Annotated in this window: 205 protein-coding genes, 3 tRNA genes, 1 other RNA gene, 1 pseudogene and 1 riboswitch (2 of these 211 running past the window's edge); of the genes and pseudogenes, 111 read left to right on the top strand and 99 right to left on the bottom strand. The window is 65.7% G+C overall.

Annotated elements, in window-relative coordinates; genetic code table 11:
• A protein-coding gene (locus tag F791_RS0104945; RefSeq protein ID WP_012981550.1) for a serine/threonine-protein kinase crosses the window boundary here: on the bottom strand, positions 1-848 show its 5' portion. Its footprint begins 841 nt before the window's first position; the window shows 848 of its 1689 coding nt (coding positions 1-848); it begins with the start codon at positions 846-848; its stop codon lies beyond the left edge, outside the window.
• A gap of 14 nt (positions 849-862) precedes the next feature.
• On the bottom strand, positions 863-1396 hold the full coding sequence (locus F791_RS0104940; protein WP_012981551.1) for an FHA domain-containing protein: 534 nt from the start codon (positions 1394-1396) through the stop codon (positions 863-865).
• 131 nt (positions 1397-1527) lie between these two features.
• Between F791_RS0104940 and F791_RS0104935 the strand changes: the two genes are divergently transcribed.
• Positions 1528-1905, top strand: coding sequence for a DUF5362 family protein (locus F791_RS0104935; RefSeq protein WP_018139869.1), 378 nt, complete (start codon positions 1528-1530; stop codon positions 1903-1905).
• Positions 1906-1939: 34 nt separating this feature from the next.
• On the opposite strand, the gene F791_RS0104930 is transcribed toward F791_RS0104935, so the two are convergent.
• Positions 1940-5989, bottom strand: coding sequence for an autotransporter domain-containing protein (locus F791_RS0104930; RefSeq protein WP_019592265.1), 4050 nt, complete (start codon positions 5987-5989; stop codon positions 1940-1942).
• Positions 5990-6257: 268 nt separating this feature from the next.
• On the opposite strand from F791_RS0104930, the pseudogene F791_RS13810 reads away from it, so the two are divergent.
• Both F791_RS13810 and F791_RS0104915 read left to right on the top strand, forming a co-directional pair.
• A pseudogene (locus F791_RS13810) lies at positions 6258-6545 on the top strand (DUF5362 family protein); the annotation flags it as partial.
• Positions 6546-6656: 111 nt separating this feature from the next.
• On the top strand, positions 6657-7724 hold the full coding sequence (locus F791_RS0104915) for a diguanylate cyclase (RefSeq protein WP_012981553.1): 1068 nt from the start codon (positions 6657-6659) through the stop codon (positions 7722-7724).
• Positions 7725-7783: 59 nt separating this feature from the next.
• On the opposite strand, the gene F791_RS0104910 is transcribed toward F791_RS0104915, so the two are convergent.
• Both F791_RS0104910 and thiC read right to left on the bottom strand, forming a co-directional pair.
• Positions 7784-8443 (bottom strand): hypothetical protein, encoded by a 660-nt coding sequence (locus F791_RS0104910; protein WP_026332998.1) that lies wholly within the window; start codon positions 8441-8443, stop codon positions 7784-7786.
• Between the two features lie 153 nt (positions 8444-8596).
• Complete coding sequence (gene thiC / locus F791_RS0104900) at positions 8597-10486, bottom strand: phosphomethylpyrimidine synthase ThiC (RefSeq protein ID WP_019592263.1); 1890 nt, start codon at positions 10484-10486, stop codon at positions 8597-8599.
• A 77-nt stretch (positions 10487-10563) separates the two neighbouring features.
• Positions 10564-10662: riboswitch (TPP riboswitch) on the bottom strand.
• Between the two features lie 100 nt (positions 10663-10762).
• On the opposite strand from thiC, the gene F791_RS0104895 reads away from it, so the two are divergent.
• Together F791_RS0104895 and F791_RS0104890 are read left to right on the top strand one after the other, a co-directional pair.
• A complete protein-coding gene (locus tag F791_RS0104895) occupies positions 10763-11443 on the top strand; it encodes a TIGR00153 family protein (protein WP_012981556.1) in 681 nt (226 codons plus the stop codon).
• A gap of 27 nt (positions 11444-11470) precedes the next feature.
• A complete protein-coding gene (locus F791_RS0104890) occupies positions 11471-12727 on the top strand; it encodes an inorganic phosphate transporter (RefSeq protein ID WP_012981557.1) in 1257 nt (418 codons plus the stop codon).
• Between the two features lie 102 nt (positions 12728-12829).
• On the opposite strand, the gene moaA is transcribed toward F791_RS0104890, so the two are convergent.
• Positions 12830-13834: a GTP 3',8-cyclase MoaA gene (moaA, locus tag F791_RS0104885; RefSeq protein WP_012981558.1), complete on the bottom strand. Its 1005-nt coding sequence runs from the start codon at positions 13832-13834 to the stop codon at positions 12830-12832.
• Between the two features lie 229 nt (positions 13835-14063).
• Between moaA and F791_RS0104880 the strand changes: the two genes are divergently transcribed.
• The 3 genes from F791_RS0104880 (at position 14064) to F791_RS0104870 (ending at position 18808) form a co-directional block, all read left to right on the top strand.
• Entirely contained in the window at positions 14064-16970 is a 2907-nt protein-coding gene (locus F791_RS0104880; RefSeq protein WP_012981559.1) for a molybdopterin oxidoreductase family protein, read from the top strand.
• 67 nt (positions 16971-17037) lie between these two features.
• Entirely contained in the window at positions 17038-17733 is a 696-nt protein-coding gene (locus F791_RS0104875; protein ID WP_018175142.1) for a 4Fe-4S dicluster domain-containing protein, read from the top strand.
• 25 nt (positions 17734-17758) lie between these two features.
• Entirely contained in the window at positions 17759-18808 is a 1050-nt protein-coding gene (locus F791_RS0104870) for a DmsC/YnfH family molybdoenzyme membrane anchor subunit (RefSeq protein WP_012981561.1), read from the top strand.
• Between the two features lie 225 nt (positions 18809-19033).
• On the opposite strand, the gene F791_RS13845 is transcribed toward F791_RS0104870, so the two are convergent.
• Both F791_RS13845 and F791_RS0104860 read right to left on the bottom strand, forming a co-directional pair.
• Positions 19034-19168: a hypothetical protein gene (locus F791_RS13845; RefSeq protein ID WP_012981562.1), complete on the bottom strand. Its 135-nt coding sequence runs from the start codon at positions 19166-19168 to the stop codon at positions 19034-19036.
• 330 nt (positions 19169-19498) lie between these two features.
• Positions 19499-19575, bottom strand: a tRNA-Arg gene (locus tag F791_RS0104860).
• A gap of 190 nt (positions 19576-19765) precedes the next feature.
• On the opposite strand from F791_RS0104860, the gene F791_RS0104855 reads away from it, so the two are divergent.
• Entirely contained in the window at positions 19766-20629 is an 864-nt protein-coding gene (locus F791_RS0104855) for a c-type cytochrome (RefSeq protein ID WP_012981564.1), read from the top strand.
• Positions 20630-20693: 64 nt separating this feature from the next.
• On the opposite strand, the gene F791_RS0104850 is transcribed toward F791_RS0104855, so the two are convergent.
• From F791_RS0104850 to F791_RS0104840, 3 genes are read right to left on the bottom strand one after another with little or no spacing between them, the layout of a single operon-like run.
• Positions 20694-22199, bottom strand: a complete 1506-nt coding sequence (locus F791_RS0104850; RefSeq protein ID WP_012981565.1) for a YifB family Mg chelatase-like AAA ATPase — start codon at positions 22197-22199, stop codon at positions 20694-20696.
• Positions 22200-22258: 59 nt separating this feature from the next.
• Complete coding sequence (locus F791_RS0104845) at positions 22259-22513, bottom strand: accessory factor UbiK family protein (protein WP_012981566.1); 255 nt, start codon at positions 22511-22513, stop codon at positions 22259-22261.
• A gap of 58 nt (positions 22514-22571) precedes the next feature.
• On the bottom strand, positions 22572-23294 hold the full coding sequence (locus F791_RS0104840; RefSeq protein ID WP_018138211.1) for a pteridine reductase: 723 nt from the start codon (positions 23292-23294) through the stop codon (positions 22572-22574).
• Positions 23295-23427: 133 nt separating this feature from the next.
• Between F791_RS0104840 and F791_RS0104835 the strand changes: the two genes are divergently transcribed.
• Positions 23428-24561, top strand: a complete 1134-nt coding sequence (locus F791_RS0104835; protein ID WP_019592262.1) for a class I SAM-dependent methyltransferase — start codon at positions 23428-23430, stop codon at positions 24559-24561.
• A 70-nt stretch (positions 24562-24631) separates the two neighbouring features.
• The gene (gene tsaD, locus F791_RS0104830) at positions 24632-25642 is read left to right on the top strand and encodes a tRNA (adenosine(37)-N6)-threonylcarbamoyltransferase complex transferase subunit TsaD (RefSeq protein ID WP_019592261.1); all 1011 of its coding nucleotides are present in this window, start codon (positions 24632-24634) and stop codon (positions 25640-25642) included.
• A 9-nt stretch (positions 25643-25651) separates the two neighbouring features.
• On the opposite strand, the gene plsY is transcribed toward tsaD, so the two are convergent.
• On the bottom strand, positions 25652-26272 hold the full coding sequence (gene plsY, locus F791_RS0104825) for a glycerol-3-phosphate 1-O-acyltransferase PlsY (RefSeq protein ID WP_018993411.1): 621 nt from the start codon (positions 26270-26272) through the stop codon (positions 25652-25654).
• A gap of 105 nt (positions 26273-26377) precedes the next feature.
• Between plsY and F791_RS0104820 the strand changes: the two genes are divergently transcribed.
• The 10 genes from F791_RS0104820 (at position 26378) to ccoS (ending at position 37117) form a co-directional block, all read left to right on the top strand.
• Positions 26378-27124 (top strand): alpha/beta fold hydrolase, encoded by a 747-nt coding sequence (locus F791_RS0104820; protein ID WP_018993412.1) that lies wholly within the window; start codon positions 26378-26380, stop codon positions 27122-27124.
• A gap of 10 nt (positions 27125-27134) precedes the next feature.
• On the top strand, positions 27135-28007 hold the full coding sequence (gene bioC / locus F791_RS0104815) for a malonyl-ACP O-methyltransferase BioC (RefSeq protein ID WP_018993413.1): 873 nt from the start codon (positions 27135-27137) through the stop codon (positions 28005-28007).
• Positions 28008-28213: 206 nt separating this feature from the next.
• Positions 28214-29701, top strand: a complete 1488-nt coding sequence (ccoN, locus tag F791_RS0104810) for a cytochrome-c oxidase, cbb3-type subunit I (protein WP_018138217.1) — start codon at positions 28214-28216, stop codon at positions 29699-29701.
• An 18-nt stretch (positions 29702-29719) separates the two neighbouring features.
• Positions 29720-30454, top strand: coding sequence for a cytochrome-c oxidase, cbb3-type subunit II (gene ccoO, locus F791_RS0104805; protein WP_018138218.1), 735 nt, complete (start codon positions 29720-29722; stop codon positions 30452-30454).
• Between the two features lie 29 nt (positions 30455-30483).
• Entirely contained in the window at positions 30484-30702 is a 219-nt protein-coding gene (locus tag F791_RS0104800; protein ID WP_018138219.1) for a cbb3-type cytochrome c oxidase subunit 3, read from the top strand.
• The gene (gene ccoP, locus F791_RS0104795; protein WP_018138220.1) at positions 30699-31622 is read left to right on the top strand and encodes a cytochrome-c oxidase, cbb3-type subunit III; all 924 of its coding nucleotides are present in this window, start codon (positions 30699-30701) and stop codon (positions 31620-31622) included. Before F791_RS0104800 ends, ccoP begins: the two co-directional genes overlap by 4 nt.
• Positions 31623-31782: 160 nt before the next feature.
• On the top strand, positions 31783-33183 hold the full coding sequence (ccoG, locus tag F791_RS0104790) for a cytochrome c oxidase accessory protein CcoG (protein ID WP_019592260.1): 1401 nt from the start codon (positions 31783-31785) through the stop codon (positions 33181-33183).
• A 276-nt stretch (positions 33184-33459) separates the two neighbouring features.
• The gene (locus tag F791_RS0104785) at positions 33460-34287 is read left to right on the top strand and encodes a FixH family protein (protein WP_018138222.1); all 828 of its coding nucleotides are present in this window, start codon (positions 33460-33462) and stop codon (positions 34285-34287) included.
• Between the two features lie 15 nt (positions 34288-34302).
• Positions 34303-36864, top strand: a complete 2562-nt coding sequence (locus tag F791_RS0104780; RefSeq protein ID WP_018994504.1) for a heavy metal translocating P-type ATPase — start codon at positions 34303-34305, stop codon at positions 36862-36864.
• A gap of 31 nt (positions 36865-36895) precedes the next feature.
• Positions 36896-37117: a cbb3-type cytochrome oxidase assembly protein CcoS gene (ccoS, locus tag F791_RS0104775; protein WP_018138224.1), complete on the top strand. Its 222-nt coding sequence runs from the start codon at positions 36896-36898 to the stop codon at positions 37115-37117.
• Positions 37118-37408: 291 nt separating this feature from the next.
• On the opposite strand, the gene rpoH is transcribed toward ccoS, so the two are convergent.
• From rpoH to ftsY, 4 genes are all read right to left on the bottom strand, one after another.
• The gene (gene rpoH, locus F791_RS0104765; protein WP_018138225.1) at positions 37409-38278 is read right to left on the bottom strand and encodes an RNA polymerase sigma factor RpoH; all 870 of its coding nucleotides are present in this window, start codon (positions 38276-38278) and stop codon (positions 37409-37411) included.
• Between the two features lie 103 nt (positions 38279-38381).
• A complete protein-coding gene (locus F791_RS0104760; RefSeq protein ID WP_018138226.1) occupies positions 38382-39311 on the bottom strand; it encodes an ABC transporter permease in 930 nt (309 codons plus the stop codon).
• A complete protein-coding gene (ftsE, locus tag F791_RS0104755) occupies positions 39308-39979 on the bottom strand; it encodes a cell division ATP-binding protein FtsE (protein WP_018138227.1) in 672 nt (223 codons plus the stop codon). Before ftsE ends, F791_RS0104760 begins: the two co-directional genes overlap by 4 nt.
• Entirely contained in the window at positions 39976-41028 is a 1053-nt protein-coding gene (gene ftsY / locus F791_RS0104750) for a signal recognition particle-docking protein FtsY (protein WP_018994506.1), read from the bottom strand. Before ftsY ends, ftsE begins: the two co-directional genes overlap by 4 nt.
• A gap of 89 nt (positions 41029-41117) precedes the next feature.
• On the opposite strand from ftsY, the gene F791_RS0104745 reads away from it, so the two are divergent.
• The 5 genes from F791_RS0104745 to F791_RS0104725 all read left to right on the top strand — a co-directional run bounded on the left by F791_RS0104745 (position 41118) and on the right by F791_RS0104725 (position 47134).
• Complete coding sequence (locus tag F791_RS0104745; RefSeq protein ID WP_018994507.1) at positions 41118-42506, top strand: pitrilysin family protein; 1389 nt, start codon at positions 41118-41120, stop codon at positions 42504-42506.
• A complete protein-coding gene (locus F791_RS0104740) occupies positions 42506-43840 on the top strand; it encodes a pitrilysin family protein (protein WP_018138230.1) in 1335 nt (444 codons plus the stop codon). The genes F791_RS0104745 and F791_RS0104740 overlap by 1 nt, the downstream gene beginning before the upstream one ends.
• Before the next feature lie 28 nt (positions 43841-43868).
• Complete coding sequence (gene rsmD / locus F791_RS0104735) at positions 43869-44435, top strand: 16S rRNA (guanine(966)-N(2))-methyltransferase RsmD (protein ID WP_255349322.1); 567 nt, start codon at positions 43869-43871, stop codon at positions 44433-44435.
• 182 nt (positions 44436-44617) lie between these two features.
• The gene (locus tag F791_RS0104730) at positions 44618-46243 is read left to right on the top strand and encodes a BCCT family transporter (RefSeq protein WP_018994508.1); all 1626 of its coding nucleotides are present in this window, start codon (positions 44618-44620) and stop codon (positions 46241-46243) included.
• Positions 46244-46252: 9 nt separating this feature from the next.
• The gene (locus F791_RS0104725; RefSeq protein ID WP_018175150.1) at positions 46253-47134 is read left to right on the top strand and encodes an NAD(P)-dependent oxidoreductase; all 882 of its coding nucleotides are present in this window, start codon (positions 46253-46255) and stop codon (positions 47132-47134) included.
• 4 nt (positions 47135-47138) lie between these two features.
• Here the strand turns inward: F791_RS0104725 and F791_RS0104720 are convergent, their stop codons facing one another.
• Genes F791_RS0104720 through purH form a run of 3 tightly spaced genes read right to left on the bottom strand, consistent with a single transcriptional unit; the run spans position 47139 to position 52529 of the window.
• Entirely contained in the window at positions 47139-49625 is a 2487-nt protein-coding gene (locus F791_RS0104720) for a glycogen/starch/alpha-glucan phosphorylase (RefSeq protein WP_018649169.1), read from the bottom strand.
• Between the two features lie 40 nt (positions 49626-49665).
• Complete coding sequence (purD, locus tag F791_RS0104715) at positions 49666-50955, bottom strand: phosphoribosylamine--glycine ligase (protein WP_018138235.1); 1290 nt, start codon at positions 50953-50955, stop codon at positions 49666-49668.
• 8 nt (positions 50956-50963) lie between these two features.
• A complete protein-coding gene (purH, locus tag F791_RS0104710) occupies positions 50964-52529 on the bottom strand; it encodes a bifunctional phosphoribosylaminoimidazolecarboxamide formyltransferase/IMP cyclohydrolase (RefSeq protein ID WP_019592259.1) in 1566 nt (521 codons plus the stop codon).
• A 496-nt stretch (positions 52530-53025) separates the two neighbouring features.
• Here purH and F791_RS0104705 point away from each other — a divergent pair, with 496 nt between their 5' ends.
• Both F791_RS0104705 and F791_RS0104700 read left to right on the top strand, forming a co-directional pair.
• Positions 53026-53844 carry a class I SAM-dependent methyltransferase gene (locus F791_RS0104705; protein WP_018175153.1) on the top strand — a complete coding sequence of 273 codons (819 nt, stop codon included), beginning with the start codon at positions 53026-53028 and terminating at the stop codon, positions 53842-53844.
• A complete protein-coding gene (locus F791_RS0104700; RefSeq protein ID WP_018175154.1) occupies positions 53841-54689 on the top strand; it encodes a methyltransferase domain-containing protein in 849 nt (282 codons plus the stop codon). Before F791_RS0104705 ends, F791_RS0104700 begins: the two co-directional genes overlap by 4 nt.
• A 25-nt stretch (positions 54690-54714) precedes the next feature.
• Here F791_RS0104700 and F791_RS0104695 read toward each other — a convergent pair whose 3' ends face one another.
• Complete coding sequence (locus F791_RS0104695) at positions 54715-55455, bottom strand: arginyltransferase (RefSeq protein WP_018138239.1); 741 nt, start codon at positions 55453-55455, stop codon at positions 54715-54717.
• A gap of 151 nt (positions 55456-55606) precedes the next feature.
• Between F791_RS0104695 and metH the strand changes: the two genes are divergently transcribed.
• Positions 55607-59398, top strand: a complete 3792-nt coding sequence (gene metH / locus F791_RS0104690) for a methionine synthase (protein WP_019592258.1) — start codon at positions 55607-55609, stop codon at positions 59396-59398.
• Between the two features lie 75 nt (positions 59399-59473).
• Here the strand turns inward: metH and F791_RS0104685 are convergent, their stop codons facing one another.
• The gene (locus F791_RS0104685) at positions 59474-60235 is read right to left on the bottom strand and encodes a sulfite exporter TauE/SafE family protein (RefSeq protein WP_019592257.1); all 762 of its coding nucleotides are present in this window, start codon (positions 60233-60235) and stop codon (positions 59474-59476) included.
• Between F791_RS0104685 and F791_RS0104680 the strand changes: the two genes are divergently transcribed.
• The gene (locus tag F791_RS0104680) at positions 60228-60884 is read left to right on the top strand and encodes a DUF4124 domain-containing protein (protein WP_038056905.1); all 657 of its coding nucleotides are present in this window, start codon (positions 60228-60230) and stop codon (positions 60882-60884) included. The two genes, F791_RS0104685 and F791_RS0104680, sit on opposite strands and share 8 nt — an antisense overlap.
• Before the next feature lie 24 nt (positions 60885-60908).
• Here F791_RS0104680 and argB read toward each other — a convergent pair whose 3' ends face one another.
• Positions 60909-61787, bottom strand: coding sequence for an acetylglutamate kinase (argB, locus tag F791_RS0104675; protein WP_012981600.1), 879 nt, complete (start codon positions 61785-61787; stop codon positions 60909-60911).
• Between the two features lie 158 nt (positions 61788-61945).
• On the opposite strand from argB, the gene F791_RS0104670 reads away from it, so the two are divergent.
• Genes F791_RS0104670 through F791_RS0104655 form a run of 4 tightly spaced genes read left to right on the top strand, consistent with a single transcriptional unit; the run spans position 61946 to position 65170 of the window.
• A complete protein-coding gene (locus tag F791_RS0104670; protein WP_019592255.1) occupies positions 61946-62464 on the top strand; it encodes a hypothetical protein in 519 nt (172 codons plus the stop codon).
• 6 nt (positions 62465-62470) lie between these two features.
• Positions 62471-63922 carry a cbb3-type cytochrome c oxidase subunit I gene (locus tag F791_RS0104665; protein WP_019592254.1) on the top strand — a complete coding sequence of 484 codons (1452 nt, stop codon included), beginning with the start codon at positions 62471-62473 and terminating at the stop codon, positions 63920-63922.
• Positions 63912-64523: an SCO family protein gene (locus tag F791_RS0104660; protein WP_018175161.1), complete on the top strand. Its 612-nt coding sequence runs from the start codon at positions 63912-63914 to the stop codon at positions 64521-64523. Before F791_RS0104665 ends, F791_RS0104660 begins: the two co-directional genes overlap by 11 nt.
• Positions 64523-65170: a hypothetical protein gene (locus F791_RS0104655; RefSeq protein WP_019592253.1), complete on the top strand. Its 648-nt coding sequence runs from the start codon at positions 64523-64525 to the stop codon at positions 65168-65170. Before F791_RS0104660 ends, F791_RS0104655 begins: the two co-directional genes overlap by 1 nt.
• On the opposite strand, the gene F791_RS0104650 is transcribed toward F791_RS0104655, so the two are convergent.
• Together F791_RS0104650 and F791_RS0104645 are read right to left on the bottom strand one after the other, a co-directional pair.
• Entirely contained in the window at positions 65110-65919 is an 810-nt protein-coding gene (locus F791_RS0104650; protein ID WP_019592252.1) for a gamma-glutamyl-gamma-aminobutyrate hydrolase family protein, read from the bottom strand. The genes F791_RS0104655 and F791_RS0104650 overlap by 61 nt on opposite strands.
• 10 nt (positions 65920-65929) lie before the next feature.
• On the bottom strand, positions 65930-66922 hold the full coding sequence (locus tag F791_RS0104645) for an amidoligase family protein (protein WP_019592251.1): 993 nt from the start codon (positions 66920-66922) through the stop codon (positions 65930-65932).
• Positions 66923-67033: 111 nt separating this feature from the next.
• Here F791_RS0104645 and folB point away from each other — a divergent pair, with 111 nt between their 5' ends.
• The 6 genes from folB (at position 67034) to fetB (ending at position 71682) form a co-directional block, all read left to right on the top strand.
• Positions 67034-67399 carry a dihydroneopterin aldolase gene (folB, locus tag F791_RS0104640; protein WP_019592250.1) on the top strand — a complete coding sequence of 122 codons (366 nt, stop codon included), beginning with the start codon at positions 67034-67036 and terminating at the stop codon, positions 67397-67399.
• 254 nt (positions 67400-67653) lie between these two features.
• The gene (locus F791_RS0104635; protein ID WP_019592249.1) at positions 67654-68367 is read left to right on the top strand and encodes a TorF family putative porin; all 714 of its coding nucleotides are present in this window, start codon (positions 67654-67656) and stop codon (positions 68365-68367) included.
• A gap of 65 nt (positions 68368-68432) precedes the next feature.
• Positions 68433-68771: a P-II family nitrogen regulator gene (locus F791_RS0104630; RefSeq protein ID WP_012981610.1), complete on the top strand. Its 339-nt coding sequence runs from the start codon at positions 68433-68435 to the stop codon at positions 68769-68771.
• A gap of 37 nt (positions 68772-68808) precedes the next feature.
• On the top strand, positions 68809-70062 hold the full coding sequence (locus F791_RS0104625) for an ammonium transporter (protein WP_018138249.1): 1254 nt from the start codon (positions 68809-68811) through the stop codon (positions 70060-70062).
• Between the two features lie 202 nt (positions 70063-70264).
• Positions 70265-70885 carry an ATP-binding cassette domain-containing protein gene (locus F791_RS0104620; protein ID WP_018994518.1) on the top strand — a complete coding sequence of 207 codons (621 nt, stop codon included), beginning with the start codon at positions 70265-70267 and terminating at the stop codon, positions 70883-70885.
• Positions 70876-71682, top strand: coding sequence for an iron export ABC transporter permease subunit FetB (gene fetB / locus F791_RS0104615; RefSeq protein ID WP_012981613.1), 807 nt, complete (start codon positions 70876-70878; stop codon positions 71680-71682). Before F791_RS0104620 ends, fetB begins: the two co-directional genes overlap by 10 nt.
• A 288-nt stretch (positions 71683-71970) precedes the next feature.
• On the opposite strand, the gene F791_RS0104610 is transcribed toward fetB, so the two are convergent.
• The 3 genes from F791_RS0104610 to speE all read right to left on the bottom strand — a co-directional run bounded on the left by F791_RS0104610 (position 71971) and on the right by speE (position 73651).
• Positions 71971-72255 (bottom strand): type II toxin-antitoxin system RelE/ParE family toxin, encoded by a 285-nt coding sequence (locus tag F791_RS0104610; protein ID WP_012981614.1) that lies wholly within the window; start codon positions 72253-72255, stop codon positions 71971-71973.
• Entirely contained in the window at positions 72255-72482 is a 228-nt protein-coding gene (locus F791_RS0104605) for a ParD-like family protein (protein ID WP_012981615.1), read from the bottom strand. The genes F791_RS0104610 and F791_RS0104605 overlap by 1 nt, the downstream gene beginning before the upstream one ends.
• 317 nt (positions 72483-72799) lie before the next feature.
• Entirely contained in the window at positions 72800-73651 is an 852-nt protein-coding gene (gene speE / locus F791_RS0104600) for a polyamine aminopropyltransferase (protein WP_019592248.1), read from the bottom strand.
• Positions 73652-73965: 314 nt separating this feature from the next.
• Between speE and speA the strand changes: the two genes are divergently transcribed.
• The 3 genes from speA to typA all read left to right on the top strand — a co-directional run bounded on the left by speA (position 73966) and on the right by typA (position 78361).
• Entirely contained in the window at positions 73966-75870 is a 1905-nt protein-coding gene (gene speA / locus F791_RS0104595; RefSeq protein WP_019592247.1) for a biosynthetic arginine decarboxylase, read from the top strand.
• Between the two features lie 4 nt (positions 75871-75874).
• Complete coding sequence (locus F791_RS0104590; RefSeq protein WP_018138978.1) at positions 75875-76123, top strand: YcgL domain-containing protein; 249 nt, start codon at positions 75875-75877, stop codon at positions 76121-76123.
• Positions 76124-76540: 417 nt separating this feature from the next.
• Complete coding sequence (gene typA / locus F791_RS0104585; protein WP_018175170.1) at positions 76541-78361, top strand: translational GTPase TypA; 1821 nt, start codon at positions 76541-76543, stop codon at positions 78359-78361.
• 159 nt (positions 78362-78520) lie between these two features.
• On the opposite strand, the gene F791_RS0104580 is transcribed toward typA, so the two are convergent.
• From F791_RS0104580 to F791_RS0104565, 4 genes are read right to left on the bottom strand one after another with little or no spacing between them, the layout of a single operon-like run.
• Positions 78521-79978 (bottom strand): hypothetical protein, encoded by a 1458-nt coding sequence (locus F791_RS0104580; protein ID WP_019592246.1) that lies wholly within the window; start codon positions 79976-79978, stop codon positions 78521-78523.
• A 45-nt stretch (positions 79979-80023) separates the two neighbouring features.
• The gene (locus F791_RS0104575) at positions 80024-81268 is read right to left on the bottom strand and encodes a PilX N-terminal domain-containing pilus assembly protein (protein ID WP_019592245.1); all 1245 of its coding nucleotides are present in this window, start codon (positions 81266-81268) and stop codon (positions 80024-80026) included.
• A gap of 45 nt (positions 81269-81313) precedes the next feature.
• Positions 81314-82090, bottom strand: coding sequence for a prepilin-type N-terminal cleavage/methylation domain-containing protein (locus F791_RS0104570; protein WP_019592244.1), 777 nt, complete (start codon positions 82088-82090; stop codon positions 81314-81316).
• Complete coding sequence (locus tag F791_RS0104565; protein ID WP_019592243.1) at positions 82084-82635, bottom strand: GspH/FimT family pseudopilin; 552 nt, start codon at positions 82633-82635, stop codon at positions 82084-82086. The genes F791_RS0104570 and F791_RS0104565 overlap by 7 nt, the downstream gene beginning before the upstream one ends.
• Before the next feature lie 190 nt (positions 82636-82825).
• Between F791_RS0104565 and F791_RS0104560 the strand changes: the two genes are divergently transcribed.
• Positions 82826-83242 (top strand): type IV pilin protein, encoded by a 417-nt coding sequence (locus tag F791_RS0104560; protein WP_019592242.1) that lies wholly within the window; start codon positions 82826-82828, stop codon positions 83240-83242.
• A gap of 31 nt (positions 83243-83273) precedes the next feature.
• Here the strand turns inward: F791_RS0104560 and F791_RS0104555 are convergent, their stop codons facing one another.
• A complete protein-coding gene (locus F791_RS0104555) occupies positions 83274-83807 on the bottom strand; it encodes a Tfp pilus assembly protein FimT/FimU (RefSeq protein ID WP_019592241.1) in 534 nt (177 codons plus the stop codon).
• A 163-nt stretch (positions 83808-83970) separates the two neighbouring features.
• Here F791_RS0104555 and F791_RS0104550 point away from each other — a divergent pair, with 163 nt between their 5' ends.
• From F791_RS0104550 to F791_RS0104540, 3 genes are all read left to right on the top strand, one after another.
• The gene (locus F791_RS0104550) at positions 83971-84837 is read left to right on the top strand and encodes an SUMF1/EgtB/PvdO family nonheme iron enzyme (RefSeq protein WP_019592240.1); all 867 of its coding nucleotides are present in this window, start codon (positions 83971-83973) and stop codon (positions 84835-84837) included.
• A gap of 139 nt (positions 84838-84976) precedes the next feature.
• Positions 84977-85255: a type II toxin-antitoxin system RelE/ParE family toxin gene (locus F791_RS0104545; RefSeq protein ID WP_081622264.1), complete on the top strand. Its 279-nt coding sequence runs from the start codon at positions 84977-84979 to the stop codon at positions 85253-85255.
• A 24-nt stretch (positions 85256-85279) separates the two neighbouring features.
• Positions 85280-85579 (top strand): HigA family addiction module antitoxin, encoded by a 300-nt coding sequence (locus F791_RS0104540; protein WP_019592239.1) that lies wholly within the window; start codon positions 85280-85282, stop codon positions 85577-85579.
• A 97-nt stretch (positions 85580-85676) separates the two neighbouring features.
• Here the strand turns inward: F791_RS0104540 and F791_RS0104535 are convergent, their stop codons facing one another.
• Both F791_RS0104535 and F791_RS0104530 read right to left on the bottom strand, forming a co-directional pair.
• Complete coding sequence (locus F791_RS0104535) at positions 85677-86216, bottom strand: protein disulfide oxidoreductase (protein WP_019592238.1); 540 nt, start codon at positions 86214-86216, stop codon at positions 85677-85679.
• Positions 86213-86644, bottom strand: a complete 432-nt coding sequence (locus tag F791_RS0104530; RefSeq protein ID WP_018175180.1) for a hypothetical protein — start codon at positions 86642-86644, stop codon at positions 86213-86215. Before F791_RS0104530 ends, F791_RS0104535 begins: the two co-directional genes overlap by 4 nt.
• Before the next feature lie 135 nt (positions 86645-86779).
• Between F791_RS0104530 and nadA the strand changes: the two genes are divergently transcribed.
• Genes nadA through F791_RS0104515 form a run of 3 tightly spaced genes read left to right on the top strand, consistent with a single transcriptional unit; the run spans position 86780 to position 88564 of the window.
• On the top strand, positions 86780-87862 hold the full coding sequence (nadA, locus tag F791_RS0104525) for a quinolinate synthase NadA (RefSeq protein ID WP_018649186.1): 1083 nt from the start codon (positions 86780-86782) through the stop codon (positions 87860-87862).
• A 44-nt stretch (positions 87863-87906) separates the two neighbouring features.
• Positions 87907-88218, top strand: coding sequence for a nucleotidyltransferase family protein (locus F791_RS0104520; protein ID WP_026296405.1), 312 nt, complete (start codon positions 87907-87909; stop codon positions 88216-88218).
• Positions 88219-88222: 4 nt separating this feature from the next.
• A complete protein-coding gene (locus F791_RS0104515; RefSeq protein WP_019592237.1) occupies positions 88223-88564 on the top strand; it encodes a DUF86 domain-containing protein in 342 nt (113 codons plus the stop codon).
• An 88-nt stretch (positions 88565-88652) separates the two neighbouring features.
• On the opposite strand, the gene F791_RS0104510 is transcribed toward F791_RS0104515, so the two are convergent.
• A complete protein-coding gene (locus F791_RS0104510; protein ID WP_018649187.1) occupies positions 88653-88859 on the bottom strand; it encodes a hypothetical protein in 207 nt (68 codons plus the stop codon).
• A gap of 86 nt (positions 88860-88945) precedes the next feature.
• On the opposite strand from F791_RS0104510, the gene F791_RS0104505 reads away from it, so the two are divergent.
• Positions 88946-89302, top strand: a complete 357-nt coding sequence (locus F791_RS0104505; RefSeq protein WP_018175182.1) for a hypothetical protein — start codon at positions 88946-88948, stop codon at positions 89300-89302.
• Positions 89303-89508: 206 nt separating this feature from the next.
• On the opposite strand, the gene F791_RS0104500 is transcribed toward F791_RS0104505, so the two are convergent.
• Both F791_RS0104500 and F791_RS0104495 read right to left on the bottom strand, forming a co-directional pair.
• Positions 89509-90039 carry a hypothetical protein gene (locus tag F791_RS0104500; protein WP_018138997.1) on the bottom strand — a complete coding sequence of 177 codons (531 nt, stop codon included), beginning with the start codon at positions 90037-90039 and terminating at the stop codon, positions 89509-89511.
• A gap of 81 nt (positions 90040-90120) precedes the next feature.
• Positions 90121-90702: a thioredoxin family protein gene (locus tag F791_RS0104495; protein ID WP_018138998.1), complete on the bottom strand. Its 582-nt coding sequence runs from the start codon at positions 90700-90702 to the stop codon at positions 90121-90123.
• Between the two features lie 149 nt (positions 90703-90851).
• Here F791_RS0104495 and F791_RS0104490 point away from each other — a divergent pair, with 149 nt between their 5' ends.
• Positions 90852-91592 carry a ferredoxin--NADP reductase gene (locus F791_RS0104490; RefSeq protein ID WP_018994535.1) on the top strand — a complete coding sequence of 247 codons (741 nt, stop codon included), beginning with the start codon at positions 90852-90854 and terminating at the stop codon, positions 91590-91592.
• Between the two features lie 107 nt (positions 91593-91699).
• Here F791_RS0104490 and F791_RS0104485 read toward each other — a convergent pair whose 3' ends face one another.
• Positions 91700-92470: a carboxylesterase gene (locus tag F791_RS0104485; RefSeq protein ID WP_018139000.1), complete on the bottom strand. Its 771-nt coding sequence runs from the start codon at positions 92468-92470 to the stop codon at positions 91700-91702.
• 89 nt (positions 92471-92559) lie between these two features.
• Between F791_RS0104485 and F791_RS0104480 the strand changes: the two genes are divergently transcribed.
• A complete protein-coding gene (locus F791_RS0104480) occupies positions 92560-92760 on the top strand; it encodes a YdcH family protein (RefSeq protein WP_017926214.1) in 201 nt (66 codons plus the stop codon).
• Positions 92761-92838: 78 nt separating this feature from the next.
• On the opposite strand, the gene F791_RS0104475 is transcribed toward F791_RS0104480, so the two are convergent.
• Together F791_RS0104475 and F791_RS0104470 are read right to left on the bottom strand one after the other, a co-directional pair.
• Entirely contained in the window at positions 92839-94134 is a 1296-nt protein-coding gene (locus tag F791_RS0104475; protein ID WP_018139001.1) for an NAD(P)/FAD-dependent oxidoreductase, read from the bottom strand.
• Positions 94135-94152: 18 nt separating this feature from the next.
• A complete protein-coding gene (locus F791_RS0104470) occupies positions 94153-94467 on the bottom strand; it encodes a c-type cytochrome (RefSeq protein ID WP_018139002.1) in 315 nt (104 codons plus the stop codon).
• A 228-nt stretch (positions 94468-94695) separates the two neighbouring features.
• On the opposite strand from F791_RS0104470, the gene F791_RS0104465 reads away from it, so the two are divergent.
• Complete coding sequence (locus tag F791_RS0104465; RefSeq protein WP_018139003.1) at positions 94696-95007, top strand: PilZ domain-containing protein; 312 nt, start codon at positions 94696-94698, stop codon at positions 95005-95007.
• Positions 95008-95036: 29 nt separating this feature from the next.
• Here the strand turns inward: F791_RS0104465 and F791_RS0104460 are convergent, their stop codons facing one another.
• Together F791_RS0104460 and F791_RS0104455 are read right to left on the bottom strand one after the other, a co-directional pair.
• The gene (locus F791_RS0104460; RefSeq protein ID WP_018139004.1) at positions 95037-95432 is read right to left on the bottom strand and encodes a DUF3775 domain-containing protein; all 396 of its coding nucleotides are present in this window, start codon (positions 95430-95432) and stop codon (positions 95037-95039) included.
• Positions 95433-95439: 7 nt separating this feature from the next.
• Positions 95440-95754 carry a DUF2288 domain-containing protein gene (locus F791_RS0104455; protein WP_018139005.1) on the bottom strand — a complete coding sequence of 105 codons (315 nt, stop codon included), beginning with the start codon at positions 95752-95754 and terminating at the stop codon, positions 95440-95442.
• Between the two features lie 96 nt (positions 95755-95850).
• Between F791_RS0104455 and F791_RS0104450 the strand changes: the two genes are divergently transcribed.
• The 3 genes from F791_RS0104450 to F791_RS0104440 are packed head-to-tail and all read left to right on the top strand — an operon-like array spanning position 95851 to position 98253.
• Complete coding sequence (locus F791_RS0104450; RefSeq protein WP_018139006.1) at positions 95851-96177, top strand: PepSY domain-containing protein; 327 nt, start codon at positions 95851-95853, stop codon at positions 96175-96177.
• Entirely contained in the window at positions 96174-96890 is a 717-nt protein-coding gene (locus F791_RS0104445; RefSeq protein WP_018139007.1) for a response regulator transcription factor, read from the top strand. The genes F791_RS0104450 and F791_RS0104445 overlap by 4 nt, the downstream gene beginning before the upstream one ends.
• A gap of 40 nt (positions 96891-96930) precedes the next feature.
• The gene (locus F791_RS0104440) at positions 96931-98253 is read left to right on the top strand and encodes a HAMP domain-containing sensor histidine kinase (protein ID WP_019592236.1); all 1323 of its coding nucleotides are present in this window, start codon (positions 96931-96933) and stop codon (positions 98251-98253) included.
• A gap of 117 nt (positions 98254-98370) precedes the next feature.
• Here the strand turns inward: F791_RS0104440 and F791_RS0104435 are convergent, their stop codons facing one another.
• From F791_RS0104435 to F791_RS0104400, 8 genes are all read right to left on the bottom strand, one after another.
• Positions 98371-99627 carry an FAD-dependent oxidoreductase gene (locus tag F791_RS0104435; RefSeq protein ID WP_019592235.1) on the bottom strand — a complete coding sequence of 419 codons (1257 nt, stop codon included), beginning with the start codon at positions 99625-99627 and terminating at the stop codon, positions 98371-98373.
• 25 nt (positions 99628-99652) lie between these two features.
• Complete coding sequence (gene hrpA, locus F791_RS0104430; protein WP_019592234.1) at positions 99653-103576, bottom strand: ATP-dependent RNA helicase HrpA; 3924 nt, start codon at positions 103574-103576, stop codon at positions 99653-99655.
• A complete protein-coding gene (locus F791_RS0104425) occupies positions 103576-104160 on the bottom strand; it encodes an SPOR domain-containing protein (RefSeq protein WP_018139011.1) in 585 nt (194 codons plus the stop codon). Before F791_RS0104425 ends, hrpA begins: the two co-directional genes overlap by 1 nt.
• A gap of 3 nt (positions 104161-104163) precedes the next feature.
• Positions 104164-105927, bottom strand: a complete 1764-nt coding sequence (gene argS / locus F791_RS0104420; protein ID WP_018993443.1) for an arginine--tRNA ligase — start codon at positions 105925-105927, stop codon at positions 104164-104166.
• Between the two features lie 75 nt (positions 105928-106002).
• Positions 106003-108198, bottom strand: coding sequence for a primosomal protein N' (locus F791_RS0104415; RefSeq protein ID WP_019592233.1), 2196 nt, complete (start codon positions 108196-108198; stop codon positions 106003-106005).
• A 377-nt stretch (positions 108199-108575) separates the two neighbouring features.
• Positions 108576-109964 carry an NAD(P)(+) transhydrogenase (Re/Si-specific) subunit beta gene (locus F791_RS0104410; RefSeq protein ID WP_018139014.1) on the bottom strand — a complete coding sequence of 463 codons (1389 nt, stop codon included), beginning with the start codon at positions 109962-109964 and terminating at the stop codon, positions 108576-108578.
• The gene (locus tag F791_RS0104405; protein WP_012981664.1) at positions 109961-110272 is read right to left on the bottom strand and encodes an NAD(P) transhydrogenase subunit alpha; all 312 of its coding nucleotides are present in this window, start codon (positions 110270-110272) and stop codon (positions 109961-109963) included. The genes F791_RS0104410 and F791_RS0104405 overlap by 4 nt, the downstream gene beginning before the upstream one ends.
• Entirely contained in the window at positions 110269-111402 is a 1134-nt protein-coding gene (locus F791_RS0104400) for an NAD(P) transhydrogenase subunit alpha (RefSeq protein ID WP_018649190.1), read from the bottom strand. Before F791_RS0104400 ends, F791_RS0104405 begins: the two co-directional genes overlap by 4 nt.
• Before the next feature lie 390 nt (positions 111403-111792).
• Between F791_RS0104400 and F791_RS0104395 the strand changes: the two genes are divergently transcribed.
• From F791_RS0104395 to F791_RS0104345, 11 genes are all read left to right on the top strand, one after another.
• Positions 111793-112374, top strand: coding sequence for an HNH endonuclease (locus tag F791_RS0104395; RefSeq protein WP_018139016.1), 582 nt, complete (start codon positions 111793-111795; stop codon positions 112372-112374).
• 109 nt (positions 112375-112483) lie between these two features.
• On the top strand, positions 112484-113578 hold the full coding sequence (gene hemH / locus F791_RS0104390; protein WP_019592232.1) for a ferrochelatase: 1095 nt from the start codon (positions 112484-112486) through the stop codon (positions 113576-113578).
• 6 nt (positions 113579-113584) lie between these two features.
• Positions 113585-114364: a molybdopterin-binding protein gene (locus tag F791_RS0104385; protein WP_019592231.1), complete on the top strand. Its 780-nt coding sequence runs from the start codon at positions 113585-113587 to the stop codon at positions 114362-114364.
• A 118-nt stretch (positions 114365-114482) separates the two neighbouring features.
• Entirely contained in the window at positions 114483-115202 is a 720-nt protein-coding gene (locus tag F791_RS0104380) for a 2OG-Fe(II) oxygenase (RefSeq protein ID WP_026296487.1), read from the top strand.
• Positions 115203-115310: 108 nt separating this feature from the next.
• Positions 115311-117446: an adenosylcobalamin-dependent ribonucleoside-diphosphate reductase gene (locus F791_RS0104375; protein ID WP_019592230.1), complete on the top strand. Its 2136-nt coding sequence runs from the start codon at positions 115311-115313 to the stop codon at positions 117444-117446.
• A gap of 19 nt (positions 117447-117465) precedes the next feature.
• Positions 117466-118158: a hypothetical protein gene (locus F791_RS0104370; protein WP_019592229.1), complete on the top strand. Its 693-nt coding sequence runs from the start codon at positions 117466-117468 to the stop codon at positions 118156-118158.
• 229 nt (positions 118159-118387) lie between these two features.
• Positions 118388-118780, top strand: a complete 393-nt coding sequence (locus F791_RS0104365) for a hypothetical protein (RefSeq protein WP_018175232.1) — start codon at positions 118388-118390, stop codon at positions 118778-118780.
• 206 nt (positions 118781-118986) lie between these two features.
• Complete coding sequence (locus F791_RS0104360; RefSeq protein WP_019592228.1) at positions 118987-120504, top strand: TolC family protein; 1518 nt, start codon at positions 118987-118989, stop codon at positions 120502-120504.
• Positions 120501-122276 carry an HlyD family efflux transporter periplasmic adaptor subunit gene (locus tag F791_RS0104355; protein WP_019592227.1) on the top strand — a complete coding sequence of 592 codons (1776 nt, stop codon included), beginning with the start codon at positions 120501-120503 and terminating at the stop codon, positions 122274-122276. The genes F791_RS0104360 and F791_RS0104355 overlap by 4 nt, the downstream gene beginning before the upstream one ends.
• Positions 122273-122959 (top strand): ABC transporter ATP-binding protein, encoded by a 687-nt coding sequence (locus tag F791_RS0104350; RefSeq protein ID WP_018175234.1) that lies wholly within the window; start codon positions 122273-122275, stop codon positions 122957-122959. The genes F791_RS0104355 and F791_RS0104350 overlap by 4 nt, the downstream gene beginning before the upstream one ends.
• An 8-nt stretch (positions 122960-122967) precedes the next feature.
• A complete protein-coding gene (locus F791_RS0104345; RefSeq protein ID WP_018175235.1) occupies positions 122968-124149 on the top strand; it encodes an ABC transporter permease in 1182 nt (393 codons plus the stop codon).
• On the opposite strand, the gene lnt is transcribed toward F791_RS0104345, so the two are convergent.
• The 5 genes from lnt to ddaH all read right to left on the bottom strand — a co-directional run bounded on the left by lnt (position 124127) and on the right by ddaH (position 129641).
• The gene (lnt, locus tag F791_RS0104340) at positions 124127-125662 is read right to left on the bottom strand and encodes an apolipoprotein N-acyltransferase (protein ID WP_018993453.1); all 1536 of its coding nucleotides are present in this window, start codon (positions 125660-125662) and stop codon (positions 124127-124129) included. The genes F791_RS0104345 and lnt overlap by 23 nt on opposite strands.
• 86 nt (positions 125663-125748) lie before the next feature.
• Positions 125749-126153, bottom strand: coding sequence for a hypothetical protein (locus F791_RS0104335; RefSeq protein ID WP_018993454.1), 405 nt, complete (start codon positions 126151-126153; stop codon positions 125749-125751).
• Between the two features lie 47 nt (positions 126154-126200).
• Complete coding sequence (locus F791_RS0104330) at positions 126201-126608, bottom strand: hypothetical protein (protein ID WP_018993455.1); 408 nt, start codon at positions 126606-126608, stop codon at positions 126201-126203.
• Between the two features lie 153 nt (positions 126609-126761).
• Entirely contained in the window at positions 126762-128309 is a 1548-nt protein-coding gene (locus tag F791_RS0104325) for a TolC family protein (protein WP_018993456.1), read from the bottom strand.
• A 267-nt stretch (positions 128310-128576) separates the two neighbouring features.
• Positions 128577-129641, bottom strand: a complete 1065-nt coding sequence (gene ddaH, locus F791_RS0104320; protein WP_369771600.1) for a dimethylargininase — start codon at positions 129639-129641, stop codon at positions 128577-128579.
• A 1-nt stretch (position 129642) separates the two neighbouring features.
• Here ddaH and F791_RS0104315 point away from each other — a divergent pair, with 1 nt between their 5' ends.
• Positions 129643-130071, top strand: a complete 429-nt coding sequence (locus tag F791_RS0104315; protein ID WP_018175241.1) for a hypothetical protein — start codon at positions 129643-129645, stop codon at positions 130069-130071.
• A 304-nt stretch (positions 130072-130375) separates the two neighbouring features.
• Here F791_RS0104315 and F791_RS0104310 read toward each other — a convergent pair.
• The 7 genes from F791_RS0104310 to aroB all read right to left on the bottom strand — a co-directional run bounded on the left by F791_RS0104310 (position 130376) and on the right by aroB (position 143671).
• A tRNA-Ile gene (locus tag F791_RS0104310) sits at positions 130376-130452 on the bottom strand.
• A gap of 95 nt (positions 130453-130547) precedes the next feature.
• On the bottom strand, positions 130548-132575 hold the full coding sequence (gene rpoD, locus F791_RS0104305) for an RNA polymerase sigma factor RpoD (protein WP_255349441.1): 2028 nt from the start codon (positions 132573-132575) through the stop codon (positions 130548-130550).
• A gap of 98 nt (positions 132576-132673) precedes the next feature.
• On the bottom strand, positions 132674-134458 hold the full coding sequence (gene dnaG / locus F791_RS0104300) for a DNA primase (RefSeq protein WP_019592226.1): 1785 nt from the start codon (positions 134456-134458) through the stop codon (positions 132674-132676).
• A 433-nt stretch (positions 134459-134891) separates the two neighbouring features.
• Positions 134892-139355, bottom strand: coding sequence for a glutamate synthase large subunit (gene gltB / locus F791_RS0104295; RefSeq protein WP_019592225.1), 4464 nt, complete (start codon positions 139353-139355; stop codon positions 134892-134894).
• Between the two features lie 161 nt (positions 139356-139516).
• Entirely contained in the window at positions 139517-141355 is a 1839-nt protein-coding gene (locus F791_RS0104290) for an SPOR domain-containing protein (RefSeq protein WP_019592224.1), read from the bottom strand.
• Positions 141356-141366: 11 nt separating this feature from the next.
• On the bottom strand, positions 141367-142557 hold the full coding sequence (locus F791_RS0104285; protein ID WP_018175246.1) for a deoxyguanosinetriphosphate triphosphohydrolase: 1191 nt from the start codon (positions 142555-142557) through the stop codon (positions 141367-141369).
• Positions 142547-143671 (bottom strand): 3-dehydroquinate synthase, encoded by a 1125-nt coding sequence (gene aroB / locus F791_RS0104280; RefSeq protein WP_018993461.1) that lies wholly within the window; start codon positions 143669-143671, stop codon positions 142547-142549. The genes F791_RS0104285 and aroB overlap by 11 nt, the downstream gene beginning before the upstream one ends.
• Before the next feature lie 176 nt (positions 143672-143847).
• Here aroB and rpsU point away from each other — a divergent pair, with 176 nt between their 5' ends.
• The 4 genes from rpsU to hemE all read left to right on the top strand — a co-directional run bounded on the left by rpsU (position 143848) and on the right by hemE (position 147408).
• A complete protein-coding gene (rpsU, locus tag F791_RS0104275; protein WP_012981683.1) occupies positions 143848-144063 on the top strand; it encodes a 30S ribosomal protein S21 in 216 nt (71 codons plus the stop codon).
• A gap of 42 nt (positions 144064-144105) precedes the next feature.
• Positions 144106-144549 (top strand): GatB/YqeY domain-containing protein, encoded by a 444-nt coding sequence (locus F791_RS0104270; protein WP_018175248.1) that lies wholly within the window; start codon positions 144106-144108, stop codon positions 144547-144549.
• Between the two features lie 388 nt (positions 144550-144937).
• Complete coding sequence (locus F791_RS0104265) at positions 144938-146341, top strand: FAD-dependent oxidoreductase (protein ID WP_018139039.1); 1404 nt, start codon at positions 144938-144940, stop codon at positions 146339-146341.
• An 8-nt stretch (positions 146342-146349) separates the two neighbouring features.
• Complete coding sequence (gene hemE / locus F791_RS0104260) at positions 146350-147408, top strand: uroporphyrinogen decarboxylase (RefSeq protein WP_012981686.1); 1059 nt, start codon at positions 146350-146352, stop codon at positions 147406-147408.
• Between the two features lie 21 nt (positions 147409-147429).
• Here the strand turns inward: hemE and F791_RS0104255 are convergent, their stop codons facing one another.
• The gene (locus F791_RS0104255; RefSeq protein WP_019592223.1) at positions 147430-148059 is read right to left on the bottom strand and encodes a hypothetical protein; all 630 of its coding nucleotides are present in this window, start codon (positions 148057-148059) and stop codon (positions 147430-147432) included.
• Positions 148059-150431, bottom strand: a complete 2373-nt coding sequence (locus F791_RS0104250; RefSeq protein ID WP_018139041.1) for a penicillin-binding protein 1A — start codon at positions 150429-150431, stop codon at positions 148059-148061. Before F791_RS0104250 ends, F791_RS0104255 begins: the two co-directional genes overlap by 1 nt.
• Before the next feature lie 143 nt (positions 150432-150574).
• Here F791_RS0104250 and F791_RS0104245 point away from each other — a divergent pair, with 143 nt between their 5' ends.
• From F791_RS0104245 to F791_RS0104220, 6 genes are all read left to right on the top strand, one after another.
• The gene (locus F791_RS0104245; RefSeq protein WP_018139042.1) at positions 150575-151642 is read left to right on the top strand and encodes a pilus assembly protein PilM; all 1068 of its coding nucleotides are present in this window, start codon (positions 150575-150577) and stop codon (positions 151640-151642) included.
• Complete coding sequence (locus F791_RS0104240; RefSeq protein WP_018139043.1) at positions 151639-152202, top strand: PilN domain-containing protein; 564 nt, start codon at positions 151639-151641, stop codon at positions 152200-152202. Before F791_RS0104245 ends, F791_RS0104240 begins: the two co-directional genes overlap by 4 nt.
• On the top strand, positions 152202-152783 hold the full coding sequence (locus F791_RS0104235) for a type 4a pilus biogenesis protein PilO (protein WP_018139044.1): 582 nt from the start codon (positions 152202-152204) through the stop codon (positions 152781-152783). Before F791_RS0104240 ends, F791_RS0104235 begins: the two co-directional genes overlap by 1 nt.
• Positions 152783-153325, top strand: coding sequence for a pilus assembly protein PilP (locus F791_RS0104230; protein ID WP_018139045.1), 543 nt, complete (start codon positions 152783-152785; stop codon positions 153323-153325). The genes F791_RS0104235 and F791_RS0104230 overlap by 1 nt, the downstream gene beginning before the upstream one ends.
• Positions 153326-153356: 31 nt before the next feature.
• Positions 153357-155477 (top strand): type IV pilus secretin PilQ, encoded by a 2121-nt coding sequence (gene pilQ / locus F791_RS0104225; RefSeq protein WP_196799361.1) that lies wholly within the window; start codon positions 153357-153359, stop codon positions 155475-155477.
• A gap of 81 nt (positions 155478-155558) precedes the next feature.
• On the top strand, positions 155559-156101 hold the full coding sequence (locus F791_RS0104220; RefSeq protein ID WP_018175257.1) for a shikimate kinase: 543 nt from the start codon (positions 155559-155561) through the stop codon (positions 156099-156101).
• Between the two features lie 27 nt (positions 156102-156128).
• Here F791_RS0104220 and F791_RS0104215 read toward each other — a convergent pair whose 3' ends face one another.
• A complete protein-coding gene (locus F791_RS0104215) occupies positions 156129-156566 on the bottom strand; it encodes a nuclear transport factor 2 family protein (protein ID WP_018139048.1) in 438 nt (145 codons plus the stop codon).
• Complete coding sequence (locus F791_RS0104210) at positions 156566-156976, bottom strand: nuclear transport factor 2 family protein (protein ID WP_019592221.1); 411 nt, start codon at positions 156974-156976, stop codon at positions 156566-156568. The genes F791_RS0104215 and F791_RS0104210 overlap by 1 nt, the downstream gene beginning before the upstream one ends.
• 115 nt (positions 156977-157091) lie before the next feature.
• On the opposite strand from F791_RS0104210, the gene F791_RS0104205 reads away from it, so the two are divergent.
• The gene (locus F791_RS0104205; RefSeq protein WP_019592220.1) at positions 157092-157955 is read left to right on the top strand and encodes a PfkB family carbohydrate kinase; all 864 of its coding nucleotides are present in this window, start codon (positions 157092-157094) and stop codon (positions 157953-157955) included.
• A gap of 24 nt (positions 157956-157979) precedes the next feature.
• Here F791_RS0104205 and F791_RS0104200 read toward each other — a convergent pair whose 3' ends face one another.
• From F791_RS0104200 to F791_RS0104175, 6 genes are all read right to left on the bottom strand, one after another.
• Positions 157980-158546 carry a TlpA disulfide reductase family protein gene (locus F791_RS0104200; protein ID WP_019592219.1) on the bottom strand — a complete coding sequence of 189 codons (567 nt, stop codon included), beginning with the start codon at positions 158544-158546 and terminating at the stop codon, positions 157980-157982.
• Positions 158543-160897: a protein-disulfide reductase DsbD gene (gene dsbD / locus F791_RS0104195; protein ID WP_019592218.1), complete on the bottom strand. Its 2355-nt coding sequence runs from the start codon at positions 160895-160897 to the stop codon at positions 158543-158545. The genes F791_RS0104200 and dsbD overlap by 4 nt, the downstream gene beginning before the upstream one ends.
• The gene (cutA, locus tag F791_RS0104190; protein ID WP_018139053.1) at positions 160885-161232 is read right to left on the bottom strand and encodes a divalent-cation tolerance protein CutA; all 348 of its coding nucleotides are present in this window, start codon (positions 161230-161232) and stop codon (positions 160885-160887) included. Before cutA ends, dsbD begins: the two co-directional genes overlap by 13 nt.
• 13 nt (positions 161233-161245) lie before the next feature.
• Entirely contained in the window at positions 161246-162109 is an 864-nt protein-coding gene (locus F791_RS0104185) for an efflux RND transporter periplasmic adaptor subunit (RefSeq protein WP_019592217.1), read from the bottom strand.
• 3 nt (positions 162110-162112) lie between these two features.
• Positions 162113-163375 carry a TolC family protein gene (locus F791_RS0104180; RefSeq protein WP_019592216.1) on the bottom strand — a complete coding sequence of 421 codons (1263 nt, stop codon included), beginning with the start codon at positions 163373-163375 and terminating at the stop codon, positions 162113-162115.
• Positions 163376-163515: 140 nt separating this feature from the next.
• The gene (locus tag F791_RS0104175) at positions 163516-164070 is read right to left on the bottom strand and encodes a thioredoxin family protein (protein WP_018139056.1); all 555 of its coding nucleotides are present in this window, start codon (positions 164068-164070) and stop codon (positions 163516-163518) included.
• A gap of 189 nt (positions 164071-164259) precedes the next feature.
• Between F791_RS0104175 and F791_RS0104170 the strand changes: the two genes are divergently transcribed.
• The 5 genes from F791_RS0104170 (at position 164260) to F791_RS0104150 (ending at position 168625) form a co-directional block, all read left to right on the top strand.
• Entirely contained in the window at positions 164260-164745 is a 486-nt protein-coding gene (locus F791_RS0104170) for an FxsA family protein (protein ID WP_018139057.1), read from the top strand.
• A gap of 135 nt (positions 164746-164880) precedes the next feature.
• On the top strand, positions 164881-165171 hold the full coding sequence (gene groES, locus F791_RS0104165; RefSeq protein WP_018139058.1) for a co-chaperone GroES: 291 nt from the start codon (positions 164881-164883) through the stop codon (positions 165169-165171).
• Positions 165172-165221: 50 nt separating this feature from the next.
• On the top strand, positions 165222-166880 hold the full coding sequence (gene groL, locus F791_RS0104160; RefSeq protein WP_018649196.1) for a chaperonin GroEL: 1659 nt from the start codon (positions 165222-165224) through the stop codon (positions 166878-166880).
• 412 nt (positions 166881-167292) lie between these two features.
• Complete coding sequence (locus tag F791_RS0104155) at positions 167293-167934, top strand: OmpA family protein (RefSeq protein WP_018993115.1); 642 nt, start codon at positions 167293-167295, stop codon at positions 167932-167934.
• A gap of 190 nt (positions 167935-168124) precedes the next feature.
• Positions 168125-168625, top strand: coding sequence for a thioredoxin fold domain-containing protein (locus F791_RS0104150; protein WP_019592215.1), 501 nt, complete (start codon positions 168125-168127; stop codon positions 168623-168625).
• Between the two features lie 73 nt (positions 168626-168698).
• Here F791_RS0104150 and F791_RS0104145 read toward each other — a convergent pair whose 3' ends face one another.
• The 5 genes from F791_RS0104145 to F791_RS0104125 all read right to left on the bottom strand — a co-directional run bounded on the left by F791_RS0104145 (position 168699) and on the right by F791_RS0104125 (position 178798).
• Positions 168699-172847 carry a translocation/assembly module TamB domain-containing protein gene (locus F791_RS0104145; protein ID WP_019592214.1) on the bottom strand — a complete coding sequence of 1383 codons (4149 nt, stop codon included), beginning with the start codon at positions 172845-172847 and terminating at the stop codon, positions 168699-168701.
• Positions 172844-174574: an autotransporter assembly complex family protein gene (locus F791_RS0104140; protein WP_019592213.1), complete on the bottom strand. Its 1731-nt coding sequence runs from the start codon at positions 174572-174574 to the stop codon at positions 172844-172846. The genes F791_RS0104145 and F791_RS0104140 overlap by 4 nt, the downstream gene beginning before the upstream one ends.
• Positions 174575-174746: 172 nt before the next feature.
• Positions 174747-175862, bottom strand: a complete 1116-nt coding sequence (locus F791_RS0104135) for an ABC transporter ATP-binding protein (protein WP_018139064.1) — start codon at positions 175860-175862, stop codon at positions 174747-174749.
• A gap of 1 nt (position 175863) precedes the next feature.
• Entirely contained in the window at positions 175864-177543 is a 1680-nt protein-coding gene (locus F791_RS0104130; protein WP_018649234.1) for an iron ABC transporter permease, read from the bottom strand.
• A 217-nt stretch (positions 177544-177760) separates the two neighbouring features.
• Positions 177761-178798, bottom strand: coding sequence for a Fe(3+) ABC transporter substrate-binding protein (locus F791_RS0104125; RefSeq protein WP_018993472.1), 1038 nt, complete (start codon positions 178796-178798; stop codon positions 177761-177763).
• A gap of 148 nt (positions 178799-178946) precedes the next feature.
• On the opposite strand from F791_RS0104125, the gene glnE reads away from it, so the two are divergent.
• The 7 genes from glnE (at position 178947) to F791_RS0104090 (ending at position 187284) form a co-directional block, all read left to right on the top strand.
• Entirely contained in the window at positions 178947-181874 is a 2928-nt protein-coding gene (gene glnE / locus F791_RS0104120) for a bifunctional [glutamate--ammonia ligase]-adenylyl-L-tyrosine phosphorylase/[glutamate--ammonia-ligase] adenylyltransferase (protein WP_018139067.1), read from the top strand.
• A gap of 13 nt (positions 181875-181887) precedes the next feature.
• Entirely contained in the window at positions 181888-182808 is a 921-nt protein-coding gene (locus tag F791_RS0104115) for a branched-chain amino acid transaminase (RefSeq protein ID WP_019592212.1), read from the top strand.
• A gap of 17 nt (positions 182809-182825) precedes the next feature.
• Positions 182826-183050, top strand: a complete 225-nt coding sequence (locus tag F791_RS0104110) for a zinc-finger domain-containing protein (RefSeq protein ID WP_018137983.1) — start codon at positions 182826-182828, stop codon at positions 183048-183050.
• A gap of 76 nt (positions 183051-183126) precedes the next feature.
• Positions 183127-184560, top strand: coding sequence for a bifunctional D-glycero-beta-D-manno-heptose-7-phosphate kinase/D-glycero-beta-D-manno-heptose 1-phosphate adenylyltransferase HldE (gene hldE, locus F791_RS0104105; protein WP_018993475.1), 1434 nt, complete (start codon positions 183127-183129; stop codon positions 184558-184560).
• A gap of 88 nt (positions 184561-184648) precedes the next feature.
• Entirely contained in the window at positions 184649-185602 is a 954-nt protein-coding gene (rfaD, locus tag F791_RS0104100; protein ID WP_018993476.1) for an ADP-glyceromanno-heptose 6-epimerase, read from the top strand.
• A 15-nt stretch (positions 185603-185617) separates the two neighbouring features.
• Complete coding sequence (locus F791_RS0104095) at positions 185618-186538, top strand: Kdo hydroxylase family protein (protein ID WP_018993477.1); 921 nt, start codon at positions 185618-185620, stop codon at positions 186536-186538.
• A gap of 2 nt (positions 186539-186540) precedes the next feature.
• Positions 186541-187284, top strand: a complete 744-nt coding sequence (locus F791_RS0104090) for a 3-deoxy-D-manno-octulosonic acid kinase (protein ID WP_018993478.1) — start codon at positions 186541-186543, stop codon at positions 187282-187284.
• Here the strand turns inward: F791_RS0104090 and F791_RS0104085 are convergent.
• The 3 genes from F791_RS0104085 to msbA form a co-directional block, all read right to left on the bottom strand.
• A complete protein-coding gene (locus tag F791_RS0104085; protein WP_018993479.1) occupies positions 187254-188372 on the bottom strand; it encodes a glycosyltransferase family 9 protein in 1119 nt (372 codons plus the stop codon). The genes F791_RS0104090 and F791_RS0104085 overlap by 31 nt on opposite strands.
• 12 nt (positions 188373-188384) lie before the next feature.
• The gene (locus F791_RS0104080; protein ID WP_026296409.1) at positions 188385-189347 is read right to left on the bottom strand and encodes a lipid A biosynthesis acyltransferase; all 963 of its coding nucleotides are present in this window, start codon (positions 189345-189347) and stop codon (positions 188385-188387) included.
• A 102-nt stretch (positions 189348-189449) separates the two neighbouring features.
• Complete coding sequence (msbA, locus tag F791_RS0104075) at positions 189450-191243, bottom strand: lipid A export permease/ATP-binding protein MsbA (protein WP_019592211.1); 1794 nt, start codon at positions 191241-191243, stop codon at positions 189450-189452.
• Positions 191244-191476: 233 nt separating this feature from the next.
• Here msbA and F791_RS0104070 point away from each other — a divergent pair, with 233 nt between their 5' ends.
• Together F791_RS0104070 and F791_RS0104065 are read left to right on the top strand one after the other, a co-directional pair.
• Positions 191477-192316, top strand: coding sequence for a glycosyltransferase (locus F791_RS0104070; protein ID WP_018993482.1), 840 nt, complete (start codon positions 191477-191479; stop codon positions 192314-192316).
• Between the two features lie 35 nt (positions 192317-192351).
• The gene (locus tag F791_RS0104065; RefSeq protein WP_018993483.1) at positions 192352-193587 is read left to right on the top strand and encodes an O-antigen ligase; all 1236 of its coding nucleotides are present in this window, start codon (positions 192352-192354) and stop codon (positions 193585-193587) included.
• A 140-nt stretch (positions 193588-193727) separates the two neighbouring features.
• On the opposite strand, the gene F791_RS0104060 is transcribed toward F791_RS0104065, so the two are convergent.
• The 3 genes from F791_RS0104060 to F791_RS0104045 all read right to left on the bottom strand — a co-directional run bounded on the left by F791_RS0104060 (position 193728) and on the right by F791_RS0104045 (position 197017).
• On the bottom strand, positions 193728-194393 hold the full coding sequence (locus F791_RS0104060) for a sulfotransferase family protein (RefSeq protein WP_019592209.1): 666 nt from the start codon (positions 194391-194393) through the stop codon (positions 193728-193730).
• 165 nt (positions 194394-194558) lie between these two features.
• The gene (locus F791_RS13440; RefSeq protein WP_156000510.1) at positions 194559-195800 is read right to left on the bottom strand and encodes a glycosyltransferase; all 1242 of its coding nucleotides are present in this window, start codon (positions 195798-195800) and stop codon (positions 194559-194561) included.
• 38 nt (positions 195801-195838) lie between these two features.
• Complete coding sequence (locus tag F791_RS0104045; RefSeq protein WP_018993487.1) at positions 195839-197017, bottom strand: glycosyltransferase; 1179 nt, start codon at positions 197015-197017, stop codon at positions 195839-195841.
• An 87-nt stretch (positions 197018-197104) separates the two neighbouring features.
• Between F791_RS0104045 and F791_RS0104040 the strand changes: the two genes are divergently transcribed.
• A complete protein-coding gene (locus F791_RS0104040) occupies positions 197105-197941 on the top strand; it encodes a hypothetical protein (protein ID WP_231364681.1) in 837 nt (278 codons plus the stop codon).
• A gap of 11 nt (positions 197942-197952) precedes the next feature.
• On the opposite strand, the gene F791_RS13435 is transcribed toward F791_RS0104040, so the two are convergent.
• Genes F791_RS13435 through waaF form a run of 6 tightly spaced genes read right to left on the bottom strand, consistent with a single transcriptional unit; the run spans position 197953 to position 203630 of the window.
• Positions 197953-198990 (bottom strand): glycosyltransferase family 9 protein, encoded by a 1038-nt coding sequence (locus F791_RS13435; protein WP_231364680.1) that lies wholly within the window; start codon positions 198988-198990, stop codon positions 197953-197955.
• A gap of 3 nt (positions 198991-198993) precedes the next feature.
• The gene (locus F791_RS13430; protein ID WP_081622262.1) at positions 198994-199785 is read right to left on the bottom strand and encodes a lipopolysaccharide kinase InaA family protein; all 792 of its coding nucleotides are present in this window, start codon (positions 199783-199785) and stop codon (positions 198994-198996) included.
• 2 nt (positions 199786-199787) lie between these two features.
• Entirely contained in the window at positions 199788-200609 is an 822-nt protein-coding gene (locus F791_RS13425) for a lipopolysaccharide kinase InaA family protein (RefSeq protein WP_081616954.1), read from the bottom strand.
• On the bottom strand, positions 200597-201454 hold the full coding sequence (gene rfaP, locus F791_RS0104015; protein ID WP_018993493.1) for a lipopolysaccharide core heptose(I) kinase RfaP: 858 nt from the start codon (positions 201452-201454) through the stop codon (positions 200597-200599). The genes F791_RS13425 and rfaP overlap by 13 nt, the downstream gene beginning before the upstream one ends.
• Complete coding sequence (locus F791_RS0104010; protein ID WP_018993494.1) at positions 201451-202587, bottom strand: glycosyltransferase family 4 protein; 1137 nt, start codon at positions 202585-202587, stop codon at positions 201451-201453. The genes rfaP and F791_RS0104010 overlap by 4 nt, the downstream gene beginning before the upstream one ends.
• Positions 202587-203630 carry a lipopolysaccharide heptosyltransferase II gene (waaF, locus tag F791_RS0104005; RefSeq protein ID WP_018993495.1) on the bottom strand — a complete coding sequence of 348 codons (1044 nt, stop codon included), beginning with the start codon at positions 203628-203630 and terminating at the stop codon, positions 202587-202589. The genes F791_RS0104010 and waaF overlap by 1 nt, the downstream gene beginning before the upstream one ends.
• 280 nt (positions 203631-203910) lie before the next feature.
• On the opposite strand from waaF, the gene F791_RS0104000 reads away from it, so the two are divergent.
• The 3 genes from F791_RS0104000 to waaA are packed head-to-tail and all read left to right on the top strand — an operon-like array spanning position 203911 to position 206331.
• A complete protein-coding gene (locus F791_RS0104000; protein ID WP_018993496.1) occupies positions 203911-204510 on the top strand; it encodes a D-sedoheptulose 7-phosphate isomerase in 600 nt (199 codons plus the stop codon).
• Positions 204507-205052, top strand: a complete 546-nt coding sequence (locus tag F791_RS0103995; protein ID WP_018993497.1) for a D-glycero-beta-D-manno-heptose 1,7-bisphosphate 7-phosphatase — start codon at positions 204507-204509, stop codon at positions 205050-205052. Before F791_RS0104000 ends, F791_RS0103995 begins: the two co-directional genes overlap by 4 nt.
• A gap of 13 nt (positions 205053-205065) precedes the next feature.
• Positions 205066-206331, top strand: a complete 1266-nt coding sequence (gene waaA / locus F791_RS0103990) for a lipid IV(A) 3-deoxy-D-manno-octulosonic acid transferase (protein WP_019592206.1) — start codon at positions 205066-205068, stop codon at positions 206329-206331.
• Positions 206332-206358: 27 nt separating this feature from the next.
• On the opposite strand, the gene F791_RS13420 is transcribed toward waaA, so the two are convergent.
• Positions 206359-206949, bottom strand: coding sequence for a SprT-like domain-containing protein (locus tag F791_RS13420; RefSeq protein WP_081622259.1), 591 nt, complete (start codon positions 206947-206949; stop codon positions 206359-206361).
• A gap of 28 nt (positions 206950-206977) precedes the next feature.
• Here F791_RS13420 and F791_RS0103985 point away from each other — a divergent pair, with 28 nt between their 5' ends.
• The gene (locus F791_RS0103985) at positions 206978-207415 is read left to right on the top strand and encodes a hypothetical protein (protein WP_018137963.1); all 438 of its coding nucleotides are present in this window, start codon (positions 206978-206980) and stop codon (positions 207413-207415) included.
• Positions 207416-207451: 36 nt separating this feature from the next.
• Here the strand turns inward: F791_RS0103985 and rnd are convergent, their stop codons facing one another.
• The 5 genes from rnd to F791_RS0103960 all read right to left on the bottom strand — a co-directional run bounded on the left by rnd (position 207452) and on the right by F791_RS0103960 (position 211615).
• Positions 207452-208627: a ribonuclease D gene (gene rnd, locus F791_RS0103980; RefSeq protein WP_018137962.1), complete on the bottom strand. Its 1176-nt coding sequence runs from the start codon at positions 208625-208627 to the stop codon at positions 207452-207454.
• Positions 208620-208922, bottom strand: coding sequence for a DUF1244 domain-containing protein (locus F791_RS0103975; RefSeq protein ID WP_018137961.1), 303 nt, complete (start codon positions 208920-208922; stop codon positions 208620-208622). The genes rnd and F791_RS0103975 overlap by 8 nt, the downstream gene beginning before the upstream one ends.
• A 97-nt stretch (positions 208923-209019) precedes the next feature.
• On the bottom strand, positions 209020-209511 hold the full coding sequence (gene mreD / locus F791_RS0103970) for a rod shape-determining protein MreD (protein ID WP_018993499.1): 492 nt from the start codon (positions 209509-209511) through the stop codon (positions 209020-209022).
• Positions 209508-210440: a rod shape-determining protein MreC gene (gene mreC, locus F791_RS0103965; RefSeq protein WP_156000508.1), complete on the bottom strand. Its 933-nt coding sequence runs from the start codon at positions 210438-210440 to the stop codon at positions 209508-209510. The genes mreD and mreC overlap by 4 nt, the downstream gene beginning before the upstream one ends.
• A gap of 128 nt (positions 210441-210568) precedes the next feature.
• The gene (locus F791_RS0103960; protein WP_018137958.1) at positions 210569-211615 is read right to left on the bottom strand and encodes a rod shape-determining protein; all 1047 of its coding nucleotides are present in this window, start codon (positions 211613-211615) and stop codon (positions 210569-210571) included.
• 143 nt (positions 211616-211758) lie between these two features.
• On the opposite strand from F791_RS0103960, the gene gatC reads away from it, so the two are divergent.
• From gatC to F791_RS0103935, 5 genes are all read left to right on the top strand, one after another.
• Positions 211759-212046, top strand: a complete 288-nt coding sequence (gatC, locus tag F791_RS0103955) for an Asp-tRNA(Asn)/Glu-tRNA(Gln) amidotransferase subunit GatC (RefSeq protein WP_018137957.1) — start codon at positions 211759-211761, stop codon at positions 212044-212046.
• A 67-nt stretch (positions 212047-212113) separates the two neighbouring features.
• The gene (gene gatA / locus F791_RS0103950; RefSeq protein WP_018993502.1) at positions 212114-213565 is read left to right on the top strand and encodes an Asp-tRNA(Asn)/Glu-tRNA(Gln) amidotransferase subunit GatA; all 1452 of its coding nucleotides are present in this window, start codon (positions 212114-212116) and stop codon (positions 213563-213565) included.
• Between the two features lie 10 nt (positions 213566-213575).
• Positions 213576-215009 (top strand): Asp-tRNA(Asn)/Glu-tRNA(Gln) amidotransferase subunit GatB, encoded by a 1434-nt coding sequence (gatB, locus tag F791_RS0103945; RefSeq protein WP_018137955.1) that lies wholly within the window; start codon positions 213576-213578, stop codon positions 215007-215009.
• Positions 215010-215027: 18 nt separating this feature from the next.
• On the top strand, positions 215028-215924 hold the full coding sequence (gene hslO / locus F791_RS0103940) for an Hsp33 family molecular chaperone HslO (RefSeq protein WP_018137954.1): 897 nt from the start codon (positions 215028-215030) through the stop codon (positions 215922-215924).
• 101 nt (positions 215925-216025) lie between these two features.
• A complete protein-coding gene (locus tag F791_RS0103935; RefSeq protein WP_018993503.1) occupies positions 216026-216442 on the top strand; it encodes a hypothetical protein in 417 nt (138 codons plus the stop codon).
• A gap of 13 nt (positions 216443-216455) precedes the next feature.
• Here the strand turns inward: F791_RS0103935 and F791_RS0103930 are convergent, their stop codons facing one another.
• Positions 216456-217211, bottom strand: a complete 756-nt coding sequence (locus F791_RS0103930; protein WP_018175340.1) for a molybdopterin-synthase adenylyltransferase MoeB — start codon at positions 217209-217211, stop codon at positions 216456-216458.
• 163 nt (positions 217212-217374) lie between these two features.
• Here F791_RS0103930 and F791_RS0103925 point away from each other — a divergent pair, with 163 nt between their 5' ends.
• Entirely contained in the window at positions 217375-217734 is a 360-nt protein-coding gene (locus F791_RS0103925; protein WP_026278812.1) for a hypothetical protein, read from the top strand.
• Between the two features lie 49 nt (positions 217735-217783).
• Here F791_RS0103925 and prmC read toward each other — a convergent pair whose 3' ends face one another.
• Genes prmC through hemA form a run of 3 tightly spaced genes read right to left on the bottom strand, consistent with a single transcriptional unit; the run spans position 217784 to position 221021 of the window.
• Entirely contained in the window at positions 217784-218641 is an 858-nt protein-coding gene (gene prmC, locus F791_RS0103920) for a peptide chain release factor N(5)-glutamine methyltransferase (RefSeq protein WP_026332997.1), read from the bottom strand.
• The gene (prfA, locus tag F791_RS0103915; protein ID WP_019592204.1) at positions 218641-219726 is read right to left on the bottom strand and encodes a peptide chain release factor 1; all 1086 of its coding nucleotides are present in this window, start codon (positions 219724-219726) and stop codon (positions 218641-218643) included. The genes prmC and prfA overlap by 1 nt, the downstream gene beginning before the upstream one ends.
• Positions 219723-221021: a glutamyl-tRNA reductase gene (gene hemA, locus F791_RS0103910; RefSeq protein ID WP_018137949.1), complete on the bottom strand. Its 1299-nt coding sequence runs from the start codon at positions 221019-221021 to the stop codon at positions 219723-219725. The genes prfA and hemA overlap by 4 nt, the downstream gene beginning before the upstream one ends.
• Positions 221022-221277: 256 nt before the next feature.
• Between hemA and F791_RS0103905 the strand changes: the two genes are divergently transcribed.
• The 6 genes from F791_RS0103905 to F791_RS0103885 form a co-directional block, all read left to right on the top strand.
• Positions 221278-222996 (top strand): tetratricopeptide repeat protein, encoded by a 1719-nt coding sequence (locus F791_RS0103905; protein ID WP_019592203.1) that lies wholly within the window; start codon positions 221278-221280, stop codon positions 222994-222996.
• A gap of 44 nt (positions 222997-223040) precedes the next feature.
• On the top strand, positions 223041-223646 hold the full coding sequence (lolB, locus tag F791_RS0103900; RefSeq protein WP_038038431.1) for a lipoprotein insertase outer membrane protein LolB: 606 nt from the start codon (positions 223041-223043) through the stop codon (positions 223644-223646).
• Positions 223643-224533: a 4-(cytidine 5'-diphospho)-2-C-methyl-D-erythritol kinase gene (gene ispE, locus F791_RS0103895; RefSeq protein ID WP_018137946.1), complete on the top strand. Its 891-nt coding sequence runs from the start codon at positions 223643-223645 to the stop codon at positions 224531-224533. Before lolB ends, ispE begins: the two co-directional genes overlap by 4 nt.
• 205 nt (positions 224534-224738) lie before the next feature.
• Positions 224739-224813, top strand: a tRNA-Gln gene (locus F791_RS0103890).
• A gap of 33 nt (positions 224814-224846) precedes the next feature.
• Positions 224847-224971: non-coding RNA, RtT sRNA (locus tag F791_RS13415), on the top strand.
• A gap of 130 nt (positions 224972-225101) precedes the next feature.
• Positions 225102-225895: the 5' portion of a ribose-phosphate diphosphokinase gene (locus F791_RS0103885; RefSeq protein WP_026182170.1), read on the top strand. 163 nt of this gene lie beyond the right edge of the window; only the first 794 of its 957 coding nucleotides appear in the window; it begins with the start codon at positions 225102-225104; its stop codon lies off the right edge, out of view.

The following is a 225895-nucleotide window of genomic DNA, read 5'->3' as shown; positions in this document are numbered from 1 at the left end:
CGTCCGGCGCCGGCGCGTTCGCGTTCCATGCGCTCTTCGTCGATCCGTTGCAGCTCTACTAGCAGCTCTCCGGCTGACTGGTAGCGCTGGTCCGGTTGTTTCTCCAGCAGCCGTTCGACCAGCTCGATCAGCTCCGGGGGGCAATCCCGGACGATCGGGCGCAAGGGCGGTGGCGGGTCGCGCACCACTCGGGTCAGCAGCCCTTCGACCTCGTGCCCGCGAAAGGGTGTCGAGCCGGTGAGCAGTTCATACAGGACGACCCCCACCGAGTAGAGGTCCGCTCGGGCGTCGGTGGACAGGCCACGAATCTGTTCCGGAGCCATGTAGTGGGGCGAGCCGGCGACGTAGCCATCCGAATCGGCCCGCCAGGCAGGATCATTCAGGGTCTGGGCGATGCCGAAGTCCATCACCTTGATGTTCACCGTGGCGCTGGTGACGATGATGTTCTCCGGCTTGATATCGCGATGCACCACACCATTGCGGTGGGCGTAATCGAGCGCCTCGGTCAGCTGGATCGCGATCTTGAGTACGTTGCGCAATAGCAGCGGGCGGAACTGCTCGGCGAAGGCGGCGAGCGTAATCCCGTCCAGCAGTTCCATCGCGATAAACGGGCGGTCCCCGGATTCGCCGACGTCGAAGATCGTCACGATCCCCGGGTGGGTCAGTGTGCCGGCTGCGCGCGCCTCCACCAGAAACCGGCGGCGATACTCGGGCCGGCGTGCGTAGTCATCCTGCAGGCACTTGATCGCAAGTTCGCGGCGAATCTCCGGGTCGAAGCCGCGATAGATTACGGCCATCGCCCCGCGACCGATCTCCTCGCCTACGCCATAGCGACCGATGCGCTGCACGCCGGACGGCTCGTTCAGGTGTTTTCGAGCAGGATGCGCGCGACCGCGGCGAGCACCAGAATCGCCACTGCCACGCCGATCCAGCGCCAGGAGGACCGCCGGACGCCACCGACGGGCACGGCCTCGGAGCCGTCATCCCGGCGCCGGAAGATGAACTCCGCGCGCCCGAAACGGACATGGTCGCCGTCATTCAGCGTGGCCTCGTGCACCTTGCGCTCGTTCACCCAGGTGCCGTTCGTCGAGAGAAGGTTGACCACGCGGCAGGCCCCGCCGTCGTTGACCAGCCAGGCGTGTTGCGACGAGACACTGCCTTCCTGCAGCACGATGTCATTGTCGCCCTGTCGGCCGACGGACTGCTTGCCGGGTTTGAGGGTCAGGCGTTGCTGGCGGAAGGGTTCGGCGACGCCCACCAGGACGGGGTGTCCACCGGGGGGCGTTCGCGACTGCTCTGCGGTGGCTTCCGTCTCGGGCAAAGTCGCGCCCTGGAACAGCATGGTCCCTTGCGGCCCACTACGCTCGCGTTCACTGTCTCGTCCCTGATCGCTCATGCGGCCTCCATTGCGCAGCTGCGGTGTACCGCCCGAGTATGCCTTTCGCCCCAATGGCGAACAATGCACGGTGCCCCGGTCAGGCTGCTATGCTCGGAACCGTTCCCAACCCAACGGACAGGAGTATTCGCATGGAAGCAGAATCGACAGGCAACCCGCAGCTTCGCGAACTGATCGAACCACTGGTGCGCGGCAAGTTCTGGATGCAGCTGATCGGTATCATGCTGATCATCTCGGGCGTGCTCACTGCCCTGTCCATTGTCGGCATCCTGATTGCCTGGATCCCGATCTGGGCCGGGGTGGTGCTGATGCAGGCGGCGGGCGCCTCGCAGCGCGCCTTCGACAGCGCCGACCCGCTGGAGATCAAGTACGCACTAAGCCGACTGCGCATCTACTTCACCATCTTCGGCGTGCTGCTGCTGATCTACCTGGCCCTGATGATCGTCGGCATGCTGTTCGGCATTGGCGCTGGCATGATGGGCCTCGGCGCCATGGGCGAACACATGTAGGTGCGCAGCAGGCCCCCGGTCATTTGGTCGGCGGCTAGAACGGGATCTGCACCCGCATCCCGATGGCGTGATCCGTCATGTTGTTGGAGAAGCGGCCACGGTAGTCCACACGAACCGAACCGGAGTCCCCAGCGAGAATTTCCAGACCAGCGCCCATGTCCGCCACTGTGCGGTCACGGCTTCGGCTGATTCGAAACGAATCGCCGCCCCCCTGGAACGAGGCTGTAAGTTGGGTCTCGTCCGAGGTATACCGAGTGGCGCCCGCCGAGAGATAGGGGCGTACAAGTGTGTCATTTCCGGTCTCGAATTCGGTACCCCAGCGTGTACCCAGCGCGATACTGCCGGCGCGGTCGCGCTCGCTGTCCACGTCCAGTGCCTCGGGCCCACCGCTTTCGGAGAATCCACCCAGGCGGACCTGCCGGTAGCCAAGCCCGGCATAGGGCTTGAGGTAGGACCCACCTAGATCGATCTCGTACTGCGCATGGAGGTCGATCCCCAGGTGGCGTACGCGATAGTCGGCAGTGAGTTCGGATGGTTCGCCGGTGAAGTCGACGACGCGCGTGCTGTCATGCCAGCCGTAACCGCCCGACACTGACCCAGAAACCATCCACGGCCCTGGAGCATATTTGAGTACAGCGCCGGCATGCATGCGGTCCACTTCTGTCTGCGCGCCGGAATCCGACTGTACATCGCCGCGTTCGAATCCCACTCCGCCTCCGAGATGCCAGTCGTTGGCAAGTGCGCGTTGCACGCCGGTGGATACCGAGATACTGTTTTCCTCGAATCCAGCCTGGCGCGAGGTGGAATCCTGGTCCAGATTCCGCCGTCCGAGCCGTACCCAGGCGCACTCGCCCTGGCGCACATGGACATGTGCGCCGGAGTCCACGCTGCAGCTAAGCAGGTCACTGGCGAACACGCCGGCCGCGTGGGTCGCGCTGGCGGCGCTGTTCATATGGGGCTCGGGGCTGAGCTGTTCGTAGGCCTGTGCCAATTCGGCAACATCCGAGACAGAGAGCAGGGCGCCGAACACGGTGTCGAGGTCTCCTGTTGACCCCGTCGCCCACAGCCCTTCGATAACCCCGTGCACGGACTGCTGGTTGGAGTTCAGTCCGGTTACCGTTTCGGGGATGTCGATTTCCGCGCTCAGGCCCAGCTCGCTGGCCGAGGAGAAGTCCAGTTTGTAGTCCACGAAGAGCGTATCTTGAACATTCATCCCCTCGTCCGTGACCCCGCCCGTTGCCGCGGCGATGGTGAAGCTTCCGGAATCGTCCGGAACCAGGATTCGGGGGACGACCTCGCCATTCAGGGAGGCGGTTCCGGAGATATCCAGGAAATCGGAATCGCCGGAAACCATGTCCAGGGAAACCTGATAGCGCCCAGTAGCGGTGTTGGTCCAGTCACCGGCGACCTGGGTGGTCACGATCCGATTTGTGCCACCCGGGTTGAGCCAACCGCGGTTCTCCAGCGTGCCGCCGTTTAGGTCGACGATGGCCTCGCTCTCGAACCGGCCGGCCTCCTGATTGAACAGGGCGTTACTGCCAGTTCCGAGGTCCACGTCCCCTGCCAGCAACCCCGTGTTGTAAATCGTGTCGTCGCCATCACCACCGAGTACGGCGCGCCGCGACATCGAGGTCAGCACCCCGTCGTTCCAGACCGTGTTGCTGCCCGACCCCTCGAGTTGTAGCCCATAGTATCCCGGCCCCCCGATCACCGACCCATCCGTGATCCGTACCTCGATATCGCGCGCCGACCCGCCGTCGCTGATGGCATGGATCGCCTGTTGCCCGGCCCGGATGTGGCCGGAGCTCAGGACAGACACGGCAGTCGCGGAATCCGACACCCCGCTGATCGAGGAATGGGCGACGATACCTCGGCCGTCCGCGTCAATCTCGCCGTGGTGTTCCACCCGGACCCGCGCGACCTCCACTGCATCGATCACCATGATCCCGGCCCGGTGATTGGATTGATCGACCGATATGTCGTTTATGGCCTCCCCATCGGGCTCGCCGCCTGCGCCGTCTCCTGCTTCCTGCATCTCATCGGTATTGGCCTGATTGACATGCTCCTTCTGGACGACCTCGGCGTTCGCACGCGCCACGATGCCGTCACCCCCGGCACGGATGTCCCCGTGATTCGAAACTTTCGTGCTGGCCAGCGATCCCCCGGATATCAGGAGGATCTGCTCGCTTTCGTTTTCTTGACCCAACCGATGGTGGTATTCGGCGGAGCCTCCGGCTCCTCCGTCACCATCGTTGCCGTCCGACCCGATGCCTCCTTCGCCTCCGTCTCCGCCCACAAGTCTGGTTTCGACTTCTGCCGAGTTGGTCTGATCGAGAATCTGTACCTGTACCAGTGACACCCCACTTTCGGCGGTGATGCCGCGGCCGCCGGCAAACACGCGACCGGAGTTCTCCACTTCGACTTCGGCAAGACGGCTATGCGACAACAACACGATCTGGCCTGCCTCGTTGGATTGCGACCAGATGAGCTCTGCCAGAGTGTCCCCACCATCCCCACCATCCCCACCATCCGCACCGGCGCCACCGTCGACATCCCCGGCGCCTCCGGCACCAGCATCGCCCGCGGTCGCGTCAAACGCATCCATTGCCTGATTGGCCTGCTCCCCTTCCTGCACCTGTACGATGTCGGTAGAGACGCGTGCGACGATGCCGCCCCCTCCCGCCTGGACCGATCCCGCGTTGCGTACCTCGGCCTGGCCGATACGCGAATCAGTCAGTACAAGGGTTTGAGCCAGCTCGTTGGACTGATTCAGGCGCAGCTCTGCCAGCGCATTGCCCCCGGCGCCACCGTCTGCACCCGTGTCTGGATCGCCGGCACCACCGTCACCGCCCGACCCGGCCACCGAGCTGGCGTCGCCTGTCACGTCGTTGATCTGTTCGACCTGTTGCACCTGGACCCGGCTCGCATCGACCTCTAGGGCCAGCCCGTATCCTTCTGCGGATACGCTTCCGGTATTGTGGATCCTTCCATGGCCCACGCTGGTCGCGGTCGCGATGTCGGTCTGGCTGGCCTCGCTCGATTGCTCAACATACCGAGTGGAAAGGGCAAGACCGCCAGGCGTGCCCGTGCTGCCCGAATCATCCACCTCGCCCGAGGGCGCGCTCAGTTCGGCCGTGCCCTGCCAGGTATTTTCCTGGATGGCATCCATGATCTGAGTGTCGGGGGTGGTCAGGATTGCTGCGACTCCGTGATCGCCGCTGGTTATATCGCCGTGGTTCTCGATCGCAAGTTCGCCCAACCGAGAATCCGCGGCCACATGGGTCTGGCCCAGCTCGTTGGCCTGCTCGACTGAGACATCACCCAGGATCACTCCCGAGCCGTCCCCGGTGATTTCGGTGCCCGTTCCCACGAAGTCCTGCCCCGAAGTATTGACCTGGTCCGTGTCGAAGACCTGGACCCGAGACGCCGAATGGTCGGCGCGCAGTCCGGCACCTCCGGCCGTTATACGGCCCTTATTCACCAGGCGGGAGCGCCCGACCGTGCTTTCCGACACCACCCGGTGCTGCCTCAGGGTATTTCGCTGCAGGCTGGACTGAATGCCTGCAGAGAGGCTGTTCTCGCCCGCCTCGGCCTGCGCTTCGAGTTCCGCAACGTTGACCTGACCGGCGCCCTGCGTCTGCAGGGTCCGTGCGCGGGAGATCAGCCGCAGGCCGTCGTCACCCGCTACGGCATGCCCGGTGTTTTCCAGGGACGTCCAGCCGGCTTGGCTTTGCACGACCATCAGGTCGCGTTCAATGTGGTTTTCCTGATCCACGTCCTGAATGACCAGCGCCGTCGCATCCACCTCGGACACGGTGGATGCCATCCCCACCATGAAGGCCGCGTTCTCTTGCTGGGGCTCGTGGTCCTCCTGCGACTCGATCCAGTCGTGCACGAGCTCGATGCCTGTGGCTTCACGGGTGAGAGGCAGGCTGTTGCGGCGGGTCAGCCACCCCTCCGACTGTTCGACGATCCGGGCTTCCATCCGGTCATCGTTAATCTGGAGGACCATCTCGATCGTCTCGTCATCGGCATGCAGTGGGGCTGCGATACTGGCACCAAGCGCGGCAGCAACCGCAAGCACGAGCGTCCGGGGCTGCGGGTAAGCGCCAAGGACTCGCTGAAATGATGTCCGACAACATGCGAACCCTTGTTCGGAAATGACGCGCATGCTGGTCCCCCTATTTGTGACAGTCGGCCCGGCCCGCTTGAGGCGGGTTCTCGAGCCTACAAGTCCCATAAATAGGTATTCGAGTGAAAGGTGACGCGTGAGTCCGGCGTTAGGTTTCGCAGCGACCGCTCGTTGGGGTACCCCCCGTACGCGTGGGCGAGCCGTAGCACGGTGCGAAAGGCTGATCCGCTCGGACGTGCTCACCGCCCTGTCCATTGTCGGCATCATCATCGCCTGGACCCCGATCTGGGCCGGTGTGATGCTCATGCGGGCGGCGGGTGTCTGGCATTGCGCATTCGACAGCAAGGACCCGTTAGAGATTTAATACGCGCTGAGCCGACTGCGCATCTACTTCACCATCTTCGGCGTGCTGCTGCTGATCTACCTGGCCCTGATGATCGTCGGCATGCTGTTCGGCATTGGCGCTGGCATGATGGGCCTCGGCGCCATGGGCGAACACATGCAGTAACCGCAGGGCCATCTCCCGCCCGGAACGGCTTCCGCAAGCCGGGGTCATAACGGCCGACCCTGGCAAGCAAGGAACAGGATCTTGGATATAGCAAGGCGACTGCGGGGACGGATGGATCCGCTATACGCGGAGGGCGAGGACACACGGCGAGGGTTTGCGGCCTGGCTGCGTGCCACGCGCATTCCGCAGGTGCGCTACATCGCGTTTCTGACCGCTGCGCTATATCTGTTGTATGCCGCCATCGAGCAGACGGTAGCCGTCGATGCGTCGGGCCAGCGGCTGCTGGCCCATGGCTTGCTGGTGCCCGGCATGTTGCTGGCCGTGGCGGCGATGACTTTCCGCGCGTCGCTCCAGCGTCCGATGTGGGCCTTGCTGATTATCGCGCCAGTGGTCGCGAATGCCGCCAACCTCTACCTGAATGCCGGTTCGCCACAGTTTCTGGTGTTCGCCCCCGAGATCTATCTGAGCATCATGTGGACCTTTGCGATCTCGGGCCTGGCCCTGCGTCAGGCCGCACTGGCCGCTACCGGGATCGTGGTGCTGGTCGTGGCGGCCAGTCTCCTCCAGACCCTGGAGACCGGCTTGCTACAGCTGCACCTGCTGTGGGTGCTGGCGGCGTTTTCGTTTGGTTGCCTGAGTGCCTTCGTGCTGGAACGGGCCCTGAAACTTACCTTCCTGCAGCAACGGGAGCTGGCGCATTCGGCGCAGGTCGACGAGCTGACCTCATTGTCGAATCGTGCGCATATCGAGCAGTTGTTCGAGGAGGAGTGTGCGCGCACCGAGCGCTATGGCCAGCCATTTTCTGTGATCCTGATCGACATCGACTACTTCAAGGCCGTGAACGATACCTGGGGCCACAGGACCGGTGACACGGTCCTCAAACAGTTCGCCGAGCTTCTGCGCCAGAACCTGCGCAAGGTGGATGCCATTGGGCGTATTGGCGGCGAGGAATTCTTCGTGCTGCTGCCACAGACCGACGCCGAGCAGGCGCAGGCGGCGGCCCGCGACCTGCAGGCCCGGATCAACGCCTTTGACTTTGACGCCGTCGGGCGGCGCACCGCGAGCTTCGGTGTGACCGAATACCGCCCGGGCGAGCGCCGGGTCGATACCTTCGACCGGGCCGACCAGGCCCTGTACGCGGCCAAGAAGAACGGCCGCAACCGCATCGAGGTGCGTTGAGCCCGGACAAGGGCACAGTAGTGGTTTTCCGACGGCCGCTGGTGTGGCCGGTTAGCGTGTTATCGAGGGCCGAAGTGAAAGCGGACACCGGTGCCGATGAAATTGGAACCGCTGGCATCGCTGACCACACCAAAGACGCCGGAGCGGTGATGGATACGCAGGAAGGCCTCCCATGAACTTTCTCGTGACGCGGACGGCGCGAAGGTGACTTCGGCCATCATGAACGCCTGGGTGCGGCTGGGGCGGCGATCCTCGATGACCGGATCGCCGAAGGCACGCGAGGGGCCGATGCCCCAAGCGGCCGAGGTGTCCACCAGGTGGTCCCAGGGGAAGCGGGTCCAGCGCAGGTTGGCGGCCGCGTTTAGTTCGAAGTGATCCTGCTGACCCCAGTGCCGGGCGACATTGATCTCGCCTCCGAGATGCAGATGGTCACTGAAGCGGTGGAGGCGGCGAGAGATGCCCACGGCCGCCAGGTGCGAGTCCTGCATCGCGGTCTGGAACTGGAGGATCTCGACGAAGCGGGTGTCGGTCCAGCGAGCGCCATAGGCGAAGACCGAGATGTCTGGCCGCTGCTGCACGGCCGCTCCGTCGTCTCGGGCTGTGGCCGCCCCAATCTGACAGGCGGCCAGCAACGCGGCGAGGGCGCTGGCGCTGCGATAGCGGCTGGCGGTCGCGATGCCGTGGTCCTCCTGGCGGTACTTGTGCCGGGCGCAGTACAACAAGCGTAGACGTCCATTCTGCGCGGGGCGAGCGATCGGTTAGTGGCTCGTCACAGAACCCGCCTCCCCGTCAGCCGATAACGCCGCCATGATCGCCTCTTGCGATTGAATCAGCGTGTCCCGGGCTGCCACCCGGGTTTCGTTGTTGGGGCCTCAGGTCTTCCGGTAGATCTCCGCGCCCTTCTCGACGAATTCCACCGCCTTCTCCTGCATGCCCCTCTGCAGGGCCTCGTCAGCGCTGATGCCCTGGGCCGCGGCATAGTCGCGCACGTCCTGGGTGATCTTCATGGAGCAGAAGTTCGGGCCGCACATGGAGCAGAAGTGGGCGACCTTGTGCGCCTCCTTCGGCAGGGTCTCGTCGTGGAATTCGCGCGCGCGCTCCGGGTCCAGTGCCAGGTTGAACTGGTCCTCCCAGCGGAACTCGAAGCGTGCCTTGGACAGGGCGTTGTCCTGCAGCTGCGCGCCGGGGAAGCCCTTGGCCAGGTCGGCGGCGTGGGCGGCGATCTTGTAGGTGATGATGCCGTCGCGCACGTCCTGCTTGTTGGGCAGGCCCAGATGTTCTTTCGGCGTCACGTAGCAGAGCATCGCGGTGCCGTACCAGCCGATGTTGGCCGCGCCGATGCCGGAGGTGATGTGGTCGTAGGCCGGGGCGATGTCGGTCACCAGCGGGCCGAGGGTGTAGAACGGCGCCTCGAAGCAGTCCTCCAGCTCCTTGTCGACGTTCTCCTTCACCTTCTGCAGCGGTACGTGGCCGGGGCCCTCGATCATCACCTGCACGTCGTGTTCCCAGGCCTTCTGCGTCAGCTCGCCCAGGGTCTCCAGCTCGCCGAACTGGGCGGCGTCGTTGGCGTCGGCCAGGCAGCCGGGGCGCAGGCCGTCCCCCAGCGAGAAGGAGACGTCGAAGGCCTTCATGATCTCGCAGATCTCGTCGAAGTGGGTGTAGAGGAAGTTCTCCTGGTGATGCGCCAGGCACCACTTGGCCATGATCGAACCGCCGCGGGAGACGATGCCGGTCACGCGGTCGGCGGTCAGCGGCACATACTGCAGGCGCACGCCGGCGTGGATGGTGAAGTAGTCCACGCCCTGTTCGGCCTGCTCGATCAGGGTGTCGCGGAACAGCTCCCAGGTCAGGTCCTCGGGCTTGCCGTCGACCTTCTCCAGCGCCTGGTAGATCGGCACGGTGCCGATCGGCACCGGCGAGTTGCGCAGGATCCACTCGCGGGTCTCGTGGATGTTTTTGCCGGTGGACAGGTCCATCAGGGTGTCGCCGCCCCAGCGCGCGGACCACACGAGCTTCTCCACCTCCTCCTCGATCGAGGAGGTGACCGCGGAGTTGCCGATGTTGGTGTTCACCTTCACCCGGAAGTTGCGGCCGATGATCATCGGCTCGAGTTCCGGGTGGTTGATGTTGGCGGGGATGATCGCGCGGCCGCGGGCGATCTCCTCGCGCACGAACTCGGGCGTGATCTCGTCCGGGATCGCGGCGCCGAACGACTCGCCGGCGTGTTGCCGCAGCAGCTTCCGGTAGCGCGGGTCGGCGCGCAGCTCCTGCAGGCGGTTGTTCTCGCGGATCGCGACGTACTCCATCTCCGGGGTGATGATGCCCTGGCGAGCGTAGTGCATCTGCGAGACGTTCGCGCCGGCCTTCGCGCGGCGCGGCGGGCGGATGTGCTCGAAGCGCAGGCGGGCCAGTTCCGGATCGGCGGCGCGGGCGCGGCCGTACTCGGAGCTCGGGCCGTCCAGCCACTCGGTGTCCGCGCGTTCGTCGATCCAGGGGCCGCGCAGGTCCGCCAGCCCCCGGTGTAGGTCGATGCTTGCGTCGGGGTCGGTGTAGGGGCCGGAGGTGTCGTAGACCGGGATCGGCGGGTTCTCTTCGGGGGTGCCGGAGGTCATCGTCGGCGTCTGCGCGACCTCGCGATACGGCACGCGGATGTCCGCGCGCGAACCCTCGACGTAACGCTTCTCGGAGTTCGGGAACGGGCGGGTGACCTCCGCGGAGACCTCGGCGGTCTTGCGGGCAAACGACTCGGGGATGGCGCTCATGATCGGACCTCTGCTGACGCGTGGGGCGAAGGGAGCGCGGGCAGGGCGATCGCGGGGGCAGGAACCCCAAGTACAGCAGACCGTTGACCGAGCTTCCCTCCGCCGGTGTTAACCGGTTCAGGTTCAAGGGGACTCTCTCAGCCCGACATGTGGTACGGGCACCCCCAGCTCTGGGCCACGATTGTAGCGCACGCGGCACACATTCGCCTGCAGGCGACAGGGTATCGAGGGTTGTTTTGCGGTACATTGCGCCTTTGTGACATTCTTCGCGCCGCCATGAGCCCCAAGAACTTCGTCTTCGAACTGTTTGGCCGTTCGCCGGTGCGCCCCCTGCAGGCGCACATGGAGAAGGTGCGCGCCTGCATCGCCGAGCTCCCGCCGTTCATCGAGGCCATGGCCCGGGATGACTGGGACACTGCGCGCGTTCAGCAGAAGAAGATCGTCAAGCTCGAGCACGAGGCCGACCGCCTGAAGAAGGACCTGCGGCTGCACCTGCCCAAGGGGATGATGCTGGCGATGTCGCGCCGCGACGTGCTCGACACCCTGCTGATCCAGGACCGCATCGCAAACATGGCCAAGGACATCGCGGGGCTGATGCTCGGACGCCAGATGCAGTTTCCGGCCAATATGCAGGGTCCATTGCAGCGCTTTCTGGATCGCAGTGTGGATGCGGTCAATCAGGCCGGGCGCGCGGTCAACGAGCTGGACGAGCTGGTCGAGGCGGGCTTTCGCGGACACGAGGTCGAGGTGGTCAACGACATCCTGACCGAGCTGGACCAGATCGAGCACGAATCCGACGAGGCCCAGCGCGAGGTACGCGAGATCCTGTTTGCCCAGGAGGCGGAGCTGCCCCCGGTGAACGTGATCTTCATGTATCGCGTGATTGATTCCATAGGCGAGCTGGCCGATCTGGCCCAGCGCGTGGGCAGCCGCCTGCAGCTGATGCTGGCCAAGTAACCACTCGCACCACGTACCGAGGACCGCATGGAATACGGCACCCTGTTGCTCGGCCTTGCAGTCATCTTCGGGCTCTTCATGGCCTGGGGTATTGGCGCCAACGATGTCGCCAACGCAATGGGTACCTCGGTCGGCTCGCGGGCCCTCAACATTCGCCAGGCGGTCTTTGTGGCCGCGGTGTTCGTGTTTGCCGGGGCGTGGCTGGCGGGCGGCGAGGTGACGCAGACCATCCGCAGCGGGATGGTGGACTCGGCACTGCTCGCGGACAGTCCTTCGCTGCTGGTCTACGGCATGCTCGCGGCGCTGGCGGCGGCGGGCACCTGGCTATTGACCGCTTCCTATTTCGGCTGGCCGGTCTCCACCACGCACTCCATCATCGGCGCGATCATCGGCTTTGCGGTGGTGGGCCTCGGATTTGAAGTGGTGCGCTGGGAGCGCGTCGGGACCATCGCGATCTCCTGGGTGCTGTCCCCGATGATCGGCGGGATGATCGCCTTCGCGCTGTTCCGCAGCATCCAGTTGCTGATCCTCGACACCGTCGACCCGTTGAAAAACGCCAAGCGCTGGGCGCCGCTGTATATCTTTCTGACGGCCTTCGTGACTGCGCTGGTCACGATGTTCAAGGGGCTGACGCACGTCGGGCTGGACCTCACTACCGCCCAGGCCTACAGCTTCGCCGTACTGATCAGCGTGGCGGTGGTGGTGGTCGGACTCTTCGCGATCCGGCGCCTGCGTTTCGAGGAGGCCTCCTTGCAAGCCCACGGCTCGCACTTCAGCGATGTCGAGAAGGTCTTCGGCGTGATGATGGTCGTCACCGGTTGTGCGATGGCCTTCGCGCTGGGCTCCAACGATGTCGCGAACGCGGTCGGGCCGCTGGCCGCGGTGGTGGACGTGATCCAGACTGGCGAGGTGGACCCGGAGACCGTGGTGCCGATGTGGGTCCTGCTGCTGGGCGGCTTCGGGATCGTGTTCGGGCTGTTTACCTATGGCCACAAGGTGATCGCCACGGTCGGCACCGGCATCACCCAGCTCACGCCCAGCCGCGGTTACGCGGCCACCGCGGCGGCGGCTGCGACCGTCGTACTGGCCTCCGGTACCGGGCTGCCGATCTCCACCACCCATACGCTGGTGGGGGCGATCCTGGGTGTCGGCATGGCGCGCGGGATCGCCGCGATCGACCTGCGCCTGGTGCGCATGATCTTCATGTCCTGGATCGTGACCCTGCCGGCCGGGGCGATCCTGGCCATCGTGTTCTTCTTCATTCTGCGCGGGTTGCTCGGTTAGCTGCAGAGGCGGCAAGCCCTGGCCCTAATAAAGCGGCCCCCCTAACAAGAAAGGCCCGTCTCGCTGGACGGGCCTTTCTTGTTAGCAAGCCTTGCGGTGGTGTCATCCGCCGGTCATGGACATGAAGCGCATGACCTTCTCCGGGCGTTCCGAGAACTCGTGACGCTCGGGTTTCAGGTTGATCGCCTGGATTACCAGGTCTTCCAGCTCCGAGTCGCTGCAGCCTTCGCGCAGGTAGGGGCGCAGGTTCAGGCTGTGTTCGTTGCCCAGGCAGGTGTAGATGGTGCCATCCACCGACAGGCGCACACGGTTGCAGGTGTCGCAGAAGTGCTGCGAGATCGGGGTGATGAAGCCGATGCGCACGTCGGTATCCGGGATCTGCATGTAGCGCGCCGGGCCGCCGCCGGGCATCACGCCGGGGACGAGGTTGTAGCGCTGCTCCAGACGGGCGCGCACGTCCTGCAGGTTCACATAGTGCCCCTCTTTCGCCTCGCGGCCGGTATCGCCCATCGGCATGGTCTCGATGAAGCGCAGAGTGAAGCCGTGTTCGATGCAGAAGTCGACCATGTCCTCGACCTCCGGCTCGTTGATCCCGCCCATCACCACCATGTTGATCTTGATTGGGTCGAGCCCGGCGGCCTTGGAGGCCATCAGGCCGTCCAGCACCTTCTCCAGCTTGCCGCCGGTGATCTCCTTGAAGACCTCGGGTTTGAGCGAGTCGAGGCTGACGTTGATGCGGGCCACGCCGGCGTCCTTCAGCTCCTGGGCGTGGCGCGCCATGCGCGTGGCATTCGTGGACAGCGAGATGTCGTCGATGCCGGGCAGGGCGTTCAGGCGCGCGGCCAGATCCGGGAGGTTCTTGCGCACCAGCGGCTCGCCGCCGGTCAGGCGCACGCGGCGGGTGCCGAGTCGCCCGAAGGCCCCCATCACGCGCTCGATCTCCTCGAAGCTCAGCCAGTGCTCCGGCTCCTCGAAGTCACGAAAGCCCTTGGGCATGCAGTAGAAGCAGCGCAGATCGCAGCGGTCGGTAACTGAGAGACGGACATATTCGATGCGGCGGCCGAAGGCGTCGACCAGGGCGTTCTCGTCCTTGAGGGCGTGTTGCATACGGTGTCCCGTCCTGCCGCTGGGGGCGATATGTTTCATGGTACACATCGTAGACCACTTTTCCGTGATTGCCACAACAAGGCCCCAGATTCGATGCGGCAATAAATAAATTCTCTCGCAGATTATTTCTGCTTATTCCTAGATAAGAACTTTTCGTTAGCCAAAAGGCTTCTTTATGGCCAATATGCCCAGCGTGAATAAGCAAACCATAATCTATGGGGTCGCCTGAATGAGTGCCTTACCCGAGTTCGAGAACCACAGCGAGCAGGAGATCAAGTACACCACCTGCTACATGTGTGCCTGCCGCTGCGGCATCAAGGTTACGGTCCAGAACAACAAGGTCCGTTATATCCAGGGCAACCGGCACCACCCGATCAACAAGGGTGTGCTGTGTGCCAAGGGCAACGCCGGCATCATGAAGCAACAGTCCCCGGCGCGCCTGCACCAGCCGATGCGCCGCAAGCCGGGTACCGAGCGCGGCGCCGGCGAGTTCGAGCCGATCTCCTGGGACGAGGCCCTGGACATGCTGTCCACGCGTCTGCAGAAGATCCGCGAGACCGACCCGCGCAAGCTGGCGTTCTTTACCGGCCGCGACCAGATGCAGGCCCTGACCGGCCTGTGGGCGACCCAGTTCGGTACCTACAACTGGGCGGCCCACGGCGGCTTCTGCTCGGTCAACATGGCCACCGGCGGCCTGTACACTACCGGTTTCGCGTTCTGGGAATTCGGCGACCCCGACTGGGACCGCACCAAGTACCACATGCTCTGGGGCGTGGCGGAAGACCATGCCTCCAACCCGATCAAGATCGGGCTGGAGAAGCTCAAGCGCCGCGGCGGCAAGTTCGTTGCGATCAACCCGGTGCGCACCGGCTACCAGGCGATCGCCGACGAGTGGGTGGGCATCAAGCCCGGTACCGACGGCCTGTTCGCGCTGTCGATGCTGCACGTGCTGCTGAAGAACGACCAGTTCGACTGGGACTTCCTGGTGCGCTACACCAACGCCACCCAGCTGGTGGTGCAGACCCCGGGGCAGAAGGGTGATGGCCTGATCCTGCGTGACGAGGCCGGCAACCCGCTGGTCTGGGAACTGGAGCAGGAAGCGTTCGTCGACGGCACCCAGGTCGATATCAAGCCGGCGCTGTTCGGCGAGTACACCGCGCCCGATGGCCGCCCGGTCAAGACCGTGATGACGCTGCTGGCCGAGCGCTATCTGTCGGAGGAGTATTCCCCGGAAAATACCGCCAAGATCACTGGCGTGCCGGCCGACCAGACCGAGCGTCTGGCGCTGGAGATGGCGCACGTCGCGTTCAAGGAGACGATCGAGCTCGACATCGAGTGGACCGACTCCTGGGGCCGCAAGCACGACAAGGTGTTCGGCCGTCCGGTCTCCATGCACGCGATGCGCGGCATCTCCGCGCACTCCAACGGCTTCCAGACCTGCCGCGCGATCCATCTGCTGCAGATCATGCTGGGCTCGGTGGACTGCCCTGGTGGTCACCTGGCCAAGCCGCCGTACCCCAAGCACGTCCCGCCGGGCATCAAGCCGGCCAAGGAATGCGCGCCGAACACCCCGCTGAAGAGCCCGCCGCTCGGTTTCCCGACCGCGCCGGAGGACCTGGTCATCGATGACGACGGCAACCCGCTGCGCATCGACAAGGCCTTCTCCTGGGATGCCCCGATCTCCAACCATGGCCTGATGCACATGGTGGTGACCAACGCGGTCAACGGCGATCCCTACCCGATCGACACGCTGATCTTCTTCATGGCGAACATGTCCTGGAACTCCTCGATGAATACCGCCGAGGTGATGGACATGCTGCGGGCGAAGGACGACAGCGGCGAGTACAAGATCCCGTTCCTGGTGGTCGCGGACGCGTTCCACTCGGAGACGGTCAACTTTGCCGATCTGGTGCTCCCGGACACGACTTATCTGGAGCGTTACGACACGATCTCCATGCTGGACCGCCCGATCTCCGAGCCGGCCGCGGCGGCGGACTCCATCCGCCACCCGATCCTCGAGGTCGACCGCGACGTGCGTCCCTGGCAGGAGGTCATGGTCGAGCTGGCCGGTCGTCTGAAGTTCCCGGCGTTCACCAACGACGACGGCAGCCGCAAGTTCGACGATTACAAGGACTTCATCGTCAACTTCGAGAAGGAGCCGGGGATCGGCTTTTTGTCCGGCTACCGCGGCAAGGACGGCAAGAGCCATCTGCGTGGCGAGCCGAACCCGAAGCAGTGGGAGGCGTACATCGAGAACCAGGGGTTCTTCGTGCATCACCTGGCGCCGAACCAGCAGTTCTACCGCTACGCGAACAAGGAGTACCTGGAGCTGGCCAAGCACGCCGGCTGGGTGGGCAAGACGGATCCGATTACGATCGAGCTCTACTCCGAGACCCAGCAGCGCTTCAAGCTGGCCGGTCAGGGCCTGTATGACGGCCCGCAGCCGACCAAGCAGGAGCACAAGGATCGCCTGACCCAGTTCTTCGATCCGCTGCCGATCTGGCACAAGCCGCTGGAGCAGACCCGTATCGACGAGGACGAGTACCCGTTCTACGCGGTCAACCAGCGCCCGATGTTCATGTACCACTCCTGGGACTCGCAGAACGCCTGGCTGCGTCAGATCTGCGCCCAGAACTACCTGTACATGAACCGCGGCAAGGCCGAGTCCATGGGCATCGAGGACCTGTCCTGGGTGTGGATGGAATCGCACAACGGCAAGGTCCGTGTGCAGGTCAAGCTGATCGAGGGCTGCGAGCCGAGCACCGTCTGGACCTGGAACGCGATCGGCAAGCAGAAGGGCGCCTGGGGCCTGAAGCCGGACGCGAACGAGTCCAACAAGGGCTTCCTGATGAACCACCTGATCAGCGAGCTGCTGCCGAAGAAGGGCGATCCGGTGGACAACATCACCAACTCCGACCCAGTAACCGGCCAGGCCGCGTGGTACGACCTGAAGGTCAAGATCACCCCGGCCGATCCGGAAGAGGCCAGCACCTGGCCCGACTTCGACACGGTCAAGCCGGCCCCCGGCATGTCCGAGGCCCCGGATCAGCTGCGCTACGCCGCGCACAAGCCGGTGCACCTGAATCGTTCCATCCGTGACGTGCTGACCCGCGGCTCGCTGGACGAAGACCGCTAGGTATCACGGATCCGGGCCATGCCGCCGGCCCCGGCCGGCGGCCCGAGGAAATTTGAGGAGTAGTTGTATGCGACTTGGACTCGTAATCGACATGGACACCTGCGTGGGCTGTCACGCCTGTGCGGTGGCCTGCAAGCAGTGGAACACCAGCGGCACCACCGGTGCGCTGACCGACTATCGCCCGTACGGCGAGGACCCGAGCGGCGTCTGGTTCAACCGCGTGCGCCACTACGAGGTCGGGGACTACCCCAACAACAAGACCGTCAACATCCCGATGTCCTGCATGCACTGCCAGCATGCTGACTGCGTGAATGTCTGCCCGACCGGCGCTTCCTACAAGCGTCCGGAAGACGGCATCGTGCTGGTCGACCAGGACAAGTGCATGGGCTGTAACTACTGTGCCTGGGCCTGCCCCTACGGTGCGCGCGAGCTGGACCGCGAAGACGGCGTGATGAAGAAGTGCACGCTGTGCGTGGACCGCATCTACGACGAGGCCCTGCCGCCGGAAGAACGCCAGCCGGCCTGCGTGATCACCTGCCCGGCCCATGCCCGGTTCTTCGGTGACTTCGACGACGACAACTCCGAGGTCAGCCGCCTGGTGCGCGAGCGTGGCGGCGTGAAGCAGATGCCGGAGCTGGGCTACAAGCCAGTCAACACCTATCTGCCCCCGCGTATCACCCGTCCCATCCCCATCGACGACGTGCGGGCCAACCGTCTGGTCAGCTCGGTGAAGGACTGGGTCAACAAGATGGTCGCGCGTTAGGCGCGGCCCGATCGGGAGAATTCATATGCATCCGGCATTTTCCGTCATCCTGTTTACCGTCATCTCCGGTGCGGGCTACGGCCTGTTCATCCTGCTGGCGGCCTTCCACCTCGCGGGCATCGGTCCGGCCATGAGCCACGGCGAGCTGCTGGCACACGGCGCGGTCTCGCTGGGGATGATCACCCTGGGGCTGATGCTCTCCACCGGCCACCTGGCGAACAAGAAAAACGCCTGGCGCTCGTTCATGCGCTTCAAGACCTCCTGGCTGTCGCGCGAGGCCGTGTTCGCGGTGCTGTTCTATCCCTTCGCCGGGATCTACGGCCTGGGCGTCCTGCTGCAGGGCGCGGCCATCGGGCCGTTGCCGGCGCTGGCCGGCGTGATCGCCGCCGTGCTGGCCGTGATCACCCTGTTCTCCACGGGGATGATCTACGGTTGTCTGAAGACCATCCGCCAGTGGAACACCGCGCTGACCCCGGCCAACTACATCATGCTGGGCATCGCGACCGGCACCACGCTGTTTGCCGCCATTGCCACCGTGTTCGGCAATGCCACGGCGATGCATGCGGGTGTCGCGATGGTCGCGCTGGTTGCTGCCGCCGTGCTGAAGGCGATCTACTACTTCTGGATCTCGCGCGTGAATGGCCCGACGATCAATACCGCCACCACCTTCAACCGTGCGACCGTGCGCCTGCTGGATACCGGCCACACCGCCGGCACCTTCCTGACCGACGAGTTCGGCTACGACCCGCGCAAGGACACCATCGACAACGTGAAGATGGGCGTCTTCCTGCTCGGCTTTGTGGCCCCGGTCCTGGTGTTCGCGTCGATCCTGTCGGGCGCCCCGGCCGGCATCGCCTGGCTGGCCGCTGTCTCGAGCCTGATCGGTATCGGCATGGAGCGGTGGCTGTTCTTCGCCGAGGCCAAGCACGTCGTGCGCCTGTACCACGGTGCCCAGACCTGCACCAACTCCCTGGCCGAGCCCGCTCGCGGCCGTACCTCGGTCGCGCCGGTCACGGACCCGACTGACGCGCGCCGCTGGGAGCTGGGGGATACCCCCGGGGGCTCCGGCTCCTGATGTCGGCCGGCCTTCGGCGGTTGCCGGGCGCAGTTGCCGGGTGACCACCGAGGGTCTCGTCAGGGAATACCCCCGGGGGCTCCGGCTCCTGATGTCGGCCGGCCTTCGGCGGTTGCCGGGCGCAGTTGCCGGGTGACCACCGAGGGTCTCGTCAGGGAATACCCAACTAAAACGGGCCAGCATGCTGGCCCGTTTTCTTATGGTGCCTGGTTTCCCCAAGGCGGGTTATTTCGCCTTGTCGTCCTCGTGCATGCCATGAAGGATGAAGTAGCCGACGTACACGAAGAACGCCACGATGCCCACCAGGGTCAGGATCGTCAGGATCCCGATGGGCGATTGAAACATGATTTCAGTCAACATCACGCACTCCCGGTTGCAGTGGTCACCTTCAAGCTAGCGCTGCTGCCGGGGCTTCGATTTGATCTGGATCAAGGGAGTGGCGGCATTTGCCGGTCAGGATGCCGGATCGCCGCGCTGGCCGGGCCAGGGCATGTTGGAAGCGGAACTGATGTTGCGCCCGAGAGGATGGCTTCGCCGCCTTTGGCGGCTCGGTCCTTCGGACCGGTGCAGCCGTTGGCTGCACCGCGATGTCGGCCCGCTTCGCGGGCCCGATTCGAACGGGAGGTTCGAATCGGGCCCTCCAGCACCCCATTACGCAGAAAGGGACCACGAGGGTCCCTTTCTGCGTAATGGCGCGCCCGAGAGGATTCGAACCTCTGACCTCTGCCTCCGGAGGGCAGCGCTCTATCCAGCTGAGCTACGGGCGCAAGACGAGTAATGATACGGGGCGCTGAGCGGGTCCGTCCAGCGCATTTTTGACTGCCCTACTGGGTTTGTGGTCTCGAGAGGGACGATGCCCTATACTCGGCGCCCGATTTGCGCGCCTGGCGCGTGGGAATACTTGGGCTAGGAACCATTACGGCCGCGCGCGGCCCGCACCTTTCGGAGGGAGAGCAAGTGGCGAATCAACCGATCAAGATGGACACCGGTAACAAGGTGTTGATGTTCATCGCATCCGTGGCGCTGCTCGCCACTGTGATCTACCTGTTGATCCAGTTGGCGAACTTCATGGGAGGGCTCCAGCTAGGCGAGCCCAGTGAGGCCGAGCGCGATCGGATCGTCGAACGCATCCAGCCGATCGGTCGCGTGGCCTCCGGTCCGGTCGATATGGAGGAAGAGACCGCCGACCTGAGTCCGGGTGACATCTACAGCAATGTCTGTGCGGCCTGTCACGACACCGGGGCCTCCGATGCCCCGATCAAGGGCGACTCCGACGCCTGGGCCGCCCGCCTCGACGAGCGCAGCCTGGACGAGGTGTTCGACAACTCCATCAACGGCATAGGTGCGATGCCGGCTCGCGGCGGTGATTCCAGCCTGAGTGACGAGGAAGTGAAGCTGGTGGTGGTCTACATGCTGGACGAAGCCGGTATTGATCACGGCTGGGAGCCCGAAGACGCCAACGGCGATGAGAACGGCAATGGTGACGAAAACGGTAACGGCGAGGCCGTGACCGAAGATGACGATGCCGCTGTCGAGGACGACGAAGCACTGGAAGGGATTGCCCTGGATACCGGTGACGTGAGTCGTGGCGAGTCCCTGTACAGCACCTGCATCGCTTGCCATGGTGCCCAGGGTCAGGGTTCCCCAGCGTTCCCGAAGATTGCCGGCCAGACCGCCGAGTACACCGCCGACAAGCTCGTGCGCTACCGTGCCGGCGAGACCGTGGGTGACCGCACGGCCCTGATGGCGCCGAATGCGGCCCGCCTGTCGGACCAGGATATTGCCGACCTGGCGGTGTACGTCGCGACCTTCGAAGACTGATCGGTTTCGATCCGATCTCAAGGCCCGCGTCGGCAGCTGCCGTGCGGGCCTTTTCTTTGCCGGGTTACTGGGTGCGCCAGTGATCCAGCGCGCGATAGCTGAGCGCCTCGGTCAGGTGACCGGTCGTGATCGGGTCGCTGGGTTCGAGGTCGGCGATCGTCCGCGCGAGGCGCAGGATGCGGTGGTAGGCGCGTGCCGACAGGCGAAAGCGCTCCGCAGCGCGGTCCAGCAGGGCGCGATCGCCTGCCTCCAGGGTGGCGTGCTGGTCCAGCATCTGGCCCGCCAGTTCGCGATTGAGGGAGCCCTGGCGTTGCCGTTGGCGTTCCTGCGCCAGGGCGACGCGTTGCGCGACGGTCCTGGAGTCTTCGCCGGGTTCGCCATGCGAGGCCAGTTCGGGCGGCGGGATGCGCGGGACCTCGATCGCCAGGTCGATGCGGTCCAGTAGCGGCGCGGACAGGCGTCGCCGGTGGCGCGCCATCTGTTCCGGGGAGCACTGGCAGCGCGCCCCGAGGTCGCAGTCGAAGCCCTGTGGACAGGGGTTCATCGCCGCTACCAGCTGGAACCGGGCGGGAAACTCGGCCTGCCGGGCGGCTCGGGCGATATGAATCGTCCCGGTCTCAAGCGGCTCGCGCAGGACATCGAGCACACTGCGCTGGAATTCGGTCAGCTCGTCCAGAAACAGCACGCCGTGATGCGCCAGCGAGATCTCGCCCGGGCGTGGTGTGGAGCCACCACCGACCAGTGCGACCCCCGAGGCCGTGTGGTGGGGCGAGCGGAACGGTCGGGCGCGCCAGTCGCGCTGCAGGTGGCCGGTGTCGCGCAGACTGTGGATCGCGGCGGTCTCCAGTGCTTCCGCCTCGGACATCGGTGGCAGGATGCCCGGTATGCGTGCGGCCAGCATGGACTTGCCGCTGCCGGGCGGGCCGACCATTAACAGGTGGTGGCCACCCGCGGCCGCGATCTCCAGTGCGCGACGTGCCTGGTGCTGACCGCGCACATCGGCCAGGTCGGGGTAGCGATCCGGTTCCGCTTCGACGGGTCGGCCCTCGTCCAGCTCCCCTTGACCCTGCAGCCCGGCGCAGACCGCGATCAGGTGGTCGGCGGTGCGCACCCGCGCGGCGCTGGCCAGTGCCGCCTCGGCCCCGTCCTCGGGGTTCACGATCAGCTCGCGCGCCTCATTAGCGGCTGCCAGTGCGGCGGCCAGCGTCCCGCCGACCGGCCGCAGGGTCCCGTCCAGTCCCAGTTCGCCCAGAAACTCGCGCCCTTCGAGGGCGCTGCCCGGGATCTGCTGGCTGGCGGCGAGGATGCCCAATGCGATGCCGAGGTCGAAACGCCCGCCATCCTTCGGCAGGTCGGCCGGGGCCAGGTTGACGGTGATGCGGCGGCGGGGAAAGTCGAAGCCGCTGGTCTGGATGGCCGCGCGGACGCGGTCGCGGCTCTCGCGCACGGCCGCCTCCGGCAGGCCGACAATCTGGAATGACGGCAGGCCGTTGGCCAGGTGAGTCTCGATGGTGACCAGCGGTGCCTGGATCCCGGCGACCGCACGGGCATGGCTGATGGCAATGGGCATCCTTGCCCTCCCTGTTGCGGGTCCGGGCCTCCGTGCCCGGTGGTTCTATGGGGAGTGTGTTACTCCGCGGTCTTGCGTTCGGCCTCGAGGGCCTCCACGCGGGCTTCCAGCTCGGCCAGGCGTTCGCGGGTGCGTTCCAGCAGCGCAACCTGGACGTCGAAGTCCTCGCGGGTGACCAGGTCCATGCGCTCGAAGCCGTGCTGCAGCGACGAGCGGACCTGACGCTGGACATCCTCCTGCATATGGCGCACCGACTCCGGCAGGCTCTCGGTGATCCGGCGCGCGAGATCGTCAAAGCGTTTGGGGTCGATCATGGGCCGTTCTCTTCTTTTGATTCGAGGATGTATTCAGTGTAGCGCGTCGCGCGGATCGTTACTGCGAGGCGGAGCGCCCGCCATCCACCGGGATCACCTGTCCGGTGATGTAGGGCGCATCCAGCAGCAGAAAGCGTACCGTACGGGCGATGTCGTCGGGGTGGCCCTCGCGTTTGAGGGCGGTGCGCTCGACCATCGCTTCGTGCGTCCCGGCATTGTTCGGATCCTCGGGCGAGAGGATTGCGCCGGGTGCGACGCCGTTAACACGCACGTCCGGGCCCAGTTCGCGGGCATAGGCCTGGGTCAGGGCCCAGAGTCCCGCCTTCGCCGCGGAATACACGGGGTAACCCTTCAGCGGGCGCAGGGCATGAATGTCCACGATGTTGACCACTGCGCCCCGGGTGCGCGCGAGCGCCGGCGCACAGGCCTGGGTCAGAAATGTGGGGGCCTTCAGGTTGGACCCGACCAGGTCATCCCATGCCTGCGTATCGATCGCGCCGACCGGGGTCGCGTAGAAGGTCGAGGCATTGTTGACCAGGTAATCCAGCCGCCCCCAGGCCTCTTCCGCCTCGCGTGCCAGGCGCTGGATGTCGTTCAGGTTCAGCAGGTCGGCTTGCAGGATGCGCGCGCTGTCCTCGCGCCGGGCATTCAGCGAGTCGGCCAGGGCGGCAGCGTCGTCGCGCGACCCTCGATAGTGAATGAGCACGCGCAGGCCCTCGCCGTGCAGCCAGCGCACGATGGTCGCGCCGACCCGGCGCGCGGATCCGGTGACCAGCACCACGCCGGTTTCCGATCGCTCTCCCTGTGTGTGTTCCGTCACGTCATGCCTCGCCTTGGTACCATTTGTCGCCATGCTGCCGCCGAAACCTAGCACACCCGCGCCGGACGACCCGGCTGCCGCCATCGCGCGGCAGATGCACGACTCCCTGCAACAGAGTATCGCCGCGCACGGCGGGTTCCTCCCGTTTGTCGATTACATGCACCAGGCGCTGTATGCGCCGGGGCTCGGCTATTACGTGAACGGGGCGCGCAAGTTGGGCGCGGGCGGTGATTTCGTGACCGCGCCGGAGCTGTCCTCGCTCTTCGGCGAGACCCTGGCCAGCTGGCTGGCCCCGCTGCTGCGCGACGAACTGGCGGGCGGCGGGCAGCTGCTGGAGTTTGGCGCGGGCAGCGGCCGGCTGGCCGGCGATGTGCTTGTGACGCTGCGCGAGCTGGGCGTGGGCTGGCAGTGCTACAAGATCATCGAGGTCAGCCCGGACCTGCGGGCTATGCAGCAGGAGCACCTGGCGGAACGCCTGGAGCCGGAGGAGTACGCCCGGGTGGAATGGCTCGATGCCCTGCCCGAGGAGCCGATCCGGGGTGTGGTACTGGCGAACGAGGTGCTCGACGCACTGCCGGTGGAGCTCTTTCGCTGGCGCGAGGGCCAGCCCTGGCAGATGGGTGTCACAGTGGATGGCGACGGCAGGCTGGTGCTGGCGGAGCAGTCGGCCCCCGAGCCACTGGCGGACGTCGTGCGCGAGCTGCAGGCGGTGCATGGCCCCTGGCCCGACGGATACACCTCCGAGTGGCGTCCGGCTCAGGCGGCCTGGGTTGCGAGCGTGGCCGCCTGTCTGGAGCAGGGTGTAGCGTTGCTGGTCGACTACGGGTTTCCGCGGGCCGCGTATTACGCCGCGGAGCGCCACCAGGGCACGCTGGTTGGCTATTACCGTCAGCAGATGATGCTGGACCCCCTGGCGGAGCCCGGGCTGATGGACCTGACGGCCAGCGTCGATTTCACTGCGGTGGCCGAGGCCGCGGATGCGGCGGGGCTCGATGTGCTCGGTTATGCCGCGCAGGGCGAGTTCCTGCTGGGTGCGGGCCTGGCGCAGCGCTTCGAGGCGCGCGTCGGCAGTGGCGAGGATGCCCGCAAGACCATGCAGGCCGCCCAGGCCGTGCGCATGCTGACCCTGCCCGGAGAGATGGGCGAGCGCTTTCAGGTGATGACCCTGGGTCGCGCCTGTGCTGCGCTCGACTTCTCCGCGATCCCCGATCGGCGCGGCCGCCTGTGAGGGACTCGCAATCCCGTCCGGTTCGCCCGGAATCCTTCCCCGTACCCGCGCCCCGAGGCATGCTGCTCCTATGAAAGTCCTGGGTATCGAGACCTCCTGCGACGAGACGGGCGTGGCGCTGATCGATGATCAGCGCGGCCTGCTCGCGCACCGGCTGTACAGCCAGACCGACCTGCATGCGGTCTACGGCGGCGTGGTGCCGGAGCTCGCTTCGCGCGATCACATCCGGCGCCTGCTGCCGCTGCTGCGGGCGGTGCTGGACGAGGCGGGCGTGAAGGGGCCCGAGCTGGATGCAATCGCCTATACCGGCGGGCCGGGACTGCTGGGGGCCCTGCTGACGGGGGCCTCGGTCGCGCGCTCGCTCGCCTGGGGCTGGGGCGTGCCGGTGATGCCGGTGCACCACCTCGAAGGCCACCTGCTGGCCCCGTTCCTGGAGGACGCCGGACTCGATTTCCCGTTCCTGGTGCTGCTGGTCTCCGGCGGGCACACGCAGCTGATCCATGCCCGGTCTCTGGGCGATTACGAACTCTTGGGCGAGAGTATCGACGACGCCGCCGGCGAGGCCTTCGACAAGACCGCCAAGCTGCTGGGGCTGGGCTATCCTGGCGGTCCCGCCCTGTCGCGCCTGGCCGAGCAGGGGGTGAGCGATGCCCTGCGTCTGCCGCGCCCGATGCTCGACCGGCCGGGGCTGGACATGAGCTTTTCCGGCCTGAAGACGGCCGTGCTGACTGCCCTGAACAAGCAGGAATACCGCCCGCAGGATGTCGCGCGCGCATTCGAGGAGGCGGTCAGCGAGACCCTGGTGGAGAAGACCCGGAGGGCGCTGGAGCAGAGTCAGGCCCCGGCGCTGGTGGTCGCCGGCGGGGTGGCCGCGAACACCCGGCTGCGCGCGGGACTGCAGGCGATGGCCGCGCAACAGGGGGTGCCGGTGTATTTCCCGCGGATCGAGTTCTGCACGGACAACGGGGCGATGATCGCGCTCGCCGGGCTGCGCCGCCTGCAGGCGGGCTGGGCGCCCGACGACCAGGCCCCGGCGATCACGGCGCGTGCCCGCTGGCCGCTGGCGGAGCTCTCCGCCTGAGGCAGATCGCTAGTCTCGCGGCGGTTCTGCCGCCTCGTCCTTCTTGTAGCCGATCTTCCCTTCCTCCCCGCGCATCAGGCGGCGGATGTTGGTGTCGTGGCGGATGAACAGCACCACCGCCATGGCCGCCACGATCAGCGCGAGCCAGAAATCCGGTTCCAGGAACACGAAGTAAACGGGTGCCAGCGTCGCCGCGACCAGGGCCGACAGCGAGGAGTAGCGCCAGATCGCGGCGACCACGAGCCAGGTCAGCAGCGTGAGCCCGCCGACCAGCGGGTTGAGTGCCAGAAGCACGCCCAGCGCGGTGGCCACGCCCTTGCCGCCGCGAAAGCCGTAGTACACGGGAAACACATGTCCGAGGAAGGCGGCCAGGCCGATCAGGCCGAGGGCCCAGGTCGGAAAGATGCTGAGCTGGGCGGCGACGAACACCGGCAGCCAGCCCTTGCCGACATCCCCGATCAACGTGATGATGGCCGCCTTCTTGCCTCCGTAGCGCAGTACGTTGGTCGCACCGGGGTTGCCCGAGCCTGTGTGACGTGGGTCCGGCAGCCGCAGCAACTTGCTCACGACGATGGCCGTGGAAAGCGATCCCAGCAGATACGCGATGACAATGCCCAGTACGATGTCCATGCAAACTCGACCTGAAGATTCGGTTGGGTGGGGTGTGGCGCGAAACGGCGCCCATGATACGCAAGCCGGGGCGCTGCGTTCAGGGTGGCGGCGGGTTGGCCCGCGATGACGCGCCCGACCCTTGTGCTGCTGCACGGCTGGGGGTTCTCCCCGGCAGTCTGGGCGCCTTTGCGTGCCGCGCTGCCCGGGTTCGAGATCTACGCGCCGGCCCTGCCGGGGCACGGGGAACTCGCTGGTGGAGAGGCCCTGGGCGATCCTGTGGCTACCTGCGAGGCCATCCGGGCTCAGCTGCCGCGCCCGCTGTCGCGCCCCATCTGGCTGGGCTGGTCGCTCGGCGGGCTGGTTGCGCTGGAGCTGGCGCGCCAGATGCCGGATACCCGGGGGCTCATGCTGCTCAATTCCACGCCGCGTTTTGCAGCGGCCCCGGACTGGGGCCATGCGCTGCCGGCCGCGGAGCTTGCGGACTTTCAGTTGGCCCTCGAGGGGCCCCGGCGGCGGCTGCACCGGCGACTGGCCATGCTCTGCGCCAGGGGCTCGCCGGAAGCGGCCTCGCTGGCCGCCGACCTGACGAGCGAGCTGGAGGGTACCCCGGCGACCGATCAGGGCCTTGCGGCCGGGCTGGCCTGCCTGATGGGCCGTGACCAGCGCGCCTGCTGGCAATCCAGTCCGGTGCCGGTCGCGGCCTGCCTCGCCGAGGGGGACGCGCTGGTGCCGTCCACCGTGGCGGACGGCCTGCGCGGCCTGCGCCCGGACGCCCGACTGGCCGTGCGGCTCGGGGGGCATGCGCAGTGGTGGCGGGACCCGGCGCCCGTGGCGGCCTTCATAAACGAGTTTGTAGCGGCACTGGAGTGATCGGCGATCCATGACGGGGGCAGATGAATACGCACTGGACAAGGCGCGCGTACGCGAGGCCTTCGGGCGGGCGGCCGCGGGCTACGAGGCCCATGCGGTGCTGCAGCGCGAGGTCCAGGGGCGGCTGCTCGAGCGACTCGATCTGGTCAAGCTCCAACCGGTCCGCGTGCTGGATCTGGGCTGCGGCACCGGGGAGGCGCTGGATCTCCTGGCGCGGCGCTACCGCAAGGCCGAGCTGACCGGTGTTGATTTTGCCCCGGGTATGGTCGCGGCGGCGCAGCGCCGGGGCCGCTGGTGGCGACGGCCGCTGGCCGTGTGTGCGGACATCGAGGCGCTGCCCCTGCCGGAGGCGCACTACGATCTGGCGATCTCCAGTGCGGCGTTGCAGTGGTGTGCCAGCCTCGATCAGACCTTTGCCGAGGTGCGGCGTGTGCTGGCCCCGGGGGCGCTGTGGACCTTTTCCACCTTCGGCCCGGATACCCTGCGTGAGCTGCGCGCGGCCTTTGCCGAGGTCGACGGCGGGGACGCGCAACACGTGAATGCCTTTGTCGATATGCACGACATCGGTGATGCCCTGGTGCGTGCGGGGTTCGCGGACCCGGTGATGGATCAGGAGAGCCTGACGCTCACCTATGGCGATTTCGAGACTCTGTTGCGTGATCTGCGTGGGGTGGGGGTGCGCAATGCGCTGGCTGGGCGTGGGCGCGGGCTGCTGGGTCCGCGTCGGCTGCAGGCCGTGGCTGAGGCCTATGCGCGGGCGTTTGCGGTCGAGGGTCGACTGCCGGCGACCTGGGAGATTGTGTACGGCCATGCCTGGGTGCCGGAGGCTCCGCCGCCCTCGAAGCCGCAAGGCCGGGTGATTCCCGTTCGGCCGGTCTCTTGATCCAGATCAATCCGGGGCGATTGGCCCCTCGCGGAGCAAGGCCATAAAGATGTATTCTCTCTGGCGCTGAAAGTTCCGCCTGACTTGGGGCTAATTCCGAGTGTTACAGGCGGTATTGGTTTTTTGTGCGTCTGGAATGGGGTAAAGTTCACGCCCCCCGAAACCATCGGGACATCCGTGTTCCCCGCAGCAAGGTGGAAAAAGTCATGTCGCAAGCAGCCACTACGGCGGGTTCCGTACCCGCAACGTCAGTCGCTTCAACCGAGCAGTACAACTACGCGATCGTCAAGCGTTTCGCGATTGCCGCCGTCCTCTGGGGCGTGTTTGGCATGGCGGCCGGGGTCTGGATTGCCTCGCAGCTCGCGTTCCCGTTCCTGAATTTCGATATCGCCCAGATCACCTTTGGCCGATTCCGTCCGGTACATACCACGGCGGTTATCTTTGGTTTTGGTGGTAATGCCCTGTTTGCGACGTCGTACTATGTCGTCCAGCGCACCTGTCAGACACGGCTGTACGGTGATTCGCTGGCGAGCTTTACCTTCTACGGGTGGAACCTGGCGCTGATCCTCGGCGTGATCACCTACACCATGGGGATCACCCAGGGTCGCGAATACGCCGAGTTCAACTGGCAGATCGACCTGATCATCCTGGTCGTGTGGGTGGTCTACTTCTGGATCTACCTGCAGACCCTGCTGCGCCGGACCCAGCCGCACATCTATGTGGCGAACTGGTTCTTCATGTCGTTCATCCTGGCGACAGCCCTGCTGCACATCTTCAATAACCTGGAAGTGCCGGTCGGCATCTTCCACTCGCACTCCTACCCGCTGTTCTCCGGCGTGCAGGATGCGATGCGTCAGTGGTGGTACGGCCATAACGCGGTGGGCTTCTTCCTGACCGCGGCCTTCCTCGGGATGATGTACTACTTCGTGCCCAAGCAGGCCGGTCGACCGATCTACTCGTACAAGCTGTCGATCATCCACTTCTGGGCGCTGGTGTTCCTGTACATGTGGGTGGGCGCGCACCACCTGCACTGGACCGCCCTGCCGGACTGGGTCTCCACCCTGGCGGCGACCTTCTCCATCCTGCTGCTGCTGCCCTCCTGGGGTGGCATGATCAACGGCATCATGACCCTGTCGGGGGCCTGGGATAAGCTGCGCACCGACCCGATCATGCTGTTCCTGATCACCGCGCTGTCGTTCTACGGCATGTCGACCTTCGAAGGTCCGATGATGTCGCTGAAGAGCGTGAACGCGCTGTCGCACTACACCGACTGGACCGTCGGCCACGTGCACTCCGGTGCGCTGGGCTGGGTGGCGATGATCACCTTCGGTTCGCTGTACCACCTGATCCCGCGTCTGTGGGGCGTCAACCTGTACAGCCTCAAGCTTGTGTACGTGCACTTCTTCCTGGCGACCATCGGGATCGTGCTGTACATCACCGCGATGTGGGTGGCCGGTATCGGTCAGGGCCTGATGCTGCGTGCCTTCGACCAGTACGGGAACCTTGCCTACACCTTCACCGAGTCGGTGGTGTTCCTGCATCGTCCGTATGTGGTGCGTGCCATTGGTGGCGGGTTCTTCCTCGCCGGCATGCTGATCATGGCCTGGAACGTCGCCATGACTGTCCGCATGGGCATCAAGTCCGAAGCTCGCGAGCGTGAAGAAGCCCGCGCGGCCGAAGCCCGCACGGCCTGATAGGGAGAGACTAGATCCATGAAGCACGAAAGCGTTGAAACCAATGCCGGCCTGCTGATCATCCTGACGCTCGCGGTGATCAGTGTGGGCGGCCTGGTCGAGATTGTCCCGCTGTTCTACATCGACGACACGATCGAAGAAGTAGACGGCGTGCGCCCGTACACCCCGCTGGAGCAGCGCGGGCGTGACATCTTTGTCCGCGAGGGTTGCTACACCTGCCATTCGCAGATGGTGCGCCCGTTCCGTGACGAGATGCTGCGCTACGGCCACTACTCGCTGGCAGCGGAGTCCAAGTACGACCATCCGTTCCAGTGGGGCTCCAAGCGTACCGGGCCGGACCTGGCGCGCGTCGGTGGCAAGTACTCCAACGAATGGCAGGTCCAGCATCTGATTGACCCGCAGTCGCTGGTGCCCGAGTCGATCATGCCCGGTTATCCTTGGCTGGCGACCACGCCGCTGGACTACTCCGATGTCGCGGCGCGCATGCGTGCCCTGAAGCGCGTCGGCGTGCCGTACTCGATTACCGAGGAAGAGTACGAGGCCAATGTCGAGAAGTTCGGCGAACAACACGCCCGGATGTTCGACATCAACAACGCCGAAGAGATGCTGATCGAGCAGGCGCAGGCCGAGAACTTTGACGGCGACTCCTCGTTCATCTCCGAGATGGATGCCATGGTGGCCTACCTGCAGGTGCTCGGCACCATGGTTGATTTCAGCGAATACGACGACGGCCACTTCGCCGAATTCCGTTAGGGAATTCGGCCCGGCCAAGGTTGGGAGACATGGCAGCAGCCTGGGAATGGATTACGGATCTCGGCAACAGCAAGATGTTTGCGCTGGTGCTGTTCATGAGCACGTTCATCGGGATCGTGATTTACCTGTTCGCCAAGCCGAGCCGGGCCAAGAAGTTCGAGACGTATCGCTACATTCCTCTGGAAGAAGATGATTCGCACCTGGAGCCCACGGCCCGGCGCGACAAAACCGAGAGCGAAAAGCAATGAGCACACAGGACAACCGCGATAAGAACCAGGTCGAGACCACCGGGCACGTCTGGGACGGGGACCTTCAGGAATACAACAACCCGCTCCCGCGCTGGTGGCTGTGGGGCTTCTACGCCACGGTCGTGTTTGCGCTGGTCTACTGGCTGATCTATCCGGCCTGGCCTATCGGCGACAGCTTCACCAAGGGCTTTGCCACCATCACCTACGAGGTGAACGGCGAAGAGCGCACCACGCACTGGAACACCCGTGCCCTGCTGGCGCGCGACATGCAGACCGGCGAGTACGCGGTGCGCCAGCGCGAGATGCTGGAGCAGGTCGCCAGCCAGGACTACGAGACGATCCTGGCCGATGCCGACTCCATGAGCTTCGTCAACGCGTACGCCCAGGGTTCCTTCGGGACCTGGTGTGCGGCCTGTCACCAGGTCGGCGGCGCGGGTGTGATCGGGCAGTATCCGAACCTGCGCAACGACCACTGGAAGTGGGGCGGCACGGTCGAGCAGATCGAGCACACAATCCGTGAAGGTCGTCTGGGCTACATGCCGGGGTATCGCGACACGCTGACCCGCGATCAGATGAACGAAGTGGCGGCCTACGTCCTGTCGCTGAATGATTACGACGTTGACTCCGACATGTCCGATGCCGGCGAGCGGATTTTCGCCGGCATGGAAGGCGGCTGCTTCCAGTGCCACGGTGAGGATGGCCAGGGCCTGGCCTCACAGGGCGCGCCGAATCTGACCAACAACATCTGGGGCCTTATCGACGTGCAGGGTGCGGAGAGTGACTCCGAGCGCCTGCGCCTGGTGGCCAACTTCGTCCGTGATGGCATCCAGCGCGAGATGCCGGGATTTGCCGACCGCCTGTCGGACGACGAGATCAAGATGCTGACGGCGTACGTCCATTCGCTGGGCGGCGGTCAGTAAACGCATTGCTCCCGGGGTTCACCAGCGGGTGAGTCCCGGTTCGCACTACAGGGGTTCCGCACGGGTTTCTTGACGGCCGTCCGGGCCCCTGCTTCCGTTGGGGAGACACTCCCTCGCACATGGTGGTGTGCGCACGCCGGGTTCATTCCCGGGAGGATTCATGGCGCAAGGCCAGCCAATCTACGAGGCTCGCATTCCGATCCACCCGCGATCGGTCAAGGGCCGTTTTCGCAACCTCAAGACCGGGATCCTTCTCCTGGCCTACGGGGTGTTCTTTGGCCTCCCCTGGCTGCGCTGGGACCGAGAATACGGTCCGAGCCAGGCGGTGCTGTTCGATATCCCCAACCGACAGTTCTTCCTGTTTGATCTGGTCGTCTACGCCCAGGACATCTTCTGGCTGGCGGGCTTCCTGGTCGTCGCGGCGCTATTGCTGTTCTTCGTCACCGGCGTGCTGGGTCGGGTCTTCTGTGGCTATTTCTGCTTCCAGACGCTTTGGACCGACGTGTTCATGTACCTGGAGCGCAAGATCCAGGGCGAGCGGCCGGCCCGTCTCCGCCTGTCCAAGCAGCCCTGGAATGTCGAGAAGCTCTGGAAACTGGGCGCGACGCACCTCTCCTGGCTCCTCGTCGCCTTTGCCACGGGGCTCGGCTTCGTCCTGTACTGGGCTGATGCCCCGACTCTGGCACGCGACTTCTTCAGCGGTGATGCCCGGTTCGCCGCGTACGTGACTGCGGGCCTGCTGACCGCCACCACCTATACCTTTGCCGGGTTGGCGCGCGAACAGGTCTGTACCTTCATCTGTCCGTACGCCCGATTCCAGAGCGTGATGTTCGATCGCGATACCCTGATCGTTTCCTATGACCAGAACCGCGGCGAGGGCTCAGCGGGTCGCGCGAAGGTGAAAGCGGGCCTGAAGACCCGAGAGGAGCGACAGGCGGCCGGGGTCGGTGACTGCATCGATTGCGGGTACTGCGTCCAGGTGTGTCCTACAGGGATCGATATCCGCGATGGGCTGCAGGTCTCGTGTATCCACTGTGCCCTGTGCATTGATGCCTGCGACACCATCATGGACAAACAGGGCTGGCCCCGCGGCTTGATCGGCTATTCGTCGGAGCGTGAGCTCGAAGGCGGCAAGACCCGCTGGCTGAAGGGCAAGACGCTTGGATACGGGGCGGCGGTGCTAGTGGTCGTCGGTGCGCTGGTCTTCAGTATCCTCGAACGCCCGCCGGTCGATGTGAACGTCAACCAGGTGCGACAGCCGCTATTCGTGCAGATGTCCGACGGTCGGGTGCAGAACAGCTACGAATTGCGCCTGAACAACGTCTCCGACCAGGAGCTCGATTTCACGCTCGATATCGATGGGCTCGAGGGCGCGACGCTCGACCTGGGCCAGGTCGAGCAGATCCGGCTTGAACCCGGCCAGCGGCTGACCGTACTGGCCCGCATACGCCACGACGTGGAGGCCGGGGCGGATTCGCCGCTCCGCTTCTATTTCGTGATCCGCGATCGCGAGGGACGGATCGACCCGGTCGAGGCCGATGCCCGCTTCAGCCACCGCTGACCGCGCGGCCAGGGAAACGCTGAAATATCGGCGTTTCCCTGCGGCACATGGACGTGCCGCCGGAAATCGACCACCGCAGGTGGTTGATTCCGAAGCAAGCTGCAAATCCCTTTGCTCGTGCAAAGGCCGAAAGACGGTGAAGCGCCGCGTGCGGCTCTGAAAGCCAGGACGGCTTTATTGAGCGCTTTTATAAGATACGACAATCCGGCTGGCGAAACTGGCGCGCCGCCAACCGAGTGATACCCTGCTGCGCCGGAACGACACGATGAAGACATCATGAGCAATCTCGTCATCTCCCTTGGACTGGGCAGCGCCGCGCTCGCGCTGCTGTTTGCGCTGATCTACAAGTTCACCCGTCTGCGCGCCTACAACACGGCCGCCGTGGTGGTGGCGATCATGCTGTTCGTGTTCATCCCGACCTCCATCCTCACCTGGCAGGGCGCGGATGTGTTCGCGATCCATCTCGCGCTGTACATCATCGTGCCCTACGGGCTGGGCATCATCCTCACCCAGAAGGAGGCGGAAGCCGAGGACGGACAGAAGGGATCGTTCAGCCTGCACTGGGCCCCGCTGGTGATTGTCGGCTTTTTTACGATCATCGCGTCGGTCCAGGCGGTCCTGATCACGCTCGCCCACAACGGCATGCCGGAGCGCTTTATCGGCACCCTGCTGCCCGAGCCCGAGACGCCGGCCGAGCGCGTGACCTCGGCCTTCCCCGGGACGGTCGGCGGCATCCAGGAGCGCGACGAGGCCCTCGCCGTGCACCGCATGACGCGGCTCCAGGAACAGCGCGAACTGGGCTGGCAGGTGCGCCAGGGCTGGGTGGAAACCCCGGTCGAAGGGGAGAGCGCCACCTTCCAGGTGGAAGTCCTGGATGCCGAGGGGCGTCCGATCTCCGATGCCGATATCAGTGGCCTGTTCATGTGGGTCGCCGACGAACGCCGCGACCAGGCCTTCGAGATGCAGTCGATCGGTGAAGGGCTCTATCAGGTCGAGCTGTCACTGCCATCGCCGGGGCGCTGGGACCTGCGCTTCCATATCGAACACGACGGCCAGCTGGTCGAACAGCAGGCGCGCACCCGCGTTCGCGGCCAGTCCAGCTAATCTCGCCGACCGCCGGTGAGCGGATCACGCCCCGAGCCCGATTCCACGGCCACGCCCGCTGACACGGGTGGTGGCTGTTTTCACTGTGGTCTGCCGATTCCGGGCGGTGCGCATTACCCGGTCCTGTTCGAGGGACGCGAGCAGTCAACCTGCTGTCCCGGCTGCCAGGCCGTCGCCGGCGCGATCATCGAGCGCGGCCTGGGCGCTTACTATCACCATCGTCCGGCGCCGCCCGGGCAGGCCGGCGAACCCCTGGTCCCCGACGAGCTGCGGGAGCTCGAACTCTTCGATACCGAGGCCGTCCAGCGCTCGTTCGTGACACCGGCATCAGACGCCGCCACCAGCGGCGGCCCCCGGCTCGAGGCCGCACTGATCCTCGAGGGGATCACCTGCGCCGCCTGCGTCTGGTTGAACGAGCGCCATGTGCAGTCCCTGCCGGGCGTGATCGCCTTCAGCATCAACTACTCGACCCATCGCGCCCGCCTGGTCTGGGACCCGGAGCGCATCGCCCTGTCCGCGATCCTCAAGGCGATCCGCGATATCGGTTACCACGCCCACCCGTACGATCCGGGCACCCGCGAGAAGGCGATCGCCCGCGAACGCGGTGTGGCGCTGCGCCGGATCGGGGTGGCCGCGCTCGGCATGATGCAGGTGATGATGCTGGCCCTGGCCATCTGGCTGGGCGAGGACGACGCCCAGCACGCCGACCTGATGCAGTTCATGCGCTGGGTGGCAGCGGCCCTGACTACCCCTGTGGTCTTCTACTCGGCTATCCCGTTCTACCAGAGCGCATGGCGCGATCTGCGCCAGCGAAGGCTCGGCATGGATGTTCCGGTGAGCCTGGCGATCATCGTGACCTACTTGGCCAGTCTTTACGCGGTCCTGCTCGGGACCGGCGAGCATGTCTACTTCGAGTCGGTCGTCATGTTTGTCTTCTTCCTGCTGACCAGTCGCTACCTCGAGTTGATCGCGCGACAGCATGCGAGCCAGGCCATCGATCGCCTGGATCGACTGGTGCCGGCCCTGGCCCATCGACTGGATGCCGGCGGCCAGGAGGAGCCCGTGGCCCTTGGCGACCTGAGCCCCGGCGACCGTGTACGCGTCCGGCCCGGAGAGTCGGTCCCGGCCGATGGCGTGGTCGCCCAGGGGCGTTCCACCATTAACCGTGCCTTGCTGACTGGCGAACCGGATCCCGAGCCGGTTGCCGCGGGCGACGAAGTCGTGGGCGGCACCGTCAATGTCGATGGGCCGCTGGTCGTGGAGGTCCGCCGCGTCGGCGCCGAGACCACGCTGGCCGCGATCCAGCGCCTGCTCGATCGCGCGCAGAGCGAGAAACCCCGGATCGCCCGTCTCGCCGAGACCGGGACCGGCTGGTTTGTCGGGGCGGTCCTGCTCCTGACCGCCCTCGCAGGCCTCGTCTGGTATGCCTGGATCGACCCCAGCCGGGCGCTGTGGGTGATGGTGGCGATGCTGGTCGCCACCTGTCCCTGCGCATTGGCGCTGGCAACACCCGTCGCGCTCACCGCGACCACGGGCACGCTGTCACGCCTGGGGCTCCTGGTAACGCGCGGCCGCACCCTGGAGGCCCTGGCGCGTGTCGATACCGTCTGCCTCGACAAGACGGGCACCCTGACCGAGGGCCGCCCGCGCCTCGTGGCACAGCAGGATCATGTGGCGCCGCCACCAGGGCAGGACTGGCGCACGTGGGCCGCGGCGCTGGAGGCCCATTCGGAACACCCTCTATCGCGGGCCTTCCGTGAGGCCGTGCCCGCCCCCGGCGTGGCTGCCCGGGCCGTCCATAACGAGCCGGGCAGTGGACTGGTCGGCCAGATTGACGGGCGCGAGGTGGCGATCGGGGGGCGCGGAATGCTGTCGCAAGCGGACCCTCCGGCCGCCGAGGCCCCGGCGGATAGTCCGTTCGCCTCGCCGGTCTGGCTGGTGGTGGATGGTCAGCCGGTTGCGACCTTCTGGCTCGCCGACACGCCACGACCCGAGGCGGCCGAGACGGTCGCGACGCTGCGCGCGCGCGGGCTCGAGGTGATACTCCTGACCGGCGACCGTCCGGAGGCGGGGCAGCGCTTCGCTGAGCACCTGGGTATCGACCGGTTCCATGGCGGCCTGACGCCGGAGGACAAGCTGCGCCATGTACGCGACCTCCAGGCTGAGGGCCGCACCGTGCTGATGGCCGGGGAGGGAATCAACGACGCGCCGGTGCTCGCGGGGGCGGATGTCTCCCTGGCCATGGGTGGTGGTACCCGTCTGGCGCAGACCCAGGCCGATCTCGTGCTAACTTCCGACCGCCTGGATCGGTTGCCGGAAGCACTGGATCAGGCCCGCCGCACGACGCGAATCGTGCGCCAGAACATTGCCTGGGCCATCGGCTACAATGCAGTCGCCCTGCCGTTTGCCGCTGCCGGCCTGCTCACGCCCTGGCTGGCCGCGTTGGGGATGTCGATGAGTTCCCTGCTGGTGGTGGGCAATGCCCTGCGTCTGCGTCCGGGGCGCGACCGTGTGGCCGCTCCGCGCGAGCACGCCAGTCGTGCGCCTGCCGAGGCGTCTGCCTCGCCCCCGGGTTGAGGCTCGGCGCAGGACGAGTAGACTGGTCGCCATGTCGATTCTTTACCTGTTGATCCCGCTGGCGATGCTGTTTGCCCTGGTCGTGGGGATGGTCCTGCTGTGGGCGATACGGTCGGGTCAGTACGATGACCTCGAGGGTCCGGCGCACCGTATCCTGATGGATGACGATGATCCGCGGATCCCGACTACCGAAGACGACGAGAAGGACCAGACTTCCAGGGAGACGCAGCGCCCGGAAGACCGACCGCGCTGATCCGGAAACTTGCGCCGGGGCCTCCTGCCGCTTAACCTTTACCCATTCTTAAATCGATGTGTGTTGAGGGCTTTGGCTATGCGTGAGTGGTTTACCTTTGCGAACTTCCCGTTGACGTTCACTGCCGCCCTGATCATCTGGTCCTGGATCAGCTTCTTCTCGGTGATCCTGTTCGGCGGCTGAGCCAGGGATTCCCGTGCGCCGCGTGAGCGGCGCCGGAAGCCATCAAAAAGGCCCCGATCGCATAAGCGGTCGGGGCCTTTTTCGTTGGGGGGTTGCCTAGGTAGCGAATCAGTCGGCGAACGCGGTGCGGATGCGCTTGATCGCGTTGTTCTCGATCTGTCGGATGCGCTCGGCGGAGACGCCATACTCGGCCGCCAGTTCATGCAACGTCGCTTTGGGCTCGCTCATGTAGCGGCGCGCCAGGATGTCGCGGGAGCGTTCGTCCAGCTCGCCCAGAGTGCTTGCCAGCCGCTCCTGGTAATGGCGGTCCCAGTCCTCGTCCTCGGCCACCTGCGCCGGGTCGTCGCTCATGTCCTCGAGGCTCAGCCGCTGGGCCGGGGCCAGGTAGCTGTGCTCGTCGTCGCTATCGGGCGCGGGATCAAAGCTCGCGTCCTGACTGGACAGGCGCCGTTCCATCTCCCAGACGTCATTCTCGGATACCCCGAGGTCCCTGGCGACCGCCGAGACCTCGTCGTTCGACATCCAGCCGAGGCGCTGCTTGGCGCTGCGCAGGTTGAAGAACAGCTTGCGCTGCGCCTTGGTCGTCGCCACCTTCACAATGCGCCAGTTGCGCAGGATGAACTCGTGGATCTCGGCGCGGATCCAGTGCACCGCGAACGAGACCAGGCGCACCCCCTGGTTCGGGTCGAAGCGCCGCACGGCCTTCATCAGGCCGACATTACCTTCCTGGATCAGGTCGCCCAGGGGCAGGCCGTAGCCCTGGTAGCCGCGGGCCACATGCACGACGAAGCGCAGGTTGTGCAGGATCAGCTGGCGCGCCGCGTCCAGGTCGCTGCGTTCTTGCAGCGACCGGGCGAGTTCGCGCTCGTGTTCCGGGTCCAGAACCTCGATCCGGCTGACCGCCTGCATGTAATGGTCCAGGTTCCCGACGGGAACGGGCAGGTCTGCATGCACGGTTGCCAGGGCCTTGCTGTTCATCGTGATGGATGCCTCCTGAGAATAAAGCCAGAGATTAGCACTCGTTTCAGTAGAGTGCTAAACCCGCTGAAAGTTCCGGGAGTTATTGCTGTTTCGCATGCGCTCAAGGCGCGTCGCGCAGCGCGTGGCCGCTGCCCAGTCGGGCGCCCAGCCAGCCCAGTATCAGGCCCACCACGATCAGGCCCAGCAGATCCCCGGCATGCGGCAGGCGCAGGGTGAACTCCAGGTCGAATGCGGCAGCCGCCTCGGTCAGCGGTTCGCGACTCAGCGCGACCCCCACCAGCAGCAGGATAACGCTGAAGACACCCCCACCGAACCCGGTCAGCACACCCCCGTAGAGCGACGGGCGGCGCAGAAACCGGTGGGTGGCGCCACTGATGCGCGAGATCGCGATTTCTTCCTGGCGCTCGCGCAGTTCCGAGGCGGTGGCGAGCGCCAGGATCAGTACGGCGCCGAGCCCCAGCAGCGCGGCAACCACGGACAGGATGCGCAGGCCCAGCTCGTGCAGGCTGTTGAGTTGGCGCACCCACTCGTCGTCGGCGACTACCCCGGCCTCGGGCGCCAACGCCCGCAGGTCGTCACGCAACGCCGCCACCGTATCCGGCTGGGTGCTGGCGGGAACGACGTCAATCACGTCCGGTAACGGGTTGTCCTCCAGCCAGTCGAGCAGTTCCGGGTCCGGCAGGCTGTCGCGGTAGGCACCCAGTGCGGTGTCGGCGTCGATGCGCTCCCAGCGAGCGACACGTTCGTCATCGTCCAGCGCATCCTCGAGCCGCCCGGCCGTCTCTTCGTCGACATGATCGAGATAGAGCGCGATGCGCGGGTCGTGGTCGACATGCGCCGACAGGGCGCGCGCGTTGTCCAGCAGGACCCAGAGATAGGCAGGGAGCGCGAGGATGAAGCCCAGTACCGCGATGGTGATCAGGCTCAGGACCGGGGCCTGCAGTCGCCGGCCAAGACTGCGCCGGGCGGCATCGCGGTGGCTGTCCAGCCAGGCCGGTAGGGCATCAATCAGGCGGCGCCCGGGTCTCATGCGCTCGCCCCGCCGCGAGCCTCGATGCGGCCATTTTCCAGGTGCAGCACCGGTTTGCCCATGCGGCCGATCAGTTCCTGGTCATGGCTCGCGATCAGGGCGGTCATGCCGACGCGGTTGAAGTCGTCGAACAGCGCGAGGATCTCCTCCGAAAGGGCCGGGTCCAGGTTGCCGGTCGGCTCGTCCGCAAGCAGCAGTACCGGCCGGTGCACGATGGCCCGGGCGATGCCGACGCGTTGCTGCTCCCCTGCGGACAGGGTGCGCGGGTTGACCGTCTCCTTGTGCAGCAACCCGACCTTGTCCAGCGCCGCGCGCACCCGCTTGCGCATCTCCGGGCGACGGTAGGCCAGGATCTCCAGCGGCAGGGCGACGTTGTCGAACACGGGGCGGTCGAACAGCAGGCGGTGATCCTGGAAGACCAGGCCGATGCTGCGGCGAAAGCGCGGGATGGCCCGAGCCGACAGGCGGTCCAGTTCGTGCCCGTTCACGCGGATGCGGCCGCGGGTCGGGCGTTCCAGACCGGCGATCAGGCGCAGCAGCGTACTCTTGCCGGCCCCGGACGGGCCGGTGACAAAGGCCATCGCGCCGGCATCCACGCGCAGGCTGACATTGGACAGCGCATCGGCCGCGCTGCCAAAGCGCTTGGTTACGCGCTGCAACTGGATCATGCCGACTGGCTATCCTCGCGACCCAGGAGAGCGCGCACGAACGCGCGGGCATCGAAGCGCTGCAGGTCTTCGGCCTTCTCGCCCACGCCGATAAAGCGCACCGGTACCCCCAGTTGCTCGGCCAGCGCGAACAGAACGCCGCCCTTGGCGGTCCCGTCCAGCTTGGTGACCACGATCCCGTTCAGCCCCAGGGCCTCGTGGAACTGCCGTGCCTGGCTCAGCGCGTTCTGGCCGGTGCCGCCGTCGACCACCAGCAGCACCTCGTCCGGGGCGCTTTCGTCCAGCCGGCCCATCACGCGCTTCACCTTGCGCACTTCGTCCATCAGGTTGGTCTGGGTGTGCAGGCGTCCGGCGGTATCGGCGATCAGGATATCGGTCTTGCGCGCCTGGGCGGCCTGGAGGCCGTCGTAGACCACGGAGGCCGAGTCGGCCCCGGTCCCCTGGGCGATTACCGGGACGCCATTGCGTTCCCCCCAGGTCTGCAGCTGTTCCACCGCGGCCGCGCGGAAGGTGTCCCCGGCGGCCAGCAGCACCGAGCGGCCCTCGTCCTTGAAGCGATGCGCCAGTTTGCCGATCGTGGTGGTCTTGCCAGCACCGTTGATGCCGACCACCAGGATCGAAAACGGCCGCTCGGCCTGCGGGATATCCAGCGGCCGCGAGACCGGTTCCAGGATCTCCACCATCGCGGTCTCGAGCGCGTCCATCAGCGCGTCGGCGTTGTCCAGCTCGCGCCGTTTTACCTCGCGGGTGATACGATCCATGATCCGCTGGGTCGCATCCAGGCCGACATCGGCCAGGAGCAGGCGCTCTTCCAGTTCCTCGAACAGCTCGTCGTCGATCTTGCGCCGGAACAGGCTCTTGAGGTCGCCGCCGAGGGCCTGGCCGGTCTTGGCCAGGCCCTGGCGCAGGCGCTGGAACCAGCCGCCACGGGCCGGTTGCGCGTCGGGTTCCGGCTCGGGCGCCGCCGCGGTTTCCGGCGGGGCCTCCGGCGTGGTATCCGGGCTGGGCGTGGCGGATTCTTCGGATTTCTTCTTGCGGAAACCGAACATGTTTCAGGTGGTCCAGTAGAAAGTGTTCATGCTAGCACGGGGATCGTATTGCAATGCGTAGAGCAGTGCTCGGAAGTCTCGTTGGATGGATGGCCGTCTGGCTGATCAGTGCCAGTGTCGTGGCCGGGGAACTGGAGATCGAATCGGATGTGGTGGAGGCCACGCTCGACAACGGTCTGACCGTGCTGGTCCTGGAGGACCGGCGCGCACCGGTAGTGGCCAACATGGTCTGGTATCGCGTCGGCTCCGCCGATGAACACAGCGGCATCACCGGTATCTCGCACATGCTGGAACACATGATGTTCCGCGGTTCGGAGAAGTACGAGCCGGGCGAGTTCTCGCGGATCGTTGCGCGCCTGGGCGGGCGCGAGAACGCCTTTACCGGGCGCGACTATACCGGCTACCACCAGGTGATCGGCTCCGACCACTGGGAGACCGTGATGGCCATGGAGGCCGAGCGCATGCGGCACCTGAAGCTGCAGGAAGACGAGTTCCGTCCGGAGCTGCGGGTCGTGCAGGAGGAGCGGCGCCTGCGTGTGGAGGATCAGCCGAATTCTCTGCTGCGCGAGCAGTTGATGGCGACGGCCTTCTTCAACCACCCGTACGGCCAGCCCGTGATCGGCTGGATGACCGACATCGAGGCCTACACCCTGGAAGATCTGCAGGACTGGTATGACCGCTACTACCACCCCAGCAACGCGGTGGTCGTGGTCGTCGGCGATGTCGATGCCGACGAGGTCATCGCGGCCGCCGAGAAGCACTTCGGTGCCATCCCCAGCGGCAGCGTGCCCGAGGCCAAGCCGCGCCGGGAGACCCCGCAGGCCGGGGAGCGCCGGATAACCGTGCAGGCCCCGGCCCAGGTCCCGTTTCTGATGATGGGCTGGAAGACCCCGGTGCTGAATACACTGGACTCGCACGAGGACGCCTACGCCCTGCTGGTGGCCGCCGGGATCCTGGATTCGGGCGAGGCCTCGCGCTTTGCGCGCGAACTGGTCCGGGGGCAGGAGCTGGCGAGCGCCACCTCGGCGCGCTACAGCCCGTTCGCGAGGCTGGACGATCTGTTCATGGTCGCCGCCGTGCCGACCTCGGACACGGATGTCGAGACCCTGGAGCAGGCCCTGCTGGACGAGATCGATCGCCTGGCCGAGGAACCCGTGGATGACCGAGAGCTGGAACGCGTGCAGGCGCGGGTGATCGCCTCGGAGGTCTTTGAACGCGATTCCGTGCGTGCCCAGGCCTTCCAGCTGGGCATGCTCGAGACCGTTGGCGTTGGCTGGCGGGAGAACGATCGTTTCCTGGAGCGGGTACGCGAGGTGACGGCCGAAGATGTCCAGCGCGTGGTGCGCGAGTACCTGGTGCCCGAGCGGCGCACGGTCGGGATCCTCGACCCGCAGCCGATGGATGACGAAGAGGCCCCGGCACCCGGGCCTTACGGCGCCCCGGATCTCGATGGCGGCTATCCGGAGGGGGATCACTAATGCTGCACGCACTCAAGAAACTCTCGCGTCGTTCCCGGTTGGCGGCGCTGGCCCTGGTCCCGCTGACCCTGCTGGTGATGCCGGTGCAGGCGGTGGAGATTGATCGCTGGGAAACCGACGAGGGTCTGCGCGTCCTGTATGTCGAGGCGCCGGACCTGCCGATGGTGGATCTGCGCCTGACCTTCGATGGTGGCGCGGCACGCGATGGTGATCTGCCCGGGCTGGCGATGATGACCTCCCGTGGTCTGCGCCACGGCACCGAGGAGATGGATGCCTCCGAACTGGCCGAACGCTTCGAATCGGTGGGCGCCCGCTTCAGTACCAGCTCCCTGCGGGATATGGCGATCGTCAGCCTGCGCACCCTGACCGAGCCGGACTGGATGGAGACGTCGGTCGGCACCCTGGCCGACGTGCTGTCCGCCCCTGCCTTCCCCGAGGGCGATTTCGAGCGCAGTCGCCGACAGGCCCTGCAGTCCCTGCAGCGCGAGCGCCAGGAACCGGCCGTGGTGGCCAGCCGGCGATTCTACGAACTGATGTATGAAGACCACCCCTATGGCAGCTGGCCGGGTGGTGAGGTCGATACGCTGGAGGCGATCACGCGCGATGATGCCCGGGCCTTCTTCGAGCGTCACTACGCGGCGGGGAACGGCTCGCTGGCGATCACCGGCGGGGTAAGCCGCGAGCAGGCCGAGGAGCTGGCCGCCCGGATCTCGGCCGCGCTGCCCCGTGGCGATGCAGTTGACCCGTTGCCGCCGGTGCCAATGCGCGAGGAGCCGGTGGAGGAGCGCATCGCGTTCCCGTCGGAGCAGGCGCACATCTTTATGGGGGCCCCGGCCCTGCGCCGCGGCGACGAGGCGCACTTCGCCCTGACGCTGGCCAATCATGCCCTGGGCGGGGGCGGATTTACCTCGCGCCTGTTCCAGGAGGTGCGCAGCGCCCGCGGGCTGGCCTACTCGGTGCACAGCCGCTTCCAGCCGATGGCGGTCGAAGGCCCGTTCGTGATCAATATGCAGACGGGCGTGGACCAGACGGACGAGGCCGTGGAGGTCCTGCGCGAGCAGGTCCTGCGCTGGCACGCCGAGGGGGTGGACCCTGAAGAGATGGAGGCCTCGCGCGAGAACGTGATCAACTCGTTCCCCTTGTCGCTGGCCTCCAACAGCGACATCGTCAGCCTGCTCGGCATGATCGGTTTCTACGGACTCTCCGATGACTATCTGGAGCGCTATGTCGAGCGCATGCAAGCGGTGGAGCTGGAGACTATGAACACCCAGCTGGCCGACCGTCTCAACCCCGAGGCCCTGGTCACGGTCATTGTCGGTGGCCAGGAAGACTAGGCGCGGCCCGCCAGGGCGCAGCGCGCGTATCCGCATCATTGGGGGTGCCTGGCGCCGCCAGTGGTTGCCGGTGCCGTCCGTCGGGGGGCTGCGCCCGACCGCGGATGCCCAGCGCGAGACCCTGTTCAACTGGCTGCAGCCGCAGCTGCCGGGGGCGCGAGTGCTGGACCTGTACGCCGGCACGGGTGCCCTGGGGTTCGAGGCCGCCTCGCGGGGCGCGCGTCAAGTCTGGCTGGTCGAGCGCGACGCGCGGGCGGCGGCCCAGCTCGAGGCCAACCGTGAACGCCTGGGGGCCACCCAGGTGCATATCCGGTGTGATGATGTGGCCCGTTTGCTGGGCCAGCCCCCGGAGGGCGGCCCCTTCGATGTCGTGTTTCTCGACCCTCCCTTTGGTCAGGGCCGGGTGGCCCCGACGCTCGCCGCGCTGGCCGCCCAGGGCTGGTTGAGCCTCGGTGCACGCGTCTACGCGGAACTGGAGTCGGAGGTCGACCCGGGCTTCGTGGAGGAGGGGGGGTGGGCGATCGAGCGCGAACGCGTGTGCGGGCAGGCGCGCGGCCTCCTGCTCACACGCAGCGGCGGCGAGGACGACCCGTGAAGTGTTTTGCAGTTTGCCGGGGCATTGGCTACGGTAGGAACGTCGTCCGCCGGCCCTGTTTCGCCGGCTGAGCGCGTCCCCGAACGTTAGGCGCACGGGAAGGCTCGGGATGCAAGGTCCCGAGGTGTGCCCAACACGCCGGTGCGGCGTTTGAACGCAACACAAGAATAGGGGAGCCAAGCATGGAAGAACCGTCTTCAAGCCCGGGGCTGAACCAGACCCGGATCGCCGGCTTCGGCATCATTTGCAGCCCGGTGTTCTGGATCTCCAGTGCCGTGATCGCGGCATTCGTCCTGTTCGGGGCGATCTTCCCGGACACGGCGGAGCGCATCTTCGAGAAGCTGCAGACCGGTATCTCCGAGTATCTCGGCTGGTACTACGTGCTGGTCGTGACGGTCTTCCTGGTCTTTTCCGTGTACCTGATGTTCTCGCGCTACGGGGGCATACGGCTCGGAGACCAGTTCGAGGCGCCGCGTTTCAGCTACGCCGCGTGGTTCGCGATGCTCTTCTCCGCAGGCATGGGGATCGGGCTGCTGTTCTGGAGCATTGCCGAGCCGATGTACCACTACCTGGATCCGCCGCATGCCGATGGCGAGACCAGCGCGGCCGCGGCCGAAGCGATGCGCTACACCTTCTTCCACTGGGGGCTGCATGCCTGGGCGATCTACATCGTCGTTGGGCTGTCGCTGGCCTACTATGCCTACCGGCATAACCTGCCCCTGCTGATTCGCTCCTCGCTTTATCCGTTCATCGGGGACCGCATCTATGGCCCCTGGGGGCACCTGATCGACATCGTGGCCCTGTTCGGGACCATGTTCGGGGTGGCCACCTCGCTGGGCCTCGGGGTCATGCAGATCAACTCGGGTCTGAACTACGTGTTCGGGATCGAGGAATCCACGGCCATGCAGATCATCCTGGTCGCGATCATTACTCTGATCGCAGTGGGCTCGGTCGCCCTCGGGGTAGATCGCGGCATCAAACGGCTTTCCAATTTCAATATCGGGCTGGCGGTGATCCTGCTCGCGCTGTTGCTGATCATGGGGCCGACACTGTTCATCCTGCGCTTGCTGGTGGAGTCGACCGGTGTTTACGTGCAGCACCTGCCCGAGATGAGTCTGTGGGCCGATACCATCGACGAGACTGGCTGGGCCACCGCCTGGACCATCTTCTATTGGGGCTGGTGGATCTCCTGGGCCCCGTATGTCGGCATGTTCATCGCCCGTGTCTCGCGCGGGCGCACGATCCGTGAATTCGTGGCCGGCGTGCTGCTGGCGCCGACGGCCGCTGCCTTCGTCTGGCTTTCGGTGTTCGGCGGTACCGCGATGGGCTACGAGGTGGGTGGCGTGGCCAATATCTCCGGCGCGGTCGAGGAGAGCGTGTCCACCGCGTTGTTCGCGACGATCGAGGCGATGCCGCTCTGGGACTGGCTGGCGGTGCTGGCCATGGCCGCGGCCACGGTGCTGATCGTGACCTTCTTCGTCACCTCCTCGGACTCCGGCTCGCTGGTAATCGACACCCTGGCCTCGGGTGATGTGCGCAACCCGACCGTGACCCAGCGGGTCTACTGGGCAATCCTCGAGGGGGTCGTGGCTTCGATCCTGTTGCTGGCGGGGGGGCTTGCCGCCCTGCAGGCGGCGGCGATCAGCGTCGGCCTGCCGTTCTCGGTGGTGATGCTCGTGATGGTGGTCGGGCTGTGGAAGAGCCTGCATTCCACCGAGGCCGTGACGCCCACCAAGTACCAGAAAGAGGCGCCACCGCCGCATACCCTGCTGGGGTATACGGAGGACCTGGACGACAAGATCAAGTAGGAGGTCACTATGGCTGCGTCCCGCGTGGCGCTGCTGGGCTGCGGGCTCATGGGGCAACCCATGGGCCTGCGTCTTTTGCGCGCCGGTTTTTCCGTCGAGGCCTACAACCGCACCCCGGAGCGTGCCAGCGACCTGGCCAGCGAGGGGGTAACGGTACACACCGAGCCGGCGGCGGCCGTCGCCGGAGCCGATACCCTGGTGCTGATGCTCTCGGATGCCGCCGCGATCCAGGCGGTGCTGAGGGCGTTGCCGGAAGGCGCGCTGAACGGGCGTTGCGTGATCCAGATGGCGACGATCCTGCCGGCCGAGAGCCGCCAGCTGGCCGAGCACCTGCGCCGCTCTGGGGCCTGTTATGTCGAGGCGCCAGTACTGGGGTCGATCCCGGAAGCGCGCGAGGGCCGCTTGCTGGTCATGGCCGGCGCCGATACGGAGGCGGATTTCGATCGCGCGCGTCCGGTCCTCGCGGCGCTGGGCGAGAACCCGCGGCATGTCGGTCCGGTGGGGCAGGGCGCGGCCCTGAAGCTCGCATTCAACCAGCTGATCGCCAGTCTGACCGCCGCCTTTTCCCTGAGCCTGGGGCTGGTCCGCCGTGAAGGGGCGAACGTTGATACCTTCATGGATATCCTGCGCGAGTCGGCGCTGTATGCGCCGACCTTCGACAAGAAGCTCGACAAGATGCTCTCCGGTGACTTCGGTACGGCGAACTTCCCGGTCAAGCACCTGCTGAAGGACGTGCGCCTGGCCGAGCGCGCCGCAGAGGACGCGCAACTGATCGGCCCGTGGCTCCCACTGCTGGCGGAGCTACTGGAGCAGGCGCAGGATCGCGGGCTGGCGAACGCCGACTACTCCGCGATCTACAGCGCGATCGCCCCCGAGCCCTCGGCACACTGACCCGTCAAGCGGCCCCGTTGGTCTTGGAGGGGGCAACCGGCTCCGGGGTGACGTCCCAGATCTGGTTGGCGTAGTCGCGCACCGTGCGGTCGATGGAGAAAAAGCCCATGCGAGCGACATTGTGGATCGCCGCCTCGGCCCAGGCGGCCGGGTCCGCGTACAGGGCATCGGCCCGATCACAGGCCTCCGCGTAGGCCGAGTAGTCGGCCAGTACGAAGAACGGATCGTCTTCGCGCAGGTAGCGCCCCAGTTCGCGGTGGGTATCCGCGTCGTTGCAGGTAAAGAACCCCGACTCGATCATGTCCACCGCGGCTGCCAGGTCGGGTGTGCGCTTCAGGATGGCGGATGGTTGTTCGCCACGGGCGCGGTGCTCGACCACTTCTTCGGCGGTCATCCCGAAGATGAAGACGTTCTCGTCGCCAACCGCATCGCGGATCTCGATGTTGGCGCCATCCAGCGTGCCGATGGTCAGGGCCCCGTTCAGCGCCAGTTTCATGTTGCCGGTGCCGGAGGCCTCGAAGCCGGCGGTGGAGATCTGCTCGGAGATGTCCGCGGCCGGGATGATGATGCTGGCGGAGCTGACCTCGTAGTTCGGGAAGAACACGCACTTCAGGCGATCGCCAACGGCCGGGTCGTGGTTCACGATGTCGGCCACCTCGTTGATCACCTGGATGATCGCCTTGGCGCGGGCGTAGCCCGGTGCGGCCTTGCCGCCGAACAGCACTACGCGCGGCGGGATGTCTTCGCCGGCGCGGATGCGACGGTAGAGGTCCACTACGTGCAGCAGCTTCAGCAGCTGGCGCTTGTACTCGTGGATGCGCTTCACCTGAACGTCAAACAGCACGTCCGGGTTCAGCTCCACGCCGGTGCGTTCGCGCACCAGGTCCGCGAGCCGGGCCTTGTTGGCGCGCTTCACCGCCATGAATTCGCGCTGCAATTCCGGATCGGTGGCGTAGGGTTCCAGTGCGCGCAGGCGCTCCAGGTCGTATTGCCAGTCGTTGCCGATACGTCGGCCCAGGAGCTCGGTCAGGGCCGGGTTGGACTGGATCATCCACAGCCGTGGCGTCACGCCGTTGGTTACGTTGACGAAGCGTTCCGGCCAGAGCTCAAAGAACTCCTCGAACAGGGTCTCCTGCAGCAGGCGCGTATGCAGTGCGGCGACGCCATTGATGTGGTGCGAGCCGACCACCGCCAGGTGCGCCATGCGGACCCGGCGCTCGCCTTCCTCGTCGATGATCGACAGGCGCGCCAGGCGGTCGTTGTCCCCCGGGTAGCGATGCCGGACCTCTTCCAGGAACTCGTGGTTGATCTGGTAGATGATGCCCATGTGGCGCGGCAGCACGTGCTGCATCAGCGGGACCGACCAGGTTTCCAGCGCCTCGGGCATCAGGGTGTGGTTGGTATAGGCAAAGGTCCGCCGGGTCAGATCCCAGGCGCGATCCCAGGGCACTTCGTGGTGGTCGACCAGCAGCCGCATCAGTTCGGCCACGGCGATCGCGGGGTGGGTGTCGTTCAGCTGGATCGCGGCCTTGTCCGGCAGGGCGTCCAGCGGGTAGCCCAGCCCCAGGTGGCGTTCGAGGGCGTCCTGCAGCGAGGCAGAAACAAAGAAGTACTCCTGCTTCAGGCGCAGTTCCTTGCCGATCGCGGTGGCGTCGTTCGGGTACAGCACCATGGAGATGGTCTCGGACTCGTTCTTGTCCGCGACCGCCCGGATGTAATCCCCTTCGTTGAAGTAGCGCAGGTCGAAGTCGCGGGTCGCCTTGGCGGCCCACAGGCGCAGGTTGTTCACGTTGCGTCGCCCGTAGCCCGCGGTCGGATAGTCGTAGGCCATGGCCAGGACTTCCTCGCCGTCTTCCCAGGTGTAACGGGTCTCGCCGTTCGGATGATGGTGCTCGACCACGTAGCCGTAGAAGTGGATCGAGTACTTGCGATCCGAGCGCGGGAACTCCCAGGGGTTGCCGTAACGCAGCCAGTTGTCCGGGTGTTCGACCTGGCGGTGGGGCTCGAACTCCTGGCGGAACATGCCGTACTCGTAGCGGATGCCATAGCCATAGCCGGGATAGCCCTGGGTGGCCAGTGACTCCAGGATGCAGGCCGCGAGTCGACCGAGGCCGCCGTTGCCCAGAGCCGCGTCGTCCTCGAGATCCACGATCTGGTCGAGATCCACGCCGAGGTCACTCATTGCCTGGCGCGCCTCGTCGAGGATGCCCATGTTGCGCAGATTCGCCTCGAGCATGCGCCCGATCAGGTACTCCATCGACAGGTAGTAGACGCGCTTGACGTCTTCTTCGGCGAACTGGCGGCGGGTCAGCAGGCGGCGTTCCACCATGCGCTCGCGGATGGCGAAGGCCAGGGCCTCGAGCCAGTCGCGGTGGGTGGCTTTGCGCGGGTCTTCACCCACCACGCGGACGATGGCATCGCGAATCGATTGCCGCAGGCCCTCCACGTCATTGGGGAGGTGAGGCAGGTGCGTTACTTCGGGGGCGGCCATTCGGCGGTCTCCAGAATAGGGTGTGGGCCGCCGCCCGGGATCATCCCTCGCGAGCGACGGCGCGATAGCCGATATCTGTCCGGCAGTATATATCCTCGAAGTGGATCCGGTGCACGGCCTCGTAGGCCTTTTTTTGGGCGGATCTCACGTCCCTTCCAAGGCCCACGACGCAAAGCACGCGGCCCCCGGCGGTCACGACCGCGCCATCTTCGCGCGTTGCGGTCCCGGCATGAAATACGTAGGCCTCGGGGTCATTCTCCACCGCTTCGAGCCCGGTGATCGCGTCGCCCTTGCGGTAGGCGCCCGGGTATCCTCCGGCGGCCAGTACCACGCCGAGGGCGACGCGGGCATCCCAGTGTGCTTCGATCTGGTCCAGGCGCCCGTCCAGCGCGGCCTCGACCAGATCGGTCAGGTCCGACTCCAGGCGACTCAGGATCGGCTGGGTCTCCGGGTCGCCGAAGCGGCAGTTGAACTCCAGCACCTTCGGATTGCCCTCGGCGTCGATCATCACGCCGGCATAGAGAAAGCCGCTATAGCGTTCGCCATCGGCGGCCATACCGCGCACGGTCGGTTCGATGACCTCGCGCAGGATACGCGCGTGCAGCGCGTCTGTGACCACCGGGGCCGGCGAGTAGGCGCCCATGCCGCCGGTGTTCGGCCCCTGGTCTCCATCGTCGCGTGCCTTGTGGTCCTGTGAGGAGGCCAGCGGCAGCACATGCTCGCCGTCCACCATGCAGATGAAGCTGGCCTCCTCGCCGCGCAGGAATTCCTCGATCACCACACGATGACCCGCTTCGCCAAAGGCGTTGCCGGCCAGCATGTCGCGCACCGCTGCGCAGGCCTCGTCCTCGGTCTGCGCGAGGATCACGCCCTTGCCGGCGGCCAGCCCGTCGGCCTTGACCACGATCGGGGCCCCGTGGGTCTTGATGAAGTCCAGCGCGGCCGCCTCGTCCTCGAAGCTGCCGTAGGCGGCGGTGGGGATGCCGTGGCGCTGCATGAAGTCCTTGGCGAAGCTCTTGGAGCCCTCGAGCTGCGCGGCCTTCGCCGTCGGGCCGAAGCAGCGCCGGCCCGCGGCGCGGAAGGCATCCACCACGCCGGCAACCAGCGGCGCCTCCGGGCCGACTACCGTGAATGCAATGTCTTCGCGCTCGGCCAGGGCCAGCAGGCCATCGATGTCGGTGACGTCCACCGCGTGGTTCTCGCACTTGTCCGTGCGCGCGGTGCCGGCATTGCCGGGGGCGACCAGCACGCGCTGTACGCGCGAGGACTGGGCCAGTTTCCAGGCCAGGGCATGCTCGCGGCCGCCGTTCCCAATAACGAGTACGTTCATCACGGACCTCAGTGGCGGAAGTGGCGCATGCCGGTGAACAGCATCGCGATGTCGTGTTCGTTGGCGGCGGCGATTACCTCATCGTCGCGCATCGAGCCGCCTGGCTGGATCACGGCGGTGATGCCGGCCTCGGCGGCTGCGTCGATGCCGTCGCGGAATGGGAAGAAGGCGTCCGAGGCCATCACCGAACCGGCGACCTGCAGGCCCTCGTCCGCCGCCTTGATGCCTGCGATCCGCGCGGAATAGACCCGGCTCATCTGGCCGGCGCCAACCCCGATGGTCTGTTCGTCACGCGCATAGACGATGGCATTCGATTTCACGTACTTCGCGACCTGCCAGGCGAAGCACAGGTCCCGGGTCTCCTGCTCGGAAGGGGCCCGCGCGGTCACGGTCTTCAGTTCCACATCCGCGAGCGAGCCGCGGTCGGCATCCTGCACCAGCAGCCCGCCCCCAATGCGCTTGTAGTCGAGGCCCGGGGCCGTGGCGGCCGGCGGGATCTCCAGTACCCGGACGTTCTTCTTGGTGGCGAGGGCGCGCAGCGCGCCCGGGGTGATTTCCGGGGCGATCACGACCTCCACGAACTGGCGGCTGACGATCGCGTGTGCGGTATCGCCATCCAGCGGGCGGTTGAAGGCGATGATGCCGCCGAAGGCCGAGGTGGGGTCGGTCTGGAAGGCGCGTTCGTAGGCCATCAGCTGGGTCGGGGCGACGGCCACGCCGCAGGGGTTCGCGTGTTTCACGATCACGCAGGCCCCGGCCTCGAACTGGCGCACGCATTCCCAGGCGGCGTCGGCATCGGCCAGGTTGTTGTAGGACAGGGACTTGCCCTGGTGCTGGCGGTAGCTGGCCAGCGAGCCGGGTGCCGGCGCGGGATCGCGATAGAACGCGGCGCGCTGGTGCGGGTTCTCGCCGTAGCGCAGCGCCTCGACACGTTCGAAGGTCGCATTGAGTTGACCCGGGAAGGGTTCCGCCTCGCCATTCTCGTCCAGCGCCGAGAGGTAGTTGCTGATCGCCGCGTCATAGCGGGCGACATGGTCGAAGGCCGCCACCGACAGGCGAAAGCGCAGGTGCGCCGGGACCTCGCCGTGCTCGGTCAGGCTGTCCACGATGGCGCCGTACTGCTCCGGGCTGGTGGCGACGGCCACGTCGCGATAGTTCTTGGCCGCCGCGCGCAGCATCGCCGGCCCGCCGATGTCGATGTTTTCGATCGCCTCCTCCAGTGTGCAGCCGGGCCGCGCGACCGTCGCCTCGAACGGATAGAGGTTCACGACCAGCAGGTCGATCGGCGGGATCTCCTGCTCGGCCATCACGTCGGCGTCGATATCGCGCCGCCCGAGCAGCCCGCCGTGGATGCGCGGGTGCAGGGTCTTCACCCGGCCATCCATGATTTCGGGGAAGCCTGTGTGCTGCGAGACTTCGGTCACCGGCAGGCCTTCCTCGGCCAGCAGGCGGGCGGTGCCGCCGGTGGACAGGAGTTCGACGCCCCGTTCGTGCAGGGCGCGCGCGAGCTCCGCTACGCCGGTCTTTTCGGATACGGATAACAGGGCGCGGCGGACGGGGCGGCTGGCGGTCATTCGGGGGCCTCTGGGAAAGGATCAAAAGCCCCCATTATAGCGAAGCTCGTCAGGAGGGGTGGTCCGTGTTCGAGGCCCCCGTGGCGGCCGTTCGCTCGTACTTTTGCGCAAAACAACTTGTAATTTTTGTGCAAAACCTTCAGGGTATTAAAACGATTTCGGAACCAAATCGCCCGCGACCCGACGCGTTGCGAGGCGCCGTTACCGTTTCCCCGAACCAGGCGGGTGGGCCCGCCAGACCACGGTTCGGCATCTGGGCCCGATTGCCCTTCCGGATGCGAGGGAAAACCGGCCTAGGCCGGCCGCAGGCGCTGCCCGACAACGCGCTTGCGGGAGAGGACGCCTGATCGCCGGGCGCAGTCAGCCCGGTCCGGATCATCGTCGATGTGCCGCCCGAGCGAGGTGCGCGACGGCGTCCGGTGGGCTTGGTTCCGGCGGTCCGGCCGAAGGTCGGCTGGACCGCGTGAATAACGCAGTACAGCCAAGAGGAATCAGCATGTCCGCGAACATCAAGAATGATCAGGATTTCGGCGAGAAGCCGACCGAACGTCGCGATACCGAGAACTATCTCAACGAATACACCACCGGTTTTGTCGACAAGTGGGACGACCTGATCGATTGGGATAACCGTGCCAAGAGCGAAGGCACCTTCTTCATCGAAGAGCTGAAAAAGCGTGGCGCCAAACGCGTGCTGGATGTGGCGGCCGGGACCGGCTTCCATTCTGTGCAGCTGCGTGAGGCCGGTTTCGATGTGGTGACCGCCGATGGTGCCCCGGAGATGCTGGCCAAGGCCTTCGAAAACGGTCGCAAGCGGGGTCACATCCTGCGCACCGTGCAGGCCGACTGGCGCATGCTGAATCGCGACATCTACGGCCGCTACGACGCGGTGGTCTGCCTGGGTAACTCCTTTACCCACCTGTTCAACGAACACGACCGCCGCAAGGCCCTGGCCGAGTTCTACTCCGCCCTGAACCACGATGGCGTGCTGATCCTCGATCAGCGCAACTACGACACCATCATGGATCACGGCTACTCGTCCAAGCATACGTACTACTACTGCGGCGACGACGTTCAGGTGCAGCCGGCGCATGTGGATGAGGGGCTGGCCCGCTTCCAGTACCGCTTCCCGGATGGCTCCGAGTACTTCCTGAACATGTTCCCGCTGCGCAAGGCCTATGTGCGTCGCCTGATGCGCGAGGTCGGCTTCCAGCAGATCGAGACCTACGGCGATTTCCAGGAAACCTACCGCGAGACGGATCCGGACTTCTTCATTCACGTCGCCGACAAGCGTTACATCGAGGACGAGAACCGATGAGCAACCAGTATTCCGACGTCGTCGAGACGGCGCGCGACTACTACAACAGCGAAGACGCCGATACCTTCTACAAGCTGGTGTGGGGTGGCGAAGACCTGCACATCGGCATGTACGAGTACCAGGGTGAGCCGATCGGTGACGCCAGCCGGCGCACCGTCGCCCATATGTCCGACCTGCTCGGCGAGCCGCAGCCGGAATGGCGCGTGCTCGACATGGGTGCCGGGTATGGCGGCGTGGCCCGCTACCTGGTCGAGAACTACGGCTGTGACGTGACCGCGCTCAATCTCTCCGAGAAGGAGAACGAGCGTGATCGCGAGATCAACAAGGCGCGTCATCTCGACCACAAGATCACCGTGGTCGACGGCTCCTTCGAGAAGGTCGACGAGCCGGATGCCTCCTACGATGTCGTCTGGTCGGAGGACTCGTTCCTGCACAGCCAGAACGACAAGAAAAAGGAAGTGATCAAGGAGGCCGCGCGCGTGTTGAAGCCGGGTGGCTGGCTGATCTTCACCGATCCGATGCAGACCGACAACTGCCCGGATGGCGTGCTCGATCCGATCCTGGCCCGCATCCACCTCGACTCGCTGGCCAGCCCCTCGCTTTATCGCGAGGCGGCCAAGGAAGCGGGGCTCTACGAGGTCAGCTTCGAGGAGCACTCCAACCAGATCGCGACGCATTATGGTCGTGTGAAGCAGGAACTGGAGTCGCGCGAAGAGGAGCTGCGTGGCTATATCTCCCAGGACTACATCGACCGCATGAAGCAGGGTCTGCAGCACTGGGTGGATGGCGGCCAGTCGGGTTATCTGACCTGGGGCATCTTCCGCTTCCGCAAGCCGGCCGAGTAAGTCGACCGGGGAGGGCTGGCGGCCGCTACGGGTGGGTCGTCAGCCGCTTCCAGACCCCGTTCACCCGGCCCTCGATGGGCCGGAATCGGGTCTTGTAGGCCATCTTCGGGGCCTGGTCGATCCAGTACCCGAGATAGACATGCGGCAGGCGCTGCCGCCGGGCATGCGCGATCTGCGTAAGCACGGCGAGGGTGCCCAGGCCGCGATCCGGGGTCTCCGGATCGAAAAAGCTGTACATGGCCGACAGCCCCTGTGGGGTGCGGTCGGTGAGCGCAACGGCCACCAGCTCGTGGTCCCGGCGGAATTCGAGGATATCCACCGGACCGTTGCGGTGGCTAAGCATGCCCGCGTAATCGTCGCGCCCCATGCGTTCCATGCCGCCGCCGGTATGGCGGTGGGCGAGATAGCGTGAGAACAGCGGCATGTGCTCGTCGAGATCCGCGCAGGGCGTATGCCCGGGCTGGTCCGGAGGGCGCGTAATTGTGACCGCGAGATCATGATTGCGTTTCAGGCAGCGGCGCTGACTGCGGCTGGGTGCGAAATCCGCAACCGGGATCCGCACCGGAACGCAGGCCGAGCACGTCGGGCAGTGGTGGCGATAGACGAACTGGCCGCTGCGGCGAAAGCCCTCGGCGAGCAGTTGCCCATAGCGCGCCCCGCCCAGGCTGACCGCGGGGTCGACCAGCAGGCTCTGCATCTCGCGGTCGTCCAGATAGGGACAGGCCTGTGGGGCCGTGACAAACCAACGGATCGGGTGCTCCTGCATACGGCTATCGTGACACGACTCGCGACGGGCGCAAAAGAGGAGACCGGGCCCGTACATCAATATCCGGAACACCGCCCCAAAGGCGGGTTCCCGCCGGGCCTGGACGCCCGGCCATGACCATGAATCCATTCAACACAATGGTGTACCGCACATGACGGCAACGCGAAACGACATCGAGAAAGCGCTGAAAGAGCGCATCCTGATTCTGGACGGCGGGATGGGCACGACCATCCAGCTGTACAAGCTGGAGGAGGCCGACTACCGCGGCGAGCGCTTCAAGGACTGGGAGTCCGATCTGAAGGGCAACAACGACCTGCTGTCGCTGACCCGTCCGGACATCATCGAGCAGATCCACAACGACTATCTCGAGGCCGGCGCCGACATCATCGAGGCCAACACCTTCAACGGTACCCGCATCGCGATGGCGGACTACCACATGGAGGACCTGGTCCCCGAGCTGAACCGCGAATCCGCGAAGCTCGCGCGCAAGGCCGCTGATGCCTGGACGGAGAAGACCCCGGACAAGCCGCGCTTTGTCGCCGGCATCCTCGGGCCGACCAACCGCACCGCGTCGATCTCGCCGGACGTGAACGACCCGGGTGCGCGTAACGTCGACTTCGACACCCTGGTCGATTCCTACAAGGAGGCTGCCGAGGCCCTGGTCGAGGGCGGCGTGGACCTGCTGCTGATCGAGACGGTGTTCGACACCCTGAACGCCAAGGCCGCGATCTTTGCGGTGAAGACCCTGGAAGACGAGCTCGGGAAGGAACTCCCGATCATGATCTCCGGGACGATCACCGACGCCTCCGGCCGTACTCTGTCCGGGCAGACCACCGAGGCCTTCTGGAACTCGGTGCGTCACGCGAACCCGGTCTCCATCGGCCTGAACTGCGCGCTGGGCGCGAAGGAAATGCGCCAGTACGTGGAAGAGCTGTCGCGCATCGCCGACACCCACGTGTCCGCGCACCCCAACGCCGGTCTGCCGAACGAGTTCGGTGACTACGACGAATCCCCGGAGCAGATGGCCGCGGACGTCGGCCCCTGGGCCGAGCAGGGCCTGCTGAACATCATCGGCGGCTGCTGCGGCACGCTGCCGGAGCACATCCGCGCGATGCGCGAGGCGGTGGAGAAATTCCCGCCGCGCAAGGTACCGGAGATCGCCCCGGCCTGCCGCCTGTCCGGCCTCGAGCCGTGCAACATCACCGACGACTCGCTGTTCGTGAACGTCGGCGAGCGCACCAACGTGACCGGCTCGCGCAAGTTCCTGCGCCTGATCCAGAACGAGGAATACGACGTCGCGCTGGAAGTCGCGCTGAACCAGGTCGAGGGCGGCGCCCAGATCATCGACATCAACATGGACGAGGGGATGCTGGAGTCGCAGGACGCGATGGTCCGCTTCCTGAATCTCTTGGCTGGTGAGCCGGACATCGCCCGCGTGCCGGTGATGATCGACTCCTCCAAGTTCGAGATCATCGAGGCCGGCCTGAAGTGTGTGCAGGGCAAGGCGGTGGTCAACTCGATCTCCATGAAGGAGGGCGAGGAGAACTTCATCAAGCAGGCCCAGCTGTGCCGTCGCTACGGCGCCGCGATCGTGGTCATGGCCTTCGACGAGGACGGCCAGGCCGACAACGAGCAGCGCCGCGTCGAGATCTGCACCCGTGCCTACAAGCTGCTGACCGAGAAGGTCGGCTTCCCGGCCGAGGACATCATCTTCGACCCGAACATCTTCGCGGTCGCGACTGGCATCGAGGAACACAACAACTACGGCGTGGACTTCATCGAGGCCACCCGCCGCATCAAGCAGGACCTGCCGCATGCGCTGGTCTCCGGTGGCGTGTCCAACGTGTCGTTCTCCTTCCGCGGCAACGAGCCGGTGCGCGAGGCGATCCATGCGGTGTTCCTGTACCACGCCATCAAGGCGGGCATGGACATGGGGATCGTCAATGCCGGCCAGCTGGCGGTCTACGACGACATCGACGAGAAGCTGAAGGAAGCGGTCGAGGACGTGGTCCTGAACCGTCGCGACGATGCGACCGAGCGGCTGCTTGACCTGTCCGAGGAGTACAAGGGCCAGGGCGGCGGCAAGAAGGAAGAGAACCTCGAGTGGCGCGAGTGGGAAGTCACCAAGCGCCTCGAGCACTCCCTGGTCAAGGGTATCGACACCTACGTGGTGGACGACACCGAAGAGGCCCGCCAGGCCTATGACCGCCCGATCCAGGTGATCGAAGGTCCGCTGATGGACGGAATGAACGTGGTCGGCGACCTGTTCGGCGAGGGCAAGATGTTCCTGCCGCAGGTGGTCAAGTCCGCGCGCGTGATGAAGAAGGCCGTGGCCCACCTGATCCCGTACATCGAGGCCGAGAAGACCGGCACCGAGAACAACGGCAAGATCCTGATGGCCACGGTGAAGGGCGACGTTCACGACATCGGCAAGAACATCGTCGGCGTCGTGCTGCAGTGCAACAACTTCGAGGTCATCGACATCGGGGTGATGCAGCCGGGCGCCGAGATCCTGAAGGCCGCCAAGGAGCACAATGTCGACGTGATCGGCCTGTCCGGCCTGATCACCCCGTCGCTGGAGGAGATGGCCAACTTCGCCGCCGATCTCGAGCGCGAAGGCATGAGCACGCCGCTGATGATCGGCGGTGCCACCACCTCGCGCGCCCACACCGCGGTCAAGATCGAGCCGAACTACTCCGGCCCGGTGGTCTGGGTGAAGGACGCCTCGCGTGCGGTGGGTGTGGCCCAGAGCCTGATCAGCCCCGAGCTGCGCGAGAAGTACGCCGCCGACATCCGCGAGGAGTACGAAAAGCTGCGCGTGCAGAACGCCGGGCGCAAGAAGAAGACCCAGTGGGTCACCCTGGAGAAGGCGCGTTCCAACAAGCCGCAGATCGACTGGTCGAGCTACACCCCGACCAAGCCGAAGGCGCTGGAGACCGACAAGCTGCCGGGCGAGCCGAAGCTGCTGCACCCGCATGGCGACGGCTCCGTACTGCTGCGCTTCGATGACTTCGACCTGAACGAGGTGAAGAACTTCATCGACTGGACGCCGTTCTTCCACTCCTGGCAGCTGCACGCCGCCTACCCGCGCATCCTCGATGACGAGAAGGTGGGCGAAGAGGCGCGCAAGCTGTTCAAGGATGGCCAGGAGATGCTCGATCGCATGATCGAGGAGAAGTGGGTCACCCTGCGTGGTGTGGTCGGCTTCTTCCCGGCGAACACCGTCAATGACGACGACATCGAGGTCTACACCGACGAGAGCCGCTCGAAGGTGCTGAAGAAGCTGCACCACCTGCGTCAGCAGACCGAGAAGCGCCGTGGTCAGCCGAGCCACTCGCTGGCCGACTTCCTGATGCCGAAGGAGGCCGGTGGCCCGGACTACCTGGGTGCGTTTGCGGTCAGCGCCGGTGGCGCCGTCGACGCGAAGGCCGAAGAATACGAGAAGGCCAACGACGACTATCACGCGATCCTCGTGAAGAGCCTGGCGGACCGCCTGGCCGAGGCCTTTGCCGAGTGCATGCACCAGTACGTGCGCAAGCACTACTGGGGCTATGTCCCGGACGAGGCGCTGCCGAACGAGGACCTGATCGAGGAGAAGTACCAGGGCATTCGCCCGGCCCCGGGCTACCCGGCCTGCCCCGAGCATACCGAGAAGGGCACGCTTTGGGAGCTTCTGCAGCCCGAAGAGCACGCGGACATGACGCTCACCGAGAGCTACGCGATGCTGCCGGTCTCGGCCGTGTCCGGCTGGTACTTCGCCCATCCGGAGTCGCGCTACTTCGGTCTGGGCAAGGTCAACCGCGACCAGGTCGAGGACTACGCCAAGCGCAAGGGCATGTCGTTCGAAGATGCCGAGCGCTGGCTCGCGCCGAACATCGGCTACGACGACAGCGACGAGGCCAAGGCGGAAGCCAAGGCCGAGCGCGAGGCCCGGTCGGCCTGATCGGCTACAAGATGTGTCGCTAATCGAAGCCCCGCCTCGTGCGGGGCTTCTTTTTGTTCGCGTTTTCTCCCGTGATCAGGGTACCGGGGCCAGTAGCGCGATCCCGGTCAGCACGGTCACCACCTCGAACGTCCGCTTGACCAGTCGATTGCCGTAGCGGTGGGCCAGGGCCGCCCCCAGATAGCCGCCAATGAAACTGCCGACCAGCAGCGCCGGCAGCCAATCCCACTGGACGGTGCCGAAGGTGCCGAGCAACAGGGCCCCGGCGCCATTCCAGACCAGCCCCACCAGTACCATGGTGTACCCGACCGCCTGGGTGTAGCTCATCCCGTACCAGCTCACCAGCCAGAGCGTCACCATCAGTCCGGTGCCGGAGGCCAGCGAGCCGTTCAGGATGCCGATGATGAATAGCCCCAGTGCGCCGATCACCGCGTGCTTCAGGGTCTTGTCGGTCTCGCGCACGGCCTGGCCCAGCTGCGGCCGGCGCCAGGAGTACCAGCCAAGGGCGATCGTCAGCAGGCCCAGGGCGATCTCGCCGGCCCGCGGGGGGATCCCCAATACCAGCCAGGCACCGATCAGCACCCCGGGAAGACCGGCCGCAAGAATGACGGCTAGGCGCGCCGGTTCGAATGTGCTTTGCTTGAGGTGCCGCAGACTGGCCCCGGCGCCCAGCGCAACGGTGGCGATCTTGTGTGTGGCCAGGGCAACGGGATAGGGGAGTCCCAGAAAAATGAGGACCGGCAACTGCAACAGGCCGGCCCCGCCGCCTGCGAGGGCGGAGAAACCATTCGCCAGGATGGCGATGAAGAGCAGGCCGAGGTGTTCGAGTATGGTCATGTCAGGGGGCAGAAAGCGCGGTTCCGTGTGGTGGCGCGGCGTCTTGTGGGGGCTGCTGCCGTTGGTGCTGGCGCTGCCGGCGCACGCGGATATTTATCGTTGGGTCGATGATGACGGCACCGTGCACTATTCGAACAGCCCGCAGCCCGAGGCCAGCCAGCGCGAGCGCCGCGTGTTTGATTCCCACGGCCTGATGCGGGAGATCATACCCGCTCCCCCTACCGCAGAGGAGCGTGAACAGGCCCGGGCCGAACAGGAACAGGCGCAGCAGGAGCTGGAGGCCGCGCGCCAGGCGCGGGCCGACCAGGCGGCGCGGGAGCGTCAGCTGCGTCAGGCCTACGAGAATCTGGACGAGATCGAAGAGCTGCGCGCGCGCCGTGTGGCAGCCATTGGTGGGGATATCGCGCGTTCCGAGGCGCAGGAGATCACGCTCCTGCGCGAGCGCGAACGTATTCGTCGTCAGTATGAATCCAGCGAGTCGGCGTCGGCGCGCGCACGGTTCGAGGTCCAGCTCGAGGATCTGGAGGCGCGTATCGACCGCGAGCGTGCCTACCGTCGCGGGCAGGAAGATCGCCTCGCCGCCATCCAGCAGCGGCTGGACTTGGATCGCGACGACTATCAGCGCCTGGTCGTCAACGGCGAAGGCTAGAAACGCCCTAAAACGCCCGTGGGTCTAGCGGCTGATCAGGGTGCCCACGCCCTCGTCGGTCAGAAGCTCCAGCAGCACCGCGTGTTCCACCCGGCCATCGACGATATGCGTGGCGTTGACGCCGCTGCGCACCGCATCCAGCGCGCAGCGGATCTTCGGGATCATCCCGCCGTGGATCGTCCCGTCGCGGATCATCTCGTCGACCTGCGGGGCCGACAGCTTGGGCAGTAGTTCCCCGTTGCCGTCCAGCACACCCGGGGTGTTGGTCAGCAGGAACAGCTTCTCCGCATCCAGCACCACCGCGAGCTTTTCGGCCGCCGTGTCGGCATTGATGTTGTAGGCCTTGCCGTCGCGGTCGAAGCCGATCGGCGCGATCACCGGGATGAAGTCGCTCTCGTCCAGGGTATGCACGATCGCCGGATCTACCCCTTCGACCTCGCCAACATGGCCCAGGTCTACGGTCGGCTGCCCCTCGGAGGCGCCGTAGTCGCGCAGCGGGTTTGCACGGATCATCTGGCCATCCTTGCCGGTCAGGCCCACCGCGCGCCCGCCGAAGCGGTTGATCAGCGAGACGATCTCCTGATTCACGATCCCGCCGAGCACCATCTGCACCACGTCCATGGTCTCGCGGTCGGTTACGCGCAGACCGTTCACGAACTCTGTCTGCTTGCCCAGCCGTTCCAGCAGCTGGCCAATCTGCGGCCCCCCGCCATGCACTACCACCGGATTCACGCCCACTTGCTTGAGTAGCACGATGTCGCGTGCGAACGAGGCCTTCAGGTGGTCCTCGGTCATGGCGTTGCCGCCGTACTTGATCACGATCGTCTTGCCCGCGAAGCGCTGGATATAGGGCAGCGCCTCGATCAGGACATGGGCTACGGAATGGGCCGTCTGGGTATCCATGGCGTTTCGGTGGTCCGCAATAGGGGGCGCAGTTTACCACTGCCAATCGCCTTTCGTGCGGCCACCGCCATTAACATGTATAGCATATACATCGCTTGACGATTCAGTGGCGCCCCGGTATAAAGCTGCATTGTATCTATAACAAAAGGGAGCTTGCGATGCTGCAATCCGTCTCGTTGTTGCTGACGATCCTGCTGGTTGTCCCGGTTACGGCCGTCTTCCTCTGGGCCGCCTTTTCGCGGCCGACCCCGGTCGATGCCGGTGAGCTGGCGGCCCGTTCCTATCGCCTGCGTGACTGGAGCTTCTGGGTTCTGCTGGCCGTGGTCACGCCGGTGTTTCTCTACACCCTGACCTTGATGCCCTACGGCGCCGACGCGGAGGCCGAAGGGGTTCAGACGGTCAACGTGACCGGCCACATGTGGCGCTGGGAGCTGTCGCAGGACGAATTTCGCGTCGGTGAGCCGGTGCAGTTCCGCGTCACCAGCCAGGACGTAAACCACGGGTTCGCCATCTACGACGAGGACATGACCCTGCTGACCCAGACTCAGGCGATGCCGGGCTACACGAACATCCTCGAGTACACCTTCGAGCAGCCGGGTACCTACCAGGTCCTGTGCCTTGAATATTGCGGCGTCGCGCATCACGCGATGGTCGCTGAACTCACCGTCACGGAGTAAACGGTCATGAGTGATACGACGATGGAACCGGCCGTGCCGCGCGGCGCACGCAACGCGGTGATTACCTATCTGGCGACCACGGTGGTCGTGCTGTTGCTGATGATGGTCTTTGGGCTGCTGATGCGTCTGGAACAGGCGGGCATGGACCTGATGGGAGCCGCCGGCTTCTACCAGGTCCTGACGGCGCATGGCGCGGGCATGGTCGGGGCGGTGGCCCTCGGTTCGAGCGCGGTGATGTGGTATTTCCTGCGTCGTCATGTGGCGTTGTCCACCGGCGTGTTCCTGCTCAATCTGGCGCTGTTCCTGCTGGGTGCCGTCCTGATCCTGGGCGGCATCTTCATTGGCGGCTTTGCCGGCGCCTGGACCTTCCTCTACCCGCTGCCGCAGACCCCGATGGGCCTGTGGACGCAGGCCGCCGCGGCGTCGTTCTTCCTCGGGCTGCTGGCAATCGGCGTCGGCTTCTTGCTGCTGTACATCGATATCGCGCGGGCGCTGATCACGAACTATGGCGGGCTGGGCCGCTCGCTCGGTCTTCCGCAGCTGTTCGGTCGGGCGGGTGATCCGCCGCCGCCCGCGGTGGTGGCCAGCACCATGGTGCTGATCGTGAACACCCTCGGCATCGTGGCAGGCGCGGCGATTCTGAGCATGAGCCTGATCAACCTCTACCAGCCGGGGTTCGAGATTGATTCGTTGTGGGCGAAGAACCTGACCTACTTCTTCGGCCACGTGTTCATCAACGCCACGATCTACATGGCGGTCATCGGGGTCTACGAAATCCTGCCCCGTTACACCGGGCGTCCCTGGAAGGTGTCGCGGGTGTTCCTGGCGGCATGGGCGGCTTCTACCGTGATGGTGCTGCTGGTCTACCCGCACCACCTGCTGATGGACTTCTCGCAGCCGACCTCGCTGCACGTGCTGGGGCAGGTGATCTCCTACACGAGTGGTCTGCCGGTACTGCTGGTGACGGCCTGGGGTGCGCTGACCAACGTCTACCGCTCCGGTATCCGCTGGGATATCGCCTCCGGGTTCGTCTTCCTCGGTGTGTTCGGCTGGGCGGCCGGCGTGATCCCGGCCATCATCGACGCGACCATCGTGGTCAACACGGTGATGCACAACACCCTCTGGGTCCCGGGCCACTTCCACTTCTATCTGCTGCTGGGTGTGGTCGCGATGATGTTCGGCTTCATGGCGTGGCTGACCCGTTCGCAGGCGGAGGGGGATGGCTTCTTCGACCGGTTGGGGTTCTGGACCTTTACCGGTGGCGGCCTGGCCCTGGTGGCCGTGTTCCTCTACAGCGGCGCGTCCAGTGTGCCGCGACGTTTCGCCGAGCATCTGCCCGAATGGGCGGCCTATGCCCAGCTGGGTTCGGTTGCCGCGGCTCTGGTGATCCTTGGAACGCTGTTGCTGGCGTTGCGTTTCTTCCTCGGACTGAAGCGGGTGGCGAACAATGTGGCGTAATGCGATCTACGGGCTGACCATCATCGCCCTCGGGCTGGGTGGTTTTACCACCCTGTCCCTGGCCACCGACGGCTTTCGTGCGTTTACTGCGGAGGAGGCGCGCCGTCTCGCCGCCCGCGAGAATCCGGCGCCGGTGCCTGCGATGACGCTGGAGGATGCGCGGGGTGGGGAGTTGGACCTGGCCGAGCTGGGCGATCGGTATGTGGTACTGGATTTCATCTACACCGGCTGCCACCACGCCTGCACCACGCTGGGGGCAAGCTTCCACCGCATCCAGGAGGCGCTGCCGGAGGATGTGTTGGGCGAGCGCGTAGCCTTGCTCAGCATCACCTTCGATCTCGAGAACGACGATGCCGCGCGCCTGCTCGAGTATGGCGAGCGCTTCTCGGCTAACCCCGAGGCCTGGCATCTCGCACGCCCGAAAACCCGAGAGGACCTGGATCGCCTACTGCGCCACTTCCAGGTGGTGGTGATCCCGGACGGCGAGGACTTCGTGCACAACGGTGCCATTTACGTGGTGGAGCCAGACGCACGCGTGGCCGGGATTCACGACATCGATGCGGTGGACGACGTGCTGGCCTACCTGGAGCCGCGTTGGTGATGCGGCCGTCCACCGTCTGGGCGGGGCCGGCATTGATGGCACTACTCGTCCTGACGCCGCTGCGGCCCTGGCTGGAGGCCAGCCTGATCGGACACATGCTGGTGCAGATCCCGCTGCTGGTGCTGGCGGGTGCGCTGATCGCCCGGTCGCTGCCGGAGGCCTGGCGCATCCGGGCTGCGCGCCTGGATGCGTACGGGGTGCTGGGACTGCTTCTGGCGCTGTTCGTTGTTGTCTACTGGCTGTTGCCCCGCAATCTGGATGCGGCCGTACTCGAGGCCGGAGCCGGCTGGATGAAGATCGTGACACTCGTGCTGCTGGCCGGGATACCGCTGGGGTTGACGGCACACCGGCTCCCATTACTGGTGCGGGGCGTGCTGTGGGTCAAGGGTACGGCCATGTTCTTCGTGATGGGCTGGCTCTACCGCGAGGCCCCGGACAGGCTGTGCAATGCGTATCTCCTGGGCGAGCAGTTGATGCTGGGCAACATCATGCTGGGGCTGGGGGCGATCAGCCTCATCGCGATCCTGGCGCTGCTGTTGCTGGGGCCGCCAGAGCGGCACCGGCGGGTGGCCGCTGAGGGTGTCGGTCAGCGTCGCGAGGTGGCGATTTCCTTCGCTGCCGCCACCAGCGCCCGGAACAGGCGCTGATGGCGGCGTTTTTGCGGCAGGTATTCGGGGTGCCACTGTACGCCGATACACCAGCCGTGTTCGGCCTCGATCGCCTGGACGACACCTGTCTCCTCGCGTCCGACGATGCGCATCCCCTGGCCCAGTTGGTCCACCGCCTGATTGTGCAGCGCGTTCACATGGATCGTGCCCGTGCCCAGTATCTCGGCCAGATGGCTGCGGCTGTCGAGCATGACCGGCTTGACCGGCAGCAGGCTGCGCGCCTGCGGAGTCTCGACATAGAACTCCGCCAGATCCTGCTGTAGCGTCCCGCCGCGCACCACGTTGATCAGCTGCATCCCGCGGCAGATGCCCAGTACCGGGCGGTGCTCGTCCAGCGCGCGATGGATCAATGCCTTTTCCAGTCGGTCACGCTCCACGTCCAGTACGCCGCCGTGCGACTGGAACAGCCGCCGCAGCAGCCAGAGCGCGGGATAGAACAGGTACCCGATCAGTCGTTGCGACAGGCGGCGTTCCGCGCCGCGAATGGCCTCCGGGTTCGGGCCCTGAGGCAGCGATTCCCCATACAGCTCGGGATCGACATCCGCACCGCCCCCGACCACCAGCGCGTCGAACGATCGATGGGGGCGCGGCTTGCCGGGGCGTACGCGCAGGGGGCGCCCGCCGGCGCGCCAGACGGCCAGCGCGGTGAACAGCCAGGCGGGCCCTCCGCCCTGGTCGGGGCCGGTGATCGCGACCACCGGACGCCGCGCCGGCCCGGCGTTGCTCATGGTGTCGTATTCAGAACCAACCACGCAGCTTCCTGGCCCAGTCGTCGGCCCAGCGGCCCAGTGCCTGGGTGGGACGTTCCAGGTATTCACGGCTCATCCGCTGCAGGCGTTCCCGGTCCGCGGCGAGCCGTTCCACTTCGACCCACCCGTTAAAGGGGTGGGCCAGACTCCATTTGGGGTCGTCGATCTCGCAGTTGGGCAGGCGATAGTGGAACGCAGGCCGGGCCTTGACCAGTTCGTGTTCTACCGGGGCCGCGTCGATCCGTTCCTGGTCCAGTTCGGCAAACAGCGGCAGCATGTCCAGTGGACGATTGCGGGTGGTGTTGTGCGCGAGGTAATGGTCGATCAGTTCCCCCCGATCCGCCTGGAAATCCGGGTTCAGCGTCTCGCGGACGAAGGTGCCGGGGAACGCGCGGATATAGGGCGACAGGCGTCTGGCCAGGTCGATCTCGCCCGCGTTCGTCAGCATCTCGTACAGCAGCAGGAAGGCCCGCAGGACATCGAGGATCCAGGCGGCATCGGTGCTGTGGACCTCGATATTGAGCTGCAGCCCGAACGCGTAGAGCAGCGAGCGCTCCGTCCCCAGGGCACCGGCTTCCTGCAGAGTGGCACGTACGCGGTCCAGGCGGGGGAGCGCCGAGGCCGGTATCGGTGGTGCGACGATCTCGTGTGGTACCAGGCGGCCGGCGGCATCGGCCAGCCAGCGATCCAGCGCGGCCTCGTCGGTGTCGTCGAGCTCGATGCCCAGCCGCCGTAGGTGGCTGCGATAGGCCCGGTCCTTCAGTACCCGGGCATCCAGCTCCACCTGGAAATCACCCTGGTCCGTATCGCAGACCCGGGCGACGAACGGGCTGTCACAGTGGACCTGCCCCCCGAACTCGGCGCGGATGGCCTCGGCCATGCGTTCGAGCGAGACGCCGGCCATCTCGATCTCCACGCCCACCTTTCGGGGTGACCCTTCCGGGTTGTCTGGCCAGGGCAGATCGTGAAAGCGCTCGGGCATCAGGAATGTCCTTGGGAAGGTGCCGCGTCATGATAACGGTTCGGTGTACCTGCTGTGGGCAAGCCAGTACGATAGGCGCCGGCCGCCAAGGCCGGACCGCGAAGGTACGGGATGGATCGAATCTACCTCAAGGATCTGCGCATTGATGCCGTCGTCGGTGTCTATGACTGGGAACAGCGCATCCGGCGCCCCCTGCGCTTTGATATCCAGCTGGCCACCGACACGCGCATCGCCGCGCACTCGGGCGAGATCACGGACACGGTCGATTACGAGGCGGTGGCCAACGCCGTGCGCGCGATCGTCACGCGCGAACCCCACGCGCTGCTGGAATCGCTGGCCGAAGAGATCGCGGAGGCCCTGATGGCCGAGTTTCGCACCCCGTGGGTGCGTATCGAGCTGGGCAAGCCCGGCGCCGTCGCCGGTGTGGCCGAGGTGGGCATCGTGGTCGAACGCGGCACCCTTCCGGCCTCCACCTGATCCTTTTGCGTCTGCTCCTGTCCTAGTTCGCCTCGACCCCGGCCGTGCGGCCGGTCACAGATTCCTCATTCCTTGACCCAATATGGTGCGTGTGCACTTTTAGTGCGCACCGCTTTTGTGCGTGCCGGCGTCGTTCGCCTGCAACAGGTGTTGTGAAAAGCCGATCTGGCTCCGTTTTCCCGATATGGCACGGCCTGTGCAAGGACCGGGTGTCGACTACGCGACACTCGATTGCACAACTGGGAGAACACAACATGAAGAAGTTCACTCGTTCCGCACTGGCCGCCGCCATTGTCACTGTCGGCTCCACCGGCGGTGTGGCCTTTACCTCGACCGCCGCTGCGGAGCTTTCCGTGAACATTGGGGCGGTTTCCAATTACTACTTCCGTGGTTTTTCTGAAACCGATGATGGTGCCGCAATCCAGGGTGGCATCGATTACGAACATGAGTCCGGTTTCTACGTCGGTACCTGGCTTTCCAATGTCGACTTTGGCGACGACACCAGCTACGAGATGGATCTTTATCTCGGTTTCGCCGACGAGTTCGACAATGGCTTTGGCTACGATGTTGGGTACCTGTATTACGCCTACCCGGACGCCCGTGATGACAGTGGTTCCCTGAGCGCCGACTTCGGCGAAGTGTACGGTGAGATTTCGTTCGATACGGGGCCCGTGGGTTTGTACACCGGGATGGCCTATGTCGTGAACGACAGCAGTGATTCTGCGCTCGAGAAAAAGGATATGTACTACTACGCCGGGTTGGATATCCCGTTCATGGATGTCTACAGCGCTGGCTTCCTCGTGGGTCGCACCAACTTCGATGACTCCGATCTCGACAACTACACCCACTACACCGCCAGCCTGAGTCGCGACGCCGGCGACTGGGGCGAGTTCAGCTTCAACCTCGAATACGTCGATGAGTCCGACGAGGACGTTGGCGCCTGGGTGGGCTGGACCAAGACGTTCTAAACCTGGCTTTTCCACTCAAGTAACTGCGGGTCCGCCCAGCGGCGGCCCCGCTCAAGGAGTCCGAAATGAAGATGATTACCGCCGTGATCAAGCCGTTCAAGCTTGATGATGTCCGCGAGGCGATCTCGGAGATCGGCGTGCAAGGAATGACCATGACCGAAGTAAAAGGGTTTGGTCGTCAGCGCGGCCACACCGAGCTCTATCGCGGTGCCGAGTACGTGGTCGATTTTCTGCCCAAGGTGAAACTGGAAGTGGCTGTCGACGAAAACCTGGTCGATCAGGTAGTCGAGGCCATTTCCAAGTCTGCCAGTACGGGCAAGATCGGCGACGGCAAGATTTTTATCACTCCGGTGGAGCAGGTCGTGCGTATTCGCACGGGCGAGACCGGCCCGGAAGCCCTTTAAGGGTTTTCGCACTTCCATCGAATGAGGAATTTCAATCATGGAAATTGAACAACAAGTTGTCGAACTCGCCTATGCGATGGACACCTTTTACTTTCTGGTGGCCGGTGCACTGGTGATGTGGATGGCCGCGGGCTTTACCATGCTCGAGGCTGGGATGGTGCGCACCAAGAGTGTCGCCGAAATCGCTACCAAGAACATCGCCCTGTATTCGATCGCCAGCATCATGTACATGCTGATCGGCTACAACATCATGTACGGCGATGGCCTGAGCTCCGTGATCCCGAGCCTGGGCTTCCTGATCACGGGTGACAATGCCGTGGGTGACGTGCTGGGTAGCGATGGCGACATCTACTACTCCGATCGTGCCGACTTCTTCTTCCAGGTCGTATTCGTGGCCACCGCGATGTCCATCGTCTCGGGTGCCGTGGCCGAGCGGATGAAGCTGTGGGCCTTCCTTGCCTTTGCGGTCGTGCTGACCGGCTTCATCTACCCGATCCAGGGCTTCTGGAGCTGGGGCGAAGGCTTCCTCGACCAGATCGGCTACCTCGACTACGCCGGTTCCGGCATCGTCCACTTCACGGGTGCCGCTGCGGCGCTGGCCGGTGTGCTGCTCCTTGGGGCGCGCAAGGGCAAGTACGGCAAGGACGGCCAGATCAACGCGATCCCGGGCTCCAACATGCCGTTGGCCACTCTGGGCGTGCTGATCCTGTGGTTGGGCTGGTTCGGCTTCAATGGCGGCTCCGAGCTGAAGGTCTCGGACATCGAGTCCGCCAACGCCGTGGCCGCCGTGTTCGCCAACACCAACCTGGCCGCGGCCGGGGGTGTGATCGCTGCCCTGATCACCACTCGTCTGGTGTTCGGCAAGGCCGATCTGACCATGGCGCTGAACGGCGCGGTCGCGGGCCTGGTGTCCATCACCGCCGAGCCGCTGATGCCCAGCCCGTTCCTGGCGATGATCATCGGTGCCATTGGTGGCGTGATCGTGGTCTTCTCGATCGTCGCGCTGGACAAGCTGAAGATCGACGACCCGGTCGGGGCGATCTCCGCGCACGGTACCGCCGGTATCTGGGGTGTGATGGCGGTGCTGCTGTCCAACCCGGACGCGACGTTCTTCGGCCAGATCGCGGGCCTGCTCGCCATCTTCGCCTTCGTCTTCACGGCTTCCCTGATCGTCTGGGCCATCCTGAAGGCGGTGATGGGCATTCGCCTGAGCGAAGAGGACGAGGACATCGGTGCCGACATCACCGAGTGTGGCCTCGAGGCCTACCCGGAATTCACCGGGAAGCAGTAAACATTCGAAACGCGCGCAGGGGTTCGGCCTGGAGGGCCGGGTCGAACCCCCAAAGTGTCTCCTTCGACGCCGACAGCAACAGTCTCCCAGGACTCAAGGATGTTGGCTTTCAGGGCGCCTCCCCGGCGCCCTCTTTTTTTGCCCCCGCGAAGCCCCGCGGGTTCGGTTACGATTCCGCTTTCGCCTGACCGGAACCGCCAGCATGGATCGCCTGTTCGAAGCACATGAGCTGAAAACGGCCCACCTGGGCCCGCTGGAACTGCAACTCCAGCCCGGCGAGCTGGTGCAGCTTACCGGTGCTTCAGGCTCCGGCAAGTCTCTGCTGCTGCGCGCGCTGGCGGACCTGGATCCGAATACCGGCGAGGTCCGCCTGGCTGGTGTGCCCCGCGACTCGATGACTCCGGTGCAATGGCGCCGGCAGGTCGCCTATGTGCCGGCCGAGACCGCCTGGTGGGACGAGCGCGTGGATGATCATCTACCCGCCGATTTCTCGCGCGAGACGGCGCTGCACCTGCTGGAGCAGGTTGCCCTTCCGGAAGAGTCCCTGCACTGGGAGGTCGAACGCCTCTCCAGCGGCGAGAAGCAGCGCCTGGGCCTGTTGCGCGCATTGCTGAACCAGCCGCGTGTCCTCCTGCTGGACGAGCCCACCGCCAACCTTGATCTGGAAAACACTAGGCGCATCGAACGCGCGGTACGCACATATCTAGCGGAGGAAGAGGCGGCGGCCCTTTGGGTCAGCCATGACACGCTGCAACGCCAGCGCCTCGGTGGACGCATCCTGACCATCAGCAACGGCAAGCTGGAGGCCCCCGCATGGAGCTGATCTCGCTTTCCCCATTCGATCTGAGTCTGGCGGCGCTGCTGGTCGTCGCGCTGGCCGGGGTGACCGTCTGGGCGCGCATGGGCCTGGGGCGCAGCCTGCTGATCGCCGGGGCGCGTACCGTGATCCAGCTGCTGCTGGTCGGGCTGATCCTGCAGACGCTGTTCGACCACGCCCAGCTTGGCTGGGTGGCGCTGATGGCCGTGGTCATGCTCGCGGTGGCCGGCTACGAGGTGATGGCGCGCCAGCAGCGCCGCTTCGCCGGGCTCTGGGGCTACGGGATCGGCACCGTCACCATGTTCATCTCGGCGTTCGCAGTCACGGTGCTGGCACTGACCACCATGGTCGGTCCGACCCCCTGGTGGGAGCCGCAGTACGCGATCCCGCTTTTGGGCATGCTGCTCGGCAACACCATGACCGGCATCGCGCTGGGGCTGGACCGCCTGACCCAGACCGTCTGGCGCGAGCGGCGCACCATCGAGGGCCGGCTGGCGATGGGGGCCTCCTGGAGCGAGGCGGTCACGACCATGCGCCGCGAGGCCGCGCGCTCCGGCCTGATGCCGACCATCAACGCCATGGCCGCCGCCGGCATCGTCAGCCTGCCGGGCATGATGACCGGCCAGATCCTGGCCGGCGCCCCGCCAGTGGAGGCCGTGAAGTACCAGATCCTGATCATGTTCCTGATCACCGCCGGTACCGGCTTCGGCACCCTGGGCGCTGTCTGGTTCGCTTCCCGCCGCCTGTTCGATACCCGCGAGCGCCTGCGCCTCGACCGCCTCAAGGCCGGCCGCCACGCCTAGTCACGAGCTCAATGCACCCTGCGGCGTTTGTGGTGCCCGTCATCGCGAGGCGCGCAGCGCCGTGGCGATCTCCGTGGGCGGCCCTGACGCCGGCCGGGGAAGGCGTCGGGGGGTTCGTTGGGAGATTACTCGCTGCGCTCGCCCTTCGGGCCGGCCGGCGGCCGTTCAACGCGCTTCGCGCTTTTTTGCCACGGCCCCTGCGGGGCCTCGCAATGACGGGTTATTGAAGCCCCGTAGGATGCGCTGAGCGCAGCGAACCGCATCGGTCAGATACACGTCCGGGCGGCATTAAGAATCGCGTTTCAGGTCCCGGTAGAAGTTCTCGTGTGTCCCCAGCAGGAGCAGGTGGCGCGTGCGAGGATCGTACTCATAGGCGAGCAGCATCAGTTGCCCGCGTGATTTGAACTTGTAAACCATGACCCCCGCCAGATCCCCTTTCTTGCTGGTACCCAGCTCGGGGTCGCGGATGATGTCGGCGACCGCGTCGTCCACGTCCGCCTTCTGGGCAGGGTGCAGGCGCTTGTAAGCGCGTCGGAATCGGGTGCTTTGCAGCACCTCCACGCCTGTAGTCATCAGTCGCGCTGGCCCTCGGGCGTGAACGGCGTGGCCAGCTCCCGGCCCTCGGCACGCGCGATCAGGAGTTCACAGATGAAGTCGATGGGCAGGTCGGGATTGTCCATGGCGGTACGCCCGACCTCGGCCCAGAACTCGATCTGGCCGGCGATGGTTCGGTGCTCGGCCTTCGCGTGGGCGCGGGCCTGCTGGTAGAGCGTTTCATCAATGCGGACGGGCAAACTCATGGCCTGCTCCTATTGCTACAAATGTAGTAATGGTAGCGCGCGCCCGAATTGCCAGCAAGAAAACGCCCGGATTGGTGCACCCTGCGGCGTTTGTGGTGCCCGTCATCGCGAGGCGCGCAGCGCCGTGGCGATCTCCGTGGGCGCCCTGACGCCGGCCGGGGCAGACGTCGGGGGTTTCGTTGGGAGATTACTCGCTGCGCTCGCCCTTCGGGCCGGCCTGCGGCCGTTCAACGCGCTTCGCGCTTTTGTGCCGCGGCCCCTGCGGGGCCTCGCAATGACGGGTTATTGAAGGGCCCCGCCAGGGGCCTGGCGCGCGATCAGGCGAACAGCTTGCGACGGAAGAACTCCGGAGTAGCACCGGCGGCGCGGTGGATCGCGGCGTTGTAGTAGTGCGTGACAAACGGCAGTTCCTCGGCGGCCTCTTCGCGCAGGAACGACACCGGGGCGTCCTTCGCGGCGATGGTGCAGGTCCACCAGCCGGAGGGGTAGGTGGCCTGCGGGAAGTGCATCGTCAGGGCGTCGATGAAATTCGCCGCGCGCAGGCTGTCGTGCATCGGGCGGATGATGCTGTCGGTGTGCAGCAGCGGCGATTCGCTCTGCTGCACCAGCAGGCCATCCGCGCCCAGGGCCTTCACGCAGTCCTTGTAGAACGCGGTGGAGAACAGGCCTTCGGCCGGGCCGACCGGGTCGGTGGAGTCGACAATGATCACGTCGATGGAGCCGGGTGCGGCGTCCTTCAGGTACTGCACACCGTCATCGAACAGCAGCTCGGCGCGCGGGTCGTCGTTGGCGTCGCACAGCTCCGGGAAGTACTGTTCGGACAGGCGGGTGACGCGCTCGTCGATATCCACCTGCACGGCGCGCTCGACCTCGTCGTGCTTGAGCGCCTCGCGCAGGGTGCCGCAGTCGCCGCCGCCGATGATGACCACGTTCTTCGGGGCGCTGTGCGAGTACAGCACCGGGTGCGACATCATCTCGTGGTAGATAAAGTTGTCGCGGCCGGTGAGCATCACGCAGTCGTCGATCACCATCAGGTTGCCGAAGGCCTCGGTCTCGTAGATCTCGATCTTCTGGTACGGGGTCTGTTCCTCGTGCAGCTTCTGCTTGATGCGCAGGGACAGCGCCATGTCTTCGTGCGGTTCGCTGAACCAGTTGTTGTCGAGTGCCATTGGCGGCTCCCCTTGCCGGTGCGGTGGACGGTATGATGCGCCGCTATGATAGTGCCCTGTATCCTGCGGGCAACTCCGCTCTTCTCGTCATTGCGAGGAACCGTAGGCGACGACGTACAAAAGCAGCGAAGCTGCGTTGAACGGCCGCCGGCCGGCCCGAAGGGTGAGCGTAGCGAGTAATCTCCTGAATGAGGGCAGTGCGCTTGGGTGCCCTGCTTGCCCCTGGTGTTCGGGTGGATCATGAAGGCGATTGCCACGTCGCTTCGCTCCTCGCAATGACGGGGCTTTCCTAGCTTTTAAAATCCGGGAATACCATGACCGTCACGCCCTGGAATCTGGATGAGGCCCGCGCCACCTACGGTATCGATCACTGGAACGGTGGCTTCTTCGAGGTGAACGCCGCAGGCCACGTGGCGATGCGCCGTGCGGACTGGCCGGATCACCCCGGCGTGGATCTGTACGAGCTGGCGGGTCGTCTGCGCGAGGAGCATGTGGGTCCGCCGGTGCTGGTGCGATTCCAGGATGTGCTGGACGGCCGGGTGCGCCGCCTGGCGCGGGCCTTCGACACCGCCGCGCGCGAGCTGGAGTACGAAGGTGCGTTCACCGCCATCTACCCGATCAAGGTCAACCAGCAGCGCAGCGTGGTGGATCAGATCCTGGCGGCCGGCGATCAGCCGGATGCCGCGGGGCTGACCCCGCGTGTGGGGCTGGAGGCCGGCAGCAAGCCGGAGCTGATGGCCGTGCTGGCGCAGTCGCGCCCGGGTGCGGCGATCATCTGCAATGGCTACAAGGACCGCGAATACGTGCGCCTGGCGCTGATCGGGCGCCAGCTCGGGCATCGCGTGTATATCGTGATCGAAAAGCCCTCCGAGCTGGAGGAGGTGATCCGCCAGGCCGAGGCCATGCAGGTCGAGCCGCTGCTGGGTCTGCGCGTGCGCCTGGCCTCGATCGGCAAGGGCAAGTGGCAGAACACCGGTGGCGAGAAGGCCAAATTCGGCCTTTCGGCGGCGGACGTGCTGGGTATCCTTGAGCGCCTGCGCGGTCTCGGCTGGCTGGACCGGCTGCAACTGCTGCACTTCCACATGGGTTCGCAGATCGCGAACATCCGCGACATCCAGAATGGCATGGGCGAGGCGGCCAGCTACTTCGCCGCGCTGACCGAGGCCGGTGCGGCCCTGCGGGTGGTGGATGTCGGCGGCGGTCTCGGAATCGACTACGAGGGCTCGCGTTCGCGCAACGAGTGCTCCATCAACTATTCGGTGGAGGAGTACGCGCTGAACATCCTGCGCCCGCTCAAGCGCATCTGCGAGGAGCAGGGCCTGGCCATGCCCGAGGTCTTCAGCGAGTCCGGCCGTGCCCTGACCGCGCACCACGCGGTGCTGATCACCAACGTGATCGACTGCGAGCCGGCCCCGGGGGATGGCGATGTCCCGCCCACAGAGGATGGCGAGCTACCCGAGATCGCCGCCATGCGCGCCCTGCTGGAGGACGGCGAACGCCCGGCCTCCGAGATCTACCACGATGCCGCCTACGGCCTGTCCGAGGTGCAGGCACGCTTTGCCCGCGGGATGCTGTCGCTGGCGGACCGTGCCCGCGCTGAGGCGATCTACTTCGCCCTGTGCCAGCGCCTGCTGGCGCGGCCCGAGGCCCTGCCGGCGGAGATCCACGCGGAACTGACCGACAAGCTGGCGGACAAGGTCTTCTGCAACTTCTCCGTGTTCCAGTCGATCCCGGACACCTGGGCGATCAACCAGATCTTCCCGATCATGCCGCTGCACCGGCTGGACGAGCGGCCCACCCGGCGCGCGGTATTGCAGGACCTGACCTGCGACTCCGATGGCCACATCGAGCACTACGTGGAGCGCGAGGGCACGCATACCACGCTCGCCCTGCACCCGTGGAACGACCGCGAGCCGTACTACCTCGGCATCTTCCTGGTGGGCGCCTACCAGGAGATCCTTGGGGATCTGCACAACCTGTTCGGCGACACGGATACCGTGAACGTTGAGCTGCTGCCCGAGGGCGGGTACCGACTGGTCGACCCGGAGCGTGGCGATACCGTCGACGAGCTGCTCTCCTATGTGCACTTTGCCCCGGATGACCTGCGCCGCGCCTTCCGCGCCAAGATCGACGCGGCCGGCCTGCGCGGCGAGGCCGCGGGCCGGCTGCTGGCCGAGTTGGAACACGGCCTGACCGGCTACACCTATCTCGAGGACTGAACCCATGCAGTGCTATGTCTACCGCGCGACCCGGCGCGCCGATACCTACGTCTACCTGCCGCAGAAAGACGACTTCTCCGAACTCCCCGATGGCCTGACCCGTGCACTCGGGCGCCTCGAGTTCGCCCTGGAGTTCGAACTGACCCCGGAGCGCAGCCTGGCCCAGGAAGACCCGCAAAAGGTCCTGGCCAACCTCAAGGAGCAGGGCTTTCACCTCCAGCTCCCGCCCCCGGAAGACGAACCCAGCACCTGATCTCCCGCGCGGTCGCCCGCACATGGCGCCGCCAACCCCCTCGAACCGACCCTTGCTCGGGCTATCCCGGACCCTCGAAGCCTCCACACGGTCATCCCGGAAACCGCCAAGCGGTTATCCGGGATCTCATGCGTCGGGGTATTCCGAACCCTTGAGGCCGATCCGGCGCGGGAGATCCCGGCTCTTCGCTGCGCTGCGGCCGGGATGACCGGGGCAGGGTGACTGTGGGCGGGGTAACGAGGTGAATCGGTTGCGGCCGAGGCCGCCGGTTACCGATGCAGGGCAGGTGGTCGATGTGCTGCGCTGGCGGCGCGTGAAGGCGAAGGAGCCTGCGCACAAAACAGGGAAGTCGCAGCGCGGTCACGAATAAGTCTGTATAGTGTCGGCCCTTTTGCCAGTATCCAGAGTTCGTATTCCATGACCGAGAAGCTTCGCAACATCGCCATCATCGCCCACGTTGATCATGGCAAGACCACGCTGGTCGACCAGCTCCTGCGCCAGTCCGGCACGCTTGATGCGCGCGGCGACCACGGCGAGCGGATCATGGATTCGAACGCGATCGAGAAAGAACGCGGGATCACCATCCTGGCCAAGAACACGGCCATCGAATGGCAGGACTACCGCATCAACATCGTCGACACCCCCGGACACGCCGACTTCGGTGGCGAGGTCGAGCGGGTGCTGTCCATGGTCGACTCCGTGCTGCTGCTGGTGGACGCGGTCGACGGCCCGATGCCGCAGACCCGCTTCGTGACCCAGAAGGCCTTCGCGATGGGCTTCAAGCCGATCGTGGTGGTCAACAAGGTCGACCGCCCCGGCGCGCGCCCGGACTGGGCCGTGGACCAGGTGTTCGACCTGTTCGATCGCCTCGGCGCGACCGACGAACAGTTGGACTTCCCCATCGTGTTCGCCTCCGCCCTGAACGGCTTCGCCGGCATGGATTCCAGTGTCACCGAAGGCGACATGACCTGTCTGCTGGAGACGATCGTCGAGCATGTGTCCCCGCCGAACGTCGACGCCGACGGCCCGTTCCAGATGCAGGTCTCCTCGCTGGACTACAACTCCTACCAGGGCCTGATCGGCATCGGTCGCGTGAAGCGCGGGCGCATCAAGCCGAACACCCCGGTCAAGGTGGTGGACCGCGAGGGCAAGGTACGTAACGGCCGCATGTTGCAGATCATGGGCTTCCATGGCCTGGAGCGTGTCGAGGTCGCGGAGGCCCGCGCCGGTGACATCATCACCTTCACCGGCATGGACGAGCTGTACATCTCCGACACCCTGTGCGATCCGAATAACGTCGAGGCGATGGAACCGCTGACCGTGGACGAGCCGACGGTGACCATGACCTTCCAGGTCAACACCTCGCCGTTCGCCGGGCGCGAAGGCAAGTACGTGACCTCGCGCGTGCTGCGCGACCGCCTGCTGGAAGAGCTCAAGCACAACGTTGCCCTGCGCGTGGAAGAGACTGACGACGCCGACAAGTTCAAGGTCTCCGGGCGCGGCGAACTGCACCTGGGCATTCTGATCGAGAACATGCGCCGCGAGGGCTACGAGCTGGGCGTCTCGCGCCCGGAAGTGGTCATCAAGGAAGTGGACGGCGTGAAGCAGGAGCCCTACGAGGCCGTCACCGTTGACGTCGAGGAGCAGCACCAGGGCACGATCATGGAAAAGCTCGGCGAACGCCGCGGCGACATGACCAACATGGTGCCCGACGGCAAGGGCCGCGTGCGCCTGGACTTCATCATCCCGTCGCGCGGGCTGATCGGCTTCCAGACCGAGTTCATGACCGCGACCTCCGGCACTGGCATCCTGCACCACATCTTTGACCACTACGGCCCCTATCAGCCGGGTGCGGTCGCCTCGCGCCAGAACGGCGTGCTGATCGCCAACGCCGCCGGCAAGGCGCTCGGCTTTGCCCTGTTCAACCTGCAGGATCGCGGCAAGCTGTTCATCGGCCCCGGCGACGAGGTCTACGAGGGCATGGTGATCGGCCTGCACTCGCGCGAGAACGACCTGGTCGTGAATGCGCTCAAGGCCAAGCAGCTGACCAACATCCGCGCTGCCGGCACGGACGAGAACATCCAGCTGACCCCGCCGATCCGCATGACCCTTGAGCAGGCCATCGAGTTCATCGACGACGACGAACTGGTCGAGGTCACCCCGGAAAACATCCGCATCCGCAAGAAGTTCCTGCTCGAGCACGAACGCAAAAAAGCCGCCCGCGCCGCTTCGGCGTAACGGTCAACGCCAGCGCCTCCTACAAGGGGCAAGGCAATAACAGGCGCCCGGCCGGGTTACCCGCCGGGCGCTTCTCGTTTCGGTGCCGACCCTCGAACCAAAAGGCTAAGTCCTGACGCTCAAACTACCTTCGTGTTGCCCTTGAGGGTGTGTCTCCCTTCAAACTTCTCCGTTGGTGCCGTCGCCCCCATCATCGGTGTCTGTTGGAGACGTGTCTTCCCCCGGCGGAGGAGCGCACTCACGACCAAGCGGATCATCCGGGTTGATCTGATCCAATGGGTCAAACAAGCAATAGTTCATGCTGGAGTTGTAGCGGAATAGGGATTCTGGTGACCCCGGAAGGAGGTCTTTAAAGTAATTCGCCGCGATGGTCAGCCTTCCTTCTACCAAGTTGCCTTGGTTGTTGACTCGGTCGCGGCAGGTTGTCTGTCCTGACAAGCGACGGGTCAGCAGGAAGGTGTGTCCCAGTGGGCGGTCCTGGGCGAGCATGACCTCGGGATCGAGCACAAATCCCACGGGTGAGAACTCGAATCCTTCAGGTGGTGTCCCCAAGTCTAGGGGGGTATAGGAGCCATCGGATGGGCTTATTCCGATCCCAAACGATAGCCCCTGTTCTGCGTCGTAGCCACGATAACGACGGCGGAGGGAGCTGGTGGGCGTGGGGTCGTTCCATAACCCGGTAGCTTCCTCGTCAGGTTCCGGGTCGCCTACACATACGGTGCCGTTGACATCTCGGACGTCGGCGGTGGTCGAAACGAGGCCAATGTTGCCAAACCAGCCTCGACCAACGTAGCAACGGTAGAATTTTCCAATTAGATCCCCACTTTGGCCGGGAACAGTGTCTACTGTCTCACCCCCACGCAGATAGATATTGACATTCGCGCAGTAGCCCGCATCGGATACCTCCACGCGGAAATCTTCAAGGTCGTCTTCTTCGTCGTATGCGAGCAGGTAGCCGGCGATGGTACTGAAGCCCTGATTTTCCGGGACCTCCATAACGAGTAGAAGATCGCCGGAACTTTCGTCCCGCAGTTCGAAACGATCGCCGTCTTGCCACACTTCGACGCCATCCCCGCGGGCTTGCAGAAGAGTTGCATCCGCGGACGGTTGCTCACCGTCATATGGGAGGCGCGCATCGCCGGAAGGACTGCTGATCCGGTCCTGCGATGGAAGTCTTCCGCGGGCAAGGTTGATGGTGTTAGCGGGATCCGTCCACGCAACATGGCTGGAACTCCGGACCTCCTGGGTGCCGCCTCGTGCGTCATTCCAGCTGATCGTGAGGTGGACTTCGAGCCATTCGATATTGTCGTCCGTGTCACGCGTCTCTGTGATGTCAGCCGATACGTCGAATACAGCGTTGACACCAGTGATTCCGCTAGCCTCCAAGTTTGCGATCGCATCCTCAATAGATTGCCGGGTGAGTGCATTGCGGAGGCCGTCGAGTCTGGAGTCGGCAAGCTGAATGGCCTCTGCGCGAGCCTTGGAGTCGCCAGATGCGGCGACAAGCTCCCCGTGCAGTTTGGCAATGGCCAGCAGACCCACGGACACGACTACGAGCGCGATCAATGCCTCGATCAGACTGATGCCGCGAGCAGATTTGGTAGATTGGTGTCGCATGTGTCGCCTCGGTACAGGGTGTTCACCCATTTGAGCGGCCAAAGGTTAGAAACTGGTCCAGTCGCGCCACGAGCCTGAAGTGACTCCGCGCGCCCCGACATTGGCGCCGCCTCCGGCGGCGACAGGGTCAAAGATGAACCGGGGCGTGCCGGCTATGGATGTGGTGGGGTCATCGATGATCGCGTCGCCTTCGATGATGGCGGCGCCATAGAATTCAGGGTTGCCTGTGGCATCCAGGTCCCCGGTTACGTAGAGAATGCCGTGGAACTCATCAAAATTGCCACGCACCGTGAGATCGCCATTGACTACCAGAATTACGGGATTGTCTCGGCTACCCACGTTGTCCTCGAGACGTGTGTCTCCTTCAACCCATATGACCTGGCCCCATTGGTCGGGCGTGATCTCCGGGCCGCCGCCTTGGGTGCTGCCCACCAGCTCGTGGTTTGCCATCCGTTCCCGGTACTGGGTCTTGCTCATGCCCATGAAGCTGCGGAAGAACACGTCGGGATCGATACGCAGGCTTGGATCAAAATCGACCACATCTAGTCCTTGGTCGTCCTTGGTGCTCATCATCCTGTAGATGTCGTCACCGGGGCGGGGGACAGGATCTTCCAGTCTGGGTGGCTGTTGCGCCGGGTTGCGCATGAACGTGGCGCCAGTATTGCTGTTGATGCCCGCAGCGTCGCCCGTCCGAATGGTCATGTTGGTATAGGCGTTGTACACCTCGGCGTTCCCCCTGATATCGACCCCCCCTCGGGTCAGAAGTGGATTGTCGGGAGGGTTCGCGACAGCAGGGCCTGCCTGCATCCCCAGCATGACCGCCTTGCGGGAGGAGAAGTCGTCGCTCCAGCCGCAGGAGAGAATCGTTGCCTCCCGAAGGTTGTCATTATTCGGGTCACTTGGGTCGTTCGCATTCCAGGTCAATTCGCGGTTTGCAACCTCGCTGGTGGGGAAGTTTTCCGGCGTGGGTGGGCAAACTCTGTCGATGTGGTTGAAAACGGTGTCAGTGGAAGCCTCTGGGGCCAGGAAGACCGCGCGCCAGGTGCGGTCGTCCGCGTCCTCCGGTTGCAGGCGCATGGGTATGTTGCTGCCCTGCATGTGAGACATAGCTCTTTCCAGGCCGCCCTGCGCAGCGCTTGCGGTTTGTTTCATTCGGATTTCGTTAGCGGCCATCCTTTGCTCCAGAATCGACGTCTGTGCGGTGAAGATGACCGTGATGGTTACCGCAACCATAATGACCAGCGCGATCACTAGGGTCGCGACGCCGCGCTGTTGCCTCCTGGAAGCCATCGGTAGATGGGCTGTTCTCATGAATGGTCTCTCCAGGGTCGATCTTTAGTTGGGGGCAAATATCCGCTGATTGCGAACGCTGATTGTTTCTTCGAAATCGATCCGGCTGTCCGGAGAGGAGGTGTGGGAGGCCTCCATTGTGATTCTGATACGACGAGACTCGGCAAATATGTCGCCGGGTTGGGCGTTCAGCTGGTCACATGTGTCCGCAAAAGTTTCAGATCCGTCATCCGCGATTTTCATGCAGCGCGTTGGAGATGTGTCGAACTCAAGTCGTCCGACCCGGGTTGTGGCCGGATCAGTCAGGTCTTCCCAGGTGCCGGTGGAGCAGTCCTGCGTGCTGTTGATGCTGCTGGTCAGCATCTGGATGGTCTCGTTCTCGAGGCGGTAGCCGAATACATACTGTGACGGTGGGGGAGCGTCGAAGTCTGCGGTCTCTATGTCATAGGCGAACGTGGGGTCGTAGGCCAGCAGTATGCAGGTGTCCCCGTGGACCGTGATGTTCAAGTCTTCGCCCATGAAGGGGTTTTTGGCAGGCTCGTCATCGTTCGGTGGAGTGATGCGAGCAGGATGGGAGTAGCCAGCGCGTCGAATGTCATTGGCCATTAGATCCATCGCGATCCGGGTTTCCTGAGCGAGCCGTGCCTCCTGGGTCACGAAAGCGGCACCGCGGATAACCGTGATGTACAGAGCGATCGTTCCGGCCACAACAATCGTCCCAACCAGAATTCCAATCATCAGTTCCACTAGCGTGAAACCCTCGTGCCGCTTGCGTGCAGGCGTGAGTAGGGGGCACATGCGGATGTGCGTGCGGTTCAACATGCGCTGTAAGCCCCCATAGCCCGATTGGTTCCGCAGGCGCGAGGGCGACCGATGAGGTTGATCTGTACCTGCATTTCGAACTCGTTGGGCGACGAGGTGAATACGATGTCGGATCGGTCGCCCTCGACGGTGCCGCGTACGTGATTGAAGGTGATGGTGTTTTCGCCGGTCATCGAGACGTTGCGGAAATCGTCCGAGCTGGTGGTGCGCAGCACCGGGTCCTCTTCGCCCGCCATTACGATGGTGCATGCGTTCGGGGTGGCCGGGTCGTCGAGCCTGCAGTCGCAGGCGGGCGTGTTCGATATGCCGTGACACCAGTCGTTGCCGTCGGCCCAAGTCACGAAATGGATGTCCTGGCCCTGCTTGATTGCTTCGCTTCGCGCGGTCTGGATCTGGTCGAGGGCGCTCTCGGCTGCACCGATTACGCGCCGTTGTTCGGCCAGGTTGAAGGCGGGGACGGCCAGCGTGATCAGGATCACCAGGACGGCGATGGTGATCATCAGCTCGATCAGGGTGAATCCGGACTGTCGGGAGGTTGCAGCCATGCACGGGTCCTGTTCGGAGTGCCGGAAGGTGTCGACTCTCATTATACGGTTTGGGGTATGTTGGGCATGGCGCACGGCTACCGCTCACGGGGCGAAAGAGACCCTTCGTCGATCTGGAAGGGGGCGAGTGGCTCGGCTTGTGGTGGAATTGGGTGTAGCCGTATAGCTGTTCCTAGAGGGAGAGAGCGGGATGGACCAGACAAAACGCCGGATGGCCGGATTTACGCTGATCGAGGTGATGATCGTGGTGGTGGTGATCGGAATCCTTGCGGCGATTGCCTATCCCTCGTACCAGAACCACATCCTCAAGTCCCAGCGCGCGGATGCTCATGATTCGCTGCTCCGCATCCAGTTGGAGCAGGAGCGGTGGCGGGCGAACAACCCGGAGTACACCGGAGATCTTTCGGATCTGGGGCTTTCTTCCCTGTCAGACGATGAGCATTACGAGTTGACGATCTCCGATAGTTCCGGATCCAGCTTTACGGCGACGGCCTCTCCGCAAGGGCGTCAAGCCAATGACTCAAGGTGTCAGACCATTACTCTCACGGTTACGGGCGGTTCTGCCGATCGTGACGGGTCTCCAGGAGGTAGGGAGGAGTGTTGGTGAAGTGGCGCGCATTTGGCTGTCTGGAGCATGTTTATGGCTCGAACTGACAGTCTGAGTGCAGTTCACTACGCGGTCGGCCTAAGCTGCTGACGATCACGCGCCGCCCCTCCTCGGCGCGGCCGCATACGGTGAAGCTGCCCATCTGAAGGGCGCCACTGGTGCGCTGGGTCGTTCCGTGGGGCACGTACGAGACGTAGTTCCGAACCGGTGAATTGCCGCTGACCTGGATGTTTGCCAAGTTCGGGGCGGCATACCCGATCAGCGGGTCTTCGTCGGCGCGCTTCCCCGTGCTTCTTGTATCCGCAAACCAGATCCAGCCATCCACCCAGATGCCGTCATCACGGCAGGTCTCGCCGTCGCTGGAGGGGCACAGGGTGACGCGCACGTTGCGCTTGAGTGCCTCGCTTCGCGCCAGGTGCATGGCGTTGAGCAGGCTGTTGGTGGCACCGATGACGCGTTGCCGCTCGATCATCTGGCTGAAGGCCGGGGCGGCCAGCATTGCCAGGATGGCAAGCACGCCGATGGTGACCATCAGTTCGATGGCCGTGAGGCCTTGGTGGCGCATCGCTTCTCCTCCCTGAGATCGCGTGCAAGCCCGAGCCTAGACTACCTTGAGGTCTCTCGCCAGCCTTTAGCGGGGAACGGCCCCAGGCGGATGTTGCCTATAGAATGGGCGCGCCCGACTGGCGGGCACCCTATGCGGTTCAAGTGCGGGTTGGAAGGAGTCAATGGCGAAGAGCGTTCAGGACTTGGAGCAGGCGGATCTGCTGGATCTGCAGCAGCGGGCGGCGCGCAAGGCGCGGCTGGATATCACGTTTCGTGACGAGGCGCGTTCGGGTGCGCTGACGCCCGAGTTGCAGGTGATTCCAGCGGGTGAGGGCGAGATCGGTGCGGATGCCTCGGAGTACGGGCATCAGGAGCACGAGTCGCCGCGGCGCTATGTGGTGCTGGAGAAGCCCTTTGCCCTGGGCCGCTTTGCCGTTACGCGCGAGGAGTGGGATGCCTTCGCCGAGGCGGCAGGCTGGGAGCCCTGGGACTGGCTGGTGTGGCCGCGGACCCCGCGCACGCCGATCTTCAACATCAAGCCCGCGTCGATCCAGCAGTATCTCGAATGGCTGAGCGAGGAGACCGGAAAGCGCTACCGCCTGCCCACCGAGGCGGAGTGGGAATACGCCTGCCGGGCCGGTACGCGCACGCCTTTTGCCTTCGGCGAGGTGGTGGGCTGCCGCGACGTGCACTTCAACTCCCTGTTTCCCTATGAGGAGCGCCGCCAGCGCCGCAGGTGGTACATCCCGGCTTGTTTCCCGCTGTCCCGTCCGCTGGATGTCGGCAGCTTCCAGCCGAACCTGTGGGGCCTGTACGACATGCACGGCAACGTGCAGGAGTTCACCTCCTCACCCTGGCATGACAACCATGCCAGCCTGCCGCGCGATGGCGTCTATCGTCGCGACCCGGACAACGAGTGGGTCGTGGTCAAGGGCGGCTCGTGGTTCGACCCGGCCGTAAACACCCGCAGCGCTGCCCGGCGCCGCCGCAACATCGACGAGATGGACACCAATCTCGGCTTCCGCGTCCTGCGGGAGTTGGATGATTAGGCGCTCGGTTGCCTGAGCACGATGCGTTTCGCTTTGCTCAACGCATCCTACGGTCGGGTGGCGATGCGTAGGGTGCACTGAGCGCAGCGAACTGCACCATTAGTTTGCTGCTTACCGTTAAGCGTTATATTCTGTTTCCATGATCAGAAGCTTTCGGTGTAGGGAAACCCGGGCGCTGTTCGAAACGGGCAGGAGTCGGCGTTGGTCGAGCGTTCGACCAATCGTGGAGCGCAAGCTGATTCAGCTTCAAGCGGCGGAGACACTGCAGGATTTGCGGTCTCCGCCGGGGAACCGGCTGGAGGCCCTGTCTGGCGACCGCGAAGGGCAGCACAGCATTCGAATCAACGCCCAGTGGCGCATCTGTTTCCGGTGGACGGACGAAGGTCCCGAGGATGTGGAGATCGTCGATTACCACTGAAGGGTTCCGGAAGGAGGTTAGACCATGAGCACAAGCGGTATGCGACCCATCCATCCAGGCGAGGTCCTGCGCGAGGAGTTTCTTGCCCCGTTGGATCTCAGTGTGAACGCGCTTGCTGGGGCATTGCATGTTCCGACGACGCGCATGAACGACATTGTGCGCGAGCGTCGTGGCATTTCGGCTGACACGGCCATGAGGCTGGCGCGTTATTTCGGCACTTCCGAGCGTTTCTGGCTGAACCTCCAGCTCGAGTATGAACTGAGGCAGGCGCAACTCGAACTTTCGGAACGCGTGCGTCGTGAAATTGAGCCGCGGGCGGCTTGAGTGGCGGCAGCGAGGGCGCGGGTGGACATGAGGTCGGCGTGGGGTGCGCTGAGCGCAGCGAATTGCACCGTCTCGACGTGAGACTGCTCAGTTTTCCCTACAGCCAACGAGCGAGCCAGAGGCGCAGGCGCAACTCCAGGGGCGGGGCGTAGCCCTGCTTGCGGAAGACGATCTCGCCGTCGGGGTTGATGATGAAGGTCGCGGGTACGCCGCGGACGTTGTATTGCGAAGCGAGTGCGCCCTGCGGGTCGTTGACCACGGCGAGTTCGCGCTCGCGTTCGTTCAGGTGCTCCAGCACCTCCTCCGGCGTGCCGGACTGCATGGAGACCGTGAGCACCGGGTGGCTCTGCGACAGGCGCACGATCTCGCCTTCCTCCAGGCGACAGATCGGGCACCAGGTGGCCCAGAAGTGCAGCAGCATGGGCTCGTCCGCGTAGTCGGCGAGCGTTACTGGCGTGCCATCCAGCAGTTGTGCCTCGAATTCGGGTGCCGGGCCCTCGACCATGTCGCGCGCCATCCAGGCGCGTACGGCCAGGAAGATCAACAGCGCGATGCCGATCTGGACGCCCCAGCTCAGGGCGCGGCGGCGCCGGGAAGGCTTCGGGCGTTGCGGTTTTTCGGGGCGAGTCTCGGTCAACGGATCATCTCGGCTTGTCCGGGGCGGGCGCGGGTCCCGCGTTTTTTCGGGCCCTTGCGCACCGCAATGCGCACCAGTTCGTCTTCGTCATCCATCAGTTGTTCCCGCTGCGCTTCGGTCAGAAGCGGATTGCGCGCGACGAAGTAGCGCAGGTTCGGGTCGCGGTCGTTCACGCAGGCCTCGACCTGTTCCGGTGTCAGGTCGGGGCGCTTGGCGCAGTTCAGGCGCACGGTCTGGTTGGGGTCGGCCAGCAGCAGGGCGACCTCCTCGGGCGTGAGGTCCATGCGGCGGGAAAAGTAGGCCTTCACCTGTGCGTGCTGGTCGCGGACCAGCAGGGGGCGCCAGTGCGCCTCCAAGTCCGCGGACAGGGCCAGGTCCATGCGCTCTTCAAATGACAGCGCCTTGTATTGGCGGGTGAGGTCGTCCATCGCGTGGGCATTATAGGCGCCCGGGTTGGGATGCGCGGGCACGCCCCCACAATGTGTAGGAACGACAGCGCCCTGGGGCCTGTCGTACTATTAGCCAACGATAATTTGCCCCGCATGCCGGGGTGTTGAGGACCCATGACCGCACCGGTGGCCGAAATTCCGATCTTCCAGGTTCCGCGCACGGATCACGTGACGGCTTCGCTGCATTCGTTGAGCGATGCCCAGCGTGACGAGCTGGTGCGCCGCATCAAGCGCCTGCTGATCGAGCGTAACGCCGTGCTGGTGGCCCATTACTACGTGGACGAGTCGCTGCAGCGGCTGGCGGACGAGACCGGCGGCTGCGTAGCCGACTCCCTGGAGATGGCGCGCTTCGGCAAGGAACACCCGGCCGAGACGCTGGTGGTTGCCGGGGTGCGCTTCATGGGTGAGACGGCCAAGATCCTGAGCCCGGAGAAGCGCGTGTTGATGCCGACGCTGGAGGCCGAGTGTTCGCTGGATCTTGGCTGTCCGGCAGAGGAGTTCGCGAAATTTCGCGCCCAGTATCCGGACCACACGGTGGTCGTGTACTCCAACACCTCGGTGGACGTAAAGGCACAGGCCGACTACGTCGTTACCTCGAGCATCGCCGTGCCGCTGGTCGAGCATCTGCGCGATCAGGGCAAGAAGGTCCTGTGGGCGCCGGACAAACACCTGGGCGACTACATCCGCCGCACCACCGGTGCCGACATGGTGCTGTGGGACGGCTCCTGCGTGGTGCACGACGAGTTCCGCGCCTGGGCGCTGGAGGACCTGCGCGGCCGCCACCCCGGTGCCGCGGTGCTGGTGCATCCGGAGTCACCGCGCGAGGTCATCCATCAGGCCGACGTGGTGGGCTCCACCAGCCAGCTGATCGCGGCGGTGAAGAACCGCCCGGAGCAGGAATTCATCGTTGCCACCGACAAGGGTATCTTCTACAAGATGCAGCAGGCGGCCCCGGGCAAGACCCTGATCGAGGCCCCCACCGGTGGCCACAGTGCGACCTGCACCAGTTGCGCCCACTGCCCGTGGATGGCCATGAACGACCTGGTCTCGCTGGCCGAGACGCTGGAAGATACGGCGGAGCCGGCGAAGAACGAGATCTTCGTCGACGAAGCCGCGCGCCAGAAGGCCCTGGTGGCCACGCAGCGCATGCTCGACTTCGCCGCCGAACACCGCAAGGCCACCGAAGGCGACGCCTGAATATTTGAATGGGTAAGACCGCCGTGCAACAACAGGACGAGGCAATGGACCAACCATCTCGTAGCCTGAGTCGTGCTGCCGTATTGCAGGCGCTAAGGGAGCATCGGGCCCATCTCGAGCGTGAATTCGGTGTACGTGGGCTGGCGTTGTTCGGATCGCTGGCCCGTGACGAAGCCGGCGAGCAGAGTGATGTGGATATTCTTGTCGGCTACGACGGTCCGGCCTCAGCCCAGCAGTATTTTGGCGTTCAGTTCTATCTTGAAGACCTGTTAGGACACCCGGTGGACCTGATCTCCGAAAAGGCCCTGCGCGCCGAGCTGCGTCCGTACGTCGAGCGCGAGGCGATTCGTGTCTGACTCAATGGGAGCGCGCGAGTGGCACTTCTACCTTGACGACATGATTCGATTTGCACGCAAGGCCATGGCTTATACGGATGGCCTTGATCGTGATGCGTTCGTACAGAACGAGCTGGTCTACGATGCGGTGCTTCGAAACCTCGAACTGATCGGTGAGGCGGCCGGGCATATTCCTTCCGAAGCGCGGGAGGCGCACCCGGATATCGCCTGGCGCATGATTGTCGCGACCCGAAACCGGTTGATTCACGCGTATCTGGGTATCGACAGCGACACGATCTGGAATCTGGTAGATGAGCACCTTCCCGCTTTGGTCTGCCGCCTTGAGAAGATGCAGCAAGCGTTGTAGTGATCAGTGCTTTTCTGTGGCGGGCCTCGTTGTAGAGGGCCAGCCCTCCGGCCAGTCGGGCACTTGTGCGCAGTGATGCCCTTGGGGCTCAGCGGTCGTTCAGCCAGGCGGCCCACTGGGAGTGGGTGGAGACGTCCACGCCGTCGGCCTTCGCGGCCTGTTGCAGGTGGGTCTGCAGGTCGGCCATCAGTTCGGAATCCATCAACTCCGGCGCCAGCGTAAGCTGCGCGTGCAGCGTGCTGTAGACGAGCTTGAGTTCATTCACCGGATAATGCGACCAGTCGAGGTGGGCCATGCCGTCCGTTCTCCGTTTCGATCATTTGCGTTATAGCCTGACGGTGGTCAGCGGTACCATTCAAAAGCACCTGCCCGGTGGCGGAGATGTATAAGCGTCGTGCGCGGCTGCTGGTGGCCGCGGAACGCCCCGACGGGCGCGCCGCGCGAGTGGCGGAGCTGGCCGCGGCGGCCGAGTTGGAGAACTGGATCGAGGTGCGCCCGGCGCAGGCGATGGCCGAGGTGACGGACGCCGATCTGGCCTGGGCCGATCTGCTGGTGGCGCTGGATACGGCCGCGGCCCGCGCCATACCGTCACAGCGCCCCGCGACCTGCCGGCCAAAGTACTGGCAGTTGCCCGGCGAGACCGGGGCAGATTTCGATCTGCAGACCCTGGAGGCGCTGCGCTGCATGGTCGGCGGTATGCGCATGTTGGCGCGCGTGGATGCTGACGACGACGCCTGAGGCACTGTCTTTTTCCGGTCAGTGCGCTTCCCGTGTCATTCCGGCCGGAGCGCAGCGTAGAGCCGGAGTCTCCCGCGGTTCCCATCGCCTTGGCGCACGAGATCCTAGATAACCGCGGCGCGGTTTCCGGGATGACGGCGAGAGGGCATGGACTCATGCTGCTCCAAGAGATGGCCACGGCGCTGCGCGCCTCGCGGTGACAAGTGCTATTCGGGGTGGTACGGGACCGGTGCGCGGGCGTGCAGCTGGGCCAGGTGGTCTTCGTAGAGGGCCCAGATGCGCGGAGCGATGGCGCCGCGCGAACCGGGGTAGGTCAGGCGGTCGGGGTTGAAGCTGGCCAGGCGCTCGATCTCGGTGCAGCGCAGTTCCTGGTCGACCACGTTGAAGATCAGGATCTGTGTGCCCTGGTCGGCGATCGGCAGCAGGGCCCCGATGATCCCGGTGTCATTGAGCCCGGGCTCGCCACGGGCATCGCCCAACTCGGCTGGCGGGCGTACCAGCGTGCCCAGCAGCTCATGGTAGGCCTGGCCGCAGGCAAAGCAGATCTCCGGCGCACGCAACCCCTGCACGCGTTCACAGGCCTGACGCACGGTATTGTCCGGCAAGACCATGCGCGCGGGCGGGATCGGGATGCGGTTGCTCTCGCCATTGGGCAGCAGGCGCGGGACGGCCTCCTGGCAGGAGGGACAGCGCCAGGTGGCGACCCGCGGGCCGTCGATCACGTTGCTGGGCGGCATGCGGTGGCCATGGTTCAGGGTGTGCGTTCAGTATACGGCGGGCGCGGCCGCTGCGCGGGCCGGCCCGCTCCGGCAGGTGCGTCAGCCGTAGTAGTCTGGCTCGTTGCCCGGGCGCCACTTGATGTTGCAGCCGAGGCTTGGATGCTGCGGCTCGGGGGCCGGCTGGCCGGCCAGCAGGGCATCGCTGGCGGCGCGCAGGTCACGCCCGGTGACCGGTGTGTCGGAGCCGGGGCGGGTCTCGTCGAACTGGCCGCGGTAGTACAGCTTGCGGTCGGCATCGAACAGGTACAGGTCCGGGGTGCAGGCGGCGTGGTAGGCCTTGGCCACGGACTGGTCCTCGTCCAGGCAGTAGGGGAACTTGTAGCCGAAACGACGGGCGTCGTCGCGCATCTTGTCCGGGGCGTCGTCCGGTACCGCCTGGATGTCGTTGGAGTTGATTGCGATCACCGCAATGCCCTTGTCCGAGTATTCGCGGCCGTAGCGCGCGAACTCGTGGCGGATCAGTTGCACGAACGGGCAGTGATTGCAGATGAAGGCAATCATGTAGCCTTTCGCGTCGGGGAAGCTGTCGAGGCTGATGGTGTCGCCGGAGATGGCGTCCGGCAGGGAGAAGTTCGGGGCCTCGGTGCCCAGTTCGATCATCTGCGAGGGGGTGCGGGCCATGGTTGCTCCGTTAAGCTTTGATTGGGGATTCGGGCGCCGATTATACGGATTGGGGCGGGGCGGATTAATCCGCATCATCTGAAGGACAGCTTGAAACCATCCGGGCGCGGCACCAGTCTGGATAATACTTGAGTCATGGAGTCGGAAATATGGGCTGGGTCACGGGGACCGTGCAGGAGTGCAAACAGTGGACGGATCGCCTCTTCTCGCTGCGGGTAGAGGCGGATGTGGAGCCGTTCAAGGCCGGGCAGTTCAACCGGCTGCGCCTGGAGATCGACGGCGAGCCGGTCGCACGCCCCTATTCCTATGTGAACGCGCCGGACGAGACCCCTCTGGATTTCTACCTGATCACGGTGCCGGAGGGCCCCTTGTCGAACCGGCTGGTGCAGCTGGAGCCCGGGGACACGGTCGAGCTGATGCCGCGCGCCACGGGGTTCTTCACCCTGGACGAGCTGCCGGACAGTCGCGACCTTTGGTTGCTGTCCACCGGCACCGCGCTGGGGCCCTTCCTGTCGATGCTGAAGACCGACACCCCCTGGGAACGCTTCGAGAACATCCGGCTGATCCACGCCGTGCGCAAGGCGGACGAACTGACCTACCAGGATACGATCCGGCAGTTCCAGGAACGCGCCCCGAAACAGTTTCAGTACATCCCGTTCGTTAGCCGCGAACCCTGCCCGGGCGGGCTCGAGGGCCGCGTCCCCGCGGCGATTGCCGAGGGCCGCCTGGAGCATCACGCCGGGCTCGAGATCGCGCCGGAGCACTCGCAGGTGATGCTGTGCGGCAACCCGGCCATGGTAAAGGACACCGCCACCATCCTCCGCGAGCGCGGGTTGGAGAAGAACCGCCGCCGCAAGCCGGGGCAGATCACCACCGAGAATTACTGGTAGAGCCTGGCTCATGCTGTTGTAGGAGGCCAGCCCTCTGGCCGATGGGCTTTACCCGCGCCCGATCGGCCAGAGGGCTGGCCTCCTACAAATTGTGGCGTGCGCTGGGGCTAATCGAGCAGGTTGGCGGCCCAGGCGTGGATCAACCCGGCGACATACCGGGTGTGCTCCGGGCGCGAGAGCAGGTGGTCGGTCTGGTGCAGGGCGACGAAGCTCTTGGGGTGGTGGGCCTGCTGGAAGATCCGGCGGGCGTGATCGACGCTCACCACCGTATCGCCGGGGGCGTGCAGCAGCAGCAGCGGCTGCGTCATGCGTTCCAGGGCACTGTCCAGTGTCGGCTCTTCGATCGAATCCAGGAATGCCCGTCCGATCTCGACCGGGCGGCCGCCAATATTGACGCGGGCGAAGCCTTCGCGCTCGATGGTGTCAGCGATGTCACCAAACAGGTGCGCGACATGGCCGGGCCGGCTGGGTGCGGCGATGGTGACAATGCCGCCCAGTTCTTCGCGCTGGCTGCCGACGTGGATGGCCATGGCCCCGCCGAAACTGTGGCCAATCAGGAGGTCGGTGGGCTCGCCGGTCGCCTGTTTCAATGCGTCCAGGGCCGCGTTCAGGTCCTCGCAATAGGTATCCAGCGTGCTGTCGCGAAAGCGGCCCTCGGAGTCGCCCAGGCCGGCGAAGTCGAAACGCAGCGTGGCGATGCCCTCTTCCGCCAGGGCGCGCGCCAGGCGCACGGTCGCGGGGAAGTCCTTGGAACAGGCGAAGCAGTGTGCGATGCAGGCCTGGCCCAGCAGCGGACCGTCATCCGGTTCGACCAGGACGCCGTTCAGGCGTATGCCGCGGGGGGTGTCGATAGGCAGGCTGGTGTTGCGGATGGCCATGGGCGCGGGATGGTCCGGGCGGGGTGGGTCTGCGATGATACGCGAGCTGGAAGTATCTCGTGACCGCACAGACAAGCGAGGAGGGGCTGTTGGAGACGGAGAGTCAGATTCGTGCACGACTGGCGGAGCTTGAGTCCGAGCATCGGGCGCTGGATTCCGCGATCGCGGTGATGCACGAGCAACCGGCACCGGATGCCTTCGCGATCCAGCGGCTGAAGAAGCGCAAGCTGCAGCTGAAAGACGCCATCCAGCGGCTGCGCAGTCGCTTGATCCCTGACTTGAACGCCTGAGCCGCCCCACAAAAGAAGACGGCGCCCGCAGGCGCCGTCTTCATCCGTCGTTTACAGCCGTCATGGCTGTGAGTGAGGCTAGCCCCAGATGTCCTGGGTGATCCCGGCGTACCACGCCTGAGTGTACGCGGCCTCGCGAGCGCGGAAGCTGGAGGTCTCGCCCGAGGGGCTGACACCGCCAGAGCCTTCGACGCCTGCTTGAGCACCATCCTGGTACTTGTACACGGCCGCCACGCTGATCCCGTGTTCCGGGGTGATCAGGCTGTAGCAGGTGTTGGCCGACGAGGGATCGAGCGGCTCCTGGTCCATCAACTCGCGCACAATCGCCGCGGCGACGATCTTGCCCTGGTTGTTGGCCGAGTGGCCGGACTTCGGCATGGCGCCCGCCACGCTGGCGTCCCCCAGTACGTAGATGTTGTCGTCCATCTCCGACTTGAAGGTTCGCTGGTCGACCGGGACCCAGCCTTCGTCGTTGGTCAGGCCGACATCGTGGGCGATCTGGCCGGCCCGCTGCGCCGGGATGAAGTTCATCACGTCCGCGCGTACGCGTTCGAAGCCACTGTCGGCCCGGGCGGTCATCTCGCCGACATCGATTTCCTCGACCAGGCCACCATCCGACGCGGCACGCCATTCGATCATGTCGCCGTAGTGCATCTCCCAGCCTTCCTCGAACAGGCCCTGCTTGGAGAAGTTGTCCTTGGCGTCGAGCACGATGATCTTGGAGCGCGGCTTGTGCTCCTTCAGATAATGCGCGATCAGCGAGACGCGTTCGTACGGCCCCGGCGGGCAGCGGAACGGGTTCGGCGGCGCGACCATGACGAACACGCCACCGTTCGGCATCTCCAGTAGCTGCGAGCGCAGCAGCTCGGTCTGCGAGCCGGCCTTCCATGCGTGCGGGATCGTCTCCGCGTCGGCCTCTTCGATGCCGGGCATGTCGTCGTACTTGAAGTCGATTCCCGGCGACATGACCAGCTTGTCGTACTGCAGGCTGTCGCCGCTTTCGAGCCGGACGGTGCGGCTGTCGGCGTCCACGCCAACGACCTTGTCTTCGATCACGTCGATGCCGTCACGGTCGCGCAGGTTGTCGTAGCCGTGCGTGATTGCATCCATGCTCTCGAATCCGCCGATCACCCAGTTGCTGCCGTAGCAGGTGACGTAGGTGGCGTTGGGTTCGATCAGCGTGACCATCATGTCCGGAGAGAACTGTTTCAGGTAGCGCGCCGTGGTGGCACCGCCGGAGCCGCCCCCGACCACGACCACATGGGCCTTGGCGCCGTTACGGGCGGCACGCGGGGCGCAGCCAATACCGGTCAGGGCGGCCGCGCTGGTGATCCCGAAGGCCTTCAGGAAATGGCGTCGAGTAAAATTGTGCATTGTTGTCATCCCCCGTGATCAGAAGCGCGAGAAGTAGACCGACATCGCTTCGATCTCTTCGTCCGTGTAGCCCTTGGCGTGACGATCCATGATGGTCGCGTCACGGTCGCCATCGCGGAATGCGCGCATCTGGCTCTGGATTACCTCCGGCGGGATTCGGCCCAGATCGGGCACGCCCTTTTCGGCGCCGGCGGCGTTGTGGCAGGCCTTGCAGGAAGCGGCCATCAGCTGGCCACGGGTGATTTCGTCATTATCGGCGATAGCCTGGGATGCGGTACCCGCCATCGCCAGCGAGGCCACCAGCCCCGCCACGAACAAACGTGATTGCTTCATGTGAACGGACTCCTCCGTCGTGAAGTGACTTTGTTATATGGCGACAGCTATCTCGGTACTGCCTTGTTTCTACTGCCCGGTGCGGTTGCCGGGCCGGTATGCACTTCCGGGTGTGTTCGCCCGGAGTTGCGCCTGATCGTGTGATGGAACGATCATTGTTCTGGGATATAGCACAACGTATCCATCTTTTCGATGCCTTGAGAAGGCATCTGCAGCAGGAGAGAGGCCATGACAGGGGAACGTCGGCGCCATCCGCGCATCCCGATGACCGTCGAGGTGGTGGCGGAATGCAGTGATGGAAGCCAGGTACGGCTCACCACAAACGATATCTCCGGCGGTGGGGCCTTCCTGGCCTGGGAGGATCGTGATCAGGCCGGGATTGATGTCCTGAAGGGACTGAGTCCGGGCGATCAGTTTATGTTGCAGGTGTTCGGCCTGCTGGGGGATGGCGGTGAACCGCCGCGGGTGCAGGCGCAGGTGGTGCGAGTGATGGAAGACGGGGTCGCCGTACAGTTCGATTCTGCCGCGCTGGGGGTGTAATTCGACTCCGGCTGAGCCCGGAGCGCTTTTTACTGATCGGCGGCCTGCATCTGTTCCAGCCCGGCCTCCCATTCGTCCGCGATCATCGGATTGGCAACCAGGCGGTGGGCTGTGTCCGGGCTCCAGTCGTCGCGGGCATCCTCCAGAGCGCTTTCCCATTCCTCGACTGCGTAGTCGCCTCGGCCGACCGCACTGAGCGCTTGCAGCTCCGCCTGGTATTCCGGCCCGAGCCCACTCATTGTGTCCTCCAGCTCGCGCAGGGTCAGATCGCCCGCGTGGTCCGCCAGGACCTGCATGGCCCAGTCATCGTCCGAGGTGTCGGGGTTCGAGTCGGGGAACACGACCTCCTCCTTGGCGTGGAACTCCCGCGCCGCCTGGATCAGGCGGGCCAGCGTGTCGTCCTCGATGCCCAGGGGGGAGGCCATGGCCGGGTCAGTGCGCCGTGCTGCGCTCCTGGGCGAGTACCCAGGGGGCGGCGACGATGGCGGTAAAGACGGGGTTGTTCGCCGCCCAGCGCCGTGCGTCGTCATCCGTGGCACGGGCGACCTGATCACTGGCCAGCCATTCGCTGACCTGATGCGTGGCATCGTCGCGAATTGCGCGGGCCACCTCGATCAGGTCCAGTTCGGGGGCCACGCGAATCACCACACCACGGGCGAAATGCGGCATCAGTTCGTCCCAGCGCAGGGGGCCGGCTTCTTCCTCCAGGGGTACCTCGGGTTCGGAGGGGGCAGGGGCTTGGGTCATGACGGGAACATCCGGTTTCAGATAACGTTCAGGCTAGGCCTATAGCCTTGTAGCTGCAAGAGTTTGTTCGCCCACACCGTCACGGAGACTACCGCTATGCGCCCCGGACCGGAGACCGTTGCCAAAGGCGGTGGCCGGAGACGCCGAGTCATCGGCGGCGCGGGTGTGCTCGGGCTTCTGCTGGCGATCCTGGTGGCGCCCTTCGCGGCGCAGGCCCAGTTCATCACCGAAGACCCGCGCGCGGCCGTCTGGACCCTGGACGAGGCGGTGTCGCGGGTGGAGGCCAACTACCCGGGGCGAGTCCTGTCCGCACGCGAAGATTTGACCGAGTACGGGAATCGCGTGTTTATCGTGCGTATCCTGACCGACAACCAGCAGGTACGAACGATCAAGATCGAGGAAGGGACGGAGCTCGACCCATGAATCTGCGCGTGGTAGTAATCGAGGACGACCTGGCTCTGCGCAGCCAGATCGCCGAAGAGATGGAGAACAATGGCTGTCGCGTGGATACCGCCTCGGACGGCGACACCGGCCTGTACCTGCTGACCGAGTACCACTGCGATATCGCGGTGGTGGACCTGGGGCTGCCGGGCATGGACGGGCTCGACGTCATTCGCAAGGCCCGCGAGGTCAAGCCACAACTACCCATCCTGATCCTCACGGCCCGTGACCGCTGGCAGGACAAGGTTGAAGGGCTCGAGGCCGGGGCCGATGACTACCTGACCAAGCCATTTCACATCCAGGAGCTGGTCGCGCGCCTGCGTGCCCTGGCTCGCCGCAGCCTGCAGGCCGGCCGCGAACGGCTGTTGTTCGGGCCGCTGGTGATCGACACCGCCACCGACGATGTCCGCCTGAACGACGAGCCGGTCTCGCTGACCACCTTCGAGTACCGCCTGCTGCTGACGCTGGTGCGCCAGCCGGGGCGCGTGCTAAGCAAGGAGGTGCTGGCGGACTACCTCTACGAGCACGACGAGGATCGCGAGAGCAACGTGATCGAGGTGTTGATCGGCCGCCTGCGCCGCAAGCTGGACCCGGACGGCAGCCTGGGCCTGATCGAGACCCTGCGCGGTCGGGGCTACCGTTTCGTGCGCGAGGCGGATGCCACGACCCCGTCCGATTCCACCTCGGACTCATGACGCCGCATACAGGCTGCATCGCCCCTTCGTCCGCCATCTCATGAGACGCCCCCTGCGCCAGATCCGCAGCAGCCTGACCCTGCGCCTGGCACTGGTCGCGGGGGCTACCGTGCTGGTGTTTTCCCTGCTGACGGCCTGGGTGCTGGAGGCCGCCTTTCGCGACAACGCGGCAGATGCCGTCGAGACACGCCTGGAGGCCCAGGTCCTGCTGTTGATGGGGCTGGTCGAGGTCGTCGGGCGCAACGAGGTCCGCGTCCCCGATATGCTGCCCGAGAGCCGCCTGCAACTGCCCGCCAGTGGCCTCTATGCCCGAATCCTCGGTCCCGACGGTCGCACGCTCTGGCGCTCCCCGTCCGCGGTGGGGGTCTCCCTGCGCGGCTGGTCGGAGGACGACTTCTTCGCCTTCAGCCTCCCCGTGCAGTGGGAGCTGGACGGTGGCCAGGTCGGGCTGACCTTCCAGATGCTGGAGGACCGAGAGGCCTTCGAGGAACAGGTGGAGCAGTATCGCGCCAGCCTCTGGCAGGGGCTGATGACGATGACGTTCTCGCTGATCGTCGCCCTGGGGCTGGCGCTGTGGTTCTGGGGGTTGTGGCCGCTGCGCCGCGTACAGGGCGACCTGGAGGCGCTGCGGCACGGGGATCATGGGCGACTGGAGGGCCCGTACCCGACCGAGGTGCAGGCCCTGACCGGAAGCATCAACGATCTGATCGAGTTCGAGCGCGCGCGGCTGAACCGCCAGCAGAACGCCCTGGCTGACCTGGCCCACAGCCTGAAGACCCCGATTTCCGCGCTGCGTCTCAACCTGGAGAGCCAGAACCCCGACCCCGAGGACATGCGGCGCCAGGTCGACCGGCTGCAGGCCATGGTGCAGCACCAACTCAGTCAGGCGCAGCGCCTGGGTCCGGCGCCGTTCCAGGCGCCCGAGCCGCTGGCCCCCATCATCGAGCGTACCTGCCAGGCGCTCGGACGGCTCGCCAGCCAGCAGGGCGTGGACCTGGACAGCGAGCTCGACCCTGGCTGTGCCCTGCGCATGGAGCCGGGTGCGATTTTCGAACTGCTGGGCAACACCCTGGACAACGCGATCCGCCATGCGACCAGCCGGGTGCGGATCTCGACGCATTGCACGCCGCAGGCCGTCAGCCTGACCATTGATGACGATGGGCCCGGCATCGCGCCAGCGGATCGCGCCCGGGTACTGGAGCGGGGAGAGCGCGCCGACGTGCGCGGCGATGCCGAGGCCGGCCAGGGCCTGGGGCTCAGCATCATCCAGGCCCTGGTGCAGGACCACGGTGGCGAGCTGCATATCGAACAGGCACCGGAGCTGCATGGTGCCCGCATCCGGATGGTGTTCCCGGCGTCTTAAACCGGGTGGCCTGTATGGCCTCATGATGCGTTTCGCGTTGCTCAACGCATCCTACGATAGGCAGGGCGGGCTGTAGGATGTGTTGAGCGCAGCGAAACGCATCGCCCCGGGCCGAGATCAAAGCCTAAGGTCTTCCATCGGAAGGGACGGCGATTCGTTCAGCACCCCCGCACGAACCAGCGCTGCCGCGCCGCAGGCAAACGTCCAGCCCAGGTGCCCGGACCCGGTATTCAGGTGCAGGCCCTCGATGGCGGTCGGGCCGAGGATCGGCGTGCCACGGGCGCTCATCGGGCGCAGCCCGGTCCAGGGTGCCATCGTCTGCGGGTCGAAGGTCGCGGGCAGGCCGGTCAGGGTGCGCCGGCACTGATCGAGGACATTCGCCGCGCGCTTGGTATTCAGATGGCGATCGCGGCCGGCGAATTCGGCGGTGCCGGCCAGGCGCAGGCGTTCCCCCAGCGGGGTCATTACCACCTTGTTGGCGTCATCGATCAGCGGCAGGTTCAGCCGGCAGTCGGCGTTCATCGGGAGGGTCAGCGAATAGCCCTTCACCGGGGCGACGGGCAGATGCAGCCCCAGCGGGCGCAGCAGGTCCGGGGCGTGGTAGCCGTTGGCCACCACGCAGGCATCCGCCGCGATTGGCCCTTCGGAGGTCTCTACCGCGTCGATGCGGCCGCGGTGGGTTCGCAGGCGCCGCACGGTGACGTTCGGGTAGTAGCGGATGCCCCGGCGCTGGCCGATCGCGAGCAGCTGCTCGGTGAAGCGGGCGGCGTCGCCGATTGCATCCCCGGGGAAGAACAGCCCGCCGCACAGGCGGTCGCGCACCGGGGCCAATGCCGGCTCCTCGGCGATGATCCGTTCCACGTCCCAGTCCTCGAAGCGCACATCCTCATCACGCATCGCCTCGCTGGCGGCACGGTTGTTGGCCTGGCTGGCCGGGTCCTGGAACAGCTTCAGGATGCCGCAGCGGCGAAAGTCGAAGTCCAGCCCCGCGCTCGCCAGTTCCCGCTGCAGGCGGTCGATCTCCCGGAGCGAGAACGCGGCCAGGCGGGCATTCAGGCGGGTGTGCTGCTCGAACAGCGAACGGCGGCTGTGCCACAGAAAACGCAGGCCCCAGCCGGCCAGCCCCGGCAGGGCGCGCGGGCGCAACAGCAGCGGCGACTCCGTGCGGCCGAGAAAGCGCAGCAGGTCCAGCCCGACGCCGGGGGTGTTCCAGGGTTCGGCGTGGCTCGCATGCAGCATGCCGCCATTGGCCTGGCTGGAGCCGGTGGCGGGGGTGGGGGCGGCGTCCACCAGCACGACCTCGGCCCCGGCCTCCTGCAGGTACCAGGCGGTGGTCACACCGATGACGCCGGCCCCGATCACGACTACGCGCATCCGCTGCTTCCCTTATCAAGAACGCTCATGTACCACTTGCCAGTCGTTGGATCACGTCCGCGTATTCGCGTTCCAGCCGTTTCGGCGACACCTTCTCGCGCGTGCCCAGTTCCTGGGCGAACTGCGAGACGCGAAACTCCTCGATGCGGTAGCGAAACGCGAGCACGTCCGGGTGGTCCGGCGCCCGCGCGATCAGCTCCTGGGCCTGCTGCCACAGCGGCTCGACCGCCACACGACGGGCGCGGTCCTTGTCCGGCGCCTGGGTCAGGCGTTCCAGGCGCTTGTCGATTGCCTGCAGGTAGCGCGGCAGCTCGGGCAGCACGTCATGCGGGGTGCGCAGCAGGAAATCGGCCGGGACCAGGGCCTCGAGCTGCCCGCGGATGTCGCGTGCGGCCTCGATCCAGGAAAGCGGCAGATCCCCCTGCAGCCGGGTGCGCAGGTCGTGCCAGTGGCGCAGGATCTCGGCGGCAAGGTGCGAGAGCTCCATCACCGTGGGCGAGAACTCGGGCAGGCGACCCTCCAGGCGTTCTTGAAAGGCTTCGGCATCGCGTGGCCAGGGATCGGCCAGGAACACGCGGTCGGCCGCGGCCTCAAGGATCTGGTCGCGCAGGGCCTCGCAGCTGCCGAGTGTCGAGTAGTTCAGGCAGGCGCGTTCGATCTCCGGGAGCTGGCGGCGCAGGTCGCGGGCGGTCTTGCGCGCGCCCAGCAGGAACAGCCGGCGCAGGCCCGCGCGGTGGGCCCGCGCGGCCCGCGCCGGGTCCGGTTCCAGCTCCAGCGAGACGGCATCGCCGCGATCGATCAGGATTGGGAAGGCGCGCAGCTGCGCCCCCTGGTGGTCGAACTCCACACTCTCCGGCAGCGCGCCGAAGTCCCATTCGGTGATCCCCTCGCGGGTGATCTCGTCCGGGCGGCTGGCGTCGAAGTGGGCCTCGGCGCTGTCGCCCAGCCGGCGCTTCAGCGCGGCCAGGTCGCGGCCGCTGGCCTGCTCGTTGCCTTCCGGGTCGAGAATGCGGAAGCGCATCACCAGGTGTGGCTCCAGGTTCTCCGGGCGCCAGGCATCCAGCGGGATCTCGGTACCGGTCATCGCGCGCAGGGCCTCGGCCAAGGCCGGGATCAGCGGGCCCTGGCGGTGCTCGATGCGCGCGAGCGCGGCCTGCGCGAAGTCCGGCGCGGGCACGAACTGGCGGCGCAGGCCCTTGGGCAGGCTCTTCAAAAGGCCGGTCACGCGCTCCTCCAGCAGCCCCGGTACCAGCCAGTCGCCCAACCAGTCGGGTACCGCGTTCAGCGCCGCGATCGGGATGGTCACGGTCACGCCGTCGTCCGGCTGGCCCGGTTCGAAGCGGTAGGCCAGCGGCAGGCGCAGGCCCTCGACCTCCAGGTGGTCAGGGTAGACCCCTTGTGGGAGTGCGGTGTCCGGTTCGTTCAGAAGTTCCGCACGGTCGATCCGCAGGGCGTCCCGGTCCTTCTTCTCGGTCTTGCGTGCCCAGGTCTCGAAGCTCGTGCCGTCGGTGATCTCCGCCGGCAGGCGGGCATCATAGAAGTCGAACAGCCGATCCTCTTCCACCAGCAGGTCGCGCCGGCGCCCGCGCGCCTCCTGCTCGGCGATCTCGGCCACGGCCTTGCGGTTGGCCTGTACCCCCTTCGAGCGGGTGCGCAGCTCGCCGCCGACCAGGCCCTCGCGGATCAGGATGCGCCGCGCCTCGGCCGGGTCGTGCTTCGCGAAGTCCACCGGCTTTTTAGGGGCGACGACCAGGCCATACAGGGTGATGCGGTCGAAGGCCCCGACGCGCCCGCTGCGGCGCTGGAAGTGCGGCTCGAAGATGTGGTGCTTGAGCAGATGTGGGGCCGTGCCCAGGATCCAGTCGGGCTCGATACGGGCATTGTCGCGGGCGTAGACGCGCGTGGTCTCGGCGATCTCCGCGCTCATCACCCAGGCTGGTTTCTTCTTCGCCAGGACCGACCCGGGATGGATCTGGAAGCGGCGGTTGCGTGCGCCTAGATAGTCGCCGCGCTCGGTCTTCTGTCCGATCTGGCTGACCAGTCCGGTCAGCAGCGCGCAGTGCACGGGCTCGGCGTCGGCGGGCTGGTGGTTCGGCTTCAGGTCCATCTCGCGGGCCTGGCGCAGGAGCTGCACGCGCAGCTCCTGCCACTCGCGCATGCGCAGGAAGTTCAGGAAGTGCTCGCGACACCAGCGTTTCAGCGCATTCGAGCCAAGGTCCTCGCGTGCGGTGTGCCAGGCCTCCCACAGCCTCAGCATGCCCATGAAGTCGGAGCCCTCGACCTGAAACTCGCGATGGGCCTGGTCCGCGGCCTGCGTGGCCTCGGCCGGGCGCTCGCGCGGGTCCTGCAGCGACAGGAAGGCGGCGATGGTCGCGGTCTCGGTCACGCAGCCGTGATCGGCCCCGGCCAGCAGCATCGCGCCGTGGCGCGGGTCGATGGGCATGCGCGCCAGCTGGCGGCCGCGCGGGGTGATGCGCCCGCGCGCATCCACCGCGCCCAGCTCCTCCAGCAGGCGGTAGCCGTCCTTGACCAGGCGCGGGTCGGGCGGGTCCACGAACGGGAACTGGCGCGGCTGGCCGAGCTTCAGCGCGGCCATCTGCAGGATCACCGAGGCGAGGTTGGAGCGCTGGATCTCCGGGTCGGTGAACGGGGGGCGCAGGTTGTAGTCGTCCTCCGCGAACAGCCGGATGCAGATGCCGGGGCCGAGCCGTCCGCAGCGCCCGGCGCGCTGGTCGCAGGCGGCCTGCGAGATCGGCTCCAGGCTCAGGCGCTGCACCCGCGAGCGCCAGGAGTAGCGCGAGACGCGGGCCAGCCCCGAGTCGATCACGAAGCGGATGCCGGGGACCGTCAGTGCGGTCTCGGCGACGTTGGTGGCCAGCACGATGCGCCGCCCGGCGTGGGACTGAAAGACCCGCGACTGCTCGCGGGCGGACAGGCGCGCGTACAGCGCCAGGACCTCGGTGTCCGCGCGCACCTGGCCGCGCAGGGCCTTGTGGGCGTCGCGGATCTCGCGCTCGCCGGGCAGGAACACCAGGATGTCGCCGGGGCCGGCACGCTCGCATTCGGCGACCGCGTCGCGGATGCCGTCGAACAGGTCGCGTTCGCCGCGGCCGGTGTTCTCGTCCTCGCCAGTCTCTTCCGGCTCGATCGGGCGGTAGCGCAGCTCCACCGGGTAGGTGCGTCCCGCCACGGTCAGGATCGGGGCGTCGTCGAAGAACGCCGACAGCCGCTCCGGGTCCAGCGTGGCGGAGGTGATGATGATGCGCAGCTCCGGGCGCTTCTTCGACAGGCGCTTGAGCACGCCCATCAGGAAATCGATGTTCAGGCTGCGTTCGTGGGCCTCGTCGACGATCAGGGTGTCGTAGGCGCGCAGTTCCGGGTCATGCGCCAGCTCCGCCAGCAGCATGCCGTCGGTCATCAGCTTGACCCAGTTGTTCGGCCCGGTCTGGTCGGAGAAGCGGACCTTGAAGCCGACGGTGGAAGTCTTGTCGCCCCCGAGCGTGGTGCCCAGCTCCTCGGCGATGCGGCTGGCGACCGAGCGGGCCGCGATACGGCGCGGCTGGGTGTGGCCGATCAGCCCGGCCTCGCCGCGTCCGGCCTCCAGGCACAGCTTGGGCAGCTGGGTGGTCTTGCCGGAGCCGGTCTCGCCGCACAGCACCAGCACCGGGTGTTCGCGGATCGCGGCGACAATCCGTTCGCGCTCGGCATGGATCGGCAGGTCGCCGGCATAGACGGGCTGCGGGCGCAGGCGTTCGCGTTCGGCGGCGCCCTGTTCGGCGTGTGCAAGGCGTTCGGTCAGGGTGGAGACGAGCCGGTCGCAGGGCTGGCCGCGCTTGTGCCGCTGGCGGGCCCGGCGCAGCAGTTCGCCCAGTTCGCGGCGTTCGCTGCCCTGCGGCAGGGCCTCTACGGTCCTCGCCAGCGCGTCCAGGTCCGGGCCGGCCGCGGCCATCAACCGTCCCGATGACGCAGGCGCAGGGCCTCGATGTTCTCCGAGCGCAGGCGGTCCAGGGCGCGGTTGACGTCGTCCTCCTGGGTGAAGGGGCCGACAAAGACGCGGTGCCAGGTGTCGCCCTCGATCTCGACCTCGTGCACCTGCGGGCTCAGGCCCAGCAGAGAGATGCGGGCCTTCATCTCGTCGGCCTGTTCGAACCGCCGGAACGAGCCGATCTGCAGGATCACAGGATCGCCCTCGGCCGGGGAGGCCGGGGGCGGGACCACCTGATCCTGCGGGACTTCGCGTTCGCCCCGGGGGACGCGAACCTCGTCTTCGGGCAGCAGCTCGTAGTAGCGAAACCGCGGCTCGTCATCGGTGGGCAGGCGCTCCGGCTCCGCTGCCGGTGCGCGCTCGGCCGGGGGCTCCGGTTCGCCGAACAGGGCACCGATGTCGGGTGAACGATCGGCCCCCTGGAGATAGAGCACGGCGGCGATCCCGAGCCCGATCAGCAGGCCGGCGAACATCCAGACCCAGCCCGGGATCGGTCGCGAGGCGCGGGCGGGGGTCGTCTTGCGGCGCTTGCGGCGGGCCTGGGCCATGGGCTACATCCGTTCGGGGGCGGTGACGCCGAGCAGGCGCAGCCCATTGTGCAGCACCTGTTTGATGCCGGTCAGCAGCGCCAGGCGCGCGCCGATGACGTTGGCGTCCTCTGCATTCAGGAACGGCACGGCGTTGTAGTAGGTGTGGAAGCCGGCGGCCAGCTCGCGCAGGTACTGGGCGATCTGGTGCGGCTCGCAGGTCTCGGCGGCTGCCGCGATCACCTCGGGGAAGCGGTCGAGCCGATCCAGCAGGTCGTCTTCCTGCGGCTCGGTCAGGCGTGCGGACAGCCCGGCGTCGTCCAGCGCGCTGGCGGTATGGCCGCGCTCGGCGGCGGTACGCAGCACGCTGGCGATGCGCGCGTGGGCGTACTGGATGTAATACATCGGGTTGTCGTTGGACTGCGACTTGGCCAGGTCCAGGTCGAAGTCCAGGTGCTGGTCGCAGCGCCGCTGTACATAGAAGAAGCGCGCGGCATCCGACCCGACCTCGTCGCGCAGCTCGCGCAGGGTGACGAACTGCCCGGCGCGGGTGGACATCGGCAGGCGTTCGCCCCCGCGGTAGAGGATCGCGAACTGTACCAGCAGCACGTCCAGGCGATCGGCCTCCAGGCCCAGGGCCTGCAGGGCGGCACGCACGCGCGGGACGTAGCCATGGTGGTCGGCGCCCCAGATGTTGATCACGCGCTCGAAGCCGCGCTGGAACTTCTCGCGGTGGTAGGCGATGTCGGAGGCGAAGTAGGTGTAGTCGCCGTTCTCGCGGCGCACCACGCGGTCCTTGTCGTCGCCGTAGTCGGAGGAGCGGAACCACAGGGCCCCGTCCTTTTCATAGAGCGCGCCATGCGCCTCGAGGTCCTGCACCGCGGCATCGATTGCACCGGAGTCGGCCAGGCTGCGTTCGGAGAACCAGCACTGGTATTCGACCCCGAACTCGCGCAGGTCGTCGCGGATGTCTTCAAGGATCGCGTTCAGGCCGCAGTCGAACACCGTGCGGTACAGCGCCACGCCCAGCAGTTCGCGGGCGCGGGCGATCACCGCGTCGATATAGACCTCCTTGTCGCCACCGGCCGGCTCGTCCGGCGGCAGGTCGCGGGTCACGGCCTCGGCCGGATGCACGGCCTGGTCGCCGATCTGTGCGGTCAGGGCCTTGGCGACCGGATAGATGTAGTCGCCCTGGTAGCCGTTGGCCGGGAACGGGACCTGTACGCCGTGCTGTTCCAGGTAGCGCAGCCAGACGCTGGCGGCGAGGATGTTCATCTGCCGCCCGGCGTCGTTCACGTAGTACTCGCGGGTGACGTCGAAGCCGCAGAAGTCCAGCAGGTCGGCGACGGTGGCGCCGAAGGCCGCGCCGCGCCCGTGGCCGACATGCAGCGGGCCGGTGGGGTTGGCGGAGACGAACTCCACCTGCACCGGGCGCCCGTTGCCTACGCTCGAGCGGCCAAAGTCGGCACCCTGGGTGGCAATGCGGCCCAGCACCTGGGTGCGGGCATCCGCGGCCAGGCGGAAGTTGATGAAGCCGGGGCCGGCGATCTCGGTGCCGGCCAGGCCGGGCACGGCCGGCATCGCGGCGCACAGGGCCTCGGCCAGGTCACGGGGCTTGGTCTTCGCCGGGCGCGCGAGCTGCATCGCCAGGTTGCTGGCAAAGTCGCCGTGTTCGCGGTCGCGGGCACGCGTCACCTGCACCTCGACACCGTGATCGGCGGGTACGCGGCCATCGGCCACCAGGGTCTCCAGGGCGGCCGCGAGGGCCTGGGTAAGGGCGTCTTTCAAGGGAACCGAGTCCGTCGTCTCAAAAGCCCGGCATTCTAACCAGAATGCCGGCCCGATGCCTGTTCTGTGCGGGTTTCAGGCGAGCGAGACCGGGTCCACGTCGATCGCGATGCGAACCCCGCGCGGCAGATCCTCGGTCTGCCAGGAATGCCGCGCCTGCGCGAGCGTCCGGTGCAGGGCCTGGCGCTCGGCCGCGCGCAGCAGGATCTGCTCGCGGAAACGCCGGTTCACGCGGTGGCGCGGGGCGGGCGCCGGACCCAGCACGCGCAGGTCCCCGTGCCGCGTCGCGAGCAGGTGTCCCGCGATGGTCTCCGCGTGGCGATGCGCCGCCGCGGCCTCGGCGGCCTCGACGCGGACCAGGGCCAGGTGCCCGTACGGCGGCAGCCCGGCCGCCTCGCGTTCGGCCAGCAGCGGCTCCAGCATCGCCGGGTAGTTACCGGCATCCAGCCCCCGCATCAGGGGGTGATCGGGGTGGCCGGTCTGCAGCAGTACCCGCCCGCCCCTGTCGCCCCGGCCCGCGCGCCCGGCGGCTTGCACGATCAGTTGCAGGGTGTGCTCGGTGGCACGCAGGTCCACGCTGAACAGCCCCTGATCGACGTCGACCACGCCGACCAGTCCGACGCGCGGGAAATCGTGCCCCTTGGCGAGCATCTGGGTGCCGACGACGATTGCGGCATCCAGCTGCCGGATGCGATCCAGTGCGGCCTCCAGGGCCCCCTTGTGACGCACGCTGTCGCGGTCCAGGCGGATGATTGGTGTCTGCGGGAAGTGCCGAGCCAGCGCCTGTTCCAGGCGCTGGGTACCCAGCCCGCGGTGGGCCAGGGTCTCGCCGCATTCCGGGCAGTGTTCGGCGCGGGGCTCCTGGTGCCCGCACAGGTGGCAGATCGCGCGGCGATCATGGGCATGCACGGTCAGGTGGGCATCGCAGTCCGGGCAGTCGGCGACCCAGCCGCAACCCTCACAGGTCAGCACCCGGGCAAAGCCGCGCCGGTTGAGCAGGACAAAGCACTGCTGGCCCTCGGCCAGGGTCTGCTGCATCGCATCCAGCAGTGGAGCGGTCAGGCCCTCGTCCGGGCTGTGCACGCGGGTGTCGATCGTCTCCACGCCAGGTGGCTGCGTGCCATCTGGGCGGGTGCGCAGATGTACATGGGTGTAGCGGCCCTGGCGCGCGGCGTGCAGGGTCTCCAGGGTGGGCGTCGCCGAGCCCAGCACGACCGGGGTGCGTTCCAGTTGCCCCCGCTTGACTGCCAGATCCCGCGCGCTGTAGCGAAAACCGTCCTGCTGCTTGAAGGCGCTGTCGTGTTCCTCGTCGACGATGATCAGGCCCGGCTCGGGTAGCGGGACGAACAGGGCCGAACGGGTCCCGACGACGATGCGGCGCTCGCCCTGGCGGGCGGCCTCCCAGGCACGCAGGCGCTCGCCCTCGGCCAGGCCGGAGTGCAGCAGTGCCACCTGTCCCGGAAAGCGCTGCTGGATGCGCCCTGCAAGTTGCGGCGTCAGCGCGATTTCCGGGATCAGGAACAGGACCTGACGGCCACGCGCTACCGCATCGGCGGCCATGCGCAGATAGACCTCGGTCTTGCCGCTGCCGGTGACGCCCTCCAGCAGCATCGGGCGGGGATCGTCCGGCGACACCGCCGCGATGGCCGCCTCCTGCTCGGGGGTCAGGGTGTAGTCGATACTGGTGGGGGGCGCTGGTGCGCGCGGATCGGCGCGCGTCTGTTCCAGCCAGCCGTGTGTCTCCAGCTGTCGCAGGTCCTTGGCGGTGATCTGCAGGGCGGCCGTGGTGGACAGCGTCGTCCGGTCCAGCGCGGCCCCGAGCGCGGGCAGGGCACGAAGGATGGCGAGCTGGCGGCGGCCCCGTACCTGCCCTTCCGCCAGCGCTGTGTGGCCAGCCGGGGTGAGCCGCCAGAGGGGTTCAGGGGTCAGGGTGGGTACAAGGTGGCCCCGCCGCAGGCCGGGTGGCAGCGCGCCGAGGAGGGCCTCGCCCAGCGGGTGGTGATAGTAGCGGGCACCAAAGCGCAGGAGTTCCAGAACCGTCGGCGTTAGGATCGGCCCCGGATCGGGGGAGGGCAGTGCCTCGCGCAGCTTGTTCTCGGGCACGTCGCTTTGGTTCGCGAGTGCGACGACGATGCCGATCGCCTCGCCACGCCCGAAGGGTACACGGACCCGTTGCCCGGGCCTCAGATCGGTGTCGTCGGGGATCCGGTAGTCGAACAGGCGGTCCAGCGGTCGGTCGAGTACGACCTGGGCAATTCCGTTCTCGGGCATGCGACTAGTCTACGCCAGTCCGCAGGGGCGCAAGAGTGTGACCGTTATCCACAAAACCTGTGGATAACTCTGTGGAGGAAATGGGGTGAAATGCGCTAAACGCCTGTTGCTGCTTGGTTCGTATCAGAATGGCCAAAAAGCGACCAAAGTGTTTTTGTGTATTTAGATCAACAGCTTGTGAGGTATTGGTGATATCGGTTGGCTGTTGTGTCACCTAACTGCCATCGTTTTTATCCGCCTGTGGGTATCCTGTACAGGTCGTGTACAGGTGTTGGTCCGGTATTGATCTCCCGGAGGGCTGCGCACAAAAAAGCCCGGCCGCCGAAAACGGGGGCCGGGCTCGCAAGCGAGGACCGGGCGCCAGGCCCGGTCCGGGCCTAGCCGAGGGCCTTGACCGAGGCCACCAGTTCGGCGGCCACCTTCTGGCCGTCGCCGTACAGCATCTGGTTGTTATCGGCATAGAACAGGTGGTTCTCGATGCCCGAGAACCCCGCGCCCTTGCCGCGCTTCACGCAGATGACGTTCTGGGCTTGGTCGGCGTTCAGGATCGGCATGCCGTAGATCGGCGACTCCGGATTGGTCCGGGCCACCGGGTTCACGACGTCGTTCGCGCCGATCACCATTGCGACATCCGCGGTCTTGAACTCCTCGTTGATCTCGTCAAGATCGAAGATGATGTCGTAGGGCACGCCGGCCTCGGCCAGCAACACGTTCATGTGCCCGGGCATGCGGCCCGCGACCGGGTGGATCGCGAACTTCACGTCCACACCACGCTTCTGCAGCAGCTGGGTGAACTCCCAGATCTTGTGCTGCGCCTGCGCGACGGCCATGCCGTAGCCCGGCACGATAATGACCTTCTCGGCGTAGGCCATCATGATCCCGGCATCGTTGGCCTGGATCTCCTTCATCGTGCCTTCGATCTCTTCCTCGGCACCCCCGGAGGAGCCGCCGAACTGGCTGAACAGGATGTTCTTGATCGGACGGTTCATCGCCTTGGCCATCAGCTGCGTGAGCAGCGTACCGGCCGCACCGACCACGATACCGGCGATCATCAGGGCCGGGTTGTCGAGGACGATCCCCTTAAGGCCGACCGCGAGGCCGGTCAGCGCGTTGTACAGCGAGATGACCACCGGCATGTCGGCGCCGCCGATCGGGAGGGTCATCAGTATGCCGAAGGCCAGCGACAGCACGAAGAACAGCAGCAGAGTGAACGAGCCGATCTCGCCGCCACTGGTGGCCATCATGAAGCCCAGCAGCACGGTGATCGCGAAGATCGCGATGTTCACGACCTGCTGGCCGCCGAAGGTGAAGGTCTTCTTCATCAGGCCTTCAAGCTTGGCGTAGGCCACCAGCGAGCCGGAGAAGGCCACCGAGCCGATCAGCGAGCCGGTCACGGCGATCGCCAGACCGGTGTTGGTGACGGTTTCCGGGGTGGCCTGCAGCAGGTAGATCGCACCGATACCGGCCGCGGCGCCGCCGCCCATGCCGTTGTACAGCGCGATCATCTGCGGCATGTCGGTCATCGCGACCTTCTTGCCGCTCCACCAGGCCAGCGCACCACCAATGGCGATACCCAGGATGATCAGGGTGTAGTTCACGCCGCCGGAGATCTCCGGATGCACGAAGGTCACGAGCGTGGCGATCACCATGCCCACGCCGGCCCAGATGATCCCCGGACGCGCGGTGGTCGGGGAGGACATCTGCTTGAGGCCGACGATGAACAGCACCGCCGCCGCGAAGTAGGCGAGGTTGATGATCAGACTCATGCCTTATCTCCCTTCTTGTCGTCCTTTTTGCTGGTCGTGAACATCTCCAGCATGCGTTCGGTGACGACATAGCCACCCACGGCGTTGCCCGCGGCCAGGATTACGGCGACAAAGCCGATGGCCTGTTCCAGCGGCGTCTGGGCATGGCCCAGCGCGACCATGGTCCCGACCAGCACGATGCCGTGGACAAAGTTGGAACCGGACATCAGCGGGGTGTGCAGGATGACCGGCACCTTGGAGATGATCTCGTAGCCGGTGAAGGCCGCGAGCATGAAGATGTACAGCGCGATAAAGCCTTCGATGATCATGATTGCGCTCCCTTCAGGGCCTCACGGGTGGCCTCGTGCACGATTTCGCCGTCGCGGGTCAGCACGCTCTTGGCGATGACCTCGTCTTCCCAGTCCGGCTTGAATTCGCCGCCCTCGGCGATCATCGGCGTGAGGAAATTGAGCAGGTTCTTGGCATACATCTCGGAGGCGTGCAGCGGGACCTGAGAAGGCACGTTCAGCGGCGCGTGAATGACCACGCCCTTGTGCTTGCTGGTCTTGCCCGGCTTGGACAGCTCGCAGTTGCCGCCGCCCTCGGCTGCGAGATCCACGATCACCGCGCCTGGCTTCATGCCCTCGACCATGTCCTTCGGGATCAGCTTCGGGGACTCGCGGCCCGGGATCGCGGCGGTGGTGATCAGCACGTCCGCCTTGGCGATGTATTCGCCCAGGGCGTCCTGCTGCTGCTTCTTCTCTTCCGCGGTCAGTTCGCGGGCATAGCCGCCTTCGCCCTCGGCGGAGACGCCCAGATCCAGGAACTTCGCGCCCAGCGATTCGACCTGCTCCTTGGTCGCGGAGCGTACGTCGTAGGCCTCGACCATCGCGCCCAGGCGTTTGGCCGTGGCGATCGCCTGCAGCCCGGCCACGCCGGCGCCGATCACGATAACCTTGGCCGGGCGGATGGTGCCGGCCGCGGTGGTCAGCATCGGGAAGAAGCGGCAGGACAGATCCGAGCCCATGATCGCGCCTTTGTAGCCGACCACGGCCGCCTGCGAGGACAGCACGTCCATGCTCTGCGCGCGCGAGATGCGCGGGATCAGTTCCATCGCGAAGCTCAGGATCTTGCGTTCCTGCATCGCCTTGACCACGTCCGGGTTGCGGTGGGCGTGGAACAGGCTGACGACGGTCGAGCCCTCCGGCAGCTGATTGACCTCTTCCACCGTCGGCGGCGCCACGCGGACCATCAGGTCCGACTGGCCGTAGGCCGCTTCGGTGTCGACTACGGTAGCCGACTCGTAAGAGTCATCCGGGAAATGGGCGTTGGTGCCAGCCCCTTTCTCCAGTTGCACGGTGACGCCCAACTGGGCGAACTTGGCCGCCACCGTCGGATCCAGGGCCACGCGGCGCTCGCCGCTGGCACTCTCCTTGGGAACGGATAATTTGATTGCCATGCGCTCTCTCCCCGGGCCAAGCGTTCCCGCAATCCCTCCGGGACGTTCGGCCGCGCTCGCGGGTGGTAATAAGGACGCCGAATAAGGCTTTTGTGGCCCATTCGGCGGAAAAAACGGCCAGCAAGTGTAGCGGAATCGCCTTCGCGCTTAAACAGCCCACCCATTTGTCGCGAATTCCGGGCCACCGCCGGCGGCTCAAACCGGTATTTATGCCCTTGTAATTGCGTTGAACGCCCGGCCTGTTTATTGTCAAGCAAGTTTCGTGCGATCCCGCGCCGCGCAGCGGTCGACTCGGCGAAGGGGGCATGGATTTGCTCACGCCCGGTGGCGTCGAGCCTCCGCAAGGCCCGCGTGAGCAAATCCGTGTTTCCTTGGAGACGGGACGAGGTCATGTTGCCGACCGAGCATCAGGTCCTGCGTACGGACGCTGCGGGCATGCCACTGGAATGGATCGGCCTGGAACAGGCCGTGCGCCTCTATTACACCGAGCAGGTCGCCTACGCCTGCGGGAGTCTGCTGTATCGCGTGCGCGGCGGCATCAACGCCCGCACCGGGCTGCAGTCCCGAGTCGAGGTCAACTCGATCATCGCCACCTTCGGCACCCGCCAGTCCCGCTTCAATCACTACATCCCGCCGCTCAACAACACCACTCTGTTTCGCCGCGACGCACATCTGTGCCTGTACTGCGGCCAGCACTTCTGCGAGCGTGATCTCTCGCGCGACCACGTCACCCCGATCAGCCAGAACGGGGCGGATACCTGGAACAACGTGGTCACCGCCTGCAAACGCTGCAACAACCACAAGGCCGGGCGCACCCCCGAGCAGGCCGACATGCAGCTGCTGGCGATTCCGTTCACGCCCACCCACGCGGAGTACATCTATCTGAAAGGCAAGCGGGTGCTGGCCGACCAGATGGAGTTCCTGCTGGCGCATTTCCCCCGGACCAGCCCCCTGCGCGGCCGCCTCGGCTGATCGCACCCGCGCGCCTCGTGCGCGGCTCGCGCTATCCTTGGCAGGGAACCAACGCAACTGGCGTGACTCCGACAGGAGTCATCCACCCTCTATTGCCGCAGGGAGCACCATGAAGTACTTCGGAGAAGCGGATTACCGCCACGGCCAGCCGCGCAAGGCGGGCGTACTGCTGACCAACCTCGGTACGCCGGACGAGCCCACCGCCCCGGCGCTCAAGCGCTATCTGAAGGAATTCCTCTGGGACCCGCGCGTGGTCGAGTTCCCGCGCCCGCTGTGGTGGCTCATTCTCAACGGCATCATCCTCAATATCCGCCCGAAGCGTTCGGCCGCCAAGTACGCCACCGTCTGGACCGACGACGGCTCACCGCTGCTGGCCATCTCGCGGCGCCAGGCCGAGGGCGTGCGCAAGCGTCTGGCCGACCAGGTCGGCGAGGAGGTACCGGTCGCGCTGGGGATGCGCTACGGCAACCCCTCCATCGAGGCGGGCCTGGACGAGCTGCGCCGCCAGGGCGTTCGCCGCGTGATCGTGTTGCCCCTGTACCCGCAATATTCCGGGAGCACCACCGGCTCCACCTTCGACGCGGTGGCCGACGTACTGAAGGGCTGGCGCTGGGTCCCGGATCTTCAGTTCGTCGCCGCCTACGACGCCGAGCCCGGCTATATCGAAGCACTGGCCAGCAGCGTGCGCGAGCACTGGAATGCGCACGGCCGGGCGGACCGCCTGGTGATGTCGTTCCACGGCATCCCGAAGCGCTATCTGCTCAAGGGTGACCCGTACCACTGCCTGTGCCATGCCACCGGCCAGAAACTGGCTGCAAGGCTGGGTCTGAACGACGACCAGTGGCAGGTGACCTTCCAGTCGCGTTTCGGCCGCGAGGAGTGGCTGAAGCCCTATACCGACAAGACGATGAAGGCGCTGCCTAAGGAGGGCGTGCGCTCGGTGGACGTGATCTGCCCCGGTTTCTCGGCCGACTGCCTGGAAACCATCGAGGAGATCGGCGACGAGAACCGCGAGATCTTCCTCAAGGCCGGTGGCGAACGCTTCCACTACATCCCGGCGCTGAACGACCGGTCCGACCACCTCGACTTCCTGGCCGGACTGGCCCGCCAGCACATCGCCCCGTGGCTGGACGATCCGGACAATGCCCCCGAGGCCCGCGCCGCCGCCCGCGAACGGGCGCTGGCCCTGGGCGCGCAGCAGTAGGCCGCGATGGACGAGACCACCGCGCCCGGGCGAGTCGGCGAACCCGGCGAGACCGAGATCGGCGCCGTGATCATCGGCGACGAGCTGCTCAGCGGGAAGCGCCGTGACCGGCACCAGGAACACCTCACCGCGGCCCTGGCGGAGAAGGGGCTGGAGCTGGCCTGGATCCGTATTGTCGGGGACCACGCCGGCCGCCTGACGCAGACCTTTCGCGAGACGCTGGCAACCGGGGCGGAGGTCTTCAGCTTTGGCGGGATCGGGGCCACGCCGGATGATCGCACCCGCGCCTGCCTCGCCGAGGCGCTTGGGCTTCCCCTGCGGCCGCACCCGGATTTCATGACTATCCTCGAGGAACGCTTTGGCGCAGAGGCCTGGCCGCATCGCGTGCGCATGGCCGAATTGCCGGGAGGGGCCAGCCTGATCCCGAATCCGGTCAACGGCATCCCGGGGCTCAGCTGCCAGCGGCATCACTGCGTGCCGGGATTCCCGGTCATGGCCGAACCGATGGTGCGCTGGGTGCTGGACCAGCGTTTCCCCGGGCGCGATGCCGCCGCCGGCTCGGTCGAGGAGCTCCTGGTGCTCGAGAACGTGACCGAGAGCCGCCTGGTCCCGGTGCTCGAGGCCATGGAGGCGGCATTCCCCGATTTGCGCATCTCCTGTCTGCCACGGATGGACCGCCAGGCCCCGCAGGTCGAGCTGGGCCTGCGCGGCCCCCGCGCCCGCGTCACCGAGGGGCTGGCCGCGCTGCGCCAGCAGCTAATTTCCGGGGGCTTTCTGAGCCACTGACAGGGTAGTGTCGCGCGGTCCAGTGGGGGGCTTGCGCGCCCCTGCTTTCCCGGTATATTGCATTGGGCAGGCACTTGCCTGCGTGCCGCGTTCGCGGCCCGAATGGAAGACCCCGCCCGTGAACCTGCCTGTTCCTGACCCCATGTGGTCGGACCCTGTCGAGACGCTTCCGGCGCGTGCGCCGGGTGTAATCGAATCCCGAGTGCCCGAAGCCTGCGAGCCGGAGGGCTGGCTGGATGCGCTGGTGCACGATCAGCGGTGCGTCTGGCCTGACTTCCTGCCTGCGGAGACGGTCGATGCGCTGCACGACGAGGTCTATGCCCTGCGTGATGCCGCGCAGCTGGCGCAGGCGCGGATCGGTCGGGGTGGCGAGCGCCATCGCGACCGATCCACCCGCGGCGACTGGATCCACTGGCTGGATGGCGCCAGCCCGGCGCAGCAGGCGTTCATGGCACGCCTGGATGAGATCCGTCTGCAGGTGAGCCGGTCGTTGATCCCGGGGCTGTTCGAGACCGAATCGCACTTTGCCCTGTACCCGCCCGGGACCCACTACGAGCGCCATGTAGATGCCTTCCAGGCCGGCAACTGCCGCCGGCTGTCGCTGGTGTTCTATCTGAACCGCGACTGGCGCGAGCAGGACGGCGGCCAGCTCGCGATCTACGACGATGCGGACCGCGAATGCCAGCGCATTCAGCCGACGGCCGGTACCCTGGTGATGTTCCTCAGCCAGACCGTGCCGCACGCAGTGCTGCCCACCCGCCGCTGGCGCGCCAGCATCGCCTCCTGGATGCGTGTGCGCGAGCTTGCCAACCCGCTCGCCGGGCTCGACCGCTTCTGACGCTTCTGACACCGGCCGCGGCGCGTTCTTGCAGCCTGCGGCGACGGCGCCCATGATCGGGGAAGGGCGCTCCGCGCCCTTCGGTCGAGCGCAATGCGGCGGGCCAATATGGGCAAGATCCGGCAATGGCAGGACAACGATCGCACCTCACGAGACACGTCGCCCGACGTGCCCCTGCAGCCCTCGTCGGCTTCGATCTGGGCCGAGCGCTATCAGCTGCGTGACGCGCGGGGCGAGCCGGTGGATGCCTCGGTCGGGGCGATGTTCGACCGTGTCGCCGGGGCCCTCGCCGCGGTCGAGGCGCCGGACAAGCGCGCGTCGATCGAGCGCGAGTTCCGCTGGGCGCTGGACAACGGCGCCATCCCGGCCGGGCGGATACTGGCCAATGCCGGGGCCGAGGCGTACAAGCCGCAGACCACACTGATCAACTGCACCGTCTCGCGCACGATCCGGGATTCGCTGCAGGCCATCCTCGATGCCAATACGGCTGCCGGGCTGACGCTCAAGGCCGGGGCCGGCATCGGCTATGACTTCAGCACCCTGCGCCCGAAGGGTGCGCTGGTCGCGGGTGCGGGCGCGCCGACCAACGGTCCGGTCGCGTTCATGCAGATCTTCGACCAGACCTGCCGCACCATCGGCGCGGCCGGAGGTCGCCGCGGGGCACAGATGGCAACGCTGGATATCGGCCATCCCGATATCGAACGCTTCATCCTCGCCAAGCGCCGCAAGGGGCGGCTGACCCAGTTCAACCTGTCCGTGCTGGTGCGCGATGCCTTCCTGGAGGCGGTCGAGCGCGACGACGAATGGGCGCTGGCCTTCCCGCTGCTGCCCGTGGAACAGGACGCGGTGGCCGCCTCCGAGCTTGTCTACCGCGACTGGCCGGTGGTCGAGGACGGCTACCGCGTGGACGACCAGGGCCGGGTCGCCTGCCGTATCTACCGCCGCGTGCGCGCCCGCGAGCTGTGGGACACCCTGATGCGCAGCACCTATGACGTCGGCGAACCCGGCGTCATCCTGATCGATCAGGTCAACCGCCAGAACAACGCCTGGTTCGACGAGGTGATCCGGGCGACCAATCCTTGCGGGGAGCAACCGCTGCCACCGGACGGGGCCTGTCTGCTGGGGTCGGTGAACCTGACGCGGTTCGTCTCCGCGCCGTTCACCGCAGACGCCGCCTTCGACTGGGCGCGTTTCGAGCGGGTGGTGCGCGTGTTCACGCGCATGCTGGACAACGTCGCGGACATCTCCGGGCTGCCGCTGCCGGAACAGCGCGCCGAGATGCTGCGCAAGCGCCGCCACGGCATGGGCATCCTCGGGCTCGGGTCGGCTCTGGCGATGCTGGGGGAGACCTATGGCTCGGAGTCGGCCGCCGACTTCACCGTAGAGGTCTGTCGCCGCCTGGCGCTGGAGAGCTGGCGGGCCGGGCTGGATCTGGCACGCGAGAAGGGTCCGGCCCCGATCATGGACGAGGACTTCACGCTGACCGCGGACATGCTCCGGCGTCAGCCGGCGCTGGCCGAGGCCGGCTATCAGGTGGGCGACGTGCTGAAGGGTCGGGAGCTGCATGCCCGCTTCAGCCCCTACATGCAGCGCATCGCCGAGGAGGACCCGGCGCTGGTTGCGGCGCTGGCCGAGGAGGGCGCGCGCTTTACCCACGCCACCTCCATCGCGCCCACCGGGACCATCAGCTTCTCGGTCGCCAACAACGCGAGCAACGGCATCGAACCGACCTTTCTCCATCACACCACGCGCAACATCCGCCGCCCCGGGCGGCGCACCCGCGAGGCCGTGGACTGCTACTCGTTTGAGCTGCTGGCCTACCGCGCTTGGGTCGATGCCGAGGCGGGACCGTGGGATCTGCCCGCCCACGCGATCACTGCGGACCAGGTCAGTGTGGACGCCCACATCCGCATGCAGGCCGCCGCGCAACCTTGGGTGGACTCGGCCATCTCCAAGACGCTCAACGTCCCGACCGATATCCCGTTCGAGGACTTCCAGCAGGTCTACCTGCAGGCCTGGCGCGCTGGCCTCAAGGGCTGCACCACCTACCGGCCCAACCCGCAGGCGCAGATGGGCGTGCTGATGGACCCCGAACGCCTGCGCAGTACCTGGTATACCTTCGCCCTGGCGGACGGCCGGGAGCTGACCCTGCGCGGCGACGAAGAGGTCGAGTACGAGGGCCAGATCCACACCGCCGCCAATCTCTTCGCCGCGCTGGACGAGGGCTACTACGACGACGTCTGACGCCGTCGGGGAGGACACGATGCACCGGATCGACCAGCCCATCATCGCCTTTCGCCGCTCGGACACCCCGCAGGGCGAGGGCGCATCCGGTGGGGACGATCACCCGCTGGGCAAGCGTATTCCGTCGCGCCCCGAGGGCGAACTCGAGTCGGTCACCGAGAAGGTGCGCTACTGGACCCAGGACGGGCCGCAGACGGTCTATCTGGTGGTCAGCTTCGTCGCCGTCTCCGGCACGGTCAGCGGCGAGCGCGTGACCATCGAGCGCCCGATCGAATTCTTCCTGCCCACCGGGCAGCACTCCGAGTCCTACCAGTGGATCTCCGCGACCATGCGCAGCCTGTCGCTGGCGGCCCGTGGCGGCTACGCCGCCCGCGCCCTGCGCGACCTGCGCAAGGTCACCTGGGATCGCGGCCCGGTTCGCTGCGGCGAGAACGAATACGGCAAACCGCTGTACCACCCCTCCGAGGTCGCCGCGATCGCCCACGCCCTGCAGCGCATCCTCCAGCGCCGCGGCTTCCTGGATCCCGACGGCCACCCCCGCCCGCTACGCGAACTGGTCGCCAACTACCGCGACCGGACCCCGAAAGCCTCCGGCATCCTGGAAGCCCCGTACCTGGTGGCCACAGCCACCCCTTGCCCGCAGTGCGATGGCCATCTCGAGATCATCGACGGCTGCCCCACCTGTCGCGACTGCGGCTACTCGAAGTGCTGAGCATGGTTCCTGGGTAAGGATTACCCGGCGCGTTATCGGTCGTTGGGGGGCGGCCGCCTACGGCGGACGTTAGCCCGTCGTGATGCCGCGTTTTGCGCCCACCCACGGCCGGGTGATACACAGGGTCCGGGATCCCCGATTCGGGTGCAGACGCGGCGGCAGGGGTGCAACGGTCCTGGTCGCCCAGTCTCGGTTCGTGGGGGCACATTTCAGGCAACGAGGACAGCGCATGAATAATGTGGGGCGGAAGGCGAAGTGGGGTGCGGCGGTTGCCGTGGGTGCGGCGATGTTGGGCGTCGGCGCGATCGCCGCGGCCGATTCCTCGGTGGTTGAGGTCGACAATCGCTCCAGCGAGTCGATCCAGGGCTCGGTGCTGGAACTCTCCAGCTACACCGAGCGTTCCTTTAATCTCGCCCCGGGGGCGCGAACGGATCTGAAATGGGACGGCTGGTATCACGAATACGTGTACAACCTGGATGGCGAGTCACCCAATGTGGTGCGCTTTCAGTCCCGTTTTCCCAACCGCGATTACCTGTCGAACGACATCACGATCACCTATTTCGACGGTGACGACGGGGTGGAACACGAGATCGAGTGCGGCGAGCCCTGCTACTGGCCCTGATCCGCATCGATCTCTCCATCTGTGGCGCGCCGGCGCCCTCCTGTCCGATTCAGCTGCGTGGCGTTTGCCGGCAGGCCAGGGCCGGTGTTTGTGGCCACCGGCCGTCGGGAAGCGCGTCAATCAATGCCTCTATTAGCGCCATGATCTTTTGAGTGACTGAAAACGGGACAGGGATCGAATGGGTCGTTCGGTGGGCTGTGCGGGGCTTGTTCCTGCTCAGCCCTTTGCTGTTGTTGGGCCCGGCTGTCGAGGCCGTAGCGGGCACCGATGCCTTCGAACAACAGGCGATGGAATATGCCCCGGCCCCGCTCGCGGGCAGCACCATCGAGCTTGGGCTTGCGGAGGCCGTGGCGTTGTCTCTGCGCCGGAATACGCAGCTGCAAAGCGCCTATCTCGACCGGGTCGTGGATCAGCTCAACCTGGCCGTGGCGGAGGCGCAGTTCCGGCCGCAGGGCACGATTGACCTGTCGGCGCAGCAGAGCCGATCGCCCGGCGACGATGCCGAGACGCAGCGAAGCTCGACCCTGTCACCCACCCTGGAGGCGGAACTGCCGACCGGCGGCCGGATCGGCTTTAGCTGGAACCTGGCCCAGTCGCATGGCGAAACCGGGCTGGCCGCAGCCAGCTCGCGAGTCTCCAACCTGTCGCTGGATCTCTCGCAGCCGCTGCTGCGCGGAGGCGGGCTGGCGGTTGGGCGTGCGCCACTCGAGATTGCGCGTATCCAGGAAGCGATCAGTGCGTTGAGCCTTGAAGAACAGGTTGTCACGGTGATCGAGAGCGTGATCAACGCGTACCGTTCGCTGCTGCAGGAGCAGCGGCGCCTGGAGATCGCCCGTTTGTCACTGGAGCGCACCGAGGATCAGCTGGAACGCAATCGGGCCATGGTGGAGCGCGGGCGCATGGCGCGCAATGAACTGGTACAGACCGAGGCCAGTCTGGCCAATCAGCGTTTCAATGTGAGCCAGTCCGAGGAGACTCTGGAACAGGCCGAGCTGGAGCTGCTGCGTCTGCTGAACCTCGGGCGCGACACGCGGCTGCGGCTCCTGGACACCATCGACCTCGATGAGTTGGATACCCTGCGCGTGGACGCCCCGGCGGTCGATGAAGCGCTGGATATCGCACTGCAGAATCGCCCTGACTACCTGCGCCTGCGTCTCGGGCGCGCCATCGAGGACGTCAACCGCATGCTGGCGCAGAACAATCATCTCTGGCGGCTGGACCTGGTGGCCAGTCTTGGTGCCGGTGGCGAGGGGGATTCCGCGCGCAGCGCTCTTGAGGCCACCTTTGACGAGCGTCCCGGCTACAGCGCCGGGCTGCAGATGGAGGTCCCGCTGTTCGATCCGGAGCGGCCGGTGCGCTTGCTGGAATCGGAGATCCGCCTGCAGCAGGCGCATATCCAGTTTGCCGAACGCGAGACCGAACTGCGTCTGGAGGTTGAGCGCGCGCTCAACGACCTTGATAGCCGCTGGCGCCAGATCGGCTTTGCCCGGCAATCGCTGGAGCTAGCCCGCGAGAGCCTCGAGATCGAGCGCGAAAAGCTGTCGGTGGGGCGCAGCACCTCGTTTCAGGTCAATGCCACCGAACGCAGCCTGCGGGAGGCGGAGCAGTCGTTGCTCAATGCGGTTGTGGCGTATTTGAATGCCCAGAGTGTGCTGGATCGTGTGCTGGGCACCACGCTGGACACCTGGGGCCTGGCACTCCCCGAAGCCGGAGTCATGCCATGAGTCAACAGGAACCGGTCAGTCAGCACATCCTCGATGCGATGGCCGATGGCGTCCTGGTCGTGGACGCCGCCGGGATGATTCGAACGCTCAATCCGGCTGCGGCCCGCATCCTCTCGTTGTCGCCGGAGGCCACCCTGGGGCGCAGCCTGGCCGAGGTCTTCCTTGGCGAACCCGGCTATGGCGAGTTCGTCGATGTACTGCTGGAGGCCATCTACTCCGGCGAGATGGTGCCCGATCGTGTGGTGGCGGTTGAACTGGACGGCGAGACCCGTTCCCTCAAGCTGACCACCTCCTACCTCGACGAGGGGGCGGCCGGCGGGGAGCGGGCGGTCCTGGCCGTGTTCACGGATGTCACCGATCTCGAGGCCGCCCGGCGCAGCGAGCACGCACTGGCCGAGGAGCTGCGCGGCAAGCACCGGGAGTTGCAGGATGCCTATGTGCAGGTCGAGTCCAGCAACGAAGCCCTGCAGCATGTCTTTCGACGCACTCACCGTCTGCGTTTGGCCGCCACCGTCGCCGTGATCGGCGTGTTTGCCCTGGCCGCGTACTGGGCCATGCCCAGCCTCTCACTACCGGACTTTGGCGAGACCACGGCTTCGCGCGCTGCGCCGGATGTTGTGGATCCGGGTGTGTTCGAGGTGCAGGCGCGTTCGCTTGAATCGACGACGGGCTTTTCGGGGCGCTTCCGGCCGGGCGATGTGATTACCTTGGTCGCCCCGTTCGAATCCACCGTGCTGTCGCGCCACGTCGAGTATGGCGAACGCGTATCCGAAGGCGACGTACTGCTGGAGCTGGACCCCACCGAGGTCCGCATTCGTTACCGCCGCGCTCGCAGCGATCTGGCGGATGCCGAGGCCGAGGTGGAATCGCTGGAAGACTGGGAGCAGAGCCGGGACATGGCTTCGGCCCGGCGCAGCCTGCGCCAGGCGGAGCGCTCGCTCAACAATGACCGCCGCGAGCTGGATGACGTCGAGCATCTGTTCGAGCGTGGCATCGTGCCGGAGCGCGAGCTGCGCGCGGCCGAGGACCGAGTGCAGGAAGCCGAAGTGCGCGTCGAAGCGGCGCGCGAGGACATGGCCGAGACCCAGCGCCGCGGCGGTACGCGTCAGCTCGAGCGCGCGCGCGCCGAGGCCGAGAACGCGCGTGCTGAATACGAGCAGGTGCGTGCTCAGATGGAGGGCAAGCGGGTCATCGCGCCGGTGGACGGTATCGTGCTGGCCCCGATCGACGACGAACAGGACGGCGATCGTCGGGTCGAGTCCGGGTCGCGGGTGAACAGCGGCGAGGCCCTGCTGGCGGTGGGCGACCTGTCGTCGATGGAGATCGAGGGCAGTGTGGACGAGCTGGATATCCACGACGTGCGCGTTGGTCAGTCCGCTCGTGTGCGGATTGCACGCGGGGGCGGCGAGGAGTTTCCGGCCCGAGTGTCGTATGTCTCCTCGCAGGCACAGGAGTCGAGCGGGCGTGGCTTGCCGGTGTTTCGCCTGATCACCCGCATCGACGATCTGGACGCCGAGGCGCTGGAGCGGATTCGCGTCGGGATGTCGGCCTCGGTGGATGTGGTCACCCAGGAGGAACCCGATGCGGTTGTCATCCCGCACGCCTTTGTCGAGCGCGACGGCGACGAGTACTGGGTATGGCGCCAGCGCGACGATGGCGAGCCGGAACGGATCGCGGTCGAGCTGGGAAATTCGCGGTTTGACGGCGTACAGGTCAGTGCAGGGCTGGAGGCCGGGGATCGGTTGATCGCGCCGCCCGGTGGCGGGTCGTGAGCGCTCAGCCCCTGGTGCAGATGCGGGATGTACACCGTCGCTACCGCGTCGGGCCATCCGATGTTCACGTCCTGCGCGGGGTCGACCTGGACATCCAGCGTGGCGAGCTGGTGTCGCTGATGGGCGGGTCCGGTTCCGGCAAGTCCACGTTGATGCACATTGCCGGGCTGCTGGAACGCCCGTCGGCCGGTGACTACCACTTCGACGGCCACGATGTCTCCCGGATGACCGCCGACGACCTCGCCCGCTATCGCAATCACCAGATCGGCTTCGTGTTCCAGACCTTTCACCTGTTGCCACGCCTGACTGCGGTCGACAACGTCGGCTTGCCGCTGATGTATCAGGATGTCGGCAAGCGCGAGATGCGACGTCGTGCCCGCGCCATCCTGGAGCGAGTCGGCATGGGAGATCGCGGCGATCACCGGCCGAACGAGCTCTCCGGCGGTCAGCGTCAGCGCGTGGCGATTGCACGCGCCCTGGTGGGCAGCCCCTCGGTGGTGCTGGCCGACGAACCGACCGGGGCGCTGGATTCCCGCGTGGGGCAGGAGATCATGGATCTGTTCCTCGAGCTGAATTCCGAGGGTGTCACGCTGATCATCATCACCCACGATACTGATGTCGCGCGGCAGTGCCGGCGTCAGTTGGTCATCCGCGACGGGGTGGTCGACGAGGATGGCGCATGAGGCCCCGTGTGCTGCTGGGCGAGGCCCTGCGCAACATCGCCGCGACCAAGCAGCGATCGCTGCTGGCCCTGCTGGGGATCGTGATCGGCACGGCCTCGGTGATCGCGATGCTGAATGTCGGCACGATCATGCAGAACGCGATGCTGGAGCAGTTTCGTGCCATGGGCACGAATGTGGTCAATATCCGCGAGCGCTTTCAGCGCGAAGAGGATGGCCAAGCGGTATCGCTGACTCCGGAGCTGGCGTTTGATCTGGGGCGCGAGACCGATGGCCTGCAGCGCGTGGCGCCGTTCAGTACCGGTAGCGCCCAGCTGCAAATGGGCGCGGACAATCACAACCTGCGCCTGACGGGCGCGACCGAATCGCTGCGCGACCTGCTGCGGGTGCGTCTCGCCCAGGGTCGCTGGATATCGGATATCGATGGCGTCAGCCTGCAGGGGGTGTTCGGCGCCGAGGTGGCGCAGCGTTATGCGCGCGAGGCCGGGAGTCCGCTGGAGGTGGGCGAGCGGGTCCGTATCGGGGCGTACTATGTGACCGTCGCCGGGATCCTCGAACCCTACCCGCGGGGCGGGGGTGTCAGCCCGGTGTCACCGAACAGCACGGTGTTTCTGCCGCTGGAGGCCCTGCAGCGATTCGAGCCGGACGGGGACCTGGACGGCATCCTTGCACGGGTGCACAACGAGGTCGATCACAGCGCCCTGGGGCAGCAGATCATCGAGTGGTTTTCCGATCGTGTCCCGGGGCTGCGGGTCGAGGTCAACAGCGCCGAGCAACTGCTGGAGAACATGGAGGCGCAAAGCCGCATGTTTACCGTCATGCTCGGTGCGATCGGCAGCATCGCCCTGATCGTCGGAGGGGTGGGCATCATGAACATCATGCTGGTGTCGGTGACCGAGCGCCGTCGCGAGATCGGAATCCGTCTGGCCATCGGGGCACGCAATGCCGACATCCGCCGGCAGTTTCTGGTCGAGGCCGTGCTGCTGTGTCTGCTGGGCGGCGTGCTCGGCGCCGTACTGGGTACCGGCGTGGCATACGGCTTCGCACACTTCACCGGCAATGCCTTTGTGGCGGCACCCGTGGCGGTCGCGCTGGGCGTCTCCGTGTCGACCCTGACCGGGGTGGCCTTCGGCTACTACCCCGCGTTGCAGGCCTCGCGGCTGGATCCGATCATCGCGTTGCGCAGCGAGTAGGCCGCGCAAACCGCCGCCACCCCCGGTAGAGCCCGGCCAGCATCACCAGCACGGCCAGGCCCTGCAGGACACGATCGCCATGGCGCTGATAGAACGGCCGGTCCGCTACGGTGTGTACATCGATGCTTCGGGTCGTGCTTTCCCAATGCGGGGTCTCGCTTCCGGGTACGACCCGGCCGGCGGCATCGAACACGGCACCACCCCCGGTGTTGTGCAGCATGATCAACGGGCTGCGGTTTTCCAGGCTGCGTGCACGGGCGATGGACCGGTGGGCATCGGCTGTCCGTGGGGAGCCGAACCAGGCGTGATTGCTGATGTTCACGATCAGGCCGGCCTGCCCGGCCAGATTCTCCCGCACCAGGTCAGCGAACAGGCTCTCGAAACAGATCGCCGGAGCGAGGGGTATGCCATCGGGGCCAGTCAGCGGCGCCGCCATCGATCCCGGGCTGAAGCGCGAGGCCTGCGGGAGCTGCGTGCGCAGCCAGGGGAGCTGCTTTTCAAGAGGCAGGTATTCCCCGAATGGCACAAGCTTGCGCTTGCGGTAGGTCCCGGACAGGCCAGAGTCGGGCTCGAACAGCAGGGCGACATTGTGGACGACATGATCCCCGTCGCGGCGCTGCTCGGTCCCGTTGACCAGTATGGGCACCCCGATCCCGTCGGCGAGATCGGCGAGCGCGCGATGACCCCAGGATTCCGGCGCCGCCTGCATCGTGATCGCGGCCTCGGGCCAGATCACCAGATCCAGGTCGGGGTCGGACGCATGCAGCCGTCGAGTCATCTCGATCGCGGTCTCGATGTCGTTGTCGCGGTCGGCCGCTGGCATGTCGTCGCGCCGCGCATGGACCGGGATATTGGGCTGCACCAGCCCCAGGCGTGAGCTGTGCTCCGGCGCGGCCTGGTCCAGCGCGTCCAGGCGAAAGCTTCCGTATGCGAGCAGGGCGGCGAGCAGTAGTACCAGCAGCAGCGGTGCAGCCGGCGCGAGCGTACGACGGTGCAGCCCGGTCAGGATGCCGGCGGCGAGAAAGCCGAGCGCAGCCGCAAAAAACAGCAGGAGCGGGATGCCGCCGACATCGACCACTTGAGTGAGGCGTGGATGGGCGAGCAGGGCATAGCCGAAATGACCGGGAAGGATCTGCGGCGAGAACGACAGGATGACGGTCAGCAGACCTGCCGCAAGCAGGGCCTGCGCGGGTCGCTCCAGGCGCAGCGCCAGGAGCGAGGCCGTCGCGGCGAACGCGGCATACGGGAGCGCCTGGAACAGCGCAATCCCGAGCACGGTCAGACCGCCCACTGCCCACGGAAGGTCCAGCCATGCCTCCATGCCCGGTACCACCCATCCCACCGATGGCAACCAGTAGCCCAGGCCGGCGAGCAGCCCGGCCGCGGCGGCCGCCCCCGGCCTGAGCCCCTGCAGCGCGAGCCCCAGCAGGCTTATGGAGAACAGAGTGAAGACCCCGGGGAGCGGCCCTTCGGCAAAACTCAGGTGAAAGAGGATCGCGGAGCCCGCCAGCAACGCACCGCGGGCGAGCGCAAACAGGGCAGTCGGCGGGGATAGGGCCGCCGCGCGGGCGGCTTCCCCGGTCGGGGAGGTCGAGCGGGTCAGCGTATGCCGAGGCGGTTCGGGCAGCCGCCACCGCTATAGCGAATTTCGGTGATCTCGACCTCTCCGGAGACCACGTGAACCTCCGAACGGTGGGAAAAGTCGAGCCGCTTGGTCTCGCCGGAACGCCAGCTTTCCCGGTCACGGGCCTCCAGCGTCATCCGTTCCCGGTGGGGGTAGTCATCGTCCATTACGGATGCGTATCCCTGCAGCTCGCTGGACTCGAGCCCGCGAAAGCCGATGCACCCGGTCGCGAAGCTTTGCGTAGCCAGTTGCACGCGATCGCCGCTGCGCAGGACATCGCCTTCGTTGGCCGAGCTTCCGCCCCCCGAGGCGGCTGTGGGCGAGGTAGCGGCGATCGAGAGCAGGGCCGTGGCGACAAGAGCGTGGGTGATCTTTGGCATTCCGGATCCTGTTTCGGTGGGTTCGGTTTTATTTTGCGCGGCCGCGTTCAGCTGACGCGCAGTCCAAGCCGGTCGGGGCAGCCGCCACCGCTATTACTGATCTCGGTGATCTCTACGGCGCCGGACAGCACACGGATCTCGGAGGTGCGAAAGTCGAAGCGCTTGGTTTCTCCTTCCCTCCAGCTCTCGCGTCCCCGCTGCTTGGTGATCGGGTCCCCTCCCCTGTAGGAGACGATCAACTGGTATCCCTGGACCTCGCTGTCGGACAGCCCGCGCAGGCCCATGCAACCCGTGGAACCGATCGCGGCCTCGACCCTTACAGAGTCCCCGGCGCGGAGCGTGTCGCCCACGCTCGCACTGGATACGCCTGAGGCCATAGCCGAGCCCGAGATGCCCGTGAGGGCGGTTACAGCGCCTGCCATTAGCGCGGCGCGTCGAAGCGGCTGATCAATCATGCGGGGGTGGCCTCCGTGCGGACTGTCGAGTGGAGTGGCTCAACCTAGCACAGCAAGGTTGTAATCCCCGCGGGAATGGTTAGTTCGGCGTGAGCTGGAGCGCCCCGGGGATTGTTGTACACGGGGTGTTCGGGGGAGATGTGGGAGACCGAGTCAGCTCGTCGGCTGAGGGATCGCCAGTTCCCAGCGCTCGAGCACGACACCCATGACGCGATCGAGATCGGTTCGGGCATTCTGGTAGTTGATGGCGGCATCCAGCAGGGATTGTTCCGCTTCGCGAAGCGCGCGCTCTACGCTTTCCACCTCGAATCCCGAGGATCGCCCCACGCCGAGTTTTTCCTGTTCGACGGCCACGGCCTGGCGCGCAAGCTCCAGCGATTGCTCCGCCAGGCGCAACTGATCCCAGCGGCTCTCGAGGGCGTTCAGGTTGCGCTGGACCTCGATGCGGATAGAGGTTCGCAGCTCTTCAGTGCTCAGGCGCGCCTGGCGCTGCTCTACACGCGCCGTACCCAGGCGCTGCTGGCGAGCGGGGCGGTCGCCCCAGGGGATGCTGAGTTGCAGGCCTACCGTATGGCCGGGCGATTCCTCGAAGCCCTGCTCGATCGCGCGCGTGGTGGAAGGGGCATCGCCCCTGACCTCGACCGAGGCGGACAGGTCCAGTTGCCAGCGGTTGGCATCCTCGGCCAGCGTTCGATCAAGCGCGGCCAGTTGCTGGGTGACCAGCGACTGGCGCAGCTCCGGGCGCTGCTCCATGGCTATATCCAGCGCCTGGTCCAGGCTGGGTGCGTCAGAATGGAGCGCCTGTACGGAGCGGATATCGATGGTGTCTTCCGGCTCGACCCTCGTCCCCGGTTCCAGTCCGATCAGGCGCACCAGTTCCAGCTCGGCCTGGTCTCGGCGCTCAAGGGTCTGCTCGCGCTGCAGTTCCTGGCGCGCCAGGCTCTCGCGCGCGAGCGCCAGGTCCGCCGCGGAAAGCCGACCGCGGTCCACCAGTTCGCTGCGGGTTTCGAGGTTCTGGCGACTGCGCTCCAGGGCCAGTTCGGCTAGCTCCACTCGCTGGTTCTCCAGAATCAGCGTGCGATAGGACTGGATCACCTGGGCGAGGGTGCTGGTGACCTGCGACTCCAGGACCAGCACGTTCCGTTCTTCATTCAGGTGTGCCCGCTCGACGGGGGCCCGCCCAATCTCCAGCCCGCCGCCGCGCAGTAGCGGTTGCCTGATGTCCAGCGTGACCTCGGACGTGCTGTCCTCCGTCCCATCGGGTGCGCTGGATTGCAGCACCCGCTCCACTCGCCAGTTCAGGCTGGCCTGTGCACCTGTTGGGAGCGCCATGCTGGCTCCCGGAGCCACGCTGGCGGTCCGCGTGCGTGTGCCGTTCAAGCCGGCCGAGCGGTCTTCCCGCGCCTCGAGCGATACCGAGCTGCGGGGCTGGAACGTGCGTTCGGCCAGATCCAGGTTGGCCCGATCGAGCACGCGGCCTAGATACGCGCTGCGCAGCGACGCATTGCGAGCGATGGCCAGTTGCAGTGCATCGCGCAGCGTGAGCCTCAGTGGCCCGTCCGCCGACTGATCGCCGGAGCCGACTATGGGGGCGGGCCCCGCGACGCCGTTGCCGGATTCCGCAGGCAGGCTGCTCGCCCCGGCGGCCGTAGCCAGGAAAAGCAGGCAGCCGAAGAATACAGGGTGCTTGAGCAGGCGCATGGAGGCGGCGGAGGTCGCTCTCTCGGTCGGCAGGTGAGTTTCCGGCGACCGCCCGCAAACCGTGCGCGCCATCACATACCGGCAGTATCCCAACCTTGCCGCAACCCCGTAAAGGCAGGGCAGGTTGCGCCATGATGGGTATCCAAGGGAAAGCCGCCGCAAACCGTCCGAATCGGCGCGGGTCGGCCACTTCGGCGCCATCGACAGTCGCCCGCCTGTCGCGACGGTGTCTGCTCGAACAGCCAGGGCAAGGGGCGAGAGTCTTGATTATCGGCCTTGCAGCCTTCCTTTCAGGTCCAGCGTCAGGCACTTCATGCCGCCACCGGATTTCTGAAATTCGTCGATCGCCACCAGGTGCACCTCCATGCCGTGCTGCCGGTAGCGTTCGGCGAGTCCCGTGGCCCGGTCGCTGAGGACGATTCGCTCGCCATCGCTGACCGCATTGAGGCCGTAGGCCAGCGCATCGGCCTCGTTCGCCTCGATCACATTGGGCACCCGATGCCGTACCGCCTCCAGGCTCTCGTGGGTAAAGGCGGGCGGATAGAGCGCAACGGTTTGGTGATCGACCACCGTGAAAGCCGTGTCGAGGTGGTAGAAGCGGGCATCGGTTAGCTGGAGGCTGACCACTTCCAGATCCAGAAATGACGCGAGCTCGGCATGCGCCGCCTGGTCACTGCGCCAGGGATAGCCGGCGAAGAGCGTGTCGTTCCAGATCAGCGCATCCCCTTCGCCCTCGAAATCGTGGCGGGGCTGGTAGAGCACCGTGAACCCCTGCTCGCGCAGCCAGCTTTCGAACCACCAGGTCTCGCCCTGACGCTCTGGATGCCGAAAGGTGGGCAGCGCCACCTTGTCACCCACGACGAGCGCGCCGTTGGCCGTGAAGACCATATCCGGAAACCCCTCGACGGGCGGGATCAGATGGACCTCCCAGCCAAGGGTCTCCGTATACAGTTGATAAAGCGCCTCCCATTGCCGGGCCGCTGCGTCCGGGCACACGGGGCACTCAAGGTCCATCCAGGGGTTGATCTCATAGTGGATGGCGAAGTGTTCCGGTCGGCACATCAAAACGGATTTCGCCATCGTGGTGCTCCATTGGTGACCGGGATCGGTACGAACACGCTTTTGACTTGAAACGTGCCAGCAAGGGTGCGTCCCTTCAAGTCCCTTCGTCGAGGTGTGTGAGCAGGCGCGCCGGGTTCGGTGGAGGCCGGCCCAGCATGGCTGCGTATTCCCCCCGCAGTGGATAGCTACATGGCTGGCGGGGGCGTCATGGAAATCTCGCAGGCGGTCTCGTACTCTGGCCCGCCATCTGTCCAACCCCGCTGGAGACATCGTGGTCAACATCCTGAACCCGTACGCCGACGATCAGCCCGAGCCGAAGCACATCCTCCTGCGTGCTCGCAGTGGCGAGGCGGTTTCGGCTAACTTCACCCTGCAGGATCGGCGGGGCCGGGAGAGCGCGGCGGAATACCTGTTTCATCTCTATTCCACCATCAAGCAGAAGCTCGGCGAGCCGGTCCTGGATACCGCGGCCCCATCGCCGGACGACCAGGCCGCCATGCAGCGCCTGATCCTGTACTCGGCCGGCGCCCACGACACCATGTTCGGCACCTTCAATGCCTCCAACACCTCCTCGGAGATGCCGGAGGAAGAGCGCAACGAGTTCGTGGAGATCTTCCTGCTGGCCTGCGCCACGGTCATCGAGGGCCAACGGATCACCGTCGACCTGCAGCGCGGCCTCGTCACCGCAGAGGCGGCCTGAGCGCAACGGCCCCGGAATGCCCCCGTGCTGCAAGCAAGGGTTCGAGTGGCGGTCCCGGTTGGGTAGAAGCCGGCCGCGTAGCGGCGCGAAGCCTGTCCTCGCGAGGCCGGAACGGCGTGCGCCGGCAGGCGCGCGACTGGAATAGTCCGACCTGCCCAGCAGGAGCGCAAGCGAGTGGTGGGCCCGGTTGGGTGGAGGCCGGCCGCGCAGCGGCGCGAAGCCTGTCTTCGCGAGGCCGGAACGGCGTGCGCCGGCAGGCGCGCGACTGGAATAGTCCGACCCGCCCAGCAGGAGCGCAAGCGAGTGGTGGGCCCGGTCGGACTCGAACCGACGACCAAGGGATTATGAGTCCCCTGCTCTAACCAACTGAGCTACAGGCCCGTAATCGGGGAGGGTACAAACGACTGCGGCGCCATTCTACCCGGAAAGGAAGAGATGGCGCCGCAGAGGGTGGCCGGCGGGGAGCCGGCCGGGTGTTACTCGGCGTCGGTGTAGGTGCGCAGCAGTTCGGCGCGGGTCGGGTGGCGCAGCTTGCGCAGGGCCTTGGCCTCGATCTGGCGGATGCGCTCGCGGGTGACGTCGAACTGCTTGCCGACTTCCTCGAGGGTGTGGTCGGTGTTCATGTCGATGCCGAAGCGCATGCGCAGGACCTTGGCTTCGCGCGGGGTCAGCGTGGACAGGATCTCGCGGGTGGCCTCGGACAGGCTCTCGCGCGCGGCGGAGTCCGACGGCGAGGCGACCTTTTCGTCTTCGATGAAGTCGCCCAGGTGGGAGTCTTCGTCGTCGCCGATCGGGGTCTCCATGGAGATCGGTTCCTTGGAGATCTTGAGCACCTTGCGGATCTTGTCCTCGGGCATCTCCATGCGCTCGGCCAGCTCTTCCGGCGTGGCCTCGCGGCCCATTTCCTGCAGCATCTGGCGGGAGACGCGGTTGAGCTTGTTGATGGTCTCGATCATGTGCACCGGGATGCGGATGGTCCGGGCCTGGTCCGCGATGGAGCGGGTGATGGCCTGGCGAATCCACCAGGTGGCATAGGTCGAGAACTTGTAGCCGCGGCGGTATTCGAACTTGTCCACCGCCTTCATCAGGCCGATGTTGCCCTCCTGGATCAGGTCGAGGAACTGCAGGCCGCGATTGGTGTACTTCTTGGCGATGGAGATCACCAGGCGCAGGTTGGCCTCGACCATCTCCTTCTTCGCGCGGCGAGCCTTGGCCTCGCCGATGGACATGCGGCGATTGATCTCCTTGATCTCGGAGATGTTCAGGCTCGCCTCGTGTTCGGTCTCGGCGAGCTTTTTCTGCAGGCGCACGATCTCTTCCTCGTGCTCGGCGAGGGCGGTGGTGTACTTGCCCTTGGCCTTGCAGGCCTGCTTGATCCAGCCGAGGTTGGTCTCGTTCTTCGGGAAGCTGTCGATGAACGCCTTGCGCGGCATCTGCGCCTGGTTTACGGCCAGTTCCATGATGCGGCGTTCATGGCGGCGGATCTGGTCGATGCTGCCATGTAGCTGGCTGGTCAGCTGGTCGACCATGCGCGGGACCAGCTTGAACTCCATGAAGTACTTGGCGGTGGCCTCGCGCGCGACGGCGTAGGCCTCGCGGTTGCCCTTCTCGAAGGCCTTGTGGGCCTTGGCGTGCAGCTTGCGCAGCTTCTCGAAGCGTTCGCGGGCCTCTTCCGGGTCGGGGCCGGTGTCGACCGGTTCGGCGGCCTCGTCGTCTTCCTCGGCGTCCTCCACCTCGTCGACGATGGCGTCCAGCTCGGCGCTGGCCTGTTGTTCGGCGGCGGCCGCGGCCGCCGCCTTCTGCTCGTCCTGGGCCTTCTGCGACTGTTCCGGCGTCACCAGGCCACGGGCCACGGCCTCGCCGTTGGCGTGGTCGTTCGGGTCGATGAAGGAGACCACCAGATCGGTCAGGCGGCCGTTGTTCGCGACAATCTGATCGTACTCGTGGATCAGCCGCTCGATCGCGCCCGGGTGATGGGCGAGCGCGAACAGGACCTGCATCAGGCCCTCTTCGATGCGCTTGGCGATGCGGATCTCGCCTTCTCGGGTCAGCAGCTCGACCGTGCCCATCTCGCGCATGTACATGCGCACCGGGTCGGTGGTGCGACCGAAATCGGAATCGGCCGAGGCGAGCGCGGCCACGGCGTCCTCGGCGTCCTCGTCGGCGGAGACGGAGCCGTCGGACAACAGCAGGCTGTCGGCGTCCGGGGCCTGTTCGTGCACCGCGATGCCCATGTCGTTGATCATCGCGATGATGTCCTCGACCTGGTCGGAGTCGATGATCGAGTCGGGCAGGTGGTCGTTGACCTCGGTATACGTGAGGTATCCCTGCTCCTTGCCCTTGGCAATCAGTTCCTTGAGCTGGGATTGTTGCTCTTCACGATTCATTACGGTCGTACTCCGAGGTGCCTGGGTCGCTGAATGGGTCGGATCATTCCGGGTCGCAGAAAAATCAATCCTACATTGTAGCAGAAGATTCTTATATTGCCGGGATTCTCCCGCCAAACCCTCTGCCGGGTCGCGGAAATCCCGGTAAGTACTCTGGGGGCGGAGTTTTCAATTTCAATCGCTTACGGCCTTTGGGCCGCGTGCTACGGGGGAATCTAACCGGGGTTTCTCTTCTGCAGTAGTGCACTAAGACGCGCGAGCTCCTCGCGTTGTTCCGTAGTGAGCCCGCCGTCTGCGCGAGTGAGTTCACGAATCCGCGTGCGTGCCTGCTGGAGCAGGAGCTGGCGGGCACAGTCCATGGCCACCTGTTGGGTCACCTTCGGGTCGCCATCGCCAAGTTCCCGGGCGGCCAGGGCCTGCAGGCGGTTGAAGTGGCGATCGTCGCGGAATCTTTCCAGCAGATGGGCGCTGCTACAGCCGGGACGCTCTTGCAGGGCCGTGAGCAGCTTGCCCAGCGTTTGCGCGGCGGTGCCGGGGAAGGCCGTGAGGTCGGCCAGTTCGGACTGGGACCACTCGAGCTCGGGGTGCTGCAGGATGCGCGCAAGCAGCGCCCCCCAAAGGGCGGAGGGTGTCTCCTGCGCCGCGCCCGCCGGCTCGGCGGATGGGGCATCGGGGATGTCCGCCGGTGCGGAGACGGGGCCCGACGCGCGGGCGTTCCCGTCTTCGGCCTCGCGCAGTTGCTCGCCCAGCCGCTCCGGGCTCAGGTGGGTCTCCTGGGCGACACGCTCGACCAGCTGGTCGCGGAACAGTGGGTCACGGGTGGTGGAGACCAGTTTCATCGCGGCATGCGCGAAGCGGGTGCGGCCCTCGGCGGTTTCGGTCGGGTGTTCCTCGCGCAACAGCCGCACAAGCGTCTCGGACAGGGGCAGGGCGCCGGTGAGGCGTTCCTCCCAGCCGGCGAGGCCGTCGCGCAGCACCAGGCTGTCGGGGTCGTCGCCCTCGGGCAGGAACAGCACGCGCACCTCGCGCAGGCCCTGGATCGCGGGCAGGGCCTCGGCCAGCGAGCGCCAGGCCGCGCGGCGCCCGGCGGCGTCGCCGTCGAAGCACAGGGTGATGCGCGAGACCTGGCGGAACAGGCTGTCCAGGTGGGCGCGGGTCAGGGCGGTGCCCATGCAGGCCACCGCGCGGCGAAAGCCGGCGCGCGCCAGCCCGACCACGTCCATGTAGCCCTCGACCACCACGATGTCATCCAGCCGGGTGCCGGCCTTGCGCGCCTCGAACAGGCCGTAGATGGTCTGTCCCTTGTGGAAGACCTCGCTCTCCGGGCTGTTCAGGTACTTCGGCTCGCCCGCCTCGATCAGGCGCCCGCCGAAACCGGTGATGCGCCCGCGCCGGTCGCGGATCGGGAACATGATGCGTGCGCGAAAGCGCTCGCGGATGCCGCCGTCGTCGCGTCGCGCGGCCAGGCCGGCATCCACCAGCTGCTGCGGGGTGAAGCGTGGCTTGAGTGCCTCGATCAGGCCCAAGGGCGGGGCCCAGCCGATCTGGTAGTCGCGGGCGGTGTTGCCGTCGATGCCGCGGTTTTTCAGGTATTCGACCGCCTTCGGCGTCTGGCGCAGCTGCTGCACGTAGTAGTCGGCGGCCGCGTTCAGGGCCTCGTACAACGGCGCGTGGGCCTCGCGCTTGTCGTCCGCTCCAGCCTCGCGCGGGACCTCCAGTCCGGCCTGCTCGGCCAGCTGCTCCACCGCCTCGGGGAAGCTCAGGTTCTCGTACTCCATCAGGAAGCTGATGGCCGTGCCGTGCGCCCCGCAGCCGAAGCAGTGGTAGAACTGCTTTTGCGGGGAGACATAGAACGACGGCGTCTTCTCGCCGTGGAACGGGCAGCAGGCGGCGAACTCGCGCCCGGCCTTCTTCAGGCTCACGCGGCGCTGGATCACCTCGACGATATCGCTACGTTCGAGCAACTCGTCGATGAATGCCTGGGGGATGAGACCTGCCATGGTTTCGCCGGCTATTCCTCGGGGGTGTGCTCGTCGTCAGGTTCGCATGATAGCCCAGGGTCGGGGCGCAACACGTCATTGCGGGACGCCGCAGCCGATGCGGCGAGCCCCGGTGGTCTCCGGGGCGGACGCCGGGGTTGCCCGTGGAGATCGCCACGTCGCTTCGCTCCTCGCGATGACGCTACTTTCTACCTCCCCGTCCTTGCGAGGAGCCGGGGGCGGCGAAGCAATCGCTATCCGTCAGCCTCCGGTCGCGGGATGGTGTCAGGGTGCTGCCAGGTCATTGCGAGCGCAGCGAAGCAATCTCCAGGAACTGCCACCAGAACACCGCATCAAGCGATGGCTTCGCTGCGCTCGCAATGACGGGTTTTCGGCACTGAAAATGAAACGGGCCCCGTGAGGGGCCCGTATCTGCGTTCCGCCGGGTGGCGGGTCAGGCGGCCTGGCGCAGGTTGGCCAGCAGGCCCCGGAGTTCGGAGGCCTTGGGCTTCACCAGCCAGAACGAGCCCTGGTAGTGGTCGAACTGCTCGAGGATTTCGCGGCCCCAGGCGCTGTCGGTCTCGTGCACGAATTCCGTGATGAGCTCCTCCAGGTAGTTGCGGTGGGCCTCCATGTCCTCGGTGTCGAGGCGGTGCAGGTCGATCAGCTCGTTGTTGATGCGGTCCGGGAAGTCGTTCTCCCGGTCCAGCACGAACGCGAAGCCGCCGGTCATGCCCGCGCCGAAGTTGATGCCGGTGTTGCCCAGCACCACCATCACGCCGCCGGTCATGTACTCGCAGCCGTGGTCGCCGATGCCTTCCACCACGGCGATCGCGCCGGAGTTGCGCACTCCGAAGCGTTCGCCGCACTGGCCGGCCGCGAACAGCTTGCCGCCGGTTGCGCCATACAGGCAGGTATTGCCCATGATGGTGGTGTCCTGGCTGGCGAAGCCCGAGCCTTCCGGCGGACGGATCACCAGCTTGCCGCCGGTCATGCCCTTGCCGACGTAGTCGTTGGCATCGCCTTCCAGGTACAGGTGCAGGCCGCCGGCGTTCCAGACGCCGAAGCTCTGCCCGGCCGTGCCTTTCATGCGCACGGTGATCGGGGCATCGGACATGCCCTGGTTGCCGTGGCGCTTGGCGATCTCGCCGGACAGGCGCGCGCCGATCGAGCGGTCGGTGTTGGCAACGTCGAAGCGGTATTCGCCACCGGCCTTGTTCTCGATGGCCTCGAGCATCTCGGCGACCATCTTTTCGGCCAGCTCGCCCTTGTCGAACGGCTCGTTCTTCGGCTCCTTGCAGAAGCGCGGCTTGTCGTCGAGGTCGCCGCTGGCCAGCAGGCCGTTCAGGTCCAGGTGCTGCTGCTTCGGCGTCTCACCCGGCAGGATCTCCAGCAGATCGGTACGGCCGATCAGATCCGTCAGGCTGCGCACGCCCAGTTTCGCCATCCATTCGCGGGTCTCGCGGGCGACGAACTGGAAGTAGTGCATGACCATCTCGGGCAGGCCGATGAAGTGGTTCATGCGCAGCACCTTGTCCTGCGTGGCGACACCCGTTGCACAGTTGTTCAGGTGGCAGATGCGCAGGTACTTGCAGCCCAGCGCGACCATCGGGCCGGTGCCGAAACCGAAGCTCTCCGCACCCAGGATGGCCGCCTTGATCACGTCGAGGCCGGTCTTCAGGCCGCCGTCGGTCTGCAGGCGCACCTTGTCGCGCAGGTCGTTGCCGCGCAGGGTCGCGTGGGTCTCGGTCAGGCCCAGCTCCCACGGGGTGCCGGCGTACTTCACCGAGGTCAGCGGGCTGGCACCGGTGCCGCCGTCATAACCCGAGATGGTGATCAGGTCGGCGTAGGCCTTGGCCACGCCGGCGGCGATCGTGCCGACCCCGGCCTCGGAGACCAGCTTCACCGAGACCAGCGCATCCGGATTGACCTGCTTGAGGTCGAAGATCAGCTGCGCGAGGTCCTCGATGGAGTAGATGTCGTGGTGCGGTGGCGGCGAGATCAGGGCCACGCCCGGATTCGAGTAGCGCAGCTCCGCGATCATCTTGTTGACCTTGTGGCCCGGCAGCTGACCGCCCTCGCCGGGCTTCGCGCCCTGGGCGACCTTGATCTGCAGCACCTCGGCGTTGACCAGGTAGTGCGGGGTTACGCCGAAGCGGCCGGAGGCCACCTGCTTGATCTTGGACATGCGCTCGGTGCCGTAGCGGGAGACGGCCTCGCCGCCCTCGCCGGAGTTGGAGCGCCCGCCGAGGCGGTTCATCGCGGTCGCCAGGGCCTCGTGGGCCTCCGGCGACAGCGCGCCCAGGCTCATGCCGGCGGAGTCGAAGCGCGGCAGGATCTCGGCCTCGGACTCGACCTCGTCTACATCAATCGGCTCGATGTCATCGCGGACCTTCAGCAGGTCGCGCAGCACGGTCACCGGGCGCTCGTTTACCAGTGCGGCGTACTCCTGGTACACGCCGTAGTCGCCGGACTGCACCGCACGGTGCAGGGTCTGGATCACGTCCGGGTTGTAGGCGTGGTACTCGCCGCCGTGGACGTACTTCAGCAGGCCGCCCTGGCCGGCGCTCTTGCGCGGGTTCCAGGCCCGCTTGGACAGCGTCTCCAGGTCCGCCTCGATATCGGCGAAACGGGTGCCCTTGATACGGCTGGTAGCGCCGGTGAAACAGGTGTCCACGACCTCGTCGGCCAGGCCGACGATCTCGAACAGCTGCGCGCCGCGGTAACTGGCGATGGTGGAGATGCCCATCTTCGACAGGATCTTGAACAGGCCCTTGTTGATGCCACGGCGGTAGTTCTGCGCCAGGGTCAGCGGGTCCGCGTTCGGGATCTCGCCGGATTCGCACATGCCGTGCAGCGCGGAGTAGGCCAGGTAGGGGTAGATCGCGGTGGCGCCATAGCCCAGCAGGACCGCGAAGTGGTGCGGGTCGCGCACGGTGGCGGTCTCGGCGACGATGTTGGCGTCGGTGCGCAGCTTGGCGCGGATCAGGGCGTGATGCACCGCGCCCACGGCCAGCGCGGCCGGGATCGGGCGGCGTTCCGGGTCGATGCCGCGGTCCGACAGCACCAGCACCACGGCACCGCCGCGCACGGCCTCCACCGCGTTGTCGGTCAGGGCCTTCACGGCGTCTTCCAGGGAGCCGGCATGGACGTCGTAGTTCAGGTCCATGCGCTCGACGCGGAAGGCGTCTTCGGTCTGGTTGCACAGTTCGCGGAACTTGGCCTCGGACAGCACCGGGGAGTCGGATACCAGGCGGTGGGCGTGGTCCGGGGTCTCCTCGAACAGGTTCTGCTCGCGGCCGAAGCAGGTCTCCAGCGACATCACGATGCTCTCGCGCAGCGGGTCGATCGCCGGGTTGGTGACCTGGGCGAACTGCTGGCGGAAGTAGTCGAACAGCGAGCGGGTGTGGCTGGAGAGCACGGCGAACGGGGTGTCGTCACCCATCGAACCCACGGCCTCCTGGCCGGCCTCGGCCAGCACGCGCAGGATCTGGTCGCGCTCCTCGAAGGTCACGTCGAACAGCTTCTCGTAGGTCTCCAGGCGCTCGGCCGGCATCGGCTCGCCGGAGAACAGCTGGTTGTCGTCCAGCTGGCTCTTCAGGTGCTTCACGTGGGCGCGCAGCCACTGGCGGTAGGGCTGGCGCGTGCGGTTGATGCGGTCGACGTCCTCGGGCTGCAGCAGCTCGCCGGACTCGGTATCCACGGCCAGCATCTGCCCGGGCTTCAGGCGGCCCTTGGCGACCACGTCCTCCGGGGCGTAGTCGTACACGCCGATCTCGGAGGCCAGGGTAATGTGGCGGTCCTTGGTGATCACGTAGCGCGCCGGGCGCAGGCCGTTGCGGTCCAGGGTGCAGGCGGCGTAGCGGCCGTCGGTCAGCACGATCCCGGCCGGGCCGTCCCAGGGCTCCATGTGCATGGAGTTGTATTCGTAAAAGGCGCGCAGGTCGGAGTCCATGTGCGCGACGTTCTGCCACGCCGGCGGCACTAGCAGGCGCATCGCGCGGAACAGATCCATACCGCCTGCCAGCAGGACCTCGAGCATGTTGTCCAGGCTCTGCGAGTCGGAGCCTTCCAGGTTGACCAGCGGCTCCAGCTCGGCCAGTTCCGGCAGGTTCTCGGTGGCGAACTTGTGCTGGCGCGCAACCGCCCAGTTGCGGTTGCCCTGCACGGTGTTGATCTCGCCGTTGTGGGCGAGGAAGCGGAACGGCTGCGCCAGGCCCCACTGCGGGAAGGTGTTGGTGGAGAAGCGCTGGTGGAACACGCAGATCGCGGTCTCCAGCTCCGGGCGCTGCAGGTCGCGGTAGAACACCGGCAGGTTCTCCGGCATCACCAGACCCTTGTAGGAGACCACGCGCGCGGACAGGCTCGGCACGTAGAACACCGGGTCGTCGCCCATTGCGATCTCGGCGCGGCGGCGCACTACGAACAGCGCGCGCTCGAAGGCGTCGCCGTCCATGTCGGCCGGGGCGTTGATGAACACCTGCAGGATGTGCGGCTGGCTCTTCAGGGCCTCGGCGCCACAGGCGTCTTCCGGGTTGATCGGGACCTCGCGCCAGCCGGCAAGCTTCAGCGGGCCGTGCTCGATCGCACCCTCCACGGCGGCGCGTGTCTCGGCGATCTTGTCCGGGTTGATGAACACAATACCGGCGGCGAAGCGCTCGGCCAGTTCGATGTTCGACTCCGAGGCCAGGGTGCGCAGGAAGGCTTCGGGGGTCTTCATCAGCAGCCCGCAACCGTCGCCGGTCTTGCCGTCCGCGGCGATCGCGCCGCGGTGGGTCATCCGTTCCAGGGCCTTGATCGCGGTGTCCACCACCCAGTGGCTGGCTACGCCGTCCATGTGCGCAATCAGGCCGAAGCCGCAGTTGTCGCGCTCGAATTCGGGGCGGTAGAGGGTGCCGTTCAGTTGGTTCTGTCGCATCGGTGAACTCCGGTCACGGCGCGCGAAGGGCGGGCCGTCGGGCTGGAAAAGAACACGAAAAAAGGCGCAGGAATATAGCCGAACCGTCATTCTCCCGGCAAACCGGGGCCGGTCAAGTAGGCACGGGGAGGTGCGGGTTGGCGGGTGCGAAGGCGGCGAGTCTATTCGCGTGCCACGCCTTGTACGGAGCCGATGGAGCGGATCCAGGGGCCTTCGTTGCGGACCGCCTCGGGCAGGTCGGATGCCGCGCTTTCGGCGGCCTCGCGACTGGTAAACGATCCAGCCAGCACGACCACAAAGTCGCGATTGTTCACGCGCGTGGGGATGTAGCGGATGCCGCCAAGGTTGTGGCGATCCGCATAGCCGCGGGCAGTGGACATGTCCGGAGCCGCGATCAACTGGATGGTGAACGCATCGGAGGACTGGTTGCCGAGCCACTCCAGATCGCCGCGCAGGCGCTCGCCGTCACCATCCTCGTCGGCCAGGGCCTCGGTGGTCGTCTCTGGTTCCGGTTCCGGTTCCGGTTCTGGCTCCGGCTCCGGCTCCGGCTCCGGCTCCGGCTCCGGCTCCGGTGCTGGTTCGGGCTCGGGTTCAGGCTCAGGTTCAGGTTCCGGAGCGGGTTCTGGCTCGGGCTGTGGCTCAGGTTCAGCGGCGGGTTCGGCCTCGATGCCGGCAATCGGATCGCCGCTCGGGCGTTCCTGGCCGGGCAGGGGTTCGATTCCCGGGCTAGTCAGCGTGTCGTCCGCATGCTCCAACGGGTCGGCCGCGACCAGGTCGTCCTGCTCGGGGGATGCCGGGGGTCGGGTTTCCGGCAGCGGGAGTTCGATGACCTCTTGTTCCGCCTCGGTTTCGCCACCGTCCATCAACTGCAGAGCGACGGGTGCGGCGATACCGATCGCGACCGTGGCGGCAACCGCTGGCACGAACCAGCGCTGATTCCAGAAGGGCGCGGTGCGCTTTTCCTCCGGGGGTTCGTCGAGTTCGTGGTCGGGCTCCGGCGGCCAGTCCGGTTCGTCATCGGCATCCGAGTGCGCGAGGGCCTCGGCGGCCGGAGTGAATTCGTCCTCTTCGCGCTGGGCACGAAGCACGGGCTCGGCGTCGGTTTCGCGGTCGAGGCCGGCATCGGAGTCAATGGTGACGCCGGCGGCCTCGGGTGTCGTGGGTGACGGCGCCTCTTCGCGCTCGGCCTCGTCACCCAGCGCGATGCCGGGCGCTGTAGTGCCGGCTGCACTGGCGGCATGGCGTTCGCTGCGGCAGTGGCGCTCCAGGACCTGGTTGGCCTCTCGGTTCAGGTTGCCGGGCAGGCCCTGGCTGGTGGTCTGGAGATGGTGGATCGTTTCCTGGTCGAGCAGGCGTTCCGGGTCGTCGAGGCCCGCCGCTTGCAGTCGGTGGCGCAGATAGGCGGCCGTTTGCTCGAGGTTGAAGGCGCGCAGGTTGACGCGCGTGACCTGGTCCTCGTCGGAGGGGTCCGGGAGGTACAGGCGGCGGCGGAGCAGGCCGCCGGAGCCCACCAGCACGATGCGCGGGGCGCGGCCCTGGGGCTCGAGCACCTCGCTGCGCATGCGCATCAGGTTGTTCACGATGTCGGTGCCGACGAGGTGGGCATCGTCCATCGCGATCACCGGGTCGCGGCCGACGGCTACGCGCTCGGCCAGTAGCTCGGTCAGCGGGCGGTCGGGGTCATCGGCGTTGTGCGAGCGCAGGTAGTTGCGAATGGTGTTGTCCACCGATTCGAACTGGGTGTTGATGCGGGCGCGAAAGGCGATCAGCTCGAAGGGCTCGGGCAGCATCGCCAGCAGGCGCATCAACTGCAGGCTGCGCCCGGAGCCGTTCTCGCCGGTCATGATCACGATGGCGCCCGGGGCATCGAGGGCGGCGCGCGCCGACTCCAGCAGCCCGTCCAGCAACGGGTCGCTGTAGATGAAGTGTTCATCCGGGGTCTCGTCGAACGGCGCCGTGTGCAGGCCGAGCTGTTTCAGGCATTGGTCGGAGAGCGCCATGGGTCTCAGTCTCAGGTCAGCGTGCCCAGATCGAACAGGCGGTGGTGTTCACGAATGGCGTGGCGGTCGGTCATGCCCGCGATGTAGTCGGCAATCGCGCGCTGCGGTGCATGCGGATCGGCCGCGGCGATCTGCTCGGCATGCCGCTGGAAGTGCTCGGGCATCAGTCGCGGCTCGGAGTCGAACGCGGCGAACAGCTCCTGAATCAGCTGGCGGGCCTTGTGCATCACTGCGTGGACCTGATGGTGGTGGTACAGGTTCTCGCGCAGGAAGGCTTTCAGCTCGCGCGCTTGTTCGGCCATCTCCGGGCTGAAGCGGATCAGCGGCTGGCCGGCCTGGCGGACGTCGTCCGGGGTGTCGGGCCGCTGGTGATCGATCGCGGCCTGGCTGCTCTCGATCAGGTCGGAGACCAGGGCGTCGATCATGCGGCGGACGGTCTCGTGCTGAACCCGTCGTGGCTCGAGGTCCGGGTAACGTGCGCGAACCGCTTCCAGGCACTCGCGGAAAAGGCGGACCTCGGTCAACTGGTCCATGTCGAGCAGCCCGGAACGCAGGCCGTCGTCGACATCGTGGTTGTTGTAGGCGATCTCGTCGGCCACGTTGGCGAGCTGCGCCTCCAGCGAGGGCTGCTGCTTCTCGAGAAAGCGCACCCCGATCGCGCCCAGTTCCCGAGCGCGCTGTGGCGAGCAGTGCTTGAGGATGCCCTCGCGTGTCTCGAAAGTCAGGTTGAGGCCGTCGAATTCCGCGTAGTGACGCTCCAGCAGGTCGACAATGCGCAGCGACTGCAGGTTGTGCTCGAAGCCGCCGTACCCTTTCATGCAGTCGTTCAGGGCATGCTGGCCGGCATGGCCGAATGGCGTGTGGCCGAGGTCGTGCGCCAGGGCGATGGCCTCGACCAGGTCTTCGTTCAGACACAGGGCACGCGCGATCGAGCGCCCGATCTGCGCGACCTCCAGCGAGTGGGTCAGACGGTTGCGGAACAGGTCGCCCTCGTGGCTGATGAAGACCTGGGTCTTGTATTCCAGGCGGCGAAACGCGCTGGAGTGCACGATGCGATCGCGGTCGCGCTGGAAATCGCTGCGGTGGCGTGGCGCCGCTTCCGGGTGGGCGCGCCCGCGCGAGGCCGCGGGGTCGGCGGCGTACGACGCGAGCCCGGAGGCCCGGTCGACCCGGGGTGTGGTGGCCAGGGCCTCAGGCGACACGGGCGCCCTCGTGCAGCGTCGCGTCCAGCGCCGACACATCGAACTGGTCGGTGAGTTCGGCCTGGCCGATCCCCCTCAGCAGCACCAGGCGCAGACGGCCGCTGGCGACCTTCTTGTCGATCGCCATCAGCTCGCGGAAGCGCTCGGCGCTCATGCTGTCCGGTGGATCCAGAGCCAGGCCGGCGCGCTGGATCAGGGCCTCGGCGCGTTCGCGCTCGGCCGTGCTCAGCCAGCCCATGCGTTCCGACATGCGCGCGGCCATCGCCATGCCCGTACCCACGGCCTCGCCATGCAGCCATTCGCCGTAGCCCATGCCGGCCTCGATTGCGTGGCCGAAGGTGTGGCCCAGGTTCAGCAGGGCGCGGATGCCGCCTTCGCGTTCGTCGGCGGCGACGATCTCGGCCTTGCAGGCGCAGGAGCGGTGAATGGCCCAGGCCAGCGCCTCGGATTCCAGGGCGCGCAGCTCGTCGATATGCGCTTCCAGCCAGGCGAAGAACTCGGCGTCACGGATCAGCCCGTACTTGATGACCTCGGCGAGCCCGGCCTGCAGCTCGCGCTCGGGGAGTGTCTTCAGGGTGTCGGTGTCGATCAGCACCGCGCGTGGCTGGTGGAAGGCACCGATCATGTTCTTGCCCAGCGGGTGGTTGACCCCGGTCTTGCCGCCCACCGAGGAGTCGACCTGGGCCAGCAGGGTGGTCGGCACCTGCACGAAGTCGATCCCGCGCTGGTAGATCGCAGCGGCGAAGCCGGCGATATCGCCCACCACGCCCCCGCCCAGCGCGACGATGCGGCTGCCTCGGTCAAGCCGGGCCTCCAGCAGGCGGGTGATGATCGATTCCACTGTGGCCAGGGTCTTGTGGGCCTCGCCATCGGGCAGTTCGATCCAGAGGATCTCGCCGGCGATCTCGCACTGGCCGAGCGTTTCGCGCAGAGCCTCACCGTACAACGGGCCCACGGTGGTGTTGGTCACCACCGCCACGCGGCGGCCCTCGAGCGCCGGGCGCAGGGTTTCGGCGGCGGCGAGCTGGCCCGGTCCGATCCGGATGGGGTAGCTGCGCTCGCCCAGCTCGACGTTCAGGTTCTGTGTGCCGGGTGCGTTCATCAGGGGCATCATAGCGTGCGTGCCACTTTGGGCGTAAGCGTGTGCGCGGTCAGGATGGGCATCGCTTCACGGACTTTTGCAAATGACGCCGGTTGGATTACCATAGGGAGTTCTGCATGGCTGCCCGGAGTGTTTCGGGTGGCGTTTTTGTTTTGGTAGACGAATCAGCATTCGCATCCGGAGATTGTATGCCGCACGTACGAGTTCGCGAGAATGAGCCCTTCGAGGTTGCCCTGCGCCGTTTCAAGCGCACCTGTGAGAAGGCCGGCGTGGTCGCGGAAGTCCGCCGCCGCGAGTACTACGAAAAGCCGACCACCGAGCGCAAGCGCAAGGCCGCCGCAGCGGTGAAACGCCAGCTGAAGAAGAATTCCCGCGATATGACCCGTCGGGTGCGTCTGTACTAAGAATCGTCTCTCGGGCCTCAGGCCCGGATCGAGGACCCTTCAATGTCGCTCAAGGCCCGTTTGCAGGATGACGTGAAGCAGGCCATGCGGGCCCGGGAGAAGGAACGCCTTGGGGCGTTGCGCCTGATCCAGGCCGAGGTCTCGCAGTTCGAGGTCGACGAGCGGCGCGAGGCCGACGACGACGCGGTGCTGGCCATCCTGAACCGGATGCTCAAGCAGCGCCGCGACTCCATCGACCAGTACCGCAAGGGCGGTCGCGAGGACCTGGCCGAGCGCGAGGCCGCCGAGATCACGGTGATCGAGGCCTACATGCCCGAGCAATTGGGCGACGCCGAGCTGGAGCAGATGATCGGCGAGGCGATTGCCGAGACCGGCGCGGCCGGCCCCAGCGATATGGGCAAGGTGATGGGCGTGCTCAAGCCCCGGGTCTTCGGCCGCGCGGACATGGGCGTCGTCAGTCAGAAGGTCCGTGCAGCGCTAGGGTAACGCGGGTGAATGTACGCATTCGCGTTGGTGCTGCCTGTTTCCCGAGACAAGGCGCGTCGTGCAGCGGGTAGTGGATCTACCCGCAAGTGGCGCAACGCTGTATCGGGGAACAGGCAGCTCCAACCCCACCATTTTATTGGGCGAGGGGCTCGGCCAATTTTGCTTGCTGACGGCGTTGCGGCTCGCTTATGTGGCTCGGCTACACTGCGCTCACCGCGCCTTGTCAGCAGGCAAAATCGACTCGAGCGCGAATGCGTACATTCACCCGCGTTACCCTGGAGATTTCTTGACCGTTACGCTCGGTTGAGCGAAACGTTCCTTTCCTGAACGCATGAACGGTTGAACCCCGTGGCGTCATGCCGCCGGTTCCCGTCGGAGCGAGTGATCCATGGCTTCCAATCCGATGCAGTTCCTGGACCTGCCGCGCCAGGACCCTCAGAAGACCCCTGCCGAGATTCGTATCCACGAGTTCGGCGAGATCATTGGTCAGTTCGACCCGGCGACCGCGGGGCAGCAGGCGGGCCGCTGCCTGGCCTGTGGCAATCCGTATTGCGAATGGAAGTGCCCGGTTCACAACTTCATCCCGAACTGGCTGAAGCTGGTGGAAGAGGGCAACCTGTTCGCCGCCGCCGAGCTCTCGCACAAGACTAATTCCCTGCCCGAGGTCTGCGGCCGCGTCTGCCCGCAGGACCGCCTGTGCGAGGGCGCCTGCACGCTGAACGACGGTTTTGGCGCGGTCACCATCGGCTCGGTGGAGAAGTACATCACCGACGAGGCCCTGAAGGCCGGCTGGCGCCCGGACCTGTCCGATGTCACCCCGACCGACAAGCGCGTGGCCGTGATTGGCGCCGGGCCGGCCGGCCTTGGCTGCGCCGATATCCTGGCGCGCAACGGCGTGCAGGCAGTGGTCTATGACCGCTACCCGGAGATCGGTGGCCTGCTGACCTTCGGTATCCCGCCGTTCAAGCTCGAAAAGCAGGTGATCCGCACCCGCCGCGAGATCCTCGAGGGCATGGGCGTGGAGTTCCGCCTGAATACCGAGATCGGCCGCGACATCCAGATGGACACCCTGCTGGAGGAATACGACGCCGTGTTCCTCGGCATGGGCACGTACACCGCGATGCAGGGTGGCTTCCCCGGCGAGGACCTGCCGGGGGTGTACCCGGCGCTGCCGTTCCTGATCTCCAATATCCGCCAGGTGATGGGCTGGGAGCACGATGAAGACGGCTTCATCGACGTGGCCGGCCAGCGTGTGGTGGTCCTTGGCGGTGGCGACACCGCGATGGACTGCAACCGCACCTCGATCCGCCAGGGCGCGGCCTCGGTGACCTGCGCCTATCGCCGCGACGAAGAGAACATGCCCGGCTCGCGCAAGGAAGTGGTGCATGCCCGCGAAGAGGGCGTGCAGTTCGAGTTCAACGTGCAGCCGGTCGAGATCGTCGGCGACGGCAAGGTCGAGGGCGTGAAGGTGGTGCGCACCCAGATGGGTGCGCCGGACGAGCGCGGCCGCCGCCGTCCGGAGCCGGTGCCGGGCTCCGAGCATGTGATCCCGGCCGACCGCGTGCTGATCGCCTTTGGTTTCCGTCCGTCCCCGGCGGACTGGTTCGCCGAATACAAGATCGGCGTGGACGAGGGCGGGCGTGTACAGGCCGTCGGTGAGCACGCCTTCCAGACCGGCAACCCGAAGGTCTTTGCTGGCGGCGACATGGTGCGTGGCTCGGACCTGGTTGTGACCGCCGTCTTCGAGGGCCGCGAGGCCGCCGAAGGCATCCTTGAATACCTCGGCGTTTGAGTTTTTCGATGTCCCAGACCCTGAAGAATGACCGTCTGCTGCGTGCGTTGCTGCGCGAGCCCGTGGATCGCCCGCCGATCTGGATCATGCGCCAGGCCGGGCGCTACCTGCCGGAGTACCGCGAGACCCGCGCCCAGGCCGGCAGCTTCATGAATCTGTGTCAGAACCCGGAGCTGGCCTGCGAAGTCACCATGCAGCCGCTGCGCCGGTTCCCGCTGGACGCGGCGATCCTGTTCTCGGACATCCTGACTATCCCGGATGCGATGGGCCTGGGACTCTATTTCGAGACCGGCGAGGGCCCTCGTTTCCGCGACCCGATCCGTTCGCTCGAGGCGATCGAGAACCTGCCGGTGCCGGATCCCGAGCAGGAGCTGCGCTATGTGATGGATGCAGTGCGCCTGATCCGCCGCGAGCTGAACGGCGAAGTGCCGCTGATCGGCTTTGCCGGCAGCCCGTGGACGCTGGCCACCTATATGGTCGAGGGTCAGGGCTCGCGCGACTTCGCCGAGACCAAGCGGCTGATGTACGGCGAACCGCAGGCGATGCACGCCTTGCTGCAGAAGGTCGCCACCGCGGTTACCGAATACCTGAACGCGCAGATTCGCGCCGGTGCGCAGGCCGTGATGGTCTTCGATACCTGGGGCGGTTCGCTTACGCCGCGCGGCTATCGCGAATTCTCGCTGGCCTACATGCAACGCATCGTGGATGGCCTGATTCGGGACCACGACGGCCGTCGCGTGCCGGTTACCCTGTTCACCAAGGGTGGCGATGCCTGGCTCGAGGCGCAGGCCGAGACCGGTGCCGATGCGCTGGGGCTGGACTGGACGATCGAGATTGCCGAGGCCAGCCGTCGTGTGGGCGATCGCGTGGCGCTGCAGGGCAACCTGGATCCGTCGGTGCTGTACGCGCCGGATGCGGTGGTGCGCGAGGAGGCCCTGCGGGTGCTGGACGGCTTCGACCGGGACACCGGTCATGTCTTCAACCTGGGGCACGGGATTCATCCGGGGATCGACCCGGAACGGGTGGCAACCCTGGTTGAGACCGTCACCTCCTACCGCCGCGACTAAGGCAGCGGCGCCTTCCTGGCGTCAGGACGCGTCGGCCGCCGCTGGTGCGTCGGCGTTCGCGGCGGCCAGCAGCCTGTCCACGTCCGCGCGCCCTGCGCGGGCCATGGGCTTGCCGTCTACCGGCGACGGCGGCGCCTGGCGCAGCCCATCCAGCGGGAATACGGTCAGTTCAATGTCCGTGTCATTCGGCCCGCGAAAACTCAGAAACGGTACCCGCTGCTCACGCCCCTGCCGGCTGCGATAGCGGCGTTCGCCCGTCTGGCAGCGGATTCCGCGCTCGCCCAGGTCGAGGATGACCTCCTCCACCGTCTCGGCAAATGCATGCAGATTGACCAGCGGCTGGCGTTCGACGATGCCGTCCAGCAGCGGGCCGACCAGGCGGGGTTCCAGTGCCGAAAGCCGCTCCATGACGATCCGAGCGGACTCGAGGCGTTCGCGGTAGGCCTGGCGGCTGTCGTCCGTTGCGAACAGGCGGCTGCGTTCGATCGCAGCCTCCTGGATCTCGATATTGCGCGGCATCTCGTGGCGCGGTTCGACACCCAGATGCTCGGCAGCCTTGCGCTTGGCCAGCGCGAAGTCGCGGATGCCATCGTCGAGCAGGATCCGCGCGGCCTCCTGTGCCAGCTCCTGGCGAATACGCGAGGGGCTCATCAGAACACCGACTCGGCCGGGCCCTGACCATTCTCCCCGCGGGGGCCCGCCGGGGCCTGGCCGCGTTCCGGTACCTGCTGCGGGATCAGCCACTGGATATTCGCCCCCGGGGTCTCCTCGCTTGGTGCGCGGCGGCCGTCTGGCAGGATTGCCACGCGCTGCAGGTCATCGGGACGTTCCACGGGGCGCTCCGGTGTGTCGGTCAGCACTGAGTCCATGAATCGAATCCAGAGCGGGAGCGCCGTGCGCCCACCACTCTCGCGCCGGCCCAGTTCGCGGTTGTCGTCGAACCCGACCCAGGCGGTCGCGACGATGTCGGCGTTGAACCCCGAGAACCAGGCATCGCGATAGCTGTTGGTCGTGCCGGTCTTGCCGGCGAGATCCGAGCGTCCCAGCTGCTGCGCCTGACGCCCGGTTCCGGCGGTGATTACGTGCCCCAGCATGTTGCTCATCTGCCAGGCGGCACCCGGGTCCAGCACCTGTGCCGGGTCGGTATACTGCAGCGGACCCCCGCTGGCGTTCAGGTACAGGTCCTGGCCGGCCGGGTTCTCGCAGGGTTCGGGGCAGGCGCGTTCGGTCGGGGCTGTGTAGAGGACCTCGCCGTCGTCCGTCTCGATGCGCGTGATGATCCACGGGCTGTACAGTTTCCCGCCGGAGGCAAAAACGCTGTAGGCATTGTTCAGCTGCAAGGGCGTGACCCCGCCAGTGCCGAGCACCATCGACAGGTTGCTCGGGTGCTTGTCCGGATCCAGACCGAACCGCGGCAGCTGTTCGTGCACGCGTTGCGGACCCAGGCTGTTGAGCAGGCGGATCGACGCCAGATTGCGCGACTGAGCCAGGGCGTCGCGCATGCTCATCTCGCCCTGAAACTGCCGCGAGTAGTTCTGCGGGCGCCACTCCGCACCCAGCGCGGGGTCGTCAAAGACCATCGGGGCGTCGACCAGCATGCCGTCCGGGCGGTAGCCATCCTGCAGCGCCAGCGCGTACACCAGCGGCTTGAACGCAGAGCCGGGCTGTCGTTGCGCCTGGGTGCTGCGATCGTAGCGATTCTCGAAGAAATCGAAGCCTCCCGCGAGCGCAACGATGGCCCCGTCGGCCGGCGACTGGGCGATTACCGCGCCAGTGACTTCGGGCTTCTGTGCCAGGCGCCAGCGTCCGTCGGTGTGGGGCCTGACGCGGATCACGTCGCCCGGCTCGAACTCGGGGTTGCGTGCCCATTCCTGATCGCGGGGTTCGATGGTGAGTTCGCCGATCTGGCCGCCGTCGACGTGCAGCGTGCCGTCTCCGTCGCGTTCCACGACGACCACGGGAAACAGCAGGCGCCCGTGTACGCCCTGTGTCTTGAGGGCGCGCTGGCGTGCCTCGGCGTCGGCCATGGTCTCGTCGCTCAGCTGATCTTCGGGCCCGCGATAACCGTGGCGTTCGTCGTATTCCAGCAGGCCCTCGCGCAGGGCCTGGTTGGCGGCTTCCTGGTAACGGGAGTCAATCGATGTATGGACCTGCAGGCCGCGCCGGTAGGCGTCCTCGCCCCAGAGGTTAAAGACGATCTGGCGGGCCGCCTCCGCCACCCAGTGGGCATCGACCTCGGTCGCGGCCACGTGCCGCTCGGACGATACCGGGCGGGCCACCGCCTCCTCGTATTCCGATTCGCTGATCGCGCCGGTATCCAGCATGCGCCGCAGCACGTAATTGCGGCGGATCTCCGCGCGCTGGGCACTGGCAACGGGGTTGGTTGTGGACGGCGCCTTCGGAAGGGCCGCGAGGACGGCGATCTCGTCCAGTTCCAGCTCATCGATCGAGCGGCCGTAGTAGACCCGAGCGGCTGCCTCGATCCCGTAGGCGCGCTGGCCCAGGTAGATCTTGTTCAGGTACAGCTCAAGGATCTCGTCCTTGCTCATCTCCTGTTCCATGCGAATGGCCAGGAAGATCTCCCGCAGCTTGCGCTCGTAGGTGCGGTCGCGGGTCAGAAAGACATTGCGCGCCAGCTGCATGGTAATGGTGGACCCCCCCTGGCTGCGTTCGCCGCGAGTGGAGATCTCGTTGATCGCCGCTCGTGCCAGGCCAACGATGTCGACCCCGGGGTGGTCGTAGAAGCGCTCGTCCTCGGCCGCGATGAACGCCTGGCGGACGCGCTCGGGGATGTCCTCGATGGGCAGGGGAATGCGGCGTTCTTCCGCGAATTCGCCCATCAGCAGGCCGTCCGCGGTGCGGACTTGCAATGGGGTTTGCAGGCGCACGTCGCGCACCGCCTCCGCTTCGGGGAGGGTCGGGGCGTAGTGCACGTACAGGGCTGCAATGGCTGCGGATACGCCGATTCCGGCCGCAAGGATCAGGGCCAGCAACGCCGCAAAAATCTTGAGAATCGGCTTCATGACTGTAGAAAAAGTGGGGCCAAGTTAAGAATCAGCTTTCAAAGCAACTTGCAACCCGGATTTTGGAGTGTATATTGTGAACGAGCTAGCATACTTGATTGTAACGCTACCAGTTACTTTCATTGGGGTATACAGGGGGATGTGTGCTGAGTCTCGGAAAGAGCAAGCAGGGACTGCTGGGCGTGGATGTCAGCTCCGCCGCCGTGAAGGTGCTGGAGCTGGCCCGGCAAGGTAAGGGCTACCGTGTCGAGGCCTTTGCGGTGGAGCCGCTGCCGGATGGTGTGATGGTGGACAAGGTCTGCCAGGACACCGAGGCGGTGGGGAACGCACTCGCCCGCGCGGTGAAGCGCTCCGGCACAAAGCTCAAGCACTGCGCCATGGCCGTGCCGTCCTCGGCGGTCATCACCAAGACCATCCAGATGTCGGCCACGCTCAGCGACACTGAGCTCGAGGGCCAGGTGTTCGTCGAGGCCGATCAGTACATCCCCTACACCCTGGAAGAGGTCAATCTCGACTTCCAGGTCCTCGGCAAGAACGAAAAGAATCCCCAGCTGGTCGACGTCCTGGTCGTCGCCTCGCGGCGCGAGAACGTCGAATCGCGTGTGGCGATCGCCGAATCCGCCAAGCTCACCCCCGAGCTGGTGGATGTCGAGGCCTACGCGATCGAGCACGCCTCTGAACGACTGGTCGAGCAGATCCCCGATCGCGAGAACAAGCCCATCGTCGCGATTGTCGACGTCGGCTCATCGGTAACGGCGGTGTATGTCGTCAGCCAGACCGAGGGCGTGATCTATACCCGCGAGCAGAATTTCGGCGGCCGCATGCTGACCGAGGAGATCATGCGCCGCTACAGCATGAACTATCAGGAGGCCGGTTCCGCCAAGATGAGCGGTGATCTTCCGGCCGACTACGTCAGCAATATCCTCGAGCCGTTCAAGCAGACGATGATGGATCAGATCCAGCGTCTGCTGCAGTACTTCTACGTGACCCGCCCGCAGGACTCGATCGACCACATCCTGCTGGGTGGCGGCTGTGCCGCGATCGCGGGTGTCGACGAGATGCTCGAGGAAAGTTCCGGGACCCCGGTATCCGTCGCCAACCCGTTCCGTGGCATGGCGCTTTCCCGTCGTGTGAATCAGCAGCGCTTCGCCAATGATGCCCCCGCGCTGCTTACGGCCTGTGGCCTGGCCATCAGGGGGTACGCCGGATGATCTACATCAATCTCCTCCCCTGGCGCGAGAAGGCCCGCGAGCAGCGGCGCAAGCAATTCTTCGGTGCCGTGGGCGGCGCGCTCGTGGTCGGCGTGTTGCTGGCGTTCGGCGCGCACACCTTTATGAGTGCGCTGATCGACCACCAGCAGTCGCGTAACCAGATGCTCGAGAGCGAGATCCGCGAGCTGGATCGAAAGATTGCTCGCATCCGCGATCTGGACGAGCAGCGCCAGGCCCTGATCGCGCGCATGGAAGTGATTCAGACCTTGCAGGCGCGCCGCCCAGAGGCCGTACATCTGTTCGATCAGCTGGTGGAGACGTTGCCGGACGGCACCTATCTCAACGAGGTGCGCCAGGAGGGCGAACGCATTCGTCTGACGGGGCGGGCCGAATCCAACACCCGGATCTCGACGCTGATGCGCCGCATCGACGCCTCGCCCTGGCTGGCCGATTCCAACCTGCAGATCATCGAGACACGTGAAGACGGCAGCCTGCAGGTACGTGACTTCCGCCTCGACGCCAATCAGGCGCGGCCTTCGGATGTCGAGGAGGATTCCTGATGAATATCAAGGAACTCAACGAGATCGACTTCAACAACATTGGTGAGGCGTCCTGGGCGGTAAAGGCGCTGATCCTGATCGTCATCGTTCTGGCCATCCTGGGGCTGTCCTATTACTTCTTCATCGGCGATCAGCGCACCGATCTGGAACGCGCCGAGAATCGCGAGGAGCAACTGCGCGCCGAATTCGAGGACAAGCAGCAGCGGGCCGCGAATCTCGGGGCCTACGAGGAACAGCTCGAAGAGATGGAGCGGATGTTTGCCTCGTTGCTGGAGCTCTTGCCGAGCAGCGCCGAGATCCCCAGCCTGCTGGTGGATATCTCGCAGACCGGCTTGCAGGCTGGGCTCGAGATCGAGCTGTTCGAGCCGCGCGGCGAAAACCGACGGGATTTCTATGCCGAGGTGCCGATTCGGCTGCGGGTGCGCGGTGACTACGAGGATCTGGCCGAATTCGTCAGCGGGACCTCGGCGCTCCCGCGCGTCGTCACCATGCACGACATGCACATTCGTCGGGGCAATTCCGATAACGATCTGCTGATGGACGCCACTGCGCGCACCTACCGCTACCTGGAGGACCACTGATGCGGAACCCTGCACAGCGATCCCTGGGGGCGGCCCTTGCGCTGGGTCTGGTGGCCACATTCGGGTTGTCGGGTTGCGCCCCCGACAAGAGCGACCTGGAGCGCTACATTGCGGAGATCAATGAGCGTCCGGGCAGCGGTATCGACCCGATCCCGACGCTGGAGCCGCACGAGCCCTACTTGTATCCGGGGCACACCCGCTCCCCGTTCGATTCCTCCGTAATTGCGCAGCCCGAGCTGGCGGCAGCCCAGGGCGAGCCCGGCGACGCCGAGGTCGACCCGGATCGCCCCCGCGAATTCCTCGAGAGCTTCCCGCTGGATTCCTTGCGCATGGTGGGGTCGCTGGAGCAGGACGAGGTGCGTTATGCCCTGGTCCGTACCCCCGATCGGGGTATTCAGCGCGTGACAGTTGGCAATTACATGGGTGAAAACCACGGCCGTATCGTCGAGATCACAGCCACCCGGGTGAAGCTGGTCGAGGTGGTTCCGGACGCCTTCGGCGGGCACGTGGAACGCGAAAACTCCGTGGCGCTGGCCGACTAGCGGTTGGGGGAGCAGAACAATGATGAACCGAATGGGCCGCAAGACCGGCAACAACTACAGGGGATTACACATGGGTTCTTCCATGCGCGCGCTGGCGGGCACCGTGATGGCGGCTTTGCTGTTCATGGTTTCGCAGGGGGTGGCGGCGACCGAACTGGAAGAGATTCGGGCGGCCAGCATTAGCGGTGACCGGGTGCAGGTGAATCTGCGCTTTTCCGGGACTCCGCCCGAAGACGTGCGGGCCTTTGCCATCGACTCCCCGCCGCGGATCGCACTGGACCTGCCGGACGCTGGCAATGCGCTGCGCAGCCGCGAGACGGACCTCAATGTGGGCCCGCTGCTGACCGCCACGGCGGTCGAATCCGGTGATCGCACGCGCGTGGTGCTGAACCTGACCCAGCCCTCCGAGTACCAGACCCGGGTCGAGGGCAACAACCTGATCCTGACGCTGGGCCGCGGGGTTTCCGAGGCCGACAGCGATGTCCAGCAGGTGGTCGATCGTGCCGGCGAGCCCTCCGAACGGGCGACGCGCAGTGCGCGCCCGGTCGAGATTACCGGCATCGATTTTCGTCGCGGTTCCGAGGGCGAAGGCCGAGTCGAGATCGACCTGTCGCGCTCGGGGGCCGAGGTTAATGTGCGCGAGCAGGCGGGTAAGGTTGAACTGACGTTCCCGCGCGCTCGTGTGGACGAATCCCTGGAGCGCCGATTGGACGTGCTCGATTTCGCCACACCGGTTCGCACCATCGACACCGTGGCCGAGCGCGAGCGTGTGCGCATGGAAGTGGGCGCGCATGGCGAATACGAAGTCCTCTCCTACCAGAGCGATCGCCGCTTTGTGCTGGAAGTGGCGCCGATTACCGAGGCGGAGCGTGAGGCACGGCGCCGCGAGGAAGAGCAGTTCGAGGGCGAACGCCTGTCGCTGAATTTCCAGGACATCGAGGTGCGCTCGGTCCTGCAGCTGCTGGCTGACTTTACTGATCTCAATATCGTGGTCAGCGATACCGTGGGTGGCAATATCACCTTGCGCCTGAACAACGTGCCCTGGGATCAGGCACTGGATATCATTCTGCGCTCGCGTGGTCTGGACAAGCGCATGGACGGGAACGTGCTCTACGTCGCCCCGAGCGAAGAGATTGCGGCGCGCGAACGCCTGGAGCTTGAGGCGCAGCGCGACCGCCAGGAACTCGAGCCACTGCGCACCGAGTTCGTGCAGATCAACTTTGCCCAGGCCGAGCAGATCGCCTCGCTGATCCGCGGCGACGAGACCGGCCAGTTCCTGTCCGATCGCGGCAGCATCACGATCGACAGCCGCACTAACACTCTGTTGGTGCAGGACACCCAGAACCGTATCGAGGATGTGCGGCGTCTGGTGCAGACGCTCGACGTGCCCGTGCAACAGGTGCTGATCGAGACCCGCATTGTGATCGCGGAGGACACCTTCAATCGCGAACTGGGTGCACGCTTCGGCATTTCCGGAACGCGAGGGGATCGCCGTACTCGAGTGGGTGGTGCGGGTTCCATCGAGGGCGCTGATGCCGCCCGTGATGCAACGACGGCGGGGGTTGGGGGCATCGCGATTGGCGATCGCCTGAACAGCTCGCTGCCCGCCAGTGGCAATGCGGGGCAGGCCGGGATCAGTATCCTGCGGAGCGGAGTGCTGCTCGATCTCGAACTCTCGGCCCTGCAGGTTGAAGGCCGCGGGGAGATCATCTCCAGTCCGCGTGTGATCACGGCCAACGGCCAGACGGCGTCCATCAAGCAGGGTGAGGAGATCCCGTATCAGGAGGCCACCGCCTCTGGTGCCACCTCCACCCAGTTTATCGAGGCGGTGCTGTCCACCGAGGTGACGCCGCAGATCACGCCGAACGGTAACGTGATTCTCGATATCAACGTGACCAAGGACGAGCCCAGTCAGCGCGAGGTACTGGGTGTGCCGGGGATCAACAAGCGCGAAGTCCAGACCCAGGTGTTCGTCGGTAACGGCGAGACGGTTGTGCTCGGTGGCGTCTACGAGATCGACAGCCGTACCAACCTCGAAAAGGTGCCGTTCTTCGGCGATATCCCGTTCCTGGGCAACCTCTTCCGCAATCGTTCGACCCAGAATACCAAGGCGGAGTTGCTCATCTTCGTGACGCCGCGCGTTCTCGACTGACTACTGAATGCGCATTGGCAGGAAAAGCCGGGGCCTGTCCCCGGCTTTTCTTTGTCCAGCGAGGCCAGTAGCCTTGCCGCCATGCAGAACATTGTCCTGGTAGGGCCCATGGGGGCCGGCAAGAGCACAATCGGGCGCGGGCTGGCGGGGCTGCTGCGGCGCCCGTTCTTCGACACCGATCAGGAGATCCAGCGGCGTACCGGCGTGGATATACCCACGATCTTCGAGTTCGAGGGCGAGGCGGGTTTTCGCAAGCGCGAGTCGGCGATGCTGCAATCGCTACTAGAACGCGATGGAGCGGTAATCGCCACAGGCGGCGGAATCGTCGAGCGCCCGGAGAACCGTGACCTCCTGCGCGAGCACTTCGTGATCTACCTGCGCGTCCCGGTGGACGAGCAGTTCCGGCGCACGCGCCGCAATCGCAAACGCCCCCTGCTGAACGAGGTGGCAGACCCACGGGCCAAGCTGCAGGAGCTGTTCGAGCGCCGTGATCCGCTTTATCGGGAGATTGCGAGCATGACACTGGAGGGACGGGGACGACGCGTGCGCGATGCCGTTCGCGGGGTCTGTGATGCCCTCAAGGTCCAGCGTCCGGATCTGTGCCAGCCCCGTTCAGAGGGCTGAGTCTTTCGCGCCAGAACCGCTTGCACGTCAGTGTCGGGTGGAGCCGCCCCCATCCGGCACGAACATCCCCTGCTGCGAGGGCGGTGCGCGGCGTCCGTGCGAGGCATGGTGAAACTGGAGTCGCCAGCTATCGCCGCTGCGGCGCCAGGTCTGGCTGATCAGGATGGTCCCGGTGGCCGCGACATCGCCGGGGCGGGTAATTGCCTCCTCGATCACGAGACTCAGGCTTTCGGTCGTTTCCTGGCGCCCGACGATGCGCGGCTCGATCCCGATATTCAGCTCGCGTGCGAATACCAGTAGCCAGCTCTCCATCACCTCGGAAACCCCGCGATGCGCGCGTGGGCTGCCCGGGTGCACGCAGACGATATCCGGGCGTTCTGCCCATAACCGCATCATCCGCTCAATGTCCGCGGCACGAAAGGCCTCGTAGTAGGCCGCCAGGCGTTCGTCGCTCGCCCCGCCCATCAGTGCACCCGTCCTGTATCCCAGGCCGGCGGCGGGTCGGGATCGGGGCTGGCATGATGCAGGAACATCCGCCAGCTCTCGCCCTCGAGGCGGTAACCATTCGTGGCCAGCATCACGCCGCGGCGTTCGCCGCTGACGTAGAGGTTTTCGCGCAGGGTGTGGATCACCAGGTCCTGCCCCGGGATGATGTTCAGCTCGGTGCGGTGGATCACGACGCCTCGCATGTTCGGCAGGATGTCGTCCCAGCTCTCGAGGATGACGTCGGTCCCGAGCAGGCGCTCGCCCCCGGGGTGAATACAGACGCATTCGGAACTGTCCAGCCAGATCGTGCGCATGGCGTCGGAGTCGCCTGCTTGAAAGGCCTCGTAGAACGCCGCCTCGGCGGTTTCCGGGGAGGGGAAGGTTGCCATGCCGCTCGTCGTGATCGGGTGAGGCCACATTGTCGCAGGCTGTCGTCGGGATGTCGCGGATGACGCCGGGCTTCGCGGCCCGCACAATACAGCCCGGTCGAATGACGAGAGCAGCATGGCGCGCATCCTGACAACGGGCATTGCAACCCTGGATCACACTCTGGACGTCGAGCGCTATCCGCGCGAGGACGACGAAATTCGCGCCCTGGCCAGCTCCTCTCAGCCAGGGGGCAACGCGACCAACACTGCCCGCATCCTTGCGCAGTTCGGTCATCGTGCGGCCCTGGCCGCCGTGTTCGCGGAGGATGGGTCGGGTAACTGGCTGCGGGAACGCCTTGAGGCGAGCGGCGTCGATACCGGCGCGTGTGTGCGGCACCCGGGCGCGACCCCGACCTCGCATATCCTGCGTTCGCGCGACTCGGGTAGCCGTACCATCGTGCACCACCGCGACCTGCCCGAGCTGAGTGCAGCCGATCTGCGGCGGATCGCGTGGGAGGAGTACGACTGGCTGCATTTCGAGGGGCGCCAGCCGGAGACCTTGCGCGAGATTCTGCCCCGAGTCCGCGAAGCCGTAACGGATCAGCCGATCTCCCTGGAGCTGGAAAAGCGTCGCCCAGGGCTGGAGGCGTGTCTGGAGTGGGCCGATGTCCTGATGCTGTCGCGCGATTGGGCGCAGGGGATTGCCGCACGCCCAGAAGAGGCCGCGGCCGAACTGGCCCGCCGTTACCCCGGGCGCATCGTGACCGTCACGGCCGGGGCCGAGGGTGCCTGGCTCGCACAGGATGACCTGCATGTGTACTGCGCGCCGACACCGGGTCTGCGTGTCGTCGACAGCGTGGGGGCCGGCGATACGTTCAATGCCGGCCTGGTTGATGCACTGGTCTCGGGCGAGCCCCCCGAGCAGGCGCTCGTGGCGGGCGTGCGCCTGGCAGAACGCAAGCTCCAGCAAACGGGATTCGATGCCCTCGGCAGCGGCTGACGCCGATAGGGAAACACTGATTCCTTAGAGGTAGTCGTCCAGCCAGGCCTGCAGATCTTCTTCCTCGACTTCGCCGCGATGGGTATCACGGATGATGCCGTCACGGTCAATCAGCACCGTGTAGGGCAGTGCGCCGATCCGATTTCCGTACTTGCGACCGACTTCCACGGCCTCGTCCTGGCCGATCAGGATCGGGAATTCGATCCCGAAGTCATCGACGAAGTGCTGGGTCGCGCTGAGTTCATCCACGGCGACCGCGACGATGGTGAAGCCATCATCGCGATGTTCTTCCCAGATCTCCTGGAACAGCGGCATCTCTTTCTTGCACGGCGGGCACCACGTGGCCCAGAAGTTCAGCACGATCAGGTCGCCATCCCATTCGCTCAACTGGCGGTCGTTACCGTCCAGATCCGGAAGGGTAAAGTCGATGCGGCGGTCGCCCTGGGCCTCTTCGGCGGCGGCCTCCGCGGCTTCACCCCCATTCGCCTCGGCGGTATCCATTTCCGGCGTGGGGTCCTCGCAACCGGCCAGCAAGAAGGCGCTGGCGGCGGCAAGGGCGATCCAGCCAAATGTGTGCGAGCGATGCTTCATGGCGTCACCCCGAGCGCATTTTCTACATGGGCCAGGAAGCGGTCGGCGTTCAGGTAACCCACGTTGCGGTAGTTGCGCAATTCGTTACCGTCGGAATCCCAGAAGATCATCGCGGGCGGCCCGAACAGGTTGAACTCGCGCATCAGGCTCCGGTGCTCGGAGGTGTTGTCGGTCACATCCACCTTGAGCAGGTGCACGTCCGCCATCGCACTGATCACGCGCTGGTCCTGGAAGGTCGTTCTTTCCAGGCGCACACAGTCCACGCACCAGTCGGCATAGAAGTCCAGGAACACCGGCTGGTTGTTGTTCTGGGCCTGTTCCAGCTCGCGTTCCAGGTCATCGAGGCTGTCGATGTAGGTGAACTCCATCTCCGTGGGGCCGGAGCGTTCGCCACTGGCCGTCATCGTCGGCTGGTTGAGTGTGGCCAGCGGGCGGAAGACGTCCTTGCCGCCGGTGGCCGCGCCCAGCATCAGCAGGATGCCGTAGATCAGAAGGACTACACCCAGGCCCTTCCACAGCGTGTACCAGCCCGAACTTCCCTCCGGCAGGGTGCGCAGCGCGCCCATGTACACCGCCGTCACGATCAGCAGGATGGCCCACAGGAACATCGCCAGCTCGCCCGGGATCACCCGTTCGAGCAGCCAGATCCCGATCGCCAGCAGACCCACACCGAATACCGCCTTGATGGTGTCCATCCACGGGCCGGCCTTCGGCAGCAGGCGGCCGGCCGAGGTGCCGATCACCAGCAGCGGGGCACCCATGCCCATACTCAGGGAGAACAGGGCGATGCCGCCCAGGACGGCGTCACCGGTATGGCTGATGTAGAGCAGGGCGCCAATCAACGGCGCGGTCACGCACGGGCCGACGATCAGGGCCGACAGGAAGCCCATGATCCCGGCGCCCATGTAGGTGCCGCCTTCCTGGCGGTTGCTGATCTGCGACAGCTTGCTCTGCACGCCGGCCGGCATCTGTAGTTCGTAGAAGCCGAACATCGACATCGCCAGCGCAATGAAGATCGCCACGAACGTGCCGATGATCCAAGGGTTCTGGAAGGCCGCCTGCAGGTTGGCCCCGGCCAGGCCCGCGAATACCCCGGCGATGGTGTAGGTCAGTGCCATCGCCAGCACGAACACCAGCGAGATCAGGAATGCCTTGCGGGTGGTCAGGTTCTTCTGCCCGATGATGATATTCGACAGGATCGGGATCATCGGGAATACGCAGGGGGTGAACGTCAGCAGCAGCCCGAAGCCGAAGAAGGCCAGGGCCACCAGCCAGATCTGACCATCGGCCAGCTGGGCCGCGATGCGGTCCTGCTGGGTGACGGGGGCGGCCGCCTCGTCGTCCTCTTCCGGGGCGGCATCGGTGGTCTCGATCTCGTCCAGGGCTTCGTCGCCGGTCTCCGGCAGGGCGTCTTCGTCGGCCTCTGCGGCCAGGTCGGAGTCGAAGCTGACCGAGACCTCCTGGGTCAGCGGCGGGTAGCACACGCCCCCGTCCCAGCAGCCCTGGTAGTCAATCGCCAGGGTGATCTCGGAGACGTCGTCCGCGTCGCGCAGTATCGGGACCAGGATCTCGACCTGGTCGCGATAGATCTCGGTCTCGCCGAAGAACTCGTCCTCGTGACGTTCGCCCTCGGGCGGGTTGACCGGTCCCAGCTCGATCCCGTCGCCCTCGGCGATGCGCACGTCGAGCTGGTCGCGGTAGAGGTAGTAGTCCTCGGCGATTTCGAAACGCAGGATGACCGCATTCTGGCTGATGGCCTCGAGCGAGGCGGCGAAGGCCTCTTCCGGCTCGAGCAGGTCGTCGGCGGCACCCAGGTCGCCGGAGAGGTCGCCCATCTCGTCCAGGGCGCTGCGCTCCTCATCGACGGCTTCGTCTTCGGTCGCCTCTTCACCGTTCTCGCCCGGCAGGCCCGGGAGCTCCAGCGATACGGTCTGGAAGTGGGGCGGATAGCACACGCCGAGGTCGGCGCAACCCTGCGAGCGCGCGGTCAGTTCGATCTCGGTGCTTTCAGCCGCGAGGATCGGAAGCTCGATGCTGATCTCGTCGCGATAGGTCTCGACCTCGCCGAAGAACTCGTCGGTCTTCTTCTCGCCGTCGGGGATGTTCGGTTCGCCGAGCTCCAACCCTTCGCTCTCGGGTTCGAACTCGAACTGCTCGCGGTACATGTAGTAGCCGTCCGCGATCTCCCAGGTCAGGCGGATCGTGTCGGCGTCAATGGCCTCCGCGCTCAGGCTGAACGCATCATCCGGGTCCAGCAGATCGTCATCGAAGATGGCGTTCGCCAGGGCCGGGGTCAGCAGGAACGCGACCAGGAAGGTCGCCAGCCAGTTGCGCAGATTCAGGAGGTGCATTGCGTTATCCAGTTCAGGTAATCCGGGGACCCGTGCGTGATCGGCACGGCGATAATCTCCGGGGTCTCATACGGGTGATGTTCCGTCAGGTGGGCCTGCAACTCATCGCGGGCATCGACGGAGGTTTTGATCAGCAGTGTGACTTCGGAATCGGTCTCGATATTCCCTTTCCACACGTAAATTGAGCGTCCGGCCGGGAGGATGTGCACGCAGGCCGCCAGGCCGCGCTGGACCAGTTCACCCGCCAGGGTCTCGGCCTCGGTGGGGTCGTCCAGTGTGGTGAGTACCAGCCAGGCGCGCACGTTCGAGTTGTCGGGTTCCTTGTCCGGCATCATCGACTCTTGGGCATCAGGAGTTTGTGCGAAGTTCGATCCGGGCCGGCTGGCCGGGGCGCAGCACGACATCGTCGCTCGGCGAGAATTCGGCCTCGATCCGGTATCCCTGATCCTCGTCTTTGCCTACAAGTTCCCAGCCGATCCGGTCGATCGTGCCCGAAAACTCGTGCTCGCCAACCGTAATCGTGACCTCCTGCCCCTCGCTGAGCGACTGAATGCGCTCCGGTGCCACCAGGGCGCGGACCCGCATGGTGTCCCCGGCCCCCAGTACCGCCAGCACGGCCGGCGCCAGGGCGGGATTCACGAACTGGCCGGGGGAGACATCAATACGCGTGACGCGGCCGCTGGCTGGCGCGCGGACTGTGGCGTCGTCGCGATCGGCGCGCGCCCGGTCGCGCTGGGCGCGGGCCTCGGCCAGGCGCGCGGCGACGGTGGCCTGCTGGATGCGTGCCAGTTCCACCTCGCGCAAGGCGATCAGGGTCTGGTCGTACAGGTCCTCCGCCTTTTCGACCTCCCGATTGGCCTCGTCCAGTTCCAGTTGCAGGCGCTCGATGGCGGCCTGCGCGGCACGCAGGTCCGCCTCGACCCTCCGCGTATCCAGGCGGAACAGGGCGGCGTCCTGGTCGACATGCTCGCCCGGGCGGACCTCGATCGTCTCGATCTTGCCGGCCACCGGTGCTGTGATGCGGTAGGTCTGGCCCCAGTCGAGCTGACCCTCAAGTGCGTCGCTGTCGTCGGTCGCCAACCCCGTGGAGGGCAGTACCAGCAGGGCGCAACAAGCGAGCGCCGAGAGCAGCAGTCGTCGGCCTGGGTTGCCCGGGATCAGGCGATCGATGGACATCGGGTGTTCTCCCTCGGGGCGCCCGCGGGCGCGCATTCGTTATTCCCGTTCTGCCATGGCCGTGCCGGCCAGGCGAAAGGGGCTCAGGTCGCTACGGCCGGTCAGCAGCGCGAGGCGCTCGTAGACCATGGCCAGTTCGAACTCGGTATGGGCATTGAAATAAGCCGCCGCACTTTGCTGGACCATCGAGTCGCCGAGATCGGCCTGGTCCTCGATGTCGTACAGGTAGCGGGCGCGGTCGATATACAGCTGGCGATAATCCATGCGCCATTCGGCCTCGTCACGCTGCATCCGCAGGGCCTGGGCCTCGTGATAGAGCTCGCGCAGGCGGTTGCGGGCCTCGATCCGTGCCTGCCCCAGGTCCGCCTCCGCGCGCTGCCGGGCCGCGACCGCATGCCCGACCCGGCTGTCCTGGCGGCGCCCCTCGTACAACGGCACTTCCAGCACGAGCCCGGCGGCAAAGGGGTTGCGATCGCCGCCAAACTCGCGGTTCCAGTAGCCCGTCTCGGCCTCTGCATACAGGCGTGGGCGGCGCTGGGCGCGGGCCGCATCCACGCCGCGTGCGGCGGCCTCTACTTGCAGGCGCTCGGCGGCAAGGGTTGGATTGGCGCTGTCGAGTTCGGCCATCAGGTCGTCCAGGCCCGGGAGGTCCGGGAGATCCAGCGGCAGGGCGGGTGCCAGGACGGTGCGGATGCGCTCGCCGGGTCGGTTCAGGGCCTCGGCCAGCTCGTCGCGGGCTCGGCGCTGATTCTGCAGCGCGCGCTGGCGCTGCACGCGCAGGGTCTGGTACTCCGACTCCAGGCGAAAGACCTCGATATCCGAGACCTGTCCACGCTCGGCGCGTTCTTCCGCACGCTCCTTGCTGACGAATGCGGCTGCCATGGCCTCGGTGTCGCGGGCAAAACCGAGATCGGCGAGCAGGACGTTGAAGTACCGCTCCATGACATGCAGCGAGTGCCGGGCGTGCGCCAGAACCTCCATCTCGCGGGCGGCCTCGAGGCGCTGGGTGCTGGCGGCCTCGCGCGCGTTCGACTGGCCGAAGTCGCTCAGCAACTTGCGGGCGACGATGGTGGCCCGCGAGTCGTTGCGGCTCTGATCCGGGGCGAGGTCATTGGGCTCGATCCAGCGAGCCTCCAGCCGCGCATTCACCGTGACGTCGCGCCCGGCCTGGGTGCCGGCCAGTTCCTGTTCGGCGATCTCGCGTTCCGCCCGCGCCCGTCGGACCTGTGGGTGGAGGGCGTCGACCGCGGTCAGCGCGCTTTGCAGCCGCAACGGCTCGGGCAGTGGTTCGGGATCGATCACGCCATCTGCCGGAGTGTCCAGTGCGCCACCGGTGGCAGGCAAAAGCGCAACGCCGAGTGCGACGAGGCTGGCCAGAAGGGGCGTTACGATTCGACGCCGCGCTTGCCGGCGCGCCGCATGTGCTGGATGCATCGGGGTACCTATCGTCCAGCGCGTTCGCGACGGAAGCGGGTGAAATTGCCGTCTTCGTAATGCCCTTCGGCGACGAACTCGCCCAGCAGCAGGAATTCGTCGACATCCCGGGTAGCCCCGGTAAAGCGAGCGATGGGTTCGCCTTCCAGGTTGAAGAACTGGAATACCGGCGTTGCACGCACCCGAAAATCGCGGGTGGCGAAGTCCATCATCGTCTTGGTATCGCCCTCGAAGGTGACGACCTCAATCGAGCCTTCGACATCCACCGCGAAGATGCGGAAGCGGTCCTTGTAAAACTCCTGCACTTCCGGCTGATTCAGGACCTGATTCTTCATGCGGTGGCAGAACGGGCAGTCATCCATCTCGAAGAACAGCAGGATGCCTTTCTTGCCGGCCTCGCGGGCCTCTTCCAGTTCTTCCTGGAAGTCGCCGAAGGTCGGGTCGAAGAAGTGGTGGTTCGGATCGCGCGGGTCTTCCACGCCAGCGCTGCCCAATCCCGGGAGCAGCAGGAGCAGGGCCGCCAGCAGGGCGGGGAGCAGGGAAATGATGCGGCGCGGTCTCATGCGGCTGGGCTCCGGATTTCTGAAGACGTTCACAGTTAAGACGGGCCAGAGCGTCCCTCAATTCCCTCTCGGTTGCAAGGAAAAGAGAGCGAAGCGAGCGTTGGTGGCATGCCCCCTGAGAGGGCTGTTCGACAGCGGTTTGGGGGCGTGTTCCAATGTTCTGCTCTTCTTGTATGGAACCCGTTATTCATGCGCAGCCCCTTCCTCCCGTTGTTTGTTTTTCTCGGGTTGGTATTGCTCGAGATCTTCGGCTTTGCCTGGGTGGGCGACGCTGTCGGGGCGCTCGCCACGGTGGCGCTGGTGATCGCGACGGCCGCGGCGGGTCTGCTGCTGTTTCGCCTGCAGGGCTTCTACCACTGGCGCCGCTTGCAGCAGAGCCTGGCCCGCGGCGAGATGCCTGCGCGCGGGCTGGTCGAGGGCTGGCTGCTGATGTCGGCGGCGGTCCTGCTGCTGTTGCCCGGGTTTTTCACCGACGCGGCGGGCTTTGTGCTGCTGGTGCCGCCGCTGCGGCGCTGGGCGGCCGAGGGCATCCTGCGTCGGGGCATGATCCGGGCACGCACGAGTGGCTCGGGTCCGGCCGGGCCGGGCGGCCCGATCGAGGGGGAGTTCCGTCGCCACGACGCCGGCGACGAGTCCGCGCCCGATGATCGCCTGGACCACGACGACCGCCGCTGAGAATTCTCCTTCCCCGCGCCCTTGACTCGGCTTGGTGTGCCCCTATTATTAGCACTCGTTCGGGGTGGGTGCTAACAGGGCGCCTACCCGACATCCTCCAACCTGTTAAGAACATCGATATAAGGAGTTCGCACCATGAACCTGCGGCCTTTGCACGATCGCGTCATCGTGAAGCGTATGGAAGAAGAACGCACCAGCCCCGGCGGCATCGTGATCCCGGACTCGGCGGCCGAAAAGCCGATTCGCGGCGAAGTGGTTGCGGTCGGTAACGGCAAGATCCTGGAAAGCGGCGAAGTCCGCGCCCTGGACGTGAAGGCTGGCGACAAGGTGCTGTTCGGCAAGTACTCCGGCACCGAGGTCAAGGTCGAAGGCGAAGACGTCCTGGTGATGCGCGAAGACGACATCATGGCCGTGATCGAGGGCTAAGCCCCGCGGATCCGCCCCTATCCCCATTTTTTGCAGGAGTAGAACGAGACATGAGTGCTAAAGAAGTCCGTTTTGGTAACGACGCCCGCACCCGCATGGCCAAGGGCGTGAACACCCTGGCCAACGCCGTGAAGGTCACCCTCGGTCCCAAGGGCCGCAACGTGGTCCTGGACAAGGCCTTCGGCGCCCCGACTGTCACCAAGGACGGCGTGTCCGTGGCCAAGGAAATCGAACTGGATGACAAGTTCGAGAACATGGGCGCCCAGCTGGTCAAGGAAGTCTCCTCGCAGACCTCCGACGCCGCCGGTGACGGCACCACCACCGCGACCGTGCTGGCTCAGTCCATCGTCCGTGAAGGCATGAAGGCGGTCACCGCTGGCATGAACCCGATGGACCTGAAGCGCGGCATCGACAAGGCCGTGAAGTCCGCGACCCAGGAACTGAAGAAACTGTCCAAGCCGTGCACCGAGCACAAGGCGATCGCTCAGGTCGGCTCGATCTCCGCCAACTCCGACACCGCGATTGGCGAGATCATCGCCGATGCGATGGACAAGGTCGGCAAAGAAGGCGTGATCACCGTCGAGGAAGGCTCCTCGCTGGAGAACGAGCTGGATGTCGTGGAAGGTATGCAGTTCGACCGCGGCTACCTGTCGCCGTACTTCATCAACAACCAGCAGAACATGAGCGCCGAGCTGGACGACGCCTACATCCTCCTGTTCGACAAGAAGATCTCGAACATCCGTGATCTGCTGCCGATCCTGGAAGGTGTGGCCAAGTCCAACAAGCCGCTGCTGATCATCGCCGAGGACATCGAGGGCGAGGCCCTGGCCACGCTGGTGGTGAACTCCATGCGCGGCATCGTGAAGGTTGCCGCCGTGAAGGCCCCGGGCTTTGGCGACCGCCGCAAGGCGATGCTGCAGGATATCGCCGTGCTGACCGGCGGCCAGGTGATCTCCGAAGAGGTCGGCCTGTCGCTGGAGAAGACCACGGTGGAAGACCTGGGTCGTGCCAAGAAGGTGCAGGTGACCAAGGAAAACACCACGATCATCGACGGCATGGGTCAGAACAAGGACATCAAGGCCCGCGTCGACCAGATCCGTGCCCAGATCGAGGAAGCGACTTCCGACTACGACAAGGAAAAGCTGCAGGAACGCGTGGCCAAACTGGCCGGTGGTGTGGCGGTGATCAAGGTCGGTGCTGCCACCGAGGTCGAGATGAAAGAGAAGAAGGCCCGCGTCGAGGACGCCCTGCACGCCACGCGTGCGGCGGTCGAAGAAGGCGTGGTCCCCGGCGGTGGCGTGGCCCTGCTGCGTGCCTGTGCGGCGATCGCCAAGCTCAAGGGTGACAACGACGAGCAGACCGCCGGCGTGAACATCGCCCGTCGCGCGATGGAAGAGCCGCTGCGCCAGATCGTCTACAACACCGGCGAAGAGCCCTCCGTGATCCTGAACAAGGTCCTGGAAGGCAAGGGTAACTACGGCTATAACGCCGCGTCCGGCGAGTTCGGCGACATGATCGATATGGGCATCCTGGATCCGACCAAGGTGACCCGCTCGGCGCTGCAGAACGCCGCGTCCGTGGCCGCCCTGCTGATCACCACCGAGGCCATGGTGGCCGAGCTGCCGAAGAAGGACGACGGCGGTGCCGGTGGCGGCATGGACGACATGGGTGGTATGGGCGGTATGGGAGGCATGGGCGGCATGATGTAAGCCGCTCGGCCTTTTGTGACGCCAAGCAACAGGAGACCCCGCTGCGGCGGGGTCTTTTTGTCTGGATCGCGCCACCCTGTTCTTGTACATCGGAACCCACAAGTAATCTGTGTGTCCTTAAGGGAACAAGGTTCTAGGTAAGGTCGGCGTTTTGATGGGCAGGTAGTTGCCCTGATCAGACAGAAGAAGGGAGTCGCCTGATCACAGGCAGGTGTTTCCTTAATGTGACAACGTTGTGATGCCGATACAATTCTTGGCTGGAATGCGTGCAAAACCGGAAAGCATGTGCCACTATCAAGCTGCTGTAGAGGGCTTGGCGCTCGCTGCTCCAGATTCCGGTCGGGAGTCAACCGTTCGGCAACGCGCTTGTCTCTGATCAGTCGTCGTTTGTTTTTACAAGGAGGCTATGAACATGAATCACAAGCTGGTTAAGAATATTCTGGCCGCGTCCGTGGCCACGCTGCTGATCGGTACCGCGAGCCAGGCCGTGGCTCAGGAGCCGCCGGCGGCCAACGTCACCGACCGCAGCGGTAATGTCGTGATGGATCGCTCTGGCGAGTGCGTGCGCACCCGTTCCTGGGCACCGGAAAACGTCCGTCATTCCGAGTGCGCCGGTTACATCCAGGAAACCGCGGAGGCCCCCGAGCCGGATCCGGCCCCCGAGCCCGAGCCCGAGCCCGAGCCCGAGTTTGAAACCACCACGCTGAGCGCCCAGGCCCTGTTCGATTTTGACAGCGCCGAACTGCGTTCGGAAGGCCGCGATGCCCTGCGTGAACTGGCCCGCAGCCTGACCGCCGACGACGCCGAGTACAGCTCGGTGCTGGTCGAAGGTCACACCTGCACCATCGGCCCGGCCGATTACAACCAGGGCCTGTCCGAGCGTCGCGCCCAGTCCGTGGCCGACTTCCTGGCCAGCGAAGGTGTGCGTGAAGACGACATCCGTACCGTGGGCTACGGTGAGGACCGCCCGACCGCCGACAACTCCACCCGCGAAGGCCGCGAGGCCAACCGTCGCGTGGAAGTGACCTCCGACGTGCGTCAGCGCGCCGACTAAGGTCTCTATAGCTGTCGGTATCCGGCCATCGGTTCGTCCGATGGTCCGGGAATCAGGCCCCGCCTCGGCGGGGCCTTTTTTATGAAGGGTCTTGGAGCCCTGGTTATGTGGTTGCGGCGCGGGGGCGCGTTAAGTTCCGGTTAAGCCTTCCGTCCTAGACTAACTCCAAAACCGGAGGACCTTACTGATCATGAATCTGCATACGCTCAAGCTACACAAGGGCATCCGTCTGGTCGGCCTGACGATCGTCCTGATGCTCGGGGGCATGTTGCTGTCTGGCGCCGCCTCCGCGCATGGGATCGAGCGGGCCACGGATCTGCAGTCCCTGGTGCAGAACGGGGACGGCAAGCCGACCCTGATCATGTTCGCCTCCGACAGCTGTCCCTATTGTGATCGGGCGGAACACCAGCACCTGGGTCCGATGAGCGAGGATGCGAGCTACGAGGGTATCCACATTCGCAAGGTCATCCTCGACCGTGACGAGGTGCGCGACTTCGACGGCGAGGTGCGCCGCGGTCACGAGCTGGGCCGTGCCTACGGGGCGCGTGTGGTCCCGACCATCATGGCCTTTGACGCCGAGGGCAATCCGGTGGGCCAGCCGCTAGTCGGTATCCCCAACGAGCAGCTCTACCGCAGCCAGATCCGTCAGCGCATTCAGCAGGCTATCCGCCACAACGGGGAATCGAGCTAGATAGACGCACCAGAGGTCGGAACGCGCGAAGAAGCTGGAGCGATCCTGACAGGCCCCGGAGCCTGGTTCGGGCTTAGCGTTCGATCCGGTAGATCAGGTCTACGGTCTGCTCGGTGGTGCCGGAGGAGGTCTCCAGTGTCAGCCGCCGGCTGAGCTCGTAGCTCAGCAACACCCGCGAGGTATTGTCGAACAAGCCCACCGAGTAGCGCAGCAGCAGGCGCGGGGACAGATACAGCCCCAGGGTCAGGGCGCTCTCCTCGATACCGCCTTCAGTATCAATCGTAACCTCGTCCAGCCCCAGTTCCGTCCCGATCCGCTGGGTGATCAGCGCGCTTTGTTCGAGGCCGTAGGCCGCGGCCGCCGACGCGATCATGTTGCCGTCCGACTCCGACGCCCCCGAGAGTGGCCGTCCGGTCAGCAGGAAGGCCATGGCTTCGGTCTCGTCCATCGCGGGTTCCGAGAACACCCTCGAGCGCAGGTTGTCCGGGGTCCCGCCGATCTCGAGGCCCACCGTTACGTTGTACTCGCGTACCGTGCGCACGGCGCGCAGGTCCAGTTCCGGTGTTTCCGCAGGCCCCTGGAACAGCAGGATGCCGCGGTCGACTCGCAGATCCTGTCCGTAAGCATTGAAGCGCCCCTCGGGGATGCGAATCTCCCCGAACAGCTGGGTGGGGCGCCCGGCAATCTCCTCGACATCCACCTCGCCGGCAAAGCGGGCAGTTAGCCCGTGGCCGTCAAAGCGCACGTCGTCACCCAGGCGGATACGGATGCGGATATCCGTCTTCAGCGCCTGCGCCTCTTCCAGTTCCTCACCCAGGATGATCTCGTCTCCGGAGACGCGGATCGCGCCCGGGGGCAGGTCCGGCGGACGGATCCGTGCCCAGGGCAGCAGCACCTCCCCGCGCACGCGGATGCCATCCTCGGGGGTGAACACCAGCTCCAGGTCCGGTGTGATCGTCGCCTCGGCGTCCACCCGATTCACGGCGAGGAAGTCTTCTCCACGCAGCTGCATCTCGGCACGTGGTCCATCGTCCCCCAGATCCACGCGACCCGCGAGGTCGATGGCGCCATCGCCTGACTCCAGCCGCCCGTCCAGGGTCATCTCCTCGGCGGAGACGACATTGGCGTTGACCTCGGGGATCAGGATGTCGATCCCGGCATCCGGGATCAGCACACCCCCGTCGCTAAAGCGCACAGCGCCCTCGACCAGCGGGGCATCCAGGCGTCCGCCGAAGGTCAGCCGGGCATCGAGCACGCCGCGAAGGCGCTGAATGTCGGGGCTTGCCGCCGCAATCCAGGACAGATCATCGAGGCGGGCCTCGAAATCGCCATCGATGCGCGTATCGTCGCCGTCGGGACGTAGTTCGAGTGTCGCCCGTGCGATACCGCCATCGAGAAAGCCGAGTCGAAAATCGACATCCACGTCGCGGTCGCGTACCCGCGCATCGAGATGGACATCCCGGTAGGGCACATCCTGCAACTCGCCATCCTCGTCGCGCACCATCAGGCGCCCATCCGTCGGGCGTACGGCCAGATCCGCGTCGATGCGCCCCTGCTCATCCAGGCGGCCGCTGGCCTCGGCATTGATCTGCCCCTCGATGCCCAGTTCAGGCGGCAACAGGGGCTCCAGCCAGCCAAGCTCCAGGTTCTCCAGGAGTGCACTGAAGTCTCCGCCTGTCGCCTCCTGCCAGCGACCTTCGGCGCAGATGCGCCCGCCTTCCCGGGCCAGGCACAGACGCTCGAGGTCTGCGGACTCCGGGCCGCCTTCCAGGCCGACCGGGGACGGCAACGACCAGTCGCCCGCCTGGGGTTGCGTCAGGTCCAGGCGGGTCAGCCGGCCGCTCCAGTGCGTGGCGTCGAGGTCGAAGCCCCCCGCCATCGCCAGTGCCAGCGTACCCAGTTCCCGGCCATCCACGTCCAGATCCAGGCGATGGTCGTCGACGGTCCCCGAGGTCCTCAGGTGCACGTCGGCCAGGTGGATCCCGGTGGCCGGTTCCAGGTCCTCCAGCCGCAGGTCCAGCCGGGCGGGGGTGTCTTCCGCGAGCCCGGCCTCGGCGTTCAGCTGCAGCCGCGCCAGCGCGATATCCCCCAGCCGGAGGCCGGCACCGTCGCCTTCGGCCGCTACCTGTGGCGCCTCGGGAGACCCCGTGACGTGCGCATCCAGGTTCAGTTGTCCCGCAAGGTCGGGCCATAGCTGCTGCAGTTCCGGGGCATCTACCCGCAGGCGGAAATCCAGCACCTCGGTCCAGCGGCCCTGTGCGCTCAGGGTGTTGGCGCCGAGCGCCAGCTCCAGTTGTTCGACCGTCAGGGCATCGCCTTCCAGCTCGGCTCTGCCGCGCCCTTCGACCGGCTGCTCGCGCAGGGTGCCGGTCAGGCGCTCCAGTTCGGCCTGCAGATGCAGTACGCCGTCCTCGGCCTGCCCGCCGCGGGTGCTGAGTGTCAGGTCGAGGCGGCCGGGTGCCTCGGGTGTGATGATGGCCGGGTCCAATGCCTCGGCCTGCAGTGCGAGGTCCCAGTCGAGACCCTCGGCCCAGCCCACGTCTCCCGCCAGATCCAGGCGCCCGCCGTCGTCCATCGCCAGGCGCAGGCGATCGATCCGGGCGCCGCTCTCGGTCAGGTCCACGCGCCCGTCGCCGGTCACGCCAATGCCATGACTTTCAGCCCGCAGGGGGTCCAGGCGCAGCTGGGCCTGGAGCTGTCCCGAGGCGGGGGTATAGCGGCCGGACACGGCGATGCGCAGCTGATCCAGGTGACCTTCCAACTCTTCCTGCAGGCGCGCGAGATCCGGTGCGGTCAGTGCCAGATCCATTTCGAGATCCAGCGCGTGCCCCGGATCGGACAGGTCCCCGCCCAGCCCCGCGACCTGTCCACTGAGGGCGGCCGTCAGGGTGTCTTCGTCGACCTTGAGTTCGCTCTCGCGCAGGCGGGCCGTACCGTCCGCGAGCGTCAGGCCCAGCTGTCCGGTCAGGGCGTGGTCCTCGAAGTGGCCTCGCAGCTCGTCGATGTCGATCGCGGCTTCCAGGGCCGCGAGCGGTATCTGTTCGCTGTCCAGCGGGAGGCGGCCCCGCAGGGTGGCCCGCAGGCGTTCCAGGCCGGCGTCCATTTCCAGACCCAGGGGGGCGGGGTCGAGGTCGTCGAGCGCCAGTTGCAGGTCCCAGTCGAGGACCTCGTCGAAGCGGATGGGTCCGGCGAGCGCCAGGCGTCCGGCCTCGGAATCCAGCCTCAGTGACTCGATCTCGGCCATGGACAAATCACCATGGGCCTGTAGCACGAGTTCGACTGCCGGCATGTCGTCCAGCCGGGCGCCGCCATCCAGGCCCAGCGACCAGTCGTCGGGCTCGCCGGAAGCACGCAGCCGTCCCATGGCGAGATGCGCGGTCTGGTCCGGGGCGAGACGGTAGGCGAACGGGGTCCAGGTGGCCTCGATGTCGAAGCGCGGGTCCTCCAGCACATTGACCACCTCGGCCTGCAGGGTCAGATCCATGCCGGCGCTCAGGGCGTGATGCAGCCGCAGGCGCTCACGCAGGTGTCCGTCCAGCTCCAGCCGCCCCTGTGCCTCGTTGGTGTCGAGGCCTTCGGCCACGGCGTCCGGCAGGGGCGCGGTCCAGGTGCCCTCGGCGTTCACCGCGTAGCCACCTTCAGTCTCGACCCGCGCCTGTAATCGTGCCTGGATCTCCGGCATGTCCAGGTCGAGGTGCTGGAGTTCGATCAGGGCGCCGCTGGCGCGGGCCTGGGCCGCGATCTGCGTGATGGTGACCAGCGGCTCGCCTTCGCGGTAGACCCGCAGGTCGCTCAGCAGGACATCCTCCAGCTGCACGGCCAATGGGAGGCGGATCGCATCGGGTAGTTCGAAGGGCTCTTCGTCGTCATCGATCGCCTCGGGTGGCAGGTCGATCAGCAGCCCGGTCGCATGTACAACCGGGATCCGCAGCTCACCGCGCAGGCCGGCGCGGGCGTCGATGCCCAGGCGGCCCTCGTCCAGTTCGATGCGGGGGCCGTCCGGCCGGGACAGGTAGAGACCGTGGATTGCGAGCTCGGTGAACAGCGTGCCCTCCACGCGTTCGATGCGCAGATCCACTGGGGCGTGCTGCTCTGCCTGTTCGACCAGCCAGCGCGTGCCGCTCTCGGAGGCGAGCAGGGCGACCAAACTCCCGATCACCAGGACCAGGAGCAGCAGGACCCCGCCGATCAGCCACAGCAGTGTCTTGCCCAGGCGCCTCACAGGTCCGGCCCCATGGAGAAGTGGATGCGGAAGTCGTCATCGGAATCCGGGCCGTGGGCGAAGTCGACGCGGATCGGTCCCACGGGCGAACGCCAGCGCACGCCCACGCCGACGCCGTAGACCGGGTCGAACTCGGTCCATTCGTTGACGACGTTGCCTGCATCCACAAAGGCGGCGGCGCTCCAGTTGCCGCGAACCGGGATGTCGTACTCCAGGCTGCCGACCACCTTGTGGCGCCCGCCGATCACGTCGCCGTCCTCGTTGGTCGGGCCGACCTTCTGGTAGCCGTAGCCGCGGATGCTGGCGTCCCCGCCGGCGAAAAAGCGCAGGGAACTGGGTAGCTCGTGGACCGAATCCACCTCGGTGAATCCGGCATCGGCGCGGGCCAGGACCCGTCCCGGGCCGATGGCGCGTACGACTTTGCCGCTGGCCAGCACCTGAGCGAACGAGGTGCTGGATAGCAGCTCTTCCTGGGCCCCCTGCACGGTGATGTCGAAGCGGTAGCCGCGGCGTGGGGTCATCGGGTCGTCCGCCTCCATGCGGCCGATGCGGTAAGACGGGATCAGCAGGCGGCTGCGATCCGTCTCTTCGCCGACGGTGTAGTCCTCGTACTCGTAGCGCAGGCCCTCGGTGGTTTGCCAGCCGCCGGTTCGCTGCAGCACGCGGTTGGCCCCGATCTGGAAGCGGTCCGACTGCTGGGAATCGGTGTCCTCGGTGCGGTAGGTCGTGAACAGGTTCAGCTGCTCGCGCAGCGGGTCACGCAGCGGGATCGCGTAGTTGAAGCCCACACCGGAGCGTACCGGGGAGGCCTCCAGCTCCGCGTGATAGCGGTGACCGCGCTTGTTGGCATAGCGGTTCTCGAAACGAAAGCGCAGGCGCGGGCCGATATCGGTGGAGTAGCCGATGCCGGCCTCGTAGCTGTGCCGCCGACGAGGCTCGAACTCGGCCACGATCGGGACGTGGCGGTCCTCGGCCTCGTCACGCAGGGGGCGTACCCGTACGCCGGAAAAGTACCCCGAGTCATTCAGGTTTCGCTGCAGCGCGATGATCTGCGAGGAGCTGTAGGGGTCGCCCTCCTCGAAAGGGATCATGCGCTCGACGAACTCTGGCGCCAGGATGTCCTGGTCCAGCGTGACCCGGCCGATGCGGTATCGCTCCCCGGTGTCCATGTGCAGGCGGATGGTCGCGGTGCGGTTATCGCGGTCGACCTCCAGGCGGCGGGTGTGCAGGTCCGCGTCGAAATAGCCGCGATCCGCCGCAATCCGCGTCATGCGATTGCGCAGGGTGTCGTAGCGGTCATGGCGCAGGACATCGCCTTCCTGGATGTCGGTCTGGCTGAGTACGGCCTCGAACGCGAGATCGCCGACCCCCTCGCCGGTGACCTGGATGTCGACGGTTTCCACTGTGGTCGGAGGGCCGGGATCGAACGTCAGGTGCAGGTCCCAGCAGCCGTCGTTGTCGCGTTCCAGACTCAGGTCCAGTTCGGCATCGTAGTGGCCGACGGCGCGCAGGGCATTGCGGGCTCGCTCCTCCATATCGCGTAGCAGGCGGCGCTCGCGAAAGCCGGGCAGGTCGCAGGGCTGACGCGCCAGGTTGAGGCTGTTGCGAATGTTCTCGCGCTGGAGCTCCGTGCCGCCCTCCAGCACCAGGCCCGGTACCGGGCCATTGTCCTCGTCGGCCGCCAGGGGGAATGCCAGCAGCGCCAGCAGAATCCCGATCCATCTCATCCGCCGAACCGCATGCGCATGCAGCAGGGAAAATGGATGCGGGCGAGGAAGAAGGGTCATGGATCGATGATAGCGGGAAGCCGCAGGGCTTTGGGAAAAGGGGGCGTCCCTATCAGTGTCTTGCCGCGGACGTGAGTTCCCGACAAGGATCACGTCCGTGTCTCCCCTGGGTTCAGACGCTCGGGCAGTCCACTCCGCTCCCGCGCGAGAACACCACCAGATGGGTGAAGTCCAGGCGCAGGCGCACATGCTCGCCGATCACGAAGTTGTCGTGGCTGGGTGCGATGCACAGCACGCTGATCCCGTCGGGGAGCCTCAGGGTGTAGAGGAAGTCAGCCCCGCGGAAGGCCTTGTCCAGGATCTCGGTTTGCACCGTGCCCTGTTCGTTGTCGATGGCGATATCGTCCGGGCGTACCAGCACGTCCACCGCAGTGCCCGGCGGGAGCTGCTCGGACATCGAACCCTGGATCTCGCCAAAGGCCGTGTCGACCTGGTCCTCGGTGCATACCATGCCGGGGATCAGTGTGCCCTCGCCGACAAAGTCCGCGACAAAGCGGTCGGCCGGGCGGTGGTACAGGTTATAGGCGGTATCCCATTGCGCAATGCGGCCCTGGTGGATCACCGCGATGCGGTCAGCAAAGGCGAAGGCCTCGTGCTGGTCATGGGTCACCAGGATCGCGGTGGTGTGCTCCGCACGCAGGATGCGCCGCACCTCGCGGGCCAGGTCACCGCGCAGCTCCACGTCCATGCTGGAGAAGGGCTCGTCCAGCAGCAGGAGCGCGGGTTTCGGCGCCAGGGCGCGCGCCAGTGCGATGCGCTGCTGCTGGCCGCCGGACAGGGCGTGCGGATAGGACTCGCCGTATCCGGACAGGCCGACGAGCTTCAGCAGTGTCTGAACGCGATCGGTACGTGCATCGCGGCTCCAGTCGCGGATGCCGAAGGCGATGTTGTCGGCGACACTCAGGTGCGGAAACAGCGCGAAATCCTGGAACACCATGCCGACGCCACGGCGTTCCGGGGGCACCGTGTGTCCGGGCTCGCTGACGGCCCGCCCGCCCAGATGAATGGCCCCGCGCATCACCGGTTCGAAGCCCGCAATCGCGCGCAGCAGGGTGGTCTTGCCGCAGCCGGAGGGGCCCAGCAGGCAGCCGATCTGCCCCTCGGGCAGGGCCAGCGAGACCCCGTGCACCACAGCCTTGCCGTCATAGCCGATGTCGATGCCATCCAGTTCCAGCAGTGGCGTATGGGTGACCTGGATGGCGGCGTTGGAAGTAGCGGCTTGTGTCATGTCAGGTCGTACCGGCGGGCATGGGGAGCGGTTTCTGTGGCGCGTCGGCCTCGGTGTCCGGGCGCTGGTCGGGTGCGCCCTGACCGGGTCGCGAGCGACCGATGGTCATCGACAGCAGGATAACGGGAACCAGCCCGACCAGCACGATGGCCAGTGCGGCACTGGAGGATTCCGCCAGCCGTTCGTCGCCGGCCAGCTCGAAGGCGCGCACCGCGAGGGTGTTGAAATCGAACGGGCGCAGGATCAGCGTCGCAGGCAGCTCCTTGAGTACATCGACAAAGACCAGCAACAGTGCCGTCAGCAGGGTGCCGCGCATGATCGGCAGGTGTACGCGGGTCAGGGTCTGCAGGGGACGCATGCCGAGCGAACGGGCGGCGTCGTCCATGCTTGGCTGGATCTTGCCCAGCCCCGCCTCCACGGTCTGCAGCGAGACCGCGAGAAAGCGCACCGCGTAGGCGAACAGCAGAGCGAACACGGTGCCGGACAGCAGCAGCCCGGTCGACAGCCCGAAGGTGTCGCGCATGAAGCCGTCCAAGGCGTTGTCGAAGGCGGCGAACGGGATCATCACGCCAATCGCGATCACCGTGCCGGGGATCGCGTAGCCCATGCCCGCTACGCGCACGGCGAGGTTGGTAAAGGTCCCGCCTTGCATGCGCTTGGCGTAGGCCAGAACCAGGGCCAGGACTACTGCGATCACGGCAGCGGCCACCGCCAGCCAGAAGGTGTTGAACACCAGCTCGGCGAAGCGGGCGTTCATCCAGTGGTCGGTGGTTTGTGCCGCCCAGATCGTGAGCTGGGCAGCGGGCAGCAGGAACCCGAGCACCACCGGTAGCAGGCAGGCGGTGAACGCCGCTGCGGCCTTCCAGCCCTGCAGGCGATAGCGCGGCAGGGTGGAGTAGCGGCGGCTGGTGTGGTGGAAGCGGGCCTTTGCGCGCGACCAGCGCTCCAGCACGATGAGTATGAAAACGAAAGTCAGCAGCACCGCCGAGAGCTGCGCGGCGGCGGCTGGGTCGCCCAGCCCGTACCAGGTGCGGAACACGCCGGTGGTAAAGGTGCTGATGCCGAAGTAGGCGACCGTACCGTAGTCCGCGAGCACCTCCATCAGCGCAAGCGTCAGCCCGGCGATGATCGCCGGGCGGGCCAGCGGCAGGGCCACGCGACGAAATCCGCCGAATGGCCCCTGACCGAGCGTGCGCGAGACCTCCAGCACACAGACCGATTGTTCGAGAAAGGCCGCGCGACTGAGCAGGTACACATACGGATAGAGCACCAGCATCAGCATGACCATCGCCCCGCCGAGCGAGCGGATCTCGGGGAAGAAGTACTCCCCGTAGCCCAGCCCGGTCAGGTCGCGGATCAGGCTCTGCACCGGCCCGGAGAAGTCCAGCATGCCGGTATAGGTGTAGGCGATGATATAGGCCGGCATCGCCAGCGGCAGCATCAGCGCCCACTGAAAGATGCTGCGTCCGGGGAACTCGCACATGCTCACCAGCCAGGCGACCGGGACGCCGATCAGCAGCACCCCGATGCCGACACCGACCAGCAGGGCCAGGGAGTTGGTGACGTAATCGGCCAGTACCGTCTGGCGCAGGTGTTCCCAGACCTCGCCCGCGGGGATGAACACGTGCCCGAAGATCACCAGCACCGGCAGTGCGAGCACCAGCGCCACCGTAATCGCCACGACCGACCACAGACTGAACGACAGTCGCGGCCGGCCCCGAGAAATGGTTCGCGTAGCGGGCAGGGCTGGGTTGGAGGGCTGGGCGCTCATGGAGTGCGAATAATAAAGGTTCTTGTTTCGAATACCACCAAGACCGCTCCTCCATTAAAGGCTTCGCAGAAACAGTAAGCCCCCGGACGGAGCCGGGGGCTTGCGAAACGCGTGGACCCGAGGGGCATCAGCGCCAGCGTACGCGGTCCATGATTCGCACCGCCTCGCTATTGTTGTCGCCCAGCAGGTGCAGCTCGATGTCGTCGGACTTGAACTCGCCAAAGCCCTGCAGGATCTCGCTGGCCGGCACGTCATCCCGGATCGGGTATTCCTGGTTGGCTTCGGCGTACCACTGTTGCGCCTCCTGCGAGGTCAGAAACTCGATCAGGCGGATGGCGTTGTCGCGGTTCGGGGCATGTGCCGTTACGCCCGCACCACTGATGTTCACGTGTGTGCCGCGGTCGTCCTGGTTGGGCCAGAAGACGCCGATCTGTTCGGCGACATCGCGGTCGCTGCCATCGCCGTCCAGCATCAGCCCCAGGTAGTACGTGTTGGCGATGGCAACATCACAAACCCCGTCGGCCACCGCGCGAATCTGGTCCCGGTCGCCGCCCTGCGGCCGGCGCGCCATGTTGTTCACGATGCCGGCGGCCCAGGCCTCGGCGGCCTCCGCGCCCTCGGTCGCGATCATCGCGGCCACCAGCGACTGGTTGTAGACGTTGTCGGACGAGCGGATGCAGATACGACCTTCCCATTGCTCGTCGGTCAGGGCCTCGTAGGTGGACAGGTCATCCGGATCGACCCGGTCCTTGTGATAGAGGATTGGGCGCGCGCGCAGCGACAGGCCGTACCACTCGCCTTCGGGATCGCGATAGCGCTCGGGGATGTTCTCGGCCAGCGTGTCGGATTCCACAGCCTGCAGCACACCCGCCTGCTGGGCGTGGTGCAGGCGCCCGGCGTCCACGGTGATCAGCACGTCCGCGGGTGAGTTGCGTCCCTCATGGCGCAGGCGTTGCAGCAGGCTGTCTGCGCTGCCGGTGACCAGGTTCACCTTGATCCCGGTCTCCTCGGTGAACTGCTCGAGTAGCGGCTGGATCAGATTCTCCTGCCGCGCCGAGTAGAGGTTCACTTCATCTTCGTCGGCCGGGCTGCAGCCGACCAGGGGCATGGAGACGGCCACGGCCGCGGCGGCCATCACCAGCCAGGAAAGGGGGCGAAACGGCATACTGAATCTTCCATTGATCAAATTAGACGAGAACGATTGTTATTTGTGTTCTCATCCTTGTCAACGATTTTCTGCTGCCGAGTTGGGGCTTTGCACCTTTCCAAGGGGGTGGCATGCACGTCGGCCGGTGTTTCCCTAAGCTTGGCCCATGGACAAGCCCCTGCCTGATACCCCCGAAGCCCTGCCCCCCTTCCTGGACGAGGAGGTCGAGCACCTATTGCAGGACCTTGGCGAAAAGGCCGACTGGCCCGGCAGCCTGTCGGGTCAGTCGGCCAGCCCGCTGGCCTTCAGCCATTACCTCGCCCAGACGGTGGGTCGGCATCCGGACTATCTGCTCGACACCCTGGATGACAAGGGGCGGGTGCCCGCGCGGGATGACGACGCCTTTGCCGCGATGCTGGGCGCCGCGCTGGAGAAGGCCGAGGGCGAGGGGCCGCTGAAGCACGCGCTGCGGGAGGTGCGCCATCGCGAGATGATCCGCATCGCCTGGCGGGACCTGGAAGGGCGCGCGGACCTGGACGAGGTCATGCATGACCTCAGTCGTCTTGCCCAGGGCCTGATCCAGGGCGCGCTGGACTGGCTCGACCGCCACTACCAGGGTCGCCACGGGCAGCCGCGTGGGGCCGACGGCGCACCTCAGTCGCTGGTCGTGCTGGGGCTCGGGAAGCTCGGTGGTGGTGAGCTGAATTTTTCCTCCGATATCGACCTGATCTTCGCCTACGCCCAGTCCGGCGAGACTGATGGCGAGCGGGTCCTGGATAACGGTGCGTACTTTCAGAAGCTGGGGCGTGCCCTGATCGCGGCGCTGTCCGAGGTGACCGCCGACGGTTTTTGCTATCGCGTGGACATGCGCCTGCGCCCGTTCGGCGACTCGGGCCCGCTGGTAATGCACTTCGATGCGATGGAGGACTACTACCAGGCGCATGGCCGCGAGTGGGAGCGCTACGCCCTGATCAAGGCGCGTCCGCTGGCGGGCGATGCGGCCGCGGGGGATGCGCTGATGAAGCGTCTGCGTCCGTTCATCTACCGCCGCTATCTGGACTACGGCACGCTCGCGAACCTGCGCGAACTCAAGCAGATGATCAACGACGAGTCCGCCCGGCGCGGGCGCTACGAGGACGTCAAGCATGGCGAGGGCGGGATCCGCGAGATCGAGTTCATCGCCCAGTCGTTCCAGTTGATTCGCGGCGGGCGCGACCAGGCCCTGCAACGGCGGGACCTGCTGGGCGTGATGGAGGTGCTGCGAGCGCGCGACCTGTTGCCGGGCTACGCGGTCGACCAGCTGGAGCGCAGTTATCGCTTTCTGCGCCGGGTCGAGAACCGCCTGCAGATGCTCAACGATCAGCAGACCCACCGTCTGCCGCGCTCTGCCGGCGACCGGACCCGCCTGGCCCTGTCGCTGGGATTCGACAGCGAGGTGACCTTCGAGGCGGCGCTGGTGCGCGAGCAGCGCCGGGTGCATGCGCACTTCGAACAGGTGTTTACCGCCCCGCAGCGCGACGATGCCGAGTCCATGGACAGCTCGCCCGAGGCGGACCGCGAACAGCAGTTGCATCGCCTGTGGCAAGGCTCGCTGGATGACGATGTGGCACGGGAGGCCTTGTCCTCCCTCGGCTTCGACGACCCCGGAGCGGCCCTGGAGGGGCTCGTGGATTTGCGCGAGAGCCCCGGCGTGCGCGCGATGAGCACCACGGGACGCCAACGGCTGGATCGTCTGATGCCGCTGCTGATCGGGGCCCTGGCCGAGATGGATGCCCCGGACGCAGTGCTGCCCCGCGCCCTTCAGATGGTACGTACCATCGCCCGCCGCTCGGTGTATCTGTCGCTGCTGGTCGAGAATCCGCTGGCGCTGTCGCAGCTGGTCAAGCTGGTCGCGGCCAGCCCCTGGATCAGCGAGCAGCTGACGCGCTTCCCCGTCCTGCTGGACGAGTTGCTCGACCCGCGTGCCCTGTATGCCCCGCCGGACCGGGACGGGATGCGCGAGGAACTGGAGGCGGAGCTCGCGCAGTTCCCGGGTGAGGATCACGAGCAGATGCTGGACCGCCTGCGCCAGTTCAAGCAGGTGCAGACGCTGCGCGTGGCGGCGGCCGACATCATGGGCTTTCTGCCGTTGATGAAGGTCTCCGACCACCTGACCTGGCTGGCGGAGGTGATGCTCGAGCGTGTGCTCAAGCTCGCCTGGGACAAGCTGGTCGAGCGTCACGGCGCGCCGCGCTGCGGCGAGGGCGACGACCTGCGCCCGGCGCGCTTCGCGGTGATCGGCTACGGCAAGCTGGGCGGCTTCGAGCTCGGATATGGCTCCGATCTGGACGTCGTATTCCTGCATGATTCCGAGGGCGAGGACGCGCAGACCGCCGGGCCGAAGGTGATCGACAACACCGAGTTCTTTGCCCGGGTCGCGCAGCGCGTGGTCCATCTGCTGGGGGCCTTTACCGCGGCCGGCAGGCTGTACGAGGTGGATACGCGGCTGCGCCCGAGCGGCACCTCCGGTCTGCTGGTCAGCGGGCTGCAGGCCTTCCGGCGTTATCAGGACGAATCCGCCTGGACCTGGGAACATCAGGCACTGGTGCGCGCCCGCTTCGTCGCCGGTGATCCTGAGCTGGGCAAGCGGTTCGATGCCCTGCGCCGCGAGGTGCTGACCCGCGAACGCGACACCGATGCCCTGCGGGCGGAGGTCGTCGAGATGCGCCAGCGCATGCTGGCCGAGCACGCCTCGAAAAAGGGCCAGGGCTTCCATCTCAAGCGCGATCGGGGCGGTATCACTGATATCGAATTCATGGTTCAATACTGGGTTTTGGTATCCGCCCACGACCATCCCGCCGTCTGCAACTGGCCGGACAAGATCCGCACGCTGGAGACCCTCGGGCGCGAGGGCGTGATCGGCGAGGACCTGAGCGAGGTGCTGGCGGATGCCTATCGGGATTTGCGCAACCGCATCCATCGCCTGACGTTGGCGGGCCGGGAGGCCCGGGTCGAGGAGCCGGACGACGAGCTGCTGGCGGTGCGCGACCGCATAATCGAAACTTGGAATGACCTGTTCGGCGCGCCGGATCCGGTCGCCAACAAGAACGCCTAGAGGGATACAAGACATGTCGATGGCCGACCGCGACGGGGTGATCTGGCTGGACGGGCAGATGGTGCCCTGGCGCGAGGCGCAGACCCACGTGCTGACCCACACCCTGCATTACGGCATGGGCGTGTTCGAGGGCGTGCGCGCCTACAAGACCGAGCGCGGCCCGGCGATCTTTCGCCTGCAGGACCACACCCGGCGCCTGTTCAACTCCGCCAAGATCCTCGGCATGACCATCCCGTACTCGGCCGACGACCTGAACGAGGCACAGATCGCGTCGGTCCGCGACAACGGCCTGGAGAGCGCCTACCTGCGCCCGATGTGCTTCCTCGGTTCCGAGGGCATGGGCCTGCGCGCGGACAACCTCAATGTGCACGCGATGGTCGCGGCCTGGCACTGGGGCGCCTATCTGGGCGACGAGGGCATGGAGAAGGGCATCCGCATCCGCACCTCGTCCTACAGCCGGCACCACGTGAACGTGACCATGTGCAAGGCCAAGGCCAACGGCAACTACATGAACTCGATGCTGGCCCTGCAGGAGGCGACCCGCTGCGGCTACGACGAGGCCATGCTGCTGGATACCGAGGGCTACGTGGCCGAGGGCAGTGGCGAGAACATCTTCCTGGTCCGCGATGGCGTGCTGGTCACCCCGGACCTGACCTCCGCGCTGGACGGCATTACCCGCCGCACGGTGATCGCGCTGGCCGAGGAGGAAGGCCTGCGCGTGGTGGAGAAGCGCATCACCCGCGACGAGGTCTACATCGCGGACGAGGCCTTCTTCACCGGTACCGCCGCCGAGGTGACCCCGATCCGCGAGGTCGACGACCGCCCGATCGGCTCCGGCACCCGCGGGCCGATTACCGAACGCCTGCAATCGCGCTATTTTGATGTCGTACAGGGCCGCGACCGTCAGCACGACGGCTGGCTGACCTACCTCTGACACGCGAGACGAAAACCATGGTCAATCCCGATACCGCTCATCACCAGGACCAGTACGAGACCGCGAACGCGCAGCCGGAGATCACGGTCACCAAGAAAGACCTGCCGCTGCACTGCCCGACGCCGAAAATGGCGCTATGGGCCTCGCACCCGCGCGTCTACCTGCCGATCGACGAGACCCCGGACGGCCGCTACCAGTGCCCCTACTGCGGCACCCAGTTTATCCTGAAGGACGACGCCTGATCATCGTGGGCCCGCGCCCTGGCATCTGCGCCGGGGTGAATCGTGCCCGCCCCGGGCGTTCCCGCGCACGCATCCGATGAAGCTCTCCCTGCCCCCGTTTGATCAGGCCCGTGTGCTGGTGGTCGGCGACCTGATGCTGGATCGCTACTGGCACGGCGGCACCGATCGTATCTCGCCCGAGGCCCCAGTCCCGGTGGTCCACGTGAGCGAGATCGAGCAGCGCCCGGGCGGGGCCGGCAACGTCGCACTGAACCTTGCCGCCCTGGGTGGTCACGCCGATCTGGTCGGTGTGACCGGCGAGGACGAGGCCGCCGCCGAACTGTCCGGTCTGCTCGAGGGCGCGGGAGTGGCCTGCCACTTCCGCCGCCAGCCCGGGGCGGCCACCATCACCAAACTGCGCGTAATCAGCCGCCACCAGCAGCTGATCCGCCTCGACTTCGAGGACGGTTTCCCCGGCACCCGCGCCGCCGACCTGCTGCCACAGGTCGAGCCCCTGCTGGCCAACTGCGGCGCCGTCGTCCTGTCCGACTACGCCAAGGGCGCGCTGCGCGATCCCCAACCCCTGATTCAGGCCGCCCGCGCCGCCGGAGTCCCCGTGCTGGTCGATCCAAAGGGCCGTGATTTCTCGCTCTATAGTGGGGCGACGCTGATCACCCCCAATCTGACCGAATTCGAGGCGGTGGTGGGGCGCTGCGCCGACGAGACCGAACTGGTCGCGCGAGGCGAGGCACTTGCCCGGGACTGTGGGATCGAAGGGCTGCTGGTGACGCGGGGCGAAGACGGCATGAGCCTGATTCGTCCGGGCGCCGTGCCAGTGCACCTGGGGGCCCGGGCACGGGAGGTGTTCGATGTAACGGGGGCCGGCGATACCGTGATTGCGACGCTGGCGGCCGGACTGGCAACCGGCCTGGAACTGCCTCAGGCGATGGCCCTGGCCAATATTGCTGCCGGTATCGTGGTGGCCAAGCTGGGTACCGCGACAGTCAGCGTAGCGGAACTGCGCCGTGCCCTGCAGGATCAGGAGCAGACCGGGCGTGGGGTGCTGACCGAGGATGAGCTGCTGCACGCCGTGGCGGATGCTCGCGTACATGGTGAACGCATCGTGATGACCAACGGCTGTTTCGACCTGCTGCATGCCGGGCATGTCGCCTATCTGGAGCGTGCTCGCAGTCTGGGCGACCGCCTGATTGTGGCGGTCAACGACGATGACTCGGTACGCCGCCTGAAGGGAGAGGGGCGTCCGGTGAACCCCGTCGAGCAGCGCATGGCGGTCCTCGCCGGGCTCGCCTCGGTGGACTGGGTCGTGCCGTTCTCCGAAGACACCCCGGCGCGCCTGATCGGAGAGGTCCTTCCCGATCGGCTGGTGAAGGGCGGGGACTACCGCCCGAAGGACATCGCCGGGCACGATGCGGTGGTGGCACACGGCGGACGCGTGGAGATCCTCGACTTCCTCGATGGTTGCTCGACCTCGTCGATGATCGAACGCATGCGCAAGCCCTCGGAGCCCTGACACCCGGCGTCCCTCACCACGCTTTCCCCGTCTTTCGTGCGCCGCGTACAATGCGGCGCATCCCCAGCTTTTTTCAGGAGTTGTCCCCGTGATTATTGTTACCGGCGGTGCCGGATTCATCGGCAGCAATCTGGTCAAGGAGCTCAACCGTCGGGGTCGCACCGACATCATTGTGGTCGACAACCTGACCCATGGGCAGAAGGCGCTGAACCTGACCGACTGCATCATCGCCGACTATCACGACAAGGAAGATTTCCGCGACCTGGTCGATGGCGATGCCCACCTGGGGCCAGTGGAGGCTGTGTTCCACATGGGCGCCTGTTCGGCGACGACCGAGTGGGACGGGCGCTACATCATGCGTAACAACTTCGCCTACACCCGCGAGCTGTTCCACTGGTGCCAGGATCGACGTATCCCGTTTATTTATGCCTCGTCGGCCGCGGTGTACGGCGGTAACGACACCTTCCGCGAGGACCCGACTCACGAGCGCCCGCTGAATGCATACGGTTATTCCAAGCTCGCATTCGACCAGTATTTGCGCCGGCACATGGATCAGCTGACCGCCCAGGTGGTGGGGCTGCGCTATTTCAATGTCTACGGCCCGCGCGAGGGCTACAAGGGCGGGATGGCGAGCGTGATCCATCACTTCAGCAACCAGCTGCGCGAGGGCAATACGGTCCGGCTGTTCGAGGGCTGTGATGGTTACGCCGATGGCGAACAGCGCCGCGACTTCGTTGATGTGCGTGACTGCGTGAACCTGAAGCTGTGGTTGCTGGAACATCCGGAGGTCAACGGGATCTACAATTGCGGGACCGGTCGCGCGCGGACCTTCAACGACATGGCGCGTGCGACGATCGACTGGTTCGGCCGCGGCGAGATCGAGTACATCCCGTTCCCGGATCACCTGAAGGGCCGCTACCAGAGCTATACCCAGGCCGATCTGTCGCAGCTGCGTGCGGCCGGCTGCGACCTGGAATTTCACGATATCGAGGACGGTGTGCACGCCTACCTCGATGCGGTCGCGGCCGATCAGGCCGATTGATTCCGGAGAAGTAGCATGAGTGGCCAGCCCCTGCATCGCGTTCGCGCGGACGAGTATGAAACCCCCGGTGATCGCCTGGAGCGCTCGCTGGAGGAGGGGCACGTGTTGTTGTTCGAGCCGGGACGCCTGCCGCTGCCGGATGAGCAGGACCTGGCCTTTCTGCGCGACGAGGTCGGGCGGCTGCTCAGTCTGAAGAACATCAGCTATCACCCGCATGGAGACTTTATCAGCGGCCTGAAGAATGAGGGCGACGCAGGCGCGCGCGTGCGCCGTATCCTGCGCGAGTACGGCCAGCGGGTGGAGGGCTTCCTGGGGCATCTGCTACCGGAATTCACCAGCGGCTGGAGCCCGCGCAAGATCAACTTCCGTCCGGTGCAGGAGAAGGGCCGGGTGATCAAGCGGCACTCCAACAACGAACTTTTGCATGTGGACGCCTTCCCGGCCGGAGCCACTCACGGATGGCGGCCGTTGCGCTTCTTTACCAACATCAATCCGGAAGAGGCGCGCATCTGGCGGGTGGCCGAGGAGTTCGGCGAACTCTATCGCCAGTTCGGCGCCGCCGCCGGCATTGCCCCTCCACCGCGCTTGCGCCAGGGGCTGGCGGAGCGCGCATGGACGGGCAGTCTGCGTGCACTGTCGGCCCTTAACCTTCCGCAGCTCGAAGTGGTCGGTGATACCTCGCCCTACGATCGCGCGATGCGGCGCATGCACAACTGGATGAAGGACAGCGACGAGTTCCAGAATGCCCCGGGGCGTGGTACGGAACTGAGCTTCGAGCCGTATTACAGCTGGTGCGTGCTGACCGACCAGGTCAGTCATGCGGCGCTGTCCGGCCAGCACGCGCTGGTGGCCACCTTCTACGTGCGTCCCGAGGCCTGTCATATGCCCGAGCGTTCCCCCTGGGGGGTGCTGGAGGCCGCCGGCCGGGCTGCCTGAGCGTGGAAGCCCGCCACTGGCGTCGCGGGCGGGTCCGCGTGCTGCATGATGCGGCCCTGCCCGCCGTCCCGGAATCCTGGTGGTTCGATTTCGGCGAGCTGGAGCGTCGAGGTCTGGTGACGGGCCGCGGCGGTGGCCGTGGCAGTGTGGCGTTCTTCCGCAGCCCTTTCGATCCCGACGAGCAATGGGTGCTGCGCCACTACATGCGTGGCGGGACTGTTGCGCGCATTCTGGGCGATCGTTACCTGTGGCAGGGTCTTGCCGAGACCCGTCCCTGGCGCGAGTGGAGCTACACGGCCCGGCTGTATGGTGAAGGACTGCCTGTGCCGCGCCCGGTGGCCGGGCGCGTGGTGCGTTCCGGGCCGCTGTATGCGGCCGATCTGATTACGGTGCGGGTACCGGGGGCGCGTTCACTGGATGAGAACCTTGGCGAGGCCGGGGTTTCGGATACCACGTGGCGGGCGGTGGGCGCCTGCATCCGGCGCTTCCACGATGCCGGGCACTGGCATCCGGACTTGAACAGCCGCAACATCCTAATCGCCTCGGATGGACGGGTCAGCGTCATCGACTGGGATCGTGGGCGGCATCGAGCCGGAACGGACCCGGACTGGCGCGAGGCCAATCTGCAGCGGCTGCGCCGCGACCTGGAGAAGCGCCTGCGGATTCGCAGCCGCTGGGTCTACACCGGTGCCTGCTTTGTGGCCCTGCGTGCCGGTTATGAGGCGGGCGCGTCCTCGGGCGACTGAGCCGCGGCCATCGGCGGCCGGGCGCGGGGCGCGCCCGCTGCCATCAATGCATCCAGGCGTTCGATTGCGTCTTCGGGCCGGATCAGCTCCATTACACCGGGTCGCTCGATCTTGGTGCCCCAGCGGATCGCGCTGGCCGGTTTGCCCAGTTCCCGTCGGGCGGCCTCATCGTAACGATCCACGCACCACGGTCCGCTGTAGTAGGGGCGTGCACGGCCCGGGTTGGTGCAGGCGTACAGGCCGATCACTGGGGTACCCATCGCGTTCGCCATGTGGGCTGGGCCCGAATCCGGGCTGACCACGGCGGTCGCGCGGCCGAGGATGGCCAGCATCTCCTTGATCGATGTGGCCCCGACCAGGCTCCGGTGAGAGAACTGGCTGTGCTTCAGGGTGGCCTCGCCCATTTGGCGCTCCAGTTCGGAAGGCCCCCCGGTAATCAGTACCTGCAGGCCGTGTGTTCGAAACGCGTGGTCGGCCACCTGCGCGCAGCCCTCGGCGGTCCAGTTGCGCAGGGGGTGACTGGAGCAGGGGCTGATCACCAGCGTCGGGGTGTCGTCGGGAATCTCGTCGCGGGCGCGCGCTGTGGCGTCCTCCGGTACGGGAATGTCCCAGACCATGTGGCGACGGCGGATCCCCAGTGTCTCGATGAAGCTGAAATAAATGTCGATTACATGCTGACCGGGGTGCGGCGGGATGCGCGCGTTGATGAACAGACCATGCAGATCGCGCGAACGGGCGCGGTCATAGCCCAGGCGCAGGTCAGCCCGAATGCCCAGGCTGGCGATATTGGCGCGCATGGCGAACTGGTTGTGCAGCAGCACGTCGAAGCGCTCGCCGCGCAGTTGCCGCCAGAGTTCGCGGTAACCGGCCCAGCCGGCCGTCTTGTCGAAGATCCGAAACTCCACATCCGGGATATCACCTACCAGAGCGTGCTCAGCGCGCCCGACGACCCAAGTCAGCCGGGTGTCCGGCCATTCGTGTTGCAGGGTGCGGACCACCGGTGTCATGTGAGTCACGTCGCCCAGCGCCGAGAAGCGCAGGATGCACAGGGACTCGGGCGGGCTGGTCAGGGGTAGTACGCGGGGCATGGTCGCTGCGGCTCACTTGTGAGACTTGCGGCGCCCGGAGCGACGGGCTCGGCGGTGATCCTTGACGCCGGGGTACATGTCTACCTCGGGGTCCGGTTGGCTCTTGAAACGGCGGTGTGCCCAAAAGTACTGCTCCGGGTGTTCGCGTACGGCCTGCTCGATAATCTGGTTCATACGTGCGGCGTCCGCCTCATCGTCTCCGGAGGGATAGTTCTCCAGCTTCGGCCCGAGCACCACTTCGTAGCCCTCGTGTCCGGGCAGGGCGTGATAGAAAAGCGGCACGACACGTGCCTTGCTCATTCGCGCAAGACGCGGGAGTCCGGTCACGGTGGCGGCCGGGATGCCGAAGAACGGAGCAAAGACGTTCTGTCGGCTGCGATAGTTCTGATCGCCCGCGTACCAAACGGGTCGACCATCACGAAGGGTGCGCACGATGCCGCGCAGGTCATCTTTGGACAGTACGGGCCCGATCCTGGCCCTTCCCTGCCTCATGGTGGCATCCGCCTGGGGCCGGCGATCCATGGGCTTGTAGATCACGGCCATGTCGATTTGCCGACTCAGCAGGCGGCCGGCGATCTCGATTGGCGTGAAATGACCCGAGAGCAGGATTACAGGCGACCCGTCGGCCTGTGCCTCCTCCAGATGCTCCAGTCCGCGGACGCGCAGCGGGATGTTGTCTACACGTGGTCCGCCGAACCATGCCAGCGCCAGTTCGGCAAAGCCGCGACCGGTATAACGGAAGTTGGAGCGTACCAGGGCCTCGCGTTCGCGGGCCTCCAGTTCAGGGAAGCACAGTTCGAGGTTGCGACGGATGATCAGTCGTCGCTGGCGGGCCAAAATATAGGTAACAGGCCCGAGCGTCTCGCCCAGACGCAGCACGAGCGGCGCGGGCAGACGAGCGATAAGCCATAGCAGGCCTACGCCGAGCCTGTGGCCCCAGTTGGAAAAAAGTGCCAGGTGAGCGCTCACGGGGATGGCATCAAGTGGGAGTTGATGGCAGAGCCGCTCAGTATATCAGGGGCATCCGGGCCCTTGGTGTGTCGCAGGGATCAGGTGACGTTCCGCGCTGATGTTTCTTCACCGGGGCCCCTCTTTTCCGTCTTCGAACTGGACCTTGTGCAATGCAGCGTATGCACCATTGCGGCCCAGAAGCTCGGCGTGGGTGCCGGCTTCGGTGATGCGTCCGGAATCTACGACCACGATGCAATCGGCATCTTCAATAGTCGAGAGGCGGTGAGCGATCACAAGAGTGGTGCGATCGCGCATGAGAGTCTCCAGTGCGAGCTGGATCTTTTGCTCCGACTCGGAGTCCAGCGCCGACGTGGCCTCGTCAAGGATCAGAATGGGTGCGTTTTTCAGGAGCGCTCGCGCAATGGCGACACGCTGGCGTTGCCCGCCGGACAGCATGATGCCGTTTTCACCAACGACCGTGTCAAAGCCATTCGGGAGCTTGTCGATGAAATCGAGCGCATTGGCCGCTCGCGCCGCTTCTCGGAGCTGGTCTTCCGAGGGTGGTTCTTTCATCCCATAGGCGATGTTGTGTGCCAGTGTGTCGTTGAACAGGACCACGTGCTGGCTGACGACGGCTATTTGGGAACGGAGATCCTGAAGGCGGTATTCCTGAATTGGGTGTCCGTCCAGGCGGATTTCACCTTCGTCGATCTCGTAGAAGCGGGGCAAGAGCCGAGCCAGCGTTGTCTTGCCGCTGCCTGAGCGGCCTACTAGGGCAACGGTCTGGCCTGGTTGGATGACCAGGTTGATATCCTGGAGTACTCGTTGGTGGCTCGTCGGGTACTGGAACCCTACGTGATCGAATTCGATCAGCCCCGTGGCGCGGTGCAGGGGGCGCTTGCCGTTATCTGCCTCCGGAGGGGTGTCCAGGACCTCGAATACACTCTCGCCTGCGGCCAGTGCTTTCTGGATCTCGGCATTGACGCCCACGATGCGCTTGAGTGGGGGTAGCAGCAGGAGCATGGCGACGACAAACGAGACCATCCCTCCAGGCGAAATCGTCTCGAGTACCAAGTCCATGGTTGCGAGGTAGACGATGAGGGCCAGGGCAATGATGGCTCCGAATTGCGATAACGGCTGGGCGGCGGCCTGTACGGCCTTATGGCGCATGGCCTGGCGGTGAAACCGCTCGTTGGTATCACCAAAGCGTCGGGCTTCATAGTCCATCGCGCCGAAGATCTTGACCTCCGTCTGGCCTCGAATCCCGTCTTCAGCGATTTGCGCGTAATCCCCGGTTGACTGCTGCATGCGGCGGCTGATCTTCCGGAATTTGTGGTTGGCGCCCGTAATTACCAGGCCGACGATAGGCGCCACGGTGAAGACGATGAGCACGAGCCAACCGCTGAGGTAGGTCATGTAGGCCAGAAGAAACAAGACGGTGAAGCTGTCCCGAATCAGGACGACGATGGCCTTGGATGCGGCCGAACTGATCTGCGTCACGTTGTACGTGAGCTTGGCCAGCAGGGTGCCGGGGGAGTGCCGGTCGAAAAACGAAGATGGCAATCGGAGATAATGTTCGAACACCGCTTGGCGGATGTCTTTCACTACCTTGCGCCCGATCCAGGCGACGCTGTAATCCGAAGCGAAGGTGGTCAAGCCGTGAAAGAGGAAAATCCCGATCAGGGCAGCCGGTACCCACAGGCGAGCGCCGGCGTCTTGCTCGATAAAGGTGCCGTCAACGAGTGGCTGGATAATCCAGGCGAACGCGGCCTGACCGGCGGCGGCCAGGATCATCGCTGTGATCGCCAGGAAGCCCAGGCGCCAGTAGGGCTTGATGAACGCAAAGATGCGTTTGTAAAGGTGCCAGGACTTGCCAGCGGTCGGGTGGTTCGGGTTCTGGTCGATCGAGCGGGCGCCCATCTGGGTTCCTTGGCAGGCTAGGTGCTAGGCTTGGCGACACTGCATTGATGTGCGGCGCACCTGGGCAAGCGGAGCGCAAGCCGGGTCAGTAAGCCGAGATGGTGCGCATGATAACAGACGTCCGGATCCGTCCCAGGATCAGGGACGCGATACTGGCCGCATGGTAGCATGCGCGCCTGACCTGCCATGTCCCCTGATGTGGGCGCTTGTGCGCAGCCTATCCGGAGTAGTTTATGTCGAGCCATACCATTGTTCCCGGTCGTATCAGCATCTCGATTCCTCACTGGCAGGTCCTGCCTCTGCTGCAGCCGTGCCTGCGTTCGATCCGCAAGAACACGCGCGGCAAGGATGTGGAGGTCATCGTCATCGACAATGGTTCGAAAGACGAAAGCCTGGAGTACCTGCGTTCGCTGGAATGGATCCGCTTGATCGAGCGACCGGAAGAGGGGCTGTTCAATTTCCCGCACAACGTCTGGACCTCGCACGATATCGCGTTGAAAGAGGCCACAGGCGAGTTTCTGGTCACGATGCATACGGACCTGTTTGTAAAGCGCGAGGACTGGCTGGACGAATACCTGAAGGCGATGGGGGATGATCCCCGTCTTGGTGGCGTGGGCACATGGAAGCTGGAGCTGAAGAACCCCGTCTACGAGTTCCAGAAGCGTGTCTTTCATGTGATCCGTAGCAACATCAAGTACGCTCTTGGGCTGCGCAAGAAGCGCTACGTGTGGAAGCAGGGTCACTATCCCAAGGACTTCTGTGCGATGTATCGCCGCCAGATTCTGCTGGACGAGGGGCTCACTTTCCGCAGTGTTGAGGGCAAAAAGGGTTTCTACGACCAGAGTGGTGGCTACTCGATTTCCGCCCAGCTCTGGGACAAGGGGTACCCGACTAAAGTTGTTCCAGTGCGTACCATGATGCCGCGCATCGTCCACCTTGGGCATGGCACTGCTGCTGTCTCCCCCGAGAAGACCCATCGCCGGAACCAGCAGAAGCTCGAGACCCGACGTGACTCATTATTTGACGAGGCTTGGGTGCAGGAGCTGCAAACCAATGCGGCTCTTGATCGATGAGCGCAGAAGTCCGCTGATCGGCCGAGGCTGATGCCGTGAATGCAGGCGCATTCTTCCGGGTGCGCGGATTCTGGTCTTTTGCCCGGTTCCGCGCCGGGGTCAGGGATTCCCGGTGGCTCGGCTGGGCGCTGGCTATATTCCTTGCGGGGTTTCTTGCCGCCTGGAGTACCCGCTTTCATCGCGATGTTCTGTACCTCCTGATAGTGTTGCCGTTCCTGCTGGCCATGAGGTGGCAGGACTGGGGCCTCCTTCTTTCTTCTCGCGTCTTCCAGTTTCTGATCCTGTGGGTCGGAGTGCTCTCGGCCTCGATGTTGTGGAGTGACCCAAGTCTGGTCGACGCCGACGAAGTTTATGACAAGGTCCGTTATGCGCTTCTGACCCTCATTTTTGTCTCGGCGACAGCCTGGGTTGTAGCGACCCGCGACGACTGGTTCGATCGCCTGGTTCTGGTATTGATACCCATAGCGGCGGTTGTTCTCGTGTATTCCATCGGGGTTTACTACGCGGATCATCCGTTTCCCTCGACGCGACTGAACAACATGGTCTTTTACCGCGACAGTCCGAATCGCGGTTCCGTCGGCTTCTTGCTGGTGGCGCTAGTCGGATTGGCCGTCGCCTTGAATCGAGACAAGGGATATCTGCGGATTCTGGGCTGGGTCGGCGTTGCGGTTGGGGTGGCGTTTATTCTTCTTGCGCAAAGCCGTGCGCTACTGCTCGGATTCTCGGTCGGGGCGGTCGTCCAGCTTGCATATTTTCGCTACTGGAAGGTGCTGTTGGGGCTCGTCTTCGGGGTGGGGGCGTTTGTAGTCGTAACTCACGTCATGGATTTTGGGTTCCGAAGCTTTATCGAACGTGCGGATGCTAATCGCTTTACTGTCTGGTTGGCCGTTGTCGATCGCATCATGCAGAACCCCTGGTACGGCGAGGGGCTCATCCTGGATCGTGCCGTCATGGGCGGTGATGGCCGAACGTATTACAGCCCACACAGCATCTGGCTGATGTCGACGCTGGTAGCCGGTATTTGGGGGGCACTCGCTTGGGCACTCTTGGTGCTAGTTGCTATCCGAGAGGCTGTTCACCAAGTGGGGATGACGAGTCGGGAACGTATCGCCGGACTAGCGTTTGGTATATCGATGTTCTTCGGCGGTATCGTGATGTTGTCGTTTGATGGCCACGAGATCATTCACCGGGTAAATCCGCATTTCTGGCTTGGCCTCTGGGTTCCTCTCGCATTGCTGATTGGGTATGAACTACGACGCCGTCTCGCTTAAGGGTCTCGGCAGAAGCTGATTCCCGAAAAAATGCTTCAGCGTTAGCTAGAGTAAGTTCGGGCTGTAGTTTGCGATTGTCTCCATCATCGAGGGGTCTCAGTCCCTTTAGAGAGAGTGCGCCACCTGTCTGGTTTGTTTGGTTAGGCCATCGAGGCTCGTAACGGGGGCTGGTCGTTCTTGTCCAAGCTCTTTGCATACCCGAGTAGCTCGAAGTCTTGCTTGTACGTTTCAAAAACGGAGATCCGACTTTCATCGTCGTATAGTTCAAAGAGGCGCGACGTGGCGCCTGTCTTGCCATGTTTCCAGTCGGATCGACCGGTTTCGCTTGTAATCGCGAGCCGGGTTCGGATAGCGTTCAGATCCTTCGTGAGCGTTTCGACGGAGCCTAGGTAGTCTAGACAGTCGGTTCCGCACGGAATCAGGTCCGTTTGGCGAAACCAGTGGACGTCGTCGCGATACCCGCCTTTCGCGAGGTATGCGCAGAACTCGTTGAAGGTGATTGGCGCGGTGCTCGCGCGGCCCAGCGCTCTCGCGACGGGGACCCTTTGACGCTTTTGGCCTTGGATTTTGTCCAAGTATGCTGACGCTACGCGGGTATATGGGTTTCGAACAACCGAAAAGAGGAAGAACCGCTGGTGAAGGCGGTAGGTCTCCAGGAACCCCAATGAGCTCGCACGATCGTATCCGGATTTATAGGCTCCGGCGCTGTCGCCGTTTTCGGTTTCGATATTGCTGATGGCATAGCTGACAGTGGAATTGGCCGCTTTGGGTATGCGGAAATAGATGAAACGCCGTTCTCGGTCCACGGCAATTCGAGTGTCGACCTTGGTGGTACCGTATCGACACGGATAGCGGAGAAAGAAAGGCGACAGGTGGACTTTCAGATGCGTTCGCAACCCCATGGTCGGTACCTTTGCTTCATCTGGCGCAACAGTTGGAAATAGGCTCGATCAGATTCGTGATGTCGCCGGTCAGGGGGACAGGTAGTGTTCTGCGGCCCGGGCGGCGGTGAACTGGGAGGCCCGGTCTTTCAGGAGCAAGCGATCGGGGGGGGCGTCGATCGTGGCCAGCAGGGCCTCTGAAATCTGTGCCGGGTCGGATGGCACCATGGTGCCGAAGCGACCGTGATCCAGGATTTCAGCGGGTCCCCCCGGGCAGTTGGTGGCAACAACAGGGCAGCCCGATGCCAGCGCTTCGACGAGCACGTTACCAAAACCTTCCCAGCGCGAGGTGAGGGCGAAGACTGATGCCCGAACCATATACTTTAGCGGGTTCGCGGCGAACCCCGGCATGTGGATGTCCTGTCGAATACCGAGTTCGTCAGCCAGTCTCTCCAGATTGGCGCGCTCTGGCCCGTCACCCAGGATTATTAACCGGAGTGGGCGCGTTTGTCGCGCGGCTGCGAATGCTCGGATGAGCGTAGCCTGGTCCTTCTGAGCGGTCATCCGCCCGACATTCAGGATCACTGGGGGGGAGCTTTCGGCGAACCAAGGGTGATCGAATGGTTCGCGGATCCGTTCCCACAGGGCATCCGTGACTACCGGGTTGTAGACGGTCTTGATGCGTTCTCTTGGCAGATCGAGCGTGCTTGCCAGATCATCGGCTACTGCGTCAGAGATCGCCACGAGCGAGTCGGCCTGCGAATACATGCGCCGCAGCAGGGGGCGCAGGTGGTGCCAGCGCCAGAGTCGACGATGTTTTTCTGTCGTAAGCGTGTTCGACAAAGGGTTATGTTCGCTAAGGGTCAGGCGAGGTTTGTGCGTTGTTCCGGATCGAGCGATGGCAAGTGTCAGGTTTTCCTGGGTTCCTCCTCCGATTATCCGTTCTGGGCGATACCCTTCGATATATTGCTGGACGCTTCTTAGGTAGCGAAGCGGCTTGGCACCTTTGGCCGGGAGAATCACGGGTTTGAGTAATTCCTTCCAGCTGTCGGGCGCGCTGTTGAGCGCGCGGATGCGCGTTGCTATTGGGTGTTCGCGCCGCAGACGAATGGCATGCCGATCGGGTTGGTCGGCAAGGTGTTCCAGCCCGTCCGGATTCAACACCAGCAAGTCCACCTTGATGCCCATGCGGAGAAACTCGTTGGCGAGGTTCCAGCGATTTCGTTCGAGTCCTCCACCGGCGCCGTAAAGGTGGCGCATGTGGGCAAATACGATCCCCACACGCTCGGGGTATTCGTCAGGCCCTTGCGGCCCCTTTTCAGAAGGTTTCATCGCTGGGTCAGGCGCAGGCGCAAGTGATCGACAGGCACCTAGATGCCATCAGGCTGAAGCGTTCGAGCTTGCATCATGCTCCCGCTCAGGGCGCCGAGTAGCTGACGTCGGAGCCCCTCCCGCGTGAATCGGATCTCCGACTCCTCCCGCCCCTTCCGCCCAGCAGCGCATCGCTCATCCGGAGAAAGGCGGATGAGTTGGTCGAGGATCTCGGACAGCGCGGCCGGATCGCGGGGAGGGGCGAGGTAGCCGGTCGTTCCGAGGACTTCGGGTGTTCCGCCGCCGCGTACCCCTACGACAGGGATCTCGGCCGCCATCGCTTCGAGGAAGACTCTGGCGAAGTTGTCACCTTCGGAGGGCAGAACGAATACGTCGAACGCCTGCATGTACCGGTTGGCACCTGCTAAAAAGCCTGTGAACAGGGTGCGTGAGTGAATACCCAGATCTCTGGTCTCGGCATGAAGAGCTGCGCGCTCTTTTCCGTCGCCTATAATGACGAGTTGGGCCTGAGCGGCGTCTCGTGTCTGCAGCTTCGCAAAGGCCTTTAGTAGATCAGTGATGCGTTTGTAGCTGTCAAAACGGGCCACACAGCCGAAGACGAACTGGTCTTCATCCAGTCCGAGTCTTTCGCGCGCCTCCGTTTTCGACAGCATTGTCGTGCGCAGGCGGTGGGCGTCGATATAGTTATGGACGACGGAGATACTGTCTGTTGGATACCACGGCATGTTCGCGATGAAGCGATCTCTCTGCGCGTCGGTCAGGGTCAGTATGCCCGTGAGGCGCTTGCGGAAGGCTTGGTAGTAGCGCTGACGGCTTCTGGAATCCGTTGCGTAGTATCCGCGCAGCAGTGCGTAGATCGGGCGACCATGGCGAGCGATGACGCTGGCAAGTAGCAGACTCGCGACGCATTTGTATTGATCCCCAATCATGACGTCTGGTCGGTCCCTTCGCAGGATTCGCGCCAGGCGCCATGCGGTTGCGATTCGGTTCCGTCTGCTTGCCTTGTCGCTGAGACGCAGTCCGGTAACGCTGTCAGCTGGACGGTCAGACTGGTACTCCGAGCCGTCGCCGGTCAAGAAGCACAGAGTGAGGCGGGCGCCTGCCTCGCGGTAGACGCGAAAGTGTTCCCGGACGTTTGCACCCACATGGCCCTTTTTCTCCAGCACGATGAGGATATGCTGGTTGGCGAGGGGCCGTTCTTCTGGTGTATCGGTCATGACATCATGTAGTGGCTTGGTGGCCCGCTATGATCCGCGCGCTTTCGCGGGGGGTGCCGGGGCAGCGAGTCGTTATTGGGAGAGAACGTGCAATCGTCAACGCGAATGGATCGAATGCAGAGTCTACCATCTGGCGTTCGCGATCGGCTGTCCGAGCAACTCCGTACTCCGGCTATTCAGGTGGAGCGTCTGGTTCGCGAGGTATTTCTGGTGCGAGCCGGCGGCCAGGAGACCCTGGTGGTCAAGAGCACAGTTGATGCGGACAAGGAGGTCACCGTTAGCGAGGTGCTCTCCGCGCTGGGAGTGCCCGCTTTCCCGGTTCAGGTGATCGATGCTGGCTGGGTGGCCATGCCTTACAGCCCCGCAAAGTCTGTCGCTGCCATTGTCGATCGGGAGCCTGGCGGCCTTGAACGAGAGAAGCTGTTTTATGGCCTGGGGCAATCGCTTCCAGCAGCCTTCATTGCGGGAATGAAGGACCGCAATATGGACAATGTGCTCTTCGATGTCAGCCGCGGCCGTGCGATGCACCTGGATTATGCGGCCGCATTCGCTGAACCCCTCTGGCGTCGAACTCTCGCTGGCCACCGCCTGCTGGGGTACCTGTACCGGCGTTTGCTTCTGGATCCGCTAGTTCATCTGGAGGAAGGGGATCCGGTGGAAGCTCAGCGAGCCTTTCTGGAGGGAGTTCGAGAAGAGAGTTCTCGGCTGGCGGCCATTCCGTTTCGCACCTTTCGGGGGGTGGCGTTTCGCAGAAGAGTGTATTGCACCCTGGGGCTGGCTCACGCCTCACGGATTCCACGGGTCTGGCCGCGGGCAGCCAGGTTGATCCAGCGAAAATACCTGCCCGGCATTCGACGCGCGGTACAAGAGCCGCTACGAGAGAATTTGGTGAGTGGTGGCCACGCGCTTGGTCGAAGGACTTAAGGTTCTTCCAGCTACTTTGCAAAGCGCTTCTCGGAGAGGCGAATGGCGTTCACCACGTCATCGACCCGGATGCTGTCCATTCGGCGACCGTCGGCAAACTTCTTCTTTCCTTGTTCCGGCGGTATATGTTCCGTGCCGCGAACGATCAGGGCCCGGTTGGTTAGAGGGCCCCAGCGGACGGGATCCGTCGGCCCGAACAACGCAACAACCGGTGTGCCCGTTGCGGCAGCCATGTGCATGGGGCCACTGTCGTTGCCAATGAAAAGAGACGCGCGCTCGAAGAGAGCGATGAGGCTTCCAATGCCCAGTCGCTGCACCAGGTTGACCGGCGGGTCCTCGCACAGAGCCTGAACCTCCTGCGCCGCTGTGTGGTCAGGCCCCGCACCGATCAGAATGGGCTGTTTCCCTTCGCGGCGTAATGTGTCGATTACCTGAGCATATTTCGGCAACGGCCAGTGCTTGTATTCCTTCCCTCCGGCTACATGCAGGCAGATCATCGGGCGCTCCGAGTCTATTTCGTGCGCACGCAGAGTCTCTTCAAGGTTTGCGTGGTCCGAGGACAGTGGCTCAAGCTTGGGCCATCCCCATTCCAGTTCGGGTACGACAGCTCGCCCTATGGCGCCGTAGATTTCGATGCGGTGTTGCATCCCCTCTGGCTTTGCTACGTGCTCACTGAAGCGCCGAGCATACGGTGCGCTGTCTCGACAGATTCGCCGTGGGGCGCCACTCATGGCTCCGAGCCAGCCCCCGCTGCCGCTGCCGCCGAAATCGAGGGCAATCGTGGGTCTTGTGGAGCGGACTGTATGGAGTAGCTTGATGAATCCGATGAAGTCCCTTGCCGGGCTGCCCGTTCTGGGCAGTGTGACAATCGGGCCCTTTAGCGTTGGGATCCGTTTCGCGAGTTCGGCGTGAGGTTCATGAATGACGAGGAGATTTTTCTCGTGCTGGGCCAGAGCAGAGAGGACCGGTGTGGCGACGAGAAAATTTCCCAGGTGCTGATCCAGCATGAGTTGTACAAGTCGATCTTGGTTTTTCACTTCGATGTCCAAAGCTCAGGTCAGGCTGACAGGGGGGCGACGATAGCGCTTCTGGTGCCGTTTGCTAATGACGGTGACGGAGCGGGCGACCGCGGGAAGAAGTCGTTCAACGGGAATGCCGCGAATCTTGCAATAACGGCCGACGAAGGACCGCGCCCAGCTTTGCGTCAGGCCAACCTCGAGCCCGTTAACGGCGAAACGGGCTAGGTCGCGGGCGAGATCCGCCCGGCGCGGCTGGTGATGAAACCGCGCGCCATCCAGGTCGGCGATGATGACGTCTCCTGTGGCTGAGAACAGCACGTTTCCCCACTTGAAATCACGGTGTACAACCCCCGCGTTGTGCAACGTGGCGATCGCTTGAGCGGCCTGTTCACTGAGTAGGGCCGCGTCCGGTAGCGCATCGTCTTCTAGCCATTGATTCAGGCTTGGGTGTTGGGGCAGAGCCTCGCAGAAGAACCAGCTTTCCGCCGAGCCGTCCAGGTAGGCCAGAGGTTTGGCAACCGGCGCGTTATGTCCTTTCAGGTAGGTCGAGAACTCCCAAACCCGGCGGGCACGGGAGCGAATGCCAAGATGCCCAAGAATCCGGTTTCTCCATCGGGATGGATACCGCTTGTAAAAGACAGGGTCGGGCGAGAAGTCCGAGAAAAGGAGCCCGCTCTCGGCCTGGGCATTGGTCTTCAGGCATTCGCGCCGAGCCCCGTCGAGTACGGGGTGCCCCGCCTGGAGCGCTTTCACGACAGGGTGGTCGGGATTGCCGGCACCGCAAAACCCGGAAGTTAGCCGGATGCTTTGGCTGTTCGAGTTCATTGCTATTTGGCTGAAAAACGCGCTTTGGAACCACCACGTCGCAGCCGTTCCTGGTGGCGCGCCTCGGTTGCCTGGGCAATCCGAATAGCAAGGTGGCGGAATGCGACCCGCCCCATGCCGCGCTGTGTTGCATAGTGGCTCAGAAACCGAACACGACTGGTTCGAGGCAGAAAAGACGGATGAGTCATGTTGAGTTGGACCAGGTTTTTCTGGCCGTCACATGGTCTGCCATGTTTTTTGCTTCTTTCGTTGTCCAGGAACACCAACCGTCCGGTTGCGGAGGGGGGTGACACGAGGATATTCCCAAGTCGGAGGTCGCCATGGGTCCATCCGGACTCATGGAGGTGAGCAACGGTTTCTGCGAGTCGGCGGTGAACAAGATGACGGTCCGCAATGGCCAGGAACGGTTCCCCATGGCGGGAAGTGATCAGGTGTGAAAGGCTGGCCCCATTGATGTCCTCCATTACCAGGCACTCGTTCACCCCGATCCAGCCATAGGCGAGTGCGCGTGGTGTATCGAAACCATCTTCACTCATTTGGCGCCCATGCCGAATGGCCCGCATGCCGCGACTGCCCCGGCCGATGGACTTGACGGATTCCCATGGCCCCCTTGGAAGAAAGACCTTTATTACAACTGCCTGACTTTGCCACTGGCCGCGCGCGACGCGGGCCTGCGCCGAGCTGTCCAGGACGGTCCAGCCCGCCTTTGGTTGGTTTTCCAGGAGGGTGAGGCCGGCGTTCTTCAGGTCTTCGTCAAGAGGGGCGACTCCTTTCACGCTTGAGCTTCGCCCGATGCCTGCGAGCCATTGCATCAGCCGTGACATGGGAGGCGCCCGTGTTCCTTGCGGTATTGCGTTCGGGCTCGCTGTGCCACTCGAGTCCAGAGCGTGTGTCTTTCAACCAAGGTGGCGCGGAGTCTGGTGCCATGATAGAGGCGCATGAAACGGAGGATATCTCGTGGCTTGAGGCCGATATCCATGGCGGAGAAGTACAGACCTCCGAGATCCTTGATTTGCGCGCGGGCCGGCAGGCGGGCGTGGAACTGAACGCGGTGCAGATCCATCAGGTGCAGGCGCGGCGGGATGCGGCCGGACCGGATGGCGTTCTCGTTCGAGTTCAGGTCGAGTCGGAAGTGGCACAGGTAGAAGTCGCGGTGATTCATGCCGCTCCCGTGTAGGGTGCGGGCAATGCGGGCGACCTCTCGGATCAACTGCAGGCGAAAGGCGAAGGCCGGTGGTTGTTCGGGCCAGCTCAGGCATTCCTGTTCCAGGGTGCGGGTGCGCCCCAGGTCGCGGGTAATCACGAACGAGCGTTCCCGTGCCGGGTTCAGTCCACGCCGGATGCCGAATGCGACCGGTGGCGTGGTCGGGATCTCCAGCTTCCGCAGCCGGTGGATTGCACGCCATTCGGGTTCGGCACCCAGCACCGGGATGCGGAACTGGCTCAGCTTGCGCAGGATGCGTCGCCACGGCATGCCGTTGTGCACCTTGGCGAAGTAGGGCTGCCCGCCCAGTTCGAAACGGAACGTGCGCCGCCCGTCGACGTTGCGGACGACCTCGCCATCCAGCGCCATGGCCTGCTCGAAGGGGTCTCCCGGGCCGTAGCGTGCGGTTAACGCCGCGTGTAAGGCATCGTCCATCACCAGTTCATTGCGCCGGAGCACCCTCATGCCGCCACCTCGCCATAGCGGGGGCCTTCGATGACCCGCAGCGCGTGCTCGGCGCGTGCGCCGAGTTCGGTGCGAACGCTGTAGCGCAGGGCCGCATCACGCCAGGCCTGCAGTTTGGGTTGGCTCAGCATGCGGGCCAGGGCGGCGTCCATCATGGGCTGCTCGAACGGCGTGGTCAGCACCTCGCCACAGTCGGCGCGCTCGATGTGGAAGGCGTATCCGCAATTGGCTGTAACCAGGGCGGGCAGACCGGCCGCGATCGCCTCGACGATCGCGGTCCCGGTGTTCTCCTGGTAGGCGGGGTGCAGAAGCAGGTCGGCCGCAAACAGGAAGTCGGCCACGTCGTCGCGCCCCTGCAGGAAATGCACCTGCCCCGAGACACCGAGACTTCGGGCCAGGCGCATCAGTGGGGCCGCGCGCCCCTTGCCCAGTACGTATAGCGATGCCTGTTCCCGCAAGCCGTCCGGCAGGGCGGCCAGCGCCCGGATGCTGCGGTCCACACCCTTGCGTCGGAAGTCCGACCCAACCATCAGGAGCATGAGCGAGTCGTCCCCCAGGCCGAGCTGTTTGCGAAGAGCGTGCCTTCGTTGCGGGGTGTCGGCATTGGCGAAGCGGTCAGCCGAGACATACGGTGGCATCAGGTGGAAGCGGTCCTCGGGAGTCGCATACCAGCGCTGGAACAGGGGCTTCTCGGCCTCGGATAGCAGCAGGATGTGGTTGTTCGCCTCGGTGCGAAAGACCGCCCGCTCAAGGGCCGCATGTACGCGGTAGCGCCCGGAGAGGCGATAAAGCTGGCTGCGAGCCTGCGCCCGTTCGATGAAGCAGGGGTCTGCGTTGTAGTAGACATCCAGCCCGGGCAGCTTGTTGAACCCGACGACGCGATCGGGCTGTAGTGCCTGGACCTCCGATTGAACGCGGCGGGCGAAATGGCGATAGCGTGTGTGGTTGCGCCAGCCAGGCACCCGCAGTACACGCAGCTTCAGGTGCGGGTGCTCCGGGGTCCAGCCCTCCCATGCGAGTGTGAATACGTCGATCTGATGGCCGCGCTCCAGGGCAAGCTCGGTGATGCGGTGGAAGTTGCGCTGCAGCCCGCCATGCGGGAAGTACTTGAACAACACGAATGCCAGATGCATCAGTGCCTCTCCGCATGCAGGGCGTCGGCGGCCTCCAGTACCTGCTCGGGCGCCAGCTTGCGCAGGCAGTTCAAATGCCCCAAGGGGCACTCGCGCTGAAAGCAGGGGCTGCATTCCAGACCTAGATGCAGGATGCGCCGGCGGGGGGTTAGCGGCGGCGTGTAGCCAGGGTCGGAGGACCCGTAGACAGCGATCACCGGGCGGCCGGTGGCCGCCGCAATGTGCATGAGCCCCGAGTCATTGGTGATGACCAGGTCTGCGCAGGCAAGCAGGTCAATCGCCTGGCCCAGCTGCGTGCGCCCGGCCAGGTCTGCGCAGCCCGGGGCGGCCTCGGCAATCGCCTGGGTCACTGGACGGTCCTTCCGTGAACCGAACAGCCAGACCTGCCAGCCTGCTGTCAGGCGGGCCCGAGCAATTTCTGCATAGTGCTCGGCGGGCCAGCGCTTGGAGGGGCCGTACTCCGCGCCGGGGCAGAGTGCCAGAACCGGTGCCTCCTGGTTGCCCAGTCCCAGTGCAATGCGTGCCTCGTCCCGACCGCGTTCGGAGATCACCAGCCTGGGTTCCGGAATCGGGGGTGGTTGTGGTGCATCCGGGGCGTGCGCGAGCGCGACGAACCGATCGACCGTGCGATACAGGCGCTGACGGTCCAGTGGGCGGATGTCGTTGAGCAGGCCGTAGCGGAACTCGCCGCGGTAACCGGTCCGTCGGGGTACCCCACTGGCGAAGGCCGGTACTGCCGCCTTTGCTGAACGCGGCAGTACGATCGCCTGCTGATAGTTCGCGTCCCGTAGTGACCGCCCTAGATGCCAGCGCCGGCCGAGTGCAAGCTCCCCGTGGCCCACAGGCAACGGAATGGGACGGCGCACCTCGGGCATGCGCTCCAGAATCGGCAGGCTCCACGCGGGCGCAATCACGTCCACAGCGGGTGCGGGTTCGCGTTGCTTGAGCGTCATGAACAGGCTCTGGGCCATCACCATGTCACCCACCCAGGCCGGGCCGATGACCAGGACAGCCGGGACGTGGGCGCCGCTTGAACTCAACATGATCTCCCGGCCAGCACGAAAGCACACCCGGTCGCGCCCGGGGCTTGCTGGGCGGCAGGGGCTGCGGAACATGGGGCAAGGCTGCCCGGCATGTGGCTTGCGGGTGGCACGAAACTCGGACTGGCGCTGAGAGACATTCCCAAATTGTACATGGCCCTGTGATACCGCGACGTGCGGTTGCTTGTGGCCTTAAGGATACGCGGTGTACTTTGCCCGGCATCGGCGGGCGTGCCCCGCTGACCATTTACATTGTTCAGTGTTTCCCTGGCGGAGAGCGCAAGTGCGGGAAGGAATCATCGAGGAGCTCACGGCGGCCAGCCGGCTGTTCGGGCGGCTGGCGGAGGACCGGGCGTTTGTTGCCGAGGTCGAGACGGTTGGGCAGCGCTGGCTGCAGTGCATCCGCGACGGCGGCAAGGTGCTGCTGGCGGGCAATGGTGGCAGCGCGGCGGATGCGCAGCACATTGCGGCGGAGATTGTCTGTCGTTATCGGGCGGTGCGCCCGGGGGCGGCGGCGATCGCGTTGACGACCGACACCTCGGTGCTGACGGCGATCGGGAACGATTTTGGATACGAGCATGTGTTCTCGCGTCAGGTCGAGGCGCTGGGGCAGCCGGGTGATGTATTCGTCGGGATCAGCACATCCGGGCATTCGCCCAATGTGCTCGAGGCCATCGGGATGGCGCGCAAGCGTGGGCTGGTTACGGTTGCCCTGACCGGCGAGAAGGGGCTGCCGGAGACGCATCCCGCAGATCATGTGCTGCGGGTGCCCGATGCCGCTACCGCGCGAGTTCAGGAGGTCCACGGGCTGATCGGGCATCTGTTGTGCGGGATCGTCGAGGATGCGCTGGTGGCCGATCAGGAACGTTCGGGGTCGGCGTGAGTGCGCGCGCCCTGTTTCTCGACCGCGACGGGGTGATCAATGTCGACCATGGCTACGTGCATCGCCCTGACCAGGTCGAGTTCGTCCCCGGCATCTTCGAACTGGTGGCGGCCGCCACTTCCCGGCACTGGCCGGTGGTGGTCGTCACCAACCAGTCCGGGATTGGCCGCGGCTATTACGGCGACAGCGATTTCCGGCAGCTGACGGACTGGATGAGCGAGCGCTTTTCCGAGCGCGGTGGCCGCATCGAGGCCGTCTACCACTGCCCTCATCATCCCCGTGATGCGCAGCCCGACTATCGTCGGGCCTGTCCGGATCGCAAGCCGGAGCCGGGCATGCTGTTGCGGGCGCGGGATGACCTGGATCTGGATCTCACTGGTTCGGTGCTCGTCGGGGATCGCGCGTCGGATCTCGAGGCCGCGCGGCGCGCCGGGGTCGGCGCCCGATTGCTGTTTGATCCCTCGGGCACGGAACCGCTGCCCACTGAAGACGGAGACATCCGTATCCGCACCCTGCCCGAGGCCATTGCGTGGCTCGACTGAGCCGCTAGCCGCGATGCGCCACATCTTCTATACGGCCCTCCTGCGACTGACTTCTCCGGCCTTGCTGGCGCGGCTGGTGCGCCGCGCCCGGACAAACGCGGTACCAGTGGCCCGCTGGCGGGAATGGCTGGGAGCCGGGGAGCCGCTAACACCCGGCACCATCTGGCTCCATGCCGCCTCGGTGGGCGAGGTGGAGGCGGCGGTACCGCTCGCACGTGCCTTGCGTAGCCGCTATCCGGAGCATGCGCTCCTGATGACGACCACGACACCGGAGGGAGCCGCCCGGGTGGAAGCGGCTCTCGGGAGGGATGTCCAGCACGCCTATCTGCCGCTGGACCTGCCCGGGGCCGTTCGCCGATTCTTGCGGCGCACCCGTCCGGCCGTCGCGCTGATCGTCGAGACCGAGCTTTGGCCCAATCTCTATCGTGCCTGCGAACAGGCCGGTATTCCGCTCTGGGTGGTGAGTGCGCGGCTATCACCACGCTCAATCAAGCGGTACCGGCGTCTGCAGCCTCTGGTGCGGGAAACCCTTGCGCGTGCCGAGAAGATCCTGGCCCAGGACGAGTCGGCCGCCCGGGGCTTTCGCGAGCTGGGGGCGCCGAACGCGCGCGTCCAGGTGGTGGGGAATCTGAAGTTCGATCGCGCATTGCCGCCCGGCCATGAGCAGGCGGCGGATCTGCGTGCGACTGTTGCGCCTGAAGGCGTGCCGGTCTGGGTGGCGGTCAGTACGCGGGAAGGCGAGGAAGAGGCCGTGCTCGAGGCCCATCGCGCGGTGCGCGAATCCCATCCCGACGCCGTGTTGCTTTGGGTGCCGCGCCATCGAGATCGCTTTGACGTGGCTTTCGAGGCGGCCCGGCAAGCCGGGTTTTCGGTCGGGAGGCGCACGCAATGTCCGGGGCCGCCGCTGGATGTGCTGGTGGGCGATACGATCGGCGAGATTGGGGTCTACCTTGGTGCTGCGGATGCCGCTTTTGTCGGGGGCAGCCTGGTTCCCCTGGGGGGGCAGAATGTACTCGAGCCCGCCGCGCTCGGGCTGCCGGTGCTTGTGGGGCCCAGCACCGAGCATTTTACATTCGCAGTCGAGCGCCTCGGGGAGCAAGGTGCTTTGTGGCGTGTGCAGGATGCCGAGGCGCTGGGCCGCGCCGTCGCGGATTTGCTGGGAGATTCCGAGTGTCGGAAAACCATGGGTGATGCGGCGCGCACGGTGATCGAGGAGGGGCGTGGCGCAGTGGAATGCGTATTGGCCGAGTTGGAAAGCCGGTTGCATGATCTGCATTGACCGCCCCGCCAGGTTTTCTAATGATCTTTATTTCTCCTGCTGTAGTCGCTGTCCGCACTCTCGGCATTCATAGCGGTATCGGCGCCGCTGAATCAGATAATGTCGCCGCGCACTTAGTGCGTGGGTCTGGCAGGCGCAACGGTAGGTATAGGTCCGGACCCTTCTGCCTTTCAGGGGGGTGTTGTGCGTAACCCGTGGCTGGCAGCCGAACGTTTCCATCCAGGCTCGCCATTCCGGGCCGTGAGGGCGTACGCGGCGTAACCCGGACGTCCGGTACACGAGTGAGTGCGCCACCTCGTGGGCGACGGTATCCGGGAAGTGTGAATCCCAGTCCTGACAGAACGCCTCGGGGTTGAACCGTAGCTGCTCGTGCCCGTTGCGCAGCCGCCATTGCCCGGCGGCTTTGCCTCGTAGGTTAAAAAGAACTTCGGGGGCCGTGTTCGGCTGTTCCGGTTGTGACTTGATGTAGAATTCGCGCACCTTTTGTCGGATTTGCGCTTCTTCTTCGAGTGTTAATTTATTTCTCGGCTCTTGTAATTTACTTCTATTTTTATCATATTCACCCGTGCGATATGTGCCGTCCAGGGCGTGCGAGGAGTTGGAAGCCGTTCTGGTCATTGAGAAGTTCCGAACGAGGAGACGAGTAATGAGTCTGGATAGCAAGAAGGCCTCCGAACTTTCCGCCGAAGAGCTGTATGCACTGGCCCGTCAGCGGGAAAAGGAAGAAGCCGAGCGCCAGGACGCCGAGCGCCGCAAGAAGCGCGAAAAGCTGATGGAAAAGCGCAAAGAGATGATCGCGCGTCATCGCAAAGAACTCAACGAGCTTGAGCGCCAGATCCGTGAACTGGGCGGCCGTGTCGGTCGTGCTGGTGGTGGTCGCCGTGGCGGCCGGGGCGGCAGCTCGGTCAGTCAGCAGCTGGTCGAGATCGTGGCGGAGAAATCCGAGATGGCGACCAAGGAGATCAAGGAGCGTGCCGAGAAGGCCGGCCTGGATACCAAGAACATCTCGCAAACGCTTGCCTACCTCAAGCGCCAGGGACGTCTGAAGTCCCCGCGCCGTGGTGTGTACAAATCCGCGGCCTGAGCGGGTTGCATCTGCATCTTGCGACGATTGCGGCGGCTATTCCGTCGCAATCGTTTCGCTAACGGGTTCCATATCAAGCTCACCACTGGGCTTGCAGGCCAGGCGGCTCTCGCCGCTGAACCAGTGCTGGATGGTCTGACCTGCAATCTCCCGGCGCCAGCCACTAGCCAGGCGGCCTTCCGTGCCGTCGCTCTTCAGTAGTTCGATCACATCCTTGCGTTGCGCGATCGCCGCGGCGCTGATCTGGTGTTCGCGGGCACACTCGCGCAGCAGCGCCATGCCGATATCGACCAGCACCTCGTCACGCTCACTCAGGCGCGGCTTCTCCGGCAAATGCGGCCATTGCTCGCGTGGCAGGGCCTGGCCTTCCCGGATGGCGGCCAGAAGCGATTCGATGTGGTCGGGCTTCATGCCGCCGGGGAACTGGCGCAGTTCGCGCAAAGCCTGGGTATCAGCCGGTGTGCGGCGTGCGATGTCCAGCAGGAGGTCGTCGGACAGCACCCAGCGCCGGGGACGATTGCTGCTTTGCGCGGTACGCTCGCGCCAGGCCGCGACGCATTTGAGTACCGCGCGTTCTTTGGGCTTCAGCCGCTTGACCCCCGATACGCGCTGCCAGCTTTGTTCCGGGTCCGGTTCGTACAGGGCCGGATTGCTGAGCGCCTCCATCTCCGGGCGCAGCCAGTGCATGCGGTCGTGGGTATCCAGCTCGTGCAGCAGGCGGTTGAACAGTGTCGCGAGGTGGCGGACGTCGTCGGCGGCATAGCGGATCTGGTCCGCGCTCAGCGGACGCCGGGACCAGTCGGTCCGGGTCTGGCTCTTGTCGAGATCGCGATCGAGCACGTTCTTGACCAGGTTGGCATAGCCGACCTGCTCGCCGTAGCCGAGCATGCTGGCCGCAATCTGGGTATCGAACACGGGGCTGGGCACAAAGCCCAGCTCGCGATACAGCAACTCCATGTCCTGCGAGGCGGCGTGGAAGACCTTGGTGATGCGCGCGTCCCGGAACAGCGGGGCGAGCTGCTGGATGTCGAGGCGCAGCGGGTCGATGCAGGCGAGCTGATCCAGCGTGGCGGCCTGTACCAGGCAGAGCTGCGGATAGTAGGTCTTCTCGCGCAGGAACTCCGTGTCCAGCGCGATCCAGTCCGTCCCGGTGATCGAATCGAGAAACGCCTGCAGGGCCTCGGGCGTCTCGATCAGTCCGTGGTCATGCATGGGTCGATTTCTGGCTCGCCTCGAAAGCCGCCTTCTGCTCGGCGGTCGCCTCCTTCTGGTAGCGCTCCTTCCATTCGCTGTAGGGCATGCCGTAGACGATCTCGCGGGCCCCCTCGTAATCGATCGACTCGCCGCGTTCCTCGGCGGCGGCGACGTACCACTTGGACAGGCAGTTGCGGCAGAAACCGGCGAGATTCATCAGGTCGATGTTCTGCACATCCTTGCGTTCATCAAGATGCTGCAAGAGGCGCTGGAATACAGCGGCCTCGATTTCGGTGCGGGTCTTCGGGTCCATCGTGTCTCTCTCCATTCGTCAGGGGACTAGTGATCAACGTACACGCTCGCGCATGAGTCGCTTTTGGGGGCGTTCGACCAGAACGGGTGGCCCGTGTTCAGCTCAGGTGGAGCAGCCAGCGCCGCCGCATGTCCCTTAGCAGCACGAAGATCAACGGCCAGACCAGTGCGCTGGTCGCCACCGGCGCCCAATACCAGGCGCTGTCGGGCGGCAGTCCAATCGCGCCCTGTGGCCACAGGGCCAGGAGCTTGTACAGCGCCGTGAGGACGGCCACCACGATGGCCTGCTGCCAGACGGGGTAAACACGCAGGCGTGGATGAATCTGCAGCACGATGTACGCCACCACCGCCAGGGCGATGGCGTTCTGCCCGAGCAACTGGCCGTACAGGGTATCCAGTAGCAACCCCATGACAAAGGCCGTCAGCACCCCGAAGCGCTGAGGGAAGGCCATGATCCAGTACACCAGCGCCAGCAGGAGCCATTCAGGTCGGGCTGGGGGCAGCGCATCGGGTATGGGCACGATGGCCAGGGCCAGCGCGACGACCAGGGTCAGGGCGATTAGCCAGGGGATGCCCAGCGTGCGGTTCATGGGTTCTCAGCCGCCCCCGGAATGTCGGCCTCGCCCTCCGGTTCTGCTTCCCGTTCGGTCGTTTCCCCTTCTTCTTCCGGGCGGGTATCGGCGTCCGCGTCCGGACGTTCGCTGGTCCACAGCAGCAGGACCTCGCGCGAGCGGTCCAGGGCCGCCAGAGGCTCGGCCTGGATATCAAGAAAGGGTTGTCCCGGCTGGCGTTCGACCGAGGTCACTCGGGCGACCGGGTAGTCCGGCGGGAAGCGCCCGCCGAGCCCGGAGGTCAGCAGGAGGTCGCCCTCCTCGATGTCCTCCTGGGGCGGTACGTGCCGCATTTCGAGGCGCCGCGGGTTGCCGGTGCCGACGACAATGCCGCGCAGGCCGGTACGGGCACTGAGCACAGGCAAGGCGTGGCCGGGGTCGGAGATCAGCAGCGCGGTGGAGCTGGTCATTTGGGTGGACAGGACCTGTCCGATCACGCCATCGGGGTGGATGACAGGCTGCCCCGGGTAGACACCGTGCCGGTTGCCCTTGCTGAGCACGATCTGCTGGCGGAAGGGGTCCAGGTCCACGGCCAGGAGCTTGGCGATCTCGACGCGCTCTTGTGCCCGTTCGGCGGTGTTCAGGAGTGCGCGCAGGCGGTCGTTTTCCATCTGCAGCGCATCGAAGCGCAACTGGCGGGCCCGCAGCTCAGCGTTCTCTTCGCGCAGGATGCGGTTCTCGGTAATCAGGTCTTCGCGGCTGGTAAAGGACTCGAGCAGCCGGCTGCCCGCCCGGATCGGTGCATCGACCGCGACCTGCAGGGGGTAGGCCACCGTGGACAGCGCATTGCGCACCGTCTGCAGCTCGTTCAGTCGGTGATCCAGCGCCATCAGCGCGACACCCAGCAGGATCACCGCGAGCAGGCGCAGAGTGGGCGATACACCCAGTCTGAACAGCGGCTTGCTGATGGCTTAACCTCCGGTTGCGGGTCGTGATTGGGTCAGGGCGGCACCGCGGTTGGCAGGTGCGATGGGAAGAGCCCCACCAATTTCCCAGGATGCGGGGCGACACCCCATCCCCCGATCCAGCCCGGAGTCTACTCCATGGACAGGAAGTCCACCTGTTTCTCGTCGAGCATCTCCAGCACGCGCCCGCCGCCACGCGCCACACAGGTCAGCGGGTCGTCGGCGATGACCACCGGGATGCCGGTCTCTTCCATCAGCAGGCGGTCGATCTGCTGCAGCAGGGCGCCGCCGCCGGTCAGCACGATGCCACGCTCGGCGACATCGGAGCCCAGTTCCGGCGGGGTCTGTTCCAGCGCGGTGCGCACGGCGGAGACGATTCCGTACAGCGGATCCTGCAGGGCCTCGAGGATCTCGTTGGAGTTCAGGGTGAACGAACGCGGCACGCCTTCAGCCAGGTTGCGGCCCTTGACCTCGATCTCCAGCAGCTCCTTGCCTGGATAGGCCGAGCCGACCGCATGCTTGATACGCTCGGCGGTGGCCTCGCCAATCAGCACGCCGTAGTTCCGGCGCACATACGACATGATCGCCTCGTCGAAGGTGTCACCGCCGATGCGCACGGACTCGGAGTAGACGATGCCGTTCATCGACAGCACCGCGACCTCGGAGGTCCCGCCACCGATGTCCAGCACCATGGAGCCCACGGCCTCATCCAGCGGGATGCCGGCGCCGATGGCCGCGGCCACCGGTTCCTGCAGCAGGTAGACCTTGCGCGCCCCGGCGCCGAACGCGGATTCGCGGATCGCGCGGCGCTCCACCTGGGTCGCGCCGCAGGGCACGCAGACCAGTACCCGCGGGCTGGGGCGGAAGATCCGCCGCTCGTGCACCTTCTTGATGAAGTACTGCAGCATCTTCTCGGTGGTGGTGAAGTCGGCGATCACGCCGTCCTTCATCGGGCGGATGGTTACCACGTGCTCCGGCGTGCGCCCCAGCATCTTCTTCGCCTCGATCCCCACGGCTTCGATGGAGCGCGGGCCGCCCGGGCCTCGGTCCTGCCGGATCGCGACCACGGACGGCTCGTTCAGGACGATCCCCTGGCCGCGCATATAGATAAGGGTGTTGGCAGTGCCGAGGTCGATGGAGATGTCGTTGGAGAACAACCCCAGGAGGCGTTTGAGCATGAAGAAGAAACCTGCGTTGGTGGTCGGGCGGGAAAGCCCGAGACTCTAGCAACTGCCCGGGGTTTGGGCAATAACGGCTTTGTGGTAAGTTTGCCGGCCGCATTCCGCATCACCATCGACTGATACAGGGGCCCTTGCCGATCATGTCTGTAGAAGCCTCCGAAGTTCAGCGCATCGCGCACCTCGCTCGTCTGGCGATGAGCGACGAAAAGGCCCGCGAATTTGCCGGCGGTCTGAGCGATATCTTCGATTTTGTCGAGCAGCTCGACGGCGCCCCCATCGAGGGCGTGGAACCCATGGCCCACCCGCTGGATGCCGAGCAGCGCCTGCGCCCGGACGCGGTCACGGAGACCGACAATCGCGAGGGTTTTCAGGCGATTGCGCCGGCCGTCGAGGGTGGGCTTTACCTGGTGCCACGCGTGATCGAGTAAGCCGCGGGCACCGCTGGCCGATTTCGCCGATTTCATCACGCTTTATTAGACAAGAGTTCCCGAAACCATGTCCCAGGAAACCCTGTCCGGCTGGGCGCGCAAGCTCCAGGCCCGCGAGATCAGCTCGCGTGAGCTGACCCAGTTGTATCTGGACCGGATCGAGCGCCTCGATTCACAGCTCAACAGCTTTATTACCGTGACCGCCGAGTCCGCGCTGGCGCAGGCCGAAGCGGCCGATGCCCGCCTGGCCAATGGTGAGCAGACCCCGCTTCTGGGCGTGCCGGTCGCCCAGAAAGACATCTTCTGCACCGAAGGTGTGCGGACCTCCTGCGGCTCGCGCATGCTTGATCCGTTCGTCTCGCCGTACAACGCCACCGTCGTCGAGCGCATGAACGCCGCCGGGGCGGTGATGCTCGGCAAGACGAATATGGACGAGTTTGCGATGGGTTCGTCCAATGAGACCAGTTTCTATGGCCCGGTGCGCAATCCCTGGGATACCGAGCGCGTCCCCGGCGGCTCCTCCGGCGGCTCCGCCGCGGCGGTGGGTGCGCGCCTGGTGCCGGGGGCGACCGGCACCGACACCGGCGGCTCGATCCGTCAGCCGGCCGCGTTCTGCGGCATTACCGGGCTCAAGCCGACCTACGGGCGCGTGTCGCGCTACGGCATGATCGCCTTTGCCTCCAGCCTCGATCAGGGTGGGCCGATGGCCGCGACCGCCGAGGACTGCGGCCTGATGCTGAACGCCATGGCCGGTTTCGACGAGCGCGACTCCACCAGCGTCGAGCGCCCGGCCGAGGACTTCACCGCCGGTTTGAGCCAGGACCTGAAGGGTCTGCGCATTGGCCTGCCGAAGGAGTTTTTCGGCGAGGGCCTGGACGAGAAGGTACGCGGCGTGATCGACGCGGCCGTCGAGGTGCTCAAGGGCCGCGGCGCCGAGATCCGCGAGGTGAGCCTGCCGAACAGCCACCTGTCGGTGCCGGCCTACTACGTGGTCGCTCCGGCCGAGTGCTCCTCGAACCTCGCGCGCTTCGACGGCGTGCGTTATGGCCACCGCTGCGACAACCCCGCGGACCTGATGGACCTCTACACCCGCTCGCGCGGGGAGGGCTTCGGCGACGAGGTGAAGCGCCGCATCATGGTCGGTACCTACGTGCTGTCCGCCGGCTACTACGACGCCTACTACCTGAAGGCGCAGAAGGTCCGCCGCATCATCGCCGACGACTTCCGCAGCGCATTCGCGGACGTCGACGTCCTGCTCGGCCCGACCACGCCGGAGCTGCCGTTCGCCCTGGGCGCCAAGGCCGATCCGGTCAGCATGTACCTGTCGGACATCTACACCATCGCCGCGAACCTCGCGGGCCTGCCGGCGATGTCGCTGCCGGCCGGCGAGATCGACGGCCTGCCGGTGGGCCTGCAGTTGATCGGCAACTACTTCGACGAGGCGCGCCTGCTCGGCGTTGCCCACCAGTACCAGCAAGAAACCGACTGGCACACCCGTGTGCCGGCGGCCTTCGCCTGAGGATCGCCGCATGGAATGGGAAACCGTCATCGGGCTGGAGATTCACGCCCAGCTCAACACCGTCTCCAAGATCTTCTCCGGGGCGCCGACCGCCTACGGCGCCGAGCCCAACCGCCAGGCCTGCGCGGTGGACCTGGGCATGCCCGGCGTGCTGCCGGTGCTGAACCAGGGCGCGGTCGAGCGGGCCGTGATGCTGGGGCTGGCGATTGACGCCGAGATCGCGCCGCGGTCGGTGTTTGCGCGCAAGAACTACTTCTACCCGGATCTTCCCAAGGGCTACCAGATCTCGCAGTTCGAACTGCCGATCGTCGGGCTGGGGCATCTGGATATCGAGCTGGAGGACGGCACGATCAAGCGCATCGGGGTAACCCGCGCGCACCTGGAGGAAGACGCCGGCAAGAGCCTGCACGAGGGCTTCGAGTCGATGACCGGCATCGACCTCAACCGCGCCGGTACGCCGCTGATCGAGATTGTCTCCGAGCCGGAACTGCGTTCGGCGAAAGAGGCCGTCGCCTACATGAAAAAGCTGCACTCGCTGGTGCGCTATCTCGATATCTGCGACGGCAACATGCAGGAAGGCAGTTTCCGCTGTGATGCGAATGTCTCGATCCGGCCGAAGGGCCAGACCGAGTTCGGTACCCGTGCGGAGCTGAAGAACCTGAACTCCTTCCGTTTCGTCGAGCGCGCGATCAATCACGAGATCGAGCGCCAGATCGACGTGATCGAGGGTGGTGGCAGCGTGGTCCAGGAGACCCGCCTGTACGACCCGGATCGTGACGAGACGCGCTCCATGCGCAGCAAGGAAGAGGCCAACGACTACCGCTACTTCCCCGACCCGGACCTGTTGCCGCTGGTCGTGGACCAGGCCTTCATCGAGTCCGTGCGTGCCAGGCTGCCTGAGCTGCCGGATGCCAAGCGCGCCCGCTTCGTCGAACAGTACGGCCTGTCCGACTACGACGCCGGTGTACTGACCGCCGCGCGCGAGATGGGCGACTTCTACGAGGCCGTGGCCGCCGGCTGTGGCGCGCCGAAGATCGCCGCCAACTGGGTGATGGGCGAATTCTCCGCCGCGATGAACCGCTCCGAGGTCGAGCTGGCCGACGCCCCGGTGAACGCCGAGGGCCTCGCCGGGCTGCTGGCGCGCATCCAGGACGAGACCATCTCCGGCAAGATCGCCAAGGAGGTCTTCGAGGCGATGTGGAACGGCGAGGGCGATGCCGACACCGTGATCGAGGCCAAGGGGCTCAAGCAGATCACCGATACCGGCGCGATCGACGCGATCATCGACGAGGTGATGGCCAACAATCCGCAGCAGCTGGAGCAGTACCGTGGTGGCAAGGACAAGCTGTTTGGCTTCTTTGTCGGCCAAGTGATGAAGGCCACCCAGGGCAAGGCCAACCCGGCTCAGGTGAACGAGCGCCTGAAGGCCAAGCTGGACGGATGATGCAGGGCTGCGGACTTCATGCTTGAAACCGACACCCTGCACCGCTTCATGCTGGAAGAAGCCGGGGTGCGTGGCGAATGGGTACACCTGGACGCGGCCTGGCAGGCCCTGCTGGAACGCCACGAGTATCCGCCGGTGGTGCGCGACCTCCTGGGGCAGGCCTATGCGGCCGTGGCGCTGACGGCCGCCACGCTCAAGTTCGATGGTTCACTGATCCTGCAAATCACCGGCACTGGTCCCGTGCACATGATCGTGGCCCAGGCCGATGGCCAGGGTCGGCTGCGCGGCCTGGCGCGCTTTCGCGAGACGCCCCCCGAGGATGCGACGCTGGCCCAGTGTGCCGGCGACAACGCTCGGTTGATGCTGACGCTGGACCCGGGCGATGGCGGCGAGCGCTACCAGGGGGTGGTCGAGCTGGAGGGCGAGACCCTGGCGGATGCGATGAATGTCTACTTCGAACGTTCCGAGCAGTTGCCCACCCGGCTGTGGCTGGCGGCCAACGGTCAGTCCGCGGCCGGGATGCTCCTGCAGGCGGTACCGGGTGAGGGTGGTCATGCAGTCACGCGTGACTCCGAGGACTGGAACCGCGCGAACATCCTGGCCGACACCACCACCCCCGAGGAGATGCTGAAGCTGGATGCCGGCACGCTGCTCGGCCGGCTGTTCGCCGAGGAGCGCGTGCGCCTGTTCGACGGGACCCCGGTCCAGTTCCACTGCCCCTGCTCGCGCGAGCGGGTTGCCGAGACCCTGCGCGGCCTCGGGCAGGACGAGATCCGCGGCATCATCGAGGAGCAGGGCAAGATCGAGGTGACTTGCGAGTTCTGCAACGCGCAATACCACTTCGACCCGGTGGATGCCGAGGCCCTCTGCGCCACCCAGACAGCCCAGCCGCCAACCCCCGACACGCGCCAGTAGCCGGGTGCAAATAAACCGGACACGGAATCTTCCCGCCGAGAGACAGTCTTTGCTATAGAGATAGTAATGGCATCAGTGTTTCCCTGGCGGGGGGGCTGGTCATGTATTCCCGGCATACCGAGATTCCCACCCTGGATACCCGACCCGGATGGCAGGTCGAGGCCCGCTATTACAACCAGGTGGCCCTGGCCCTGCGGCGGCTGGGCCCCGAGATCCGTCTGCCCCTGCCAATCCTCAAACACCTGGACCTGATCCTGCAGCCGGATGCCTGGGTTGTGGTGGATCGTGTGCTCAACGATATGCCGGTGGTGGCCTGGACGGCCTTCCGCGCCGCCCACCGGCACAACCTGCATCGCCCGGTGGCCTGCGAGCTGCGTCTTTACCACTCCATGGCGCCCATGGTTACCAATCGCGCCCTGAACTGTATGGCCGACCGCCTGACCGCCGCCCTAGCCCAGGAGGATCAGCGTATCCCCCGTGGCCAGGTGGTCGCCTTCCGGCCCCGTTCCAGCGCCTGACTCAGCGTGCCGCTCAGGCCCGCGCCGGGCGCTGTGCGCAGACCGGGCAACCCGGGTCGCGGCGCAGACGAATCTCGCGAAACTGCATGCCGGCCGCATCCACCATCAGTAGCCGCCCGCTCAGGGTCGGGAGCCCGATCAGCAGTTTGAGCGCCTCGGTGGCCTGCAGGCTGCCGATCACCCCCGGCAGGCTGGCCAGTACGCCATTGGCCGCACAGGTGTCCTCGTCCCCGCCGCCCTCGCCATACAGGCAGTGGTAGCAGGCGGCCTCGGGGTCGCGGTAGTCGAAGGTGGTGAGCTGTCCCTCGAAGCGGATCACCGCGCCGGAGACCAGCGGTGTGCCGCTGGCTACGGCCGCGCGGTTGATCGCGCCCCGACTGGCGAAGTTGTCGGTGCCGTCCAGGACCACGTCGGCCTTTGCAAACAGGGTGGTCATGGCATCCACATCCAGGCGTTCGGCGCGGGTCTCGACGTGGCAGTTCGGATTCATCGCCGCCAGGCGCCGCGCCGCGGACTCCACTTTGTCGCGGCCGATATCCGCGTCCGTATGCAGGATCTGCCGCTGCAGGTTCGTGACCTCGACATGGTCCGGGTCGACCAGCGTGAGTCGTCCGACCCCGGCGGCCGCGAGGTAGGCGGCTACCGGCGAACCCAGTCCGCCCAGGCCCATGATGACCGCATGTGCTTCCTGCAGGCGCTGCTGCCCCTCGACTCCGACACCGGGCAGCATGATCTGGCGGCTGTAGCGCAGCAGTTCCGGGTCATCCACGGGGCGTTCTCCAGTGTGAATCGGGTCAAGGCTTAGTCACGTAGTACGGCAAAGTGTAACCGGCGTCACGCTCCTGGGGCGGCTCGGTTAGGAACCGTTCAGGAAGACCCCGTAATTTGGACCTTGGCAATTCTGCCAGTTGCGCAGTTCAAGGAGGTACACGATGAAACGCATGATGATCGCCCTGGCGCCGGCGGCGTTGCTGGCGTTTGCCCTGGCGGCCCCGGCGCATGCGGCCCAGCCGGTCTCCGGCTTTGTGCACACCGGTGCCGCGGCCTTCGACCCTGATGCCCTGCAGCATGTGCATCATCGCCCGGGCCATTATGGTGGCCCGCCGCATGCCCGCAGCCATCCCGGCTATCGTGGCTACAAGCATTCCAAGCGCTCGCATAAGCGCGGGCGTGGCCATCATCACCGGCACTATCACAGCTACCAGCAGCACCATCATCACCACTACCACAGCCGCCCGCGGCACCGCTCGCCCAGCGGCTCGATGAACCTGCACCTGCATCTGCCGTTCTAGGCAGCACCCGCATCACACGGTTGGCCCCGGCGTTCGCGCCGGGGCTTTTTTATGGACGGCTCCCGATCGTGATGCGCTCGTGCCCGGCGGGGTCACGCAAACTCTGCACCTCGCGATAGCCCGCCTGTTGCATGCGGGCGCGAACATCTCGGGCCTGATCGAACCCGTGCTCCAGCAGCAGCGGGGCATCCGGGAGCAGGTGGAGGAGTGCGGTATCGATGATGGTGTACAGATCGCCAAGTCCGGCTTCCGGTGCGGCCAGTGCCTCCCTCGGTTCGAAGCGCAGGTCGCCGCGGGTCAGGTGGGGATCGTCCGGGGCGATATAGGGCGGGTTGCTGACGATCATGTCGAAGGCGTCCTCGGGCTTGAACGGGGCGAGCCACGCCCCCTGCAGGAAGGTCACGTCCAGCCCCAGGGTGTTGGCGTTCGCACGGGCCTGGCGCAGGGCGTCCGGGCTGCGGTCGGTGGCGACGGCCTCGATGGCCGGGCGTTCCGCCTTCAGCGTGAGGATGATCGCGCCGCTGCCGGTGCCCAGATCCAGTACCCGGGGATGCGCGCGTTCGCAGGCGTCGATGGCCGCGATTGCCTGTTCCACCAGCAGCTCGGTCTCCGGGCGCGGGATCAGGCAGGCGGGGGAGACCTCAAGATCGAGGGTCCAGAAGGCGCGGCGGCCGAGGATATGGGCGATCGGTTCGCCCGCCTCGCGACGCCGGCACAGGGTGTCGGCACGTTCGCGCTGCGACGCGGAGGCGACATCGAGCCCGCGGGCGATCAGGGCGCTGGTGTCGAGGCCGGTCGCCGCGCCGAGCAGCAGGCGGGCCTCGAGCCCCGGCTCGTCCGATCCGGCTGCCTGCAGACGGTCGCGCAGCTCCCGCAGCAGGGCATCCAGCGTGGCAGGCATTTCCATTACGCGTCCGCGAGAGTCGCGAGCTGTTCGGCCTGGTATTCGTGGATCAGCGGGTCGATCACCGGGTCGAGGTCGCCGGCCATCACCTGCTCCAGCTTGTACAGGGTCAGGTTGATGCGGTGGTCGGTGACGCGGCCCTGCGGGAAGTTGTAGGTGCGGATGCGCTCGGAGCGGTCGCCGCTGCCGACCAGACTCTTGCGCTCGGCGCTCTGCGCGGCGGCCTGGGCCTCGCGCTCGGCCTCGAACAGGCGCGCGGCGAGGTAGGTCATGGCCTTGGCGCGGTTCTTGTGCTGCGAGCGCTCTTCCTGGCACTCGACCACGATGCCGGTGGGCAGGTGGGTCAGGCGGATCGCGGAGTCGGTCTTGTTCACGTGCTGGCCGCCGGCCCCGGAGGCGCGGAAGGTGTCCACGCGCAGGTCGGCCGGGTTGATATCCGGCATCTCGACCTCGTCCAGCTCCGGCAGGATGGCGACGGTGGCCGCGGAGGTGTGGATGCGGCCCTGGGACTCGGTCTCCGGCACGCGCTGCACGCGGTGGGCGCCGGACTCGAACTTGAGTCGCGAGAAGGCGCCCTGGCCGGCCAGGCGCCCGATCACCTCGCGGTAGCCGCCGTGTTCGCCCTCGCTGGCGCTGAGGATCTCCAGCTTCCAGCCCTGTTGTTCGGCGTAGCGGGTATACATGCGCAGCAGGTCGCCGGCGAAGATCGCGGCCTCGTCGCCGCCGGTGCCGGCGCGGATCTCGAGGAACACGTTGGCGTTGTCGTGCGGGTCCTTCGGGATCAGGTGACGATGGAGCTCGGCCTCCAGCGCCTCGGCCTGTTCCTCCAGGGTCGTGATCTCGGCCTCGGCCATTTCGCGCAGTTCGGGGTCGTCCTCCGCGAGCATCGCGCGGGCCTCTTCCAGTGCGCCCTGGTTGTCGTGCCAGGCCTTCCAGGCCGCGGCGACCGGTTCCAGCTGGCTGTATTCCTGCGACAGGCGGCGCAGCTGGTCGGCGTCCTCGGCGGCGTCCGGCGTGGCCAGCAGCTGTGCGATCTCGGCATGGCGCTCGGCCAGGCCCTCGAGCTTGGTGCGGAACGAGGCCTTCACGAACGGGTGCCGGACTCGGGGTCGTGGCCGGGGTCGTCTTCCGGGCTGGGAAGCTGGAACAGCCGATGGGCGGCATTGAGCAGGCGCGCGTCGCCCTCGTGGGCGGCGGTGTTCAGTGACTTGCAGGGGGCGTGCATCAGCTTGTTGGTCAGGCTGTGGGCCAGCAGTTGCATGGCCTCTTCCGGCGACTTGCCGGCGCGCAGCATCGCCTCGGCCCTGGCCAGGGATTCGGCCTTGACGGTCTCGGCGCGCTGACGCAGCTGGCGGATGCTGTCCACGGAGTCACGGGCGCGCAGCCAGCGCATGAATTCGCTGGCGCGCTGGGTGATGATCTCCTCGGCCTGTGCGGCGGCGGCCTGGCGCGAGGCCATGTTCTCGTCGATCACTTCCTGGAGGTCATCCACCGTGTAGAGGTAGACGTCCTCGAGCTGGCCAACCTCGGGCTCGATGTCGCGCGGGACGGCGATGTCGACCATGAAGATCGGCTTGTGACGGCGCTTGCGCAGGGTGCGTTCCACCGCCCCCTTGCCGAGGATCGGCAGCGGGGCAGCGGTGGACGAGATGACGATGTCGGCCTCGGCCAAGCGATCCGGTAACTGGTTCAGGCTGATCGCTTCGCCATCGAAGCGCTCGGCTACGGCCTGGGCGCGCTCCTCGGTGCGGTTGGCGACGATCACTTTGCCGATCCCGTGGCCGGACAGGTGCTGCAGCGCCAGTTCGATCGTTTCTCCGGCGCCGATTACCAGCGCGGTCAGCGGCTTCAGGTCGCCAAAGATCTGGCGCGCCAGCGAGACCGCGGCAAAGGCCACCGAGACGGCGCTCTGCCCGATCGCTGTCTGGGTACGCACATCCTTGGCGGTGGCAAAGGCGTGCTGGAACAGTCGCTCCAGTGAGCGGCCCAGCGTGCCGGCGTCATGGGCATGCTGGTAGGCCGTCTTCATCTGCCCGAGGATCTGGGGCTCGCCGAGGACCAGCGAATCCAGGCCGCTCGCCACGCGCAGGGTGTGGCGCACCGCGGAGCCGTCGTGGTGCAGGTAGAGGTAGGGCCTGAGTTCGTCGCGGTCGATGCCGTGGTAGCCGCCCAGCCAGTCCAGCACGCGATGTTCCGACTGCTTGCCGCCCTCGCGGAAGTACACCTCGGTGCGGTTGCAGGTCGACAGGATCGCGGTTTCCGGCAACAGGACGCCCGAGCGCAGCGAGTGCAGGGCCTCGCCGAGCTGGCTTTCATTCACCGACAGCCGTTCGCGGATCGCGACCGGGGCGGTTTTGTGATTGATACCAAGAGTGAACAGCATGCTGACGCTATTGTGCCGCAAATACCCGGAAAAGGCCCCCAAAACATACAAGTCACCCAGGATACTTGTGCTTCCCCAAGGGCTACGCGCGTAGTGTAACGACCCGTGCCGTCCGTTACAGTGTCCAGCCGGTGTGCCGCACGGTTGCCGGTTTGGAACCGTGGCACGGGATGGGCGTCCCATTAGTGATGCAACTAAGTGATGCACTTATCCGAGTCTCCCCAGAATGCAACGGAGTAATCCGATCGGACCCGAAATGATTCGACCCCTTTTTGCGGCGCTGGCCGCGCTCGTGCTGGTGGGCTGCGCCCACATGCCTCTGGGCGCCTCGGAGGGCGAGGCCCCGGAGGTGGATCGCCCCGTGATCCTCCCGATCATGCCGGCGCAGGACCCGGAAGCGGCCCTGATGCTGGGTGTGCTGGTCGGCGAGATTGCTGTGCGCTCCGGGCAGTACGAAGAGGCCGCGCGCTACTACGGCGCCGCGGCCCTGCTCAGCGACGACCCGGCTATCGCCGAACGGGCCACCCGCATTGCGCTGTTCGCCCAGGACCGCAACCAGGCCCTGCAGTCTTCCGAGCGCTGGCGCCAGCTGGCACCGGAGAGCCTGGATGCCCTGCAGCTGTCCACGGTGCTGCGTCTGGACCTCGGGCAGCCGGACCCCGCTGCCGAGCAGATGGGCACGGTGATTGACCTGCAGACCGTGCAGGGTGGAGATCCCTACGCGGCGCTGGGGGCGGTGGTCGGTCAGACACGCAACCGCGAGGCCGCGCTGGAGGCCCTGGAGAGCCTGACGGATCAGCGTCAGGACGACGTCGGTGTCCATCGCGTATTTGCAGAGGCCGCACTGCGCTTCGCGCCCGGCGAGCCGGCGCTGGAGGCGACCGCTCGGGGTGTGGAGCGCTTCCCGGAATCCGTGTCTTTGCGTCTGTTGCGCGCCCGTGCCCTGGACGAGGTGGGGCAGTCCGACGAGGCACTGGAAGAACTGCGCACGACGGTGGCCAGCCACCCCGAGAGCCGAGAGGCCCGTTTTGGCTATGCCCGCATGCTGGCGGAGCACGATGATCGCGAAATGGCACGCGAAGAGATGGACCGCCTGGTCGAGCAGGACCCGGAGGATGTGCAGCTGCTGCTGGCCCTGGCGCTGATGAACCTCGAGGCCGAACAGCTGGGACCGGCCCGGACCTATCTGGAGCGACTGGACGCCCTGGGCGAGCGCGAGGACGACATCGCCTACTACCTGGGGCGGCTGCACGAGATGGAAGACGACCCGGAGGGGGCGCGCCAGGCGTACGAGCGGGTCGGGGGCGGCAGCCACGCCGATGATGCCCGTCTGCGTGCGGCGCGCATGACGCTGGAGGTCGAGGGCGAGTCGGCTGCGCGCGAGCGTTTCGAACAGATGCAGCAGGGCCCGGATACGGAGCTTGCCCGACGCGCCTATCTCGGCGAGGCGAACCTGCTGCGTGAAAAGGGCGAGTACACGACTGCGCGCGAACGCCTGAACCGGGGGCTGGTGCAGTTCCCCGGCGATACCCGGTTGCTGTATATGCGCGGCCTGGTGCACGAGCGCCAGGATGAAATCGAGGCCGCCGAGGCGGATTTCCGCGCGATCCTGGACAACGATCCGGAGAACGTCGCCGCGCTGAATGCGCTCGGCTATACCCTGGCTGATCGCACCGACCGCTATGAGGAGGCGCTGGATCTGATCGAGCGGGCCTACGCGCAGGAGCCCGACGACGCGGCGATCATCGACAGTTATGGCTGGGTCCTCTATCGCCTCGGGCGCCTCGACGAGGCCGAGGACTTCCTGCGCCGCGCCTACGATCTCTCCGACGACGGGGAGATCGCGAGCAACCTCGCCGTGGTGCTCTGGGAGCGGGGCGAACGCGACGAGGCCCGCTCCATTCTGGAGGCGGCACTGGAGCGCGAGCCGGATCACGAGCGCCTGCTGCGGGTGCGTGACGAACTTCTCGATTGATGTTGTCTGGATCCCCAGAGTCCCGTGCGCCCTCGTGGGCGGGAGTGACCCGTTGGGTGTCAGGTGTCGTCGTGGCGCTGGTGCTGATCGGTTGTACGGCCCCAATGCCTCGTACCGAAGACCCCGCTGCACGACAGGCCTTCGACGAGCGCGCCGAGGTCGTGAAGGCCTTTGATGAGTGGCGCCTGGCGGCCCGTCTGGGGCTCTCCACCGAGACGGAATACTGGTCCGCGCAGCTGAATTGGCGCGTGCAGCAGGAGCGCCATGTCCTCGACTTGTCTGGTCCCATGGGACGTGGGGGTGGCCGTCTGACGCTGGCCCCGGATCAACCCGCGGTGCTGATCACGCGAGCCGGCGAGCAGTATCAGGCCGAGGACCCGGATGCTCTGGTCGCCTACCTGACGAACGAGGCGATACCGGTGTCCGGCATGCGCTACTGGGTGCGGGGTCTGCTCGCGCCGGGCGCCGAGTACGATCTCGAGGTGGACGAGGACGGCTTGCCCCGGCGCATCGAGCAGTCCGGCTGGGTGATCGAGTTCGGCGAGTTCGATGAGGTTGACGGCATGGCGCTCCCGGTGCGCATGGACCTCGAGCGCGAGGGCGTGGAGCTGCGTGTGCGCATCGCTAACTGGCACATGGCGACGCGATGAGCGGCGATTTCGATGTGGCCTTCCCCGCGCCGGCCAAGATCAACCGATTTCTGCATATCACGGGGCGGCGCGCCGATGGTTACCATGAGCTGCAGAGCGTGTTTCAGTTCGTCGGGCTGGCGGATTCGCTGCGCTTCGAACCGCTGGAGCGGGGGCGATTCGAGATGTCGGCCGGGGCGCTCGATGGAGGTCACAACCTGTGCCTGCGGGCCGCGCGGGCGCTGGCGGAGGCCAGCGGTTCATCCTTTGGGGTGCGGGTGCATCTCGACAAGCGCATCCCGATTGGAGGTGGCCTGGGTGGGGGCAGTTCCGACGCCGCAACCACGCTGGTCGTACTGAACCGACTATTCGATCTCGGGCTGTTGGAGGATGACCTGGCCGCGATTGGCTTGGGCCTGGGGGCTGATGTGCCGGTTTTTGTGCGCGGCCGGGCGGCCTGGGCCGAAGGCGTCGGGGATCGCCTGGTTCCTCTGGAGCCGGATCTGGCCTGGTTGCTGCTGGTGGACCCCGGCGTTTCGGTGGCGACAGGGCCCATGTTTGGCTCAGCGGAATTGACACGCGACTGTCCCGCCGAGACAATTTCGCCCGAAATTGATGCCGCGCGCTTTCGTAATGTGTTCGAGCCGCTGGTTCGCCGGCAGTATCCACTCGTTGCCGAGGCACTGGACTGGATGGGCGGGCAAACGGAGCGCGCGCGGCTGAGCGGCACTGGGGGCTGTATCTTCGGGATGTTCCCGAACGAGCAGGCTGCCCGCCAGGCGCAGGCCGCACAGCCCCGTCCCTGGCGGAGCTGGGTGACGCCGCTGACGAACGTGTCGCCCCTGCGGCAGTGGCTCCCGGGCAGCGCCGCCGCCGAGGGTGCCGAACAACAAGTAATTGGGCCGTAGCCAAGCGGTAAGGCAACGGGTTTTGATCCCGTCATGCGCAGGTTCGACCCGAGCGGCGCAGCCGCGAGAGCACGCCACCGCAGGTGGCGCCCGAAGGGTGGCGCGCAGCGCCATCATCCTGCCGGCCCGGATCGGCGGCAGCCGATCCGCCATCGGTTCCGGAAGCGGAACCTAGGCAGGGTTGGGGCAGGCAACAACGAGCAATTGGGCCGTAGCCAAGCGGTAAGGCAACGGGTTTTGATCCCGTCATGCGCAGGTTCGAATCCTGCCGGCCCAGCCATACAACGAAACCCGCGGCGCACGGCGCCGCGGCACCGGCCAAAGGGCCGGCAGGATGAGAACCGGGTTCGACTCGAGCGGCATAGCCGCGAGAGAACGCCGTCACTGGCGGCGGCCCGAAGGGCGGCGCGAAGCGCCGTAATCCTGCCGGCCCAGCCATACAACGCGGGTGGTGATGCTGGATATCGCCACCGCGCCACACACCACCGGCCCCGGCGCCACGCCGGGGTCTATTTTGGAGCCAGGTGACCCGTTCACCCGCTCCGCACCACCCAGACCGGAAAAAACCGTGGTCGACAAGAGCCGAATGATGGTCTTCGCGGGGAACGCGAACCCCCGCCTGGCACAGAGCGTTGCCGAGCACCTGGGCCTGCCGATGGGCAAGGCGATTGTGGGCCGCTTCAGCGACGGCGAGGTGCAGGTCGAGATCCTGGAGAACGTGCGCGGTCGCGACGTGTTCCTGATCCAGCCGACCGGGCAGCCGACCAACGAGAACATCATGGAGCTGGTCATCATGGTGGACGCGCTGCGGCGCGCCTCGGCCGGTCGCATTACCACCGTGATCCCGTACTTCGGCTACGCCCGCCAGGACCGCCGGGTGCGCTCGGCGCGGGTGCCGATTTCGGCCAAGGTGGTCGCGAACATGATCGAGGCGGTCGGTGCCGATCGCGTGCTGACTATCGATGTGCACGCGGATCAGGTGCAGGGCTTCTTCAACGTCCCGGTGGACAACATCTACGCCTCGCCGGTGCTGCTGGGCGATGTCTGGCGGCATGTCTCCGGCAATCTGACCGTGGTTTCGCCGGATGTTGGCGGTGTGGTGCGTGCCCGCGCGATTGCCAAGCGCCTGGATGATGCCGATCTGGCGATCATCGACAAGCGCCGTCCGCGTGCGAACGAGTCCGAGGTGATGCATATCATCGGTGATGTGCGCGACAAGTCCTGCATCATCATCGACGACCTGGTGGATACCGCCGGCACGCTGTGTCAGGCGGCCAAGGCCCTGAAGGCGCACGGTGCGGCGTCGGTGAGCGCCTACGCCACGCACCCCGTGCTTTCTGGTGCAGCAATTGATAATATTAA

This window comes from Thioalkalivibrio sp. ALRh (genome assembly GCF_000381425.1).
Classification (GTDB): Bacteria; Pseudomonadota; Gammaproteobacteria; order Ectothiorhodospirales; family Ectothiorhodospiraceae; genus Thioalkalivibrio.
This window is presented reverse-complemented; position numbering and strand designations above follow the sequence as displayed.

Excerpts from the sequence above, each read along its gene's own strand:
- F791_RS0104880 (WP_012981559.1), top strand. The coding sequence starts at position 14,064 with ATGAGTGCCTTACCCGAGTTCGAGAACCACAGCGAGCAGGAGATCAAG.
- F791_RS0104760 (WP_018138226.1), bottom strand. The coding sequence starts at position 39,311 with ATGAGACCCGGGCGCCGCCTGATTGATGCCCTACCGGCCTGGCTGGAC.
- waaF (WP_018993495.1), bottom strand. The coding sequence starts at position 203,630 with ATGTTGAGTTCAAGCGGCGCCCACGTCCCGGCTGTCCTGGTCATCGGC.
- F791_RS0104410 (WP_018139014.1), bottom strand. The coding sequence starts at position 109,964 with ATGAGTCTGATCATCAACCTCGCCTACTTCGCGGCGGCGGTGCTGTTC.
- F791_RS0104465 (WP_018139003.1), top strand. The coding sequence starts at position 94,696 with ATGACAGGGGAACGTCGGCGCCATCCGCGCATCCCGATGACCGTCGAG.
- F791_RS0104730 (WP_018994508.1), top strand. The coding sequence starts at position 44,618 with ATGGAAGAACCGTCTTCAAGCCCGGGGCTGAACCAGACCCGGATCGCC.
- ccoP (WP_018138220.1), top strand. The coding sequence starts at position 30,699 with ATGAGCACACAGGACAACCGCGATAAGAACCAGGTCGAGACCACCGGG.
- F791_RS0104365 (WP_018175232.1), top strand. The coding sequence starts at position 118,388 with ATGAATAATGTGGGGCGGAAGGCGAAGTGGGGTGCGGCGGTTGCCGTG.
- F791_RS0104475 (WP_018139001.1), bottom strand. The coding sequence starts at position 94,134 with ATGCACAATTTTACTCGACGCCATTTCCTGAAGGCCTTCGGGATCACC.
- F791_RS0104405 (WP_012981664.1), bottom strand. The coding sequence starts at position 110,272 with ATGATCATCGAAGGCTTTATCGCGCTGTACATCTTCATGCTCGCGGCC.
- F791_RS0104580 (WP_019592246.1), bottom strand. The coding sequence starts at position 79,978 with ATGCGACACCAATCTACCAAATCTGCTCGCGGCATCAGTCTGATCGAG.
- F791_RS0104630 (WP_012981610.1), top strand. The coding sequence starts at position 68,433 with ATGAAGATGATTACCGCCGTGATCAAGCCGTTCAAGCTTGATGATGTC.
- F791_RS0104890 (WP_012981557.1), top strand. The coding sequence starts at position 11,471 with ATGGAATACGGCACCCTGTTGCTCGGCCTTGCAGTCATCTTCGGGCTC.
- F791_RS0104070 (WP_018993482.1), top strand. The coding sequence starts at position 191,477 with ATGTCGAGCCATACCATTGTTCCCGGTCGTATCAGCATCTCGATTCCT.
- F791_RS0104505 (WP_018175182.1), top strand. The coding sequence starts at position 88,946 with ATGTATAAGCGTCGTGCGCGGCTGCTGGTGGCCGCGGAACGCCCCGAC.
- F791_RS0104565 (WP_019592243.1), bottom strand. The coding sequence starts at position 82,635 with ATGGCTGCAACCTCCCGACAGTCCGGATTCACCCTGATCGAGCTGATG.
- F791_RS0104845 (WP_012981566.1), bottom strand. The coding sequence starts at position 22,513 with ATGATCGACCCCAAACGCTTTGACGATCTCGCGCGCCGGATCACCGAG.
- F791_RS0104575 (WP_019592245.1), bottom strand. The coding sequence starts at position 81,268 with ATGGCTTCCAGGAGGCAACAGCGCGGCGTCGCGACCCTAGTGATCGCG.
- F791_RS0104490 (WP_018994535.1), top strand. The coding sequence starts at position 90,852 with ATGGGCTGGGTCACGGGGACCGTGCAGGAGTGCAAACAGTGGACGGAT.
- F791_RS0104590 (WP_018138978.1), top strand. The coding sequence starts at position 75,875 with ATGCAGTGCTATGTCTACCGCGCGACCCGGCGCGCCGATACCTACGTC.
- F791_RS0104610 (WP_012981614.1), bottom strand. The coding sequence starts at position 72,255 with ATGACTACAGGCGTGGAGGTGCTGCAAAGCACCCGATTCCGACGCGCT.
- fetB (WP_012981613.1), top strand. The coding sequence starts at position 70,876 with ATGGAGCTGATCTCGCTTTCCCCATTCGATCTGAGTCTGGCGGCGCTG.
- ccoN (WP_018138217.1), top strand. The coding sequence starts at position 28,214 with ATGTCGCAAGCAGCCACTACGGCGGGTTCCGTACCCGCAACGTCAGTC.
- F791_RS0104745 (WP_018994507.1), top strand. The coding sequence starts at position 41,118 with ATGGCCGTCTGGCTGATCAGTGCCAGTGTCGTGGCCGGGGAACTGGAG.
- F791_RS0104485 (WP_018139000.1), bottom strand. The coding sequence starts at position 92,470 with ATGGCCATCCGCAACACCAGCCTGCCTATCGACACCCCCCGCGGCATA.
- F791_RS0104400 (WP_018649190.1), bottom strand. The coding sequence starts at position 111,402 with ATGGCAATCAAATTATCCGTTCCCAAGGAGAGTGCCAGCGGCGAGCGC.
- F791_RS0104095 (WP_018993477.1), top strand. The coding sequence starts at position 185,618 with ATGAGTGGCCAGCCCCTGCATCGCGTTCGCGCGGACGAGTATGAAACC.
- ccoO (WP_018138218.1), top strand. The coding sequence starts at position 29,720 with ATGAAGCACGAAAGCGTTGAAACCAATGCCGGCCTGCTGATCATCCTG.
- folB (WP_019592250.1), top strand. The coding sequence starts at position 67,034 with ATGGATCGAATCTACCTCAAGGATCTGCGCATTGATGCCGTCGTCGGT.
- F791_RS0104695 (WP_018138239.1), bottom strand. The coding sequence starts at position 55,455 with ATGCAGGAGCACCCGATCCGTTGGTTTGTCACGGCCCCACAGGCCTGT.
- rnd (WP_018137962.1), bottom strand. The coding sequence starts at position 208,627 with ATGCATGACCACGGACTGATCGAGACGCCCGAGGCCCTGCAGGCGTTT.
- F791_RS0104455 (WP_018139005.1), bottom strand. The coding sequence starts at position 95,754 with ATGACCCAAGCCCCTGCCCCCTCCGAACCCGAGGTACCCCTGGAGGAA.
- F791_RS0104700 (WP_018175154.1), top strand. The coding sequence starts at position 53,841 with ATGAGCAACCAGTATTCCGACGTCGTCGAGACGGCGCGCGACTACTAC.
- F791_RS0103925 (WP_026278812.1), top strand. The coding sequence starts at position 217,375 with ATGAAACGCATGATGATCGCCCTGGCGCCGGCGGCGTTGCTGGCGTTT.
- moaA (WP_012981558.1), bottom strand. The coding sequence starts at position 13,834 with ATGCAACACGCCCTCAAGGACGAGAACGCCCTGGTCGACGCCTTCGGC.
- plsY (WP_018993411.1), bottom strand. The coding sequence starts at position 26,272 with ATGGACATCGTACTGGGCATTGTCATCGCGTATCTGCTGGGATCGCTT.
- groES (WP_018139058.1), top strand. The coding sequence starts at position 164,881 with ATGAACCTGCGGCCTTTGCACGATCGCGTCATCGTGAAGCGTATGGAA.
- F791_RS0104665 (WP_019592254.1), top strand. The coding sequence starts at position 62,471 with ATGAGTGATACGACGATGGAACCGGCCGTGCCGCGCGGCGCACGCAAC.
- F791_RS0104255 (WP_019592223.1), bottom strand. The coding sequence starts at position 148,059 with ATGAGCCCCTCGCGTATTCGCCAGGAGCTGGCACAGGAGGCCGCGCGG.
- ccoG (WP_019592260.1), top strand. The coding sequence starts at position 31,783 with ATGGCGCAAGGCCAGCCAATCTACGAGGCTCGCATTCCGATCCACCCG.
- typA (WP_018175170.1), top strand. The coding sequence starts at position 76,541 with ATGACCGAGAAGCTTCGCAACATCGCCATCATCGCCCACGTTGATCAT.
- gltB (WP_019592225.1), bottom strand. The coding sequence starts at position 139,355 with ATGCGACAGAACCAACTGAACGGCACCCTCTACCGCCCCGAATTCGAG.
- F791_RS0104555 (WP_019592241.1), bottom strand. The coding sequence starts at position 83,807 with ATGCGCCACCAAGGCCTCACGGCCATCGAACTGATGGTCACCATCGGC.
- purH (WP_019592259.1), bottom strand. The coding sequence starts at position 52,529 with ATGACCGCCAGCCGCCCCGTCCGCCGCGCCCTGTTATCCGTATCCGAA.
- F791_RS0104725 (WP_018175150.1), top strand. The coding sequence starts at position 46,253 with ATGGCTGCGTCCCGCGTGGCGCTGCTGGGCTGCGGGCTCATGGGGCAA.
- F791_RS0104540 (WP_019592239.1), top strand. The coding sequence starts at position 85,280 with ATGAGCACAAGCGGTATGCGACCCATCCATCCAGGCGAGGTCCTGCGC.
- ftsY (WP_018994506.1), bottom strand. The coding sequence starts at position 41,028 with ATGTTCGGTTTCCGCAAGAAGAAATCCGAAGAATCCGCCACGCCCAGC.
- F791_RS0104635 (WP_019592249.1), top strand. The coding sequence starts at position 67,654 with ATGAAGAAGTTCACTCGTTCCGCACTGGCCGCCGCCATTGTCACTGTC.
- F791_RS0104140 (WP_019592213.1), bottom strand. The coding sequence starts at position 174,574 with ATGAGATGGATCGGGATTCTGCTGGCGCTGCTGGCATTCCCCCTGGCG.
- hemH (WP_019592232.1), top strand. The coding sequence starts at position 112,484 with ATGAAGTACTTCGGAGAAGCGGATTACCGCCACGGCCAGCCGCGCAAG.
- F791_RS0104230 (WP_018139045.1), top strand. The coding sequence starts at position 152,783 with ATGCGGAACCCTGCACAGCGATCCCTGGGGGCGGCCCTTGCGCTGGGT.
- F791_RS0103960 (WP_018137958.1), bottom strand. The coding sequence starts at position 211,615 with ATGCTCAAACGCCTCCTGGGGTTGTTCTCCAACGACATCTCCATCGAC.
- F791_RS0104010 (WP_018993494.1), bottom strand. The coding sequence starts at position 202,587 with ATGCATCTGGCATTCGTGTTGTTCAAGTACTTCCCGCATGGCGGGCTG.
- F791_RS0104265 (WP_018139039.1), top strand. The coding sequence starts at position 144,938 with ATGGCTTCCAATCCGATGCAGTTCCTGGACCTGCCGCGCCAGGACCCT.
- F791_RS0104240 (WP_018139043.1), top strand. The coding sequence starts at position 151,639 with ATGATCTACATCAATCTCCTCCCCTGGCGCGAGAAGGCCCGCGAGCAG.
- hldE (WP_018993475.1), top strand. The coding sequence starts at position 183,127 with ATGAAGCTCTCCCTGCCCCCGTTTGATCAGGCCCGTGTGCTGGTGGTC.
- hslO (WP_018137954.1), top strand. The coding sequence starts at position 215,028 with ATGCTTGAAACCGACACCCTGCACCGCTTCATGCTGGAAGAAGCCGGG.
- F791_RS0104550 (WP_019592240.1), top strand. The coding sequence starts at position 83,971 with ATGGCGAAGAGCGTTCAGGACTTGGAGCAGGCGGATCTGCTGGATCTG.
- dnaG (WP_019592226.1), bottom strand. The coding sequence starts at position 134,458 with ATGGCAGGTCTCATCCCCCAGGCATTCATCGACGAGTTGCTCGAACGT.
- F791_RS0104115 (WP_019592212.1), top strand. The coding sequence starts at position 181,888 with ATGTCGATGGCCGACCGCGACGGGGTGATCTGGCTGGACGGGCAGATG.
- F791_RS0104425 (WP_018139011.1), bottom strand. The coding sequence starts at position 104,160 with ATGGCCCAGGCCCGCCGCAAGCGCCGCAAGACGACCCCCGCCCGCGCC.
- F791_RS0104415 (WP_019592233.1), bottom strand. The coding sequence starts at position 108,198 with ATGCCCGAGAACGGAATTGCCCAGGTCGTACTCGACCGACCGCTGGAC.
- ftsE (WP_018138227.1), bottom strand. The coding sequence starts at position 39,979 with ATGATCCAGTTGCAGCGCGTAACCAAGCGCTTTGGCAGCGCGGCCGAT.
- hrpA (WP_019592234.1), bottom strand. The coding sequence starts at position 103,576 with ATGGCCGCGGCCGGCCCGGACCTGGACGCGCTGGCGAGGACCGTAGAG.
- F791_RS0104940 (WP_012981551.1), bottom strand. The coding sequence starts at position 1,396 with ATGAGCGATCAGGGACGAGACAGTGAACGCGAGCGTAGTGGGCCGCAA.
- dsbD (WP_019592218.1), bottom strand. The coding sequence starts at position 160,897 with ATGCACCTCCTGAATCTGCGCAACTGGCTGGCGACCTTCCTGGTCGCG.
- F791_RS0104370 (WP_019592229.1), top strand. The coding sequence starts at position 117,466 with ATGCACCGGATCGACCAGCCCATCATCGCCTTTCGCCGCTCGGACACC.
- waaA (WP_019592206.1), top strand. The coding sequence starts at position 205,066 with ATGCGCCACATCTTCTATACGGCCCTCCTGCGACTGACTTCTCCGGCC.
- ddaH (WP_369771600.1), bottom strand. The coding sequence starts at position 129,641 with ATGTCTCCAGCGGGGTTGGACAGATGGCGGGCCAGAGTACGAGACCGC.
- F791_RS0104835 (WP_019592262.1), top strand. The coding sequence starts at position 23,428 with ATGCACGACTCCCTGCAACAGAGTATCGCCGCGCACGGCGGGTTCCTC.
- F791_RS0104495 (WP_018138998.1), bottom strand. The coding sequence starts at position 90,702 with ATGGCCCGCACCCCCTCGCAGATGATCGAACTGGGCACCGAGGCCCCG.
- F791_RS0104440 (WP_019592236.1), top strand. The coding sequence starts at position 96,931 with ATGAGACGCCCCCTGCGCCAGATCCGCAGCAGCCTGACCCTGCGCCTG.
- purD (WP_018138235.1), bottom strand. The coding sequence starts at position 50,955 with ATGAACGTACTCGTTATTGGGAACGGCGGCCGCGAGCATGCCCTGGCC.
- F791_RS0104110 (WP_018137983.1), top strand. The coding sequence starts at position 182,826 with ATGGTCAATCCCGATACCGCTCATCACCAGGACCAGTACGAGACCGCG.
- aroB (WP_018993461.1), bottom strand. The coding sequence starts at position 143,671 with ATGATGCCCCTGATGAACGCACCCGGCACACAGAACCTGAACGTCGAG.
- F791_RS0104915 (WP_012981553.1), top strand. The coding sequence starts at position 6,657 with ATGGATCCGCTATACGCGGAGGGCGAGGACACACGGCGAGGGTTTGCG.
- F791_RS13440 (WP_156000510.1), bottom strand. The coding sequence starts at position 195,800 with ATGAAACCTTCTGAAAAGGGGCCGCAAGGGCCTGACGAATACCCCGAG.
- ccoS (WP_018138224.1), top strand. The coding sequence starts at position 36,896 with ATGTCGATTCTTTACCTGTTGATCCCGCTGGCGATGCTGTTTGCCCTG.
- F791_RS0104605 (WP_012981615.1), bottom strand. The coding sequence starts at position 72,482 with ATGAGTTTGCCCGTCCGCATTGATGAAACGCTCTACCAGCAGGCCCGC.
- F791_RS0104375 (WP_019592230.1), top strand. The coding sequence starts at position 115,311 with ATGGGCAAGATCCGGCAATGGCAGGACAACGATCGCACCTCACGAGAC.
- hemE (WP_012981686.1), top strand. The coding sequence starts at position 146,350 with ATGTCCCAGACCCTGAAGAATGACCGTCTGCTGCGTGCGTTGCTGCGC.
- ispE (WP_018137946.1), top strand. The coding sequence starts at position 223,643 with ATGAGCGGCGATTTCGATGTGGCCTTCCCCGCGCCGGCCAAGATCAAC.
- F791_RS0104325 (WP_018993456.1), bottom strand. The coding sequence starts at position 128,309 with ATGCGCCTGCTCAAGCACCCTGTATTCTTCGGCTGCCTGCTTTTCCTG.
- F791_RS0104470 (WP_018139002.1), bottom strand. The coding sequence starts at position 94,467 with ATGAAGCAATCACGTTTGTTCGTGGCGGGGCTGGTGGCCTCGCTGGCG.
- speE (WP_019592248.1), bottom strand. The coding sequence starts at position 73,651 with ATGGCACTCGACAACAACTGGTTCAGCGAACCGCACGAAGACATGGCG.
- cutA (WP_018139053.1), bottom strand. The coding sequence starts at position 161,232 with ATGATGCCGGACAAGGAACCCGACAACTCGAACGTGCGCGCCTGGCTG.
- speA (WP_019592247.1), top strand. The coding sequence starts at position 73,966 with ATGACCGTCACGCCCTGGAATCTGGATGAGGCCCGCGCCACCTACGGT.
- F791_RS0104435 (WP_019592235.1), bottom strand. The coding sequence starts at position 99,627 with ATGCGCGTAGTCGTGATCGGGGCCGGCGTCATCGGTGTGACCACCGCC.
- F791_RS0104290 (WP_019592224.1), bottom strand. The coding sequence starts at position 141,355 with ATGGCGCTCTCCGACCAATGCCTGAAACAGCTCGGCCTGCACACGGCG.
- F791_RS0104560 (WP_019592242.1), top strand. The coding sequence starts at position 82,826 with ATGGACCAGACAAAACGCCGGATGGCCGGATTTACGCTGATCGAGGTG.
- F791_RS0104330 (WP_018993455.1), bottom strand. The coding sequence starts at position 126,608 with ATGATTGATCAGCCGCTTCGACGCGCCGCGCTAATGGCAGGCGCTGTA.
- thiC (WP_019592263.1), bottom strand. The coding sequence starts at position 10,486 with ATGAGCGCCATCCCCGAGTCGTTTGCCCGCAAGACCGCCGAGGTCTCC.
- gatC (WP_018137957.1), top strand. The coding sequence starts at position 211,759 with ATGTCTGTAGAAGCCTCCGAAGTTCAGCGCATCGCGCACCTCGCTCGT.
- F791_RS0104215 (WP_018139048.1), bottom strand. The coding sequence starts at position 156,566 with ATGGGCGGGGCGAGCGACGAACGCCTGGCGGCCTACTACGAGGCCTTT.
- mreD (WP_018993499.1), bottom strand. The coding sequence starts at position 209,511 with ATGAACCGCACGCTGGGCATCCCCTGGCTAATCGCCCTGACCCTGGTC.
- F791_RS0103975 (WP_018137961.1), bottom strand. The coding sequence starts at position 208,922 with ATGGACCCGAAGACCCGCACCGAAATCGAGGCCGCTGTATTCCAGCGC.
- bioC (WP_018993413.1), top strand. The coding sequence starts at position 27,135 with ATGACGGGGGCAGATGAATACGCACTGGACAAGGCGCGCGTACGCGAG.
- F791_RS0104045 (WP_018993487.1), bottom strand. The coding sequence starts at position 197,017 with ATGACCGATACACCAGAAGAACGGCCCCTCGCCAACCAGCATATCCTC.
- F791_RS13425 (WP_081616954.1), bottom strand. The coding sequence starts at position 200,609 with ATGTCACGGCTGATGCAATGGCTCGCAGGCATCGGGCGAAGCTCAAGC.
- F791_RS0104385 (WP_019592231.1), top strand. The coding sequence starts at position 113,585 with ATGGACGAGACCACCGCGCCCGGGCGAGTCGGCGAACCCGGCGAGACC.
- F791_RS13845 (WP_012981562.1), bottom strand. The coding sequence starts at position 19,168 with ATGTTGACTGAAATCATGTTTCAATCGCCCATCGGGATCCTGACGATC.
- F791_RS0104500 (WP_018138997.1), bottom strand. The coding sequence starts at position 90,039 with ATGCCGCCCAGCAACGTGATCGACGGCCCGCGGGTCGCCACCTGGCGC.
- pilQ (WP_196799361.1), top strand. The coding sequence starts at position 153,357 with ATGGGCCGCAAGACCGGCAACAACTACAGGGGATTACACATGGGTTCT.
- F791_RS0104870 (WP_012981561.1), top strand. The coding sequence starts at position 17,759 with ATGCATCCGGCATTTTCCGTCATCCTGTTTACCGTCATCTCCGGTGCG.
- rpsU (WP_012981683.1), top strand. The coding sequence starts at position 143,848 with ATGCCGCACGTACGAGTTCGCGAGAATGAGCCCTTCGAGGTTGCCCTG.
- F791_RS0104650 (WP_019592252.1), bottom strand. The coding sequence starts at position 65,919 with ATGAGCAACGCCGGGCCGGCGCGGCGTCCGGTGGTCGCGATCACCGGC.
- F791_RS0103985 (WP_018137963.1), top strand. The coding sequence starts at position 206,978 with ATGAGTCTGGATAGCAAGAAGGCCTCCGAACTTTCCGCCGAAGAGCTG.
- F791_RS0104200 (WP_019592219.1), bottom strand. The coding sequence starts at position 158,546 with ATGAAGCATCGCTCGCACACATTTGGCTGGATCGCCCTTGCCGCCGCC.
- F791_RS0104515 (WP_019592237.1), top strand. The coding sequence starts at position 88,223 with ATGGGAGCGCGCGAGTGGCACTTCTACCTTGACGACATGATTCGATTT.
- msbA (WP_019592211.1), bottom strand. The coding sequence starts at position 191,243 with ATGGGCGCCCGCTCGATCGACCAGAACCCGAACCACCCGACCGCTGGC.
- prmC (WP_026332997.1), bottom strand. The coding sequence starts at position 218,641 with ATGGAAATGCCTGCCACGCTGGATGCCCTGCTGCGGGAGCTGCGCGAC.
- F791_RS0104660 (WP_018175161.1), top strand. The coding sequence starts at position 63,912 with ATGTGGCGTAATGCGATCTACGGGCTGACCATCATCGCCCTCGGGCTG.
- F791_RS0103905 (WP_019592203.1), top strand. The coding sequence starts at position 221,278 with ATGATTCGACCCCTTTTTGCGGCGCTGGCCGCGCTCGTGCTGGTGGGC.
- F791_RS0104800 (WP_018138219.1), top strand. The coding sequence starts at position 30,484 with ATGGCAGCAGCCTGGGAATGGATTACGGATCTCGGCAACAGCAAGATG.
- F791_RS0104335 (WP_018993454.1), bottom strand. The coding sequence starts at position 126,153 with ATGCCAAAGATCACCCACGCTCTTGTCGCCACGGCCCTGCTCTCGATC.
- F791_RS0104170 (WP_018139057.1), top strand. The coding sequence starts at position 164,260 with ATGCGCAGCCCCTTCCTCCCGTTGTTTGTTTTTCTCGGGTTGGTATTG.
- F791_RS0104850 (WP_012981565.1), bottom strand. The coding sequence starts at position 22,199 with ATGCCCATTGCCATCAGCCATGCCCGTGCGGTCGCCGGGATCCAGGCA.
- argB (WP_012981600.1), bottom strand. The coding sequence starts at position 61,787 with ATGGATACCCAGACGGCCCATTCCGTAGCCCATGTCCTGATCGAGGCG.
- F791_RS0104935 (WP_018139869.1), top strand. The coding sequence starts at position 1,528 with ATGGAAGCAGAATCGACAGGCAACCCGCAGCTTCGCGAACTGATCGAA.
- tsaD (WP_019592261.1), top strand. The coding sequence starts at position 24,632 with ATGAAAGTCCTGGGTATCGAGACCTCCTGCGACGAGACGGGCGTGGCG.
- F791_RS0104625 (WP_018138249.1), top strand. The coding sequence starts at position 68,809 with ATGGAAATTGAACAACAAGTTGTCGAACTCGCCTATGCGATGGACACC.
- F791_RS13420 (WP_081622259.1), bottom strand. The coding sequence starts at position 206,949 with ATGACCAGAACGGCTTCCAACTCCTCGCACGCCCTGGACGGCACATAT.
- F791_RS0104185 (WP_019592217.1), bottom strand. The coding sequence starts at position 162,109 with ATGCGCGCCCGCGGGCGCCCCGAGGGAGAACACCCGATGTCCATCGAT.
- gatA (WP_018993502.1), top strand. The coding sequence starts at position 212,114 with ATGTCCCAGGAAACCCTGTCCGGCTGGGCGCGCAAGCTCCAGGCCCGC.
- F791_RS0104220 (WP_018175257.1), top strand. The coding sequence starts at position 155,559 with ATGCAGAACATTGTCCTGGTAGGGCCCATGGGGGCCGGCAAGAGCACA.
- F791_RS0104205 (WP_019592220.1), top strand. The coding sequence starts at position 157,092 with ATGGCGCGCATCCTGACAACGGGCATTGCAACCCTGGATCACACTCTG.
- F791_RS0104685 (WP_019592257.1), bottom strand. The coding sequence starts at position 60,235 with ATGACCATACTCGAACACCTCGGCCTGCTCTTCATCGCCATCCTGGCG.
- F791_RS0104210 (WP_019592221.1), bottom strand. The coding sequence starts at position 156,976 with ATGGCAACCTTCCCCTCCCCGGAAACCGCCGAGGCGGCGTTCTACGAG.
- groL (WP_018649196.1), top strand. The coding sequence starts at position 165,222 with ATGAGTGCTAAAGAAGTCCGTTTTGGTAACGACGCCCGCACCCGCATG.
- F791_RS0104620 (WP_018994518.1), top strand. The coding sequence starts at position 70,265 with ATGGATCGCCTGTTCGAAGCACATGAGCTGAAAACGGCCCACCTGGGC.
- F791_RS13430 (WP_081622262.1), bottom strand. The coding sequence starts at position 199,785 with ATGAACTCGAACAGCCAAAGCATCCGGCTAACTTCCGGGTTTTGCGGT.
- F791_RS0104510 (WP_018649187.1), bottom strand. The coding sequence starts at position 88,859 with ATGGCCCACCTCGACTGGTCGCATTATCCGGTGAATGAACTCAAGCTC.
- F791_RS0104150 (WP_019592215.1), top strand. The coding sequence starts at position 168,125 with ATGAATCTGCATACGCTCAAGCTACACAAGGGCATCCGTCTGGTCGGC.
- F791_RS0104720 (WP_018649169.1), bottom strand. The coding sequence starts at position 49,625 with ATGGCCGCCCCCGAAGTAACGCACCTGCCTCACCTCCCCAATGACGTG.
- F791_RS0104250 (WP_018139041.1), bottom strand. The coding sequence starts at position 150,431 with ATGAAGCCGATTCTCAAGATTTTTGCGGCGTTGCTGGCCCTGATCCTT.
- F791_RS0104645 (WP_019592251.1), bottom strand. The coding sequence starts at position 66,922 with ATGCCCGAGCGCTTTCACGATCTGCCCTGGCCAGACAACCCGGAAGGG.
- F791_RS0104175 (WP_018139056.1), bottom strand. The coding sequence starts at position 164,070 with ATGAGACCGCGCCGCATCATTTCCCTGCTCCCCGCCCTGCTGGCGGCC.
- F791_RS0104670 (WP_019592255.1), top strand. The coding sequence starts at position 61,946 with ATGCTGCAATCCGTCTCGTTGTTGCTGACGATCCTGCTGGTTGTCCCG.
- rpoH (WP_018138225.1), bottom strand. The coding sequence starts at position 38,278 with ATGAACAGCAAGGCCCTGGCAACCGTGCATGCAGACCTGCCCGTTCCC.
- hemA (WP_018137949.1), bottom strand. The coding sequence starts at position 221,021 with ATGCTGTTCACTCTTGGTATCAATCACAAAACCGCCCCGGTCGCGATC.
- F791_RS0104520 (WP_026296405.1), top strand. The coding sequence starts at position 87,907 with ATGGACCAACCATCTCGTAGCCTGAGTCGTGCTGCCGTATTGCAGGCG.
- F791_RS0104155 (WP_018993115.1), top strand. The coding sequence starts at position 167,293 with ATGAATCACAAGCTGGTTAAGAATATTCTGGCCGCGTCCGTGGCCACG.
- nadA (WP_018649186.1), top strand. The coding sequence starts at position 86,780 with ATGACCGCACCGGTGGCCGAAATTCCGATCTTCCAGGTTCCGCGCACG.
- F791_RS0104270 (WP_018175248.1), top strand. The coding sequence starts at position 144,106 with ATGTCGCTCAAGGCCCGTTTGCAGGATGACGTGAAGCAGGCCATGCGG.
- F791_RS0104705 (WP_018175153.1), top strand. The coding sequence starts at position 53,026 with ATGTCCGCGAACATCAAGAATGATCAGGATTTCGGCGAGAAGCCGACC.
- F791_RS0104460 (WP_018139004.1), bottom strand. The coding sequence starts at position 95,432 with ATGGCCTCCCCCCTGGGCATCGAGGACGACACGCTGGCCCGCCTGATC.
- F791_RS0104680 (WP_038056905.1), top strand. The coding sequence starts at position 60,228 with ATGGTCATGTCAGGGGGCAGAAAGCGCGGTTCCGTGTGGTGGCGCGGC.
- F791_RS0104125 (WP_018993472.1), bottom strand. The coding sequence starts at position 178,798 with ATGCCGTTTCGCCCCCTTTCCTGGCTGGTGATGGCCGCCGCGGCCGTG.
- glnE (WP_018139067.1), top strand. The coding sequence starts at position 178,947 with ATGGACAAGCCCCTGCCTGATACCCCCGAAGCCCTGCCCCCCTTCCTG.
- F791_RS0104895 (WP_012981556.1), top strand. The coding sequence starts at position 10,763 with ATGAGCCCCAAGAACTTCGTCTTCGAACTGTTTGGCCGTTCGCCGGTG.
- F791_RS0104655 (WP_019592253.1), top strand. The coding sequence starts at position 64,523 with ATGCGGCCGTCCACCGTCTGGGCGGGGCCGGCATTGATGGCACTACTC.
- F791_RS0104355 (WP_019592227.1), top strand. The coding sequence starts at position 120,501 with ATGAGTCAACAGGAACCGGTCAGTCAGCACATCCTCGATGCGATGGCC.
- F791_RS0104875 (WP_018175142.1), top strand. The coding sequence starts at position 17,038 with ATGCGACTTGGACTCGTAATCGACATGGACACCTGCGTGGGCTGTCAC.
- F791_RS0104395 (WP_018139016.1), top strand. The coding sequence starts at position 111,793 with ATGTTGCCGACCGAGCATCAGGTCCTGCGTACGGACGCTGCGGGCATG.
- gatB (WP_018137955.1), top strand. The coding sequence starts at position 213,576 with ATGGAATGGGAAACCGTCATCGGGCTGGAGATTCACGCCCAGCTCAAC.
- F791_RS0104545 (WP_081622264.1), top strand. The coding sequence starts at position 84,977 with ATGATCAGAAGCTTTCGGTGTAGGGAAACCCGGGCGCTGTTCGAAACG.
- F791_RS0104450 (WP_018139006.1), top strand. The coding sequence starts at position 95,851 with ATGCGCCCCGGACCGGAGACCGTTGCCAAAGGCGGTGGCCGGAGACGC.
- metH (WP_019592258.1), top strand. The coding sequence starts at position 55,607 with ATGACGGCAACGCGAAACGACATCGAGAAAGCGCTGAAAGAGCGCATC.
- F791_RS0104085 (WP_018993479.1), bottom strand. The coding sequence starts at position 188,372 with ATGCCCCGCGTACTACCCCTGACCAGCCCGCCCGAGTCCCTGTGCATC.
- F791_RS0104135 (WP_018139064.1), bottom strand. The coding sequence starts at position 175,862 with ATGACACAAGCCGCTACTTCCAACGCCGCCATCCAGGTCACCCATACG.
- F791_RS0104820 (WP_018993412.1), top strand. The coding sequence starts at position 26,378 with ATGACGCGCCCGACCCTTGTGCTGCTGCACGGCTGGGGGTTCTCCCCG.
- F791_RS0104740 (WP_018138230.1), top strand. The coding sequence starts at position 42,506 with ATGCTGCACGCACTCAAGAAACTCTCGCGTCGTTCCCGGTTGGCGGCG.
- F791_RS0103935 (WP_018993503.1), top strand. The coding sequence starts at position 216,026 with ATGTATTCCCGGCATACCGAGATTCCCACCCTGGATACCCGACCCGGA.
- F791_RS0104530 (WP_018175180.1), bottom strand. The coding sequence starts at position 86,644 with ATGGACGACCTCACCCGCCAATACAAGGCGCTGTCATTTGAAGAGCGC.
- rfaP (WP_018993493.1), bottom strand. The coding sequence starts at position 201,454 with ATGAGGGTGCTCCGGCGCAATGAACTGGTGATGGACGATGCCTTACAC.
- F791_RS0104445 (WP_018139007.1), top strand. The coding sequence starts at position 96,174 with ATGAATCTGCGCGTGGTAGTAATCGAGGACGACCTGGCTCTGCGCAGC.
- F791_RS0104785 (WP_018138222.1), top strand. The coding sequence starts at position 33,460 with ATGAGCAATCTCGTCATCTCCCTTGGACTGGGCAGCGCCGCGCTCGCG.
- F791_RS0104235 (WP_018139044.1), top strand. The coding sequence starts at position 152,202 with ATGAATATCAAGGAACTCAACGAGATCGACTTCAACAACATTGGTGAG.
- F791_RS0104570 (WP_019592244.1), bottom strand. The coding sequence starts at position 82,090 with ATGTTGAACCGCACGCACATCCGCATGTGCCCCCTACTCACGCCTGCA.